Genomic DNA, 226884 nt, shown 5'->3' on the forward strand with positions numbered 1-226884 from the left:
TCTGCTTATTACCACCAGAGAGTGAAGACGCAGAATCTTTTGGTGATTGCGCACGGATATCAAACTCAGTAACTCTAGATGCTCCGTTTTCTGAAACAACGCTTTGAGAAATAACTGGACCTTTAGCAAAAGGAGGGAGATCATGTAAGTCGAGGATAAGATTCTCTTCAATACTAAATGAAGATATCAATCCGTCCTCTTCTCGAGATTCCGGAACGAATGCAATTCCTGCATGCAGAGCCTTTCTCACAGAAACCTTAGAAATGTCCTTCCCTGCTAAAGTAATTTTCCCATCTACGTGGTCCTGTAATCCAACAATCGCCTCTGCTAGCTCGCTCTGACCATTTCCTTGCACGCCCGCAACTGCCAGAATTTCTCCAGCCCGGATAGAAAATGAGATATCAGAGACAAGTGCCCTGCCTGTGTGGTCTCGAATTGTTAAATTCTCCACATCGAGAATTACAGAACCAAATGACGCAGGAGCTTTTTCAATTTCAAATGAGATAGGTCGGCCAACCATAAGAGAGGCAAGTTCCTCTTGTGAAGCCTCAGGTGAGGCAATCGCTACAACCTTACCGCGGCGAATAATGGAGATCTTATCTGCTGCTTCTTGCACTTCACGTAGCTTATGAGTGATGAAGATTATTGCCGTACCTTGATCCCGAAGTTTCCTCATATTTCGAAGGAGTTCATCTGTCTCCTGTGGGGTTAAGACCGCCGTTGGTTCATCCAAGATGAGCACCTTTGCGTTATAAATGAGAGCTCTAATGATCTCTACGCGCTGCTGGATTCCCACTGGCAAATCCTCAATCAAGGCATCGGGGTCAACATCAAAATTGAACTCAGCAGATACTCGGATTATCTCTTTCTTTGCCGCTTCCAAATCGAGGAACCCAAACCCTCTTACCTTTTCGTGACCGAGAACTATATTTTCAGCGACCGTGAATACCGGAATAAGCATAAAATGTTGATGCACCATTCCGATTCCAGCGGCAAGGGCATCAAGTGGTGAATTAATAGTAATTTCTTTCTCATCAACTAGAATTTTGCCTTCATCCGGTGCTAAGAGCCCGTAGACGATGTTCATAAGCGTAGATTTACCAGCACCATTTTCACCAAGAAGCGCGTGGATTTCGCCTGACTCAACTCTCAAACTAATTGAATCATTTGCAATCAAATCACCAAATCGTTTGGTGATGCCGCGGAGCTCAAGAGACATAGCGTAAATCTACTCTGTAATTTACTTTATAGAAAGCAAATGGGACTAGTGAATAATCACTAGTCCCATTTGTTGGACTTGAAATCGGTCCCTTACAGATTACTGAACAGCGACCTCACCTGATTTGATTGCATCACCAAGTGCTTCAATTTCAGCGCTGAGTTCTGCAGGAACCATATCTGCAAGATCATAGTATGGAGCCAAGTAGGTTCCACCATTCTCAAGATTGCCCTGGTAACCAGTTGCTGTGAATGTACCTGCAGCTGCTTCAAGAATTACTTCCTTAACAGATGTATCTACACCCTTCACTACTGAGGAAAGAAGTACTTCCTTGTACTGAGAAGCAGCCACGTAACCATCGGTGTCGACCCAGATTACATATGACTTCTTTGAGGCAATTGAATTACCTGCAGTTGCTCCACCAAGTCCACCAGCAACTGGGAAGATAATGTCTGCACCCTGTTGCTCGAAGTTCTTAGAGATTTGCAGTGCCTTTGCGGAGTCAGAGAACCCGCCAACGAATGTGCCATCCTTCTTGGCGGTATCCCAACCAAGGACCTTTACAGACTTGCCTTTAACTTCGTTGTAGTGCGCGACGCCACGAGCAAAGCCATCCATGAAGATTGTGACTGGCGGAATGTTAAGTCCACCGTACGTAGCAACAGTTCCGGTCTTTGAAACGCCTGCTGATAGGTAACCCGCTTGGAAAGCTGACTCATTTGTTGAAAATTGAATTGGCTTCAAGTTATCAAACTTGGTTCCTGGATAGATTGAACCATCTGGTCCGTGATCTTCACCATCCTGGTCAACGATTGCGAACTTAACATCTGGGTTCGCCTTAGCACCTTCAATGATTGCACCATTGATAAGGAAGCCAACGCCAATGATTGTTGTACATCCCTCATCTACGAGCTTCTTAATGTTTGGTGCGTAATCTGCATCAGTTGCTGCAGCAAGATACTTAACTTCGATATCTGAATTCTCTTCAGCTGCAGCCTGAGCTCCAGCCCATGCTGATGCGTTAAATGACTTGTCATCCACGCCACCTGTGTCGAGAGCAAGGCACGCTTTGGCTCCAGCACTCTCACTTGACGCACTACAGCCGCTTAATACCAGGGCAGCCGAGGCAAGTATCGCCATCAATGCTAATTTGTTTTTCAAGGTTCCTCCAAGGAATAGTTGAATGTTGCTTTGCCAGAGCCTAGTAGTTGAGGGTGATAATTCCCAAGAATTGAGGAGCAAAAACGTGGGCGTGGCATGTAACAGTTAGGAAAACTCTCAAGTTGAAGTTGAGTGCTATTCGGTGATTTTTTCAGCTGTGGCGGCTGCAATATTTATTGCATCACTTTTCGCCAATAACTCCTTGGATCGGATGGTGAACTCTATGCCTCCGCCATCGATGCCATAGCGGGTGCCAAATAGGCCGGCATCTAGGTCGAGATAATCAAGAAATTGATCACCTGAAAGTGATTTGGAGATGATGTCAATAATTGCCTTATCCACTCGTTTAACAACTGTCGCAGCCAAAAATTTCTTGGTTTGGCTTGTCACGGCCAAGTATTGATCTGGCTCGATATTTATGAGTGAAACCTTCTTGGCGTTTTTCTTCATATTGTTGGAGACAATTACTTTAAATACCTCAGCATCAGAACCTTGCGTGCTCAAATAGATGACATCTGCGCCAACAGAAATCACCTGACTTGCCGCCAATGAGTAAGAGCCAGAAACATATTTCACGATGGGAATAACCTTTTTCTTGCTAGCTAAGACGCCTGCGCTAAAACCATTTTTGAATAAATCAGCTTGATTTGTGTTGGCAATCATCGCAACCTTGCCAGTCTGTGAAATTTGTGCGGCGCTAAAACCCGCCAAGTAGGCTCCTTGGGTTTCAACAAAGATGATAGAGCTGACATTAACTGCCGCAACGCTTGCGTCATTAATGATGGCAAATTGCGTATTGGGGAATTCAAAGGCGAGTGCTTGCAAAGTTGGGCCGTATCCCTCGCCAACAGCGATAATCAGAGCGCACTTTTTTGTAATCAAGCTACGAATTCTCTTATCGCGGTCTTCAGAGGTTCCATCAGTAACCACTGCTTCAACGCTAAAATCGAGTGACTTCTTAGCCTTTTCTAAACCTGCTGCGGTGGCATCATTAAAAGATTTATCTCCACGTCCACCAAGATCGTAGGCAACTCCAATGGTGGCCGTATCTGCCGAACTGGGCGCCGGAGTGAGCACGCCAAACATCAGCGCACAGGCAAGTGCCATGCGCAGTTTCATTAAAGAACTACTCCGAGGTTCATATATGTGTCTGCAAGAGTGGCTTCTGCAACTGTGCGGGCTTTAGCTGAACCCTGGTGCAAAATATCAAGCAGATGCTTCTCATCTTCTAGTAGCTCTAGTGCTCGAGTGCGAATGGGGCGTAGGTATTCAACAACTACCTCTGCAACAGCTGCCTTAAAATCTCCGTAACCCTTGCCGGCAAATTCATTTTCGAGCTCGGCAATTGTTCTGCCAGAAAGCGCGGAATGGATGGTCAGCAAATTACTGATGCCAGGCTTTTCGGCCGCATCGAATGTGACTTCGCGACCAGCATCGGTGACCGCACTTTTAATCTTCTTCAAGTTAGCATCCGGTGAATCCATAATTTCAATAACCCCAGCCACAGCCCCTGATGATTTACTCATCTTCGCAGTGGGTTCTTGAATATCATTAATTTTTGCGGCAGTCTTTAAAATATAGGCTTCTGGCAATTGGAAGGTCTGGCCGTATCGTGAATTAAATCGTCCGGCTAAATCGCGAGTGAGTTCAATGTGTTGACGTTGATCCTCACCGACCGGAACATAGTGCGCCTGATAGAGCAAGATATCTGCAGCTTGCAGCATGGGATATGTAAAGAGCGCAACGCGAGAGGAATCGGCGCCAGATTTAGAAGACTTATCTTTAAATTGCGTCATGCGGCTTGCTTCACCAAAACCAGTCAGGCATTCCATAATCCACCCAAGTTGATTATGTTGCGGAACTTGAGATTGAACAAAGAGCGTTGATTTATCTGGTGAAATTCCAAGTGCAATTAATTGCGCCGCAGATGCAAGAGTGCGCTTTCGAAGTAGCGCTGGATCTGTCTCCACCGTAAGTGCGTGCAGGTCAACGATGCAGTAAAAAGCATCGTGGCCCTCTTGGAGCTCAACCCATTGCTTAACGGCGCCTAGGTAATTTCCGAGATGGAAAGAGTCACTAGTTGGTTGAATTCCCGATAAGACGCGCTTCATGGGTGTAATTCTCGCACGCCTTAGTAGTTACGTGAGATTAATAGTCGACCAGCGCGCTTGCCTTCCATGGAAAGCACTGTGATTCGAACTCCGTTTACTCCAACGATGTCGTTCTCAACCGGAATACGCCCTAAATAATGCATGACAAATCCGCCTGCGGTCTCATATGGACCTTCGGGTAACTCAACCCCGGACTCTTCTTGTAAATCCTCGAGTGAAATCAGACCATCAATTTCGAAATCGCCGGTATGAGATTCTTCCGAAATTTCTACCTCATCTGAGTCGTATTCATCTCGGATATCTCCGATGAGAGTTTCCACGAGATCCTCGAGCGTGACGATGCCATCGGTGCCACCGTACTCATCAAGAACAATGGCCAGGTGCTGACGTTGCTTTCTCATCTCAGTCAGCGCTGGCAAGATTGCCTTGGTGCCTGGCAGATACATGATGTTTCGAGCAAGTTCTTGAATTTTTGCATTTGAATTTGCAAGGCTCGTATCTAACAAATCGCGAACATGGATAAAGCCAATGACTTCATCAGAGGAACCACGCACAACCGGATAACGAGAGTGTGCCTTTTCGATAGCCAGTGCGATTGCTTTTCCAACAGTGAGAGATGCATCCATGAAATCTACTTCGGTGCGCGGAACCATAACTTCGTGCACTTGTCGCTCTGATGCGTTAAATACCTCTTCCACAATGTCGCGTTCTTCATCGGTGAGGGCGGCATGGCCAGCAACAAGATCAAGTAGCTCTTCTTCAGAGATTGCTGTGCGCTGCTCCTTTGGATCAATACCGAAGAGGCGAACAATCAGGTTTGTAGAATGAGATAAGACCCAAATAATTGGCCTAAAAAGATTAGCTACAAAGTCAATAAATATGGCAGAGGCGAGCGCAATCTGCTCGGTGCGAAATAGTGCCAAACGTTTTGGAACGAGCTCACCGAATACAAGTGAGAAGTAGGCAATAACTAAAGTGACGCCGATAAGTGAAGCGGTAGCGGCAGATTTTTCCGGCACGCCAAGATCTTCTAGCCATGGAATGACATAAACTCCAAGTTTCTCTGCGCCCAATGCGGCAGAGAGAAATCCTGTAAGCGTGACACCAACCTGGAGTGCTCCAAGTAATCGATTGGGATTAGCTGCTAACTTGGCAACGATTGCTCCGCGCTTTCCGCGCAGCGCTAATTGTTTAACCTGACTTTCGCGTAATGAGATAAGTGCAATCTCGGCAGCTACAAAGAGTCCACCGGTAACGATGAGGCCTACAACAATCAGGATGGAGCTTATAAGTGGGGTACTCGGGTCACTTTCCATGATGGGAGAAGTCTACCGAGCGTAGTTGCCTCCCGCCTGCCGCTGACATACCCTTAGCCACGCTGGTCACCCGACCAGCGCCTTACTCCACGGATCGTCGGGCACGTACCTGCCCGGATAAGGAAAGTGAAAAAAGATGGCATCAGTCATATTCGAAAATGCTTCACGTATCTATCCAGGAACCACAACTCCGGCAGTAGATAAGCTCAACCTCACCGTTGCAGATGGTGAGTTCTTAGTACTAGTTGGACCATCAGGATGCGGAAAGTCAACATCACTGCGCATGCTTGCAGGTCTAGAAGAAATCGACGGAGGTCGAATTCTTATCGGTGATCGCGATGTAACAAATGTCGCACCAAAAGATCGCGATATCGCAATGGTCTTCCAGTCCTATGCGCTCTACCCACACATGACCGTTGCCGAAAATATGGGCTTCGCTCTAAAGATCGCCGGTATCGATAAGGCTGAACGCGATAAGCGCGTTCGTGAAGCTGCAAAGTTGCTCGACCTTGAACCATATCTAGAGCGCAAGCCAAAGGCTCTCTCTGGTGGTCAACGTCAGCGCGTTGCAATGGGTCGCGCAATTGTGCGTGAACCACAGGTCTTCCTTATGGATGAACCACTCTCAAACCTTGATGCGAAGTTGCGTGTTGCAACTCGCACCCAAATCGCCGCGCTTCAGCGCCGTCTTGGAATCACCACTGTCTATGTCACCCACGATCAAGTGGAAGCGATGACAATGGGCGATCGCGTTGCGGTTCTTAAAGATGGACTCCTGCAGCAGGTTGATACACCTCGTAATCTCTATGACAAGCCAGGAAATGCATTTGTTGCTGGATTTATTGGTTCACCTGCCATGAACTTACTTATTGCTCCAGTATCTGGTGGTAAAGCACACCTTGGAGATCTTGATATCGATGTTCCCGCATCAGCAGGTTCAACTGTGACCGTGGGAATTCGTCCAGAAGGATTGGTTCCAGCAGATAAGGGATTCCAAGTTCATGTTGAAGTTGTTGAAGAACTTGGTTCTGATGCATTTGTCTATGGCAAGCCGGCCGATGCAAGCATCCAGTTCGCAAATGCTGTCGATGAAGGCGCGCAAGTAATTGCGCGCTGGGATCCAAAGAACCCACCAAAGGCGGGACAGACAGTTACTGTCACCAACTTACCAGGTGCAGTTCACCTCTTTGATTCTGTAACAGGCTTGCGAATCAATTAACCACAGCCAATATTTAAGTAAGTGGCCCGTCGTAGTTTTCTACGGCGGGTTTCTTATTCTTTAAAATCAAGGGCACCGCGCAGAACATGTACTTTCCCACGTCCTGCCCGCCACCATGAATCGGTATGCACAAGCGCCGTGTATTCATCTATTCCAAGAAGTACAGACTGAGAATCAGATTTTAAAACAAAGGATGCAACTCGCTCTGGTAGCCAACCTAACATTTTGTCGTAGTGTGGAATCACTTCAATATCCGGCAAGAGTGATAGCCCTGGACTATGGTTTGAGCGACGCAAGCCCATAATGGTGCCCCCAAAAGCCATAGCACCAGCTGAACACCCAGCAAGGGAAGTTCCTGAATTCCACTGCTTGATGATTTCTTCCCAGAGTGGTGAATCGTTAAAGATTTCGGCAACTCTGTGTGGGTCTCCCCCAGAAAAATAGATAAGCCCAGCATCAGCAATCAAATCCAGAAAGTCTAGGTTAAATGCATCTTCACGTTCATGAATAGGTAAGTAAACGCACTGACTTCCGATGCGATCTGATTGCTCTTTCCCGATTGATTGCCAATGTTCGCGGCGTGATTGCCCCTCATGCGAAGACGCAGTTGGAATCTGCACAAAAGTATTTTTCTTACCCTTAGAAATAGCTAAATGCAGGAGCTCGGTTTCTAGCTCCTGCATCTGCAGTGAATATTCGCCAGAACCAACAAGTGCTATTGCACCAGAGTCCTGATTTATCAATTGATTTAAGCCATTGCTTTCTTGAGATTCTCATCAATGGAATCAAGGAACTGCTCAGTTGTTTGGTATGGCGCATCTTTAGAAATAAGTATCGCTAAATCCTTAGTCATCTTTCCCTGCTCGACCGTTTCAATACATACTCGCTCGAGAGTTTTAGTGAACTTAGCAAGCTCAGCGTTGTTATCAAGCTTGGCGCGGTGGGCTAAGCCCTGGGTCCAAGCGAAAATTGAAGCGATTGGATTTGTTGAAGTCGCTTTACCTGCTTGGTGCTCACGGTAGTGACGAGTCACAGTTCCATGGGCTGCCTCTGACTCGCAAATCTTTCCATCTGGAGTCATGAGCACGGATGTCATGAGACCAAGTGAGCCATAACCTTGTGCGACGGTATCTGACTGTACATCTCCGTCGTAGTTCTTACAGGCCCAGACATATCCGCCTTCCATACGCAATGACATGGCAACCATGTCATCAATCAGGCGGTGTTCATACCAAATACCTGCGGCCTCAAATTGCGTCTTGAATTCAACTTGATAGATGTCTTCAAAGATATCTTTGAAGCGTCCATCGTAGGCTTTAAGAATTGTGTTCTTGGTTGAGAGATAGACCGGGAACTGACGAAGGAGTCCGTAGTTCAATGACGCACGAGCGAAGTCACGGATTGAGTCATCAACGTTATACATAGCCATTGCAACGCCTGAAGATTCGAAGTTAAACACTTCAAACTCCTGTGTAGCAGATCCATCTTCTGGCACAAATGAGAGGGTGAGTTTTCCAGCTCCTGGTACCTTGAAATCAGTTGCGCGGTATTGATCACCGAATGCATGGCGGCCAATGACAATTGGCTTAGTCCAGTGTGGAACTAAGCGCGGAACGTTGCTGATAATAATTGGTTCGCGGAAAATAACGCCACCAAGGATGTTGCGAATCGTTCCGTTAGGAGACTTCCACATCTTCTTGAGGTCAAATTCTTTAACGCGGGCTTCATCGGGAGTAATGGTCGCGCACTTGATTCCCACGCCATGCTTTTGGATTGCGCGAGCAGAGTCGATTGTTACTTGATCATCGGTTGCATCGCGGTGTTCCATGCCAAGGTCGTAGTACTCAAGGTTTACATCGAGGTAAGGCAAGATCAGTTTGTCTTTGATGAACTGCCAGATGATGCGAGTCATCTCATCTCCATCTAACTCAACAACTGTGCCTGCTACTTTAATCTTTGACATTATCTTCTCCCGATTAGCTTCTACTTAACTACAGTGTTTGAACGTCTGCTTGCTTTGCACGAACAGCTTCTGCGGCTTCCTTCAGTGAGGCAACCTCTGCATCTGTCAGTGCGCTCTCCACAACTTTGCGGATGCCCACTTTGCCAATCTCTGCTTCCACACCGAGATAAACACCAGAGATTCCGTATTCGCCATCAACCCAGGCACAGACCGGCATGACATCACCAGAATCTTCAATTACCGCCTTAGCCATACGCGCTGCTGCTGCAGATGGCGCGTAGTAAGCAGAACCAGTTTTTAAAAGTGCAACTACTTCAGCGCCACCATTGCGTGTGCGATCAACTAGTTCGTCAATTTCAGTTTGGGATAACTTCTCAGAAAGTGCAACGCCATTTACGGTACAACGACTTGGAACCGGAACCATGGTGTCACCGTGTGAACCCAGCGTCAGAGTTTTCACTGAAGAAACCGGTACTCCCAGTTTTTCTGCTACAAAGTTGGTAAAACGCGCAGTATCGAGCATTCCGGCTTGACCCATCACGCGATTTTTTGGAAAGTTGGTAGCAAGCTGTGCCAGGGCTGTCATCTCATCAAGTGGATTAGAGACCACGATGATGACGGCATTTGGTGAATGCTTTGCAATATTTTCAGCAACTCCACGAACGATTCCGGCATTTACGCCAATTAAATCCATGCGGCTCATTCCCGGCTTACGTGGAAGTCCTGCCGTAATCACCACAACATCAGAGTTAGCTGTCTTTTCATATCCAGCACCTTCAGCCGTGGTTGTCGCACCAGTGATGCGCGTTTCAAAACCTTCGATTGAGCGAGATTGGTTCATATCAAGGGCCAAACCTTCTGGCTTTCCTTCAAGAATATCGGTGAGTACAACTTCATCGAAGATGTTGTATTCAGCTAACCGAAGGGCTGTTGTTGAACCATAGAAACCTGCACCTACTACGGTGACTTTCTTTGCCATAGCGATCCTTTATCTACCTTGATGTATTGAACGTATTTATCTTGATATCGAGAGAATTCTACAACCCATTAGGAAGTGCAATTGCCAGCCCGAAAAGCACCACGGCTATCGTTAGCGGCAGATAGCGCTCGAAAGAGCGAGCCCCCCACTGCGAGAGCGCAATCACACCGGTGCCCGCCGAAATAAGCAACGCTCCAGTACGGACAAATCCTGCAATACCAAGGAGAACTCCGAGTGAAATAACTATGTATGCAATACGAAGTTGTAGGGCGTTTATCGCTCGCATGCGTCAACCACATTCATCAGCAACATGGCACGAGTCATGGGCCCAACACCACCTGGCATTGGTGCAACGAATGATGCTACCTCGAATACACCTGGATCAACATCACCGATGAGCCCAGCATCAGTTCGTGAGATTCCGACATCGAGAACTACTGCACCCGCTTTAATCATTGCCGCCTTTAAGAAGTGTGGTTGTCCGATAGCTGCAATCACAATATCGGCGCGCTTAGTATGAGCGAGCAAATCTTTGGTACCAGTGTGTGTCAGAGTTACCGTTGCATTTTCTTGCTTACGGGTAAGCAAGAGCCCAAGCGGGCGACCCACTGTCAGCCCACGTCCAATCACAACAACTTCTGCACCTGAAAGTGGAATTTTATAGTGGTTGATAAGCTCAACAATTCCGCGTGGGGTGCATGGAAGCGGTGCTTGGTAGCCGGCAACGAGTCGACCTAAATTAAGTGGGTGCAAACCATCAGCATCTTTTGTGGGATCAATTGCTTCTAGAATAAGTTGCGTATTAATCGAACCTGGGAGCGGAAGTTGCACGATATATCCAGTGCACTCTTTGGCGGCGTTAAGATCTTGAATGGCCACCAATACATCGGCTTGTGTTGCAGTTGCCGGTAGGTCTATCCGGATCGAATTGATTCCTACTTCCTGGCAATCTCTATGTTTTCCGCCCACATAAGAATGCGAACCCGGATCATCGCCCACCAAGATGGTTCCAAGGCCCGGGATGATGCCTTTAGCTTTCAGTGCCTGCGTGCGCGCTGTGAGATCTTTCTTGATGGTTGCAGCAAGTGCCTTGCCATCAAGTATTTGCGCGCTCATGGATTTATCTTAATCGTTGCTCTAGGCGTGCGAGAAATGTCGGGTTCCAGTGAAGAACATCGCTATCCCAGCCTTAGTTGCAGCAGCAATCACTTCCTCATCACGAACGCTGCCACCCGGTTGCACGATTGCTATCACCCCGGCTGCGCTAAGAATCTCAAGACCATCAGCAAAAGGGAAGAATGCATCGGAAGCGCCCACACTTCCTGCAACGCGAGCTCCAGCGCGATCAACGGCCAGTTTTGCAGAGTCAACCCGGTTTACTTGCCCCATTCCAATTCCTACGGCTGCGCCATCTTTAGCAAGAAGAATGGCGTTGCTCTTCACAGCGCGAACAGCGCGCCATGCAAATTCAAGATCACGCATGACATCGGGTGAAGGTGCGGTGCCAGTTACTTGCTTCCAATTCTTTGGATAATCACCATCGGCGGTAATGAGATCAGTCTCTTGCACTAACACGCCACCTGAGACTGGGCGAATTTCTAGAGGGGAGATTTGAGTATGAGAGCAGGTAAGAATTCGAATGGATGGTTTCTGTTTCAATATTTCTAGCGCCGCGCTCTCATATTCTGGCGCAATAATTACTTCAGTAAATACTTCGGAGAGAGATTGCGCCATCGCAGCAGTCACCGTGCGATTTGCCGCAACTACCCCGCCAAAGGCTGAGACCGGATCGCATAGATGTGCCTTTGCATAAGCATCAGCGATATCTGTTCCAACTGCGATGCCACATGGGTTGGCGTGCTTAATGATTGCCACGCATGGTTCGACATGATCTAACGCCGCGCGCCAAGCTGCATCAGCATCGGTGTAATTGTTAAATGACATCTCCTTGCCATGTGATTGCACTGCATTCACAATTCCCGGTGGGCCACCACGATAAATGGCAGCTTGCTGATGTGGGTTCTCACCATAACGAAGGGAATTCTCGCGCTTGAAAATTAGACCAAGCCAATCAAGATCTTGAATCTCATCGCTCACTGTTGAGCCAAGCCAACTTGCGATGGTGAGGTCGTATTCCGCAGTTGTGCGAAATACTTCCAGAGCAAGTAACTTTCGCTCTTCATCGCTAAATCCACCGGTTTTTATGGATGCAAAGAGCTGGTCATATTGCGATGTATTGCAGATAACTGCAACAGAACCATGGTTCTTCGCTGCCCCGCGCAACATTGATGGGCCACCGATATCAATCTGCTCAATACATTCGGCAAAATCAGCACCCGAGGCAAGTGTTGCTGCAAACGGATACAAGTTAATGACAACAAGATCAAAGGGTTCGATATCAAGATCGGCAATTGCTTTCAGATGTTCTGGATTATTCTGATCGGCCAAAATTCCTGAATGAATCTTCGGGTGCAGAGTCTTCACGCGACCACCCATAATTTCTGGAAAACCGGTATAGGTGCTCACCTCGGTTACTGGTATTCCAGCGTCCTGGAGTGTTTTGGCAGTAGAACCGGTGGAAAGTATTTCAACGCCAGCATCATGTAGAACTTTGCCAAGTTCGAGCAAACGCACTTTGTCATAGACGCTGACTAGCGCCCTACGAATCGGTTTGCGATTAGCCATTCTTCTTCTCCTGCGTAGCCAGTATCGATGCAATGGTCGCAACGATGAGACCTCGTTCCAGAATCTTAATGCGCTCGTGTAGAGACTCCTCGGTTTCCGCACTTACTATCTCGAGTTTTTCTTGAGCGATGATTTCCCCGGTATCTAACCCAGCATCAACCCAATGAATTGTTGTGCCGCTTTCAGTGGCTCCTGCTTGCAGGGCGTCACGAACTGCATGAGCACCTGGAAAGAGCGGCAGAAGTGAAGGATGGCTGTTAATGATCTTAAATCTTTCAACTGTCTTAGCTGAGAGTAAGCGCATGAACCCAGCGCTAACCACGAGGTCAGGCTTGAGTGCGCCAAGGAGTGTCTCGAGCTCTCGATCCCATTGTGTGCGATCGGCCATCATAGGAACAACAAAAGACTCAATCTGCACTGCTTCTGCTCTGGCAATAACGTGAGCATCTTTCTGATCAGAGATGACTGCCACAATATCTACATCAGCCAAAGTTGTTGAGCGCGCATCGAAAATTGCCTGTGCCAGCGTTCCACTTCCCGAAGCAAGAATGACAACTCGCTTCACCGAGCGCCTCTATTTAATATCTTATTGCTAATTAGAATTGTCAGGGCTAGGCCAATTCCCATTTCGAGGGCGATGGAGAGTGCGAACTTCCAGATTGAAACGCCCATGGCGCCCATCTCTGCGGTAATCAGTGATCCACTTGCAAGATAGCCAAGAAGAACCAGACCAACGACTGTAAAGAGATAGCTCTGGATGATCGCGCGGAAATCGAAATTTGCCGTCAGATAACCTAAAAGTGCACCAAGGCCAATAAAGAAAATTAATCCAAAGAGTGCAAGAGGTTTTGGGCCCACTGGAAGAATTCCAAGAAGTGGCAGGGCTGGAATCTCGCCCAAGCTATAGGAATGTGGTGAAATCAGAGTTCCGGCGCCAACTGCCAATCCAGTTCCTGAAAAATAAGACGCGCCGGCAATGGCAGCATTCGGTAGATAGAGAATATTGAGAAAGAGAAGTAGCACTCCACCAAAGATTCCGGGCTGTAGCGAGGTCGTAATTGTTCTCACCTGAGAAAAATTGATGAAGATAAGTACTGATACGACGATAAATGAAACTCCTAGGAGAACTGATAAAACTCGAGCACTCATTTGAAGTGGGCGTGATGGCACTACCCGACTACCCACTGTCAGAGTTGAAATCAGAGCGATGGCAAATGCAAAGAGTGGGGCTAGATACCACTGCACTGCAACCGTGTTTGATCTGCTCATGAACGCCAAAATGGTGACAAGTAGTGCATAAATGATTGAGAAGTTAAGTCTCACAACATTAAGGTCGTGGTAATCACCCTTAAGTCGCTCGAGAGCGCGCGTAAATGAGGAGCGAATAACAAGAATTGGCAGAACTACTGCACCTATAGGCAAGTAGGTGAGATAGCCAGCAACACCAGTTGGCGGAAGGGAGAGTTGAAATGGAATGTGATGAGCGCCGAGCCAGATCCAGAGCGCTCCACGTATGGGATCTGTAGTTGATCCACTCGCGCTACCGGCTGTAGACCAAGCAATCAGTGCAATAAAAGAGAATGGCAGCAGCAGAAGTGCAGCACTACGAAACACATGAGACAACGAGACCAGGAGGACGCGTTGCATCGTGGAATTAACGACCTAGTATGTCGCGCATTAATTGCGCAGTTTCACTTGGTGTTTGTCCAACTCTCACGCCAGCTGCTTCAAGTGCATCTTTCTTAGCTTGCGCAGTACCTGATGAACCAGAAACGATGGCACCAGCATGTCCCATAGTTTTTCCTTCAGGGGCGGTGAATCCGGCAACGTAACCCACAACTGGCTTGGTGACATATTCAGCGATAAATGCAGCTGCCCGCTCTTCGGCATCGCCACCAATTTCACCAATCATCACAATTGCAGTTGTTTCAGGATCATCTTGGAATGCTCGTAAGCAATCAATATGTGTAGTTCCAATAACTGGGTCTCCACCAATACCAACAGCTGTTGAGAATCCAATATCGCGAAGTTCGTACATCATCTGGTAGGTAAGAGTTCCTGACTTTGAGACCAAGCCAATCGGTCCACGCTTTGTAATATCTGCTGGAATGATGCCAACATTTGATTGTTCGGGGCTAATCAGTCCTGGGCAGTTAGGGCCGATGATTTGCGTGGTGCCTTTTTGAAGAGAGTAGGCATAGAAGAATGCTGAATCATGCACCGGAATACCTTCAGTGATGACAACAACAAGCGGCATCTTGGCATCAATTGCATCAATAACTGCTGCCTTGGCAAACTTTGGCGGCACGAAGACCACTGAAACGTTGGCCCCCGTCGCTGTCATTGCCTCAGCTACTGTGTTAAATACTGGAAGTGACTTGCCATCGATATCGACTGACTGTCCACCCTTACCAGGTGTCACCCCGCCAACAACGTTGGAACCTGATGCCAACATGCGGCGGGTGTGCTTGGTTCCTTCAGAACCAGTCATTCCTTGAACGATTATCTTGCTTTCTGAATTAATAAAGATTGACATTACTTGGCCGCCAATTCTGCAGCACGTGATGCTGCTCCATCCATAGTCTGCGCCTGCTCCACTAATGGGTGGTTAGCTGCGCTAAGAATTGCACGTCCTTCAATAACGTTATTTCCATCGAGTCGAACAACGATTGGCTTCGTTGCTTTCGGTCCAAGTAGTTCCAGGGCTTGAACGATGCCATTTGCAACCGCATCACATGCAGTGATTCCGCCAAAGACATTAACTAATACGCTCTTCACATCTGAATCACCAAGAATGATGGAGAGCCCGTCGGCCATCACTTGGGCTGAAGCACCGCCGCCGATATCAAGGAAGTTCGCTGGGCGCATTCCACCGAATTTTTCTCCAGCATAGGCAACAACATCGAGGGTGGACATCACAAGACCGGCGCCGTTTCCAATGATGCCAACTTGGCCATTATCAAGCTTGACGTAGTTCAGCCCCTTCTCTGTGGCAGCTGCTTCTAGCGCATTGGTGGAGTCGTGATCTACCAGAGCCTCATGATCTGGTTGGCGGAAATCAGCGTTCTCATCAAGAGTTACCTTTCCGTCAAGTGCGACAACACGACCATCTTCTGTCTTTACAAGTGGATTTACTTCAACGAGCGTGGCATCTTCTGATTGGAAAGTTTCCCAAAGTTTGACCAGCACATCTGCAACTTGCGCCGCAACATCTGCGGGAAATTGTGCTTGGGTAACAATCTCTATCGCCTTTGCCAATGAAATTCCATCGACGGCGCTCACTGGCACCTTTGCTAATTTCTCTGGCGCAGTATGTGCAACTTCTTCAATATCCATACCGCCGGCAACCGATGCCATCACAAGAAATGTGCGGTTAGATCGATCAAGAAGTATGGAAACGTAATATTCATCAACGATAGGTGCGGCCTGAGCAATCATTACTTTATGAACAGTGTGGCCTTTAATATCCATTCCAAGGATGGCTCCTGCTTTTTCCTTTGCATCATTTGCGTCAACTGCCAGCTTTACACCGCCAGCTTTTCCGCGCCCACCAACTTTTACCTGCGCCTTAACAACTACTTTGCCACCCATCTTGGCGGCTGCATCGTGTGCTTGATCTGCTGTTGTAGCGACTGCTCCTTGTAATACTGGAACGTTATGCTTTTCAAAGAGATCGCGTGCTTGGTATTCGTAGAGATCCACTAATGGGCTCCTTCAGGTGTGGCTAATGAGCAGGACGTGTATGCCCCTAATCCTAAAGGCTTAATTTATAGTGCTGTGACAGGGGCATATCGAAGCAACAGGCGTTTATCACCGTAGGCGCCGAAGTTAATGGTCGCCTCTGATTTATCGCCCTCGCCAGCAAGTGAAACGACGGTGCCAAGTCCGAATGTGTCATGTGACACACGCTGTCCCACGACAAGAGCCATCGCTGTTGATTTCTTTCCCGTGGCTCGTGGCGGTGGCCCTGATGGAAGTCGAGATTTCTTTACACCGGATGAGGATGTAATAGATGAACGAGCTTCGCTATTCCATTGAATAAGTTCAGCGGGAATCTCATCGAGGAATCGAGATGCCGGGTTGTATTTAGGTGTTCCAAAAGTTAAGCGATATTCAGCGCGAGAAATGTAGAGACGTTTCTCCGCCCTAGTAAGACCCACATAGGCAAGTCTGCGCTCTTCTTCAATCTCTTTCGGATCATCGAGGGTGCGGGCATGAGGAAATATTCCATCTTCCATCCCGGTAAGAAAGACCGTTGGAAATTCCAAACCTTTAGCCGTGTGCAGAGTCATGAGGGTGACAACTCCCCCATGATCGGCTCCATCTGGAATTTCATCGGCATCGGCCACAAGTGAAACTTTCTCCAGGAATCCTGAAAGTGAAATCTCTTCATCTTCAATGAGCTCTTCCAATGGGCGCTCTTCATAATCCATCGAGGCAGAAACAAGTTCCTTCAGGTTCTCCACTCGCACTTCATCTTGCGGATCTGTACTTGCCTCAAGTTCAGTAAGCAACCCAGATTGCTCAAGGACTGCTTCAATAATCACGGAAGGTTTTGTCTTTGCTTCCACCAGAGTTTGCAGAGCTGTGAGCATGGAGGTGAAGGAACTAATGGAGTGGGCAGCTTTATTTGGCACTGCTGTTGCCTCTTTTACTCGCAAAAGCGCGTTCCAGAATGAAATGCCGTGCAATTCGGCGAACAACTCAACTTCTTCCAGGGCGCGATCTCCAATACCCCGCTTAGGAAAGTTAATAACTCGACGCAGTGAAACTTCATCATCAGGATTGGCCAGCACCCGAAGGTATGCCAATAGATCCTTTACCTCTTTGCGCTCATAGAATCGCAGCCCACCAACGACTTTATATGGAATTGCTGCGCGCATAAACACTTCTTCGAAGATACGAGATTGGGCATTTGTGCGATAGAAGATGGCGGTATCGCCCGGGTTTGAGTGGCCCATATCCTGCAGTGAGCGAATCTCGCCCTTAATGAATTCAGCTTCGTCATACTCTGATTCCGCAACATATCCAGTCAGTGGCGCACCTGCACCAGCATCTGACCACAGATTCTTCTCTTTGCGAGATTCATTCTTAGTGATGACCGCATTCGCAGCGCTTAGAATATTCTGGGTGGAGCGATAGTTCTGTTCAAGTAAGACCGTAGTTGCGTTCGGGTAATCAACTTCAAATTGCAGAATATTTCGAATTGTTGCCCCACGAAAGCCATAGATAGATTGGTCGGCGTCTCCAACAACGCAGAGCTCTGCCAGTGGGAAGCCGTCTCCTTCAACGCCGGTAAGTTCCTTTACCAATTGATACTGGGCATGATTTGTATCTTGGTACTCATCAATTAAAATATGGCGAAAGCGAGAACGAAAGCGAGCTTTGGCTTCAGGGAATTTCTGCAATACCTGAACAGTCTTCATGATCAAGTCATCAAAATCCATGGCGTTGGCCTGCTGCAGCCGCTTTTCATAGAGGGTATACACATCGGCGACGATGGTCTCAAATTGATTGCTAGCCAGACTTAAGTATTCATAAGGAGTCTGTAATTCATTCTTTGCATTAGAAATCAGATTCTGGAATTGGCGCACTGGATAACGCTTGGAATCAAGGTTGAGCGTCTCCATGACTCGTGAAATGAGCTTCTGAGAATCGGCTGAGTCATAAATACTAAAGGTGCTGCTGTAGCCAAGTCGTTCCACCTCTTGGCGCAACATGCGCACACACGATGAGTGAAAAGTAGAGACCCACATTGACTTTGCGACCGGGCCAACAAGTTCAGTGACCCGCTCTTTCATCTCACCGGCAGCCTTATTGGTAAATGTAATCGCCAAGATTTCATAGGGACGCACATCGCGTCTAGCCATAATGTATGCAATTCGGCGTGTAAGCACGCGCGTCTTTCCAGAACCAGCACCTGCCACAACCAGCAGCGGTGATCTGGCATGGGAAACCGCCTTCTGTTGCTGCGGATTGAGTCCGTCTAGCAATGGGTCGGTCGCGCTCATGCCGCGGAGTCTATTAGGCTTGTGCATCATGGAGCCGATTGCAGATTCAGAGATCAAGCGCGTTTTAGTTATCAACGCCCACCCCGATGATTCAGATTTCGGAGCCTCAGGAACTATCGCCCAGTGGGTGAAGCAAGGCATTGAAGTCTCTTATGTGCTGTGCACAAATGGCGACCAAGGTGGCGAAGAATCTGGATTTACCAAAGAAGAGATGCCGGCAGTGCGTCAGCGAGAACAACGCGCTGCATGTGCCGCACTTGGAATCAGTGATGTCACATTCCTGAATTATGTAGACGGTCATCTTGAACCAACAATCGCGCTACGCAAAGATATTGTCAGACAAATTCGCCGTGTGAAACCAGATCGCATGATCTGCCAATCACCTGAGCGCAATTGGGATCGCATCGGTGCCAGCCACCCAGATCACTTAGCTGCAGGTGAAGCCACAATTCAAGCGGTTTATCCAGATGCCCGTAACCCATTTGCCTTTACAGATTTATTAGAAAAAGAAGGTCTACAACCGTGGAAGGTGAAAGAAGTCTGGATGCAGGGTCACGCACATCCAGATCACTTCGTTGATATCACCGACACATTCCACTTTAAATTAGCGGCGTTGAAAGAACATGCATCCCAGACATCACATATGGAAAACCTGGAAGAAATGTTGCGCGAATGGGGCCAGCGTAACGCTGGCTTAGGTGAACTTCCAGAGGGTCGAATTGCAGAAGCTTTTAAAATCGTTAATACAAACTAGTAACTAATTACTTAACAACTACTGATTCGATAGCGACTTTTATCTTTGGCGCACCGATTCCACTTGGATCATTAACCCCTTTAGATGCGATGTATTTCAAGACATCAAGGCCTTTTGTAATCTTTCCCCAAATTGAATATGAGGGCCCCAGAGCAGGTGAATCTCCAAATACGAGGAAGAACTGGCTGCCATTTGTATTTGGCCCAGCGTTTGCCATTGCCACGGTCCCTGCTGGATATGCCAAGGATTTACCTATCGGCAAATTTTCATCAGGATATGTAAATCCTGGTCCGCCAGCACCTTGCGCAGTCGGATCGCCACATTGCAACATTTCAAAGCCAGATACCGCTTCTCGATGACAGAGACTCTTGTTGTAGTAACCAGCTTTAGCTAGTGCGGTAATTTGAGTAACAGTAAATGGTGCCTTTGTATCGAGTGCTATTACTACATCTCCGCAGTTTGTTTTAAGTGTCATTGACTTGGGAAGAGGCTTAGCAGGCTTCTGTGGCGGAACTGTTTTTAAGGGCGTGTGCGCTTTAGCTGTTGTTGGCTTGCAGACTATTGGCGCAGCACTTGCCTGTGGCACAGAAATGAGTGCACCAGCTAGAACCAATACAGCTACTGCAATCGCACTTACTTTCTTCATTCTCATTCTTCCTATTCCCACTCAATGGTGCCAGGTGGCTTACTTGTGACATCTAGGACTACCCGATTTACTTCACGAACTTCATTGGTAATGCGGGTAGAAATTTTCTCGAGCACATCATAGGGAACTCGCGACCAATCGGCGGTCATTGCATCTTCACTTGAAACCGGACGCAGCACGATGGGATGACCATAGGTCCGCCCATCGCCTTGCACCCCAACACTTCGAACATCGGCCAACAGAACCACTGGGCACTGCCAAATTTCCCGATCAAGGCCAGCAGCTTTTAGCTCTTGCCGAGCAATGAGGTCTGCCTCGCGCAAGATATCTAAACGCTCTTGTGTTACCTCACCAATGATGCGAATGCCAAGGCCTGGCCCAGGAAATGGTTGGCGCCAAATAATCTCTTCCGGTAATCCGAGTTCAAGGCCGACCTGACGTACTTCATCTTTAAAGAGAGTGCGCAGCGGTTCAATTAAGGCGAACTTTAAATCATCGGGCAGGCCGCCCACATTATGGTGAGATTTAATATTGGCAGTTCCGGTGCCACCCCCAGATTCCACAACATCGGGATACAAGGTGCCCTGAACTAAGAATTCAACATCTCCACCAACGGCAATTTCGCGGGCTGCTGACTCAAATGAGCGAATGAATTCGCGGCCAATAATCTTTCGTTTTGTCTCCGGATCAATCACACCAGCCAGGGCGGAAAGGAACTGCTCCCGGGCATCAACTACAACGAGTTCAATTCCGGTTGCGGCAACAAAATCACGTTGGACTTGTTCAGATTCTCCGCTGCGTAGTAAACCGTGATCGACAAAGACACAGGTGAGTTGGTTTCCGACTGCCTTTTGCACAATCGCTGCAGCAACTGCAGAGTCAACTCCGCCAGAGAGGCCACAAATAACTCGCTTGCCGCCAATTGCAGCTTTCGCTTTAGCAACTTCTTCTTCGGCAATATTTGCAGTTGTCCATGATGGAATGCACCCTGCGATGTTGATAAGCCAATTCTGCAAAATCGCCTGGCCATGTTCCGAGTGCAGAACTTCTGGGTGAAATTGCACGCCAGCTAATTTTCCAGTTGCATCTTCAAAGGCGGCAATTGGGGTGTCGGCAGTGGATGCCGAGATGCTAAAGCCACGCGGTACTTCCGAGACAGCGTCGCCATGTGACATCCAGACTGAATGTGATGCGGGAAGTCCAGCAAAAATCTTAGATCCGGCCTTCACATCAAGTGGAGTACGACCAAACTCTGATTTACCGGTCTGGGCAACTACGCCAGCAAGGGTGGCAGCCATTGTTTGAAATCCGTAACAGATTCCGAAAACCGGAATGCCGAGTGCAAATATTGCTGGATCAACTTTTGGTGCGTGATCTGCATAGACTGAAGATGGGCCACCCGAGAGAATTATTGCCTCTGGGTTCTTTGCACTTACTTCAGCTGCCGTAATAGATGATGGAACTATCTCTGAATATACCTTCGCTTCCCGCACGCGACGGGCGATGAGCTGTGCATACTGCGCGCCGAAATCGACGACAAGTACTCCGTGCTTATCGGCCATGCTGCATAACGATTTCTACGCGCTGGAATGACTTCACATCTGAGTATCCGCAGGTGGCCATCGCACGACGTAGTGCACCAAATAAATTCATAGAACCATCGGATGCATGTGATGGCCCATTCAAAATTTCTTCCAGTGTTCCCGCGGTTCCCACATTCATGCGCTGACCACGAGGAACCTCAGGATGGTATGCCTCAGAACCCCAGTGCCAACCAAGACCTGGAGATTCGACAGCCTTGGCAAGTGCTGCGCCCATCATGACCGCATCTGCTCCGCATGCAATCGCCTTTGCAATGTTTCCAGATTTTCCAACGGCGCCATCGGCAATAACATGGACATAACGTCCGCCAGATTCATCGAGGTATTCACGACGCGCTGCTGCCACATCGGCAACTGCTGTTGCCATCGGAACTTGAATTCCCAAAACAGTTTGCGTGGTGTGAGCAGCTCCGCCGCCGAAACCAACGAGAACTCCAGCAGCTCCAGCGCGCATGAGGTGTAGTGCGCCAGTTGTCGTTGCAACCCCGCCCACAATCACTGGCACATCTAGTTCATAGATAAATTTCTTCAAGTTTAGAGCTTCATTTTCGGCGGCAACATGCTCAGCTGAAACTGTTGTTCCACGAATAACAAAGATATCTACACCAGCATCGATGACAGCCTTGTGAAGTTGGGCGGTGCGTTGTGGTGAAAGCGAGGCAGCAACAGTGACACCTGAATCACGAATCTGCTTAATACGTTCTTTAATAAGTTCGGGGCGGATAGGTGCGGCATAAATCTCTTGCATACGACGTGTGGCATGCTGATCTGGCATCGATGCGATTTCACCGAGTGGAATACGTGGATCTTCATATCGTGTCCACAAACCCTCGAGATTGAGAACTCCAAGACCGCCCAGCTTTCCTATCGCAATCGCAGTCTCTGGTGAGACCACTGAATCCATTGGCGCTGCAATCAGTGGCAGATCAAACTTATAGGCATCTATCTGCCAGGTAGTGGAAACATCTTCCGGGGTACGAGTACGACGACTTGGCACAATGGCGATATCGTCAAATGAATAGGCGTGACGGGCTCTTTTTCCGGGTGCGATTTCGTAATCCATGGCTATTTCTTCTTGCTGTAGTTGGGGGCATCGGCCACATGCAGAACATCATGTGGGTGGCTCTCTTGTAAGCCAGCTGCAGTAATTTGAATGAGGCGACCTTCACGTCGCAGCGTTTCGATATCGGGTGCACCGGCATAACCCATGCCGCTTCGAAGTCCGCCAACGAGTTGGTGAACAACATCTGCAACCGGGCCACGATAGGTAACTTTTCCTTCAATACCTTCGGGGACAAGTTTGTCTTCGGAAAGAACATCATCTTGCATATATCGATCTTTCGAATATGACTTCTGTTCACCGCGTGATTGCATCGCACCGAGGGAACCCATACCGCGGTATGCCTTGTATGTGCGCCCATCAATTTCTACAAGTTCGCCAGGAGATTCTGCGCACCCAGCAAGTAATGAACCGAGCATCACAGAGTGTGCACCAGCAACAATTGCTTTAACAATGTCACCAGAATATTGAAGCCCACCATCTGCAATGAGCGGAATGCCGGCTTTGTTACATGCTTTTGCTGCTTCAATAATCGCAGTCACTTGCGGAACACCCACACCTGCAACAACGCGGGTTGTGCAAATTGATCCGGGACCAACGCCAACTTTGACCGCATCGGCGCCAGCGTTGATAAGTGCCTGCGCACCTGCGCGAGTTGCCACATTGCCACCGATGATTTCAATGGTGGAAGAAAACTTCTTTATTCGTGCAATTGCATCGAGTACTGCGCGGTGATGTCCGTGAGCTGTGTCTACGACAACAACATCCACCCCGGCTTCAATGAGTGCTTGTGCGCGTGCAAATCCATCATCGCCCACACCAACTGCTGCCCCAGCAAGACCAACGTTTTTTACTAACTTCACATGCGTGACTTGCTCATCAATCGGCAAGTTACGGTGAATAATCCCAATTCCGCCAGCCTTAGCCATTGCTATTGCCATCGTGGATTCAGTGACGGTATCCATGGCCGATGAAACTAGTGGCACGGCCAAAGTAATGTTTCGAGTTAGGCGAGTGGAGGTATCTACTTCAGAGGGAACAACATCGGATGCATCAGGTAAAAGCAGGACATCGTCATAGGTCAGCCCGAGCATCGCGACTTTGTCGTTATCGCCGCTCATGAGCCCTCCGTACTGTGGTTGAGCGCCCTAGTCTAACTTGAGAATCAAGCGCCGATTGCCTGCTTGATTTCAGAACAGGCAAGCGCTAAATCCTCAGCAAAGGCAACCTCTTGGCATTGATCTCGGTCCCAGCCAGGGCCACCAAGGACAACTCGCGGGGCTGGGCGAACATTCGGAATATCCTTAAAGAATTTAGGATCGCCATTTTTTGCTAACTGTGCCCAGAGAAATACAGCAGGTGGGGCGCTGCGAGTTACGACCGAAGATAGCGCTGCCAGCGGAGTTCGCGCCCCCATTACCTGACATTCGATATTTAATTCAGCAAGTGCGGCGGTAAGTGCATGCAGGGCTAGACAGTGCAGCTCCTCCCCGACAGATGCCAGCAGCACCGGACGAGGATTGATAGGGCTCTTAATCTCCCTTGAGAAATCACGCAAAACATTTGTGATTGATTCCGAAAGTAAGTGCTCTACTTCAATTCCTTCACCAGTTTGCGCCCAGATATCGCCAACGATAATTAAGACCGGAACCATGACCTCATGCCAACTATCAATGACTCCGAATTGAGAAATTTCCTGACGCAATAGCGCCTCAACAAAATTGTGATCAAGTGATTGCGCAGCGCTCACAATCGCATCCACCACATCAGAGCGCTCGTGAACCGTCTCTACGATCTGCTCCAGGTTAAGACTGCCCTTATGAGATAGGGCTTGTTCGGCAGCCTCTGCCGGACTCACTCCGGCAACAATTAACCGTCGCATCATGATCAGCTTGGCTAGGTCTTGCGGGAGATACTTACGATGCTCACCAGCTTCATGGCCCGATGGGCCAAGGCCATAGCGCCGGGCCCACGTGCGAAGAGTTGCCGGGGCTACCCCAATCCGGCGAGCCACCGCCGCCACGGTGAGCTTCTCGTCATCCTTGGCAGCCATGGCGCAATCTTGTCGGAAAGTGGCTTAACTCACCACCTGAAAGCGGACATTTTGGCCCTTGAATAAGACACGCAACGATTGCCCCTTGAACAACCTATGAAACGGTTGTACGCTCTGATATCCCTAGAGAAACGGAGAAAAATCATGGCTGAACTATCACGACTTCCTCAACCTATTGCTGAGCAATGGGAGTGGCAGTATCAAGGTTCCTGCCGATCGATGGACTCTGAGAAGTTCTTTCATCCTGATGGGGAACGCGGTCCTCGCAGACGTAATCGCGAAAATGCTGCAAAGGCTATCTGTGCATCATGTCCGGTCATCGCAGACTGCCGCGCCCACGCGCTTGCCGTCCAAGAGCCTTATGGAATCTGGGGCGGTCTATCAGAAGATGATCGCAGCGCAATCTTGATTCAGCGCGGCATACCAGTTATTTCGCACGCTTCATAATTATTAAATAATTACTAGAAAAGAAAAACCCCCGTACTCAGTACGGGGGTTTTCTTATTAATTTTTTTATTAGTGTCCGTGCCCGCCAGGACCATGGGAATGTCCATGTCCACCAGCTGCTGGCTCTTGATCAGCAGGACGCTCAAATACAACAGCTTCTGTTGTAATAAACATCGCAGCGATAGAGGCAGCGTTTGCAAGTGCTGAGCGAGTTACCTTCACTGGGTCGATGACGCCATCTTTTGCAAGATCTCCATAGACATCAGTTGCAGCGTTGAAGCCCTCATGTGATTTCAGCGCGCGAACCTTTGCAACTACTACGTAGCCTTCAAGTCCAGCATTTTCAGCAATCCAGCGAAGTGGTTCATCGCAAGCTTTGCGAACGAGTGCCACACCAACTGCCTTATCACCTGTGAAGCCAAGGTTGTCATTGAGAGCATCGGCAGCGTGAACAAGTGCTGCTCCTCCACCAATAACGATTCCTTCTTCCACAGCTGCGCGAGTTGCAGAGATAGCATCTTCTAAGCGGTGCTTTTTCTCTTTAAGCTCAACTTCAGTGTGTGCTCCGACCTTGATAACACAGACGCCACCAGCGAGTTTTGCAACGCGCTCCTGGAGCTTCTCGCGATCCCAATCAGAATCAGAGGTTGCTATCTCGTTACGAATTTCGCTCACGCGACCAGCAACTAGTGCCTTATCGCCAGCTCCATCAACGATTGTGGTTGCATCCTTGGTGATCACGATGCGACGAGCGCGACCGAGATCTTCCAGAGTTGCTGCCTCTAGCTTCATGCCAATCTCACCTGAGATGACTGTGGCTCCCGTCAAGATTGCGATGTCTTGCAACATTGCCTTGCGACGATCTCCAAAGCCAGGTGCCTTAACGGCTGCTGAAGTAAATACTCCGCGCATGCGGTTTACCACCAGCGTTGAAAGTGCTTCGCCTTCAACATCTTCAGCGATGATAAGAAGCGGCTTTCCTGCCTGTGAGACCTTCTCTAGGAGAGGTAGAAGTTCAGGTAGAGCTGAGATTTTATTTGCAGAGATGAGAACGTACGCATCATCTAATACAGATTCCATACGATCTGGATCTGTAACGAAGTATGGCGAGATGTAACCCTTATCGAATTGCATACCTTCTGCAAACTCAAGTTCAAGTGCGGTAGTTGATGCTTCTTCCACAGTGATGACGCCATCTTTGCCGACCTTGTCCATTGCTTCTGCAATGAGGTCACCGATTGCGCGATCTTGAGCAGAGATAGTTGCGACGTCAGCAATCTGTGCCTTGTCCTTAACTACTGTTGCATTTTCGCGAAGGCGTGCTGAAACTGCTTCCACAGCTGCTTCGATACCGAGCTTGAGATCCATAGGCTGGGCACCGGCAGCAAGGTTACGAAGACCCTCCTTGACCATTGCTTGAGCCAGAACTGTGGCAGTAGTTGTTCCATCACCAGCAACATCGTTGGTCTTTGTGGCAACTTCCTTAACGAGCTGTGCGCCCATGTTCTCTACTGGATCTGAAAGTTCGATCTCTTTTGCAATTGTCACACCATCATTAGTGATAGTTGGCGCACCAAACGACTTTGCGATAACAACGTTGCGACCCTTGGGCCCAAGAGTTACCTTGACTGTGTCCGCGAGTTGATTAACTCCACGTTCCATTGCGCGACGAGCATGCTCGTCGAATTCCAACATTTTTCCCATGGATTACTTCTCGATAATCGCGAGGATGTCGCGAGCAGAGAGAACGAGGTACTCCTCGTTGTTGTACTTCACTTCGGTTCCGCCGTACTTGCTATAGAGAACAACGTCGCCAACTTTTACATCCATTGGTACGCGAACGCCATCATCGAAGCGGCCTGGGCCAACTGCAACAACTGTGCCTTCTTGTGGCTTCTCTTTCGCGGTATCTGGGATAACAAGACCTGATGCAGTCGTAGTCTCAGCTTCATTTGCCTTAACAACAATGCGATCTTCGAGTGGCTTAATGGCAACTGCCATGGTGGTACTCCTTCTTATTCGAGTGTGTGTTTCGAGTCTTAGCTTTGATATTTCCACTATGTCGGGACTTACCTGCCATTAGCAGTGTGGGCCCGAGAGTGCTAACGCCAAGCCTAGGGGCGCTTATTCCACCGGGCAAATCCAAGAGCTAGAGGGCCACCTGCTCCACTTTCAGGCTCGAATCGGCATCAAAGGCCCCGTGTGTGGCTGGCCTGCCTGAACTGAGCATCAGGGAGCCCAGAGCCGCCACCATCGCCCCATTATCGGTACAAAGACCAGCGGCAGGGATACGAAGATGCACCCCGGCCTTTTCACAGCGATCAGCTGCCACCGCGCGAAGACGTGAATTAGCAGCTACTCCACCAGCGATCACCAATGAATTAATCCCCGTCGATTTACATGCAGCCAGTGCCTTAAGCAGCAAGACATCAACTACCGCCTCTTGAAATGAGGCTGCCACATCTGCGCGAACAAATCTTGGTGTGTTCTCTAAATATCTAGCCACCGCAGTCTTAAGTCCAGAGAAAGAAAATTCATAGGGGCGAGTCTGCCAATCTTGGGAAGTTGTCAGCCCTCGAGGAAAATCAATTGCAGTTGGTGATCCGCCAACTGCTTCCCGATCGATCGCAGGCCCGCCCGGAAAACCTAACGCCAATAGCCGTGCAATTTTATCAAAGGCCTCACCTGCTGCGTCATCCATCGTTGCACCCAATTTGGTAATCGAGCCGGTGATGTCATCTACCTGCAAAAGTGAAGAGTGACCACCACTAACCAGCAACGCAATTGTTGGATCTGTGGGTTTGTCATGGGTTAAGTAATCAACTGAAACATGAGCTGCTAAATGGTTCACACCATAGAGCGGGCGACCAAGACCTTGCGCAAGTCCACTTGCTGATGCAACGCCGACAAGGAGTGCTCCCACTAATCCGGGGCCAGCTGTCACAGCAATGGCGTCGATATCTTTAAGTGAAATCTTTGCCTCTGTCACGGCGCGTTGGATGCTGGGAAGCATCGCCTCTAAATGTGCACGGGATGCGATTTCAGGAACTACTCCCCCAAAGCGTGCATGTTCTTCCACACTGGATGCAATCACATTGGCCAATAAGGTGCGCCCGCGCACAATTCCTATTGCGGTTTCATCACATGATGTTTCAATTCCGAGAACTATCGGCTGCATTATGTGAACTCCTTGCGCATGACCAGAGCGTCACTGCCAGGACCGTAATAATTCATACGTACCGAAATCTGCATATATCCAAGTGCCTGATAGAGCTCGATGGCGGCGGCATTGGTATGTTCGACTTCCAGCATCATGGCGCTGGCGCCACGTTCTTCTGACCACTGCTCAATTTGGCGCATAAATTCCCGGGCTATCCCTTGTCTGCGAAATTCAGGAAGTACTGCCACGGTGAGAATATCTGCCTCAACTCCTGGTGCCGGCAGAAATACACCGCAATATCCCACGATGCGATTATCACATTCGGCCACCGACATAAATCGGGTGCGAGGAATGCCAGCAAACTCTTCTTTAAATTGCGCAGAGCTCCACGGTGAATATGGAAATAACTCTTTCTCATAACCGACAAGAACTGGAATATCCAATGCGATGGGCTGGCGATAGGAAATCATGGCCGCTCCGCGGTGGGCACAGCATCAGGCCGACGTAAATACATGGGCTCAGTAACGCTCTGGCTTGCTGCCAGTAAAACTAGTTTTTGCATATCGGGAAAAACATCAATGATGAAGTTGGCAACTTCAGCTGGTTTATTGACCGAGGGACCAGCAACTCGGACGCCATCTTTGTAACTAGCCCAGTAAATCTCTTTCCGGCGGGCATCAATTGCCACTGTGTACTGATCTTTATCAATTGCAATCGCATCGAGTGAACAGATTCCAATAACAGGAATCTGGCGGGCGAGAGCAAAGGACTGCGCAAATGCGATCCCCACACGAAGACCGGTAAATGGCCCCGGACCCATTCCCACAACAACTTGGTGCGGAGGCTTGGCAACCTTGAGCGCTACTGCAACTAACTCTGAAAGTGCGCGTCCATGATCAGTTGCTCCCTCGTGTGCCTTCTCAAAAAGAACTACGCCATTTTCAATAATTCCAACAATCGTCTTTGAAGTTGAGGTATCGATAGCGAGTGAGATTGTCATAGCTCAACACCCTGCCAGCGCGCGCCAACCTTATTGATTAGTACTTCACGAACTTCTTCAGTGCGATCAATGGTGATTTCAAGGCGTTCATCACTTAATCGTGCAGATTCAGCCCCGCCCCATTCAATAACCGTCACGGCATCTTCGCGCACCGTATCAAGATCCAAGTCATCTAAGTAAACAGCTGCGTTGCCACCTTCAAGTAGTCGATAGGCATCGACGTGAATAAGTGCGAGCGGAGCCTGATGAATTCGGGAGATCACGAAGGTGGGCGATGTAACGTCGTTGATGCCGAGTGCTTGCCCGATACCTTGAACTAAAACAGTTTTGCCGGCGCCCAGTGGGCCGTTGAGCAAGATGAGATCTCCAGCACGGCACTGGGCGCCAATGCGCATACCTAGTGCATGCATATCTGCAGCAGTCTCGATTCTCACTCGTGAAGGATAGTTCATCGTGAAAAAGAAGAAGGGCCCCAGTCTCCCAGGGCCCTTCTTCTTAACTGATTGCTGAATTAATAGCCGAAGTCATACTTCAGATCGGCTGGGCGATAATCAATATCGCCATTGAGGTAAGGAACCTTCTCCGCTATGTATTGAACATAAGCATTCGTTGGAACCTTTCCTGATTTAGCAGCGACTGCGAGCATATCTACCCACGCCTTCATCTGCTTTGTGGTGAAGGCTTGATGGCCTACTCCAGAAACTGCTGGAGCTGCCGTCAAATCTGGCGCTCCTGTAGCAGTGAACTTTGTGTAGGTTTCAGGCGTCATTGCATAAAGTGCAAGAGTGTTCCAGATTGGCTTCTTGCCAGTCCTTGTCTTCTCCCAAGATGCAAGAGCCTTTTCGTAGACTTCGCGCTTGCGATCTACATAACGTGATGAGTTACCAGGAAAGACCAAACGATCTGCCTCATTTGAAATCAAGATAGTTGGCTTGGTTGAGGTAAATGATGACTTATCAAGTGCCTTGAACTTGGCAATTGCAGCTGCATCACCTGCAACACGAGGAGCCATAGAAAGCACTCCAAGCATTGCGGCAATACCTTCATCACCTGATAGTCCTAGGTTGTAACGACCAGAATCAGCCTCATCGAGCAGTGCTGCCCAATTTGTTTTTGTATTGTCGTAGAATCCAGGGCCTGTTATTTCAGACATTGATTGTCCGGCCAAGACTCCAGTTGCGACTGCTTCTCCCATATTTTCCAGGATTGCAACAGTTGCGTTTATGCTGTGTTCAGGAACAAGTGCGCTTGTCGAGATTCCATCCATGTGTGCACTCTTTGTTGGAACTCCTGAAAGAAGGCCAGTTAGAAGTAGTGCTGAACGTTGTGGAATTGGTGAACCCTTGAGTGCTGCAGGATATTCAAGCCCTGGAACTCCAGAGTTAATCTGCCAAGCCTTGAGTAGCGCTACAACTTTTAGCAACTCTCCTACAGCTGCTTGGAATCCTGGAACACCCTTTGTGCCAAATGCTGTGCAACCTTTAATGGTTGGGTCAGCAAAAACACTGAGGATGTAGAAGATGTCGCAAGCAGACTGGACTGAGTCAGCTGGCGAAGGTGTATTTCCAGCCAAGATTCCGACAGCATCAGCATATGTTGGGTACTTCTCAATAAATGGCGTAAGAATAGTGCCAGCCTGTGAAGATCCATAGACAACTTTCTTCTGAATCTTTGTGCCGTATTTAGCCATCGCGGTATCAATAACTTCCTTGAGCATCTCTACCCGGTAGGTGTTATTCCATCCACGTAGACCTTGAACAGTTCCGTCGTAGGCTGCAGCGCCATAACCGGCAAGCATCATCTCTTTTGTGATGTCTTTACCTGTTGATTGGCTAGCTGGAGTAATTTCTTCTACTCCAGTTGGAACAGTAGCTACACCTGGAACTGGATATGTTGACCGGAATCCATGCTCCCAGAAGAACATTGTTCCCTTGAAGTTTGCCGGCATCTTAAATACATAACCCGCACCATTAGCAAGCTTGCCAGTACAGGTTTCGAGATTAGCTTTGTCAGTTGTACATGTTGGCGCCGCAGCGTTTGCTGCAGGAACAGATACAAGAACACCTGCTGCTACAAGTGCTGCCGCACTCACAGCTGCGATTGATTTACGCATTGATAGTTTCATCTGATTAACCAACCTTTGGTAGTGCATCGGCTGCGATTGCAGGACGTGTGTATTTGAGTTCGGTTACAGCACCCTTAGCTGAATCAGTTGTCCACAATTTACGTGTGCCATCGATTGGCTTAAGCACTGCCGTTGCATCATATTTTCCGATCCAGAAGCCCGTATAAGCCTCGTGGGTCTTTGCAGAGTATCCGAGTGGAGCAAGAGCTGCACTCGATAACTTAGCTGGATTGTTTTCGATGTACTTGATGATGCCTTGACGTGTGAGGTCTTTACCAGCACCCATAAGAGCAGCTGTCATGGTGTAGCCAATGTTCATTCCTTGCAGAACATTGTTATCCCAAGCCTTGCCTGCGGCTGGGCCGGTGTTGAATTCATCATTAATCTTCTTAAATGCTTTGACGAATTCGTCATCTGCTTCACCTGGTGATGGAGCATGTGATGCTGAAATCGTTCCAGCTAGGAGCCCTGCTGATACAGCCGCAGGGATTCCTTTTGTACTGAGAATTGTCTGGAAGGTGGTGGCATCTGATCCCACAGAGATGACTATGTACTGTGGCTTGTAGCCAATCTTGTTCGCTGAACCCACAGCTGCTGCAAATGCTGAAGCAGTGGCGCCAACTACAACAACTTCGACGTTATTATCTTTCAGCTGTTGCATCTGAGCATCGAGTCCACCAGCTTGAGCGCCAGCGATAAATGTTGCGGCATTCTTCTTCGCTGTGAAAGTTACTCCAGCAGTTGCTAGACCTTCCACAGTGTTACGACCGAAGTCATCGGTTGATGTACTTTCCAATAATTTTCGCTTCAACAACGTAGGTTCCCAAAGAACCGAAGGTTGTTGGATACTTCTTAGGATCTGTGTAGAAACCGCTATATCCACTAAGGACGAAGAGGTCAGGGATTCCACGACGGTTGAGATCTTTGATAACAGAGATATGTGTCTGGGTTCCAACAGAGCCCACCATCGCAAAGACTTTATCCTTATTGATCAGTGCTGACGCAGTTGAAACTGTGAGGCCAGCCTTGTATGCGTCATCTTTGGCAACCAAAGTGATCTTGCGGCCATAGACGCCGCCCTTTGAATTGACGTAGTCGAAGTAGGCGCGCATGGCGTCATCTACCTTGTTATATCCGGGGCTCGCTGTGCCTGTCTGTGGCAGCTGCATTCCTAAAACAATTTCAGTGTCACTTACACCTGGTGTGCTCGCACCCTGAGCCGGCATCGCTGTGAGCGCGAGCGCGCCAGCGAGGGCTACAGAGATAACTGCGATGGACTTACGAGGTGATCGGGACAGAGATGCACGATTTTTCACTGCATTCACTCTTTCTCTTTGCCTTATATGCGATAAGGGGACATAAGCCGCCAAATCGCCACTAGCCCCGAGGTGGGCTAGAACGACCTCACGCTAACAGATACCGAACGGTAAGTGAACGGAAAGTGTCCTCACGGGCGAGTCCCTGCCTACGGGAATGCCTATAATTTTGGTTTATAACAAAAATATATAAAACTTATTTATGTTTGTGAAGCTTCACACCAGCTACTCCAGCAGGGTTTATCACCACTGTGAGAATAAGTAAGAGGCTAGAGATTAGCGCCGGTAAGTAGTTGGAGACCTGTTCGCTTAATTCGAAGCTTCCAAGAATTAGCTCGATCCAGTCAGGTAAGAAAACAACAATGACAGTACCGATGAAGGCGCCGGCAATACTGCGGATTCCGCCAAGTACTGCAGCGGTCAATAACAACAGTGAGAGTGAAACTGGATAGACGCTGGGACCCACTAATCCACGAAGCCCGTAGAGGGCGCCAGATAACCCAGCAAAGGTTGATGAGATAACAAAGACATAAATCTTCTGGCGAGCGAAGTTAACTCCGGCAAGTGATGCCGCACTTTCATGATCTCGAATAGATCGCCACATCCGTCCGGTGCGCGATAAGAGAATGTTGGAAGCAAAAAAGAGTGCTACCGCTGCAAATGGCAGTGCCACATAAAGCTGCCATTGTTCATATGTGGGTTCGCCAAAGAGATTGGAGAACCACTGTGGTGGATACCCCACATCTACTTGCAACCCTTCATCGCCTTTAAAGACTGACATAAATCTATTTGCAATAGTTGGAATTGCAAGTGCAATTACTAGCGTTGTTCCGGCAAGGTAGGGACCGCGCAATCGAGCTGCCGCAACACCGAGTAGAAGGCCGGCAATGGCTGAAGAAATAATTGAGAGCGGAATCGCAACCCAGAGTGAAAGTTTGTAATTAATCATCAGCAGCGCTGTGGAATATCCGCCCACCGCCATCAGTGCGCCTTGACCCAAGGACAATTGCCCTGAAATTCCAGTCAGCAACGTGATTGATAGAACGCCAATAAACAAGATCAGAACTACCGCTAGCTGTGCTTGGTTGTAGGCATCAAATTGCATACCAACCAGCAGTATTAGGGCTGAGAAAATTAGCGTGCGAATAAAGCTGGTGCGTGCTATTGATTTCACTTTGAGATTAGACACGGCGCGCATCCTTTGATCCGAGAATGCCGCGTGGCCTGATAATCAAAACCAGGAGAAGCACCGCCAAGATAGCCAGATATACATCTTCTGGGGTGTCATAGAAGGTCACAAATGAGATGACCATTCCGAGAATGAATCCTCCAAGTACTGCTCCTGCCGGACTATCGAGTCCGCCAACAACTGCCGCGGTAAAGCCCACGATGAGAACGAGATCAAGTGTGTTCGGCGATAAATTCGAAGTTGGGGTGATGAGAAGTCCAGCTAGTGAAGATGCCGCACCTGATATAGCCCAACTAATTGTGCGAGTGCGATTTGTTCGAATTCCACTGAGTTTTGCTACTTCTTGATTAAGCGCTGTTGCGCGCATTGCTAGGCCAATACCAGTCTTGGTAAAGAACAGTGTTGTGAGAATCAATGTGACAGTCACAATTGACACTACGAAAACATCGAATGAGGTAAAGGGCAAAACATTGCCGGCCACAGTGAAGCCTTCCTGCTTTGCTGGTGAGGGAAATCCTCGCTCTTCTGCAGCCCAGATAATTCCGGCAAGTGCTTGTAGCGCACCTAGGATTCCAAGGGATGCAATAACAGGAACTGCCGCCCGCATTGATTCACTGCTCAGTAACTCACTCTGCTTCTTATTTGAGAGCGGTCGCATGATGAAAATATCAAGGAGTGCACCAAGTGCGGCCCCAGAAAGAAGGGCTACAAAGAAGGCAAGCCAATATGAGTAGCCGTTAGTGATTAGCGTTGAAGCGATGTAGGTGCTAAACATCGCCTGACCCATTTGGGCAAAGTTAACAATGCCGGCACCGCGCCAGATGATTACAAGACCGAGCGCAACGAGTGCGAAGATCGCTCCACGCGATGTGCCTAAAGATAGGGCTGCTAAGAAAGTACTCATCAATACCCCAAATATGCAGCGCGTAGTTTTGCATCAGCTTTGAGCTCTGCTGCCGGGCGATCTGCCACAACTTTTCCAAGTGCGAGCAGCACACCGTGGTCTGCCACACCGAGAGCGGTATTGGCATTTTGCTCAACAAGTAAAACCGAAAGCCCGGTGCTGCGACACAGGATATTTACGGAATCAATGATTTGTTCAACAACAAGAGGTGCTAGCCCAAGTGAAGGTTCATCAAGAAGAAGCAGTTGTGGCCGCGAGACCAACGCGCGGCTGATAGCCAACATCTGACGTTCTCCGCCAGATAGCGTTCCTGCTAATTGTTTACGGCGCTCTTTAAGTCGCGGAAAGAGTGCATACATCTCATCTATTGCAGTTGTTATATCTGACTTAAATTTTCTACGGCGGAAAAGCGAACCCATCGAGATATTCTCTTCCACGCTCAACTCTGAAATCACTGCATGTCCCTCAGGAACATGTGCGATTCCCAATCGGACAATATCTTCTGGGCGCTTTCCTAGGATTGATTGCCCTTTCCACGTGATGGAACCGGAACTGGGATGTTCCAGACCTGAAATCGTGCGCAGTAACGTGCTCTTTCCGGCGCCGTTGGCGCCAATCACGGTTGTGATCTTTGATTCCTGTGCCTGCATCGATACGCCATCAATGGCCACAACAGAACCGAAGCGAGTGATGAGATTGTCAATCTTAAGCATGCGCACCGCCCAACTTTTCACTGCCGGTTTGCTGTGAGGTGCCAAGGTAGGCAGCGAGCACAGCTGGGTCGCGCTTAACGGTGTCGAAGCTTCCACTTGAGATGACTTTTCCAAAGTTTAAAACATAGACCTGGTCTGAGATCGCGCCAATAAAATCCACATGATGTTCGACAATGACGATTGCACAGCGTTGCTTTAATTGCTTGAGAAGTGAAGCAAATTTATCAATGTCATCTTGACCTAATCCGGCAGCAGGTTCATCTAGAAGAAGTATCTCGGGTTGAGAAACTAGCGCCCGAGCAATAGATACTCGCTTGCTCTCGGGATAAGTAAGTTCGCCCGGCATCTTCTCGGCTAAATCCAGCGCACCAGCCCAAGCAAGTGCATCACTTGCACGCCGGCGCAGCATTGCTTCTGCCCGACCTGACAGTCCTAATAAATCTCTGAAAAAGTTGGTGCCGCTGCTGTGATTGGCGCCCATCATGACATTTTCAATAACGCTCAATCCGCTAAAGAGTCCAACACCTTGCAATGTGCGACTTATGCCAAGTCCGGCCAAATCATGACTTGCTGGCCATTTCATCTCTTTGCCATGAATAGCAATCACTCCAGAAGCTGGCGTGACAAGTCCTGAGATTGCATTGAAGATTGTTGTCTTACCCGCACCATTGGGGCCAATTAGACCCACAATTGTGTTGGGTGCGATTTCAAGAAATACATCATCGAGTGCGGTAAGGCCGCCGAATTTAACGCTGAGATGAGAAATTGATAGAGCTGGACCAGCACTCATAACAACCTCTCTTTCATCAATCTCAAAGCATTCAATCTGGAATTAGTAAACATGGGGCGCGTAGATTCTAGGCACACGCGGGCCTATTCGTGTGACTATCTCATAATTAATTGATTGAGACGCTGCTCCCCAGTCATCTGCTGTGTATTCACCGTGTGAACCGTTACCGAAAACTGTCACCCAGTCTCCCGAGCGAGCTTTGGCATCCACACCTAAATCGACAACAAATTGATCCATGGATACTCGTCCAATAATGGGTGCGCGCTTTCCTGCAGACCACACTCCGGCAGTGCGCGCGATCCGTGGAATTCCATCTGCATACCCCATCGCAACTACACCTAACTTGGTGTCGACCGTTGTGCTCTGGGTTGCCCCATAACCAACAGGTGATCCGACTGGAACATCTTTAACTAAATAGAGAGCAGCCCGTAGCTGCATAGCTGGACGAAGGCCAAGAGATTTCGAATCACCGAGTGTCTGCACATCGGGAGAAAGTCCATACATCGCAATACCTGTGCGCACCATGTCAAAGCTAGCAGCGCCATTTTTTAGCGTGGCAGCTGAGTTCGATAAATGTCTCATGATGTTGACGTGGCCAAGAGAATTCAGATGCGCAACGGCAGCGCTAAATCGCCCCAGTTGATCACTATTTTGTTTTTCAGCTGGCTCATCTGCCCGGGCAAAATGCGAGAAGATTCCGACAACGTCCACACCCTTTAGCTGCTCTGCAGTGAGTTGATCCCATTCATTCAGAAACCCACCACGGGTCATACCGGTATCAACTTCCAAGTGAATGCGCGCTTTTTTAGACTTAGCTGCTGCCGAAATTTCTTTCAGCGCAGCTAGTGATGCGACCGCAATTTCAATATCTAACTCAATGCCTTGTGCAAAATCTGAGCCCGGTTGGACAAGCCACGCCAAGATTGGTGCAGTGATACCTGCCTCGCGCAGGGCAACTGCTTCTTCCAAGAGGGCAACGCCAAGGTATGAAGCACCGGCTGATAGCGCTGCCTTTGCAACCGGAATCAGTCCATGGCCGTAGGCATCGGCTTTCACAACTGCCAGAAGATTTGTTCCGGAAACGTCTTTAAGTAGTTCAACGTTATGTTTAATTGCACTGAGATCAATAAGTGCTTCTGCTCTCATCGCTCAATCACCACCATCGCCGATGCGATACCACCGTCGTGTGAAAGTGAAAGGTGCACGGTGGCGCCGTCAATGAGTTCTGCGATTGCACCACGAAAGAGAAAGTCGGGTTTTCCGTTTTCATGGTTAATGACTTCAGCATCGTGCCACTGCAATCCATGAGTTGGACTCAAGGCTTTATAGAGCGCCTCTTTGGCGGCAAAGCGGGCGGCAAGTGATGGGGCGGATTTGGTACGTTCAGATTCGGTAAATAGTTTTTGCGCCAAATGTGGGGTGCGCTCGAGGGATTGCTTAAATCGGGCAATGTCTACGACATCGATGCCAATTCCATCAATCATGACACCGAGTCTATTAGTGGTTAGTGAAGTTGGCTATCAGATGGGAAATATCGGTCTATCGCGATTATCAAAACCAAAAGGGAACCCCCAAGTAAGAGGCCACCGAAGAGATCTGAGAACCAGTGGGTATTTCGCAGCAATGAGACTACACAAACAGTTAAGGCGAGCAGGCCAACGCCGGCGCTAGCAAGCCTTCCTTGATAGCGATTGACATGGGCGTATCGGTAAATCAAATATGCAACCATCCCCCAAATAAGAATGGCATTTGATGCATGACCGCTGGGATATGACATTCCACCAGCATGCAAGAGATCGAAACCCTCTTTTGGCTTTGTGCGTCCTAACCCATATTTAAATGCACCAACAACTACGTTGAGGGCAAGAAATGAGAGCACTCCTAAATTAATTGGCCGCCATGTTTTAAATCGGCGCGAGATGTAAACGGCAACAATAAGCAGCGCAACCCCAGAGACGCCACGCAGACCTAGGTCATCTAGCCTGCGAATAACAAAGTTAGATAAACCTTGGAATTTCGGGTGCTCTACATCGTTAAAAGTGCGGTCAATCTCAATGAGAAATCCGTTGGTGAGTACCTGATAAGTAACAAATAAGTAACCTGCGAATAGGCTTGCTGACCATTTCAGAGCACGGCGCATTTGGCGCTGGCGAGGATCGACAATCGTTGACATAGTTATTCGACGGTGACCGATTTAGCCAAGTTACGAGGTTGGTCTACATCTGTGCCGCGAGCAACAGCTATTTCATATGCAAAGACTTGCAGTGGAACGGTTGCAAGGACCGGCTGGAATAAAGAAGATGTCACAGGAATACGAATAATGTGTTCTGCGCCAATGACTTCGGCACCTTCTGGGGCGATGACAACTACACGAGCACCGCGTGCCTTTACCTCTTGAATGTTGCTGAGCATCTTCTCATCCAGGCCATGCTCATCAGCAGGAGGCAATATTGCAATCACAGCAGTGCCTTCTTCAATCAAAGCGATAGGCCCATGTTTAAGTTCGCCGCCCGCAAAACCTTCAGCATGAATATATGCAAGCTCTTTTAATTTAAGTGCCCCTTCAAGTGCAACGGGATATTCAATTCCGCGCCCTAGAAAGAGAATGGTGTCGTTCTTTACAAACTTACGAGTTAACTCACGAAGGGGTTCGATAGTTTCCAAGATTTGTTCCACCTTGCCAGGAAGCTCAAGCATCTGGCTATATAGATCGCGTACTTCTTTCTCGGTGAGCTGCTTTCGCACCTGTGCCAGTTTTAGACCGATGAGATAGATAGCAACAATTTGTGTGAGGAAAGCTTTCGTTGATGCAACAGCAATTTCAGGACCTGCATGGGTATAGAGGACCGCGTCCGACTCACGTGGGATCGTAGATGAGTTTGTATTACAGACTGCCAATACTCGAGCGCCAGCTGCCTTTGCATGGCGCACCGCCATGAGCAGATCCATAGTTTCACCTGATTGTGAGATTGCAATAACGAGGCAATCTTTATCAATAATCGGATCGCGATAGCGATATTCGGAGGCAATCTCCACATCTACTGGAATCTTTGCCCACTTTTCGATTGCATACTTTGCCACCATGCCTGCGTGATAGGCAGTGCCGCAAGCAATGACAGAAATTCTCTTAATCTGTCTCATCTCATCATCACTCATATGTAATTCATCAAGAAGTATCTGGTTGTTATCACTCAGGCGGCCAATAAGAGTGTCGGCTATTGCTTTTGGTTGATCAAAGATTTCCTTGAGCATGAAGTGGGCGAAACCACCTTTTTGCGCCGCGGCTGCATCCCATGTGATTTCGTATTCACGAAGTGCAACAGCCCGGCCTTCGAGGTCACAGATTGTGATTGCTTCCGGGCTGATGGTCACAACTTCATCTTGGCCAAGTTCAACTGCGCGCTTGGTGTAATCGATAAAGGCAGCGACATCAGATGCTAAGAAATTTTCACCCTTGCCAATACCGGCTACCAATGGCGAATTACGGCGTACTCCCACGATTGTTTGTGGGGCATCGGCGTGAATGGCAAGAAGTGTGAAAGAGCCACGCAGTCGCTTGACCGCTGCCCGCATGGCTGCGGTGAGATCGCCACCATGTTCTTTGCGAAGGTCAGAAAGTAAGTGGGCTACAGATTCGGTATCTGTTTCAGATGAGAAGGCATGACCGCGAGCTTCTAACTCTTTGCGTAGCTCTGAATAATTTTCAATGATTCCATTGTGAATAACTGCCAGCTTGCCTTCATTATCTAAGTGAGGGTGGGCATTCCTGTCAGTGGGGCCACCGTGTGTTGCCCAACGTGTGTGTCCGATTCCAGAATGTACAGTAGGTAAATTTGCTGGGAGCGCCGCTTCAAGATTTGCAAGTTTGCCGGCGCGCTTTTCCACAAAGAGTGAGTTATTGGTACCAAGTGCGATTCCGGCAGAGTCATATCCGCGATATTCAAGTCGGCGAAGGCCTTCAACGATGGGCGTGATTGCAGATTGTGGTCCGGTGTAACCCACGATTCCGCACACGAATTAGTTCCCCAGTTCTGCTTTCACAACAGCTGCAAGAGATGTTGCGATGTCTTGCGCAAGGTTATCACTCGAGGCCTCAACCATCACTCTTACTAGTGCCTCAGTACCAGATGCGCGCAATAAGACTCGACCATTCTCGCCAAGAGTTGATTCGGCAGTCGCCACAGCCTTTGCAATCGCTGCTGATTCATCCAACTTATCTTTTTTCACATCAGAGACATTGATCAGAACCTGTGGGAAGCGCTGCATTTGTGATGCTAGTTCTGCCAGCGACTTCCCGCTGCGAACTACTTCTTGTGCCAATTGCAGGGCGGTAAGAATTCCGTCGCCAGTGTTGGCAAATTCGCGCATAATCAAATGTCCTGATTGTTCCCCACCTAGTGAGAAATCGCCTTCAATCATCTTTTCAAGAACGTAGCGGTCTCCGACTGCAGTGCTGATGACTGAAATACCAGCATTTTTCATAGCATGCATAAATCCTAAGTTGCTCATGACAGTGCCAACGATTGTGTTAGATGTAAGGCCGCCGCGGTTTTTGAATCCGATAGCAAGAATTGTCATGATGGCATCGCCATCGACAACCTTGCCGGCACCATCGATAGCCAAGCATCGATCAGCATCGCCATCGTGGGCAATTCCAAAGTCGGCGCCCTCTTTAACAACAGCTGCCTGTAAATCTTCTAAGTGTGTGGATCCACAGTTCTCGTTAATATTCCAGCCATCAGGAGAACGATGAATAGCAACTACGGTTGCTCCAGCTTTTTCATATGCAATGGGTGCGACAAAAGAAGATGCTCCATTTGCACAGTCAACAACAATTTTCAGACCTTTAAGGGGTGTAGTTACCGAAGCAGCTAGATGGTTGAGATAGCGAGCGCTGGCGGTCTCATCAAAGATAATGCGTCCAACATTTCGCCCGGTAGGACGTGTCCATGGTTCACCCATACGCTTTTCAATAGCAGCTTCGATGGAATCATCAAGCTTTCCACCACCACGTGAGAACAATTTGATTCCGTTATCTGGCATCGGGTTATGCGATGCTGAAATCATGACCCCGAGATCGGCCCCTGATTCACCCACAAGATAGGCAATCGCTGGGGTTGGTAATACTCCGACGCGATACACATCGATACCCGCACTTGCTAAACCGGCAGCAACAGCTGCTTCTAAGAATTCTCCTGAAGCACGTGAATCTTGACCAACTATGGCTCTAGGACGCTTGCCTTTATTACTCGATGATTCAACGAGAATATGCGCTGCCGCGACCGCAACATCCACGGCTATTTCAGCGGTAAGCGTTTGCCCGTTTGCTAAACCACGAATCCCGTCTGTTCCAAAGAGAGCCATAACAACTCCTTTACTGCAGGAACAAACGGGATATCTGGGTAAAAAGAATTAACGCTTTGAGTACTGTGAACGCTTACGTGCCTTCTTAAGGCCGTACTTCTTACGTTCAATCACACGAGCATCGCGCTTGAGGAAGCCAGCCTTCTTTAGTGCTGGACGATTAGCCTCAGTGTCGATCTCGTTGAGTGAACGTGCAACACCAAGACGTAGTGCGCCAGCTTGACCTGAAACTCCACCACCGTTGATGCGAGCAAAAACATCGTAAAGACCCTCTGCACCTACTGTGCGAAATGGTTCTGAAACTAGTTGTTGGTGAACCTTATTTGGGAAATAACCATCGAGTGTCTTGCCGTTTACAACCCAGCGGCCTGTACCTGGAACTAGGCGAACGCGAGCAACTGCTTCCTTGCGGCGACCTGTGCCAGCACCTGGTGCTGTGATTGCCTTGCGGTTAGTTGCAGCAGCAGGAGTGGCTGAAGAGTAGGAAGTAAGTGTCTCTGTCTCGTCGATCTCGTTGAAAGTTGTATCTGACATGTTTATTTACTTATCCCTTACTTGGCTACTTGAGAAACTTGAGTGAATACATATGGAACTGGTGACTGTGCTGCATGTGGATGCTCTGGTCCGGCATAGACCTTGAGCTTTGATGCAACCTGTGCACCAAGACGGTTCTTTGGAAGCATTCCCTTGATCGCTTTTTCAACAGCGCGGGTTGGGTGCTTTTCAATCAGTTCACCGTAGACAGTTGAAGTTAAGCCGCCTGGGAAACCTGAGTGGTGGTGTGCAAACTTTGTCAGCGCCTTGTTGCCAGAGAGCGCGATCTTTTCGGCGTTGATGACGATAACGAAGTCGCCCATATCCATGTGCGGTGCAAATGTTGCTTTGTGCTTTCCGCGTAGAAGAACGGCTGCATGGGTTGCAAGACGACCGAGCACAACATCCTGTGCATCAATAACGTGCCACTTACGGTCGGCGTCGCCTGCCTTGGGGCTATATGTACGCATGCTTTATTACCTTCTTCTTTTCTTTATCTTGGGGACTACTTTCGGCACCTAATCTGGCGCAGGGGATGAACTTTACCTGCCCTGGAGTGCCAGGCCAAATCGGCCTTTGAGCGTGAAAAACGCTTTATCCACGCTTGGCGACAGTGATTTTAGCCCGCTCTAGCAGCTGATCATTACTCGGGTAATCAACTTGATACAGAGTCAGGCCGCGGGCTGGAAATACCAAGGAATCTGAGACTCGCTCCTTGTTGGCCAGTAATTGCGCAATCCAGGCAGGGCTTTGCCGCCCGTCAGCAACACAGACAACTGCGCCCACAAGATTGCGCACCATGGAGTAACAGAAGGCATCGGCAACAACATCGGCAACCAGCAAGCCCTCTGCACTACGGTGCCACTCATATTTTTCTAGAGTTCTGATAGTTGTTCCGCCTACCTTGAATTTACAGAATGCGGCAAAGTCGTGATGACCCAATAGCAGCGCACTAGCTTCATTCATGCGATCAGCATCGAGTGGGCGATACCACGATGCAACGTCGTGGCGAGAAAGAGGTGCGATGACATCGTTGTTATCGAGAATCTTGTAGCTGTAATACCTGCGCAAGGCAGAAAAACGGGCATGAAAGCCTTGGGGGGCATCGCTGACATTCATGATGCGCACATCTTCATCAAGAATTCTATTTAGTTTATAACGCAGATCTAGGTAGGTAAGTTCTCGGTCAAACATTGCATCAGGCACATCAACATGAATTACTTGCCCTGTTGCGTGGACTCCGGCATCGGTGCGCCCAGCAACAATTGAATCGATATTTGTCTGTGAGATTCGGGAAATGGCTTCTTCAATAAGCTCTTGCAGTGTTCGGTGTCCTGGTTGTGTTGCCCAGCCAAAGAAGTGGGTGCCATCGTAGGCAATATCGAGCCGTAAACGACGAAACCCACTCTCAGGAAAGAGAGTGGGCGCCGCCATGGTAAAGGTAAGTGTTTTTACTTATCTGTTACGAGTTCGATCACTGCCATAGGAGCGTTATCGCCCTTACGTGGACCAATCTTTGTAATGCGTGTGTATCCACCTTCGCGGTTAGCAAAAGTTGGAGCGATTACTGTGAAGAGTGTGTGAACAACGCTCTTGTTAGCAATACGCGCCATTACTTCACGGCGAGCAGAGAGGTCACCCTTCTTACCGAAGGTAATCAACTTTTCAGCTAGTGGACGAAGACGCTTCGCCTTTGCTTCTGTAGTTGTGATCTTTCCGTGCTCGAACAACTGCTCGGCAAGAGTACGAAGAATCAAGCGCTCATGTGATGGGCCTGAACCCAAACGTGGGCCTTTAGTTGGCTTTGGCATTGTTTTCTCCTTTATGCCTGATCTGCGTCAGCGAAGTCTTCATCTGACACGTTGTAGTTCTGGTGTTGGGAAGGATCAAATCCTGCTGGGCTGTCCTTAAGTGACATTCCCATTGATACAAGCTTTGCCTTGATCTCATCGATTGACTTTGATCCGAAGTTACGGATATCAAGTAGGTCAGCCTCTGAACGATTAACGAGTTCACCCACTGTGTGAATGCCTTCGCGCTTCAAGCAGTTATATGAACGTACTGTGAGATCGAGATCTTCGATAGGAAGAGCAAGGTCTGCAGCGAGGGCGGCATCCATAACAGATGGCCCCATCTCAATACCTTCTGCATCAAGATTAAGTTCGCGAGCAAGTCCGAAGAGCTCAACAAGTGTCTTTCCAGCAGATGCAACGGCATCGCGTGGCTTCATTGATGGCTTTGTCTCAACATCAACAACAAGACGATCGAAGTCTGTGCGCTGTTCAACGCGAGTTGCTTCAACCTTGTAGGTCACCTTAAGAACTGGCGAATAGATTGAGTCAACAGGAATGCGACCAATCTCTGCTCCAGCTTGCTTGTTTTGAACTGCAGTCACATATCCGCGACCGCGCTCAACTGTAAGTTCGATTTCAAGGTTTGCCTTGCCGTTTAGTGTTGCAATGTGAAGCTCAGGGTTGTGAACTTCTACTCCACTTGGAACAGCGATATCAGCACCTGTGACAGCGCCAGCACCTGACTTACGGATGTAAATCACTGAAGGCTCATCGTTATCACTTGAAAGAACAAGGTTCTTGATGTTCAAGACGATATCTGTGAGATCTTCCTTCACGCCTTCAAGAGTTGTGAACTCATGGAGAGCTCCAGCAACGCGAATGCTTGTTACTGCAGCACCTGGAATAGATGAAAGCAGGGTACGGCGCATTGAGTTGCCGAGTGTGTAGCCGAAACCTGGCTCAAGTGGTTCGATGATGAAACGTGAGCGGTTCTCGGAAATTACTTCTTCGCTAAGCGTTGGGCGTTGTGCAATTAGCACTTGTGCTCCTCTTTCTTCTCGTGGAAATCCTCTATTTGATTTCCTCTAGGGGGTTGAAAAATTACTTGCTGTAGAGCTCAACGATGAGCTGTTCTTGAACCTGGGTATCGATCACTGATCGAGCAGGTACACCGTGGATGATGATGCGCATCTGTGCTGCAACAACTTCCATCCACGCTGGAACAGACTTCTCACCGAACTCTGCGCTTGCGACGATAAATGGTGTGAGGTCGTGTGACTTTGAAAGAACATCAATGATGTCCATTGGAGATACACGATATGAAGGAATGTTTACCTTCTTACCATTGACAACGAAGTGACCGTGGCGAACCAACTGGCGCGCCATGTCACGAGACTTTGCAAATCCTGCGCGGAATACAACGTTATCGAGGCGAGTCTCAAGAAGAATAAGAAGGTTTTCACCAGTCTTACCTTGCTTGCGGTTCGCTTCTTCGTAGTAACCACGGAACTGCTTTTCGAGAACACCATAAATACGTGCGCACTTTTGCTTTTCGCGCATCTGCAATAGGTATTCAGATTCCTTTGAACGGCCGCGGCCGTGCTGTCCTGGTGGATAAGGACGAGATTCGATCGGACACTTTGGTCCATCGCACTTTGAGCCCTTAAGGAAGAGCTTTACTTTTTCGCGACGGCAACGCTTGCAGTCTGCTCCGGTATAACGAGCCATTTATTCTCTTCCTTCCTTAAACTCGACGTGGTTTCGGTGGGCGGCAGCCATTGTGTGGAGCTGGAGTTGTATCTGAGATAGCTCCAACTTCTAGGCCTGCTGCTTGCAATGAACGGATTGCAGTTTCGCGTCCGGAACCAGGTCCCTTTACGAAAACATCTACTTTCTTTAGGCCGTGCTCCTGTGCGCGACGAGCTGCTGCTTCTGCTGCAAGCTGTGCTGCGAATGGAGTCGACTTACGTGAGCCTTTGAAACCTACTTGGCCAGATGATGACCAAGAGATAACAGCCCCTGTTGGATCAGTGATTGAGATGATTGTGTTGTTGAAGGTTGACTTGATGAAAGCCTTACCTACTGCAACGTTCTTCTTCTCTTTCTTACGAAGCTTTACTTTGCCCTTTGCTGGGGCTGCTGTTTTTGCTTTAGGAGTGGCCATTACTTAGTCACCTTCTTCTTGCCGGCAATTGCCTTACGTGGACCCTTACGAGTACGAGCGTTTGTGTGAGTGCGCTGACCACGTACAGGAAGTCCCTTGCGGTGACGAATACCTTGGTAGCTTTGAATTTCAACTTTACGACGGATATCGCCAGCAACTTCGCGGCGAAGATCTCCTTCGATTTTGTAATTGGCTTCGATGTATTCACGAAGCTGAGCAAGTTCTGACTCTTGCAAATCTTTTACGCGAGTATCTGGTGAAATACCAGTTGCCGCGAGAGTTTCGTGGGAACGGGTAAGACCCATTCCGAAAATGTATGTGAGTGCAATCTCAACACGCTTTTCACGTGGAAGATCGACACCGACTAGACGTGCCATATGTTCAACCATTTCTATATCCGGAGGTCCTTCGCAATGCTCCTCGACATATTTATCGAGCCCTGGCCTACCGGTCCGGGGGTCTTAACTATTTCTAGTTAAGTCGCATCACGCGTACTTATCTTTGTCTCGGAGTTACCCTTGACGCTGCTTGTGACGAAGATTTTCGCAGATCACCATTACGCGACCCTTGCGACGAATGACTTTGCACTTGTCGCAAATCTTCTTCACGCTTGGATTAACCTTCACGTGTTTTCCTTTTGTTAGTGGGGGCGAAAGATTTACTTGTAACGGTAAATAATTCGACCCTTTGTAAGGTCATATGGACTAAGTTCTACAATCACACGATCTGCCGGCAAAATACGAATGTAGTTCTTTCGCATCTTTCCACTGATATGTGCCAAGACTTTATGTCCATTTGTAAGTTCAACACGGAACATCGCATTAGGTAACGCCTCAGCAACAGTGCCTTCGATTTCGATCGCACCATCTTTACTTGCCAAGGATCAATACCTTCTTCTCTTTTTTCATGTGAACGAACAGGGTCGAACCACGCTCAAAACCGGAAGGAATTGAATGTGGCGCGAAGGGTCATTCTATGGCAGAGCCCCTTATAAAGGGAAATCGCCCAAAAAGAGCGTATTGACCGCACCCAACACGCCGCCTAGGCGAGGAGTTCGGAGGTCTCTATGCCAAAGCGAGCAAGTTCGGACCTGCCACCATCGAGTGCGGTCAGCACAAAAGGCTTTCCATCAGGGCAGATGACATATGAGTTTTCGAAGTGGGCGCCACGAGATTGATCCGTTGAAACCACGGTCCATTTATCGCTCAAGACTTTGGTCTTGGGCGATCCCCGAGTAATCATCGGTTCGATGGCAAGTGCCATTCCAGGAATGATTTCTGGGCCATTTCCGCCCTTTCCAAAATTAAGGACATGTGGCTCTTGGTGCATCTCAGTGCCGATTCCATGGCCACCGTATTCTTGCAAGATTCCATACTCACCTTGCGAATCAATGTATTGCTCGATTGCGTGACCAATATCGGAAAGTCGAGCGCCGTTTTTGCCGGCTGCGATACCAACCCACATCGATTCTTCGCATGTATCCATCAATTTCTGATCAGCTGGATCAAGGTTTCCGATGCCGATAGAAAATGCGGCATCTCCATGCCAACCATCGATAATCGCTCCGCAATCAATAGAGACAATATCCCCGTCGTTAATCACGCGCGTACCAGGTATGCCGTGGACGATTTCATCGTTGATTGAGACGCAGATAGTTGCTGGAAAGCCGTGGTAGCCAAGGAAGTTTGAGGTGCCTCCCCCACGTTTGATATTTGCTGCCGCTATTGCGTCCAGGGCAGCTGTTGTCATGCCAGCTTTGATATTTTCCCGCAGAAGTTGCAATGTTTGACCGACCAAAAGACCGGCACGACGCATCACCTTGAGTTGCTCAAGGTCTTTGATTTGAATTGCCATAGTTATTTCTTAGCCGTGAACGCGACTTAACGCTGTAATCGCGCGCTCAGTTATATCTGCTACATCGCCATCGGCGCCAATAGTAATAAGCAAGCCTTCGTTGCGATAGAAAGAGATGATAGGCGCAGTCTGCTCTTCATAGACAGCAAGGCGCTTTGCAATCACTTCTTCTTTATCATCTTCGCGTTGGTAGAGCTCGCCACCACATGCCGCACACTTCTCAAGGTTGGCGGCAGCCGGTGCCCCACACTCTTTACAGGTGCGGCGTGAGGATAGGCGTTTGATAATGATTTCATTTTCAATCGCTAGTTCTAGGACAGCTTGAAGCGGTGCGCCCTTTTCAGTTAAGAAAGCACGCAAGACTTCAGCTTGCACGGTGTTACGTGGAAAGCCATCGAGTAGGAATCCGTTTGCAACATCGTCATGAGTAAGGCGATCTTTGACCATCTCATTAGTCACTGAATCAGGAACTAGTTGTCCGGAATCCATAAATCCTTTTGCCTTAAGACCGAGCGGTGTGCTGGCTTTGAGGTTTGCCCGGAAAATATCACCGGTGGAGATATGTGGAATTGAATAGTGCGCAGCCAGGAACTGAGCTTGAGTTCCTTTACCGGCACCTGGTGGACCTACCAGGACTAAACGCATTACTTCAAGAAACCTTCATATGAACGCTGCTGCAACTGGCTCTCGATCTGCTTTGCTGTATCTAGACCAACGCCAACCACAATCAGAATTGCAGTTCCACCGAATGGGAAGTTCTGGGTGGCACCGAAGAGAACGAGTGCGAAGACTGGAATGAGTGCAACAAGTGCCAGATAGAGCGCACCAGGGGCGGTAATACGAGAGAGAACATACTGAAGGTATTCAGTTGTTGGTCGTCCGGCACGGATTCCTGGAATAAATCCACCGTACTTCTTCATATTATCTGCAACCTCTTCTGGGTTAAATGTGATTGCAACGTAGAAGTAAGTGAAGAAAATAATGAGAGCTGCGTAGGTAACCATATAAATTGGGTGATCACCGGTCACTAAGTTACGTGAGATCCAGACTGCCCATCCTGCTTGGCTATTAGTGAAGTTCACAATCAGCGATGGAATATAGAGAAGTGATGATGCGAAGATAACCGGGATAACACCAGCCTGGTTTACCTTAATTGGAATATAGGTTGATGTTCCGCCATATGCCTGACGTCCCACCATGCGCTTGGCGTATTGCACCGGAATTCGACGCTGCGCCTGTTCAACGAATACAACAGCGGCAACTACGACGACTCCCACTGCGCAAACGAATAGGAATGCGAAGAGGCCCTTTTGAAGCTTGATTGACCAGAGCTGACCGGGGAAAGTTGATGCGATTGATGTGAAGATAAGAATGGACATTCCGTTACCAACACCGCGATCAGTGATGAGCTCACCGAGCCACATAATTACTGATGTTCCTGCTGTCATCACAACAATCATGGTCAAGATACGTTGCCATGAAGTGTCAGGAATGATGGGAACGTTACAACCGGAGATCAAGCGACCAGGTGTACGAGCAACCGCAACAAGACCTGTTGACTGCAAGATTGCTAGTCCGATGGTGAGGTAGCGGGTGTACTGAGTGAGCTTTGCAGTACCTGACTGTCCTTCCTTCTTCAGTGTTTCAAAGCGAGGAATAACAACGGTCAGCAACTGAATAATGATTGAGCTGGTGATGTAAGGCATGATGCCAAGTGCAAAGACAGAGAGCTGCAAGAGCGCTCCACCTGAGAAAAGATTGATAAGCCCGAATAGGCCGCCAGTCTGCGCTTGGGCAAGACATCCCTTTACCGCTGTGTATGAAACACCTGGTGTTGGAACGACGGAACCAAAGCGGAAGAGGGCCATGATTGAGAGAGTGAAGAAGATTTTCTTACGAAGTTCAGGCGTCTTAAATGCCATTCCAAATGCTGAAAGCATCAATCTTCTCCCTCTAGCTCAATAGCGTTTGTTTGTATTACAGAGTTGCTGTCGATCCACCAGCAGCTGAGATCTTCTCAATCGCTGATGCAGAAAATGCATGTGCCGTAATGGATACCTTGACTGCAATTTCGCCATTTCCAAGAACTTTTACAGGTAGTGAATCGCGAACTGCACCCTTTTCAATGAGATCTGCAACTGTTACAGCGCCACCCTTTGGAAAGAGTGCGTTGATTGTTGAGACATTCACTGCCTGGTACTCGATACGTGCCGGGTTCTTAAAGCCGCGAAGCTTTGGAAGACGCATGACGAGCGGAAGTTGACCACCTTCGAAACCAGGACGAACCGTGTTACGAGCATGTGTTCCCTTACCGCCACGACCAGCAGTCTTACCCTTTGATGCTTCTCCGCGACCCTTACGAGTCTTATCTTTCTTAGCACCTGGAGCTGGACGAAGGTGATGAAGTTTAAGTGTCATCTTTATTCGACCTCCTCTACCTTGATTAAGTGGCGAGCAGCTACTGCCATGCCACGAATTTCTGGACGATCTTCTTTGACGACAACGTCATTGATGCGCTTGAGTCCGAGTGAACGAACGGTGTTGCGAATCTCTGGCTTATTGCCGACTGTTGATTTGACCTGTGTAATCTTTAAACGTGGCATTAGACACCAACTGTCATCTGTGAGGCGCGAATAATTGCTGCAGGAGCAACATCTTCCAACGGACGACCGCGGCGTGCTGCAATTTGTGCAGGTGACTCAAGCATCTTCAGTGCTGCAACAGTGGCGTGAACCATGTTGATTGCATTTGAAGAACCGAGAGACTTTGTCAGTACATCGTGAACACCAGCGCACTCAAGTACGGCGCGAACAGGGCCTCCGGCGATTACTCCGGTACCTGGACTTGCTGGGCGAAGTAGAACTACACCCGCTGCTGTTTCACCCTGTACTGGGTGAGGAATTGTTCCTTGAACGCGTGGCACTACGAAGAATGACTTCTTAGCTTCTTCAACTGCCTTAGCGATAGCTTGTGGAACTTCCTTAGATTTTCCGTAGCCAACGCCAACGGTTCCGTTCTGATCTCCCACAACAACGAGTGCTGTGAATGAGAAGCGACGTCCGCCCTTTACAACCTTTGACACGCGGTTAATGAAAACCACGCGCTCGGTGTATGGAGACTTCTCCTTCTCGCGATCATCACGACGTTCGCGACGTTCGCCGCGACCCTTATTTGAAGGTGCGCCTGTTGTGGACGCTGCATCGTTAGTTGGATTAACAGCCATTAGAACTCCAATCCATTCTCTCGTGCAGAATCTGCAACTGCAGCAATACGACCGTGGTACTTATTACCTGCGCGGTCAAAGACAACTGTCGAAATTCCAGCCTTCTTAGCGCGTTCAGCAATGAGTGCTCCTACTTGCTTCGACTTATCTGTCTTATCGCCAGATGACTTGCGAAGTTCGAGCTCCATTGTTGATGCGTAAGCAATTGTCTTTGCTTGGGTGTCATCAATAACCTGTACGAAGAGGTGACGTGATGAACGTGAAACGACTAGGCGTGGACGTGATGGTGTGCCTGAAATCTTCTTACGAAGACGGAAAGCACGACGAGCACGCGCGTTTTGCGCTGAGCCCTTGCGGACCTTAACTCCGATTGCCATTACTTCTTACCTGCCTTTCCAGCCTTGCGACGAACTGCTTCGCCTTCAAGACGCAAGCCCTTACCCTTATATGGATCAGCCTTGCGAAGCTTTTTGATCTTCGCTGCTGTCTCTCCAACAAGCTGCTTATCAATTCCATTGATAATTAACTTAGTTGGTGATTCAACTTTGTAGGAGATTCCTTCTGGGGCTGGGAAAAGAATTGAGTGGCTGTAGCCGAGCTGGAATTCAAGATCCTTGCCCTTTTCAGCAACACGGTAACCAACACCAACGATGTTGATTGTGAGTGAGTAACCAGTTGTTACACCTTCGACCATATTCGCTACGAGTGAGCGAGATAGGCCGTGAAGTGAACGTGTTACACGCTCTTCATTTGGACGAGCAACGGTGATAACACCATCTGCTTGTGAAACTTGGATAGGTGCTGGAACTGCAATTGCGAGTGAACCCTTAGGTCCCTTTACTGCAACGCTCTGACCTGTGATTGAAACTTCTACACCGCTTGGAACGGTGATAGGCATACGACCAATACGTGACATGGGAGATTTACCATACGTAGGCGAGAACTTCTCCGCCTACACCCTTCTTATTGGCTTGCTTATCTGTAAGTAGTCCAGATGAAGTTGAAATAATTGCAACTCCAAGACCACCAAGAACTTTTGGAAGCGCAGTTGACTTTGCGTATACGCGAAGTCCTGGCTTGCTCACGCGGCGAAGACCAGCGATTGAACGTTCGCGGTTTGTGCCGAATTTAAGGTCAAGAGTGAGGTTTTTGCCTACTCCAGTTGCCATTGCTTCAACGCGGTATTCTGCAATGAAACCCTCTTGCTTGAGGATCTCTGCAATACGTACCTTGACCGATGATGACGGCATTGAAACCGTGTCATGGTAGGCAGAGTTCGCATTGCGCAGACGAGACAACATGTCTGCGATCGGATCTGTCATTGTCATACGTGGCCTGTGGCCTTTCTCGAATTAGTACCCAAGCGATCTGCTTGGACTTTTTTCGTTTGTACTATTACCAAGACGCCTTGGTGATACCTGGAAGCTCGCCGCGGTGCGCCATTTCACGGAAACAGACGCGACAAATTCCAAACTTTTGGTAGACAGCATGCGGACGGCCGCAACGCTGGCAACGTGTGTAACCGCGAACCTTGAACTTAGGCTTGCGAGCAGCTTTAACCTTGAGTGATGTTTTAGCCATTCTTATGCCTCCTTGAAAGGAAAGCCGAGCGCCTTAAGTAGTGCGCGACCTTCGTCATCGTTCTTAGCTGTTGTTACGACAGTGATATCCATACCGCGGGTGCGATCGATCTTGTCCTGTTCGATTTCTGGGAATACAACCTGCTCGGTGAGACCGAAGGTGTAATTGCCCTTTCCATCGAACTGCTTTGGAGAAAGACCACGGAAGTCGCGGATACGTGGAAGAGAGATTGAGAGAAGACGGTCTGCGAATTCCCACATGCGATCTCCACGAAGAGTGACGTGTGCACCAATTGGCATGTTCTCGCGAAGCTTGAACTGGGCAATTGATTTACGTGACTTAGTAACCTGTGGCTTTTGGCCAGTGATGATTGCTAGATCGCGGATTGCACCTTCGATGAGCTTGGCATCGCGCGCAGCTTCACCAACACCCATGTTGACGACAATCTTTGTCAGCGTAGGAATCTGCATTGGATTCTTATATCCAAATTCACCCTTAAGGGTTGCCTGGATTTCGCTCTTATAGCGAGCCTTGAGACGAACATCTGTAGCAGTGCTCATTAGATGTCCTTTCCTGTGCGACGTGAGATGCGAACATTTGTGCCTTCTTCATCGACTCGAACGCCAAGACGTGTTGCCTTGCCATCTCCATCTACGACCATGACATTTGAAATATGAATTGATGCTTCTTGTGTGATGATTCCGCCTACTTTGACGCCACGGTCAGAAGTTGATTCCTTGGTGTGACGCTGAATGCGATTAACGCCTTCAACAGTGACGCGGCTTCCATCTACATGAAGAACCTTGCCGGTTACGCCCTTGTTCTTGCCAGCGATAACCAAAACTTCGTCATTCTTCTTAATCTTCGCCATGGTTAGAGCACCTCCGGAGCGAGTGAAATGATCTTCATGAACTTCTTGTCGCGAAGTTCGCGAGCAACTGGTCCGAAGATACGAGTTCCGCGTGGTTCGCCATCCGCTTTCAGGATAACTGCAGCGTTCTCGTCAAACTTGATGTAAGAACCGTCTGGACGACGACGTTCTTTTACTGTGCGAACGATGACAGCCTTGACGACTTCACCCTTCTTTACCTGTCCACCAGGGATTGCATCCTTGACTGAACATACGATGATGTCTCCGATACCGGCGTAACGGCGCTTGGTTCCGCCGAGCACACGAATACAGAGAAGCTCTTTAGCTCCTGTGTTATCCGCGACGCGTAGGCGCGATTCTTGTTGAATCATTTATTCCACCCGTTCCCTTACTTAGCCTTCTCGATGATTTGAACTAAACGCCAGCGCTTTGAGGCTGATATTGGTCGTGTTTCCATGATCAATACGCGATCGCCTGTGCCTGCTGAGTTTGTCTCATCATGTGCTTTGAGCTTGTGTGTGCGGCTCATAACCTTTGAGTACATACCGTGTGCAACACGGTTTGATACTGCAACGGTGATGGTCTTATCCATCTTGTCTGAGACAACGATGCCTTCACGAGTCTTGCGGGATCCGCGATCTTCGGTTGGATTTGTAGCCATTACGCAGCGCCTCCAATTCCTAGTTCGCGTTCACGAATAATTGTGTAGATACGAGCAATCTCTTTACGAACTGCACCGAGACGACCATGTGATTCAAGCTGACCTGTTGCTGCTTGAAAGCGAAGGTTAAAGAGTTCTTCTTTACCTTCACGAAGCTTTGCAGTTAACTCATCAGCTGACAGTTGACGAAGTTCTTCAGTAGTAATCGCCATGGTTATGCCTCCTCACGCTTTACAACGCGGCACTTCATTGGGAGCTTGTGAATCGCAAGGCGCATAGCTTCATTAGCTACCGCCTCTGTTACGCCTGAAATTTCAAACATAACGCGACCTGGCTTCACGTTTGCGATCCACCATTCTGGAGAACCCTTACCGGAACCCATACGAGTTTCAGCAGGCTTCTTTGTGAGTGGGCGATCTGGATAAATATTGATCCAAACCTTTCCACCACGCTTGATATAACGAGTCATCGCGATACGCGCTGCCTCAATCTGACGGTTAGTGACATAAGCAGGAGCAAGTGCCTGGATACCGAAGTCTCCAAATGCAACCTGTGTTCCACCCTTTGATGCACCTGATCGTGATGGGTGGTGCTGCTTACGGTGCTTAACCTTGCGAGGAATTAACATTATTGCGCTCCTCCTTCTGAAGTCTCTGTTGCTGGAGCTGCAGGAGTTGAATCTGCAGTTGCAACGTGTGAAGTTGTTACTTCAGCGCGTGGGGCACGTGGTGTGCGTGGTCCGCGACGTTCTGGCTTTGGTGCGCGTGCTTCTGCAAGTGCCTTTTCAGCACGCTCTGCGCGTGAACCAATAACTTCACCCTTATAGATCCAGACCTTTACACCCAAGCGACCGAATGTTGTTGCAGCTTCGTAGAAGCCGTAATCAATATCAGCGCGAAGTGTGTGTAGTGGAACGCGACCTTCACGGTAGAACTCAGAACGTGACATTTCTGCACCACCGAGACGACCACCGCACTGAACACGAATGCCCTGAGCTCCTGCCTTCATCGCTGATTGCATTGACTTCTTCATTGCGCGACGGAAAGAAACACGTGCAGCAAGCTGCTCGGCAATTCCCTGTGCAACGAGTTGCGCATCAATTTCAGGGTTCTTTACTTCAAGAATATTGAGCTGAACTTGCTTACCGGTGAGCTTTTCAAGCTTTAGACGTAGAACGTCTGCCTCTTGTCCGCGACGACCGATAACAATTCCTGGGCGTGCAGTGTGAAGGTCGATACGTACACGATCACGTGTGCGCTCGATTTCGATACGTGAAACGCCTGCGCGCTCCATGCCCTTCTGCATAAGTCGGCGGATTTCGACGTCTTCTTTGACGTAATCCTTGTACAACTTATCTGCATACCAACGTGACTTAAATTCAGTTGTGATGCCGAGACGGAAGCCGTGTGGGTTTACTTTTTGACCCATTAGTTGGACGCTCCCTTCTCAGCTGGTGTTTGAGTTGCTAGTGGTGACTTATCAGAACGCTTTGGATTTCGTGTCTGCGCCTTGGTTGAAGTACGTGAAAGTGACTTTGAAGTCACCTTTGAATCGCTGACCGCAACCGAGATGTGGCTTGAGCGCTTCAAAATACGGAAACCGCGACCTTGTGCACGCGGGCGAAAACGCTTCATTGTGCGTCCCTCGTCAACGAGTGCTTCGACAACCCAGAGCTCTGAAGCGTCACGGATTGCTGGATTCTGCTGCTTAGCATTAGCAATTGCTGAGTTAAGAAGTGTGTAGACATCTGAACCAGCTGCTTGCGGAGCAAACTTAAGAACGTTAAGTGCTTCATCTGCACGCATTCCACGGACCAAGTCGACAACGCGACGAGCCTTCTGTGGTGTGTGGCGGATGTCGCGCAGTACTGCGCGAGCGATGAGTGCGTCTTGTGTATTAGGCACGAGTAGCTCTCCGATCATCTTTAACGTGTCCGCGGAATGTACGTGTTGGTGCGAACTCACCAAGCTTGTGACCGATCATTGCGTCGGTAATAAATACAGGGACATGCTTGCGGCCGTCGTGTACCGCAATGGTGTGTCCGATCATTGAAGGCGAGATCATCGAGCGTCGTGACCATGTCTTAATGACATTCTTTGTATTGGCTTCATTTTGGGCATCCACCTTTTTGGTGAGATGTCCATCAATGAATGGACCCTTCTTGAGACTACGTGGCATGAGGGCTCCTTAGCGCTTCTTGTTCGACTTACGACGACGGACGATCATTGAATCTGAAGCCTTCTTCTTGCGAGTACGTGCTTCAGGCTTACCCCAAGGTGAAACTGGGTGGCGACCACCAGAAGTTTTACCTTCACCACCACCGTGTGGGTGGTCAACTGGGTTCATAACAACACCACGAACAGATGGACGAACGCCTAACCAGCGCTTACGTCCAGCTTTTCCGTAGTTAATGTTTCCTTGTTCTGCGTTTCCAACTTCACCAACAGTTGCGCGGCAACGAACATCTACGTTACGGATTTCTCCAGATGGCATACGAAGTTGTGCAAATGCTCCTTCTTTTGCAACGAGTTGAACTGATGCGCCAGCTGAACGAGCAATCTTTGCTCCGCCACCTGGGCGAAGTTCAATTGCGTGAACAGTTGTTCCTACTGGGATGTTGCGAAGTGGCAAGTTGTTGCCAGGCTTGATATCGGCCTTAGGACCGTTCTCAACTGTTGCACCTTGCTCAAGCTTATTTGGAGCGATGATGTAACGCTTTTCTCCATCTGCGTAGTGAAGAAGTGCGATACGCGCTGTGCGGTTTGGATCGTATTCAATGTGTGCAACCTTTGCTGGTACACCATCTTTATCGTTACGTGTGAAATCGATAAGACGGTATGCACGCTTGTGACCGCCACCTTGGTGACGAACAGTGATGCGACCTTGATTATTACGACCACCCTTTGAGTGAATTGGGCGAACGAGTGACTTCTCAGGTGTTGAGCGAGTGATTTCTGCGAAATCTGGAACAGTTGCTCCACGCTGACCTGGGGTCGTTGGCTTTAGTTTGCGAAGTGCCATGAGGTTTCCTCTCTTTAAGGTCCTGTTTCAATTACGAAACAGGGCCTCCGAAGATGTCGATACGGTCGCCAGCGGCCACATGAACGATTGCTCGCTTTGTGTCTTTGCGCTTTCCATCACCAAAACGTGTGCGCTTATTCTTTCCCTGGCGGTTCATAGTGTTAACACTGACCACCTTCACACCAAATACCTTTTCAACAGCGATCTTGATCTCTGTCTTATTAGCATCTGTTGCAACAAGGAATGTGTACTTGTTTTCATCGAGCAACCCGTAGCTCTTTTCAGAGACAACTGGTGCTAGCAAAACTTCACGGTAATCCTTCATTATGCAGATACCTCACTTTCGCGTGCTACTGACTTCACAGATTTTCCTGAAGTCTTAGCTGAAGCCTTGAACTTGAGGAAGTCGTTGATCGCTGCTTCAGAGAAGACAACGTCATCGCTTTTCAAGATGTCATAAGCGTTGAGCTGATCTGGAACAAGAAGGTGTAGGTCATCAGCGTTACGAAGTGAACGCCATGCAGCGTCTTCCTTACGTGAGACAACAACCAAGAGGTTCTTGCGAGTTGAGAATTGACGCACTGCAGCAAGTGCTGCCTTCGTTGAAGGAGCAGCTGTTACTGAATCCAGCACGTGAATTCGCTCGTTACGCTGACGGTCAGAGAGAACACCGCGTAGTGCTGCTGCGATCATCTTCTTAGGTGTGCGTTGGAAATATGAACGTGGACGAACTGCGTGTGCAGCACCGCCACCACGCTGAAGCGGAGCACGAATCGAACCCTGACGAGCACGACCTGTTCCCTTCTGCTTGAAAGGCTTCTTACCTGAACCGGAAGTTTCTCCACGGTTCTTTGCCTTCTGGGTACCTTGACGAGCAGCTGCAAGTTGAGCTGTTACGACTTGGTGAATAAGAGGAATATTTGTCTGCGCATCAAAGATATCTGCTGGCAAATCAACTGAGCCAACTTTCTTACCTTCTGCGTTCTTTACTTCAACGGTAAGTGCCATGGTTACATCCCTGCCTTTACAGTCTCAACAAGTGCTTTTTTAGCAGCTGAACGGATAAAGACGAGACCACCATCGGTACCAGGAACAGAGCCCTTGATAAGAAGTAGGTTATTTTCTAGATCTACAGCTTGAACTGTGAGGTTCTGCGTTGTGACCTTCTCATTACCCATACGACCCATCATGCGCATTCCCTTGAAAACGCGACCTGGTGTTGAACATGCACCGATTGAACCTGGCATACGGTGCTTACGATCTACACCGTGAGATGAGCTAAGTCCACCGAAACCGTGGCGCTTCATAACACCAGCAGTTCCTTTACCAGTTGATGTTCCAGTTGCATCGACGATATCGCCAGCTGCAAATGTTGATGCGCCAATCTCTTGTCCCACTGTGTATTCAGCAGCTGAGAGTGTGCGGAGTTCGGCAACGGAGCGACGAGGAGTGACGCCTGCCTTTGCGTAATGTCCAGCAAGTGGCTTAGAAACTTTCTTTGGATCAATTGCGCCGTATCCAAGTTGAACAGCTGAATAGCCATCCTTCTCAGGTGTGCGAATCGATGTAACAACGCATGACTCAACTGAAACAACTGTCACAGGAATCATCTTGTTTTCTGCATCGAATACTTGGGTCATGCCAAGCTTCTTACCGAGAACGCCCTTGATGGACGAACCGTAAGACTGAGTTACAACTTCACGTGTCATTAGTTTTCGTCCTTTCCTTAGAGCTTAATCTCGATGTCGACGCCTGCTGGTAAGTCCAGACGCATCAATGAATCAACAGTCTTAGGTGTTGGGTCGATGATGTCGATGAGGCGCTTATGTGTGCGCATCTCGAAATGTTCGCGGCTGTCCTTGTACTTGTGAGGAGAGCGAATCACACAATAGGTGTTCTTCTCTGTTGGTAGCGGCACTGGACCCGCGACGGTTGCACCTGTGCGCTCGACTGTCTCAACGATTTTCTTCGCTGAAGAGTCAATCACCTCATGGTCATACGCCTTGAGTCGAATGCGGATCTTTTGTCCCGCCATGTCGTTCTCCTCTTTACTTTCGTTAGTTCAAACTTTTGTTGTCTTCGGTTGTGTTTGCGCCGGCGGTTTTTACGCCGCCGGCGGTTTCACAATTACTTCTTGATCTTTGTTACGCGACCTGCACCTACTGTGCGGCCACCTTCGCGGATTGCGAAGCGAAGACCATCTTCCATTGCGATTGGTTGGATGAGCGTTACCGCCATCTCAGTGTTATCGCCAGGCATAACCATTTCTGTGCCTTCTGGAAGTGTTACAACGCCAGTCACGTCAGTTGTACGGAAGTAGAACTGTGGACGGTAGTTGTTAAAGAATGGAGTGTGACGTCCGCCTTCATCCTTTGAAAGGATGTATGCAGATGCATCGAACTCTGTGTGTGGTGTGATTGAACCAGGCTTGCAGACAACCTGACCGCGCTCTACATCTTCACGCTTTGTTCCACGAAGAAGAAGTCCGACGTTCTCGCCAGCCTGTCCTTCATCGAGCAACTTACGGAACATTTCAACGCCTGTAACAGTTGTCTTCTGAGCTAGCTCACGAATACCAACGATTTCAACTTCTTCGTTAACCTTAACGATTCCGCGTTCGATACGACCTGTGATAACAGTTCCACGACCTGTGATTGTGAAAACGTCTTCAACTGGCATAAGGAATGGCTTATCGATTTCGCGCTCTGGCTGTGGGATAAATGCATCCACTGCATCCATGAGCTCGATGATCTTCTCAGCCCACTTTGCATCTCCTTCGAGAGCCTTAAGAGCTGAAATGCGAACGATTGGTGTGTCATCGCCTGGGAATTCGTACTTAGATAGAAGTTCGCGAACTTCCATTTCTACGAGTTCAAGAATTTCTTCGTCATCGACCATATCTGACTTGTTAAGAGCCACAACGATTGATGGAACGCCAACCTGACGAGCAAGGAGAACGTGCTCCTTAGTCTGTGGCATTGGTCCGTCTGTTGCTGCAACGACGAGGATTGCTCCGTCCATCTGCGCAGCACCAGTGATCATGTTCTTGATGTAGTCAGCGTGGCCTGGGCAGTCAACGTGTGCGTAGTGACGCTTCTCTGTCTGGTACTCGATGTGAGCGATAGAGATTGTGATACCGCGAAGACGCTCTTCTGGCGCCTTATCGATATCTGAGAACGCAGTAGCTGCGTTAAGAGTTGGGTACTTGTCATGCAAAACCTTAGAGATTGCTGCAGTAAGTGTTGTTTTACCGTGGTCAATATGGCCGATGGTTCCGATGTTAACGTGCGGCTTATTACGCTCGAACTTGGCTTTTGCCATTTTGGTTCCTCTTTCGTTTCCTAGTGCTTAGTTATTAGGGGTTGTGCTGTTCTTATTAGGGTTATTCGCCGCGAACTTTCGCAATGATTTCCTTTGCGACGTTTCCTGGAACTTCGGCATAACTGTCGAATTCCATGCTGTAGCTCGCGCGACCTTGTGTTCTGGAGCGGAGATCTCCGACATAACCGAACATCTCCGACAACGGAACTAGCGCCCTAACAACGCGGGCACCTGACCGCTCATCCATGGCCTGGATTTGGCCACGACGACTATTGAGATCGCCGATGACATCACCCATGAAGTCTTCAGGGGTAACAACTTCGACTTTCATCACTGGCTCGAGAATTGCAGGATCAGCAAGTTTTGCTGCTTCCTTAAATGCTGCGATACCAGCCACCTTGAATGCGAGCTCCGATGAGTCAACATCGTGATACGCGCCGTCAAGAAGAGTTACTCGTACATCTGTAAGTGGATATCCGGCAAGTGGTCCTGCTGTCATCGCTTCCTTACATCCGGCATCAACTGAAGGGATGTACTCGCGTGGAACGCGGCCTCCAGTGACCTTATTAACGAATTCATATCCGCCTTCAATCTGACCTGTTGGAAGTGGCTCGATAGCAATCTGAATCTTTGCAAACTGTCCAGAACCACCGGTCTGCTTCTTGTGTGTGTAGTCATGGCGTGCAACTGGCTTACGAAGTGTTTCGCGGTATGCAACTTGTGGCTTACCTACGTTTGCTTCAACCTTAAATTCACGACGCATACGATCGACCAAGATTTCAAGGTGAAGTTCACCCATACCAGCGATGATTGTCTGGCCGGTCTCTTCATCAGTATTAACGTGGAATGTTGGATCTTCTTCAGATAGACGCTGAATAGCAACGCCAAGTTTTTCTTGGTCACCCTTTGTCTTTGGCTCAATCGCAACAGAGATCACTGGTGCTGGGAAGTCCATTGATTCCAGGATTACCGGCTTTGCTGGATCACAGAGAGTTTCACCTGTTGTGGTGTCCTTAAGACCCATCACAGCAACAATCATTCCGGCGCCAACATTGTCACGCTCTTCACGCTTGTTGGCGTGCATCTGGTAAATCTTTCCGATGCGCTCTTTGCGGTTCTTTGTTGAGTTAAGGATTGTTGATCCTGTCTCAAGAACGCCTGAGTAAACACGGATAAAGGTAAGTTTTCCAAGGTGTGGATCTGTCATGATTTTAAAAGCTAGGGCTGAGAATGGTTCTTCATTCTTTGGCTGGCGCTTCATCTCAACTGTCACATCGTTCATATCTGTACCGACGATTGCATCGATATCAAGTGGTGATGGGAGGTAGCGATTTACAGCGTCAAGCATTGGCTGAACACCCTTGTTCTTAAATGCAGAACCGGTAAGAACTGGTGAAAGCTTGGCTGCGATTGTTGCGCGGCGGATGCCGGCGATGATTTCTTCTTCAGAAACTTCGATTCCTTCAAGGAACTTCTCCATGAGAACATCATCATTTTCAGCAAGAGTTTCGAGCATCTCTGCGCGAGCTTGCTTGCACTTATCGAGCATGTCAGCAGGAATTTCTTCGATTGCGTAATCTTCGCCCTTTTTAGTTTCTCCGCGCCATACGAGTGCCTTCATAGCAATGAGGTCAACGACACCAATGAAATCTGATTCGTTACCGATAGGAAGTTGAAGAACGAGGGCTACTGCATTTAGGCGATCCTTGATCATGCTTACACACTTATCAAATGAAGCACCTGTGCGGTCTAGCTTGTTGATGAAACAAATACGTGGAACTGAATAACGATCTGCCTGGCGCCATACTGTTTCAGATTGTGGTTCAACACCAGCAACGCCATCGAATACTGCAACTGCGCCATCTAGTACACGAAGTGAACGCTCTACCTCAACTGTGAAGTCAACGTGACCTGGTGTATCAATGATGTTAATCAGGTGGTCTTTCCACATACAGGTTGTTGCAGCAGAGGTGATAGTGATACCGCGCTCTTGTTCCTGCTCCATCCAGTCCATGGTTGCTGCACCTTCGTGCACTTCACCAATCTTGTAAGAAATACCTGTGTAGAAAAGGATGCGCTCAGTAGTAGTGGTTTTGCCCGCGTCGATGTGAGCCATGATTCCAATGTTGCGAACCGTAGCTAAATCGATCTTCTCTACTGTAGACGTTGACACGTATATTCCTCTTCTCGTCGGATTCTTTAAGTCTTAGATTCTTTAACTATTACCAGCGGTAGTGAGCAAACGCCTTGTTTGCTTCCGCCATTTTGTGGGTATCTTCGCGGCGCTTTACAGCTGCTCCAAGACCATTTGCGGCATCGATAAGTTCATTCTGAAGACGCTCTGACATTGACTTCTCGCGACGATCGCGTGAGTAGTCAACTAACCAGCGAAGTGCAAGAGTTGAAGAGCGTGAAGCCTTCACTTCAATTGGCACCTGGTAGGTAGCTCCACCAACGCGGCGTGAGCGAACTTCAACAGCAGGCTTGATGTTCTCAAGTGCGCGCTTCAGTGTGATCAGTGGATCAACTTCAGTCTTCTTGCGTGTGCCTTCTAGTGCATTGTAAACAATTGCTTCAGCTGTTGAGCGCTTGCCGTGAAGAAGTACACGGTTAATAAGTGCAGTTACAACTGGTGAGTTGTAAACAGGATCAGCAACTACAGGAGTCTTTACTACAGGACCTTTACGTGGCATTAGCTAGCCTTCTTCTCTCTCTTAGCACCGTAACGTGAACGAGATTGCTTACGGTTCTTAACACCTTGTGTATCTAGTGATCCACGAATAATTTTGTAACGAACACCAGGAAGATCTTTTACGCGGCCTCCGCGAACAAGAACAATGGAGTGCTCTTGTAGGTTGTGACCTTCACCTGGAATGTATGCAGTGATTTCCATTCCGCTAGTAAGACGAACACGTGCAACCTTACGAAGCGCAGAGTTAGGCTTCTTAGGTGTTGTTGTGTAAACACGTGTGCACACACCACGTCGCTGAGGGGAACCCTTAAGCGCAGGTGTTGATGTCTTCGTAGTCTTTTCTGCACGACCACGACGCACTAGCTGCTGAATTGTTGGCACTACTTTTCTCCATTTCGTTTACTGAACTTTTTAATTTCACGCTCATACTTCCGACCCACGCGGTCGGGTGTGTTGCACCCGATTCGCATTTCGCCCGATTAATTTCTTAACAGGAGGAAGCAACAAGCGCGCTAAAAAGCGCAGAGGAGAAAGGTATCGGCAGGGCGCATGAAAGGTCAAAACGGCCCTTTTACTCCGCAAGGTCCCAACACACCGCTATTTTCGAGGTTTTTGGGGCTCGGGCGTGTCGCCGATCGATGAGGGAGAGGGCCTTAAATGCCTACTTTTTTGAAGGCGAAGGCTTAGCCGTTGGAGTGGGCTTTGCCTTCGAGCTCGACTTTGGGCTTGGCGAAGGAGAAGCCTTGGCTTTTGAGCCCTTTTTGGCCGTTGGTGAAGGCGATGGCTTTGCTTTGGAGCCCTTTTTGGCAGTCGGTGAAGGTGATGGCTTGGCCTTTGGCGCAAGTTTCTCCGCTGTAGCTTCTGCCGCTGATAATTTCACACATTGCGGATCGAGTTTATTGGCCGGTTGTGAACAGTAATCTTTTGCAAACTCTACGCTTCTTGCAATCTCCTCTGCCTGCGCCTCAGCCTGTATGGCGGCATTTTCTGCTCGCGCTTTCTCTACTGCGGCATCGATACAGCTCTGCACATATCTATTTGTTGATCTCTTGCAATCATCTGGAGCGAGTAATGAATCGGCTGCTTTTGTGGCTGCCACATTCGCCAAATCTTTTGCTTCATTCTCCAGCCTTGCTTTCTCTACCGCCGCATCCATACAGCTCTGCACGTATCTATTTGTGGAACGACGACAATCATCTGGAGCTAGGACTGCATCTGCCGCTTGAGTTGCGGCCACATCTGTCGCATTTTTTGCTTCATTTTCTAATCTAGCTTTCTCTGTTGCGGCATCAATGCAGTTCTGCGCATATCTATTTGTTGATCTGCTGCAATCATCTGGAGCAAGTTGTGCATCTGCCGCCTCTGTCGCGGCTCTTTCAGCTGCAGCACGATTCGCGTTATCGATCGCAGCTTGCTCTGCAGCAGCTTGTCGTGCCGCCATTTCTGCGGCATAGGCAATCTGTCTAGCTTGCTCTTCAGCTAGGTTCTGAGCAGCGCACGCTTCAGTCACAGACTCTGGATAATCTCTACATCCCGCAGAAGCTGCTGTTGGATTGAGAAATTGAATTCCTAGAATTAACAGCAGTGAAGCACACACTACTGATATCAATTTTCTTGGATTCATGTCTTCTACTTTACTTTACGGATTGCAGTAAGTGAATATCTTCTCTCGATTGCTTTAAGGTGAAGATCCAGCGAGCAAAAGGACCACTTTTCAAGGTGATAATCACCCCTTCTCCCTTGCCCCTCATTGCCACAAAATCCTTGAATTTCAAGCCCCGCAGCGTGCCCAAGAGAACTACATAGGGAATAGCAGTGCCAGGAGCACGAACTCCGCGAAGAGTGGAAGAGCCCCAGAGCTGATCGATAAATTCGATTTTTTCTATGGCATCAATTGATGTGCGCGGATTTGAGTGCAGTGCACCCATTTTTTCCCAGAACGAAAGTTGAAGTACTAATTCATTACCTTCTCGAATCACTCTAGCCATAAATGAATGTTAGCGAGAAAGAGAAAGGGCCGCCGCAAATTATGCGACGGCCCTTTCTGGCTAATTACTTAGCGAGGAATTTCTACCTCATCAAGACGTACTGCTTCTCCTGATCCGTGCTGATCAAATGGAGTGAAGTCGTACTCGTCGTAGGCGGCATAGACCGCTGCCTTCGCTTCTTCAGTAGGTTCAACGCGGATATTGCGGTAACGGGCAAGGCCTGTTCCTGCAGGGATCAACTTACCGATGATGACGTTCTCCTTCAGACCCAAGAGCGGATCTGACTTCTCAGAAAGTGCTGCATCAGTTAGTACGCGAGTTGTTTCCTGGAATGAAGCCGCTGACAACCATGACTCAGTTGCAAGGGAAGCCTTGGTAATACCCATAAGTTCTGGGCGACCAGATGCAGCCTTAGCACCAGTTGTCACAACGCGACGGTTTTCAGCTTCAAAGCGACCGCGTTCAACGAGTTCACCTGGAAGCATTTCAGTATCGCCTGCTTCAAGCACGGTAATGCGCTTGAGCATCTGGCGAACAATTACTTCGATGTGCTTATCGTGAATGCCTACGCCCTGTGAGCGATAAACAGATTGGATCTCGTTCACCAAGTGAACTTGAGTTGCACGTGGTCCGAGGATACGAAGTACCTGCTTTGGATCAATTGCGCCGACGACCATCTTCTGGCCAACTTCAACGCGTGTTCCTTCTTCTACAAGTAGCTTCTGACGGCGTGTGATTGGGTAAGCAACTTCTTCGCCACCATCATCTGGTGTCACGATGATCTTCTTACCCTTTGCATCTTCTCGGAATGAGACAACGCCAGCAGCTTCAGCGATTGGCGCAACACCTTTAGGTGTACGCGCTTCGAAGAGCTCGACGATACGTGGAAGACCGTGAGTGATGTCATCACCAGCAACACCACCGGTGTGGAAGGTACGCATTGTGAGCTGCGTTCCTGGTTCACCGATTGACTGCGCTGCGATAATTCCGACTGCTTCACCGACTGCAACGAGTTGACCGGCAGCAAGGGAGCGACCGTAGCAAGCTGCGCACTGTCCGACCTTGCTATCGCAAGTAAGAACTGAGCGAATCTTTACTTCATCTACTCCTGCAGCAACGAGTGCGTCAATGTTGCGATCGCCAAGGTCGGCACCGGCTTGGGCAATGACTTCACCGTTGACAGTAATGTCTTCAGCCAATGTGCGGCCATAGACAGAAGTTTCAACGTGATCATGCTTAACCAGGCTGCCAGCTTCAATGCGAGTAGCGATTGGAAGTACGAGACCACGATCGGTTCCGCAATCTTCTTCGCGAATGATTACATCTTGGGCAACATCGCAAAGACGACGTGTGAGGTAACCAGAGTCAGCGGTACGAAGCGCCGTATCTGCTAGACCCTTACGAGCACCGTGGGTTGAGATGAAGTACTCGAGAACAGAGAGGCCTTCACGGAAGTTGGACTTAATTGGGCGAGGAATAATTTCACCCTTTGGGTTCGCAACGAGTCCGCGCATACCTGCGATCTGACGAATCTGCATCATATTTCCACGAGCACCTGAGAAGACCATCATCCAGACCGGGTTCAGACGAGGGAAGTTCTCTTCCATCTCTTTACCAACTTCAGCTGTTGCCTTGGTCCAGATCTCAATGAGTTCCTGGCGACGCTCGTCATCTGTGATGAGTCCCTTTTCGTACTGTGATTGAACCTTGTCGGCTTGTGTTTCATAGCTTTCTAGGATTTCACGCTTACGAGGAGGTGTGACAACATCTTCGATACCGATTGTTACACCAGCGCGAGTTGCCCAGTGGAAACCGAGTGACTTAAGCGCATCGAGTGTCTGTGCCACGGTGACCTTTGGATAGAACTCAGCCAGCTTGTCGACGATCGCGCCGAGTGCTTTCTTAGTTACATCGTGATCAACGAATGGGAATTGCTCAGGTAGCGCCTCATTAAAGAGGGCGCGGCCGATTGTGGTCTCAAGAGTTTCTCCCTTAACGCGAATCTTTACCTTTGCTTGCAATGAAACTGAGTGCTGATCATGAGCCATGATCGCTTCCGCGATTGAGCCAAATGCACGGCCTTCGCCAAGTACGCCTTCGCGCTCCATTGTTAAGTAGTAGAGACCAAGAACCATGTCCTGTGTAGGAGATGTAATTGGGCGTCCATTTGCTGGTGACAAGATGTTATTTGATGACAACATCAAGATACGTGCTTCAGCCTGAGCTTCAGCAGATAATGGAAGGTGGACAGCCATCTGGTCACCGTCGAAGTCAGCGTTAAATGCTGTACATACGAGTGGGTGAATCTGAATTGCCTTACCTTCAACCAACTGTGGTTCAAATGCCTGGATACCTAAACGGTGAAGTGTAGGAGCGCGGTTCAGGAGCACTGGATGTTCTGCAATAACTTCTTCAAGAACATCCCATACAACTGGACGAGCACGTTCAACCATGCGCTTTGCAGATTTAATGTTCTGCGCGTGGTTAAGGTCTACCAGACGCTTCATTACGAATGGTTTGAAGAGTTCTAGCGCCATCTGCTTTGGCAGACCGCACTGGTGCAACTTCAACTGTGGACCAACAACGATTACCGAACGACCTGAGTAGTCAACGCGCTTTCCGAGCAAGTTCTGACGGAAACGTCCCTGCTTACCCTTAAGCATGTCTGACAGTGACTTCAGTGCGCGGTTTCCTGGACCAGTAACTGGACGACCACGACGACCGTTATCGAACAACGCATCCACAGCTTCCTGCAACATACGCTTTTCGTTGTTCACAATAATTTCTGGAGCACCAAGATCAGCAAGGCGCTTCAAACGATTGTTACGGTTAATAACGCGGCGATAGAGATCATTCAGATCTGAAGTCGCAAAGCGTCCACCATCTAGCTGAACCATTGGGCGCAGATCAGGTGGGATAACCGGTACGGCATCGAGAACCATTGATGCTGGGTGGTTGCTCGTTGTCATAAATGCGTTAACAACCTTCAGACGCTTGATAGCACGAGTCTTCTTCGCGCCCTTGCCGTTCTCGGAAAGGTCAGTGAGCATGGCATGCTCTGTCTCAAGGTCGAAAGTTTCCAGGCGCTTCTTAATTGCAGCAGCACCCATATCTCCCTTGAAATACATGCCGTAGCGATCACGCATTTCGCGGTAAAGATTCTCATCACCTTCGAGATCTTGAACCTTGAGGTTCTTAAAGCGTGACCAGACATCTTCTAGGCGGGTGAGTTCGCGCTCTGCGCGTTCACGGATTGCCTTGAGCTCGCGCTCTGCAGATTCACGAACCTTGCGCTTCACATCTGACTTCGCATCTTCGGCTTCGAGTTCAGCAATATCTGCCTCGAGCTTCTTGGTGCGGGTGTCGACATCAACATCGCGCTTTGTTTCGATCTTCTTGCGATCATTGGCCAACTTCTTCTCAAGCTGTGGCATATCTTCTTCACGAGCTTCAGCATCAACTTCTGTGATCATGTAAGCAGCGAAATAGATAACCTTCTCAAGATCCTTAGGTGCAAGGTCAAGTAGGTAGCCAAGGCGTGATGGAACACCCTTGAAGTACCAGATGTGAGTAACAGGAGCGGCAAGCTCGATGTGACCCATACGTTCGCGGCGAACCTTTGCGCGTGTTACTTCAACACCGCAACGCTCGCAGATGATTCCCTTGAATCGAACCCGCTTGTACTTACCGCAATAACATTCCCAGTCACGAGTTGGTCCGAAGATCTTCTCGTCGAAGAGTCCGTCCTTCTCGGGCTTGAGTGTGCGGTAGTTGATTGTCTCTGGCTTCTTTACTTCGCCAAAAGACCAATCACGAATATTTTGAGCCGATGCAAGACCGATTCGTAGTTCATCAAAGAAGTTGACATCTAACATGTTTGATTCGCTCCTTAAATTTCTTCTACTGAGCTTGGCTCAACTCGTGACAAGTTGATACCTAGTTCTTCGGCGGCACGGAAAATCTCTTCATCGTTATCGCGCATTTCAATTGCGACACCTTCAGAAGAGAGGACTTCGACATTGAGGCAGAGTGATTGCATTTCCTTGATAAGCACCTTAAATGATTCTGGGATGCCTGGTTCTGGAATGTTCTCACCCTTCACAATAGCTTCGTAAACCTTGACGCGTCCGAGAACATCGTCAGATTTAATAGTGAGCAACTCTTGGAGTGTGTATGCGGCGCCGTAAGCTTCAAGTGCCCACACTTCCATTTCACCAAATCGCTGACCACCGAATTGAGCCTTACCACCGAGTGGTTGCTGAGTGATCATTGAGTATGGACCAGTTGAACGTGCGTGAATCTTGTCATCGACCAAGTGGTGCAGCTTCAAGATATACATATATCCAACTGAAATTGGAGTTGGGTATGGCTCGCCAGAACGACCGTCAAAGAGACGGGCTTTGCCGGAACGACCAATAAGTTGATTGCCATCGCGGTTTGCAAGTGTTGATGAAAGCAGACCTGAGATTTCATCTTCAAGTGCACCATCGAATACCGGTGTTGCCAGGTTTGTTCCTGGTGCTCCCTTTTCGGCGCCGATCTCCTTAAGGTGATCTGCCCATGCTTCAGAGACTCCGGAAACATCCCAACCTGTCTTTGCAACCCAACCGAGGTGCATTTCAAGAACCTGTCCGACGTTCATACGTCCTGGAACACCAAGTGGGTTCAAGACAACATCAACTGGAGTTCCATCTTCAAGGAATGGCATATCTTCAACTGGAAGAATCTTTGAGATAACACCCTTGTTACCGTGGCGACCAGCAAGCTTGTCACCATCTTGAATCTTGCGCTTCTGCGCAACATAAACGCGAACCAATTGGTTAACGCCAGCTGCAAGCTCGAAGCCTTCTTCTGATTCAAAGATCTTTACGCCGATAACTTTTCCTGATTCACCGTGTGGAACCTTAAGAGATGTATCGCGCACTTCGCGAGCCTTCTCACCAAAGATTGCACGAAGTAGACGCTCTTCTGGTGTGAGTTCAGTTTCTCCCTTAGGAGTTACCTTTCCAACCAAGATATCTCCTGGCACAACATCGGCGCCAACGCGGATGATTCCGCGCTCATCGAGATCTGCCAGAACTTCTTCAGAGACGTTAGGGATATCGCGTGTGATTTCTTCCGCACCAAGCTTGGTATCGCGGGCATCGACTTCATACTCTTCAATGTGAATTGAGGTAAGTACATCGTCTTGCACTAGACGCTGAGAAAGAATGATCGCATCTTCGTAGTTGTGACCTTCCCATGACATAAATGCCACGAGTAGGTTCTTACCAAGAGCCATTTCACCGTTTTCGGTACATGGACCATCGGCGATTACTGAACCAGCTTCAAGCTTCTGACCTTCAGTTACTACAACCTTCTGGTTGTAAGAAGTTCCTTGGTTAGAACGGGTGAACTTAGCTAGTGAATACGTTTGGTAGGTACCGTCATCGCCCATGACCTTAACTTCGTCAGCAGCAACTTCAGTAACTACGCCAGCCTTTGTTGCCATGACAACGTCACCGGCATCGACAGCTGCGCGGAATTCCATACCAGTACCGATAAATGGTGCTTCTGCACGCATCAAAGGAACTGACTGACGCATCATGTTAGAACCCATGAGTGCGCGGTTTGCATCATCGTGCTCGAGGAACGGAATCATTGCTGTTGCAACAGAAACCATCTGACGTGGTGAAACGTCCATGTAATCCACTTCATCGGCGATGATGTATTCAACTTCGCCACCGCGACGACGTACAAGTACGCGTGCTTCTGCGAAGTGATTGTCATCTGTAAGTGGCGCATTTGCCTGAGCGATGATGTGCTCGTCTTCTTCATCAGCTGTGAGGTAGTCAACCTGATCGGTGACCTTGCCCTTCACAACTTTGCGATAAGGAGTTTCGATAAAACCGAACGCGGTAACGCGACCATATGTTGCAAGGGAACCGATAAGACCGATGTTTGGTCCTTCTGGAGTTTCGATTGGGCACATACGTCCGTAGTGAGATGGGTGAACGTCACGCACTTCAAAGCCGGCACGATCACGTGAGAGACCACCGGGCCCGAGGGCTGAAAGACGACGCTTGTGTGTGAGACCTGAAAGTGGGTTTGTCTGATCCATGAACTGTGACAATTGAGATGTTCCGAAGAACTCCTTGATCGATGCAACAACCGGACGGATGTTGATCAAAGTCTGAGGAGTAATAGCTTCCACATCTTGGGTTGTCATACGTTCGCGAACAACACGTTCCATACGTGAGAGTCCGATACGTACTTGGTTCTGAATGAGCTCGCCTACTGTGCGAAGACGACGGTTACCGAAGTGATCGATATCGTCTTTCTCCACGCGAACTTCGCGGCCGTAATCCATTGTGAGATCTCCGCGGTGCAGCGCTACCAGGTAGCGAAGTGTTGCGACGATATCTGAAATGGTGAGCATGCTCTGGGAAAGCTCAAGGTCAAGACCGAGCTTCTTATTAACCTTAAAGCGACCGACCTTAGCCAAGTCATAACGCTTAGGGTTGAAGTAGAGGTTTTCAATAAGGTTCTGTGCAGCTTCCTTAGTTGGAGGCTCACCTGGACGCATCTTGCGATAGATATCAAGGAGTGCTTCATCCTGTGTCTTAACAGTGTCCTTATCAAGAGTTGCCATCATGGAAGCGAAGTCACCAAATTCTTCACGAATTTGTTCATCGGTCCAACCAAGGGCCTTAAGGAATACTGTGACAGATTGCTTACGCTTGCGGTCGATACGAACGCCAACGAGATCCTTCTTATCAACTTCAAATTCAAGCCAAGCACCGCGGCTAGGAATAATCTTTGAAGTAAATACATCTTTATCTGAAGTCTTTTCAATCTGACGTTCGAAGTACACGCCAGGTGAGCGAACAATCTGTGAAACAACTACACGCTCGGTTCCGTTAATAACGAATGTTCCGCGCGGTGTCATTACTGGGAAGTCACCCATGAAGACTGTCTGAGACTTAATTTCGCCGGTCTCGTTATTTGTAAATTCTGCAGTCACAAAGAGTGGCTGCGCATATGTCATGTCGCGCTCTTTGCAATCAGCAATTGAATGCTTAGGTGGCTCGAAGCGATGGTCACGGAATGAAAGTGACATCGTTCCTTGGAAATCTTCGATTGGTGAAATCTCTTCAAAGATTTCTTCCAAGCCGGACTTCGAAGGAAGTTCTCCTCGATTTGTGTTAGTTGATTGCGCAAGACGTGCACGCCATAGATCGTTTCCTAGTAACCAGTCAACGCTTTCAACTTGCAGCGCGAGCAGATTAGGAACTTCTAGCGGTTCACGGATCTTTGCGAACGAAATACGACGGGGGGCAGTTGAACTCTTTTTCGCGGCCAAGAGATGTCCTTCCAGACAAAATTCACTTTTATGTGGACACGCACAATTAGAAGGTCGCCGCCGCTATATGCAAAGACCTCTAGAAAAATATGCGAAGGGGAAGAGTAACTCCTCACCCCCCGTTGGGGCAAACCGAGTGCTTATACCCCCAAATCCCCCCGCTTGTCTGCCCTTTGGGGATAAAAAAACCCGGCTCCACGAGGGAACCGGGCTTTTTAGTTAAGAATTTACTTAACAGTGACCGTTGCGCCAGCTGCCTCGAGGGCTGCCTTTGCCTTATCTGCTGTCTCCTTATTTACCTTCTCAAGGAGGGTTGCTGGAGTTGCATCAACTAGATCTTTTGCTTCCTTAAGACCAAGTGCTGAGTTCAGGTTACGTACTTCCTTGATAACAGCAATCTTCTGTCCGCCTGCTGCTTCAAGGATGACTGTGAATTCATCTTGTGCTTCTGCTGCGCCGCCACCTGCTGCTGCGCCGCCACCTGCAGCTGCAACTGGTGCTGCTGCTGTTACATCGAACTCTGTTTCAAATGCCTTGACGAACTCTGAGAGTTCAACAAGTGACATTTCCTTGAACTGAGTCATTAAATCTGCTTGTGAGAGCTTTGCCATTTTCTATTGTCCTTTTCTTTATTCCGCTGGAGTTTCTGCTGCATCTGTTGCTTCTGCAGCAACTTCAGCGACAACTTCTTCTGTTACAACTGCTTCAGCAACTGGTGCCTCGGCTGGAGCTTCTGCAGCTGGTGCCGCTTCTGCTACTGGAGCTGCTGCTGCAGCTGGTGCTGCAGCTGGTGCTGCAGCTTCCATCTTGATGCGAAGTGCATCGAAAGTACGCGCTGCTTTAGCAAGCGAGCCCTTCATAGCACCAGCGAGCTTTGCAAGAAGTACTTCGCGAGACTCGAGGTCTGCGAGCTTCATGATCTCTGCTGTTGTAACAAACTTTCCTTCGTAGATTCCGCCCTTAATGATTAAAAGTGGGTTCTCTTTCTGGAAGTTCTTCAGGTTACGAGCTGCATCGATTGCATCGCCCTTAATGAATGCAACAGCTGATGGGCCAGCAAGGAGATCATCAGAGATCTCAACGCCAGCATTCTTTGCTGCAATCTTGGTAAGAGTGTTCTTTACGACGCTGTACTTGGTATCTGAACCAAGGCTGCGGCGTAGCGCCTTCATCGAAGTCACGGTCAGACCGCGATATTCGGTGAGGTAAGTCGCTGTGGCTGACTTGAAATCTTCAGTCAGTTCAGCAACTGCTGCTGCTTTATCTGGGCGAGCCATTCGGTTCACCTTTCGCTAGTTGTTCAAGGTGACTGCAGGCAATAAAAAAATCCGTGACGCGTAAATGCGCACGGATTAATGTGAACACCTACGCGGGCTGAGATTCCTCAATTATCTTGAGCTCTTGCGAACTTAAGACCTGCGGTCTTTGGTTATGGGTAAATCTTAAGCAGGGGATTGGAACTGGTCAAATCCCCTGCCTAATAGAGCTAGTTAGCTGATGGCTCGCGTGTGAGGTTTGGATCTACCGCGATTCCAGGTCCCATCGATGATGAGACAACAGCCTTGGCGATGTAGCGACCCTTTGATGAGTTTGGCTTCACGCGAAGAACTTCTTCCAGGGCAGCGGCATAGTTATCTGCGAGTTGATCTGCAGTAAATGATGCCTTGCCGATGATGAAGTGGAGGTTTGAGTTCTTATCAACGCGGAATTCAATCTTTCCACCCTTGATGTCATTAACAGCCTTAGTGACATCTGTTGTCACTGTTCCTGTCTTTGGGTTTGGCATGAGGCCACGTGTTCCAAGAACTTTACCGAGACGACCAACCTTGGCCATCAAATCTGGTGTTGCAACAACTGCATCGAAATCTAGGCGACCCTTTGATACTTCATCAATGAGTTCATCGCCACCGACGATATCGGCGCCAGCTGCACGTGCTTCTTCGGCACGCTCTCCGTTAGCAAATACCAAAACGCGTGCTGTCTTTCCTGTGCCGTGTGGCAAGTTAACAGTTGAGCGAATTGCTTGGTCAGCCTTCTTTGGATCCACGCCAAGAACGAGTGCAACTTCAATAGTTGAGTCGTACTTAGTGGTTGTTGTCTCTTTCGCAAGTGTGACTGCTTGAAGAGGTGTGTAGAGGTGGTCTTTGATGACCTTCGCTGCTACTTCGGTGTACTTCTTTGAGCGCTTCATATCTTCCTTCTTTCTTGTATCGCTACAAGTTTTCGGTTGTGGTTAGCGAACCAGCGCGGTTCTCCCACATCTTTGTGCCACTGTGACACAAAGAAATTTACTTATGAGACTGTGATTCCCATTGAACGGGCAGTGCCGGCGATGATCTTTGCAGCGGCATCGATATCGTTGGCATTGAGGTCAGCCATCTTTGTTGTTGCTATCTCCTTGACCTGAGCCATGGTGATATTTGCAACCTTAGTCTTGTGCGGAATAGCAGATCCCTTTTCAACGCCAGCTGCCTTAAGAATGAGGCGGGATGCTGGTGGTGTCTTGGTGATGAAGTCGAATGAGCGATCCTCATAGACGGTGATTTCAACCGGAATGATCTGGCCCTTTTGTGATTCAGTCGCAGCGTTATATGCCTTGACGAACTCCATGATGTTGACACCATGCTGACCAAGTGCCGGACCTACTGGTGGTGCAGGTGTTGCTGCGCCAGCTTGGATCTGCAACTTGATGAATCCGGTGACTTTCTTCTTTGGTGCCATTTCGCTTCTCTTTTCCTATTCGTATTTTCGTAAAGTTCGTTAGAGCTTTTGTACCTGGGTAAATGAAAGTTCTACTGGGGTCTCGCGACCGAAGATAGAGACCAATACCTTGAGCTTTGCCTGCTCTGGCATGATCTCGGAAATTGATGCTGGAAGTGTGGCAAATGGGCCATCCATTACGGTGACTGATTCTCCTACTTCGAAATCAATAAATTTAATATCTGCTTTATCGGCAGCTTTCTTTGGACGTGGTGCAAGAATCTTCTCGACCTCACCCATGCTCAGTGGACTTGGGTTGTGCGCGTTACCAACGAAGCCTGTGACTCCAGGAGTATTACGAACGACTGACCAAGATTCATCAGTGAGATCCATGCGAACAAGGACGTAGCCAGGATAGATATTGCGCTTAACCATCTTGCGCGCACCATTCTTAACTTCCATTACCTCTTCTTCTGGAACTTCAATCTGGAAGATGTACTCCTCCATGTTCAGGGTGTGAATACGGTTGGCAAGGTTGCCCTTTACCTTCTTCTCATATCCAGCATAAGAGTGGATTACATACCAATCACCGATTGCGGCGCGCAGTGTGCGGCGGAACTCGGCATTGGGATCATTCTCATCAGATTCAATATCGCCATCTTCATCACTTGCCAGCGCCAAGTCTGAGGTTGACTGGTCAGATGTTGACTGGTCATCGATTGCTTCAGAAATTGGCTCGGCTACAACCTCAGCAACAGGGGTTGCAAGATCATCAGCGTTGGCAGCAAGGGCTGCCTCAAAGGCATCTGGCGCCGGAGTATTAGAAGTAATCTCTTCAGTCATCTCGCTCAATTCCTTATCCGAATACCCAGAAGACAACTTTGGTAAGAACAAAGTCGATAACTGAAACGACAGCAATAATAAAAGTTACGAAGACGAGCACCACGGCGGTGTAGGTGGTCAACATATTTCGGGTTGGCCAAACAACCTTCTTCAGCTCTGAAAGAACTTGGCGGTAGAAAAGTCCAACGCGCGCAAAAATCCCGAGCTTCTCCTCGGTAACTTCAACTGCATCAGTCATGATCTTCCTTCTCTTTCATCGTTCATTCGGTTCATTCGGTGTAAAACATCTTGCAGGGCAGGAGGGACTCGAACCCCCAACCGGCCGCTTTGGAGACGGCAACTCTAGCCAATTGAGCTACTGCCCTTCGCGACGAATTTTCAGGCGCGCCAAGGCGAGGAAGAAAATCATCGTGAGCGTCGAAGTGTAAGGGCAGGGGGCGGCTGGAGTAAAACTGGCTAATTCTGAGGTGGCCAGTACCACCATTTCTGAGCGTGCCAGAGATGCGGGCCATGGTGCAGACTTCGCGTATGAGCAGAATCTCCGCACGAATTTCAGCTATCGCAGAGTCAGCCACATTGGCAGTAGATGCAAAAGCGAAAGCACTCAAAGCAGCAGGTAGACCAGTCATTGGATTCGGAGCTGGTGAACCAGATTTCCCAACAGCTGATTACATTATCGAAGCAGCAGCTGCTGCAACCAAAGTCGGCGCAAATCATCGCTACACACCCACACCTGGCCTTGCCGAACTACGCGAAGCAATTGTGGCAAAAACTAAGCGCGACTCACACTATGACATTACCGTCGATCAAGTTCTTGTTACCAACGGTGGCAAGCAAGCGGTCTATCAAGCATTTGCCACAATTATTGATCCAGGTGATGAAGTCATTTTACCTTCACCATTTTGGACAACCTATCCAGAAGCAATCAAGCTTGCTGGTGGAAAGAGCGTTGAAGTATTTGCAGATGAATCACAAAACTATTTAGTGACAGTTGAACAGTTAGAAGCGGCCCGAACACCAAAGACTAAGGCTTTACTGTTCTGCTCTCCTTCTAATCCAACTGGTTCGGTCTATTCACCTGAGCAAGTGAAAGCAATTGGTGAATGGGCTGTGAAGAACAATGTGTGGGTCATCTCAGATGAGATCTATGAGCACCTGCTCTATGACGGTGCCAAAGCGCCATCACTTCCAGTGTTGGTTCCAGCACTTGCTGATACCTGCATCATCATCAACGGCGTTGCCAAGACCTATGCCATGACTGGTTGGCGCGTGGGTTGGATGATCGGACCGAAAGATGCCATCAAAGCAGCAACAAATCTGCAGTCTCATCTGACATCAAATGTTTCCAATGTTTCACAGCGCGCAGCGATTGCCGCAGTTTCTGGAAACCTTGATGAAGTACACAAAATGGGTGAAGCCTTTAACCGTCGCCGCAAATTAATTGTTGGCCTTCTCAATGAGATTCCTGGCTTTGATTGCCCAACACCACAGGGTGCTTTCTATGTGTATCCATCAGTAAAAGGTGCACTGGGTAAAACCATTCGTGGCAAGGTTGCAAATACATCTGCCGAACTAGCCACAATCATCTTAGAAGAAGTTGAAGTTGCTGCCGTTCCAGGAGAAGCTTTCGGGCCTTCGGGATACTTGCGATTCTCCTATGCCACCAGCGATGAAGATATCGTTGAAGGTATTGGGCGGATCAAGAAGTTACTTACAGAGTAACTCCAACTAAATTAACTTCCGTCTCTAAGGTAATACCAAACTTCTCATAGACCTTCTCTTTGGCAACGTGTGCCAGCTCGAGAATATCGTTGGCAGTTGCATTACCCGCATTGGTAAGTGCCAGCACGTGCTTGGTCGAAACTCTTGCGCCACCGTGTGCATCACCTTTATGTATCCCTGAGTTTTCAATCAGCCAGGCCGCACTTGTTTTCACACGGCCATCAGATGTTGGCCATTTGGGGGCATCCGCTGGAAGTTTTGCTGCAACTTCTGCAGAGACAATTGGGTTGGTAAAAAATGAACCGGCAGACCAGGAATCGCGATCTGTTTTATTGAGCAGCATTCCCTTCATAGCGCGCAGCTCTAATACCGCTTTACGGGTTTCCGCTACCGGTGCTTTCTCGCCCACCTCAATTCCTAATTTTGTGGCAAGTTCAGAGTAAGTAATCGGTGTGGTGATTTCACCTTGGCGCAGATTGAACTGCACATCAAGAATGACATAGCGCCCAGGATGAGATTTGAAGTGAGAGTTACGATATTCAAATTCGCACTCAAGGTTGGTGAAAGTCTTAATTTCTTTCTTCTGGCGATCATAGGTGCGCACCCGAGTGATGAACTCTGAAACCTCATGTCCATAGGCACCAATATTTTGAATAGGCGCCGCTCCCACACTGCCTGGAATTCCACTCAAGGTTTCCAGGCCGGCAAAGCCACGTTCCAGTGTGGTCTTCACAAAATCATCCCAATTTTCGCCAGCACCAATGATCAGTGTTGCACCGCTACATGCATCAATTTCAGATTGCAGCGAATGATTCACAATTCGAATAACAGTGCCTTCAAAGCCAGTATCTGAAACTAAAATATTTGTTCCACTACCAATAATAAGTATTGGGGAATCGCCAGCGGTTTCAATGGCAGAAATGATCTCTGCTTCAGTGCCTACTTCGACAAACTTTTTGGCAGGCCCGCCTACGCGTAGTGATGTGTAATCGCGTAAATCGGCCATGTGCTTAGGCTACCTGCGCGGACTCAATATCGCAGTCTTGCCTCTGAAGCGCTCAAGAATGCGGTCGTAATTCTTCTTCGATTGCACTTCGCGATATTCAGGCTCGCTGTCGTGATATCCATGATGGCGACCTTGTTCAAGGGGTAGCTCCATCTGCAGCAAGCGGCCATTTCCATGACGAAGAGCGAGCGAGAATTCAATATCTGCATTGCGATAGAAAAGTGCGCGATTGCTAAATCCACGCACGGCCAAAGCATCCTCACGATGCATTGCCATGAAGTAGCTAAAAAGAACATCTACTTCGCCGGCGCCTTTATCTTCAGTACTGCGCCAATCATCTTCCAGATTTACTAGTCCCCCGCGCCAGCCGACAGCAACAAATTCTCTTTTTTGTAGTTCAGCAAGCACTGGCGTAATTGCATCGCCGGTGAAGGTCGTCGATGGATCCATGATGATAATAAATTCACTTGTCACATTACGCAGGAGCGCATTGGCATTCTCACCCCAGCCAAAGTTTTCATTGACTTGAACCAGTGATGTTCGTGAATCCAACTGATCACCGAGAATTCCAGGATCGCCAATTACCAGGATGGCAATCGCGCATTGGCTATGGGCCTTAATCGATTCAATACAAGTCGCTGCATCCTCGTGGAATCCTTCGACAATGATTGCCACTGTGATCTCGAATTTGCCTGAATTAATCGGGCGGATATCGCGAGTGGATTCATATACTGGAAAACGCTTCTTAGGACGCAGTTCATATCCCCCAGCGCTATCAACAACTTCAAAACCGGCAGCTGCAATCTCATCGCGCAGTTGATCAGAGCGGGCAAAGTTTTTCTCAGCGCGAGCAGCTAATCGGGCCTTGGCTAACTCGTGTACCGAATCGGGTGCACTCACTTTCGCACCACTGCTTTCGCCATTCCAAGTACTTTCACGCCAGCAGAAGTTGCACTTAAGGTCAGGGAAATCTTTCCATCGACTACTTCACTCACCGTTGCACTGACGGTGAGGTCTACGTTTTCACCTGCAGGAATGATGACTGGCTTGGTAAAGCGAGCACCGAATTCCAGAACGTTGGCGGCGCCCCCGGCAAAGTCAGAGATGTACTTACCCACCAGTGCCATGGTGAGCATGCCGTGGGCAATGACGTTAGGAAGTCCCACAGATACTGCGAACTCTTCATTTTGGTGAATAGGGTTCTGATCACCTGAGGCATCGGCATAGCTTTTGAGCATCGCGCGATTAATAGAGAAGACTTGTTCTGGCAACACTGTGCCCACTTCCATCATGCGCGCACCACCAATGTAGACCAGGCAGAAATCACAAGGGCGCCTTGGCGATGTAGATCAGAGCGAACAGTGACAATTTCATTTCCAGCAGCGACTCGGTAGCTTTCAATAGTTGCAGCGCAGGTAAGTCCATCGCCGGCCTTTACCGGTGAAAATATTTCAAACTTCTGATCACCATGCACCAGGCGTGACCAATCAAGGCCAATCTCTGGTTGGGTGAGGATTTCTTCAAATTGAGTCAGTGTGATGCGGATAGAAAATGTAGGGGGAGCAATCGTTGTATCTGTTTCGCCAATAACAGCACAGAAGGCATCGATTTCAGATTGAGCAATTGTTATTACATCTGTACCGGCGAAGGTGCGCCCGACCGAATCGGGGTTGAGCATTAGCGGGTTTCGCGGTGAAGAGTTGAAGACTTGCAACGTGGACAGAACTTCTTCAGTTCCATGCGGTCTGGATCGTTGCGGCGGTTCTTCTTGGTGATGTAGTTACGCTCTTTGCAATCCACGCATGCCATGGTGATTTTTGGACGTACGTCCGCGCTCTTACTTGCCATGGTCTTAACTCCTTCGTAGATGTTGCACTAAGCGGAGCTCAGATTACCCGAGCAACCTTCATTGGTGAAATCCGTGCGTATTTCGCACTTGATTATTAGTAGCGGAGGCGGGATTTGAACCCACGACACAGCGATTATGAGCCGCTTGCTCTACCAAGCTGAGCTACCCCGCCAAGGGCGTGCATATTAAATTGTTGTTCGAGCCCCCCACCGGAATCGAACCGGTGACCTTTTCCTTACCATGGAAACACTCTACCGACTGAGCTAGGGGGGCAATGGTAGAGAGTGAAGTCTAGGGCTTAAGGCCTAAAGTGAAAAATTGCCGTGGCAATTGAGTTAATTACAGGAGCAGCGATCCTCGATGGCGACTCCGATTAAGGCGTCCTCCACATGCTCCCCGCAGCCTTCCCATGTTGGCTTTGCGCATTTGGTGCACTGAACTTTGCTACACATATTTCCTCCTAGAAGTACTTTCTGAAAAACTTTCTAATCTTATTCCTTATCGTAGAAGTTTGCTGCATGGGCGAAAGCTTGAGCACTCGGTCCTTGGCTGGCTCATCAGGAGTGATGACATCTGTGATGGCAGGAGAGTTCTGATCAAGTGAATCTGCAATTCTGCCGATATTGGCAACGATAGAGAGCCCGCGGACAATCTGATCTTGGTCAACATCATCTCCATCTTCAATCAGTGTTCCGGCAAGAACTGAGCCCGCCTCTCGTGCATCATCTGTCGGTGAAGAGGCATCATCATTGATGTCATCTGGGACCTCAACGTGGGCAGAGATTGCATAGCTTGCAGCCGATAGCGCCACTGCAATTTGTTTCTGGGTTGAATCTGCAATTCCACCTTCTACCGCGGAATCAAAGAGCGTTCGCGCAATCATGCGCACCTGCACCAAGGTGTGCTCGGCGGCAATTCCCTCAATGTAGATATCTTCGGCTTCATCTTTTTCAGCAGTAGGAAACCATCTCGCATGACTTCGAGCTTCCACTGATTGCGCGCGGATAGCTGGAACTTCTTCCACTAAAAGTCGCGCACGTGCCAACCAACTGCCGGCATCCTTTTGGGTGTAACCGGCGGCAACACCTTCTGACATTTCGGCAAGGAGGGCTGCGGCTTTTGTGCTCACATTTCTGATCTGGATTTGGGCACGCCCCACCGGAGTATTGGGATGTGAAAAGTAGGAGAAGAGAATTGCGATCGCGGCACCGATGAGAGTTGATCCCAGTCTGTGAACGGCAGTGCTCTGCGAAATTCCTGGTCCAATAACAATCAGTGCTGTTACTGGCACGTTCACCGAAGCAACTTCACCAAGATGCAGGGCTCTTGCAATGACGGCGCAGAAAATAATTGTTGTGGCAACTGCGATAAAGCCAAAGTTAAAGACACTGACGGTAAAGAGTGCGATACCTGCACCCACAGCCGTTCCAACAATTTGGCCAAAACCTTCGCGCATAGATTTATGCAGAGAGATGCGGATACTCAAGGTGCAGACGATGGCGGCTACCACCCCACCATCTTCGATGAGTAGATCTCCCACAAACCAAGAAACACCACCTGCTAAACCGGCAACAAGAATCTGGCGAACCCAGTTCTTCCGGTTCTTAAAGAGGTTAACTATTTTTCTAATCATTAAGGAGGAGTTTACGCCCAACCAACCCCTTTATGATTAATCCATGCCCGGCCACGTGACTGATAGCACCCAGATTCGCAACCTAATCAAAGAATCAAGAACGATTGCGATTGTGGGAGTTTCCGATAAGCCTGAGCGACCAAGTAATGGTGTGGCCAAATACTTACTCGAACACTCGCATTACACAGTCTTTCTTGTGAACCCGATGCTAGAGACAGCACTTGGAGTAAAGGTTTATCACTCACTCGGTGAGATCCCTGAACACATCGACTTAGTTGATGTCTTTAGAAAACCTAGTGACTGCCTAGAAGTTCTTGCAGATGCAATCGCAGTTGGCGCAGATGCAATCTGGCTTCAGCTCGGAATTACTAGCCCAGAAGTTTTAGAGGCAGGAACTGCAGCTGGAATGAATGTGGTGATGGATCGGTGCCTGAAGGTTGATTACAGTAATTTCTTCTAGTCCCGGGCAATAGGACTAGTTACTTTTCTCCTGGAGCACTAGTGATACTGAATTAATACACCAACGCTCATCAGTTGGAACGTCATAGCCTTCACCTGAAAATACGTGCCCAAGGTGTGAATCACACTTGGCACAACGCACCTCTGTGCGAATACGTGGTGCTAGTGAACGGTCCTCAATCAGAGTCACTGCATCATCTGCAGTCGGTGCATAAAAAGATGGCCAGCCACATCCGGAATGAAATTTAGTCTCAGATGTAAAGAGAATGTTGTCGCAGACTTTGCAGAGATAACTACCGATTGTGTCGGTGTCGGTGTATTCACCGGTAAATGCTCGCTCTGTGGCACCTTCACGAAGTACGGCATAAGACAGCGGATCAAGGCGAGCCTTGAGTTCGTCCTCATTAATTGGTTTCATCTCAGAGCTCCTCCACCAGCGTTGTGGAGAGAAAAATACCCGAGCCCATCGGAATTGGGTAATCAGAAAGATTTATCCATTGAACTGAAAAAGGACACGGATGACAAATATGTTGCGGGCATCTATACCTGCACCTACCCTTAGACATGGCCAACAAGGGTGGTAATTGTGAAGTATAAGTCCGTTAAGAGATTGCTCACCAACGATGAGTCTCTGATTCCAACAAATTTCATCGATAAGCTCGAAGATCTCTTGCATGGGTTTCTTGGAATAGTTCTATTCGGCATCTCTATCCTGGCTGCCGGATACACCTTGCAACGCCTCATCGAGACCAGACCATTCTTCCCACTTGGAATGATTCAGGGAATTAATGACATTTTATTTGTTGTCATCATTCTTGAGATCATGCGCACCGTCATTGTGCGATTTACAGACGGAATTTTCCAACTTGAAAACTTCCTCATTATCGGAGTTATCGCAGCTGTCCGACACATCCTGACAGTTGGTGCATCACTTACGATGCAAGAAGAAAAAACAGATCAGTACTTCAATCGTGCTCTCATTGAAATGGGTGTTAATACTGGAATTGTTCTAGCCCTTGTCTTTGGCCTATTTCTAGCACGAGCAGCACGCAAGCCAGATAAGAACCGATAAGACTCCCTTTTCTACAACCGACCAGCCTGGTGCACTCGCTTGAGGAATTCTTGCGTCTTTGGGTTCTGCGGGTTATGCAGGACTTGCTCCGCACTTCCACGTTCAATGACGTTACCTGATTCAAGGAAGCAGACTTCATCAGCTACCTGGGTTGCAAAACCCATTTCATGTGTGGCAAGGACCATCGTCATGCCATCACTTTTTAGATCACGCACAGCAGAGAGAACTTCATTTACTAAGACCGGATCAAGGGCTGAAGTGACCTCATCAAGAAGAAGTAACCGTGGGTTTACGGCAAGTGAGCGAATGATTGCTACTCGCTGTTGCTGTCCCCCGCTTAAGCGATCTGGATATTGATCTGCCTTATCGGCTAAATCAAATCTCTTCAGTAGCTGTGTGGCATGAGTATTGGCCTCATCCTTGCTCTTGCCATGGACTTTGATCGGCGAAAGTGTGATGTTCTCTAAGACTGTTTTGTGTGGGAATAAGTTAAAGGATTGAAAAACCATTCCCAAGCGGCGGCGAACTTCATCAACATCCATCAGTGGGTCTGAAATCTCTTGCCCATCAAGAAAAATCTGTCCATCATCGATTGATTCCAGCAGATTGATGCAGCGCAAGAGCGTTGATTTACCTGAGCCAGAGGCGCCAATAAGCACGGTGGCGGTGTGCTCTGGGACCAAAAGTGATAAATCCTGTAGCACAACTTCTGCGCCAAATGACTTTCGAACATTTACCAGCTCTAATACATTACTCATTAAATTGCACCTTCAGAGTTCTGCGCACTGGTGCGTTGCCTGATGGCTCTATCTGTATAACGAGTCATCGGGATAGTGATGAGCAAGAACAAGATGGCGGCAACAACATATGGCGTGTAGTTAAAGGTACGGCTTGCATTAATTTGCGCTGCGCGCACAGCGTCAGTCACACCGAGAATCGAGACTAAACCGGTGTCTTTGAGCAGTGAGACGAAATCATTGAGTAGCGGTGGCACAACCCGACGTATTGCCTGAGGTAAGACAACAAAACGCATCGTCTGCCCGGAAGTTAATCCGAGGGAACGAGCTGCTGCCCGCTGGCTTGGGTGAATAGATAAAATTCCACTTCGAATAACTTCGGCAACATAGGCGGAATAGGTAAGCACCACAGCCACAGTTCCTAAGAAAATTACATTACTTGATACGCCAGTAAGGCCTAAGGCTGGAACACCAAAGCCCACCAGCAAGATAATCAAAATTAGCGGTGCACCTCGGAAGATATCAACGTATGCGGTAGCTAAGAATCTAAAGGGAGTAAGCGCTGGTGATTTTGTGGTTCGCAGCAGCGCCAGACCGAGTGCGATGACACCGATTGCCGCCCCACCAATAAAAGTTAACTGTAAGTTGATCCAAAGCCCGCGAAGGACAGTGGGAAAGACTTCCCGGCCATAATCAATATCAAAAAAAGTTGCCTTAACAGTTTCCCAGCCTGGTGAAGTCACAAGAATTGTGGCGAGTGTGCCGAGCACAAAAATAGAGGAAGCCGCAGCAATAGCTGCTTGCCTGCGGCTTATTGATTGGCGAGATTTACGACGCTCTAATTCACGTGAGCTTGGCGACCAAGCAGAGTTTTGCTTCTCTGACATGGTCGCCAAACTACCGTGTTTACTGCTGAGTTTCTATTAAGGCTTTAATACAGGAGCGCCAGCATCAGTTGCTAGCCACTGATCTGTAATTGCGGCCAGTGTTCCATCAGCGGTAATGGCATCAACTGCGCCAGTAACGCAAGATGTGAGCTTGCTGCCCTTTGAAAGCAAGAGACCGAACTGATCGCCTGCACCAGTTGATGGAAGTTGTCCAACGATCAGTCCGTTTGGAACTTCAACACCTGATAGATAGAAGGCAGTTGGAAGATCTACCACGAGACCATCAATCTGCTTGTTCTTCAGTGCTGACACACCAGCTGCGTTGTCGTTAAACACCTGTGGCTTGATGCCAATCTGATTCTCGACCGCATCAAGTGAGGTTGTTCCCACAGCTGCGCCAAGCTTGGCGTCCTTAAGCTCTGCAAGTGAAGTCTTTCCTTCAATCTTGCTTCCCTTAAATGAAACGATTGCTTGTGGGGCGGTGTAATAAGGTGAAGAGAAATCAACAGCCTTCTTGCGATCATCAGTGATTGAGAATTGCTGCAAGTTGAAGTCAAACTTCTTCTCTCCTGGTGTTACAGCTGAATCAAATGTGGTGCGCACCCATTCGACATCTGCAGCATCAAAGCCAAGCTGCTTAGCAACTGCATAAGCAACTGCGCCTTCAAAACCTTCACCGGATTCTGGCTTGTCATCGATAACCCATGGGTAGTAAGCAGGCTCGCCAGTTGCGATTGTGAGCTTACCTTCAGTGATTGTTGCTAGATCTGCCTTTTCACATGATGCAGCTTGTGATGATGAAGATTCTCCAGACCCACATCCTGTGAGTGTGAGAGCTGCTGCGATTACAGCTACAGCGAAAATTCCAAAACGTTTTTGCACGTTAACTCCTTAAGATTATTGTGAAATGAATACTGGGCAACAGTATTAACCGAGTCCATAAATGTCGACCCGCAAATCAACCGCAGGAGGCCCAGGAAAGCAAAAACGCCCCTCGTTATGAAGGGCGTAACTGGTGGCGGGTGAAGGATTTGAACCTTCGAAGGCAGAGCCGGGGGATTTACAGTCCCCTCCCATTGGCCGCTCGGGCAACCCGCCAGGGTCATACAAGTCTTACGGCGCTTTGGTAGTGCGAGCGGCAAACGATACCTTAGGCGCTGGAACTTTAAAAATCACAGGGGAGCCTCACAACAATGGCTGATAGCAGTTTTGACGTAGTCTCAAAAATTGACCGGATGGAGCTAGATAACGCCATTAATCAGGCTATTCGCGAGATTGATACCCGATTCGACTTTAAAAATACCGGTGCAAAGATTGAGCTATCGGGTGACAAGATTGCAATTGAGGCAGATACTGAAGAACGTGCTAAGGCAACACTCGATGTTGTCAAAGATAAGTTAATTAAGCGCGGTGTATCACTCAAGCACTTGGAAGCACCTGAACCTCAATTATCAGGCAAGATCTACAAGATTGCCTGTACTTTAAAAGAGGGAATCTCAACTGAGAATGCCAAGAAGGTTGCCAAGTTCTTACGTGATGAGGGTCCTAAATCAATTAAGACCCAGATTCAGGGCGATGAGCTTCGTGTGACATCTAAGAGCCGCGATGATCTGCAAGTGGCTATCGAGCAAATTAAGAATGGTAAATTTGATTTTGCTGTTCAGTTTGTTAACTTCCGCTAAGTGGCAGATAAACGGAGCGAGTATTCACTAGGGCTACTCTTTGGAATTAGCTCCTACGTTATGTGGGGGCTACTGCCCTTGTATTGGCCACTGCTGCAACCGGCGAATGCGCTAGAAATAGTTGCTCATCGCGCCGTTTGGACGCTAGTTTTCTGTCTGATAGTTCTGGCACTGACCAAACAGATTTACTCCACCTTAAAGGTGGTAAAGAATCCAAAGATAATGGTGGTGCTGCTGTTGAGCACAATCCTGGTCTCCATCAACTGGATTACCTATATCTGGGCCGTAAACCATGGACATGTGGTGGAGGCGGCTCTCGGTTATTACATCAGCCCACTTGTTATCATCGCATTCGGCATCATTATTCTGCGCGAAAAAATGCGACCGTTGCAATGGGTTTCAGTTGCAATAGCTGCCTTCGGTGTATTGGTTCTGACTATTGATTACGGCCGGCTCCCCTGGATAGCACTCGCACTTGCACTCTCATGGGGTAGCTATGGGTTAGTAAAGAAGAAACTAAACCTGGGCGCCGTTGAAGGGATCACAATTGAGACCCTTATTTCACTGCTGCCTTATGCTGGATATTTAATCTTTCTCGGCCAGCAAGGCAGCGGATCCTTTGGCCAATCCCCTGGACTCACGCTGCTCTTGATTAGCGCCGGGGCGGTGACAGCTATTCCACTTCTCTTGTTTAACGGATCTGCCACTCGTTTGCCATATAGCACTATCGGGCTCTTGCAATACATCACTCCAACAATTCTATTTTCTATTGGAGTCTGGGTACGTCACGAAGAAATGCCTACTGCCCGCTGGATCGGCTTCTTTCTAATATGGTGCGCACTAATAGCACTCGGTGTAGATCTCGTGCGATCAAGCAGAACGGTCGATAATCGCATCACAGAGGGAAAATAAAGCCCCGGTCACATCATTAACTGGCAGTGGACCAAGGGCGGTGCGCGCATCGCGTGCAATATCTAGTAACTGCGCGCGCGATTGCGCTATTGCATCGTGTGTGCGCAGCTCCTTCAATACTTGAGCAACCACAGCTTCATCCTTAATAGGTGCTTTAAGTAACTTAATGAGCGCACGATCTTTGGAAGCAGTTGAATTCATAACATTGAGTGTGACCAAAGTGGGAATACCTTCACGTAGATCTGTTCCTGGAGTCTTTCCTGATTCATGAGACTCACTTGCAATATCAATAATGTCATCTGCTAATTGGAAGGCAATACCAATTTTCTCACCAAAGACGGTCAGTGTCTCCTTTATTTCATTGGGTGCCCCTGAGACCATCGCACCAAAACGGGCACTGGCTGAAATAAGAGAACCTGTCTTATCTGCTACAACCTGCATGTAATGCGCTAATGGTGCTTGCCCGTTCTGTGGGCCCTGTGTCTCCATGATCTGACCTATAACAAGACGTTCAAATGTTGATGCTTGTAGTCGCACCGCTTCTGGTCCGATATCTGCCAGTAGCGCAGATACTTTTGCAAAGAGGTAATCACCAGTCAAAATGGCAACGGTATTCCCCCAGCGGTTGTTAGCACTTACAACACCACGACGAAGTGGTGCTTCATCCATCACATCATCGTGATAGAGGGTTGCCACGTGGGTTAATTCGCAGACAGCTGCTGATTCAATAATTCCAAACTTATTCTTATCTCCGTAGTGCGATGCCAAGATTGTCAGTAGCGGGCGTAGTCGCTTGCCGCCAGCGGCAACTAAATGTCGAGAGGTCTCTTCCACCAGCGGGTAATCACCTTGGATATGGCTAAAGAGCAGGTCTTCGACCTTCTTCATACTTGCTTTGAGTTCAACCTCAAGGGCTGGTGCTAAACCCGGAATTCCAAAGGATGACATCAGCGAATAAAGGTGGCTGTGGTTGCGATGAAGTCAATCAGCGGCGCTGGGTAGATTCCAAGAATCAAAGTCAGCACAGATGAAACAGTAATTGTGATAGTGGTCAGCGCTGATGGAATCACTACTGATGTTCCATCTTCAACCGGATCTTTAAAGAACATCAAGACGATGACGCGAATATAGAAGAAGGCGGCAACTGCAGATGAGAGCACGCCGGCGATAAGAATTGAGGTGCTTCCTGATTCATATGCGGCCGAGAAGATGGAGAACTTTCCAATGAATCCGGAAGTCAGCGGAATGCCGGCAAAGGCAAGTAAGAAGAAGGCAAAGGCTGATGCTAATAGTGGTGAACGCTTTCCAAGACCGCTCCAACGGTTGAGGTCACCGACTTCACCGGATGCATCGCGCACAAGTGTGACTATTCCAAATGCACCGACAGTGGCCACACCATAGGAAAAGAGATAGAAGATGGAGGCCTCTAGCCCCGTTTTACTCAAGGCGATAACACCGGCGAGTAAGAAACCAGCGTGGGCAATGGAAGAGTATGCAAGCATGCGCTTAACATCGCGCTGGGCGATGGCAACGACTGAACCAAAGACCATCGTGATAATTGCAATGATGACCATCGCAGGTCGCCATTGCCACTCAGCATTTGCAATCGCCACGTAGAAGATGCGAAGAATTGCACCGAATGCTGCAACCTTTGTCGCTGCTGCCATAAATCCAGTGATTGCAGTGGGTGCACCTTGATACACATCAGGTGACCAAGCATGAAATGGCACTGCGCCCACTTTAAAGAGGAGTCCAATAGAGATAAAGGCGATTCCTAGAAGTAGGAAGACATCGTTGCCGGCCCCGCCAATCACACTGGCTTGGATTCCGGCCAAAGTAATGGAACCTGAGTAACCGAAAAGATAAGCAATTCCTAGTAGGAAGAAGGCGGAAGAGAATGCACCAAGAAGGAAGTACTTAAGCGCCGCCTCTTGCGAAGCTAATCTGCGACGGCGTGAGAGCCCGGCCATGAGATAGAGAGGAAGTGAGAGCACTTCCAATGCCACAAAAAGGGTAATCAGATCAGTCGCTACCGGAAATAGCAGCATTCCGGCCACTGCAAAAAGTGTGAGTGGGAAAACTTCGGTGACGCGCAGATCAGATTGCACCGCATCACGTTCTTCCTCTGAACCCGGAACTGACGCTGCTAGCGCTGTGAAGTTTTCTTGATCTGCAATCAGAAATATGGAGAGCACGGCGATGATAAGAATGGAACCCTGCAGCAGGACTCCCACGCCATCGAATGCAACCGAGCCCATTGCGGCATCGACTGAAGTTTGGGTGCGCACGCGCATGAGCGCTGCAAAGGATGCTACGAGTGAAAAGATTGAGACAAAGAGTTGCGATGAGTAACGCGAAGCACGAGGGGCAAAGGCTTCGATGAGTACGCCAGCTAGAGCACCAGCCAGCACAATCAGGATGGGAGCTAGTTGGGCGTAATTAAGGGTAGGGGAGATAAATTCCATTTACTTACCTGCGCCCTCTGTTGGTATTGGATCGGTAAATCCCTGCACTTCAAGAACGTGCGCAGATGCCGGATTAATGACGTTGAGTAGCGGTGATGGATAGAAACCGAGAGCAATAATGATTGCCATCACTGGCGCAATAGCAATCTTTTCCCGCAGGTTTAAATCTGGCAGGTTCTCATTGCCAGGAGTAGTAGGACCATGCAGCGCCTTCTGCACCGGAATTAAAATATAGAGTGCAGCAAGCACGATTCCGAAGGTGGCAATGACGGCCGCAACTGGATAACGAGTAAATGTTCCCACGAGTACCAAGAACTCACTGACGAAGCTTGATAGTCCAGGAAGTGCCAGCGATGACATGCCGGCGATAAAGAAGGACCAGGCCATTACTGGTGTGACGCGTTGTAAGCCACCGAAGTCAGCAATTGTGGATGAGCCACGACGAGCTGCCATCCAGCCGGCCACAATAAATAGTGCGGCAGTTGAGAAGCCGTGGTTGAACATATAAAGAGTTGCACCGCTATGGCCTTGAGTAGTCATAGCGAAGATTCCCATGGTAATAAATCCGAAGTGAGAAATAGATGTGTAAGCAATCAGGCGCTTAATATCAGTAGCCCCAATTGCTAGGAAGGCACCGTAGATAATTGAAATCACAGCCAAAGTAATAATGATTGGCGTGAAGGTCTTGCTCGCATCTGGAAAGAGTGTGAGACAGAAACGAATCATTCCAAATGTTCCGACTTTATCTAGCACGCCAAGGAGTAACACAGATGTTCCTGGAGTTGCAGAGGATGCGGCATCTGGAAGCCAGGTGTGTAGCGGCCATAGTGGAGCCTTGATGGCAAAAGCTATAAAGAAACCGAGGAAGAGTAGGTTCTGTGTAGTCGGGCTCATGTAATTATGAAGCTCAGATAATTTGTTGATATCAAATGTGTGTCCACCATTAGCACCGGAAATCACATAGAGACCAATGATTGAGGCGAGCATTAAGAGGCCACCGAAGAGGCTATAGAGCAAGAACTTCACGGCTGCTGCTGCGCGATCGCCACTGCCATATCCACCAATGAGGAAGTAGACCGGAATCAACATCGCTTCGAAGATGACGTAGAACAGGAATACATCTGTTGCCGCAAAGACACCAATCATCATCGTTTCTAGAACAAGAATGAGCATGTAGAAGACCTTGACAGACCAACGTCCGCCTTCAGATTCTTTCCACCCAGCCAAGACCACAATGGGTGCAAGGAGCACGGACATCAGAATAAGAACGAGTGAGAGTCCATCAACACCGACTGCGTAATTGATTCCAAATGAAGGAATCCATTCAACTGATTGCACAAACTGGTATGAAGTATCGGCTGCATTAAAGTTAAACCAGGTGAGTACGCCAGAGATTGCAACCAATAGCGTGGTGGCAAGTGCTGCCTGCTTAATGCGTAGTACTTGATCACTCGGAATTACCGCAAGCAGTAGCGTGCCAAGAATTGGAAGCAACATCATTGTGGTAAGCGCGTTCATTGTGTGACCACCCAAACTGCTGCAATCAGGACTACGGCGCCAATCAGAATAAGAGCGGCGTAGCTGCGGGCAAAACCAGTCTGTGTCTTTCGAAGTTCAGATCCAGCACTTAACGCCGTGCGTCCGACCAGGCGCACAGTGCCATCAACAACACTGTCATCACCCTTAACGAGAAGTCTTGTGAGCGCTTGTCCAGGGCGCATGAATAACGCTTCGTTAAATGAATCTTGCAACAAATCTTTACGTGCAATGCGAGTAAATTCTGTGACATTTTCTGGCGCTTCGGCATCAACATCTGAGAATTGATACTTTATCAGCGCGATAGAAACACCAATAATGACGGCAGTAATTGCCATTCCTGAAACAACTATTGCCGGCAAGAACTCTTCATGTTCACCATGTTCACCGAATACCGGTTCTAACCAGTGCACGAGCCCATCTCCACGAGTAAATAAGTATCCGGTTGTTACAGACCCCACTGCCAAAATAGCCATTGGTAGCCACATCAGAAACGGTGACTCGTGCGGATGTTGATCTTCTTCCCAACGTTCTGGTGAAGTAAATGTCAGCACCATGACACGTGTCATATAGAAGGCGGTGATAGCTGCGCCAAGTAGGGCGGTAGATCCCAAGAGAATTCCTTTTATGCCACCAGCATTGAAGGCGGTCTCAATAATTGCATCTTTGGAGTAGAAACCAGCAAATGGTGGAACGCCAATGATTGCCAGATAACCAAGTCCAAAGGTGGCAAAGGTAATCGGCATAAATTTACGAAGTGCTCCATAGCGGCGCATATTGACTTGGTCATTCATGCCATGCATCACTGAACCAGCACCTAAGAACATTCCCGCTTTAAAGAAACCGTGTGTCAGTAAGTGCATGATTGCAAATGCATATCCAGCAGGTCCAAGGCCAGCAGCCAAGATCATGTAACCAATCTGGGACATAGTCGATGCTGCCAGTGCTTTCTTAATGTCATCTTTTGCAGTACCGACAAGGGCACCAAATATCAGAGTAACTGCTCCGACAATAACGACTAGAAGTTGCGCTGTAGGTGCGGCATCAAAGATAAAGTTAGATCGAGTAATCAGGTACACACCAGCTGTCACCATCGTTGCTGCGTGAATGAGTGCAGATACTGGCGTTGGACCAGCCATCGCATCGCCAAGCCACGCTTGCAATGGGAACTGCGCCGACTTACCTGCGGCTGCCACTAACAACATAAGTCCAATGCCAGTGAGTGCGGCAGTCGATGCCGTCTCTGAAGCTTCTTTAACTCCACTGAAGGAGACAGTTCCAAGAGTTGCAAAGGCAATCATGATGGCAAAGGAGAGACCCATATCGCCAATACGGTTCATGACAAATGCTTTCTTTGATGCAGTTGCATATGCCGGCTTCTGATTCCAGAAACCGATCAAGAGGTAGGAAGCAAGACCTACGCCCTCCCATCCCACATAGAGGTTGAGGTAGGAATCTCCGAGAACCAGCAAGAGCATGGCGGCGATAAAGAGGTTGAGATAAGCAAAGAAGCGACGTCGGTCTCGGTCATGAGACATATAAGAGATTGAATAGATATGAATCAGGGTGCCCACACCGGTAATGAGGAGTACAAAGCAGATTGAGAGTTGATCAAGTAAAAGCCCGGCATCTACGTTAAATGTTCCAACGCTGATCCAAGAAAAGAGCTTCTGCGAAAATGCGCGCTCTTCTGGCTCACGTGCAAGCATCTGTGTGAGTTGATAAATACCCACACCAAATGAACTTGCCGAAAGTGCGGTGGCGAGCAGGTGGCCCCACTTATCGGCCCGACGTCCAGCGAGTAATAAAATTACCGCTCCTGCAAGTGGCAGGGCGATGAGATATCCGAGAGATGTCGAAGTAGTCATCATTATCGCTTCAACAAACTAGCGTCATCGACAGAGGCAGAACGACGTGAGCGATAAATCGTCACGATAATTGCAAGTCCAACCACAACTTCACATGCAGCCACGACCATCGTAAAGAAGGCAACGACCTGACCATCGAGGGTGCCATTAATGCGTGAGAAAGTAACGAGGGTGAGGTTTGCCGCATTGAGCATTAGCTCGACACACATAAAGACAACAATTGCATTACGACGGACAACAACTCCGACTGCGCCAATTGTGAAAAGAAGCGCTGCTAAGTAGAGATAGTTATACGGATTCATTACTTCTCCTCCGCAACTGTGTTATCAACTTCGCCGAGTTCAAAGGATCGAGATTCCAAGATATCCCCGCGTGCTTTCAGCGTTGCCGAAATTGAGGTAGGTGCGGCGCTTCCATCAGGAAGCAGCGCTGGCACATCTACTGCGTTGTGACGGGCATAAACACCTGGGCTAGGAAGTCCGGCGGCACCTGCAAGTGAACCTGTTCGAAAACGTGCAATGGATTGTTCGCGTTGGGTAGGGCGAGCAACACTTCGTTGGTGATGAGCAAGAACCATGGCGCCAAGGGCTGCCGTAATTAACAACGCAGAGACGACTTCAAAAGGAAAGACATAGGTCGAAAAGAGCTTGGCGGCAAGGCCTTCCACATTTCCATTGGCATTTGCAGCGGTAAGACCGACGGCATCACGGCCCAATGACGCTCTGCCAATGAGAGAGACAAAAAGACCGCCAAAGCCAACGGCTGCGGTAATTGCTATCGGGCGAAGACCAGAAATTGTCTCGGTCAGTGAATCAGAGGCATCGACACCAACGAGCATCAAAATAAAGAGGAAGAGCATCATGACTGCCCCTGTATAAACCACAATCTGAACAATGCCGAGGAAGAGTGCATCTTGTGCAATATAGAAAATGGCAAGAGTAATCATGACCCAGGCAAGTAAGAGCGCAGAGTGCACAGCTTTCTTCACCAGGAGCATTCCGAGCGCCGCAATAACTGAAAGTGGAGCAAGCACCCAGAACATGATGGTTTCAGGAGTTTGAATTTCTAGCATTAGTTCTGTTCCTGTTGTGATGGGTGTGCTTGCGTAACTTCGCCGTTGTAATAATTAGTATCTGTCATCCCTGGATACATTGGATGTGGTGGTGCCAGCATTCCTTGACGAAGCGGGGCAAGGAGATCTTCCTTTTCGAAGATTAACTTTTCCCGCTTATCATCTGCAAGCTCGTATTCATTAGTCATAGTTAGGGCGCGCGTTGGGCATGCTTCAACACAAAGCCCACAGAAAATGCAGCGGAGATAATTAATTTGATAGACCGCGCCATGACGCTCTCCTGGAGAGAGTTGATTTCCTGGAGTGTTATTCCCGCCTTCAACAAAGATGGCATCAGCTGGGCATGCCCATGCACAGAGTTCGCACCCAATACATTTTTCTAAACCATCAGGATGGCGATTAAGTTGATGGCGGCCATGAAAACGTGGCGCTGTTGGGGCTTTCACATCTGGGTATTGCACAGTCTGGTTCTTCTTAAACATGGTTGAGAAGGTGACCCAGAATCCCTTTGCTTGTTCATACAGGGGTGCCGCACCAGGTTGCTCAACTTCTACAAAAGGAACTGAATTGATACCGAGCTCTGAGCTCTTGCGTGGCTCAATGAAATCTGTCATTTCTGGCCTCCTGTAACGCTAATGGAGCGAAGATGTGGAAGTGAAGGCACTGGGAATTCAGGGCTTTCACCTTGCGCAAGTGGTGCTCCAGAAACTTTCTTACTGCGATCTGTCAGCGATGAAATCGCCATCAAGAGCAGAGCTACTCCCCCTGCAAATGCGATGGTCACTACTCTACTTGCACCTTCTTGCTGCAAAACGCGAATAGTTGCAACGATGAGAATCCAAACAAGTGAGGCAGGAATGAGAACCTTCCAGCCAAATTTCATAAACTGGTCATAGCGCAGGCGCGGAAGAGTTGCGCGCAACCACATGAAGATAAAGAAGAACAAATTAACTTTGGTGATGAACCAAACAAATGTGAACCATCCACCAAGCCATTGCTCTGTAAAACCAAGTCCTGGAGGTGCGTGATAACCACCAAGGAAGAGCGTTGTTGCAAGGGCTGAAACTGCGATGATGTTGACATATTCAGCCAAGAAAAATAGTGCGAATTTAAGTGACGAGTACTCGGTGTGGAATCCGCCAACGAGTTCGCCTTCTGCTTCAGCTAAGTCAAATGGTGCGCGGTTGGTCTCGCCCACCATAGAAATAACGTAAATAATGAATGACGGGAAGAGAACTACTGCATTCCAAATGTTTTGGTGCTGTGAATCAACAATCGCCGAGGTAGACATCGAGCCGGCATAGATAAAGACTGCAACAAGTGAGAGCCCCATTGCGATTTCATAAGAAATCACTTGCGCACTTGAACGCAATCCGCCAAGTAGTGGGTAAGTAGATCCAGAAGACCACCCTGCAAGTACAACTCCATAGACACCGATTGATGTCACAGCCAGAATGTAAAGAACTCCCACTGGCAGATCGGTCAGTTGTAGCGCGGTCTGATGCCCAAAGAGATTTACCACTCCAGTCATTGGAATAACAGCAAAGGCCATAAAGCACATTGAGGTAGCAATAATCGGTGCGAGGATGAAAACAACTTTATCTGCAGCTGCCGGAATGATGTCTTCTTTTAAGGCTAGCTTGACGCCATCAGAAAGTGATTGCAGCAGACCAAACTTTCCCACGCGGTTAGGGCCTGTACGCAGCTGCATTTTGGCGAGAACGCGACGTTCAGTCCACACCGCCATCAGCGTTGCAACCACACAGATAATAAAGACGATGAGTGCTTTAACAGCGATAATCCAACCCGGATCTTTTCCTAAAAGCTCTGCTGTACTCATGCCTTCACCACCGTTACTACATCGCCGTGCACTGCATTGAGTGAAACTAGAGTTTGTGATGCAAATGAGTTACGTGGTAACCACACAGCATCATCGTGAATATCTTCAACGAGTGCCGGAATAGTGATGGAGCCGTGAGCATTTGCTACTCGCACCTGATCACCTGATGTCACACCGAGTGATGTCGCACGCTTAGCTGAAATCACAGCAACTGTTGGACGACGCGTGCCGGCAAGATTGTCCTCACCCTTTTGCAAAGTTCCCATATCAAGCAGGCGGCGCCACGAAGTAAGAAGTGCCTCGTTGGCACCGATTGCTTTCGCAGCTACGGGCGCGACCGATGTGAAGGCAACGCGGGCACCATCCCACTTACCTAATTGATTAAATTCACGAGCTGCTGCGGTGACGGTGCCGAGCATGATGGATTCACCCATGGCATCGGCAATCATGGACAGAATTCGAACATCACTACGGTTCTGGGAATCTTCTACCGCTGCATCAAATGCGCGTGCTCGACCTTCCCAGTTAAGGAAACTTCCACTCTTTTCAGTAATTGCAGCAACCGGTAATACAACGTCGGCAACATCTGTAATTGAACTTGGCGCAATTTCTAGTGAGACTACAAATGATTTCTTCAGCGCATCCAGTGCCACGCGTGAATTCGGCAAGTCTTGCGCGTCGATGCCACCGACAACGACTGCATCAAGTTGACCTGCTGCCAAGCTAGCGATTATTTCTGCCGTTGTGCGACCAGGTTGCGTTGGTAGCGCGGCAACTCCCCAAGCAGCTGCAATATCTACTCGAGCTGCGGCATCAGCAACTGGACGTCCGCCTGGAAGAAGTGATCCGAGTGCACCTGCTTCTAGTGCCCCACGTTCTCCTGCTCTACGCGGAATATAAGCAATCTTTGCACCGGTCTTTGCGGCAAGTGCTGCCACTGCTGAAAAGAGCCCAGCGCTTTCAGAGGCACGCTCTCCCACAAGAATCACAGACTTTGCAGTAAGTGAAAGTGTGGCAACTGCAGAACCTTCCGCACCTGGTGCGACTTTTACAAACTCTGCCTTGAGTTTATCCATGGCAATAGATTTTTTAGTTGCGATTGCCGAAACTTTCAGGCCACGCTTCTTAAAATTCTTATTTAAACGCAAGAAAACAATAGGTGACTCTTCTTCTGGTTCGAAGGCAATCAGTGCAACATGATCTGCCATATCGATATCGCGATAGGTGGCAGTTGAGCCAACTACGTGGGCAGCCAGAAAGTCAGCCTCTTCATCTGAAGTAACGCGTGCGCGGAAATCAATATCGTTTGTGCCAAGTGCAATGCGAGCAAACTTTGAGTAGCCATAAGCATCTTCGGTAGTAACGCGCCCGCCAGTGATTACCGCGGCACGCTTTCCCTTAAGCCCGGCCGCTGCTGCTGCCAGTGCCTCTGGCCATGATGCTTGAACAAGTACGCCTTCTGCATTTCGCACAAGTGGATGAGTAAGACGATCGAGTGCGGTCACATACTTAAATGCCCAGCGTCCCTTATCGCAATTCCATTCTTCATTAACTGATGCATCATCTCCAGCAAGACGGCGAAGGGTCTTGCCTCGTCGAACATCGGTGCGCATGTCACAACCTGAAGCACAATGCTCACAAGCTGATGGCGTAGAAACTAAATCAAAGGGACGAGCACGGAAACGATAGGAAGTACCGGTCAGCGCACCCACTGGGCAAATCTGAACTGTGTTACCTGAGAAGTAAGATTTAAATGGATCATTTTCATAAATGCCGACCTGCTGGAGGGCGCCACGCTCGTTAAGAGTAATAAAAGCATCTGATGCAATTTGTTCTGAGAAACGTGTGCAGCGAGCACAGAGAACGCAACGCTCACGATCGAGTAGTACGGATGAAGAAATACTGATTGGCTTTTCGAAGGTGCGCTTATATCCATCTAGGCGGGCATCTGCGCGCCCATTGCTCATTGCCTGGTTCTGCAATGGACATTCGCCACCTTTATCGCAGACTGGGCAATCAAGTGGGTGGTTACCAAGAAGCAGCTCCATCACACCTTTCTGCGCTTTATCTGCAACGGGTGAAGTCAGTTGTGTCTTTACAATCATGTTTGGTTCTACCGGAATTGTGCAAGAAGCTTGCGGCTTTGGAAATGCACGACCATTGATTTCAACATCAACTAGACACTGACGACATGCCCCTACTGGATCTAGAAGTGGGTGATCACAGAATCGTGGAATTTGAATTCCAAGTTTTTCAGCGGCGCGAATAATGAGCGTTCCCTTTGGAACAGATACTTCGAAACCATCAATGACAACAGTGATCAGTTCTACGGCAACTGCAGAATCTTGAGTCGTAGTCATTAGTTCACCGCCCCGACAAAGAGTGTTGATTTCACGGGATCAAATGGGCAGGCACCATTAGTTAGGTGTGCGATGTATTCATCGCGGAAATACTTAATCGAAGATGTGATTGGGCTCGTTGCACCATCACCGAGTGCGCAAAATGAACGGCCCATAATGTTGTCGCAAAGATCAAGTAACTTCTCAAGGTCTGCCTCTGTACCTGTTCCATTTTCCAGATCGCGCAAGATCTGAACCAACCACCAGGTGCCTTCGCGACACGGTGTGCACTTTCCACAGGACTCATGCTTATAGAACTCAGTCCAGCGAAGTACCGCCCGCACTACACATGTTGTTTCATCAAAGATTTGAAGTGCTTTAGTTCCAAGCATCGAACCTGCTGCTGCCACACCTTCGTAATCCAGTGGCGTATCAAGGTGGGCATCGGTAAATAGTGGAGTGGAAGATCCACCAGGAGTCCAGAACTTGAGCTTATGCCCGGTGCGAACGCCACCAGCGATTTCAAGAATTTCGCGCAAAGTAATTCCAAGCGGTGCTTCGAATTGGCCAGGATTATTCACATGGCCCGAAAGTGAGTAAAGCGTTGCACCCTTTGACTTCTCTGTGCCCATTGATTGGTACCACTCTGCGCCATTGCTAATAATTGCCGGAACAGATGCGATTGATTCAACGTTATTGACCACAGTAGGGCGGGCATAGAGACCAGCAATTGCTGGAAATGGTGGACGCAAACGTGGTTGCCCACGGAAACCTTCTAGTGAATCAAGGAGTGCAGTTTCCTCGCCACAAATATAAGCACCTGCTCCAATGTGAAGGGTGACATCAATTCCATTTCCAAGATGTCCGGCGCTATATGCATCTGCGATTGCAGCATTTACTCGACGGACTACATGTGTTACTTCGCCACGGATATAGATAAATGCACGCTTTGCCCGAATTGCATGACAAGCAATGATGCAACCTTCGATTAACACATGTGGGTTAGCCATGAGTAGCGGCGTATCTTTACAAGTTCCCGGCTCAGATTCATCAGCATTAACTACCAGGTAATGATCTTTATCGTCACCTTGTGGAATAAATCCCCACTTCATGCCAGTAGGAAAACCGGCACCGCCGCGACCGCGAAGACCAGAATCTTTCACCATTTGAATGACTGCATCAGGATCCATGGCAAGTGCTTTTTTCGAAGCGGTATATCCACCGTGACGTGTGTAAGCCTCGATGGTAAATGAATCTGCTTCATCCCAATGTGCCGAAAGGACGGGAGTTAACTTTGACATTACTTACCTTCCTTTGAAAGTTTCAACCCAAGGAGCGTTGGGCCACCAGCTTGAACACCTTCGCGCGCAAGTCCGTCATCGAGTCCGGCAAGAACTGCCGATGCTTGCTTGTAGGTAACAAGTTTGCTTGGTCCACGTGTGGGTGCCGGAGGATTTCCAGTGCGCGCTGCATCAACGAGAGATTTAGCAGACTCAACAGTTTGGTTATCGTAGAACTCCCAGTTAGCCATCACGACAGGTGCGTAATCACAGGCAGCGTTGCACTCGATATGTTCAAGTGAGACTTTCCCATCATCTGTCACGCCATCATTTTCAATGCCAAGGTGCTCTTTCAGAGCGGAAAAGATTGCATCTCCACCCATAACTGCGCACAAGGTATTGGTGCAGACTCCCACGTGATATTCCCCTACCGGCTTGCGCTTGTACTGGGTATAGAAAGTTGCCACTGCAGATACTTCTGCAGTTTCAATATCAAGCAGATCAGAAATCAATTCAATACCTTCATTTGTTACATAACCAGATACTGATTGCACATAGTGAAGCAGCGGCATAATCGCTGAACGGCTACGTGGATAGCGCTTAATGATTGATTGCATTATTTCTTGATTCAAAGTTTGATTGATTGCCATTAGCGGTCCACCCCTCCCATAACGGGATCGATAGATGCAACTGCGCCGATAATGTCAGAAATCATTCCGCCTTCACTCATGGCAGAAGTTGCCTGCAAGTTATTAAAAGATGGTTCCCGGAAATGTACTCGGTATGGGCGAGTGCCACCGTCGGAGACAACATGTGCGCCAAGTTCTCCGCGTGGAGATTCAATAGCCACATATGCCTGGCCTGCTGGAACTCGGAAGCCTTCGGTAACAAGTTTGAAGTGGTGAATCAGTGATTCCATAGAAGATCCCATAATTTCGCGGATGTGCTCCAGTGAGTTTCCAAGACCATCAGCGCCCAGTGCCAACTGCGCCGGCCAGGCAATCTTCTTATCGGCAACCATTACTGGTTGACCTTCGAGTGCATCTAACTTATCGATTGCTTGTTCAATAATGCGAAGTGATTGTTCAAGTTCTGCCATACGAACTAGGAAACGGCCATAGACATCTGCCGTATCTGCTGTGATGACATCAAAGTCATAATTTTCATATCCACAGTACGGCTGCGTCTTTCGTAGATCCCACGGAAGTCCGGCAGAGCGAAGGACTGGTCCAGTAATTCCAAGTGTTGTACATCCTGCTAGATCGAGATAACCAATTCCTTCTGTGCGCTTCATCCAGATTGTGTTACCGATAAGCAACTTAGCATTATCTTCAAAGTTCTTACGAAGAGTCTTCACTACTTCGCGAAGCTTGACACCCATTCCGGCTGGCAGATCTTGCGATACTCCCCCAGGGCGCACATAGGCCATATTCATACGTAATCCAGTGATCTCTTCAAAGGTATCAAGCACAATTTCACGATCGCGGAAGGCGAAGAACATTGGTCCCATAGCACCGAGTTCAAGTGCGCCGGTGCCAAGTGCGACCATGTGTGAAGAGATTCGATTGAGTTCCATCATCAGAACGCGAATTACAGAAGCGCGCTCTGGAATGTCATTGGTGATGCCCAGGAGTTTTTCAACAGCCAGGCAGTAAGCAGTTTCGTTAAAAATTGGTGACAGGTAATCCATGCGAGTTACAAATGTGACGCCTTGCGTCCAGTTACGGTATTCAATGTTCTTTTCAATTCCAGTATGCAAATAGCCAATACCAGTACGCACTTCAGTAATGGTTTCACCCTCTAGTTCAAGAACGAGGCGAAGTACTCCGTGAGTAGATGGGTGCTGTGGACCCATATTTACGATAATGCGTTCCTCTTTAGATTCACCAATTTCGGAAACGAGTGAATCCCAATCACCGCCAGTAACTGAAAAGACTGTTCCTTCGGTGGTTTCGCGTGATGATGCGTATGGATCAAATGTTGTAGTCACTGGTAGCTCCTGCGTTGTGATGGAGCAGGCGTTGTTGCGCCCTTGTACTCAACTGCGATTCCACCCAATGGATAATCTTTACGTTGCGGATGTCCATCCCAATCATCGGGCATCAAAATACGAGTAAGTCCAGGATGGCCATCGAAGATGATTCCAAACATGTCAAAGGTTTCGCGCTCATGCCAGTTATTACCAGCCCATACTTCAACAAGAGATGGGATATGTGGGTCAAGTTCTGAGGTAGCAACTTCTAGGCGAATACGTTGATTCTTTGTCAGCGAGAGCAATGGATAGAGGGCAACTAGTTCCGCACCTGTGCGATCTAGGTAGTGCACGCCAGAAACTCCCATACACATTTCAAATTTCAACTTATCGCGCAAGATAAATGCAACCTCAACTAAACGTGATTTCTTAATATGCAAGGTGAGCTCGCCACGATCTACAACAACGCGAGTAATGGCATCGGCAAAATCAGGATATGCGCGCTCAAGATCGTCTGCAACATCGTCAAAATATCCACCGTATGGGCGCTCGGTGGAACCAGTTGCTGCCGCGGTGCGAACAAGTCCGCCATATCCCGAGGTATCTCCCGTTCCGGCAGCGCCGAACATACCGTTCTGTTCTTGAGTCATTTAGGCGAGCAAGCCCTTCATTTGAATGGTTGGCTTGGCATTCATTGCCGCAAGTTCTACCTCTTTAATAACCGCTTCCCGGTTTGGACCGAGCTTGGTATCGCTAATAAGTGCGTGCAGCTTGATGATTGCATCCATCAACTGTTCTGGACGCGGTGGGCACCCTGGAAGATAAATATCAACAGGCACTACGTGATCAACGCCTTGCACAATTGCATAGTTGTTAAACATTCCACCAGAGGATGCGCATGCACCCATGGAAATAACCCACTTTGGCGCTGTCATTTGATCATAAATCTGGCGCAGCACTGGCGCCATCTTCTGCGAAACGCGACCAGCAACAATCATGAGATCTGCTTGACGAGGCGATGCCGAAAAGCGTTCCATACCAAAACGAGAAATATCATGCTTTGGCGCAGAGCCAAGTGCCATCATTTCAATGGCGCAACATGCAAGACCAAATGTTGCTGGCCAGAGTGAGCTCTTGCGCATGTAGCCGGCAAGACCTTCAACCGTGGAGAGTAAAACTCCACTTGGTAATTTATCTTCTAGTCCCACGATTTAATCCCATTCCAATCCGCCACGGCGCCACACATATGCATATGCAACAAAAACTGTGCCAATAAAAATTGCCATTTCAACTAATCCAAATAGCCCAAGTTGATCAAATGCGACCGCCCACGGATAAAGGAAAACAATTTCAATATCAAAGATGATGAAGAGCATCGCGGTAAGAAAGTACTTGACCGGAAAGCGTCCACCTTGCAGCGCTTGTGGAGAAGGTTCGATTCCACATTCATAGGCCATTTGCTTGGCACGGTTATATCGAGCCGGGCCCGTGACCGCGGCGATTGCGACCGAAAAGGCGGCAAAGCCAAAGCCAATCGCGAAAATCACGATTATTGGGATATATGGATTGCCGTTCACGAGCGCAATCCTAAGTGCAATCCAGCGTGGCAAAAAACTGGAATTACTTGAACGCCATGTGAACTGCGACAACTCCGCCAGTCAGGTTCTTCCAGGTGACCCGACTCCAGCCGGCCGCTTCAATCCTGGCGGCGAGCGCCTTCTGATCTGGCCAGGCCCGAATCGATTCGGCCAGGTAGATATAGGCATCTGGGTTAGATGAGGTTCGACTGGCCACCCAGGGAAGTGCCCGCATCAGGTAGTTGGTATAAATCTTGCGAAATGGGGCAAAGGTCGGGCTCGAGAATTCACAGACCACCAACTGCCCGCCGGGCTTTGCCACCCGCAGCATCTGGGCCAAGGCCAGGTCGATATCAGCGGTATTGCGAAGGCCAAAGGAGATAGTGACAAGATCAAATTCGCCATCTTTAAAAGGAAGGTTGAGGGCATCGGCCTTGGTAAAGGCTAGGTGCGGGCGAGCTTTGCGGCCCGCGGCCAACATCCCCTCACTGAAATCAGCTGGAATCACATCGGCGCCCGCTACAGCCAATGGCTCAGAGCTGGACCCTGTCCCGGCAGCTAAATCCAGAATCTTCATCCCTGCCCGTGGGGCAATAATTTTGGTGGTGGCACGGCGCCAGGCTTTGGTCTGGCCCAAACTTAAAAGGTCATTGACTAGGTCATAGCGCTTGGCAACCCCATCGAACATCGCTGCCACTTCATCAGGGTTCTTATCCATATTGGCGCGTGACATGCGCATATTCTCCCCGAAGGTAGGCTTCAGGCACAACTTATAGAAGAAATGCAGATGAGAGGTTTTCACCATGTCGATTCAATCAGGATCACTACGCGCGACTGTTTTCCCTCGTAGCTCAGCACTTACCCAAGTGCTCTTTGTGGCAGCTGGCGTAGCTTTCATCGCACTCCTTGCCCAGATTGCTATCCCAGTTCCTGGTTCTCCTGTTCCTGTCACAGGGCAAACACTTGCTGTGCTCCTTATTGGAACTACCTATGGCGCTCGCTTAGGAGTTCTTACCTTTGCCACATATCTTCTTGCCGGTGTTGCTGGTGCACCAATATTTGCTCCTTCTGGCACATCTGCCAATCACGGAATTGATCGCCTGATTGGCGCAACCGGTGGATACCTTGTTGGAATGTTGGTGGCATCCCTTGTGCTTGGATATTTAGCTGACCGTAAAGCAGATCAGAAATTCAGAACTTCTTTTCCAGCACTCCTTCTTGGCGATGCCATCATCTTCACCTTTGGATTACTTTGGTTACAGCAAACACTTGATCTCTCTTGGTCAAAGACAATCGCAGCCGGCTTTACCCCTTTTATTCTCGGTGAAGCTCTCAAGATTGCAATTACTGCTACTTCGTTGCCGCTTGTATGGCGCAGAATCTCTCGCACACTTAATAAATAGATGCCGCAGTTAATTCCAGTCACCACTGCTCGAATTGGTGAACATCTTCCGCTTCTCGATTTGTTGCCTGCGACTGCTCCTATTTCATGGGTGCGAAATGGTGAAGGTCTCGTTGGTTGGGGCGTGCATGCAAGCACAGTGGTAAGTGGAAAAGATCGCTTTGCAAAAGCACGTACCTGGTGGCACCAACAATTAGAGACATTCTCAATCTCTAATTCAGTACACGGCAGTGGTACTGGCCCCGTTCTCTTTACCTCGTTCTCATTTGATAGAAATGAAGAATCGGTATTAGTTATTCCACAAGTTGTTGTGGGACAGAAAGGCACAAATTCCTGGGTTACCTGGATTGGTGATCAACCACAACCGGCTTTGCCAGAGACGCCACCACTACTGCACAGCGCAACATTTACCTTCGGCGAAGGAAGTCTGACATCGGCTGAGTGGATGAAGCGGGTGGCAGATGCAGTTGCTCGAGTAAGCACTACTGCTGTTGAAAAGGTAGTGCTGGCGCGAGATCTGATTGCAGCATCTGATTCAACTATTGATCCGCGTCCGATTCTTAAAACTCTGGCTGCCGAATATCCAACTACCTGGACATTTGCCGTCGATGGCTTAGTGGGGGCAACTCCTGAACTGCTTGTGCGTCTATCTCGCGGCATGGTGACATCACGCGTGTTGGCTGGAACTATTTCAAAGACCGGTGAAGATGAGAAAGATTTGGCACTTGCGGCTTCCCTTGCGCGCTCATCAAAAGATTTGGAAGAACATGAGTATGCAGTGCGTTCAGTGGCCAATGCCCTTGATCCATTTTGTTCTTCCACAAATGTGCCGGAATCTCCCTATGTGCTGCACTTAGCAAATGTCATGCACCTTGCAACAGATGTCACTGGAGCGTTAATTGAATCAAAGCAGCACATCGATGCTTTCTCACTATTGCAAGCACTTCACCCATCTGCCGCGGTATGTGGAACGCCAAGAAATATTGCATTCGACATCATTGACGAAATTGAAGGCATGAACCGCGGGCGCTATGCCGGCCCAGTGGGTTGGATTGATGCCAGCGGTGATGGTGAACTTGGTATTGCACTGCGCACAGGTCAGATTACCGATCGCAGTATTCGCATCTTTGCTGGCTGCGGAATTGTTGCCGCATCTACACCCGAAAAGGAGCTTGAAGAGAGTGCGGCGAAGATGATTCCGATGCGATCTGCGCTACATGGATGAAATGCTCTTGTAAATCCCCTGCAAGAAATCCGCGTTCGTTTCTCTAGCTGGAACATTGATAACAACAACACTGAGCCCCTGCACAGGTGCGGCAATCTCTGATATCAACTGAGCTTGGTTATCGATCTCTTTTGCGGTGACTCCTATCGCACTAGCGATTGCGGGGATAGCTAGACCATGCGGAGTTCCAAAAACATCTTCAAAACCATCTACTCCGCGCTGGCTTAGCGTGGAGAAGATGCCACCGCCATCATTGTCGATGACAAAAATCTTGAGGTTGATCTTCTCTTGTTGAATTAACCCAGTGAGATCGTGAAGAAAACCAAGATCGCCAAGAACCGCAATAGTCGCTTTACGCTGTGAGGCGATACCGAGGGCAGTTGAGATATTGCCATCAATGCCGGCAAGGCCACGGTTAGCAAAGGTTTCAACGCCAGCCCGCGCTACTGCAAATCCCTCAATGTCGCGGATGGGGCGAGAAGAAGAAATAAAGAGCGCAGTACCTTCAGGAATTGCTGCACCAATTTCACGTGCAACAAGTTGCTCTGACCAGGTTGAAATATTAGCAACTAGCTTCATCGCGCGAAGTGAGTACTTCTTCCACTTCTCGGCATATTCGGCATCTGGTGTCTGAACTTCAACAACCGGTAGTTGGGTAAATTTCTGTGAAGCACTTCGATCAGAATCAACGGTAGCTAAACGTGGATCAATCACAATGACTTTTCTAGCCCGCGCGACGAGTGCGTTAATTGAGCGGGAAAGAGTGGTGCGACCAATAACGACAACTGTGTCTGGCGCGAGATCTTCAGAGATCGTATTTGAGGTCAAGAAGACGCTGGCATGTGAAATCGCTCCGACGAAGGTGAGGGGGTCTTCGGAGATAACTGGCCAGCCAAGTTCTTTCGAAAAGGCAAGAACTGATTCAGCACTTAAGCCACCGCGATCGTGTCCGATAACAAGAATTCCGCGGGTGGACTTGGTGTGAAAAGTTCCAGCGCTTTTGCGATTAAAAACTTTTGGCGTAGTAACTTGCAACCCATCAAGCCAAGAATCATCAGCGTCTCCAACGAGCGGTTCTTCAAATTGAATGTTGAGGTGCACTGGCCCGGAATGAAGTGAATTAAAAGGAAGTTCCATGGGATAGGCAGAACCTGATACATCGGCAAAGTAGCGAACGGCCTTGCCAAAGATGCGAGCCTGCTCCGTTGTTTGATTGGCGCCAGTTCTACGTAGTGCTGCAGGTCGATCAGCTGTGAGCACTAGGAGCGGTGTATTTGTGTGTGATGCTTCCAGAACTGCAGGGTGGTAATTAGCTACCGCTGTTCCGCTGGTGCACAGGATTGGCACTGGTAGCCCTGATGCTTTTGCGATACCGAGTGCGAAGAAGGCTGCAGTGCGCTCATCGATACGCACATGAAGATTAATCAGCCCCTTCTTGCTCGCTTGATAAAAGGCTATCGAGAGTGGGGCGTTTCGTGAACCCGGTGAAATGACAACAGCTTTCACGCCAGCTTCAAGAATTTGGCGAACGATTACGCGAGCTAATTGAGTTGAAGAATTCATCACAAGAGCTCGGCCGTCTTCATGACCCGATTCTTCCACCATTCATAGCGTTCTGGCGCCACTTCGTGACCGCTGTATTCTGGCTCGAATTCTTTGATCTGAATCTGACTATCAATGATTGGTAACTCGGCGACATTTGCAGCGAGTAATGAGCCAGTACCTAATCCGCAGTCAAAGTTCAGCTCTGGAAATGATGCCGCCAAAATCAATCCATAATTAACACCGACCGCGCTCTCTAGCGCACTTGATACAACTACTGGAAGATTGTGATGTTTGGCCAACTGATGTGCTCGTGCGATACCGCCCAATGGTTGAACTTTAAGCATCAAGATATCAACCGCGCCCGTGAGGTCGATAGCAAATGGATCGCGAGCCTTGCGTAGAACTTCATCGCCAGCGATTGGAATACTAATATGTAGCTTTTCTTTTAATTCACGTAACTCTTCAACTGTGGCACATGGTTGCTCTACATATTCCAGTGCGCCGAGGTTTTCATAGATTGCACGAAGGTTGGTGAGCGCTTCACCTACCGACCAATTCCCGTTGACATCGATGCGTAGCTTCGCTTCTGGCCGCAATGCTCTGACTTTGGCAAGGCGAGCAATATCTTCTGGCAGATTGTCGCCAACTTTTACCTTAAAGGTATTTACTCCAGGAAAAGAATTTACGATGCCTTCGATAACTTTACGATCATTCAGCGCCGGAATCGTGCCATTTACTTTCACTGAAGTGCGATGGAGCTTGGGGCGAGCCTTTGTTGCTGCCTCAATCGCACTCATTAACCATGGTGCAGATTCTGCGTAACCGTACTCAAGAAATGGTGAGAACTCTCCCCAACCAAATTCACCTTTAAAGAGTGCTACTTCCCGAAGATTGATGCCACGAAAGCTTGTCTTCATAGGCAGCGCAACTACACGCATACTTTCGAGCAGGGATTGATCCATAGATTTACGGACGCTTAGGGAACTTTCCAAAGTCAGGCTTGCGCTTTTCCTTATAGGCATCGCGGCCTTCTTGCCCCTCTTGTGATAAATAAAAGAGCAGCGTTGCATCTCCTGCAAGTTGTTGAACTCCAGCAAGTCCATCATCGGCAGCGTTCATCGATGCCTTAATCAGGCGAAGCGCCATTGGAGAGTTCTGCAACATCTCGCGGCACCAGGAAACTGTCTCAGCTTCCAACTCTTTCAGTGGAACAACGGTGTTAACCAACCCCATTGATAAAGCTTCTTGGGCATCGTATTGACGAGTAAGAAACCAAATTTCGCGAGCTTTCTTCTGGCCAACACTTGCAGCTAGAAGACCTGAACCATAACCACCATCAAAGGAACCAACCATCGGTCCGGTCTGACCAAACTTTGCGTTATCTGCAGCGATAGAAAGATCGCAGACAACATGGAGAACGTGGCCACCACCAATTGCCCAACCGGCAATCATGGCAACGACTGGTTTTGGAGTTCTACGAATCTGTACTTGCAAATCTAAAACATTGAGTCGACCCACTCCTTGTTGTGAAAGTGAATCATCTCCAAGATAGCCATCATCTCCGCGAACGCTGATATCTCCACCAGAACAGAAAGCTTCATCACCTTGACCGGTAAGAATGATGACTCCAACTTCGGAGTGATCGCGTGCTAAATCAAAAGCGCTCTTGAGTTCAATAATTGTTTGCGGCCGAAATGCATTTCGCACTTCTGGGCGGTTGATCGTGATCTTTGCAATGCCATCAGCAACTTGATATTTGATATCGGTAAATGCCTCGCCACCAGGGCCGGTTGCCCAGGCCGGGATAGTCCGGTCACCAAAATCACGCTTAATAGGCTTGCTCACGATTCCTCCATCTGGTCTACGAGCGATAGCCTACGCGGGCAATGGAGCAGAACGCACAACGAGAACTTGTCGCAGCCAATCCCGAGTGGAGTGTGCGCGAGTTAATGGCACGCCTGGCAGAAGCTTTGGCATCACAGGGCCCAGCACTTTCTCTTGGGCAGAGCGCTACCAGCATTGTCGGCGATGACATCAGCCTTGTAGTTGCTACCACCGGAAGTTCTGGGGTAGCAAAAGAGGTCGGGCTTTCGGCAGCAGCACTTGTTTCATCTGCCCAAGGGTCAAATAAATTTTTAGCTGCATCCCCCGGTGATACCTGGTCGCTGCTACTGCCGGCAACTCATATCGCAGGCATTAATGTGCTGATCCGCTGCCTCGAGCTCGGAACTGAACCTGTTGATCTGCGAAAACATCAAGGGCCATATCCTCAAGTAGATTTCACAGCAATTGTTCCCACCCACTTATTTCGTGCACTGAAGGCAGATTCGAACTTACTGAAGCATCTAGTAGATGCAAAAGCTGTGCTCGTCGGTGGCGCCGCTTTATCTGATGAGCTCAGAAAAGAAGCTACTGCTGCCGGCATCAACATTGTTACTACTTACGGTATGACTGAAACGTGCGGAGGCTGTGTCTATAACGGTCAGGTGCTAGCTGGAGTTGAAGTAAAGATTGTGGAAGAAAACAGAATTGCAATTAAAGGATCAGTCCTTGCAACTAGCTACATCGGTGCTGAGTCGCTGTGGAAGCAAGAAATGCATGACGGGTGGTTCTTCACTTCTGATTTCGGAAAGTTAGAAGACGGCAAACTAATTGTTGAAGGTAGGGTCGATGACGTTCTGATCTGTGGCGGCGTAAACATCTCCATCAGCGCTGTTGAACGCTTTCTACAGAACAGATATCCAGCACTTACCTTCGCCGCTTTCGGAGTGAAAAATTCTGAATGGGGCGATGCGCTACATCTTGCTATTGCCGGTGATGTGGCAGCCAATGAGAAAGAAATTACAGAATTCTTAGTTGAGGAATTTGGAGTTGTTGCAAAACCGCGAGGATTTTTAGCCCTTGCAGAGTTGCCCCTGATTGGTATCGGTAAGGTAGATCGCAAGAAGTTAGCCGAGTTGCACCAGGAGAGTACCCATTAATATTTGGATTCAAGGTGCCCGTCCGCGCACGCTACCTGCAGCTATCGCCCCTGTTCTCGTTGCCACTGTTTTGGCAGGCGCAGATTTCAAACCAGTGCAAGCACTTCTCGCACTGACTGTCAGCCTCTGTCTTCAAGTTGCCGTCAATTATTCAAATGATTACTCAGATGGCATTCGTGGAACAGATGACAATCGCATTGGCCCCATTCGATTAACCGCATCAGGTCTAGCACCAGCTGAATCTGTTAAGCGGGCAGCGATACTCTCATTTGCAGCTGCATCTATCGCTGGTATTGCTTTGGCAGCGCTGTCATCGTGGTGGGTCATTCTTCTGGGGATCGCAGCAATCGCAGCTGCATGGGGTTACACCGGTGGAAGCAATCCCTATGGTTATAAAGGTTTAGGTGAGATGTCTGTCTTTATCTTCTTCGGAGTTGTTGCAACGATGGGAAGCTATTACGTGCAGACCTTAGAAATTAACTGGGTTTCATTTGCCGCCTCCGTTCCGATGGGCTCACTTTCGTGTGCTCTGCTTGCAATAAATAACATTCGCGACCGCGCACAAGATGAGTTAGTTGGAAAGCGAACACTTGCGGTGCGCTTAGGTGATCGCGGCTCAAGAATATTTTTCGTGCTCTTGCTGGTATCTGCCTATATCTTTGCCGCCCTGACCGGACATATCTGGGTTCTCTTGACTCTCATCACCGTTCCTATGGCGTATTTCATATCCAAAAAGGTGCTGCAGGGAGCAACAGGGAGCCAGCTAATTCCGCTTCTGGGGAGCACGGGTAAGTTACAACTTCTCTTTGCGATAACCTTTGCTGGCTCGTTAGCACTCTAGGTGATTACAATTGGAGCATGATTAAATTGACAGGTCTCTTACTGATTTTGTCTGTGGCACTGACTCTCTACACCTTTATTGATTGTGCTCGTCGGGATGAAACGCAAATTCAGAAATTGCCTAAGTGGGGCTGGTTAATCATTATTCTCTTGACTGGAATTTTTGGTCCGATTGCCTATTTGGTTATTGGAAGAAACCCATTGAAGAACCTGCCTAAGCGAAAGCCACAGAAGCGAATCTTGCCTCCTGATGATGACCCAGATTTCTTGCGCAGGATATAGAAACTTCTACAGCCCAGAGTAAGTGTGTTTTCCAGTTCCCCACACGTTGACATATACGTAATTAAATAAGAATGTAGAGCCGGCAAAGATACAGAGCCAGGCAGCTCGGCGTCCGCGCCAACCAACAGTTACACGTGCATGTAAGTAAGCGGCATATGCAACCCAGGTGATAAATGCCCAGGTTTCTTTTGGATCCCAACCCCAGTAACGACCCCAAGCAGCTTCTGCCCAGATGGCGCCGGCAATGACAGAAAATGTCCAGAGTGGAAATACAAATGCAACCAGGCGATAGGAAAGTTGATCCAGAACTTCAAGGCTCGGTACTCGTTGCAACCAAGCAGGACGTGCGCCTCTCACTTCAACTCTTTCAAGATAGAGATAAGCACCTGCGACTACATTTGCAAGTAAGAAGACTCCACCAGAGACAATTGCGGCAATTACATGGATAACAAGCCATGGTGACTTCAACGCAGGAACAAGTGGTGAGCTATCGCGATATAACAGCGTGACTGCTGTGCCAAGTGTGAGAAGAACAGAGATTGATACAAAGAGTCCAAGCCAACGAAGATCGTGCTTTCGCAACGCAATTAAGTAAGCGCCGGTAAATGCAAGTGCTCCGGTGATTGAGAACTCATACATATTTCCCCATGGGACATGCTTGGCAGAAATCCCACGAGAGACAACGCCTGCGAGTAATAAAACGAATCCCAAGATCATCAGGGCTGTCGCGATACGGGCAGTTTTTTCCGTGCGCTTGTAATCTAAAGTTTTTACCAGAAGATTTCCAGCTGTTGAATCTGCATTCTCCGGTGTGCGCACGGCAAAAGCAGTTTCAAATGCATGTGCGATAAATGAAAAGGTGAAAACTGCCATTGCAGAGTAAACGAAGTAGTTAGAGATATAGGCCCACGTAGTCTGCATTACCGCTCTCCCTTAACAAACGAAATAAACTTATCAACTTCTACTTCAAGACCTGGCGCACTATTTTTTGCCAGCCCTGCAACTTCAACTCCACTATCTGTCACGCGAATCCAGATTCTGCGACGACGACCGTAAAGGGAAGTAAGTAGTCCTGCGATGGCAAGAATAGCGCCGATGAGCGCATAACTCTTTCCGGGATCTTGCACTACCTGCAAATTGACCCATGGAAGAACGGTCTCCAGTGTGATGGAGCCACCAGGATAGTTATATGTATCACCCGGCTTAACTGAACCAAGGCCAATCTGCTTCAAGGTAGATGTATCAATTTTGTAAACAGATTGAGGTACTCCGGAATCTAGTCCGAGGTCACCTTCCCAGATAGAAAAGAGTAGTTTCGGATCAAGTAACTCTGGATAGATAGATACCGCACCCTGTGAAGTTGTTCGGGCATTGGTGGGAACAAATGAGGCAACGAAGCCAATGGAAGGTTGCACATCTGGAACCTTGATTGCGCCAATAGATCGTAAGTTTCCATCTTGCGGCAGAAATGGCACGGGGCCTTGAAATACAACGTTCTTAAGTTCATCGCGCACTGTGACTACTGGGCTATACCCATTTGCCTGCAGATATACACGAGCGTTTCCAAAGGTGAGTGGCTTATTGACCTTAATTGTCTGCTTCCGAGTTTTGCCTTCGTCTGTGACCGTCACCCAGGCGGTGTAATCAAGCGGGGCACTTGTCCTTGGATCATATTTGGCATCAAATTTATCAACATTAATTTGAAAAGGTTGCAAAGAATTGTCGCTCTTAAGTTTTCCAAATGAGAGAGAGTCATACGTTGTTGGAACATTGATAAATCGTTCTCCCACGTTCACAATGGCATAACCATTCATACCGAAGAGCGAGCCGAAGCTGACTCCTATCAAGATTAAGATTAAGGAGAGATGAAAGAGTAGGTTTCCAGTTTCTCGCAGATAGCCTTTCTCTGCTGAGATTGAATTCTCCTCAACTCGAAATCGAAATCTATTCTTTCTAAACCAAGTGCTCGCACGCTCAAGAGCGCCCGGTGTGGTTGAAAAGTTTTCGTAATGCGCAAGTCGAGCTAAATTCTTAGGAGTCGCAGGAGGTTTTGCCAGCATTGCTTTGTAGTGTTCAACTGAACGTGGAAGTACGCAACCAATGAGTGAGATAAAAAGAAGTATGTAAATTGCACTAAACCACGGTGAGGCATAGACCTCAAAAAGTGATGCTCGGTCATACCAACGAGCGAGCTCGGGATTGCTACTAAAGAAATCACGGACGGCCATTGGGTTTATTGGTCTTTGCGGAATTAATGAGCCAGGTATTGCCGCTACTCCCATCAGCATGAGAAGAATTAACGCGGTGCGCATGCTTGTCAGCTGTCGCCATGCGTATCTAGATAAAGCCACAAAGCCTAACTCTGGTAACTCTCTCTGTTCTGTCATTAGATCACCGGACTAAAATCTGAGATAAGTGAACGTAGGGAAATCATGAGATCTGACCAGAATCCCAGCAGTTGCAGCACGCCAATCACAATAAGAAGCGAACCACCAAACTTTGTAATTAAGTCACCTCTTCGCACCATGAATTTTCGCAAAGATTGAGATTTATCTAAATACAGGCCGGTGGCAATAAACGGAATTCCAAGACCAAGGCAATAGCCCAACGAAAGAATCGCACCGCGTACCGCACTTGATTCTTGAAAAGCTAAGGTCTGTACCGTGGCAAGGGCTGGGCCAATGCATGGCGTCCAGCCAACACCGAAGAGGAATCCGAGTAGTGGTGCGCCAATAAGTCCACCAGTAGTAGAAATCTTTGGTTTAAGAGTTGGCATCATAGGAAATAGTCCAAGAAAAATGAGCCCCATAAGAATGGTGAATATGCCAAGTACCCGGGTTATTAACTCTTCATTGGTTGCAACGCGCGAGCCAAGTGCTCCGAACAGAGCACCGTAAGAGATAAAGAGTGCGCTAAACCCAGCCACAAATAGGAGTGAGCCAAGAAGCACTTTCCCACGAGAATTCGAAAAGCCGGCAGCGAAGGCGAGGTAGCCAGGCACAAGAGGTAGAACGCACGGAGATATAAATGAGACCACTCCTGCCAATATTGCTAGTGGCATAGCGGTCAGCAAAAATCCACTCATAATCTGATTAACTATAAAATCGGTCATTCTGCCAAAACCTTTTCTATTAAATCCTTCAAGGATGAGACTGTGACGGCACCCGATATGCGTGCGGCGACATTTCCTTGTTTATCAATGACAACTGTTGAGGGAATTGCATTAGCGGGCAGCGATTTTCTAAACCCAATGAGAATTGAGTCATCGATCAAGGTGGGGTACGGAATGTTTCGCTTTCGCACAAATGCTTCAGCATTGACTGGATTATCACGCGTTAATATCCCGATAAATGCCACTTCTGGATACATGGTTGCAAGTGCGGAGAGCGCCGGCTCTTCAGCTCTACATGGTGAGCACCAAGAAGCCCACACATTAACTATGCCGACCTTACCTACTGAATACGTGTAATTGGTTCCAAGTAAGGTCATTCCTGAAATTGCCGGGGCAGGAATGCGATCACTAGAGTTGATAAATGTAACCGCTCCATCGCCAGAGATGTAACTCTCTTCCGCTTTCGATGCACCACCATTGCTGCATCCCACCAACAGCAAGAGCGCCATAACTACCGGAATAAATTTTTTCATTTTATTTCTGTGGCAAAAGATGCTTTGCTGGTTCGGAGTAGGAGGTTCCAGAAATCATTCCCTCGTCATCAAAGTGAACGCTAGTCACCGATGCCAATGTGCACTGGCGCTTGCGTGGGTCGTGAATCAGTCTTCGCCCCTCAATGGCACTTCTGAGAATCCAGATAGGTAGTTGATGTGAGACAACAATTGCATCTTTACCTTGCGCAGCATCTCGTGCTTGAAAAACAGCAGCTAACATCCGTGAAATTTGCTCTTCATAAGGTTCACCCCATGATGGTTTCCAGGGATTAACCAGATGTTTCCATGATGATGGGTGTCTAAGAACTCCGCTACCAAGTTCGAATTTCTTACCTTCAAATATGTTGGCCGCTTCAATCAATTTTTCATCTGTAGTGATATCAAGTGAGTGTGCCCGCGCAATTGGTGTCGCTGTTTCTTGCGCACGCTGTAGCGGTGAGGCATGTACTGCGCCGAGATCAATTGACTTAGACCAATCACCAATCACCTGCGCCATCTCTTGCCCGCGCTGTGACAGTCGCCATCCGGGTTGGCGGCCATAGAGAATTTTTTCAGGATTCTCCACTTCACCATGACGGATAACGTGGACAATCGAACTCATGCCCCTAATCATAAAGCGTCTATTTCTACCGCGTATCGCTAGGGTAGTGACATGGCACTCACAGCAAATCGAGCCGCCTTTTTCGATGTAGATAACACCCTCGTGCGAGGGTCCACCCTCTACTTTCTCGGACGAGGCATGTACCAGCGCGGCTTCTTCACAAAAGCCGATATCTCTCGATTCGTGGTCGCCAACCTACGTTTTCGCATGACAGGTACGGAAAAGAAGGAAGTAATTGAAAAGTTCCAAAATGCGGCTACTGATTTTATCGGTGGCCATAAAGTTGAAGAGATTAAAAAAGTTGGAGAAGAGATTTACGATGAATTCGTCTCACCAAAATTGTGGCAAGGAACATTTGAGATTGCAAAATCTCATCTAGATCGCGGTGAAGAAGTTTGGTTGGTAACTGCGGCGCCTCAAGATATGGCAGACATCATCGCTCAACGTCTCGGATTAACAGGAGCACTTGGCAGTAAGGCAAGTATTAAAAATGGTGTCTACACCGGTGAACTAGAAGGAAAACTTCTGCACGGAATAGAGAAGGCAAAAGCAATACAAAGACTTTCAGACGAACATGGATTTATCCTCCAGGATTGCTATTCATACTCAGATAGCCACAACGACATTCCTTTGTTGCAAGCGGTGGGCCACCCTTGCGCAATAAACCCTGATGCGATTCTTCGTATTCGCGCACTTGCAGAAGGATGGCCAATTCACGATTTTCGTAGAGCTCGATTCGTCAACCGTTTACTTGGGCCAGCTGTCAGCAGACTTGCTGCCCTTGCAACCCTGCTCTCTCCTCGCAAACGCTAACTCGATTGGCACATCAACGGCACTAACGGCTATCGTTGGCAGGTTATGGAAATTCGTTCTTACGCCGATTACCTACGCGCACTCGATGATGCCGCGCTCATCGCCATATTTTCATATCGTCCTGATCTGATCACTCCGGTTCCACCAGATATCGCAAGCCTGGCAGTGCGTGCATCTTCTGCACCCAGTCTTGCCCGCGCAGTTGATGGACTAAACAAGTGGCAGCTCCAGGTTCTTGAAGCGTGTGCCGTGATGAATGAACCATTTACGGAAAAGGAAATTGCTTCGGTCACAGAAAAGTCTGCCCTCTTTGTTCTGCCTGGGCTAATTGATCGAGGTCTGATCTATCAGGATAAAGATGGTCTTCGCGTGCCATCAACGCTGCGGGAAGTGCTCGGAAATGAAATTGCTGGACTCGGCCCCGCATCTCTTGGAACTCTTAAGTTAAAGAAATTAGAAGAAGCACCGGATGCAGCAAAGAAAGTTCTTGATGCCATGCTCTGGGGACCACCACGCGGTGCCATCAGTGATCTGAAGAAGCCATCTGCTGGTGTTCAGTGGTTATTAGATGAAAAGTTTCTGATTGCATTTAATCAACAAACCGTTGTTATGCCGCGCGAAGTAGCGCTGTACTTGCGTGGAAATAAAGTTCATCGCCAACTTGAAAACGTTCAGCCCTCAGTTACTGGCACTTCCCGTGATCTGCGTAATGTGCAACTAGCTGCGATTGCAAATATCACCACCTTCCTTCGCTGGACAGAAGAAGTATTGAATTTTTGGGCGCAAGAGCCTGCCACCGCCCTTCGTTCTGGTGGCTTAGGTGTGCGAGAACTAAAGGAGCTATCGGCTCATTTAGGTGTCGATGAAACGTGTGCGGCATTTGTTGCAGAAGTTTCATATCTTGCAGGGCTGCTCACAATTGATCCGGATGACAAAATATTGCCTACTCACCAATTTGATATCTGGCTTACCCAGAGTGTTTCTGTGCGTTGGCAATCACTGGCATCTGCTTGGTATATCTCATCACGAATGTCAGGTCTTGTTGGCAAAGAGGGACAGAAGAATGTTGCACCACTAGGGCCCGAGTTAGATCGTTCAATGGCTGTGGCCACCAGACGATTGGTTTTGCAACTGCTTAGTGAAAATTCTGCTATCGCTCCAGATTTAGATTCACTACATCAATCTGCGCAGTGGCTGGCACCGAGTAAACGCTCTGGTGGGCTGCAACTCGATTACGTGACATGGACGCTGCGCGAAGCCGAATGGCTGGGAATTACCGGCCAAGGAGTTATCTCCGCATACGGTATTGATTTCTTGCAGGGTGGCGACAATGAATCGATTAATACAGATCTGCCACAGCCTGTTGATCACATACTTATTCAGAGTGATAACACCGCAATCGCACCAGGGCCACTAGAACATGAAGTAGCGCAAGATTTAGCCCTGATTGCAGATGTGGAATCACGGGGTGGTGCAACTGTCTATCGATTCTCGGAAAGCTCGATTCGCAGAGGACTCGATCATGGACGCACTGGTGAGGAAATTACTAAATTCCTAGCCAAGACATCTAAAACTCCTATGCCGCAACCACTTGAGTACTTAATCGCCGATGTTGCCAAGAAACATGGAAAATTGCGTGTGGGAAATACCGCTTCATTTATTCGTTGCGAAGATTCAGCTCTCATTACCCAAATCATGGGAGATAAGCGACTTGAGATCTTGGGCCTGCGCAAGATTGCACCTGAAGTACTTATTTGTGGCCACGATGCAGCAGAGACGATGAATGTGTTGCGCAGTTGTGGCTACTTGCCTGCAGCAGAAGATTCTCGCGGCCTTCTTTTGAGCGGCCCGCGAATTCAACGAGCGCAAAGTAAGGCACGGCCTCCAAGAATTATCGGTGAAATTGATCGCCCCGATGAAATTCATATTCAAGGAGCTTTGCGAGCGCTTCGCACCGGTGAGAAATCAAGTCGTAAGCAGAGCACCATGCGCAATATTGCAACAGAGGCGTTGGGTTCACTTCCTCGCACAACTGCAAATGAAACCCTCGAACTCTTAAGTGATTACTTGCAGAATCAACCATCAACATCGCTCTCTATTGGCTATGCCGATAACAATGGCCTCGTTTCTCACCGCATTATTGATCCCTTAAAACTCTCTGCCGGCTCGCTAGTCGCGCGAGATCACGCCACTGGTGAAGTGCAGACCTTTAGAATCGCTCGAATCACAGGGGTGGCTGCGCTATGACAAGCGAGAAGGTGGCCCAATACGGCAGACTTGAGCCTATGTTGGCCGCCCTAGAAGCACTTGTTCGCTGTGAATCACCCAGCGATGATCTTGGTGCATGTCGGTCGGTTGTCACACTTGCCAGTGATATTGCCACACGCGTACTCGGTGTTCCAGCACAGATAAAAGAAATTGAAGGTCGACCTGTTTTTTGGTGGGGCGCAGAATCACCTGATGTGGTCATTCTTGCTCACCTCGACACCGTCTGGCCGATTGGTTCCTATCAACCTATCTGGGAGATCAAGGGTGATGTTCTGCGCGGGCCTGGCACATTTGATATGAAGGCTGGATTTATTCAAGCACTCTATGCCCTTAAGGGAATTGAAGGCTCGGTTGCCCTCATTGCAACTACCGATGAAGAGACCGGAAGTCATTGCTCAAAAGCTTTGATTAAAGAAGTCTCCTCAAAGGCGAAGGCAGTTCTAGTACTTGAAGCATCACTTGATGGAAAGGTGAAGACAGGTCGGAAAGGAACTGCGATGTATCAGATTGCAGTTCATGGCCTGGCATCTCATGCTGGCCTTGAACCTGAAAAGGGAGTCAACTCCACTACTGAGATTGCTCATTTAATTCTTAAGCTTTCCGCTCTGGAAAATAGTGAACACGGAACCACAGTTGTGCCAACTCTGCTCAGCTCCGGAAATACAACAAATACCGTTCCTGATTTAGCGACACTTGATATTGATGCCCGCTCATTTTCACAATCAGAACTTGAAAGGATTGATCGCGAGATTCGTACGCTCGTTGCCGAAAATCCCAGCGCTCGCATTGAAGTTACTGGCGGGCTGAATCGTCCCCCACTACAACCCACTTCTACCAAAGCACTCTACGAGCGAGCCGAGAAAGTTGCGGCAGCAATGGGAATGCCTGCTTTAGGTTCGGCAGAAGTAGGTGGGGCTAGTGATGGAAACTTTGCTGCAGCAGCTGGTGCGCAAGTTCTAGATGGACTTGGTGCCGTCGGTGGCGGTGCCCATGCACCACATGAATGGGTCAGTATTTCCTCCATGCAACCTCGCAGTGATTTCCTGCATGCCTTTATTAAGGATTTACTCTCATGAGCGATGGCCCATTAATCGTCCAGAGCGATAAAACACTTCTTCTTGATGTTGACCACATACTTTCTACTGAGTGCAGACGTGCGATTGCACCTTTTGCGGAGTTAGAGCGCTCCCCTGAACATATTCATACCTACCGCTTAACCAATCTTGGACTCTGGAATGCACGCGCTGCTGGACACGATGCAGAGCTAGTAATTGATACTCTGATTAAGTATTCGCGCTATGCAGTTCCTCATTCACTACTTGTTGATGTTGCCGAAACGATGTCTCGCTATGGTCGCCTGCGACTAGAAGCTGACCCCGTTCATGGACTTATCCTTGCCACCACTGACGTTGGAGTGCTAGAAGAAGTAATTCGTGCAAAGAAGATCGCTCCGCTACTTGGTATAAGAATTGATAATGAAACAATTGCCGTTCACCCCAGCCAACGCGGTCAGATCAAGCAATCACTTCTGCGCCTTGGCTGGCCAGCCGAAGATTTTGCTGGCTATGTCGATGGCCAAGCACATGAGATTGCGCTCAAGCAAGATGGCTGGAAGATTCGCCAATACCAAGAGCATGCCGCCGAAGGATTTTGGCATGGTGGTTCAGGTGTTGTAGTTCTTCCGTGTGGAGCTGGAAAGACGATTGTGGGCGCTGCTGCAATGGCGCATGCGAAGGCGACAACTCTAATTCTTGTCACCAACACCATTGCTGCCCGTCAATGGCGCTCTGAATTACTTAAGCGCACAACCCTTAATGATGATGAGATTGGCGAATACTCTGGCTCAAAGAAAGAGATTCGCCCAGTAACAATTGCCACATACCAAGTGATGACAAAGAAGAAGAACGGTGTCTATGCCCACCTTGACCTCTTTGATACTCACGACTGGGGGCTGATCATCTATGACGAAGTGCATCTACTTCCTGCGCCAATCTTTCGTTTCACAGCCGATATTCAATCGCGCAGACGGTTAGGCCTGACTGCAACTCTTGTCCGGGAAGATGGCATGGAGGGTGAAGTCTTCTCACTCATCGGTCCTAAGCGTTTTGATGTTCCTTGGAAAGAGATTGAGGCCCAGGGTTATATCGCACCAGCTGAATGTATTGAGGTGAGAGTAAATCTCACCGAAGCCGAGCGCCTTGCCTATGCAACTGCCGAGCCAGAAGAACGTTACCGATATTGCGCAACTACTCGAACCAAGCGAAATGTTGTCGAAGAGATTGTGGCTCACCATGCCAATGAGCAGATTCTTGTGATTGGTCAGTATCTGGATCAACTCGATGATTTATCAGAAACTCTTGGAGTTCCGGTGATTAAAGGTGAAACACCGCAGAAAGAACGGGAACGTTTATTTGCGGCATTTCGCACCGGTGAAATTACCTGTCTTGTTGTCTCAAAGGTTGCAAACTTTTCTATTGATCTACCAGAGGCAACAATTGCTATTCAGGTTTCCGGAGCCTTTGGTTCTCGCCAAGAGGAAGCACAACGTTTAGGGCGAATTTTGCGACCTAAGGCAGATGGTCGTGGGGCAATATTTTATTCAGTGGTTTCACGAGACACTATTGATCAAGACTTTGCTCAAAACCGCCAACGTTTCTTAGCGGAGCAAGGTTATTCATACCGAATTATTGATGCTGACGATATTTTTCAAGGCAAGTTCTAAATCTCACCGGATCTACTCTGTAGAAATCGTGGTGCTCGCCATTGATATGAATGACTGGAACCTCTGTTCCATATAGTTTTTCAAGCTCGGCGTTACCATCGATATAAAGTGTTTCCAAAGTAAAAACTAACTCTTTTCGCAAATCTTCAAGTGTTTTCTCCGCAATTTCACAGAGATGACAGCCTTGGCGTGAATAAACCGTGACTGTGACCATGACTGCATTCTCGCATCCTGATAGCGTTGGGCGCTATGAGAGGCATGAAACGCACAGCAGCCTGCGCTCTCACAATCTTCACTCTTGCTCTCTCCCTCCTTGCTCCAGTTCAGTCTTATGCTCTTAATAATTTCAAGGTCGCACCATCTACTTCATGGGGATACATCTACGCTGGGCCCTCACTTACTAAGGCGCAGACTCGTTCGCCAAAGGTTGCGTATTTAGAACAAAAGTCAAAGTTTCTCGTTACCTATCAGAATTTTCCAGAATGGGCGAAGAAGGATTTACAAGCAGCAGTAGATATATGGGGAGCTAATTTTAAGTCGAGTGTTCCAATTACTATCGAGGCAACCTGGAATCGTGTTGCAGCCAACGGTGTTCTGGGGAGCGCGCGACCAGGAAATTACTATTCCGGCTTTGATGGCGCACCTGATCCCAGTCTTTGGTATCCATCGGCTCTTGCCAATGCTCTGGCTGGCAAAGATTTAGATTCTGAAAATCCAGAGATGGTTATCCAAGTGAATTCAGCTGCGGGTTGGAATACTCGAAACGATGGCACTCCGCGAGTTAATGAATACGATCTCCAATCTGTCTTCTTGCACGAAATGGGACATGGCCTAGGTTTTCTCTCAACTGATTCCTACGACAAATTCTTTGGGTATGGAACTATTGAACAACCCACACCATATGATGCATATGCACAGTTACCGGATGGTCGAAGACTTGCCGACCTTCCTTCGCCATCAGTTGAACTCGGCAAAGCACTGACATCAACTCTTGTGTGGTCTGGCGCCCTTGGAATAGCAGCCAACGGCGGTGTGAAACCACTTCTTTATACACCTGTGCGATATGAAGAAGGATCTTCTGTCAGCCATTTAGATGAAGAGACTTATTCAAAATCTGAACTCAATCGCATCATGACACCGAATCTTGATGCCGGTGAAGTCTTCCGTGAACCAGGCCCGCTTCTACTTGCCATGATGGAAGATATGCGTCGCAAGCCTCCGGTGGGTGTGGCTGTTGGAATTCCGCAAGCTGTAAGAAATGCAGCGGCGCTGATCTCTGATGGCGCTGTCATTGTTACCTTCGACCCACCAGCGAATGCCCGATCCGCGCAAATTACTAGTTACTCGGTCCGTAACCTCAAGACAGATCAAGTGATAAGTGGAATGTCATCCCCGATAACCTTTACTGGCCTTAAGAATGGCACCAGTTATCCCTTCAGCATTGTGGCTTCAAATTCCAATGGAACTTCTGATGCCGTGATTACCGCACCAGTTGCCCCGACCGCAGCATGGAAGCGATTTGTGATCGATGATTCATCTGATGCTACGAATGTGACCAGCATTAACTTCAATAGAAAACCCACTCTACTCTATACCGATTCCAATAGTGGGCGTCTGAAGATTGCTACTTGGGAAGGTAAGAGTTGGAGGAAGCTCACGATTGATGGCGCAGGTGGAAGCACTCCGCGCACTAAACACCCAATCACCAGTCCAATTTCAACATGTGTGAATGGATCAGGAACGAGTCAAACTCTGCATATCTTCTACTCCGAAAAGGTAGATCGAGATCTGCGCTATGCACGTTATGACGGCAAGTCATTTACCTATGAAATCATCGATGGAAATGGCACTGCCGTAAATGACTACAAAGATCCAATTCGTGTGCGCACTGCAAGTGATGTCAGCGTTTCAAGCGCCTGCGTTGCAACAGCAGCCGGAATTCAAGTCTTCTATCGTGATGAGAGCCAAGGCATTCTCCTTGGCGCATCAAAGCTAAAGAGTGCAACGAAATGGAGCTATGAGTTAGTCGATGGTGATCGTAAGACTGATGGCCGCAGCACAGGCGATGTGGCATTCCACCTCAAGGCTATCTTTGATGGCAAGAAGACCTTTGTAGTTTATGACTCTGTTCTCACAATTAATCAGCGCAAAGAAGCAACATCAGGTGAAGTGCGGGTTGCTTCACGCGACACACTATCCACTGTGCCTTGGAGTTATTACAACCTCGATGCTTCCGGGTCCTTTACTCCGATGACTGGCTACGATATTTCTATTGCAAAGACTCTTAAGGGAATCAGTGCTAGTTGGATGATTGCAAGTCCGGCAACGATGCCGAGCCCTAATCGAATTCGTTGGAGCACACTAGCGAGCACTCCTGAACAAAATGTGGTTACCCCTGAAAACTTTGGTGCCCCAAGTAAATTCCTTAATACAGATGGCAACGCAACAGCATTTAATTGCGCTCAGAGGTTATGCGTTCTAGATCATTCAAAGAGCACGCCAACCATTAAGTTAGTCTCTACCGAGGAAAACTCAGCTGGAATTTCCTCAGCCTGGGTTGTCGTAAATGGAGTTCGATATTTAGTTGCCGGCTATAAAGGCCAGCTCTCGATGTTTCGTCCCTAGATTTAACGGGCAGCGATACGAAATATGGCTGGTGATTGATCCGCATTGAGCGCAAGGCCCACAATTCCCAATTCTTTTGAGTACGCAAGTGCCAGCGGGTCACTTAGTTCGCTAGAGCCAAATGCACCAGTCATTACACCTTTTGCATCAAATGCCACAACCAGTAGCTGTGCCTTACTTGGCTTCCATCCTGTAATGGATGCAATCGCAGATTTTGAACCCATCGCTGCATAACTTATTCCAGCTCCTGCGATGGCACGTGATTGACCGGTGGAAGCAAACCTTATTGTCCAAGTGGGTACAAATGTCGAAGTGAATTTTGTAATCGCAGTCTCGGTAGTTTTCCCAACCTTCACGTAACCACTTAAGAGCAAACTTGAATCGGCACTTAACCAGGAGCGATCGCCTTTGATGGCAGAACTACGAACCACAGAAGCGATTGCTCCTGCTTTGGAGACTTTAACAAGTACACCGTCTCGAACCCCAGCTAACTTCTTTCCGCCTAGTGTTTCGGTACTGGAACCAAATAGTGATGAACTTCCATCACTATTTCGAACAACAGTGTTAATTGTGGTCTTGGATGTTCCAATACTTGCTTGTCGTGAGAATTCACCAGCAGCACTCATGTTCTGCAGAAACGGTTTCTCTGAAAGAACGCCAACGATTGATAACCCAGATTTGTTCACAGAAATTGAGTTGATCAGGCCAGGAAGATCGTGTTGAGATGTATAGGTTGCAAGCAGTTCACCTACGGGGGAAATCTTCCACACAGTGAGTACGTTGAGATCTCCTCGCAATTCTTCAGCGGCTTCCAATGTGATTGCATCGGGGTTTTCGGCTACGACAGATGCTGTTTCTGTAAAAGCACTCTTTGCTTGCGATGAAAAGCCTGCCAGCCACACATTTGCTGCACCATCAACAGTTGTTGCCATCGCCACTTCATCAACACCTGAATCAATGACCTTCTGCCAGAGTGAGACTCCAGCGCCATTAACAGCGCTCAGCACAATATCGGTTGTTTGTGAATCTACCGTTGCAATGGTGATGATGGAGGAGGCAGATACCGCCAGCATTTCTGCGCCAGGAACGCTAAGAACCGTCGTCACTTTTTTCACTGCGACTTTCTTTTGAACAGCTTGTGCTGATGGAGCCAGCGCTACGGACATTACAAGAAGTAGTGCAATTCTTTTCATTACTGCGCTAACTCTGCTGCACGTTTGGCAGAGGCAGCCATCGCATCTGCAACAATCTTCGAAATTCCTGCTTCATTAAAGACGCCAAGTGCTTCGGCGGTTGCACCTTTCAGGCTGGTGACTTTCTCACGAAGAACTGTTGGGCTATCACCTGACTCTTCTAGCATGGCCGCAGAGCCAACGATTGTTTGCACAGTAAGAGTTGTTGCATCTTCACGGGAAAGACCCAGTGCGATAGCTCCATCAATCATTGCTTCCACAAATCGGAAGAAGTAGGCAGGACCTGAGCCACTTGTTCCGGTGAGTGCATTTTGTAACTCTTCTGGAATAAGAAGTGATTTGCCAGTTGCGGTCAGTAATTGATCAACAAACTTCTTCTGATCTTCAGTGACGCCGGTAGCCAGTGAATAACCAGCCATCCCTTTACCAAGAAGGGTTGGGGTGTTTGGCATCACACGGACGATAGCTGTATGGCCACTTAGACCTTCTGAGATTGCGGCGATGGTTTTGCCAGCAAGGAGGGAGATCACCAGAGTTTGGGGACGCAGATGCGGCGCAATTTCAGGCAATAACTCTGAGAGACCCTGGGGCTTTATTCCTAGAAGCAGAACATCAGATGAAGAGATGGTTTCAGCTAAGCCAACAACTGTGACACCGTACTTCTTTGCCAGCTCTTGGCCGCGCTCTTGTCTGCGTACAACAATGGCAATTGAAGAGGGTTGTAATCCAGATCGAATAAGGGCTGCAATAAATGCTTCTCCCATCGTTCCGGCACCGATGATGCCAACTCTGGAGATGCCTTTGTAATTAGCCATGGCGAAAGAGTACGCGTAGGCTCTGCGACTATGTCAGAGATAAAGCCAGGTTTCGCACGTGATTGGGTCGAATTTGCAGATCCAAATGATGAAGAAGAAATATTCAAGTGCGACCTCACATGGTTGACCTCATTCTGGACCTGTATCTATGGCGATGGCTGCCAAGGTGTATTTAAGGATCGCCCCAATGATGGATGCTGCACCGAAGGTGCGATGTATTCAGATGAGGATGATGAAGAACGCGTTCGTAAGGCAGCGCAATATCTGACCCCTGAAATGTGGCAATTCTATGAAGAGGCTCGCCCAAAGAAACCTGGCGGCAAACTTCGCATTACCGATTTAGATGAAGATAAAGAACGCAAGACTCGCACCGTCAATAATGCCTGCATATTCCTTAACCGCAAAGGTCATGAGGCACCAGGATTTACCGGATCATTTGGTTGCGTTCTGCATCACCTGGCACAGCAGCGTGAAATTCACTTTGTAGATACAAAACCTGATGTCTGTTGGCAACTTCCCTTACGTCGCAGTTTTGAAACTCGCGAAGTGGGCGAACGTGAATACCAAATCACCGTCATTGGCGAATATGAACGTCTTGCATGGGGCGATGGTGGAGATGATTTTGATTGGTACTGCACAAGTAATACCGATGCTCACGTCGGTAGTGAACCTGTCTATATTTCCAACAAGGCCGAATTGCAACAACTCATGGGTAAAGATGCCTATGCAGTTCTTGCCCAGCATTGCGATAAGCGCATTGCTGGCATCAAAGATGCTCAAGCTCGCTCGCTGCCGCTCTTTGTTATTCAACACCCAGCAACAATCGCAGCCGGTAAGTAGTCAGTTCTCTGGTCTAATCTAGGACTATGGCCAAAGTTGAGAAGGACCCATTTCGCTGTTTTGAATGCGGCTGGAGTTCACAGAAGTGGGTTGGTCGCTGCGGAGAATGCCAGGCGTGGGGCACAGTTGAAGAACTTGCCGCGCCAAAGAAGCTCTCACTCGTTGCAGGTTCGGTAACTAATAGAGCAACAGCTATTGGCGATGTCGACCTATCTGCCGCGCACGCAAGACCAACCGGAGTATCAGAGTTAGATCGAGTTCTCGGTGGCGGACTTGTACCAGGTGCGGCCATATTGCTTGCCGGTGAACCCGGTGTTGGTAAATCAACTCTCCTGCTTTCCGTAGCTGCCCAAAGTGCGGCAAAAGGAATTCCGGCGCTCTATATCTCTGGTGAAGAATCCGCATCCCAAGTTCGACTACGCGCAGAGCGCATCAAAGCAATTGATCCGCAATTATTTCTGGCATCCGAGACAGATTTAGGTGCTGTCATTGCCCACATCGATGCCGTCAAGCCTGAATTACTCATCATCGACTCGGTTCAAACTATCGGTTCATCAACTGCCGATGGCTCACCGGGCGGAGTAACACAGGTGCGAGAAGTAGCTGGGGCGCTCATTCGCATCTGCAAAGATCGTGATATCACTCTGCTATTAGTTGGCCATGTGACAAAAGACGGATCAATTGCTGGTCCGCGTTTACTTGAACATATCGTCGATGTAGTTCTTCAATTCGAAGGCGAGCGTCATTCACGACTTCGCCTTATTCGTGCAATTAAGAATCGTTTTGGCGCTAGCGATGAAGTTGGTTGCTTTGATTTAAGTGATACTGGAATAGAGAGTGTGCTGGACCCCACAGGGCTATTTACTTCTCGTCACACCGAACCAGTTCCTGGAACGTGTGTCACCGTAACCCTCGAGGGTCGTCGCCCACTTCTTGCCGAGATTCAAGCACTAGTAAGTGCTGGGCGTGAGAATGATTTTGGAAATGCACGGCGGGTAACTAGTGGACTCGATGCAGCGCGCACCTCAATGACACTTGCAGTTCTTGAGTTACGTGCCCACGTTCGAGTAGGTGGGCGCGATGTCTATGCGGCAACTGTTGGCGGCATGAAGATGTCCGAACCTGCCGCCGATTTAGCTCTCGCACTTGCAGTTGCATCAGCCGCTAAAGGCTTAGCGCTACCGGCTGATCTTGTTGCCATTGGCGAAGTGGGGTTGGCAGGTGAGATTCGTAAAGTAAGCGGTGTTTCTCGGAGGTTAGCTGAGGCTTATCGCCTAGGTTTCAAGCGCGCTTTGGTTCCAGCTGGCTCTGATGTGAAGATTGATGGAATGGAGATTGTCGAAGTCTCTCGTCTTGATCAAGCTCTGGCGCGCGTAAAAATCACTGGTGATTAATGTACGAGAAAGAAATCATCTCCTGGTTTAAAAGCAATAAGCGTGATCTCCCTTGGCGAAAGACAGATGCCTGGGGTGTACTAGTTTCTGAATTTATGTTGCAGCAAACTCCAGTCACTCGCGTACTTCCTGTCTATACCGAATGGATTAAGCGCTGGCCCACTGCCGCATCCCTTGCTAAGGCCACACCTGCAGAAGTCATTACTGCGTGGGGACGCCTTGGCTATCCACGTCGGGCACTGCGTTTGCATGAATGTGCCAAGGTAATTACAACAGAATATAAAGGACGTATTCCGCGCGAGGAGGCAGAGCTACGCGCACTGCCCGGAATCGGTGAATACACAGCCGCTGCCATGGTTGCCTTCGCCTTTAACGATCGCTCACTTGTTCTTGATATCAATATCCGAAGACTCTTTGCCAGGCTTTATGACGGAGTAGAAACTCCCAAAGCTTCGGCAACCAAAGCTGAGAAATCTCGCTATAAAGAGTTGATCCCAAAGCACGAGGCGCACGTGTGGGCGGCGGCAACGATGGAGTTGGGCGCTCTTATCTGCACATCGCAGACTCCGAAGTGTGGAATCTGTCCGGTGGCAAAGGATTGCGCCTGGCGAAGTTTGGATTACCCGAAATCAGATATCGTCAAACGGCGACAAACGTGGCATGGCACAGATAGACAGTGCCGAGGCGCGATTGTGCAAGCACTGCGTGAAAATCAACTCTTAAAAAAGAGCGAGATTGCGCAGTTGTGGGATGTGCCCTCGCAATTAGAGAAGGCGCTTCTTACGCTATTAGATGATGGCTTGATTGAAGCACGTGGAAAGAGTAGTTACTCACTTCCCCGCAATTAAGCACGCGCAACTAAGCAGTAGGTGCCTCGGCTAAATCCTCTGGGCTATCTGGCATTAATACCTTTGGCGAACCCTTAAAGGTGAACTTCGCATCAGCATCAACGCCTTCAACATCGACCACAATGATCTCGCCGGCCTTGAGCTCTCCAAAGAGAATTCGCTCAGAGAGTGAATCTTCGATCTCTCGTTGAATAACTCGACGAAGTGGACGTGCACCAAGAAGTGGGTCATAACCTCGAGCTGCAAGGAGGTCTTTGGCAGCCTGGGTGAGTTCGATACCCATATCTTTTGCCTTCAAGCGCTCATCAAGGTTGGCAATCATGAGATCAACAATCTGAATGATCTGATCCTTAGTGAGCTGGTGGAAGACGATGACATCATCGATGCGGTTAAGGAACTCTGGGCGGAAATGGTTCTTGAGTTCGTCTTGAACCTTACCCTTCATGCGATCGTAATTTGTGAGGTCATCATCGGCATTAGCGAAACCAAGTCCGAGTGATTTGGAGATATCACGTGTTCCAAGGTTGGTAGTCATGATGATGACTGTGTTTTTAAAGTCAACAGTGCGACCTTGCGCATCAGTGAGGCGACCATCTTCAAGGACTTGTAGGAGAGAGTTGAAGATATCTGGATGTGCCTTTTCGATTTCATCAAAGAGCACAACTGAGAACGGACGACGACGCACCTTCTCAGTGAGCTGACCGCCTTCGTCATAACCCACATATCCCGGAGGGGAGCCAAATAAACGTGATGCAGTGTGACGTTCTGAATATTCAGACATATCAAGTTGAATCAACGCTGTTTCATCACCGAACAAAAATGATGCCAGGGTGCGAGAAAGTTCTGTCTTACCAACTCCAGAAGGTCCAGCGAAGATAAATGATCCACCCGGGCGCTTTGGATCTTTAAGACCAGCACGTGTGCGGCGGATTGCTTGTGAAAGAGCCTTGATTGCTTGATCTTGACCGATCACACGGCGATGGAGTTCATCTTCCATGCGAAGCAAGCGAGCAGTCTCTTCTTCAGTTAACTTAAAGACTGGAATACCAGTTGAAGCAGATAAGACTTGAGCAATGAGCTCTTCATCAACCTCAGTGACCTTATCGAGGTCTGTAGCCTTCCAATTCTTTTCCGCTTCTTGCTTCTGTTGCAGAAGTGTCTTCTCGTTATCGCGGAAAGATGCTGCACCTTCAAAGTCTTGCGCATCAATGGCTGACTCCTTGGCTTTGCGAGCCTCGGCAATCTTGTCATCAAATTCGCGAAGTTCAGCAGGAGCTGTCATGCGCTTAATGCGAAGACGTGATCCTGCCTCATCAATAAGGTCAATTGCCTTATCAGGAAGGAAGCGATCTGAAACATAACGATCTGCCATATTTGCAGCCGCTGCTAGAGCGCCATCAGTAATTGAGACGCGGTGGTGTGTTTCATAGCGATCGCGAAGACCCTTAAGAATTTCAATGGTGTGCGCAACTGATGGCTCTTTCACCTGGATAGGTTGGAAGCGGCGTTCTAGCGCTGCATCTTTTTCGATGTGCTTACGGTATTCATCAAGTGTGGTTGCACCGATTGTCTGGAGCTCACCACGTGCCAGCATCGGCTTTAAAATACTTGCGGCATCGATAGCACCTTCGGCCGCACCTGCGCCGACAAGGGTATGAATCTCATCGATGAAGATAATAATGTCACCACGTGTCTTAATTTCTTTTAGGACTTTCTTCAGGCGCTCTTCGAAATCACCACGGTAGCGAGAACCCGCAACGAGTGCACCGAGATCTAGTGAGTAGAGCTGCTTATCTTTCAAAGTTTCTGGAACATCGTTCTTGGCAATTGCTTGAGCAAGGCCTTCAACTACCGCAGTCTTACCAACTCCCGGTTCACCAATAAGAACTGGGTTATTTTTTGTGCGGCGAGAGAGAATCTGCATCACACGTTCAATTTCTAATTCGCGCCCGATAACAGGATCGAGTTTGCCTTCACGCGCTGCTGCTGTGAGATTGCGACCAAATTGATCAAGTACAAGTGAAGTTGAAGGTGTTCCTTCAGCCGGACCACCTTGGGCAACAGTCTCTTTGCCTTGATAGCCGGAGAGAAGTTGGATTACTTGTTGACGGACTCGGTTGAGATCTGCGCCAAGCTTTACGAGAACTTGTGCGGCAACGCCTTCGCCTTCGCGAATGAGCCCAAGCAAAATATGTTCGGTACCAATGTAGTTGTGTCCGAGCTGAAGTGCTTCCCGCAGTGAGAGCTCAAGAACTTTCTTTGCACGAGGAGTAAATGGAATATGACCACTTGGTGCTTGTTGACCTTGGCCAATGATTTCTTCTACCTGCGCGCGAACACCTTCGAGTGAGATGCCGAGTGATTCCAGACCTTTAGCAGCAACGCCTTCACCTTCATGAATCAGGCCAAGGAGGATGTGTTCAGTGCCAATGTAATTGTGATTGAGCATGCGTGCTTCTTCTTGAGCTAGGACAACTACTCGTCGAGCTCGATCGGTAAAGCGCTCAAACATTGGCGGACTCCTTTATTTCTATCTTTCGATGTGCTGGCGGTAAGCCTATAACCCCGCCCGGGCAAGGCGCGAGGTAGAAAGCTACTTGCCTCATAGAACCCTAAATATGGGGTGAATATTCCCCCGGATTACTAGCGGTGGCCGGGTTTTAGAGAGTACGCAGCATCCGGGTATTGCCCAGGGTATTTGGCTTGACCGATTCGAGATCCAGGAATTCGGCGACGCCAGCATCATAGGAACGAAGTAGCTGTTGATAGACATCATGATCAACTGGCGTGCCTTGGATCACTTCAAAACCATGTCGGCCAAAGAACTCAGTTTGAAATGTGAGACAGAAGATTCGCTGCACTCCGACGTGGCGAGCTCTATCAATGATTGCTTCCATAATCAGATGTCCAACACCTTTTTTATGCCAATTCTTATCCACCGCAACTGTTCGAACTTCTGCTAAATCTTCCCAGAGCACGTGCAGCGCTCCGCAACCAATAATGACACCATCTTCTTCAGCGACGATAAATTCTTGAACACTTTCATAAAGCGTGACGGTTTCTTTTGCCAGCATTTGTCCGGGCGCCGCATATGAATCTACAAGTTCACGAATTGCCTTAACATCAGAAGTCTTTGCCGAACGAATAATTGTCATGGCTAATCAACTTCCGGTTTTACTAGCGGGAACAAAATAGTTTCACGAATTCCAAGACCTGTGAGCGCCATGAGCAAACGATCAACGCCCATTCCCATTCCACCCATAGGAGGCATGCCAAACTCCATTGCGCGTAAGAAATCTTCATCTACTTGCATTGCTTCCAAATCACCTTTAGCTCCAAGTTGAGCCTGCTCCACTAAGCGATTACGTTGAATGACTGGGTCAATAAGTTCGGAGTACCCAGTTGCTAACTCAAATCCATCGACATAGAGATCCCATTTTTCAACCATGCCTGGCAGCTCGCGGTGAGCACGCACCAAAGGTGAGGTGTCTACTGGATAGCCCATCACAAAGGTTGGCTCAACTAACTTATCTTTTGCTACATGTTCAAAGATCTCTTCGGCGAGCTTGCCTGTTACCCACTTCGGGTCAATCTTCATGCCAAGTTTTGTCGCATATTTCTTTAGTTCATCGATAGAAGTCAACGCCGTTACCGTCTCGCCAACACCTTGCGAAATTGCGTCGTAGAGCGAAATCTCTTTCCATGTGCCGCCAAGGTCTGCCTGACGTCCATCGTGATGGGTAACAACGTGAGAACCCGACACGGCAACGGCTGCATCTTGAACCAGCGAACGAGTGAGATCTGCAATGGTGCGCCAATCACCGTATGCCATATATGACTCGACCATTGCAAACTCTGGTGAGTGAGAAGAATCGGCGCCCTCATTACGGAAATTTCGATTAATTTCAAAGACGCGTTCAATACCGCCCACAACGCAACGCTTTAAGAAGAGTTCTGGAGCAATACGCATATACAAATCCATGTCATAAGCGTTGCTAAAAGTCTTAAATGGACGTGCCGTTGCCCCACCATGCATGACTTGCAGCATAGGTGTCTCTACTTCGATAAAGCTCTGTGAGTGAAAAGTTTCGCGAAGTGAGCGCATTACATTGGGGCGCATGCGAGCAGCGCTGCGCGCTTCTGAGCGAACAATAAGATCGACATAACGCATGCGAACGCGCGTCTCTTCCGACATCGGCTTGTGATCATTAGGTAGTGGTCGTAGCGATTTCGATGCCAAGGTCCAAGAATTAGCAAGAATAGATAGCTCACCGCGCTTAGAGGTTATGATTTCACCAGTGACTGAAACAATGTCACCTAAATCAATATCTGATTTCCAGGCATCAAGTTGCACTTCGCCGACTTTATCCAGGGATAACATCGCTTGCAGCTCTGTTCCATCTCCTTCGCGCAACGTTGCAAAACAAAGTTTTCCAGTGTCGCGCTTAAAAATTATTCGCCCGGTAAGACTTTCAATATCTCCGGTAGCGATATCGGTTTCAAGACCCACGTATTTTTCACGAATCTCTGACAATGATTTAGTTCGAGCAACTGCCACCGGATATGGCTCAATTCCACGCTCAAGTAGGCTGGCGCGCTTCTCGCGACGAATCCGAAGTTGCTCCGGTAGATCGTCCTCTTGTGCGGGTGAGTTATCGGTGGTCATGGTGGCGCACAGTCTATCGTTTTTGGCAGTAGAACTAGTGAGAGTTCTTCTCGTGGATAAGGCGAAGTCCAATCAAAGTCAGGTCTGGCTCATGCTCATCAATGGTTTCTGAAACTCCAATAATGAGCGGGGCTAATCCACCCGTTGCAATAACTATCGGTGCTTTCTCATAACTTTGCGCAAGTTCATCAGTAATGCGTTCGACAAGGCCATCAACCTGTCCCGCAAATCCATAGATTGTTCCTGATTGCAAAGCTTCTACGGTGTTCTTGCCAATGACATTCTTTGGTCTGATTAATTCAACTTTTCGTAATTGCGCAGCTCGTGCTGCTAATGCATCGACAGAAATTTCAATACCGGGAGCAAGTGCGCCGCCCAGAAACTCACCTTTGGGTGAAACAACATCGAGATTTGTAGAAGTTCCGAAGTCAACAACTATTGCAGGTCCGCCATAGAGAGTATGCGCAGCTAGTGTGTTAACAATTCGGTCTGCGCCTATCTCCTTGGGATTATCTACCAGTAATTGCACGCCAGTCTTTGTTCCTGGTTCCACGATTGTCACCGGGGTATCACTGAAATATGTATCAATCATGGTTCGCAATTCGCGAAGGGTAGCCGGGACAGAGGAACAGATGGAAAGTGCAGCGACTTCATAACCGGTAACAAGTGCGCTGTATTGCAACCATAGTTCATCAGCTGTTGTGCGGGGATCAGTCTTTACCCGCCAGGACCTAATGAGAGATTCTTTTTCAAATACCCCTAGAACTGTATTTGTATTTCCAACGTCAATAGTTAACAACATAATTACTCCGCTCTCAGATCTAGGCCAATATCTAAAACAGGTGCGCTATGAGTTAGTGCACCAATTGCCAAGTAGTCAACGCCAGTTTCGGCATATGCACGTGCGTTCGTCAGTGAGATTCCACCAGATGCTTCGAGTTTAAATGCACCGGCTACTACTGCAACCGCCTTTGCGCATAGCTCTGGACTCATGTTATCGAGCAGCACACAATCAGGTTTCAGCGAAATTACTTCCGCTAATTGATCCAGCGTGTCGACTTCAATTTCGATTTCAGCTGTCGGATTCTGTTCGCGTACCCGGTTAAAAGCTGCTGTGACTCCGCCAGCTGCGGCAATGTGATTATCTTTAATGAGTGCGCCCGCACTTAAATTCATCCGATGATTGGTTCCGCCGCCCATACGAACTGCGTACTTTTCCAAGACTCGCATTCCTGGCGTTGTCTTTCGTGTATCTCTGATTGCACAATTAGTTCCTGCAATTTCATCTACCCAGGTGCGGGTCAGAGTAGCAATTCCACTCAGATGTCCGAGAAAATTAAGCGCAGTACGTTCTGCCAGCAAGATTGCTCGCGTATCACCGCGCACGCTCATGAGAACAGTTCCCTTAGCGACCTTTGCGCCATCGGAGACAAATACCGCGATATCGCTCAGGCCCACTTCTTCAAGTACCGCGCGCGCCATATCCATGCCAGCAATAACACCCGCACTACGGGAAACGAAATCTGCCACAATTTTTTCACTTCCAGAAACTGTGGCAACTGAAGTGATGTCTTGCCCGCCAGCTAGATCTTCAGCAAGTGCACGTTTAATGAGTTCGCGATCAATCATTGATTGCCTACCTCCTGATAACCCGTTGTCCAGTATCCAGTTTGATCAAGTTGTTGCACAATACGCTTTCGCCATTGATCACTTGTTTCTGGAAAATCTTCACGCCAGTGCGAACCGCGTGTCTCTTGGCGAATCAGCGCTGCTTTAAGAATAGCTTGCGCTAATTGGAAGAGGTTGGTTGTCTCCCATGCCTCTACACATGGCTGGTCGCTAGTTCTATCTTCAATACGTGTGAGATCTGAACTTGTGCGCACTAATGAATCCGAGGAGCGCAATACCCCCGCTCCCCGGCTCATACTCACCTGAATATCGTGACGTACTGATGGGTCAAGAAGTATGGCTCGTGAGACATTTTCTACCGGCTCAGTAAATTCAGGAAGGTTCGCTGCAATATCTGATGCGATACGCGCACTGAAAACAAGGCCCTCGAGTAAGGAATTGGAAGCCAATCGATTGGCTCCATGCACTCCAGAACATGCTGTTTCACCACACGCATAGAGACCATTGACACTCGTCCTACCATTGAGATCCACGCGCACGCCACCGGAGGCATAGTGAGAAGCCGGTGCCACCGGAATTAACTCTGTGAGTGGATTTATTCCATGTGCAATACAGGATGCATAAATGGTGGGAAATCTCTTTTCAAATCCTTCCAGGTGGCGCACATCAAGCCACACATGCTGTGCATGATTCTTATTCATTACTCGCATAATTGAAATTGCCACAACATCGCGTGGAGCTAACTCGGCAAGTGGATGAATCTCTTTCATAAATCTTATTCCTTGATCATCAAGGAGATAGGCGCCTTCTCCTCGCACTGCTTCACTGATGAGTGGTTGTTGGCCTTCAGAATTATTTCCAAGCCATAAAACAGTGGGGTGGAATTGAATGAATTCCACATCGGCAACTTTGGCACCGGCGCGAAGTGCTAGGGCAACGCCATCTCCAGTTGAAACAGAAGGGTTGGTAGTTTGAGCAAAGACTTGTCCGAGTCCACCGGTTGCCAAGACAACAGCCTTAGCAATTGCGCGACCAACTCCATCGCGACTACCGGCTCCGATCACGTGCAAAGTCACGCCGCAGATATCTCCAATATCGTTTTTAAGCGCGTCTAAAACAAGTGCGTTCTCAACAACTTCGATTTCAGGATCGTTGTGAACAGCTGCAAGCAGGGCGCGTGAAACTTCAGCTCCCGTTGCATCGCCCCCTGCATGGATAATTCGATTACGTAAATGTCCACCTTCTCGAGTAAGTGCGATCTCACCACTTGCCTCTTTATCAAAAATAGCGCCACGTTCAATAAGTTTTCGTACCGCTTCTGGTCCTTCAGTGACTAATACTCGAACAGCATCAACATCACATAGTCCAGCACCAGCAACTAAAGTGTCTTTTTCGTGCGCTTCAGGTGAATCACCATCACCAAGGGCAGCAGCAATTCCACCTTGTGCCCATTTTGTCGAACCTTCATCAACGCTTGCTTTTGTAACAAGCAGAACAGATAAACCAAATGTTCGACATTGCAACGCCGTAGTTAGGCCAGCGATTCCAGAGCCAACGACTATGACATCGGCTTGCGCAGTCCAGCCAGGTGCGGGGGCTAGTAATCTCATGAGCGCTGCACCATCTGCCTATTGTCAATCAAACGGACCCCATTTATCCACCCGGCAACAATTGCACGAGTGTGTGCTGTATCTCCATCTGCTGGGAGAAAGCTTTCTTCATCGATGAAATCGGCGTAATCAACGGTAAGAAGTGGCTGCGATGACAGCGCTGTCCGCAATTCGCTCTCAGTCTCAGATGCAAATAGGGCTTGTGAGATCACTGCCGCGGCTGCTCTGCCTTCGGGGGTTAATCGGATATTTCGGGATGACATCGCCAAGCCATCAGCTTCACGAATAATGGGTGCTCTAATGATTTTTACATCACCCGCAATCTCCTCAACAAGCTTTAGTTGTTGAAAATCTTTCTCGCCAAATATTGCGGTGCTTGGTTTGAGTAAATCAAAAAATCTACGAACCACGGTGACCACACCATCGAAGTGTCCCGGTCTTGATTTTCCTTCATAGAGATGTGAAATTGGACCAGCGGTCAGAACAGGGTGATCCTTCGGATAAATCTCTGCGTGCGGCGGTAACCACACATGTGTCACACCGTGCATTGCCGCTAATTCAATATCAGCATCTGGAGTTCTTGGATATTTTGCTAAATCTTCCGTATTCTCAAATTGCAGCGGGTTCACAAAAATACTGACCACCACGTTCTCGCTGTGCTCTTTCGCAATCGACATTAGGGAGGCGTGCCCTGCATGAAGTGCGCCCATCGTGGGAACAAATGCGCAGACTGAAGGAAGTTGGCCAACATCTGTTACTACTTTCATGGCTCCAGTCCTTTCAGGTACCGGGCAGGCAGTTGTACTAAGTCTAAAGCGTTATGGCAATTGCTCCAAAAGGTGAGAAATCCTCCCATGGGTAAGCAAAATTGCATCGGGCTCAATCTCATTCCAGGGTTGTAATACAAAACGTCTTTCATGCGCCCGTGGATGTGGAAGTTCTAACTCTTCGGCGCTGCTGAGCAGGCTGCCATATTGAATGAGATCTAGGTCAATAGTTCTGGGGCCCCATCGCTCCTGGCGCTCTCGACCAAGAGTTTTTTCAATGCCATGTAAGAGTGAGAGCAAATCTGTTGCAGGTAATTCACTTTCTAGAATACATACTGCATTGATGTAGTCGGGTTGCTCTGGACCCCCCACAGGTTTAGTGGTGTGCAAGGAAGAGACGGCAATAACTTCAGTTGCAGCTCGCAACATCGTCAGTGCTAACTCAATCTGTTCGCGGGGATTACCAATATTGGCACCGAGTGCAACGACTGCTTTCATCGCGAGATCGTTACTGCGATATCTGCAACCTCTGCCGAAATAGGCGCTTTAGGCTTATGCACGGTTACGCTCACGCGTTCAATCTGCTGATGAGATGCCTTAATTCGATCTGCAATTCTTCCAGCAAGTTTTTCAATCAATTGCACTCGAGCGCCAGTAATTTCTTCCACTACAAGATCAGCGAGAGCACCGTAATCGATGGTGTCTTTTAAATCATCGGATGTGCTCGCCTTTGATAGATCTAACGCAATCTCGAGATCGATATAGAAATCTTGTCCATTTTTTGCTTCATGGTCAAAGACTCCGTGATAGCCAAATCCGTGAATGCCCTTAATCGAAATTACATCACTCATGCGCTGATCGCATCCTTATTCACCTTCACACCGTGAACTCTAACTGCCCAAATACCTTTACCAACAAGTGATTGCGTAACTGCAACGGTTGCTGCTTCGCGTGAGTCTGGAGTGTCACCGCCAAGGAACCTCTTACGAGAATGCCCAATGAGAACTGGATATCCCAGGGCAATGAATTCATCGATGCGATTTAATATCTCCCAGTTATGTTCGGCATCTTTTGCAAAACCAATACCTGGATCGAGAATAATGTTCTCACGCTTAATGCCAGCAGCGAGTGCCTTATCTAGTTGCAGCGTTACTTCCTCGATTACCTCACTGACCACATCACCATAGATAGCCTTTGAATTCATATCTGCTGAATGACCTCGCCAATGCATCAGCGTGTATTTGCAATCTAATTCGGCAACTGTTGCAAACATATCTGGATCTGCTGCCCCGCCACTGACATCATTAACAATGCTCGCACCTGCCTGCACAGCCAATCGCGCAGTCTCTGCTCGCATGGTGTCAACGCTCAGTGTGACGCCATTGCCAGCAAGGCCTTCAATGACGGGAATCACGCGCGCTTGTTCTTCCTGAGCCGATATTCGTTCGGCACCTGGCCGTGTTGATTCTCCGCCGATATCGATGATGTCGACACCTTCTTCGATCATCTCTAAGCCACGGGTGATTGCAATGTGTGTCTCAAAATTTACTCCACCATCGGCAAAGGAATCTGGTGTGACATTTAGAATTCCCATCACAAGCATTGTGATTTATCGATTCGTAATAAGACTAATTGCTTCAGCGCGAGTTGTTGGATCGCGTAGAACTCCACGCACAGCTGATGTCGTTGTTCGTGCCTGAGACTTACGCACCCCACGCATTGACATACATAGGTGCTCGCAATCAATAATGACAATTACGCCCATTGGCTTAAGAATCTCAACGAGTGCGTCAGCAATCTGAGTTGTGAGTCGCTCTTGCACTTGTGGTCTATGTGCAAAGAGATCTACTAATCGTGCAACTTTAGAGAGCCCAGTAATTTTCCCACTGGGGATATATCCAACGTGGGCAACACCATGAAATGGAGTGAGGTGGTGCTCGCAATGAGAAAACACCTCGATATCGCGAATGATGACTAACTCTTCATGTCCAATATCAAAAGTTGTTGTTAATACATCTTCTGGCTTCTGCCAGAGTCCCTCAAAGTTTTCGGCAAATGCGCGAGCAACGCGAGCTGGTGTGTCTTTTAAGCCTTCACGATCGGGATCTTCACCAAGGGCCAATAAGAGTTCGCGGACAGCCTTTTCCGCGCGCTCATGATCGTATGGATGCGATGCGCCTCCATCATGTGGCCCCATTGATACTGAAGAAATATCACTCACTCGGATGTTGCCTTCTTCACGCGCCGTGCTTTCTTCGATGCATCAGGTGTTGCGGTGATGATGCGCTCTGGAATATCAACCGGTGGAGTAGCTGAAGGTGTGCGTGTTTCTGATCCTGTCCATGCCGGACGGTTAGGCCATGACCTCACCTTGGCAAATATCTGCGCAATCTCTTCTTTATTGAGCGTTTCAATCTCAAGAAGTTTAATTACCATTTCATCAAGAATGGTTCTATTAGCTTCAAGAATGTCATAAGCCTCTTGGTGGGCAGTTTCAATTAATTTACGGATTTCAGCATCGACTACTGCAGCAACGTTCTCTGAATAATCTCGTTGATGTCCATAGTCACGGCCCATAAATGGTTCTGATGCATCGGTTCCTAATTTAATTGCACCAATTGCCTCAGTCATTCCATATTGGGTCACCATTGCGCGAGCAAGCGCGGTTGCCTTTTCAATGTCATTTGAGGCACCAGTGGATGGGTCATGGAAGATAAGTTCTTCGGCGGCGCGACCACCCAGTGAATACGCCAACTGATCAAGAAGTTGGTTACGTGTAGTGGAGTATCTATCTTCATCAGGTAGCACCATTGTGTAACCAAGTGCGCGCCCGCGCGGCATGATAGTTATTTTATGAACTGGATCAGTATGCGGAAGAGCATGCGCAACAAGTGCGTGACCTGCTTCGTGATATGCAGTAACGCGACGTTCTTCTTCAGACATCAACCGTGACTTGCGCTGCGGTCCGGCCATGACGCGATCAATGGCCTCATCTATCTGCGTATTACCAATTGTCTTTTGGCCTTCACGCGCAGATAGCAACGCTGCTTCATTAAGGACATTTGCTAGATCGGCTCCAGTGAATCCTGGTGTTCTGCGGGCATATGCAACGAGTTCAACTTCCTTTGAAATTGGCTTGTTCTTTGCATGCACTTTCAGAATATCTCCTCGGCCCTTGAGATCGGGGCGCTCGACTGGAATCTGACGATCAAAACGCCCCGGACGAAGAAGTGCTGGGTCAAGAACATCTGGACGGTTTGTGGCAGCAATGAGAATTACTTGGCCATTAGCTTCAAAGCCATCCATCTCAACGAGAAGTTGATTGAGAGTTTGTTCGCGTTCATCATGGCCGCCACCCATACCAGCACCACGTTGACGCCCTACTGCATCGATTTCATCTACGAAAACAATTGCGGGTGCATTCGCCTTGGCTTGGTTAAACAAATCACGAACTCGTGCGGCGCCAACTCCGACAAACATTTCTACAAAGTCAGAGCCAGAAATTGAATAGAAAGGAACTTTTGCTTCACCGGCAACGGCGCGAGCAAGAAGAGTCTTTCCTGTTCCTGGCGGGCCGTAGAGAAGTACTCCCTTAGGAATCTTGGCACCGAGTAGCGCGTACTTAGCTGGGTCTGCCAGGAAATCTTTTATTTCTTCTAGTTCAGCGATTGCTTCATCAGCACCTGCAACATCATCAAATGTATTCTGCGGTACATCGTTATCTTGCAGCTTTGCCCGTGATTTACCAAAGGAAAATACTCGATTTCCACCTTGTGCTTGACTCATCAACAGGAAGAAGAGCAGACCGATAATAAGTATTGGGCCAAAACTAAAGAGAATAGTCGTTAGTACTGATGTCTTTGGAACATCTACCGTCCAGCCTTTTATTGGCGGATTAGCTGTGAGTTCATCGATAAGTGTGGGTTCTTGGCGCGCAATGTAAGAAGCTTCAACTTTAGTTGCACCTTTAATTGTCTTTCCGTTACTTAATATCAGGCGAATCTTCTGACTCTTATCAATCAGTACAGCCGACTCAACTTCAGATTGTGAAATGGCAGCAATTGCTTGTGAAGTTTTAATCTCGGTATATGTATTTGAGGCGCTAGAGATCTGCCCAAAAATGGTTACTCCAATAATTGCGACGATAATCCAAAAGAGTGGTCCTCGGAAAAGTTTCTGTGCACGTGTTTGGGGCGTCGCTTTCACATTCTTTTTCGCAGCGCTTTTCTCCTTGGACTTTTTGAATTTATCAAATGGAGACTTAGTTTGGGGTGCTTGGGAAGACATGGAGCTCCTTATGAGTACATGTGCTTGGCAAGCACACCGATAAATGAAAGGTTTCGATACTTCTCATCGAAGTCGAGTCCATATCCAACAACGAATTCTGTCGGAATATCAAAGCCGACGTATTTAACGTTAACGTCGACTTTGGCAGCTTCGGGCTTACGGAGAATTGCTAGAATTTCAACAGATGCCGCGCCGCGAGACAGTAAGTTTGATTTAAGCCATGAGAGCGTCAGACCTGAATCAACAATGTCTTCCACAATCAGCACATGGCGACCAGTGATATCCCGATCTAAATCTTTAAGGATTCGAACTACGCCACTTGATTTTGTACCGGAGCCGTAGGACGAAACAGCCATCCAGTCCATTTCAATATGTGTTTTCATTGCACGAGTGAGGTCTGCCATCGCCATGATCGCACCTTTAAGAACTCCGACAAGAAGAACTTGCTTATCTTTGTAATCGGCATCAACGAGCGCTGCAAGTTCTTTAATCTTTGCAGCCAGTTCTGCTTCCGTTGCAATTACTTTTTCAACATCTGTGCCGACTGCTGCGAGATCCACCGGGTGTGCTCCTTATGTGTTCGAATCGAACTTACTGGTTTGAGAGCGAAAGTCTGCCCGAAATTCTCTCAACCTTCACACCACCCGGCAGGCTCACCAGCCCCTGACCGTGCCAAGAAGTGACCAGCGCCTCAACTGCCCCGATATGGTCCGCTGAAATCGAGCCTGAAGGTGCACCCGCTGCATAGATTGCGCTGCGCAGGATGCGAGTTCTGATCGCTCGAGGCAAATGCTCAAGGGCTGAGCAATCCAAATCTTTGAGGTTATGCCGGGAAATTTCAGCGCTGGCAATTGCATCGAGGGCATCGGCATCATCACGAAGTAAAGAAGCGCTGCGAGCCAGAGCTGCTGCGATGCCAGGGCCAATCTGTTCTTCCATTACCGGCAGAACTTCACGGCGAACTCTCACTCTAGAAAACTCATGGTTTTCGTTATGAGGATCATTCCAAAATTCGATACCTGCTTCCGTGCAGGCTTCTTCGGTCTGCATGCGAGTAAGTGAGAGAAGTGGCCTCAGATAAATTCCATTTTCAATTGCCATCCCGGAAAGTGAACGAGTTCCTGAACCACGAGCCAATCCGAGTAGAACGCTTTCGGCTTGATCATCTCGGGTGTGACCCAGTAAAACCCTGACCGCACTTTTTTCTACTGCAATTCTTTGTAGCGCTTCGTATCGAGCACTTCGCGCACCAGCTTCTAATCCAGATTCAAGTGAAACTTTTACTTTGGCAACCACCACATCTTGAAAGCCCATTGCTCTCAATTGTTTTTCCACTTTCGCTGCCTGGTCGGCTGATTTCTCTTGCAATTGATGATCGATAGTGACTGCAACGGCCTTGATTGCTAGCGGGGCGCACTCAACAAGTGTTGCTTGGGCCAGAGCGAGTGAATCTGCTCCCCCAGAAACTGCCACGAGAACACAGTCGCCAGCTTCGCATCTTTCGAGTTGCTCTCTTACCGCGTTACGAATTACAACTAATGCCTGCGCCATGGGTCTAGGTTAGACCCGACCACCAAATGGCATAAGTCCCTTTACGCTATAAATATTTGAATAGAGCAGGCCTTTGCCCTTGGAATTCGCTTCCCACATCATGCCGCCACCTGCATAAATTGTGATGTGGTGAATTGTTGAGATGGTTCCTTTATATGAGTAAAAGAGAAGATCGCCCGGTACCAACTCATTGAGAGACACATGTTTTGTATAACCTGAATAGAGCGCTGAGTTAAGGCGATCCCAGTTAGGCCATCCAAGGCCAGCAGATTTGTAAGCTGCATAAACCAACCCGGAACAGTCAAATGAGTTAGGACCCTCTGAACCCCAAATATATGGTTTGCGTGCAAGCACTTGCTTCTTTGCAAATGCAACTGCGGCAGCGCGTTGCGCTTCAGTGGTGCGAATAGTGGATCTTCCTTTAAATCCTATATCTGGCCAAACTTTTGCTTGGTTGATGGTATTCGCTGCAGTTCCAGCCTGGCTCTCTTCCAAGAGAGCGAGCTGTCGCTGTTGTTCAAGTGTGATGCGAACATTTCGTGCAGTAGCAAGTTCTTTAATCAACTTATCTTGCACTGCGCGAAGTTTATCTACCTCTTTTTGTTGCAGTGCTTGTGCATCATCGGCAACTTTCTTAGCTGCGGCAACTTTTGCAGTTGCTACCTCTTGCGCTACTTTCGCCTCTTCCGCTTTTTTCTTGGCCGCGCGAGCAACAATCTCTGCTTCTTTATATCTATCTAACGCAGTGCTGTTTTGTGCACCTAGGGTATTTAGTGTTGAAAGTTGATCAATCAGATCTTGTGGGCCGTTTGCACTGAGCAGTGGTTCAATATCACTCATCGCACCACCAAGCATGTAAGCATCAACTGCTAACTTGCCAATCACGCGATGTGCTTCTTGCACTGCTGCTGCAGTCTCAGCTGCATACTTGGCGGCAGCAACTGCTTGCGCGGTAGCGATATTCAGCTCATTCTGCGCCTTGAGATAGAGAGCTCGCGCAACACTTGCCTTTGCCGTCAATTCTTTGAGAGTTGTATTTGCCGCCGCTAATTTCTTTGCTGCTGCATCGGCGATCGCCTTCTTCGCCGCTTCTGCTTTCTTGGCGGCTTCAATTTCGGCCAAAGTCGGTTTGGGTTTTGCCACAGCAGGCGTAGATGCCAAAGTCAGCCCGGCAATAATTGCAAGGCTAAGTAGGCGATTTCTGCGGCGCATTGAAGAAGAATAAATCAGAGACAGTTATTAGTTGGGGCTATTGGCCCTGTGTCGTTAGTTAGCCACATCTCTTCGAGAGAAAAGTGTTGCAGCAACTATCGATCCAACAAATACATAGAGAGTTCCCAGAATTAAAGCATGCAAATATGAAACATCTGAGCTACCACCTTGGGCGATTACTGATAGTTGATTTCCAGGCATCCAATCCAGCGTCACTGGCTTTACAGCGCCGATGAGGTTTTCAATAATAAGAAGCCACAAAACCCCGATAGAGATCGCAGAAATTGGCGAGCGAAAGAGCAGTCCTAACACCATTCCTACGATGCCAAAGTAAATTACTGAAATGCTGACGTTGAGCATCGTTTGACCAATTGCATGGAAGCCCGATGCTGTGAACCATAAATCTGTCGCAACTTTGGCGCGCCCAGATAACGCAACGGAAATCCCAATACTCACGATTGCCGAGATAATTACTAATACAAGTGCAAAGAGTTTCATGGCAATTAATTTGCCAGCCAAAATCCGAAGCCGCCCAGGTTGGCGCACGAGCAGATTTCTTAAAGTTCCGTAGGTGTACTCCTGCGCGGTCTGTGCGGCAAAAACACAGAGTGCAATAACTCCGAGTAACCCACCCACTGAGGCAAATCCAAAAACAGAGCCCCCAGCTAATTCCAGAACTTCTCGACTCACCTGGCGACCACGATCTGAGTTTCCTCTTTCAGAATCAATCATGAGGTAGAGAAAGGTGCTGGTTAAGGCGGTGAAGAAAAGAGCAGCACCTAAAGTGCCAAGGAAGAGAGTTGGTCTGCGCAGCTTGCGCCATTCGGCCATAATTACGCGAATCATGAACGATCTCCAGTCATTTCAAAGAATGTCTCTTCTAGGTTAGGAAGTTGTGGGGCAAGTTGGGTAAGAACAATGCCTGCTTCAAATGCTTTTTTATTAAGAGTTCCAGCCCACTCTTCTGGACCTTCAATATGTGCAACTTCAGAGCGGATTGAGGCCTTATGTCCATGTTGCTCGGCAATCTCAATAATCTTCTGTAAGTCCGAAGGATTTTGCGTCTTTACCAAAATCAGTGGCTGTTGCGCCTGCATAAGTTCTAGAAGTTGGCCTGCAAATACAACTTCACCTTTTCGTAACATGACAATGTATTCACTAATGAGTTCTAGCTCTGAAAGCAAATGTGATGAGACGAAAACCGTGGTGCCCTGTGAAGCTAGCTTTTTTAGTAAGTCACGAACTTCTTGGATGCCTTCTGGATCTAATCCATTGGTTGGTTCATCTAGTATCAAAATCTTTGGATTCGGCAGCAGGGCTGCTGCAATACCCAGTCGCTGCTTCATGCCGAGTGAATATGTTTTATATTTCGATTGGCCTCGTCCCTCGAGTCCTACTATGCGAATAAGTTCTTCCACGCGTTCGATAGGAAAGCCACCAAGGGTTGCCAGGACTTTAAGGTTCTCCGCACCTGACAGCGCCGGATAAAAGGCGGGGCCTTCAATCATCGCGCCCACTTGTGAGAGGTATTTATCTGGGTGGCTAATGGATTGCCCAAGAATTTCCGCAGTTCCACCCGTAGGTGAGATCAAGCCGAGCAGCATACGAATAGTTGTTGTCTTACCCGCTCCATTGGGACCAACGAACCCACAGATGGTGCCTAAGGGAACTTCAAAATTTGCGTGCGAGACTGCAAAGCCAGAATCGTATTTCTTGCTGAGATCTTTGACAGATATCGCGATAGTCGTCATATGTGCAATTTACCATCCAAACCTTAGAATGCTCTTATGAGTAAAGAGGTCTGGGGTTATCACGAACACCCAAAACGTCGCGAGCCCGAGTGGGTAGTTCATCCTCAAACTTCAGCAGTTCGCGAAGGACTCGCTCGTTCTGGTTTCGGTGAGACATCTGAGGCGCTCTATCTCAACAGCGGATTTACCTACACCGATTCACAAGAAGCAGTCGATGCTTTTACCGACCAAACCGATCATTTTCTCTATAGCCGGTTTCATAATCCAACTGTTGCCATGTTTGAAAAGCGCTTGGCAGCCATTGAAGGAGCAGAACACTGCGTAGCAACCGCATCTGGAATGGCTGCAATGTTTGCATCCTTGGCTTGCATTCTTGAAGCTGGTGACCACATTGTTGCCTCAGCTGCGATGTTTAGCTCATGCCATGTTGTTATTACCGAAATCTTGCCTAAGTGGGGCGTGACTTACGAGTTAGTGAAAGCAAATGATAAAGCTGGTTGGGAGAAAGCTCTGGCTAAGAAAGTCAAGGCAGTATTTATTGAAACACCAAGTAATCCGCTTCTTGAAATTGTTGATATCAGGTTTGTCTCCGATTTAGCCCACAAAGTTGGCGCAACGGTGATTGTTGATAACGTGATGGCATCGCCGGTGTTGCAAAAACCGCTCGAGCTGGGCGCAGATGTAGTGATGTATTCAGCAACAAAACACATTGATGGTCAAGGTCGCGTCCTTGCCGGTGCAATTCTTGGATCGTTCTCGTATATCTATGAAAAATTGATTCCTTTTGTTCGACATACGGGACCAACGCTGAGTGCATTTAACGCGTGGGTTCTTGTTAAATCTCTTGAAACTATGGAACTTCGAGTTTCTCGTATGTCAGAAAGTGCGCAGGCTATTGCGGAATTTCTTGAAGGGCATCCGAAGATTAAGAGTGTTCGCTATCCCGGCTTGCCTTCGCATCCGGATTTTGAATTAGCTAAGAAGCAAATGAGCGCTGGTGGAACGACTATAGGTATTGAATTCGCCGGCTCACAACGGGAAGCCTTTACCTTGATGGATGCGCTATGCGTCATTGATATTTCAAATAATCTTGGGGATAGCAAATCACTCATTACTCATCCTGCTTCTACAACCCAGCGACGCCTGAGCCCTGAAGATCAGCTCAAGATGGGTATTACTCCTTCGGTGCTCAGACTTTCCGTCGGTTTAGAACACGTTGATGATCTGATTAAGGATCTGAATCAAGCACTGAGTAACTGAGCCACAACCAGTAATACTGAGAATAAACTCAAGTATGTAATCGACCAATGGAAAATCCCAGCAGCAACCTTGTTGTAGTTATCTGAATTCTCTTTGAGTGCAAAAAGTTGGAATGTAAATACTGCTCCAAGAAATACTGTGGCACAAAGAACCCATACCGGCAATCCTGCTAATTGAATCATGGCTGCAGAAGACACGACCATGGCAATTGTGTGAAACCACATCTGGTTAATGACGTTAGATTGTGTTGAAACCGAAGGCAACATTGGAATTCCAGCCGCCGAATAATCATCTTTATATTTAATTGCAAGAGCCCAGAAATGTGGTGGCGTCCAAAAGAAAACAACGAAAAAGAACGCAACCGGAACGAGAGTCAGTGATCCTGTGACAGCAGCCCAACCAATTAGAACTGGCATGCAGCCTGCTGCACCACCCCAAACAATATTCTGTGAAGTGTTGGGCTTAAGAATGATTGTGTAAATGACCACATAGTAGAAAATTGCTAGCGCTGCGAGAAGAGTTGCCAGCTCGGTGGTAAAGATTTCAAAAATGAGGAGAGATAGAACTGTCAATATGGAGGCGAAGATGATTGCTTGGGTTCGAGTGACGGATCCTGTTACCAAAGGACGCTGTGAAGTTCGAGCCATTAACCTATCGGTTTCAGCTTCAAGCACCATGTTAAAGGCGTTAGATGCACCTGCAGCTAACGTGCCACCAATCAGCGTTGCCGCAACTAAGCCAAAACTCGGTAACCCTTTCTCTGCGAGAACCATCGCTGGCAGAGTTGTAATAATCAAGAGTTCAACCACGCGTAATTTCATCAGGTCTACATATGCGCGCACCGACTTCATATGGATAGCCTACCTTTTTGCACTAGTACTCTTGCCGGCATGCGTAAGACCAAAGTCACAGTTGCCCTTTGCATTGCCGCTTTAACTCCCCTGGTTTTTGCCAGCCCAGTGCAAGCAAGTGAGCCAGCTGAATCCAAGATGCAGTTGGTTAAGACTTTCACTGGATCCTTGAGCCCGAAGTCGGTAGCTGCATCACAGAGCGGTTTGGTCAGTGCGCATAACATGATGTATCAACATAGCGTCACCATCTTTGATTCCCGTTCTCTTGAATTGATTACGACAGTCAAAGATTCAGTTTCACTTTCATCGCTGGGGATTCCAGGATTTTCGGGCACTTATCGAGGTGCTCCAGTAGAGGGGGCATTCTCGCCAGATTCACAGTATCTCTACTTCACTAACTATGCGATGTATGGAAAAGGATTGAATAAGGAGGGTCACGATGTCTGCTCACCCTCATCTGGATTTGATAACAGTTTTGTTTCTCGAATCAATCTCGTGAACTATGAGATCGATGCTGTGTATCCAGTGGGTTCAGTTCCCAAAGTGGTAAGTGTTACACCTGATAACAAATATGTTCTGGTCAGCAACTGGTGTTCATATACAGTTTCGGTAATCTCGGTTGAAAAACAAAAAGTAATCAAGACCATGAAAATTGGTCGATATCCTCGAGGTATAGCAATCTCATCAGATAGTAGATATGCCTATGTCGCTGAGATGGGCGGGAATAGTATTCATCGAATTGATCTAACTGACTTTACTAAGTCATTGATTCCAATCGGATCTAACCCGCGTGCCATTCAATTATCGCCAGATGACAAAACTCTCTACGCCACCCTTAATATCTCAGGGAAAGTTATAGCTTGGAATTTAGAGCAGAACAAGGTCATCAAGAGTGTAAAGACTGGACTTTCTGCACGCAGCCTGGCACTTAATGGTGATGGAACGGCGCTCTTCGTAGTTAATTTCAGAAGCGGAACCATGACGAAGTTGCGGGCTGCCGATCTTTCGATTATCCAAAACGTTAAGGTCTGCAAGGAACCAATAGGCGTTACCTACGACAACGAGACCGATAGAACGTGGGTCGCTTGTTACGAAGGTTCTATAAAAGTATTTCAGAACTAGTAATTTCGGTTTCTGGTTCTAGTTCTGACGCGGGTACCGGTTCTGGTTCAGGTTCTGGCTGAATGCGAGGCATGAAGGGCGCCGCAATCTTTCCCAGAATCCGATCAACTAGATCTCGTATTCGGCTAGCGACAGAATAAGTCTTTACATGTCTATCGGAAATGATGACAAATGCATATTCGCGGTCTCCAGATTCAACATACCCCGCTAAATTAGTTGTATTGCTCAGCGTTCCAGTCTTTGCTTTAACTAGACCGACTGCATCTGGGGCAGTTTCAGTAAATCGGTTTCGTAGGGTGCCAGAAATACCACTTATCGGAAAACCGTTGATTAGTGGCTCGAATCGTTCATCTGTTTTAATTTTCACTAGTAATTGACCGACCAGATTGGCGGTGACGCGATTTTCTTTAGATAACCCGCTGGCATCTTTGATAATCATCTTTGAAGATTCGATTCCAAGTTCTGCCAATGCATTTGAGAAAGTATCTGCAACGCCAGCTTGATCAAAGGTGTTGCCTGCAGCTACCGAGGCGAGTCGGGCGATCCGCTCTGAGAGCGTGTTATCACTCCATGCAATTGCATAAGCAAGCATTTCCTCAAGTACGGGAGACTCTGAGCCAAGAATTCGTGTGCCTGAAAAATCAAGAGCAGTCTGGTTGCTCACTCTCTTCATTTTTACATTTAAGCCCTTGGTTCGAAAAAACTTCTTAATATGTTCAGTTTCGGGAGTAAAAAGACTTGAATAGAAAAGGGTGAAGTTCGAATTTAAATCTGGGTTTAGGTCCTTAAGCGCTTTGAGTGAGTTGAATTCAATCCGCGGTAAAGATGTTCGGCCCATCTTTTCGGCAAGCTTTGCACTAGAACTAATCCATGGGTCGTAACTCCCTTGAATCACCAAACTATTTGGTTCTGTACCAACCCAGAGCGAAGTGGGAAAGACCTGATCCATGGGCAGATGCATAACCGCTGCTACACCCATGAAAATCTTCTGAATTGATGCTGGCTTTCGTAACGAATACGCCCCTTTTTGATAAACCACAGATCCGTCATGCTGATCAATCACAACCACCGAAGGGTTTGCCAGGTACTTATTTTCAATATATCTACTAAATACAGATGCCACAGAATTTGGCTCCAGCGCTGTTGCAGAAGCAGGGCTAAGAAAGGTAAGCAGGAGCAGGGCGCTGCAGAATAGGCTAACTTTACGCTTCATTACTAAATTGGTTACCAGATATATGCAATTAGCACATTAGAAAGCGTGAGCACCAGCATGGCCACCCAGACTGAAGTCTTTAGTTCGGGTTTCTTGAAATTCTTGTAGCCCAAGGTCAACAACACCGCAATGATCAATCCTTTAACACCAAACTTTGTGTGATTGGCAACCTCATCAACTTTTACCGTTTCATATAGCCCCACCATGACAACTCCAGCAATAAGTGCAGTCAGTGTTGCGTGTAATACACCAGGGTTGAGAGTGCGCGGGCTCTTATTTACTTGCAGAAGAAGCAGCACCAAAATGGCAACGATGCAGAGTAGATGTATCCCAAATGCAATCTGGTAGACGATATTCATGATGCTCCTTGGTATTAGCCGTAAAGTAAGTTTAGAGTGCATCCATGGAAATCAACACACCTGCCGTCATCGGACCGGGTGAATTCTTCCCAGTTGTTGGCGTTGGCCCACATGAGAAGCCATGGCCAACGGGTGCTCAATACGACCCAGAATTGTTGGAAAACGGCGACCGCAGGAATGTCCTCGATCATTACAGGTATTGGTCGGTTGCAGCCATTGTTGCTGACCTAGACAGTAAACGTCATAAGCTACAAATTGCGATCGAGAACTGGCAACATGACCTAAACATTGGATCTGTTGTGCGCACCGCTAATGCTTTTAATGTGTCATTGGTCCACATCATCGGCAAACGCGATTGGAATAAACGCGGGGCAATGGTTACTGACCGATACCTGACAGTCATGCATCACCCCACTGTTGCTGACTTTGCAACATGGTGTAAGGAGAATGAAGTTCCCATCATTGGAATCGATAACGTTCCTTCTTCAAAACATCTAGAGGGTTCGGCACTTCCTGAGAAGTGCGTCCTGCTCTTTGGGCAAGAAGGCGCTGGAATGTCAGATGAGGGCATTGCAGTCTGTGAAGTCCTCTACGCCATTGAACAATATGGATCTACCAGGTCAATGAACGCCTCAGCCGCTGGGGCTATTGCGATGTATCACTGGGCCCTGCAGCACTTACCGCGTAAGTCTTAGCGTTGTTTTAGAAGCCGTCTTCTCTAGGAGCTTCGTCACTTTCTAGCGCCTCTCTTACTGTGGCAAGACGACGATCAACTTCATCGGCTTCTTCCATTCGCCCAAGTTGGCGCATGACAGCCACCATCCGAGTTTCAATATCTAGAATAAATTCAAAGTCTTTTGGCTCATCTTCAGCAATGATTTGAAGCACGTTATCAAGTGTAGAAAGCCCATCTTCTAGCTTTCCAAGCAGAATTTCGGCCTTGCCGTATTCAAAGAGGGCAAATGTTTCGCGGCGATGATCATGGGCAGTTTCAAAGACATCAATTGATTTCCGTGCTGCATCTAGCGCTTTTTCGCCTTCGCCAATTTCAACATAGCACGATGCAATTTTCTGATCACAACGAGCAACGTTGATTACTTCCTTTTCCATCTTAAACATCTTGCGCGCTTCCTGGAAACAGATAATTGCCTCATTGAAGTTCTTTAGTTCGCGATGAGCACATCCGATGAGGTGCATATCATTTGCCGCCCCAATGGTGTTTCCGTCGACTAGATGTTCTTGCGAACATTCATACATGGTCTCAATTACTTTTTCGTAATTCTTAGATGAGTACCACCACTCGCCCAGGGTGCAGGCAAGCTCGAGTGCAATCGGTGATTTGTTATCGCGCAAAATTGCAACAGCCTTACTCATTGCAGTTGCTGCTTCATCCATACGTTTTAATTGATTGAGGTTATAACCAATGGCTGAATACGCCTGAGCTAAACCTTCACTCGGCGCCAATGCGCCCAACTCCGAAAAAATATCTCGCGCGGTTTCGGCGAGCGCTAACGCTTCGTCGTATTGGCCACGAGCAAAGATGCGGGCGGAGAGTTCGTAGAAAGTGTTGGCACGTTCTTCACCTTGGACCTCAGGGATTCGATCCCAGAGCATTTCTTCAGTGACGAGCTCTTCCTGGCCGTAGTCTTCGCTCATATGTGACCTCCCGTTGGCTTGCGCCGTGCTTGGCAGATTCCTGCACTTTAGACCTAACGCTGGCTGGCTCGTGGTTATTTCGAGTGGCACGAGGGTAAATTCTCCATTAACCTTGGCTTGTTGCGAACTGTTTGCATCTAGGAAGGTCAGGCCATGCATATCCCTGATGGATTCATCGATATCCCAACCTCTGTCGCCTTTGCTGGCCTTGCCGCCGCTGGGGTGGCACTTTCCTTAAAGGGCGCCAAATCAAGCCTTGATGAGAAGACCGCACCTTTAGCTGGACTCACAGCAACCTTTATCTTCGCTGTACAAATGCTCAATTTTCCCGTTGCTGCCGGAACAAGTGGTCACCTACTCGGTGGCGCACTCGCCGCAGTTCTTGTCGGTCCTTGGGCTGCCTCGTTAGCTCTCACAGTTGTCTTGCTCATGCAAGCCTTGCTCTTTGCCGATGGTGGGCTTACCGCCCTTGGACTCAATATCTTTAACATGTCCTTAATTGGAGTCTGGGTCGGGTACGCGATTTTTATCGTGGTTAAGAAACTTCTTCCAAAGAAAAAATCATCGATATCGGTTGCTGCATTTCTTGCTGGATTGATCTCGGTGCCATGTGCCGCCGCAGGATTTGTTCTCCAATATGCAATAGGTGGAACCGCGACGTTTTCAATCACACAAGTCCTCACCGCGATGCTAGGAACACACTTCCTCATTGGAATCGGTGAGGGTGTAATCACCGCCCTTGCAGTTGGGGCAGTCATGGCAAGTCGATCTGACTTGGTCTATGGCTATAAAGGGGTTAGGCAAATACTAGAGACAAGAGTAAAAGAATGAAGAGACAAAGTAAGTTTCTTATCGCTGGCTTTATTCTCTCGCTCTTTCTTGCTGGAATTGTTTCCTACTATGCCTCTTCAAGCCCTGATGGTCTCGAGAAAGTTGCCGGGGATATTGGTTTCCTTGATAACGCAAAAGAGCAGGCTAATTCAGATGGGTTACTTGCAGACTATGGCGTAAAAGGTATTGAAAACGAACGCCTCTCAACCGGTGCAGCTGGCGTGATTGGCGTCATTGCAACAGCCGGTGTCTCAACTGGACTCTTTTTGATTTTGCGACGTAAGAACGGTGCGAGCAGATAAAAACCTCGACTTCGGAAAAAAGCCAGGTTCACTCGCATGGCCATCACCATGGCCATGATGTGGGTGAGCGGCTTTACATTCATCGCCACTCAATTGTGCACTCACTGCCTTCACATCTAAAAATCATTGCAGTACTTCTCTTTATACTGGTTGTCGTATCTACCCCCATTACCTACTGGCCTGCCTTTGTTATTTTCTTAGCTCTAGTTATTGCCGCAGCTACAGCCGGAAAGATTTCGATTCTCACACTTTCAAAGCGTGCTCTCATCGAAGTTCCCTTCATATTTTTTGCCGTGCTCATGCCCTTCTTTGGCACCGGCGAACGCTTTGAATTAGGTCCATTTAATCTCTACCGTGAAGGGCTACTTGCCGGTCTCTCAATCGTTGCCAAGGGAACTTTAGGTGTTTTAAGCGCCGTCATTCTCTCTACGACCACAACTGCGCGCGAAATCTTGCGCGGTCTTGAGCGACTTCGCCTGCCAACAATCATGGTTCAAATCGCCTCATTTATGTTGCGTTATGTAAATGTCATTAGTGATGAGATGGAGCGAATGAAAATTGCTCGCCAGTCACGCGGGTTTGATGCAACTGGGGTAAAACATTGGAACGTGATTGCTACATCTGCTGCAGCACTCTTTATTCGCTCTTACGAACGCGGGGAGCGAGTGCACCTAGCCATGCTCTCTCGCGGTTTTGATGGCGAGCTACCTCATACGGAAGTGAAATCTGTCGGTGCCCGAGCATGGTTAATAGCCCTTACTATTCCTACCTTAGCCTTGATTACTTCTATCTTTGTCAGGATGATCGGTTAAAACATGAGCAACCAACCAAGTTTATTAATTAACAATTTGGCATTTGCTTACCCTGATGGCAATCAGGCTCTCTATGGTGTAAATCTCCGCGTTGAAAAGGGTGAGCGGGTAGCTCTACTTGGTCCTAATGGCGCCGGAAAGACAACCCTTGTTCTGCATATGAATGGCATACACCAGACAATGCAGGGCGAAGTTTTTATCGCAGGTGAGAAAGTAGATTCAAAGAATAAGGAATCTATCCGGGCAGTCCGCTCAAAAGTAGGGATTGTTTTTCAAGATCCAGATGACCAATTATTTATGCCTACCGTCGGTGAAGATGTTGCTTTTGGTCCCTACAACATGGGCGTGCGCGGAGCTGAACTTGATGCAGTAGTTGACTATGCGCTGAATTTAGTCGGTATGAGCGAATTTAAAGATCGCCCACCACACCATCTCTCCTTTGGACAACGCAGACGAGTTGCTGTTGCCACGGTGCTCGCCATGAAACCAGAAATCTTGGTGATGGATGAACCATCTTCAAATCTTGACCCAGCTAGTCGCCGGGAACTGGCAGATATCTTGCGCTCACTTGATGTCACCATCGTAATGGTCACTCACGATCTTCCATACGCACACGAACTCTGCGAGCGAGCAGTGATTCTCTCGGGTGGAATTATTGTGGCCGATGATAAGACTGATTCAATTTTAAGAAATGAAGCGTTGCTGGCCACGCACCGCCTTGAACTACCGGTTGGTTTTACGCTTTCCTAACGAAATTCTCTCCTGCGCAATTGCTGCACCAAGCAAAACAATGAGCGCGCCCACCGGCTCATTCCAGGTAATTGATTCGTTGAGAAAGATGATTCCCACGATAATTGCAACTAGTGGAGTCAGGTAAGTAACTGAGCTTGCAATCGCGCTACCAGCTAGCTGCATTACTTTGTAGTTCCATAAGTAGGCAAAGCCGCTACCAAAGACACCCAAACCAATCATTGCCAGTACTGGTCCAGTTCGATATTCGTACTTAGAAATTCCATCGAAAAGAAAGAAAGGTAAGAGTGTGAAGGCAGCCAACGTGAGCTGCATAGCCATGAGGGACTCGGTTTGAATCTTAAGTGGAATCACATATTTGCGGGTGTAAGGAAATGAAATTCCATAGCAACTGACGGCAAGGAGTAAAGCAAGTATTGCCCAGAGTGGATTATCACCGAGGCCTCTCCATGCGCCCAGCACGGTAAGGACTCCAAAAAAACCAAGCAGCAATCCAAAAAGTTGCGCAGACTTTGGCTTCTCTGCCCGATTGATTACAAGAATCGCAATGATTGTCATCAATGGCGTTACGGCATTGATAATGCCGGCCAAGATTGAGGTTACCTCTGTTTCGGCAAGGGCGAAGAGAATTCCAGGAATAACATTAAGTAACATCGCCACAACCCAGAGATGGAATTGCACCCGACGATCTTTGGGTAGCGAAATTCCTTTTACCTTTGCATAGAGTAGAAGCGCCAGTGCACCGAGTGCGCAACGGCCGAACGCAACACCAAAAGGTGTCAGGAACTCAAGCCCTAACTTAATGAAGATAAATGAACAGCCCCACACGATTCCAAGTGCGATGTATGCAGGGATCCAAGAACTCTGACGCTGCACGGGGGTGTTCATGGTGTGACTTTACTTAAGAGTGGGCCCAGACGGGCTCGAACTGTCGACCCACGGATTAAAAGTCTGACCTAGTAAGTTCCTAAGCGTGTCTTTAAGTGCCGTACGTCCCACCGTTAATTGTGACTCGCACCTGGAAGTACCAGGTAGAACCACTAGCTCTTTGTCAGAGTTACGACTGCACTTGTTGCACCCGTGCTTTTGACAGTAAGTACATATGGTGCGCCCGGTAATTGAAACGTCTCGCCTTCGAGAAAACCTGTAAGGATCCATTTCTCAGGAAGGACTTCGGGATCCAGATTTACAACACTGGTTGGCAGATCAGAATCGCGTCTTTTTATCAGCATGGGGCCAACAGCACTCCTTTTGGCTTTTGTCCAAGCAGGCCCAATCATTCTTACTTGAATCTGCGGTTTATCGAGAAAGGTAGGGAAGGCAATGCAACGCTCTTCACCTGGCACGTAGTACTCAAAGAAGTACCAGTTACCTTTATATGGGAATTGATAAACAATATTGTCCGAAGTCAGCCTTGATTCATCAACAGTTATATCAACGCCAATTGTCACATTTTTTGCCTTCGGGGTGGAAAAAGTAATTGCGCGTTGCGTAGCGCTTAATGTGGCATCAGGACACCAATCATCACTGCCCATCAGATCTCTAAAATCTCCATACTCTTCAACTGAACAATTCGTTGCATTAAACTTTGTGTAATCAGACTTCTCACAGTAAAGGGTAGATGAATGGTAAAAATTAAAGTTATGGCCAAGCTCGTGAATCAATGTTGTTGAACCAAAAGATTTAAGGTTTAACGCATTTCCGCCTTGTTCGCCAAGTCCTGCATATCCACACGAGTCTTTTATATTTACAGTAATCAAGTGGGTTCCTGTTGGAATTGACTTCAGCCCTGCGATTTTCATTGCTGTCTTTATATCCGCAGAGCTGTTGCAATGCTTCACAGCTGTTCCGGCTTTGCCGATAATGAATTTGGTGGACCCAAACTTCATTTTGTCGCGGGAGGCTTGCTTCCAAAAGGTAATCGCATCAGTAACAGTGCTCTTGGCGTAACTCAGCATCTCTCCTTCGCTCTCTGCCGTCGCTGATTCTGATGAGTTCTCGGTCCAGAAATTTGGCTGGTCTTTTGGAGTTAATCCAACGTAAACAATCTTCTGTGTCGTAGTCCATTTGTTTTGCTGTGTGGCTGCTGGTGCAGAAGGCATAAAAGAAACTGTGAGGGCGACCGTAGTGATTCCAACCAGGATTCTTTTCATACGGTGCATTTGCGTACTTTACTCTGCCTCTATTTCAATCCAATAGGGCCAATCGAATACCAAAGTGGGCCCAGACAGGCTCGAACTGTCGACCCACGGATTAAAAGTCCGTTGCTCTACCGGCTGAGCTATAGGCCCCACATACAACTAGCGCCAACTGCGCGCTAGAAGCTGAACTTTATCACCTTAGCGACCGCGGCTGGCACGCAGTAATCGGTCGCGGATGGCTACTGAGATGTCATCTCCTGCTGGCTGGTGCACAACAACACGGGTTAATGAGCGCTCATCAGCACTTCGTAGCGCGGCGTAAAGAACGCGCGCAAACTCTTCATTGTTTGCAGGTGATGCCAAGCGAACAACTCCTTGCGGTGTGTGAACACTTGCAAGTGCAATAAATCCATCACCTGGTTGTGGCTGGCAATCAAGTGCCACTGTGGCAGCCGGTGAGTAATGATTTTCAAGTGATCCACTTACTCGAATATCTGTCTCGAATTCTTCAAGGTGTAATCCAGTTACCTGCTCAATCATCTCTGCCGTGATTGCACCAGGTCTTAAAATTCGTGGAGCAATACCCGTGCAATCAATGATTGTTGATTCAACGCCGACCTGCGATGGGCCGCCATCAAGAATGAGATCACCGTCAACTAGATAGTCTGCAAGTTCGGCCTTGACAGCTGCTGCAGATGTTGGTGAGACATGTCCAAAGCGATTAGCACTAGGGGCGGCAATACCTTTGCCACCTAGCTTCTTAAATTCTGCAAGCAGCGCAAGTGCCACAACATGGTCTGGGACGCGTAGCCCGACGCTGTCTTGTCCCCCAGTAATAAAATCTTGTGCGAGATCAGTTCTCTTAAAAATCAGCGTCATGGGTCCTGGCCAATATTTACGTGCCAATGAAATTGCATATTCTGGGATTTCATCGGCCCAATCAGAGATATCTGCCATTTCACTCACATGCACAATCAGCGGGTGATCAGCCGGACGTCCCTTTGCTTCATAAATTCTGGCAACGGCAGCAGCATTTGTGGCATCGGCGCCCAGCCCATAGACAGTCTCAGTCGGTAGCGCGACCAGTGAACCCGCTTTAAGTTGCTGGGCAGCGCGCGTAATTACATCTGCTGTGCACTCAGATACGAATTGCCCGCTGCTCATGAGTTCAATTATCCAGCCTTTTTGCGAGAAGATAACCACATGGCCGAGCGCATAAAAGTGATGCAGATTATCGCCCGCATGAATGTGGGTGGACCTGCCGTCATTGTGGCCGAATTAATGCGAGGCCTTGATGCATCCAAGTTTGAGCAAGTGCTTGTCACCGGTTATTGCGATGTCAATGAAGCAGATTACCTGGAAGAAGTTGCTACAGATATCAAGGCAACTCGGATTGCCGGCCTTGGTAGATCAATATCACTAGTGACTGACCTCAGAGCATTTATCGGTCTGGTTGCAATGATCAAGAAAATTCAGCCTGATGTAATTCATACTCATACTGCGAAAGCTGGCGTCCTGGGCCGGCTTGCCTCAATGATTGCGGGCCAAGGCGCAATCCGAATTCACACATTTCATGGTCACCTACTGCATGGATATTTCTCAGGATGGAAAACCCAACTAGTTATCGCAATCGAGAAAGCACTTGCTCGGCGCACCCACCACTTAATAGCAATCGGCACGGTGGTGAAGAACGACCTGCTAGCTGCCGGTATTGGCAAGCCAGACCAATACAGCGTCTTCTTCCCTGGATTACCGGAGCCAAAGAGGTTCGATAAGGCAGAGCTACGTAAAGAGTTAGAACTTGATCCCGCAACTATTTACTGCACATTTGTAGGTCGACTCACACAGATTAAAAGACCTGACCGACTACTCGATGTTGCCATCGAGATTGCAAGACAGAACGTGGCCGTGCACTTCTTGGTGGCCGGTGAAGGAGAGTTATTTGAAAGCTCTCGGGCGCGAGCTACTGCGAAGAAACTACCGATAACTTTCTTAGGGTGGCGCAAAGATATTGACCAACTATTTGCAGCTAGTGATATTGCAATTCTGACAAGTGACAATGAAGGAATTCCACTAACGCTGATCCAAGGGGCACAAGCAGGTTTACCTATAGTTGCTCCAGCTGTCGGTTCTATTTCAGATATCGTCGAAGATGCAAAGACAGGCTTTCTTACCGCCCCCACCGCTAGCGCCATGGCAGCACGTGTTATGCAATTAGCCGCTGATTCGCAGTTACGAAATCAGTTGGGCGCCGCAGGCAGAGAACGAGCACATACATACTTCTCATTAGAGCGAATGCTCCGAGATCACACAGGAATCTATAACGCACCCCACAAGAAGTAAGGGATAATAGAGTCATGACAACTCGTAGCCGTATCTCAACTCTTGCCGTGTTAACACTAGCCATTGCAGCTTTAGTAGTTCCATCTGCAAATGCCGCCGCGACTCGATATATCACCATTAGTTCACAAGGCAGTGTCAAGGTTGTTCCCGATGCAGTGCGCATCAACGCGACTTCTACAAATATTGCTGTGACTAGCAAAGAAGCTCTCGCTGCAACAGCGAAGACTTCTGCTGCGGTCCGCGCTGCCTTGACTTTGGCCAAAATTGATAAGAAAGATATTGCAAGTACAAGTGTTTCGGTCTACCCAGAATACAAATACGATAACAACACCACTGTTCTCGTAGGATACCGCGCATCGCAATCATTCACAATTACTGTGCGAGCAGCAGCTACTGCCGGCGATGTCATTGATGCAATAGTTTCAGCTGGTGGCGATAGCCTTCAACTCAATGGCGCTACTCCTTTTGTGCTAGATAACACAAAGGCGGCAACGGCGGCTCGCACAGTTGCAGTCAAGAATGCTCGTGCAAAAGCAACATCATATGCATCACTTCTCGGTGTAAAACTTGGGAAAGTTAATTACCTTGTAGAAAACTCTGCTCCAACTCCTTACGTTCCAGTGATGGCAGTTGCAAAAGCAGAATCAGATGCGACAGTCGTTGATCTTGGCGAACAAGATGTCACTGTCTCTGTCACAGTGCAGTGGTCACTGCTCTAAATCCCATATTTATAGCGGCTTTTTAATCGAGTTTGGTCGTGCACCCGTAAGCCGGTACGATTTGCGAGCCTCAAACGTCCCCATCGTCTAGGGGCCTAGGACATCGCCCTTTCACGGCGGTAACACGGGTTCGAATCCCGTTGGGGGCACAAGAGGCAAGAAGCAGTACGAAGTAAAGGCTTTGATTTATCAAGGCCCGGTAGCGCAGTTGGTTAGCGCGCCGCCCTGTCACGGCGGAGGTCGCGGGTTCAAGTCCCGTCCGGGTCGCGAAAGAAGAGAGTGTCCACACGCTCTCTTCTTTTTTTAAAGCATTATCAACAATTAAATATCTAAAATTAAATAATGGCTCGGTAGCTCAGTTGGTACGAGCGCGCGACTGAAAATCGTGAGGTCGACAGTTCGATCCTGTCCCGAGCCACTTCTATTTTTCTTTATTAACCTGCAGAACCTGAGCCAGAAGGTCCTGCTTTACGTTGCACCTGAGGTGCCCCACCACTGCGTTGTCCACCGCGAATCTTTGACCCTGATTCAGAGTGAGTCTGGGAACCAGGTGCGCCCTTCTTATTCTTCTTCGCTTCTAGGGCAGCAAGCATCTTTGCTTTCATATCTTCATTTTTATCGGCACTGTTATCTGACATGTTCGCAGTCTACCCCTCAGAAGGAATTCTTAAGAAATAAATCAACTGTGCCACCCATGCGATGGCGCCTAGGACAATTACTTGCGTGCCCCACGTATCGGGCCAGATATAGATCGCGAGAGCAACAAATCCATAAAAGCCAGCAAAGGCCCACAAGGTAAATGCGGTGATGCGACGATTAAGGCCGACGCGCATTAGGCGATGAGAAAGGTGATCACGGCCTCCTTGGAAAGGTGAGATGCCGCGATAAAGACGCGATGTTACTGCCACTGTTGTATCAAGAATGGGCGTTGCCATAAGAAATAGCGGAATAGCGAGTGACTTATAGGTAGGAATAACTCCTGGGCTTAAACGAATTGTTAACACCGAAACGATGATGCCTAGAAAGAGTGAGCCGGCGTCGCCCATATAAATCTTTGCTGGAGTGCGATTCCAGATGAGAAATCCAGCTGTGGCACCGGCGGTCACAATCGCAAGGGCGCTCACCAGCACCTGCTGGCGGTCATAGGCGATAAAGAAGAGGAAGAAGGTAATGACGGCAACTGTGCCGGCGGCCCCGCCATCATGATTATCAAAGAAATTAATGGAGTTACAGACGCCAACTATCCAGAGCACTGTGATTGCGTAATTGACGATGTGATTACTGAAGGCAAAACCCATCGTGTCGGTGACGGTAAGAATGACGGCAACGATGATTCCGGTAAATGTCTGCGCAACTAGCCGTGGCCATGGAGCTAAACCACGTAAGTCATCCCATAAACCCATCGCTGAAATTGCAATTGCTGGAACTAATACCGAGCTAGCCAGTTTGAGAGCTGCCAGTGAGAAATCAGTTGCAATGAGAGCACCGTAGGATGCAGAAATAATTCCAATAGCAATGGCTACTCCACCTAAATATGGAACGGGTTCTTTCTGCGCCTTACGTTCAAGTGTCGGTGCATCAACGGCATCAAAGCGCAGCGCAAGATATCTGATTGGTGGCGTAATCAGACCAACGAGTGCGAAGGTGAGAAAACCTAATAAGAAAAATTGCGCGATTGAATAACTCATAAAGTAAATGGTTAGCTAATTCTGTGCCTTGAAGTAATTTTGGCGAAGATCATCGACTTCAGATTTACGATATCTGCGATGTCCACCTAGCGTGCGAATCGAAGTGAGTTTTCCGGCTTTCGCCCAACGAGTAACGGTCTTGGGATCAACGCCAAATAAGTCGGCAACCTCGCGCGGAGTCAGAAGCACTTCTGCATCAGGCAGACGACTCATGTATTTCCTCCAAAAAACTTGGCCTTATTCGAGTGTCCGATTTGGGCCGTTATGTCGCGAAGTATTCCCCACCACCACGCTGGTGGCAATACCGAACTTCTTACCGAAATATGAAGATTAGGTTGCTGATTCGAACCCTTGCACCAATCTCCAGCGCGAAACAAGCTTTTCATAGCCTTGTCCGGCGATGGAGCCGTCGGCTGCTGCCAATCCAGACAAACTGTGCGCAACATCTTCGATCGAAGTATCGTCATCAAGACCATCTTTACCTTGTGCTCGAAGTGAAGTATCAAGGTATGCGGCCAAGCCTCCGTAATCTAACTCCACCAGTGACTCTGGGTGAAAGAGTTCGAGCCAATCGAGTAAATTCTCTATCTCTCCTTCAACTGGGCCTTGGCCAAATGCACCCAAGACAATTTCATGCGAACTCATTGCGCGTTCGCGAGCTTTAGCCATTGTTGTTCGCGCAAATGAGAATGGTCCATCATCATCTTCCCCGCGCACCCGTTCTTCTGGCGTAAAAAGTGAGAACCAGCGCGGTGGGATTACCCATGTCTCGGTGATGATATGCGGAACTCGATCTTCAATGAGATCTACACCTGTTGTGATTACTTCTTCCAGGGCCGATGAGATAAAAAATGGAGTAATTGAGGATGGCAGTGATTCTTTAAAGTCATCAAGTGCTGCCCAGCAACGGGTTGCAGTTGACCATGGTGATACATATCGAATGTCTTTGATATCTAATACATGCGCACCATCGGGGCGACCTGCTGGTGGTTCTGGAAATACTAGTCGGCGAAGTGCGAGCGCTTGCTCTTCTTTGCGAGTATCGGTATTTGCATCAATGCTCTGCCAACGAAGACGGTCGAGGGAATCAAATGCGGAAAGAGGTTCATAGATGCGCAGGGATGCGACATACGGTGTTGGTCTCACATAGATGAGTCTATGTAGAAAAACTACTTATGCGCGAGGGATGTAATTTCCTTCAGCAAACGGATCGTCATCCTCTTGATTTTGCTGGCTCGGAGTATCGCCATGAAGTTCTTTGGCAAGGCGATCGAGGTCCATCTCCTGAGAGTTGTACTTTAAATCGCGAGCGACTTTGGTTTGCTTTGCTTTTGCACGGCCGCGACCCATGGGCGACCTCCTTACGAATATCTAGCGTGTCAGACGCGTAGGTTATCGCGCCTTGGCACTTGACTCCAAAGCCACCGCAAATGAGCGCGTTTTAGCCTTGTGGCGCAGGGCGAAGTAGCCCATTACCTGTAAGAACAGGCTCAAAGACATTGTCGGGATACGGAAACGGTGATCTCCAATGGTGCCCATGGAGATGAGCCAGGAGATGACGACCGGGATACCGGTGAGCCAGGCGATATTGGCATAGATGCCCTTCATGGAACGCAGCCAGAAGAAACCAATAAAGAAGAGTGAGATGCAGCCAACTACCCAGAAGAATGAAATACCTTTACCGACAGATTTATAGACCAGATCATTTCCCGATTGGCTACCGCGTGCGATATCCATAATTGGATTGACCTTAAGCCACGGGTTACGCGCCATCGTTCCATTTCCAAGCGGACCAGACCACGGAGTCCAGTAGTACCAACCCTTCTTCACAAATAGCTTTCCGGCCTTTACTGGATTTGCGGCATACCACTTGATCACACACTTAACGACATCGTTATCTGAAACCGTTGTTGCCGGTGGAACTGGATCACATGGAACATCTGGGCCAGTATGGGAATATCCACCCGTTGTTTGTGGACCAGCACCAATCCTCATGGTCACACCTAAGTTTGTTGAGATGACAGCTTTATCAATAGATGCAACGTTGCGTTGAATAAGGATTGCTGGCGCAATAGCCATTACTCCAATAACGCCCACAAGAATCAGGGCCTGCACTTTGCGGCTCTTAGACATCAGCGCCCACACCACTGCAATGACAATTGAGGTCAGAATCCAACGCGGTTGCATAAATGTTGCAAGGGCTGAAAAGCCACCCACGCCTAGAACTCGAATTACCAAACGGCGATCATTAGGACTCTGCAAAGATTTGATAATCAGACCCACAACCATCAACATGCATGCTGCAATCGGGCTTTCATAACCCACTGCCATTGAACTTAAGGAAAGAGTGGGATTAATGGCAAGAATGATTCCGATGAGAAATAGATAAGGGCGCAATTTAGTATCGCGAAGTTGCTTAACAAAGTAGTAGCTGGCATAGGCATAGAAGAGGGTCTGCGTAATTGAAATGAGCCAAATTATTTGTGTGACTGATATCTTCGCTAAGCCCCACAGCAGTATGGGATATCCGGCTGGCCAGTAGGAAAGAATGCTCTTATCCGATAGATAACCATCTGCAAGAAGTCCATCAACGCCGCTGAAGTAATTGTCACCATCTGCGCCAAGCCACCCACCATTAGGGGTGTTAATCATGGTGATTAACTTGATAAGAAATCCAAGAACCGGAATCGCAATGATATAGAAATTAACGTTCTTACTCTGCTTCACTTGTTGCTGACGAGCGATCTTTGACTTACTAGCCATTGAATTTATCCTTTGTACTCAGAGACCAAGTATGAACGTGGGGCATCATTATCTTGAGCAGGCTCAACGACTCCCGCAATCCAGGCCGACATTCCACGAGCTGCTAGGGAGCGAATAACCAGATCACCAATGGCTGGATCAACGATGGCACTCATGCCGATGCCGCAATTCCAGGTGCGTTCCATATCTGCTTGCGGCACCAATGCACTATCTGCCAAGAAACGTGTTGCTATAGGTAGTGACCAAGTAGACCGGTCATATCGCGCACGTAACCCGGCTGGAATAACGCGCGCAGTGTTATCGGCTATTCCCCCACCAGTGATGTGGCTAAAGGTGCGCAACTTTTCTCCTTGAGCCTTAATCAGCGCTAAACAATCAAGTGTGTAAATTTCAGTGGGAGTCAGCAAGACTTCTCCCAGCGTGGCATTTAATCCTTCATACTTCTTATTGAGATCAAGTTTCTGTGAGCTCAGAATGTGGCGAATCAGTGAATACCCATTTGCATGAAAGCCACTTGCCGGCATTGCGATGATCAAATCACCGCTCTTGACTCTCTCTGCTCCCAATTGTTTCTCGGCATCGACCACACCGGTTGCCGCGCCTGCAATATCAAACTCATCTTCATCAAGTAGGCCAGGGTGTTCAGCAGTTTCACCACCAATCAGGGCGGTTCCTGACTTCTGACATCCGCGTGCTATTCCGGCGACGATATCTGCAATCCGTTCCGGAATTACTTTACCGACCGCAATGTAGTCAGTCATAAATAGGGGTTCTGCCCCGCAAACAACAAGGTCATCAACAACCATCGCAACTAGGTCTTCACCAATGGTGTCGTACTTTCCTAATTGGCGAGCAATCTCAGTCTTTGTGCCAACGCCATCTGTCGATGTTGCAAGAAGTGGCTGCTTCATGCCTTTGAGCGCAGATGCATCGAAGAGTCCAGCAAATCCGCCAATGTTACCCATTACCTCTGGGCGTGAAGCGCGAGCAATAGATGCCTTCATTAATTCAACTGCGCGATCTCCAGCATCAATATCAACACCGGCATCTTTATATGTTGCCACTACTTATGAACCTCTGTTATTTCTAGGCGCATCTTTCCTTCAGACATATCTGTTGGAATTGCAATGGGGTATACACCGGAGAAACAGGCAGTGCATAACTTATCTTCGGCGACATTTGTGGCTTCAATCAGGCCTGCCTCAGAGACATAGGCAAGTGAATCGGCGCCGATGGAGCGGCGAATTTCTTCGACTTCTAAACCACTAGCAATGAGTTCGGCGCGAGTAGCAAAATCAATGCCATAGAAGCAGGGCCATTTCACAGGTGGGGAAGAGATGCGAACATGGATTTCTAGGGCTCCTGCTTCGCGCAACATGCGAATAAGTGCGCGTTGGGTATTTCCACGGACAATTGAGTCATCGACAACGATGATGCGCTTACCTTCAATGATTTCGCGGAGTGGATTGAGCTTTAAACGAATTCCAAGCTGGCGAATTGTCTGTGATGGCTGGATAAATGTGCGCCCCACATAGGAGTTTTTCACAAGGCCAAGGCCATAGGGAATTCCAGATTGCTTTGCATAACCAATTGCTGCTGGTGTTCCAGATTCAGGAACTGGAATAACAAGATCTGCATCCACCGGAGCCTCGATGGCTAAGCGCTGACCAATACGTCCGCGCACAGCGTGGATACCCTGGCCAGCAATTGTTGTGTCAGGACGAGCTAGATAGACATATTCAAAAATGCAGCCTTTGGGATCAGGTGTTGCCCACATCTGCGAACGAATTCCATCTTCATTGATTGCAAGAAATTCACCGGGTTCAACTTCGCGAACAAATGCGGCACCGACAATGTCTAGGGCGGCAGATTCAGATGCAACTACCCAACCGCGTTCGAGTTTGCCAATTACAAGTGGTCGAACACCATGGCGATCACGAGCTGCATACAAGGTGTGTTCATCCATAAAGACGAGTGAGAATGCACCTTCAAGTTTTGGCAAGACTGCAAGCGCACTTGCCTCCACATTATTCTCATCTTGCAGACCAATCAGGGCGGTCATAATTTCAGTATCTGTTGTGGCACCGCGTTCATTCTTTGAAAGGTTGGTCTCTAACTTTTGCACAATCTCAGCAAGTGAGCCGGTATTTGTCAGATTTCCATTATGTGCAAGAGCTAACGTTCCATACTTCGTTGGTCGAAGTGTGGGCTGGGCATTTACCCAGGTACTAGATCCGGTTGTGCTGTAACGACAATGACCAATGGCAAGATTGCCAACAAGTGAAGCTAGGTCGGTCTCAGTAAATACCTGGGAAACAAGACCCATATCCTTATAAATCAAGATTCTTTCACCGTCAGATGTTGCGATACCTGCTGATTCTTGTCCGCGATGTTGAAGTGCATACAGACCATAGAAGGTGAGCTTTGCTACCTCTTCACCCGGTGCCCATACTCCGAAAACACCACAGGCATCTTGTGGTCCAAGGTCAGCATCGAGCAGATTGTGATTTAACAATCCATCTGGGCGCCGGCTCATGGCGCAATCTTAAGCGGTAGAAGTGAAGTGAGGTCCGCTCGAACACCTGAGGCAGTAATCAAACCTGCCGCCATCGCATCGGCCCAGGTGCGCTCTCCATGTGCGAGTGCGAGCCAGGTCTGGGCATCCATTTCAATGACATTTGCTGGAGTACCTCGCGTATGTGTGGGGCCTTCACCGCATTGCACCGCAGCGTAGGGAGGAACCCGCACTTCTATCGCACGCCCTGGCGAGCGTTCGGTCAGAAGTGCAAGCGTTGCTTTTACTTCTTGAAGAACAAGTGGGTCGCGCATAGCTGATTAGCCAAACAACTTCGGAAATGTTTGCGTGTGTGCGGTGTGTAGTTCACTAAGTGAAATTGACGCCTGATTGATAACCAAGGCATCTCCACCAGTCACACCAATCTTTATCAGTGCAATCTTCTGCGCAGCTGCCTCACTTGTGAGTGCATTGGTTTGGGCAGGATCAATTGCCACAACAACGCGACCTGGGCTCTCACTCAACAGTGCAATTCCAACGTTCTCCAATTGGATTGTTGCACCTACGTGATGGCGCAGCACCATTTCGGTCAGCGTTGCGGCTAAGCCGCCCTGGCTTAAGTCATGAGCTGCAGTAAATAACTTCTTTGTGCGACCAGCCACAAGAAGTTCTATCAGACGCATTTCGCGTTGAAGATCTGCAACCGGTGCAATACCTCCACGTTGATTATGCAGATATGCCCATTCACTTCCAGCCAAGTCCTCCTTTGTTTCACCAAGGAGATAGAGATCAAGGCCAGCGCGATCAAATGACATCGGTGTGCGCGTGCGCACATCATCAATGACACCAAGTACACCAATGACTGGGGTAGGAAGGATTGCAACAGATCCCGTCTGGTTATAAAACGAGACGTTTCCACCGGTAATAGGTAGTCCCATCTCTAAACATCCATCTGCTAACCCGCGTACAGATTCGGCAAATTGCCACATCACACCTGGATCTTCCGGTGAACCAAAGTTAAGACAGTTGGTCACCGCAAGTGGTTTAGCACCTGCAGTTGCAATATTTCGTGCTGCTTCAGCAAGGGCTAACTTCGCACCCTGATAAGGATTTAAATATGACCAATTGGCGTTGGCATCTGTTGCAACTGCCACACCCAAGTGAGTCTTCTCATCAATACGCACCATTCCGGAATCATCAGGTTGCGATTGAATGGTATTTCCCTGAACATAACGATCATATTGATTGGTGACCCAAGATTTATCTGCCAAGTTTGGAGTTGCTGCCAACTTCAAAACGGTAGCTTTGATTTCATCTGCCGTTGATGGAATGGGAACGTTGATTACTTCCTTGGCAACCGCATCAATATAGGCAGGTTGTGCCAGTGGTCGCTGATAGACCGGACCATCATGGGCAACTGTGCGAGGTGGAACATCGACAATGAGTTCGCCATTCCAGGTAATTTCAAGGTGTTTGCCATCGGTGACCTCACCAATGACATTAACTGTGACATCCCATTTCTCACAGATTTCAAGGAAACGTGCAATCTTGCTTGGCTCCACAATTGCGCACATCCGCTCTTGTGATTCAGACATCAAGATCTCTTCTGGTGAAAGTGATGGATCGCGCAGCGGAACTTTATCTAACTGCACTTTCATGCCACCTGAACCACCGGATGCAAGCTCTGAAGTTGCACACGAGAGTCCCGCACCACCCAAATCTTGAATTCCAACAACGAGATCTTCAGCAAATATCTCAAGTGAACATTCAATCAATACTTTTTCAACAAAGGGATCGCCCACCTGAACTGCCGGACGCTTTGCTGGTCCCTTAGATTCAAATGTCTCTGATGCAAGTACAGATACGCCACCGATTCCATCACCGCCGGTTTTCGCACCGTAAAGAACTACGAGATTGCCGGCACCGGCTGCTTTTGCGAGCTTAATGTCACTATGTTTCATGACGCCCACACAAAGGGCATTGACCAATGGGTTTCCTACATATGTTTCATCAAAGACAACTTCGCCACCAATATTTGGTAGCCCTAAGCAGTTTCCATATCCACCAACACCAGCAATGATTCCAGGTAGCACGCGACGAGTATCTGGCGCATCTGCTGGTCCAAAACGAAGTGGATCCATGATGGCAATTGGGCGTGCACCCATTGTCAGAATGTCACGCACGATTCCACCCACACCGGTGGCAGCGCCTTGGTATGGCTCGATAAATGATGGGTGGTTATGAGATTCAATTTTGAAAGTCACGGCATAGCCTTGTCCGACATCGACAACGCCAGCATTTTCACCAATACCAACCAAGAGCGCATCACTCTTAACTGCCTTCTCACCAAATTGCCTCAAGTGAACTTTTGATGATTTATATGAACAATGTTCAGACCACATCACCGAATACATGGCTAGCTCTGAGGAAGTGGGGCGCCGTCCTAGAATCTTTTTAATACTTGCATACTCATCGGGCTTTAACCCAAGTTCTGCAAAAGGTTGTACTGCATCTGGATTCGCCTGGGCAATAGCAACGGTATCAAGTGCCATTAGCCCACCAAAGTTTTCAGTACTGAAGTAAAGAAGCCCAAACCATCTGCTGATGGTCCGGTCAGTGAATCAATTGCATGTTCTGGGTGGGGCATCAGACCAACAACATTTCCGCGTGCATTAGTGATACCGGCAATGAGATTGCGAGATCCATTTGGATTCTCACCCACATATCGAGCAATGATGCGACCTTCACCTTCTAGCTCTGCCAGGGTCTTGTCATCGCACATATATGCGCCTTCGCCATTTTTTAGCGGGATCAAAATTTCTTGACCTTGGGTATAGGAAGAAGTCCATGCAGTGTTTGTATTTTCAATCCTAAGTTTCTGATCTCGACATAAGAAATGTAGCTCGTGATTACGTGTAAGTGCCCCTGGAATCAAATGTGCTTCAGCAAGTACCTGAAAGCCGTTACAAATACCCAGAAGAGGCATCCCGCCATTAGCTGCATCAATAATGGGCTCCATCACTGGAGAAAAGCGCGAGATAGCACCACAGCGAAGATAGTCACCATAAGAAAAACCGCCGGGAAGAATAACCGCATCTACTCCTTTTAAATCGGCGTCGTTATGCCACAAAGAGATAGCTTCACCGCCTGCATGACGAACTGCGCGAGCCGCATCTCGATCATCGAGAGTTCCTGGAAAAGTAACAACACCTATTTTCATAACTCTTACTTTTCCACTCGCACTGTGAAGTTTTCAATGACTGGATTTGATAACAATTTTTCGGCAGCCTTTTCAACTTCAGCCAACTGTGCTGGCGTTGGGTCTCCATCTACCTCTATTTCAAATCGCTTTCCTTGTCTGACATCTTTGGCAAAACTAAATCCAAGTCGTGGAAGGGCAGCAGCAACAGCCTTACCTTGTGGGTCAAGAATTTCAGGCTTTAACATCACATCTACCACGATCTTTGCCATTTTTATCTCCCTAGTTTTCGCTTAGAACTTGCTGCCGGTAATTCGTTCATATGCATCTTGATAACGTTCTGCTGTCTTCGCAACGATTTCTGCTGGTAGCTCTGGTGGAGGAGATTTCTTATCCCAGCCACTAGAAGTCAACCAATCGCGTACAAATTGTTTATCAAAAGATGGTTGTGATTTTCCAGGAGCCCAACCATCAGATTCCCAAAATCTTGATGAATCTGGAGTGAGAGCTTCATCTCCTAGTGTAATTTCTCCCGCCATATTAATTCCAAATTCAAATTTAGTATCTGCCAAAATGATGCCCCGCCCGCGTGCGAAATCGGCTGCAGTGTCATAGAGAGCAAGAGTAAGCCGGCGAAGATCTTCGGCCGCTTCTGCCCCGACTATTTTGCTCGCGCTCTGGAAATCTATATTGATGTCGTGATCGCCTACTTCAGCCTTTGTTGCTGGTGTGAAAATGCTTACTGGGAGCGCTGAACCATCTAATAACCCTGCTGGAAGTGGATTTCCACACACTTCTTGGTTGGTGTTGTATTCCACCAGCCCGCTGCCGGTCAGATATCCACGGGCCACACATTCAATAGCAAACATTTCAAGCGGTTGCACAATAACTGCGCGATCTGCAACAGACTCGGGTACCTCATCAGAGATGACATGGTTAGGAACGATGTCGGCAAGTAATTCAAACCAGAAGAGTGAGAGCTGAGTCAGGATCGCACCCTTATTGGGAATAGTTGTTGGCAATACCCAATCAAAAGCTGAAATGCGATCAGATGCCACAAGAAGAATTTCCCCAGAATCATTGCTATACAAGTCGCGGACTTTTCCGGTGCGAAGGTGGTTCCAACCCTCAATCGATGGTGCTGGCGGCGGGCCAGCTACACCGAAGCCGCTCACCGAATAGAGCCGGGCTTGTACTGCGCAGCGGCAGGGTGCGCGGATGAAATCGCCTCAATGCGACTTACAACTCGAGCAACTTGTTGGCGAGCATCGCCAGTAAATTCAAGTGGATTACCAATGAGTGCATCGAGTGCTGCTCTGTCGAACGGAATCCGATTATCTTGTGCAATCGCATCAAGGAAATTATTTTGCTTTCCTTCGCGCATTCCTAGTGCTGCCGAAACTGCATGTTCCTTAATCACTTCGTGAGCAACTTCGCGACCGACTCCTGCTTTCACAGACGCCATCAAAATCTTTGTTGTTGCCAAAAATGGTAAGTATCTTTCTAGTTCTGCCGCAATAATGGCCGGGAATGCACCAAACTCATTCAGGACTGTGAGCATGGTTTCAAGTAGCCCATCGATGGCATAGAACGCATCAGGTAAGGCCACTCGGCGAACAACGCTGCATGAAACATCGCCTTCATTCCATTGATTGCCAGCGAGTTCAGAGACCATCGATGCATATCCACGAAGAATGACAGTTAGCCCATTTACTCGTTCACATGAACGGGTATTCATCTTGTGTGGCATGGCAGATGAGCCCACTTGTCCAGCCCTAAAGCCTTCAGTGACAAGTTCAGCACCAGCCATCAGTCGAATAGATGTAGCAAGAGAGGAAGGAGAAGCCGCAATTTGAACAAGAGTTGTTACTACATCGTAATCAAGTGAGCGCGGATAGACCTGACCGGTTGAATCTAATACCCGGTTGAAACCAAGTTCAGCTGCGATAGCAGATTCCAGTTTCTGATGTGCCTCTGTTGAACCCAGGAGATCAATAGAATCTTGCGCAGTTCCAACCGGACCTTTAATTCCGCGCATCGGATATCGATCTTGAAGTGAGACAAGTCGTTCATATGCAAAGAGAAGTTCTTCAGCCGCCGATGCAAAACGCTTACCGAGAGTTGTAATTTGGGCTGGAACATTATGGGAGCGCCCAGCGATGGGTTGGTCCGAGTACAGCGCAGCTTTTGCAGCAAGTGCGGCAAGGAGTGCGACTGTCTTATTGTGAACAATCGAAAGTCCATTGCGAACTTGAAGTGCTTCAATATTTTCGGTCAGATCACGACTGGTCATTCCGGCATGGATTGCTTCGTGGCCAGCTAGTGCGTTAAATTCTTCGATACGGGCTTTGACATCGTGGCGAGTGATCTTCTCGCGGGCATCGATAGACGCTAAATCGACCTTTGAGATTACTTTTTCATAATCTGCAATTACTGAGTCTGCTATAGCGTGCCCCAGCTTTGCTTGCGCTTTGGCAACTGCAATCCAGAGTTTGCGTTCAGCAATGATTTTTTCTTCGGGCGCAAAGACTTTGCGCATCTCGGCGGATGCATAACGATCAGCTAATACGCTCACTGGTGCATTCTCCTCCATTTAATTGCCCTTCTCTGCCACCGACGCATTAAGTGCGATATCGCTGCGGTAGAAAGAGCCTTCGAGTGCAATCTGTGAGATGACTCGATATGCGCGGTCCCGAGCTTCGGTGAGATCAGCGCCCATTCCGGTAATTGTCAGCACCCGGCCGCCACTTGAGAGTAGCGATGCTCCGTTCTGTGTTGTGCCAGAGTGAAAAATCTGGGTTTTCTCAACTGCCGGATTTACAGTGATGACTCCACCCGTCTTTGGTGATTCCGGATATCCGCCAGCTGCAAGTACAACAGTGACGGCGCTTTCATCACGCCAGTGCAGAACTTCATCATCTAGATCATCGGTAGCAGCCTTATAGAGAAGTGTGGCCAGCGGTGTTACCAATCGTGGAATAAGTACTTGTGTTTCCGGATCTCCAAAACGAGCATTAAATTCAATCACTCGGATTCCATCATCGGTCAGCGCTAACCCGGCATAGAGCAGCCCCACAAAGGGAGTCCCACGCGCTGCCATCTCGGCAATCATGGGCGCTAATACTTTCTCATAGGTTTCTTCAACGATGTCATCCGGTGCCCATGCAAGTGGCGAATATGCCCCCATGCCTCCGGTGTTTGGTCCCAGATCTCCATCGAAGGCGCGTTTGAAATCTTGCGCAGGTTGCATCGGTAAAATGTTTCGGCCATCTGAAATTCCAAAGAGTGAAATTTCTGGGCCAGCTAAATATTCTTCAATAACAACACGGGTGCATGTAAGCGCATGCGCCAGTGCGACATCGCGATCACTGGTGACCACCACTCCCTTACCTGCGGCAAGGCCATCATCTTTAACAACATAGGGCGCACCAAAATTGTCGAGTGCTATCTCTATCTCTGATTGCTTTGTGCAGGTAAAACTATGCGCAGTGGGAACTCCAGCATCGCGCATGACCCCTTTTGCGAAATCTTTAGAACCTTCAAGTTGCGCTGCGGCCTTTGAGGGACCAAAGACGGCAAAACCAGCGCTGCGCAATACATCTGCAACACCATTAACAAGTGGAACTTCTGGGCCAATGACTACTAAATCAACTTCTAACTTCGTAGCTAACTCGCAGATTGCATCATTATCTGTCACAGCAACTGGATGAATTGTGGCAATAGTTGCAATGCCAGGATTTCCTGGTGCGACATGGAGTTCGGTACATGCTGTATCTGCCTGTAGTCCTAGTGCGAGTGCGTGCTCACGGCCGCCGCTTCCGACTAGGAGGATTTTCATGGCTTAGATGAAATCCTTCACGACAATTGTTTGAGTGCGCCCGGGACCAACGCCGATGGCGCTCATTGGTGCACCAGAAATCTTTTCCAGGAAGCTCACGTAATCCTGCGCGTTCTTAGGCAGGTCACTCTTTTTCTTAGCGCCCGAGATATCTTCTTTCCATCCTGGAAGATATTCATAAATTGGTTTTGCATGGTGGAAATCTGTTTGTGAAGCAGGTAGTTCTTCAACGCGCTTACCATCGATCTCATATGCAACACAGACTGGAATTTGTTCCCAGCCAGTTAAGACATCGAGTTTGGTGAGAAAGAAATCGGTAAGTCCGTTTACTCGAACCGCATAGCGGGCAATAGGAGCGTCATACCAACCGCATCGACGTGCACGCCCCGTTGTGACTCCGACTTCGCCACCAATAGTGCGTAGCTTCTCACCATGTTCATCGAAGAGTTCTGTTGGAAATGGGCCTGACCCAACGCGAGTTGTGTAAGCCTTAACAATTCCAATCACACGATCAATCTTTGTTGGTCCGATTCCTGATCCTGTACATGCACCGCCCGCAGTTGGGTTAGATGAAGTAACAAATGGGTAGGTTCCATGATCGACATCAAGGAGCGTTCCTTGCGAACCTTCAAGAAGTACTCGTTTGCCAGCTTTGAGCGCGTTATCAAGCAGCAACACAGTATCTGCGACGTAAGGGCGCAAAATCTCGGCGTAACGTAAATACTCTTCTAATACTTCATCAACTTCGATATCTTTCCGGTTGAAAACCTTGATAAGAACTTGGTTCTTATCGCGTAGCGCTGCTTCTAGCTTCTGACGAAGAATTGATGGATCAAATAGGTCTTGTACACGAATTCCAATGCGGTTGATCTTGTCAGCATAGGCCGGACCAATTCCACGACCAGTTGTACCAATCTTTGATTTACCTAGAAAACGCTCGGAGACTTTATCGATGGTGCGGTGGTAAGGAGTAATCAGGTGTGCGTTCGTTGATATAACTAACTTGCTGCAATCAATTCCGCGTTCGGTAAGTCCTTTAATTTCTTCAAGTAACACACCTGGGTCAATAACAACACCATTGGCAATAACTGGAATTACATTGGGCGAAAGAATTCCAGAAGGCAGGAGGTGCAAGGCGTACTTCTGATCACCGATAACAACTGTGTGACCTGCATTGTTTCCACCTTGATAGCGAACAACGTAATCAACGCGATCGCCCAACAAGTCGGTAGCTTTACCCTTGCCCTCATCGCCCCACTGAGCTCCCAGCAGTACTAATGCAGGCATGGATAAAGCCTTTCCGACTCGTTGTTAGGTTGTTATTTAAGTAGTGATGTTCCGGTAGAGCGAAGGTCTTCACATGCTACGCCAACGCGTGCTGCGATTCCCGCTTCTGCCGCTTTGCCCCACGCACGTGGGTCATAGGCCTTCTTATTTCCAACTTCGCCGTCAATCTTTAAGACTCCGTCGTAGTTCTTCATGATGTGATCAACGACCGGACGGGTAAATGCGTACTGGGTATCGGTATCAACATTCATCTTAATCACGCCGTAATCAAGTGACTCGCGAATCTCTGAAAGTAGTGAGCCAGACCCACCATGAAAGACGAGATCCATAGGCTTACTTCCGGCAGGTAAACCAAGTTTGGCCGCAACTGCCTCTTGCAAAGTCTTTAGAATCTTTGGCTGCAATACAACATTTCCTGGCTTATATACACCGTGCACATTTCCAAATGTTGCTGCCACCATGTAACGAGCTTTTGCATCTGTGCCTAAAGTTTCAATAGTGAGGAGGGCATCTTCTGGAGTTGAGTAGAGCTTTGCATCATGCTTTGCCTCAATACCATCTTCTTCTCCGCCCACAACGCCAATTTCAATTTCAAGCACGGTGCGAGCAGCAACAGATTTATCAAGAAGTTCGCGAGCGACCTTCATATTCTCTGGCATATCAACAGCTGAGCCATCCCACATATGTGAGTTAAATAGAGGCTGCTTGCCTTCCTTGATGCGCTGCGCACCGAATTCAAGAAGTGGACGCATGAATCCATCTAGCTTCTCTGCTGGGCAGTGATCTGTGTGAATACCAATATTTACTTTGTAATTCTTGGCCACCACATGGGCGAACTCTGCTAGCGCTACTGCGCCATCAACCATGTGCTTTACCGTTGAACCGGATGCGTATTCAGCTCCGCCCCAAGAAAATTGAATAATTCCATCGGATTCTGCTTCGGCGAAACCACGAATTGCTCCGATGATTGTTTGTGACGAGGAAACGTTGATTGCTGGATAAGCAAATGATCCCGCTTTCGCGCGGTCTAACATTGCTGCATAAACTTCAGGGGTTGCTATTGGCATCTGAGGCTCCCAAGTGAGTGAGTAGAACTGGTGTAAACGCATCGACGCGGCACTGGGTCTTTGTCAGGCTTACGCCTAATCCAACCACCTACCCCCGCGTAAGAAAAATCGACTCACTTACTACGCGGGAGCAGCTGCAGGCGGTAAACCCCCTACGGGTGGAGGAGTTTCTGCAGGTAGGCGATCAGCCCCGCTATGAGGGCGGGGTTGCCGAGGATTTTAAGCAGAATTGTAATGATGGCTGCGATTGTCATAATTTTCCTTTCATATTTCAGATGGATGTGGCGATAGCTGCGAATCATCAGCCCTCATCGGTAAGGAATAGGACTCAATCTGGCGCTCTGTTGATAAATACCGCTAGAAAAATTGCCTTCCAAAGGAGTAATCTCGCGTATATGGGTGGCAATTCTGAATCACTAGAAAATCTCTCCACTGAAAATAGAACTTTTCCTCCATCAAGTGCTTTTGCCGCCCAAGCAAATGCAGGGGCTGACCTTTACGCACGTGCTGATAAAGATCGGTTAGCTTTCTGGGACGAGCAGGCCAGTGCTCTGAATTGGCACAAGAAGTGGGATAAGACGCTGCAATGGGATTCACCCTTTGCGCAATGGTTTGTTGGTGGCGAGATTAATGCGAGCGTCAACGCAGTAGATAGACATGTTGCCGAAGGTAATGGTGATCGCATAGCTTTTCATTTTGAGGGCGAACCTGGCGACACTCGAACTATTTCTTATGCACAACTACTTGCCGATGTTAGTAAAGCTGCTAATGCTCTGACTGAAATTGGAATCAACTCAGAAGATCGTGTTGCGATTTACATGCCACTCATTCCAGAAGCAATCATTGCCATGCTGGCATGTGCCCGTATTGGCGCAATTCACTCTGTTGTCTTTGGTGGATTCTCAGCCGACGCGCTCTTATCTCGCATTCAAGATGCCGATGCCACATTAGTCATCACAGCAGATGGTGGTTTTAGAAAAGGTGCTGCATTTGCTCTTAAGACACTTGTAGATGAAGCACTGAAAGGTGAGACAAACGTGGCAAATGTCTTAGTGGTAAAGCGCACTGGGCAAGAGACCGCCTGGAATGAAGGCAGGGATATCTGGTGGCATGATCTTGTCAATCGCCAAAACCCAACGCATACCCCGGCATATTTCGATAGCGAACACCCTTTATTTATTCTCTACACATCCGGAACAACAGCTAAACCAAAGGGAATTTTTCATACCACCGGTGGCTATCTCACCCAAGCCGCATATACCCACAAGGTTGTTTTTGATATCAAGGCTGAAACAGATATCTATTGGTGCACTGCAGATGTGGGTTGGATAACCGGCCATACCTACATGGTCTATGGACCGCTAATTAATGGTTGCACCCAAGTTATTTATGAAGGTACACCTGATACGCCGCACAAAGGGCGTGTCTTTGAAGTTATCGAAAAGTATGGCGTCACTATTTTGTATACAGCACCAACGCTCATTCGCACCTGGATGAAGTGGGGCGATGAATTTCCTAATAAGTTTAATCTCACAACACTTCGTCTTCTTGGTTCTGTCGGTGAACCAATTAATCCGGAAGCATGGATGTGGTACCGAGAAGTTATTGGTGGCAATAACTGCCCAATCGTTGATACCTGGTGGCAGACTGAAACTGGGGCGATCATGATCTCCCCTCTTCCAGGTGTGACTGCCACAAAACCTGGATCTGCAATGCGGCCATTGCCAGGAATTAGCGCGAAAGTAGTTGGTGACAATGGCGTAGAAGTTGGAAATGGACATGGTGGTTTTCTCATTCTTGATCAACCATGGCCATCTATGTTGCGCGGTATCTGGGGTGAAACCGAGCGCTATAAAGAAACCTACTGGTCTCGTTTTCCAGGAATTTATTTTGCCGGCGATGGTGCCAAGCTCGATGATGACGGTGCCATCTGGCTTATGGGTCGAGTCGATGATGTGATGAATATTTCTGGACATCGCATTTCTACCACTGAAGTGGAATCAGCCCTTGTCTCCCATGAAGCAATCGCTGAAGCCGCTGTAGTTGGCGCAGCTGATGAACTTACTGGTCAGGCAATTGTTGCCTTCGTTATTTTACGAGGCGGTGTTGCCCATGCCGATGGTGATGCACTCGTAAAGGAGCTACGCAACCATGTTGCCAAAGAAATTGGCGCTATTGCAAAGCCTCGTCAGATCATGGTGGTCAATGAACTCCCAAAGACTCGAAGCGGCAAGATTATGCGAAGGCTTTTGAAAGATGTTGCTGAAAATCGCGCCGTCGGTGATGCAACGACCCTGGCAGATCCCAATGTGATGAAATTGATTTCCGAAGGTTTGAAATCCTCTAAAGACGAGGATTAGAAAGAACCTTCTCTACCTCTTTACGAATATCAGCAATCACCTCAGGAGCATGATTACTTACTTGCAGATAGAAGCGGCTCTCAGATACTGAGTTCTGCCCTGCTGGCCATGGCGCCCACAATAAAATCGTGCCAATTACATAGAAGAGAAGAACATACTTACCAACTTCAAATGCACTCCCTATCAGTGAATCTGCCAGCCGAAGTGGTCCGCGGATAACGGTGACCTTAAGACCTTTAGCAATCTGCGTTCCTACAAAAGCAGCTCCGTAGGCACCGACGATGATTGCGATGATGAGCCAACCTGATTGATCGTATTTAACAACTAGATACATCGCACCTACGCCGCCAGCGATGAAGAATATTGTTCTAATAACTGTAGTGACCAGGCCGTTCTTATAACCGTTAAAGAATGCACCGATGGCAACAAGTGCGAAGATAAGATCAAAAATCATTTCACTCCCAAATACTTTATCGCTGCTAGCTCAATCTCTTCGGTGGACTTAAATGGTCCATATTTCTTATATACAACTGTGCCAGATTCATCTACCAGCCAGGTTACAGGCACGCCCATACCAAATGTGCCACGAGTCGCACCAGTTGCATCATAAAGAATGGGCCATGAAATTCCGTGGCTTTGAACAAACTTGCTCACGCTCTCCATGCTTTTTTCTTCCACGGCAATTCCCACTAGATCGACTTGGTCGCTGTATTTAGCTAAGAAGTGAGCGAGGTGCGGTAACTCTTGCTTACAAGGTTCACACCACGTGCCCCACACATTGATCAGCGCTGGCCCGCGAATGGAATCAGCTGCGATTGCGCTACCGCCACCAAGACATTCCAGCGGCACGCCAGTCCCACTTTCGACTTTAATGTTCGCGCAACTAACTACTTCACCTTTGACTTGAATGGGTTCAATAGCCGAACACCCGGTCAGAACTAGTGCCAAGATAGTTAAGGTGATGAACTTTGTCATCTAAAATCCTTATCTGTCTTCACCAGTAACTTCGCTTTCGCCTTATCCATTTCACCAATTCCAAATGATGGGCAAATCTTTGCGACCGGACATGCACCACACGCTGGTTTACGAGAATGACAAATACGCCGGCCATGCCAAATCATTCGTTGAGAAAGATTCGTCCATTCTTTCTGCGGGATGAGTGCACCGACTTCATGCTCAACTTTGACGGGATCCTTCGATGTTGTCCAAGCAAAGCGTCGCGATAACCGGCCAAAGTGGGTATCTACAGTAATTCCTGGAATACCAAATGCGTGTCCGAGTACGACGTTGGCAGTCTTTCTTCCCACACCAGGCAAGGTAACGAGCTCTTCAATAGTGGCCGGAACTTTCCCATCGAAATCTTCAACAAGTTTGGTTCCGAGGCCTTTGAGATGCCTTGCCTTTGCATGGTAAAAACCAGCAGAAAAAATGTACTCTTCAATTTCAGCAAGTGGTGCTCGCGCGTAGTCTTTCGCCTTCTTATATTTTTTAAAGAGTGCTGGCGTCAGGGAATTAATTCTCTTGTCGGTGCATTGCGCTGATAGAACAACTGCCACCGTTAACTCAAGCGGGTTTGTAAAATCTAACTCGCAGCGTACCTCTGGGTAGGTCCTGGTCAAGATCCGATAGATAGCGCGAGCGTTACTTCGAGTTTCGCTATCGGGGGCCATACGAGTAAACTACCGACGTGCCCCAAGAAGATGAAGTCGTAAGACGCGCCCCGCTCTTTACCGCCCTAGATGATGCTCAGGCAGCTTCGCTGCGCGCTTCCATGGATTCCGTAAAGATCTCCAAGGGCGGCATCCTCTTTAAAGAAGGCGATGAGGGCGAACATGTCTACGTAATCTATGAGGGCAAATTAAAGCTCGGTACATCTAGCGGTGATGGGCGAGAAAATCTGCTCTCAATTCTTGGACCCGGTGAGATGTTCGGTGAACTCTCCCTCTTTGATCCAGGCCCACGAACCTCAACTGCCACAGCAGTTACCGATGCAAAACTCTTTTCGCTCAGTCACGAAAAATTGATTCCTTGGCTTAAGGGAAATCCTGAAGTATCACTTCACCTGCTCACTCGTTTAGCGCAACGTTTGCGTCGTACCAATGAAGCCGTTGGCGACTTGGTCTTCTCTGATGTTCCAGGTCGCGTTGCAAAAGCACTTATTGATTTAGGTACCCGCTTTGGAAAGCAGAGCAGCGAAGGTTTATTTGTTCATCACGACCTGACGCAGGAGGAGCTGGCACAGCTAGTTGGCGCATCACGTGAAACTGTAAATAAAGCACTTGCAGATTTCGCTGGCCGTGGCTGGCTCAAGCTTGATGGTCGCGCAGTGTTGATTACAGATCTAGAGCGGCTGGAAAAGCGCGGTAAGTAATTACCTTACTTCGACTGTTAACTCGACCTCAACCGGTGAGTTAAGCGGAAGTTCTGCAACACCTAACGCACTGCGCGCAGCAACTCCAGCATCTCCCCAGATATGCATAAAGAGCTCTGATGCACCATTGGCAACTGCTGGCTGAGAAATAAATCCAGGTGCGCCGTTGACGTAACAGACAATACGAACAACTTTCACAATGGAATCTACAGGTGCAACAAGTTCAACAGCAGAGAGCGCATTCAGTGCACAAATTTCAGCCAGTGCCTTAGCTTCATCAAGGGTGATATCTGAGCCAACTTTTCCTTCGCGCGCAATCTTTCCATCAACCATTGGAAGTTGACCGGCGGTAAAGACAATGTTGCCGGTGCGCACTGCCGGAACATAGGCAGCAAGTGGCTTAGAGGAAACAGGAAGTACTAGCCCTTTTTCAGCCAACTTTGCCCGAACATCAACGCTCATGACTTAATCTCACGCTTCATGTATGCGACGAGTTGTTCGCCGCCAGGTGCTGGAATGACAGTGACAAGTTCCCAACCATCTGAGCCCCAAGTATCAAGAATTTGTTTAGTTGCGTGTGAAAGTAGTGGAACTGTGGCATATTCAAACTTCATTAGTTATTGCCTCTCCCTGTGCTTAATTGGTTAGCGCTGCTTTAACCAGCGATGAAACGAGTGCACCGTCTGCTTTTCCTGCGATCTGTGGCTTTATTGCTCCCATAACCTTACCCATATCAGCTGGTCCTGCTGCACCAGTTGATGCAACTGCAGCAGCGATTAACTTCTTAATGTCATCTTCGGAAAGTTGTGCCGGAAGATACTTGGCAATGACTTCACCTTCAGCTTTTTCTTCCGCAGCTCTATCGGTGCGTCCAGCTTTTGCAAATTCTTCTGCAGCCTCACGACGCTTCTTGCCTTCACGAGAAAGCACAGTAATGATTTCGTCATCAGAAAGAACTCGTGCTTCTTTTCCAGATACCTCTTCATTGGTAATAGCAGTCAGAACCATTCGGATGGTGCCCGATACAACTTTGTCGCTGCTACGAATTGCCTCTGTCAGGTCACTCTTGAGTGTCTCTTTTAATCCCATAGCCGTATCTTCTCATGCCCCACTATTGTTGGTTAATCATGAGTTATGTACTCCGCGAGGCCGAGATGCCTATCTTGCCGGCAGGCCACGCAGATATTCGAATCCTGCATTTTTCTGACCTTCACCTCACGCCAGCTCGAAAGAGTGAGATTGCAGATATTAAATCCTTTGCCTCACTTAAACCCGACCTTGTCATTAGTACCGGTGATTTCTTGGCCCATAAGCACGCCGTGCCTGTGGTCTTAGCTGCACTCGACTCTCTCTTAGATATTCCTGGGCTCTTTGTCTTTGGATCTAATGATTACTTCGAACCAGTACCGAGGAATCCGCTTAAGTACCTACTTCCCAACCATGGAAAACGTGTGCACGGCCCCGAACTTGCCTGGCAAGAACTTGATTCTGGTTTGCAAGCACGTGGCTGGAAGAACCTCAACACTTCGCGCGCAATGGTGACCATCAATAAAACGGTGATTGAAGCTCGCGGCACAGATGATGCACATCTGGAATTTGATGATTACTCACTCGTTGCCGGGCAACCAGAAAAATGTCATGTCGCTATCGGTGTTACCCATGCACCATATCTGCGTATTCTTAAGGCTATGTCTGATGACAACCTCGATGCAATATTTGCTGGCCACACTCATGGCGGTCAGGTGCGCTTGCCATGGCCTGGTGGATCAAAGGCGCTGACTACTAATTGCGATCTGCCCAATTGGCGCGCCCGTGGATTAACGGTTGTGAAAGGTGAACCGCTTCTTAATGTTTCTGCAGGTATGGGAACCGGACCATTCTCACGAATTCGCGTTGCAAGTCCACCAGAAGTTTCTTTGGTAACTCTTACCGCTGGTTTCTAATTAATTATTAAGTGCTGCAATATCAGCATCAACCATCAGTTCGGCAAGTTCTTTCCAGTGAGTAGTCGCACTCCAATTAAGCGCCTTCTTCACCTTTGATGGGTCACCAATAAGTGCATCTACTTCCGTTGGACGGATGTATTTCTTATCTGTCTCAACATGATCTTGCCAATTTAGACCAGCTCGTGAAAATGCTGCTTCCGCAAAATCTTTCACGGTAGCTCCCACACCCGTTGCCACTACATAATCTGATGGCTTATCTTGCTGAAGCATGAGCCACATTGATTCGACGTATTCTTTTGCATAACCCCAGTCACGCACCGCGGTGAGGTTTCCTAGGAATACCTTCTCTTGCTTACCAGCTTTAATAGCAGCCACAGCGCGGGTAATTTTACGAGTCACAAATGTTTCGCCACGACGTGGGGATTCGTGGTTAAAGAGAATTCCATTTGTTGCATGAAGCCCATAGCCATCGCGGTAATTAACTGTGCACCAGTACGCCATCAGCTTTGCCGCCGCATAGGGTGATTGCGGACGGAAAACAGAATCTTCATTCTGTGGTGGTGGAGTTGATCCAAAGAGTTCGGAAGTTGATGCTTGATAGAAACGAATGTCGAGATCGGCAGAACGTATTGCCTCAAGTAATCCAACCGCACCGACGGCATCCACCTGGCCGGTGTATTGCGGCATAGTAAATGAAACCTGAACGTGTGATTGCGCACCAAGGTTGTATACCTCAGTCGGTTTGATTTCACGGATGAGGTTAGTTAGTCCTACTCCATCAATGAGGTCGCCATAGTGCAGGAATAGCTTTGGGTTCTTCTCATGTGGGTCTTGGTATATGTGGTCAATGCGTGAAGTGTTAAATGTAGAAGAACGACGAATCAGACCGTGTACTTCATAACCCTTAGCTAACAAGAACTCTGCAAGGTAGGAACCATCTTGACCGGTGACACCGGTAATTAATGCAACTTTTCTACTCATCGTCGCGCTTCTCCCTTTGCAGTTGCATCTTTATACCAAGCGATAGTTGATGCGATTCCATCGCTTAAAGAAATCTGTGGGGCCCAACCTAGCGATTTCGCCTTCGAAACATCAAGGACCTTACGAGGTGTGCCATCAGGTTTTGTCGTATCCCACGCGATTTCACCGGTAAAGCCCGCTAATTGCGCCACAAGTTGCGCCAATTCCTTAATGGTCAGGTCTTCACCTGTTCCAATATTCAGATGCTCTTTTGCATCATAGGTATTGCCCAAGTGCACCACTGCCGAAGCTAAATCATCGACATGTAAAAACTCGCGCTTAGGTGAACCTGTGCCCCATAAAGTTTCGGTAGCAACGTCATTCTGCGCGGCTTCGACAAAGCGGCGAATAAATGCTGGCAATACATGCGATCCCTGTAATTCGAAATTATCACGTGGGCCATAGAGATTTGTGGGCATCAATGAAATCCAGGTACGGCCATACTCTTTTCGAAAAGATTTAATGAGTTCTATTCCAGCAATCTTTGCAATTGCATAGGCAGAGTTGGTCTCTTCAAGTGGGCCGGTGAGTAGATATTCCTCTTTAATTGGTTGAGCACAATCTCGTGGATAGATGCAGCTAGAGCCAAGAAAAATAAACTTTTCTACATCTGCCGCGTGCGCTGCCTCCATCAGGTTGCTTTGAATACGCACATTATCGGAAAGGAATTCAACGGGATAAGCGTTATTTGCACCGATGCCGCCAACTTTGGCAGCAGCATCAACAACAAGTGTTGGCTTAACAGATTTCAAGAACGCGGTTGTGGCATCACGATCGAGCAGGTCGACAACTTTTCGGTTGATTGCAACCACTTCGGCGCCGGTGGCCTGATAGGCCCGCACAATTGCAGAGCCAGCAAGGCCAGTACCGCCTGCGACCACGATTGTCATGGTCAGAGTCTAGTTCTGCTTCCTGCGTTTATTTACTTTTGGGTGAATTCAGCAGCAAGTAACTCTGCGATTTGTGCAGTATTTAACGCTGCGCCCTTGCGCAAATTATCGCCACATACAAAGAGGTCAATTGACTTTGGGTTATCCAATGACTGACGGACACGGCCAACCCAGGTCGGATCAGTTCCCACTACATCAGCAGGTGTTGGAAATTGCATCTTCTCTGGATTGTCATAGAGAAATACTCCCTCCGCCTTTTTTAGAGCCGATTGAGCTGCTTTGCGTGTGACAACCTTGGAAAAGGTGGCATGGACTGTAAGTGAGTGAGTAGTAATAACAGGAACGCGCACGCAGGTTGCAGCCACTTTAAGTTTTGGCATACCAAGAATCTTTCGTGACTCGTTGCGAACTTTAAGTTCCTCGGATGAATATCCAGCTTCTTTAAGAGAACCGGCCCATGGAACAACGTTCATGGCAAGCGGTGCTGGAAATGGTCCTAAATCAGTAATGGTGCCACGAAGATCTTCGGTTACTGATCCAAGATTCTTACCAGCAACCTTTGAAATCTGATCGTGCAGTGCATCGATTCCAGGTTGCCCAGCACCCGATGCTGCCTGATAGGAAGAGACTACAAGTTCTTTCAAGCCGAACTTCTTATCAAGTGCGCCCATGGCAACAATCATGGAAAGTGTTGTGCAATTCGGATTAGAGATAATTCCCTTTGGACGCTTCTTTACTTCCTTCGGATTAACTTCTGGAACTACGAGTGGAACTTTCTTATCCATGCGAAATGCCCCGGAGTTATCAACGACAACAGCTCCGCGCTTTGCGGCAATTGGTGCCCACTCGGCAGAGATTTCATCTGGAACATCGAACATGGCAATATCAATACCATCAAAGGCTTCTGGTGAGAGTGCCACAACTGTGAGTTCTTCACCGCGACACATCAATTTCTTGCCGGCACTGCGAGCAGATGCAATCAGGCGAATTTCACCGTAAACATTTTTACGCTTGCTCAAGATATCGAGCATGACTGTGCCGACCGCACCCGTTGCTCCGACAACTGCTAATGAAGGAAGTTTCTTTGCTGACTTAGCTTTTTTGATTGTCATCGACCTGTTCCTCCGTATACAACTGCTTCGATCTGATCGGCATCGAGTCCAAATGCGGTGTGGGCAGCCTTTGCCGCGCGCTCAAGGTCTGCCTGACGAACGATGACCGAGATGCGAATTTCAGAGGTAGAAATCATTTCAATATTGACTCCGGCATCAGCCATGGCCGCGAAGAATGTGGCTGTCACACCTGGATGTGAACGCATTCCTGCTCCCACAAGTGAGAGTTTGCCGATTGTGTCATCGTAAATAATTGAGGCAAATCCGACTTCGCCTTGAATGCGTTGCAATACAGTCGTTGCCTTCTGTCCTTCAGTCTTTGAGACGGTAAAGGAAATATCTGTCAGACCAGTAGCGGCGGCAGAAACATTCTGAACAATCATGTCAACGTTAATGTCGTTATCGGCAACGGCTTGGAAGATGCGGGCAGCAACACCGGTGCGGTCAGGCACGCCCACGATTGTGACTTTAGCTTCTGACTTATCGTGCGCTACGCCAGAGATGATTGCTTGCTCCATGGTGCCTCCATCCGGATGGTTTTCAACCACCCATGTTCCTTCGTTAGGTGAAAATGATGATCGGACGTGAATCGGTAAATTAAATCGGCGGGCGTATTCAACACAACGCAAATGCAGAACTTTCGCACCAGCTGCAGCAAGTTCTAACATCTCTTCATATGTAACAGTCTTTAACTTACGCGCAGCTGGAACAACTCGAGGATCAGCTGAAAAGACGCCATCGACATCTGTGAAAATCTCACAGACATCTGCTTCCAGGGCAGCGGCGAGCGCCACCGCAGTTGTATCGGACCCACCACGACCTAAAGTTGTAATGTCTTTTGTATCTTGGGAAATTCCTTGGAAGCCAGCCACAATTGCAATAGCCCCACCATCGATAGCTTCCCGAATCCGACCCGGTGTCACATCAATGATGCGCGCTTTGCCATGAACTGAATCTGTAATCACACCAGCTTGTGATCCAGTAAAGGAAAGTGCTTCAAAGCCAAGATTGTTAATTGCCATCGCAAGCACGGCCATTGAAATGCGCTCACCGGCGGTGAGCAACATATCCAGCTCGCGCCCCTTCGGAATCGGAGTGACGGCATTGGCCAGTTCGATGAGTTCATCAGTGGTATCGCCCATGGCGCTGACTACTACGACAACCTGATTGCCCGCCTTTTTAGTCGCCACAATGCGGGCAGCCACGCGCTTCATGCCCTCGGCATCAGCTACAGAGGAGCCACCAAATTTCTGAACAATCAGACCCATGGCTTAAGTGTGAAGCAGGAGAAAAAATGACGCCACCCAATTATCTAAAAATCTTACTATGTGAGATGCTCCAGCGCCCAGATAATGAGACTAAAGGTTGGTACGGCCCTCAAATGCACGACCGAGCGTGACTTCATCTGCATATTCCAGATCTCCGCCCACAGGCAAACCGGATGCAAGGCGGGAGACGTTGATGCCCATCGGCTTAATCAGGCGAGCCAGGTAGGTGGCGGTGGCTTCACCTTCCAGGTTGGGATCTGTGGCCAAAATAATTTCGGTAATCGATGAGTCAGAAAGCCGCTGCATTAACTCCCGGATGCGCAGTTGGTCTGGGCCAATTCCATCAATGGGACTTATGGCGCCACCAAGCACATGGTATTTCCCACGGAATTCGCGCGTGCGCTCGATTGCAATCACATCTTTACTTTCTTCAACGACACAAATCTTTGTTCCATCACGTCGTGGGTCACGGCAAATTCGGCACTCGGTCTCCTCTGACACGTTGCCACACTGCGTGCAGAACTTAACCCGCTCTTTCACCGTGCGAACTGCCTCAACTAAGTTAGCTGCTACTTCAGAATCTGCTTGCAAGATATGAAATGCAATACGTTGGGCGCTCTTGGGTCCAATTCCTGGCAGCCGACCTAGCGCATCAATGAGGTCTTGAATCGCTCCTTCATACATTCCGGTTGACATTATTCGTGGTTCGTTTCGCTAATGACAGTGGCACCAAGTTCAGAGACTAGTAAAGCTGCACCCGATAGTTGAGTCTTATCTGTTGGAGCCTCTGATGTTCGCACCGCACGTGATTCTGGTGTTGATGTTATATCAATACTTGGATCAACTGTAACTTCAATCTTGCGATCAAGGCCAACAACTTCAATAAATGCCTGGCGCAGAATCTCATCTGATTCGCTGCGCACAAATGAATCACGAGCACCCGAGTTAACGATTCCGATAGTGATGTTTTTATCATCCACACCAAGAATCTGTGCACTAGCTGATAACAGTGACCAGGTGAGGCGGCGGCGCTTCTTCACATTTTCAATCACATCAGGCCACAACCTTCGCAGCCCTGCCACATCAATGGAATCAATCTGAGCTTTTGCAGGCGCAGCAGCTTCCTTCTTTGCATTACTTTCTTCAGCCACAACTTCGACGGCAGCAACTTCTTTTACTGGCTTAACAGGGGCTTCCCGTTTTGCTTCAGCAGTTGCCGCACTTACATAATCGGCTCTATCAACGGCTCGAGGCTGTGGGGCAATACTTTCAACGCGCTCCAGCCGTTCAATGCGAGCGAGAAGTCCTGATTCACCGGCATCGCCCATAGGGAGCAAGATGCGCCCGCAGATGAGTTCGAGAATAAGACGCGGCGCTGTAGCCCCACGCATTTGGGTAAGCCCCTCTGCTGCAATATCTGCAGCACGCGAAAGTGATGCTTGTCCAATGTTCTGTGCCTGCCCACGCATCCGTTCGAGCTGATCATCAGGAAGTTCGCGCAAGATGCTGTTGGCATTAGTTGCGTCCAGTGCGTCAACAATCATGAGATCGCGCAGACGATCGAGTAAATCCTGAGTGAAGCGACGTGGGTCATGTCCTGATTCAATAACCCGGTCCACTGTCTTAAATAGCGTTGCACCATCGCGGGCAGCGATGGCATCCATCGCATCATCAAGGAGCGCGCCATCAGTAAATCCAAGAAGTTGAATTGCGATGTCGTAACTCACTCCATCTTTGCCAGCACCGGCAAGGAGTTGGCCAAGGACAGATAAGGCATCTCGAACTGAGCCACCGGAGGCACGAACTACAAGTGGCAGAACACCCTTTGCAACTTGCACACCTTCAGATTGGCAGATGCTTTCAAGATGTGTGGTCAGAGTTCCTGGCGGTACTAAACGAAATGGGTAGTGGTGGGTACGTGAGCGAATTGTTGAAATCAACTTCTCTGGCTCCGTTGTGGCAAAGATGAAAATTACGTGGGGAGGTGGTTCTTCCACAACTTTGAGTAGTGCATTTGAAGCACCTGGCCCTAGCTGGTGGGCCTCATCAATAATATAAATCTTGTACTTACTTTGCACTGGCGCAAAGAATGCTTTATCGCGAAGATCGCGCGCATCATCGACAAGTCCATGTGTTGCCGCATCCAGTTCAATCACATCGATAGAGCCAGGACCATTTGCTACTAGATCTTTACATGATTGGCAGAGGCCACATGGATTCGGTGTGGGTCCTTTTTCGCAGTTCAGTGAGCGCGCCATAATGCGAGCGCTAGAAGTTTTTCCGCAACCACGAGGTCCACTAAAGAGATATGCGTGATGAGTTTTTCCTGATTCCAGCGCGTTTGAAAGCGGAACAGTGACATGTTCTTGGCCAATGACATCTGCAAATACAGAGGGGCGATACTTTCGATATAACGCTAACGACATCTTCTTCTACTCTCGTGAAGGTCGCAATTCAATTCACTTCTAATTGGCTGCGAGCTGATTAACTTCTGACTGCATTTATTGATTTGGGACCTCCGGTGCACCCGTCAGAGCGTACCTACCCTTGCTGTATTCCTACCCTGGGGGAGTTCGGCACGGTGGCGTCGCACCGGAGATCTGGACCAATCTTAAGTGTCAGAGCACTCAGTTGGACACCGATACCCTTAGCCGGTCGGACTTACGGGCTTCATTGAAGCAGGTGGGTATGACTCAGGAGGATTCGCATAGCGGCCGAGTGCGCACGCTTGGAAAGCGTGTATAGGGCAACCTATCGAGGGTTCAAATCCCTCATCCTCCGCGCTCACATTGAGAATTACCCTGCTCAAAATTCATTTAACATCTTAGACTTCTGCTATGAACAAGCATCTCACCACGGGGTCCCTATTGGGTCTACTTCTTTCGGTGATTACACCATATCAATCTCATGCGGCAAATGTAATTAACTCAGTGAGCATTGATAAGAAGAATTCTTATAGTGTAGGAGAGACTGTTTATTGGGATGTTGACGCATCCTGCACTAGTGGCGCAATTAATCAGCTTTACGTCTCCTTTACCGATCCCACCGGTATCTATCAGATAGCAAATACCCCCGGAATTAATGGCAAAGTTTCGGGTAAAACTACTCCAAAAGGGCCTTTTAAAATTCCGCTGAAGATTACCGCTGAAGCATCTCCTGGTAAGTACACGGTCCAAGGTGTGAGCTTGAATTGCATGAATGGTCAAAGTCAAACCTCTTGGACTGACAATTTGGATTCAATTTCTTTTACCGTGTTGCCTGATGGATTAACACCTGCAGTTACGCAACCTCAGTTAGAAAAAATTGAAATGACAACTCCGGCCGACCGAAAAGTTGGAGATAAAATTTCTATTCGTGTAATTGCTAGCAACTCTGGCAAAATAAATACAATTTGGGTCTTCTTGCGAAACCAACAGGAGGGAATTGAGGTCTATAAGCTTTTATCTAAGTATGACTCGAGTATTAGTGGGCCTGATACAAAAAGAATTGATAGCACATTTGATTTTGAAGTCGGCTCCGATTGGCCAGCTGGAACGTGGACTGTTTCAAAAGTAGAAATTTCCGGATACGCAGGGATAGATTTATCCTCTCCCTGGGGAACGGATCCAAATCCAACTAACTCGACTGCAGTATTCAATCGCCTAGTTTCTATAGCGAACATGCCCGGACAAAATACTTTTGGGCAACCAGCTTCCGGAGCAGTACAACAAGCTGATATCTCAGTGATCAAGATAAATGTATCGAATGATTCTGCTGTTGCCATGGCCGCGCCTGAAATTTCAAATGTAAAGGTATCAACGTCTGTTATCAAGGCAGGAGATAGCTTTGATATGACGATGGATATTGATGGAAAGGGAGCAAATATCACTCAAGTATTTGGAAGTTGGGCTGATAAAGCGACCTACAACAAAGGCGGGGCTTCGTGTTACGTAAAGGATCTCGGAACTACGCCGTTTGTGAACCAAATGATAGGCGTGACGGTGACGTGTAAGAGCACTAGAACCTCCGAACCTGGGGTTTATCTAATGCGTCAATTGTCAGTTTACACCACTTCGTGTTCAGGAACTATCAGAGATATAAGTTCTGGCGATAATCAAGATTGCCAGTCACAGCCCAAGCAGAGGAGAACAGATTATTTAAATGCCTATGGTTCAAGTTCAGTCAATTCAACTCCCGTCTCTAAAGTAAAAATGGTAAATCCTCTACAAAGCCTTGCCACTTTGACTATTGAAGCACCTGGAACCTTAACTCGCCCCGGATTACAAAGTACGACTACTACAGATTCTCAAATCGTATTTAAATTTAATCTTGATTACGATCTCACTTGTACATATTCTGCAAACGCAGGCGTCGTGAGATCAGATGGAATAAAAGGTGATGGCTCTGTCACCGTTTCTAAGGTGAAACCTGTAACGGAAGTTAAACTCTCTGGTTCTTGCCGCTCTTCAGATGGACAATCAATAAGCTTTGTTGACATAGCTAAGACCAGCCTTCCAAAACCACCCATTCTTCCAATTGCAGTAAATACTGATGCTGATTTGGATTCAGTCAAGATTACTTTCGATGAACTCAATGCTGATGGATATTCCTACGATGTCAGTGCTTCAGCGGGTGATGTATTGGTTCTTGGAGATGATGTTGAAATTTCAGATCTTAATCCTGATCAAAGCGTGGATGTAACTATCAAAATTACCGATGCCTTTGGTCAAATTTCGGAGGGAGTGGTAACCACAGTTAAGTCAGCCGCGCCACCACTATTAGTCAAGCCAAGAGTAAGTCTGGTCAAGTCAACAAAAGGAAACTATATTTTTAGTTTTACTAAACTACCAAAAGTAAAGTATCAAATAGTTGTCGTTAACTGTGTTGCAAAAATCGACGGCGAGCAAATTCAAATTACAAATTTAGTTAAGAAGAAATCTGCTTCGGCAACGCTTGTGGCTTCGGATTCTTTCAATCAATCGATATCAAATAAATTCTTTCAATACAAAAGTAGATGAGCTGATACTCTCTAATTTCGTTCGCAAGTCAAAGATAGTGACGCTTTTTCAATAATCTTTCCAATTATCGCTACAAGTGGTGCGGTTCCAGTCGCCTTATTTGCTGAAAGAGTAAACGGGGAATTACCCAGGTTGAAGAGGATAACTCCCTCATCCTCCGCCAGATTTGCCAGAGGTATCTCGCACAGATTATGAGGCGATAGTGAAAACTGTTGGCAGCGTGAGATGTTTATTAGACATCAAGCTTGAATACCCGCACTCGTCGCAGAGAACCATGGGTCCTTTTTCTGCATTCATAACAAGTTCGAGGTCTTGCGAACGGCACAAGAAACACTCTGGTAGATCATTAATTTGTGACACAGCAACCCCTTCTTTAGCAAGTAATCGGCTGGGGAAGCGCTTTAATTCTCCGCCTGATGACACGGGTACTCAGCGGCTAATAGTGAATGTCAGGTAAATAATGGGAGAAGATTTACTTGATTGCCGCAATCTGACGATGTAGTTCATCCCGCACATATTCGAGTTCTCGCACTACATACTCGGTGATATCCCCGGTCTTCAAATGTTCTGGAAGAACATCCCATGTGTAGGTTTCAATCTCAAGATGCGTTGACAGTGGAGTTCGAGCATGAATGCGAAGAGCATCATCGATTCCAGAACGTGTGGTCTGGAACGGACCTAAATCCTGCAAGAAAACTGGGACGTGGAAATGGGTGCGCCATTCGCGTGGTCCAGGATCACTTTCCCAGGCAGCAATAGCATCTTCAAGGTTGAGGTAGCGAGTGATTACGCCATTGCGAAGTTCGGTTGTTTGCGAGAGGTAAATAGTTCCGGTGTACTTCTTTAGCTCCGTAACGATTTCAGCATCTACCTGATCTACGCGCAGTGCTGCTGCTTCTTGCAATTTAAAGATTGGTATTCCGGCCTGTGAGAGTTGGTCGATATCGTCAGCAATGCTCTCAAAGGCAACTGATTGGTGGCAAATATCTAGTACTACACCGAGGTATCGGCGAGTGGCCCCGAAAACTTCTGAGAGCGGTTCCCCTGAAAGCTTTGCAATTCTCTCTGCGGCAGCCAATGAGTAGATCTTCTCGTTAAACCACTGAACTGTTTCCGGAATAGTCTCAAGAAAACAGTACGGCTCAGGCTCAACCGCTAGTTTGATTCGGCGGCCAGTTTTTTTCTCAAGATTCATCAAATGGGCGATGACCCGATAGATATTCTCATTGAAATTTGCCAGAAATTCTGGTGTGTTTGCTTTGGGACGATAAGCAAGTGGCGCTGTTTGAATAGTTGGTTCTACCGGCTGGTTTGTAACCTCTGCCAAGATGTCGGCAATATGCATGGTGTATTTGGTGCGCGCTTCGGTTGTCCAATCAGGTTCGTAGACTCGCTCCTTAACAATCTCGCCCTTAAAGGGTCCATAGGGAAAGGCGTTTACTGTGAAGATGTAAAGATTGTTATCTTCCAGGAATTTCTTTAACCAGGTGCGCTCTTCCGGCTTTGCCAACAATTCCTCTACTGAGGCATTTGCTAAACGAAGTGATACACCCATGGGTGCATCGGGATTAAATCTTTTCTTCACTTCTGGCACGTATGTCACCAGGGAATTTTTCATCTCTGGCCAGGTATCACCCGGATGAACGAGAGTGGAATACGTTAAATGTCCGTAGCCATTTCCAAGATCCACCTCTACTTACCGTTGCCAATATGATTGAAGGTAGATGTATTTAGATGAGATTGTGAATCACGAGTGGTGTTTAAATAACCACCAGTTGTGAAGTAACGCTGGCCTGCGACCAAGAGCTCTTCTGCTGGGAATTTAGTGATTACTTCACATCCAGTAGCAGTCACAATAATCTCTTCTTCAATACGGGCAGCGCCCCAGCCATCTTTTGCAGGCCAATATGTTTCAAGGGCAAAAACCATGCCTTCTTCCAGGGTTTCTGGGTGCTCAAAGGAGATCATGCGACTAAATATTGGGCGCTCCCAAATGGATAGACCAAGTCCGTGGCCATATTGAAGAGCGAATGCTGCCTCTTCATTAGCAAAGCCAAACTCTTCCGCTTTAGGCCAGACTGCGACGATATCTGCAGTTGTAGCACCAGGCTTCACCAGGGCAATTGCCTTATCCATGTACTCGCGACAGATTGTGTAAGCATCGCGCTGGGCCGGTGATGCGGAACCAACGGCAAAGGTGCGGTAGTAACAGGTGCGATATCCATTGTATGAATGGAGAATGTCGAAGAAGGCCGGATCTCCAGGGCGAATGATGCGATCAGAGAAAACATGTGGGTGCGGTGAGCAACGCTCGCCAGAAATTGCGTTAACGCCTTCTACAAGCTCAGAACCTAAATCGTAGAGAGTCTTTGCAACGAGTCCCACAGCTTCGTTCTCGCGAACTCCTGGGCGCAGGAATGAGTACAAATCTTCATATGCCTTATCAACCATTGAGGCAGCAGTAGTGAGCAAAGTAATTTCATCTACCGTCTTAATGCGACGAGCAGCTAGGAATATCTGTTGTCCGTCTACAACTTGGATTCCTTTAGCTTGAAGTGCGAAAAGAACAGGTGGTTCAACAATATCGACACCGAGAGGTTCTTTCTCTAAACCATAAATTTTTAGGACTTCATAGATCTTGTCAGCAACTTTCTCTGCTTGTCCCGCACTCGGTGAGATTGCACCGCGAAGAGTAGATAAACCTGCGCGTGAACCCAAGATAGGGCCGGCATCGTGATGAGGTGCGTGACCATTTGCACTTGCATCTGCATGAGCTTTATCTAGCCAAGGTGCTTGAAGTGTGTGGTGCTTGGCCGCTGAACCAAAATCCCAGAGAATTGCTTCTCCGCCGCGAGGCAAGATAGAGAAACGAATCATCTTGTCGATGCCCCAGGTGCCAATGTGGGTGGAGGTCATGTAACGAATATTGTTAAAATCAAAAGTCAGGAGCGCACCTAAACTGGAGCCGTCCAGCTCAGCCTTAAGACGTGCTAGACGCTGTGTGCGTAAGCGTTCGTAATCAACTCGGTTTTCCCAATCGACTCCATTGGTTCCGTAAGTTGCGATAGCCATTGTTCACTCCTGTGGGCTCGTTCTGGCGCTGTTATCGCCAGATGTTCTCTCCTAGTTAACACCAGCAAAACAGGGGTGTCAAGGTTTTTTACAGACCCCATTCGGGTCTTAGAGCCTTAATTCGGGTCAGGAATGGGCGATGTCACAGCCATGGACAAACCAGATTCCACGAAACTGCGTATTGCTGGTATTTCTAAAACGGTGTGGGATGGAGGAATCAAATCCCATGGAGTGACCGGCAGAGAGTTGCAGGACGAGATCACCAATGGTCACTTCAAGCTCGCCCACAAGTGCGTATCCGTATTCAAAACCATTATGGAAAATCATTTCACCAGATTTATTTGTCTCCGCACCCGGTTCATAGACAATTTCCATAAAGTTAACGGACTCCTCCGCTGTTGCGGCAAGACGTTCCCATGTGACGCCCGAGTCCATTGTGATGATACTGCGATTATTAGGATTTACCGCTGAAATTCGGGCTCTTGAGCTATCCCATGCATCGGTTGGATGATCAAAATTATTTCGATTAACATCAAGGTCATACGCCTTTGTAGGTGGTGCAACAGGATCGCCAGCACTCTCAAAGAGCACATCGACTGGCACACTTAAAAGTTTTGCTAACGCATAGAGAGTTGCCACCGATGGTTGCGATTTACCATTTTCAATTTGGGAAACAAATGAAGGAGAGACATTGAGTTGGCGCGCAATCTCGCGAAGAGAAAGTCCGGTCTTCATTCGAATCTCTTTTAATCGAGGTCCAAGGTAGGCAATCGGGTCAGTCATAACCTTCTCTCCCAGTGCATAGTCAGAGCAGAGCGCCCCCGTGGATGCCAGAAACCTACTGCGGAGTAGGTCCCTTGTTAGGCCCGCACTTAGTATAAAAGTGTTTAGAGAGGCTGTACACCCCCCAATTCTGGGCGTATATTTCTTGGTAATCGTTTGCCGATGCTGAACAGGGGAAGATTTGATGAAAATGAACTACGTCCACCACGTTGGACTCGTATGTACCGATCTCGACCGTTCGATTTATTTCTATCACGACATCTTAGGTTTCCAATTCCAAAATGAACCCACCGGTTGGTTTGAAGGACCAGAGCTGGAAAAAGGTGTGGGGGTCCCCGGAGCAAAACTTCGCCAGGTCTCTCTTTGGGTTGATAAGACCACCACTTTTGAACTTATTGAATATGCAGATCGTGCTGATACTGATGGTAAGCCGGTACCCAACAATCGACTTGGAGCCGCTCACGTCTGTTTTCACGTAGATGATATTCACGCGACAAAGGCAGAGTTGGAATCTAAAGGCGTAAAGTTTTACACCGATGTCAACGTAGTGGATTCAGGTCCGCTGGCCGGTTGGCGCTGGTGCTACTTCAGCGATCCAGATGGATTGGCGCTGGAGCTCATTCAATGGGATTACTACGACAAAGAGCAACACGAGGCTGCGAGCCGGGAATATCTAAAAAACCGTCCTGCACTGAGCACCCTGAAGCCGCTCTTTCCAAAATAAATGTAGCTGTTCATTAAAAAGCCCCCAGATTACCTGGGGGCTTTTTAATGTCTTACTTCTATCATATTACTTCTTTACTTTGACCAGAACTTTCATCTGATCACCCTTAGGATCAATCAGAACATCAAATCCCTTGGTTACTACATCATCAATGCCGATGACAGCTGAAATCATCTTTTCAATCGGGTATTTACCTGTTGCGGCAAGGCGAATAACTCGTGGCCAATCGGTAAGCAAGTAGCACCAAGAGCCAATGTATGAAATATCTTTTTCAGATAACTTCATGGCATCAATGGTTGCTGGCTTTGTGTGCAAACCAGTTTGAACAATTCTTCCGCTGCGACGCACACTATTCATGCACCCGGTGAGTCCACCAGTGCTACCTGATGCTTCCACTGCCATATCCACGCCACGGCCTTCAGTGAGTTCAGCAATTGTGGCTGCAAATGAGTCATCCATCGGATTTAGAACTGGACCTAAATCTAGAGCCTTTGCAAAGGCTGCCCGGTGTGGGTTTGGCTCGGCAATAATGACTTGTGATGCTCCAATTGCATTGGCATAGAGCGCAGAAAGTGCGCCGATCGGACCAGCGCCGGTAACAAGAATGATGTCTCCACCAGTAACTCCTGCGCGATCGACACCATAAGCGGCAACGGCAGCTGGTTCTACAACTGCACCAGCTTGATCGGAGATTGAATCAGGAAGTTTGGCAACTTGGTACTCCTTAAGGATTGCAATTTCTCCAAGACCACCCGTAGGTGCCGAAAGCCCTGTGCAAGCAAAGAGTTCACAGAGATGGCCGCGACCAGTACGACAGGGAATGCATCGACCGCAGACAATGGCCGGCATAATTGCTACGCGATCTCCTACTTTGACATCGCGAACATCTTTTCCAATCTCAATAACGCGCGCTGAGAACTCATGTCCAAGAATTTGCGGATTGGTTACACCAGTGAGTGGATGTGGCTTTGTCGGAGTAACGATTGCGCCCACAACGTACTCGTGAAGATCTGTTCCACAAATACCGCAGTAGAGAACTTCTACCGCTACTTCATCTGCAAGTGGGGCTCCTGGAGCAGCAACTTCTTCAATACGAATATCTTTCTGACCATGAAAACGTGCTGCCTTCATTTCTTTCCTCCGGATCGAGTGAGTGTGTATGAAATTGCTGCGAAAACAATAAGTAACCCTTGGAAGAGATACTGATAACTTTGAGTGAGATCGAGAATAACGCATGCATTGAGAACTTGAATCATGAGAACTGAACCAAGCAAGCTTCCAATGAATGAACCACGGCCGCCGAGAAGACTGGTGCCACCAAGAACTACTGCGGTGATGGATTGAAGAGTGTAAGAAGTGCCTTGAGCAGGATCGCCCAGACCAATCAATCCCATAATGATGACTGCGCCCAGACCAGCAAAAACAGCTGAGGCGATATATGCACCAATAATGGTGCGATTGATATTGACACCAAGGCGGCGTGCAGACTCTTCATTCGAACCTGAAGCGCGCAAACGCACTCCCCAGTTGGTTCGACGCAATAGAAGTTCGAAAATGATTGCGGCAATCACCAAAATAATAAATGTGTATGGAACTGGACCAATCTTTAAGAGCAGGAGATCGGTAAAGGTGGCATTGAAATAGCCACCAGGTGATGGACGCAGCAGGAAGCCGATTCCAATGAGAGCGATATAGACCGTCAGAGTTCCAGCAACAGGAGTGAATTTTGCGAAGCGAATAAGGGCTCCGTTAATAACTCCAATGAGTACCGCAAAGACGAAGATAAGAACAAACCCAAGGATGATGATGAAGAGAGATTTCTTATCATTAATAAAGAATGAGCCGATGACCAGTAAGACTCCGGATGCCGGCCCAACAGAGAGATCGATACCTCCTGTCATTAAAACAATGGTTTGACCTAAGGCGATGAAACCCAGACCGGTGGCTAAGCCAAGAACAGCATTGATGTTGTAAGAGCCGAAGTACATATCATTCTTTGAATAGATGAACATCGCAAGGAGTGCGATCATTGCCATCAGTACTGACGGAGGTAAAAAGTCAGAACGAAGGATTCTGCGTCGGCGAAGCTGCTTCTCGGTAACAAGATTCTCTTCTGCAGTTTTTAGCTTTGTCGAGCTAATAGCAGCGGCGACCATCTTGGACTCGGTGATGTCACTGCCTTCTAGCGTGCTAACAATGTGTCCGCGGGACATGACATAAACTCGATCGCAGAGGCCTTCTAACTCTTTTGTATCGGAAGAGTTAACAATCACTGGGATACCACCTTCGGCGGTTTCACGAAGGATTTTATAAATTTCTGCACGGGCACCAACATCTACACCCTGCGTAGGCTCATCAGCGATAATCAAAATAGGGTCAGAGAGAAGAGACCTGGACATAACAATCTTCTGCTGATTTCCACCAGAAAGTGCTGAAACATCAGCATCCATAGATGGGGCCTTCACATCAATGGACTTAAGTGATGCGTGAACAGTGCTTGTCTCTTTCTTGCGACTAACAAAGATTCCAGAAGTTAACTTATTGAGCGCATTAACTGCCGCATTTTCACGCACAGAAAGACTCATCATGAGGCCCTCGCCGTGACGATCTGAAGGCAAATATGCAGCCTTATTGAGAAGTTGCTTGGCCGCTGTCGGCTCTCCATTAATTTCGATAGTTCCAGAGAACTTATCTAGGCCGGCGATAGCGCGAAGAAGTTGACTCTGACCATTGCCGACGACTCCAGCAATTCCAACAATCTCACCTTTATTTGCCGTGAGGGATACGTTTTGGAATTCCGGACCAGAAATATTATCTACTTTGAAGAATTGCTTATCGCTACTGAGCCCACCGTGCTTGGCAGGGAATGTGGATTCCAGTTCTCGCCCAACAATGAGGGTCATGATTTCATCGTCTGAAATATTGGCTATCTCTTTTACTCCACGCCATTTCCCATCGCGAAGAACAGTAACGCGGTCTGCAAGTTCACGAACTTCAGCTAAACGGTGGGTAATGTAAACAACAGATGTACCGGATGCGGCAATCTTCTTAATGCGCTTAAAGAGAATTTCAACTGACTCTTGCCCCAAAGGCGCTGTGGGTTCATCGAGAATAAGAACTTTCGGATTAACAGCAAATGCCTTTGCCAGATCAAGCAGGTGTTGTTGGGCAATGGATAGATTCTCAACGCGGTCCTTGATGCTAACTGTAAATCCAAAATCATCCAACATCTTGCGCATAGTGGCAGCCGGTGAGCCCTCGGCAAGGAGGAATTTTTCGGGAACTGAAATTTTGATATTTTCTTCAATAGAGAGATCCGGCAGTACCGCCGGGTGCTGGTGCACAATCGCAAGTCCGAGTTCGGTCGCTTGATGCGGAGTGAGAGAGGAAATAACCTCACCACTTATTTCAATGGTGCCCGAATCTGGTTGGAGAGTTCCGGAAGCGACATTCATAAGCGTGGACTTACCGGCGCCATTTTCACCTAGTAGAGCGTGAATTTCTCCGGCGCGCACCTCAAGTGTTACATCCTGGAGCGCCGGGACTCCGGCGAAACTCTTGGAAATGTTCGACAGGATTAAAGAGGAGCGTGACACTTTTCCACCTTTTCTACATTGACTAAAACTGGAGACTACATTGGAAAATCAGATTGGCTACTTTACGTAGCCAATCTGATTCTATTTCCTAATTACTGCAGTGCTTAGTTGGTCTTCAACTTAGCTTGTGCGTCACCTGACATCTTTGCAGATAGGTAAACGTCACCTGGCAGATCTGTACGGCATTGAACCTTTGAAGGCTTTCCTGAAATGGAATCTTCGAACAAGGTAGATGGATAAGCCTTATCTTTAGGCTTCTTTCCACCTGTAGCTAGAGCAACTGCCCACTGTGTTGCAAGGCGTGAGTGATCGTTCTGAGTTGAGATAGTCATCATCTTGAAGTCAGGCTGAGTTGCCTTGTTGTCCTCGAAGAAGCAACCTAGAACGTTTCCATCTGAAGTTGCAATTGCAGGAACCTTCCAGCCGGAATCAACAGCAGCCTGTAGAGCTGAAACCATTGATGGACCGAAGTCAGATGTGATTACATCGATCTTTGGATACTTTGCGATTGCAGCAGTCAAGACTTCCTGAGTCTTTCCTGGATCCCAACCGGTAACTTCGAATGGAGCCTCACCGATAAACTTGTACTTTCCAGTTGTACCGAGAACTTGCTCAAGTCCCTTTGACTCATCAGCACCTTGGCTGTTACCAGCTGGTCCTGAGATACGAAGGATGTTTCCACCGTCTGGAAGATTCTTCTTAATCCACTGTCCCCAAAGCTTTCCAGCTAATACGAAGTCAGATCCGATGAAGATGTCGTAATCCTTGCCAGCTGTTCCACCTGGAGCAACACGGTAAGGAACTGTTACAACGCCAGCCTTATAAGCTGAACGTAGAGCAGGAAGCATGGCTTGACCAGCATCTGGGAATACAACAATTGCCTTTACGCCTTTAGCAACCATTCCCTTGATGTCTGAGATTGCCTTGTCGGTCTTTCCTTGACCATCTGCGTAGTAAAGCTTGGTTACGTTAGGACAAAGTTTAACTTCTTCACGAACTGCAGCGGTTGTTACTAGTCGCCATGAGTTTCCACCGAAACCATCAGTGAAGCCCATTGTGATCTTCTTTGGTCCGCACCATGAAGGTAGTGCTGCGTTAGCTGATGAAAGAGCTACAACGCTTGTTGATGCCGCGAGTGCAACAATTGCGAATGCACTCACAGCTAGTGTGGCTCGAGATTTTAAGCGTATCAAGTGATTTCCTTTCCTAGATGTGCGGCATCCATTGACGCACTTTCGACACTCGTGCGAGGTCGAAACTTAAGTTAGATAGGTTGCAGTTCCCTATCTCGTTTCTTGAATGAGAAATTCACAGATTTCCAATTCACTGCATAGAGGGCAATTCCGAGCATGAGAGAGAGTGAGATAACAATCGTGCGCACGCCATAAGGCACACCCAAAGACAGTACGAACATATCGAGTTGCTTTAAAAAGAGTGCTCCGAGGGCAGATGCGGCAGGAAAGCCTCGGCCACCGAGAAGAGAGGTTCCACCAAGTACCACGATGGCTACAGAAGGCAAAACATAATCATCGCCTTGATAGGCAGTTGGTTGAGAGATAACTCCCCCGAGAATTACTCCTGCAGTGCAGTAGAGAAGTTGCGCACACACGTATGCACCAATTTGATAGCGGACAACCTTGAGGCCAGTTGCATATGCCGCGCGTGGATTAGCACCGACAGCTTCAAATCGTCGTCCGAAGACTGTGCGCTTTAACAAAATAGTGACAATTATCGTGGCGATAATTCCGAAATAAACTGAATGGGGTAATCCTAGAATCTTGTCATTGGTAAAATTTGAGAGACGATCGGTAGTGCGACGTGGGCTACCTCCGGAGAGTGCCATCATGACTCCATACAACAAAGCATTAACGCCAAGAGTTGCCACGATGGAATTAAGTTTTGTTTTCGTGATCAGAAATCCATTTATAAGGCCAGTGATAATTGCAGCTATAAAAGCTGCAGCAACTGCCGGAATCAGACGATCGTCGTTGCGATCAGGTCCCCAGGTAACAATGACAACTGTTAACGAGACCGCACCTGCAACAGAGAGATCAATTCCGCCTTGCTGGACAACAAGAGTTTGCCCTAAACCGATAATTGCTAAACATGCAGCAAAGGGAAGCATGCCAAGCTGAGCAATCTTGCTTACGCTTGTTGGGGCAATCAGAGCACTGGCAATATAAAGAAGAATTGTTGCGCCAAGCACCGTCTTCATCCCGCGCGAGATTTGTAAGCGTGCCGAACGCTTCAATTCACGGACTGGCGGATTACTCATGGTCACCTACTAGCTCTCTGTAAAGTGTGACTGTACACAGAGGTCGCGGGCGTTAACAAGTGTTTTCTATAACGTTTGTATCAAGATTCCCGGATATATCTAAAAAGAGCAGCCATATCCTGGTCATCAAAGCCGGCGCTTTGAGCGTGAGCATAAAGCTCGCGCACGCCTGTGGCAGCTGTGAGAGAGGTATCTGATGCTTGGCCAAGTCCCAGAATGAGGCCCATATCTTTCATCACGGTATCAATCCTCATCGCCACAGGGGCGGCTGGATCGAGGAAAGCTGCTCTCTTGTACTTAACAAAGGGGGCGGCAATGACGCTCTCTTCTAAGACGTCATAGGCAGCACTTGCTTGGATCCCATTTGCGGTGGCCAACGCAAGGCCTTCACTCACCGCAGCGTTTAAGGAGTGAACAATGAGATTGACCGCCAACTTCATTGCTTGGCCAGCACCGGCCACGCCAAGGAAAGCTGTCTTCTTTGCAAAGGCTGCAAAAATTGGTTCAACTTTCTTAATATCTGATTCTTTACCGCTTGCCATCACAAGTAGTTGATGTGCAGCAATGGTTGCAACACTGCCTGATACTGGTGCATCAACAAAGGCAATTGCTTTAAGCGCTAAAGCTTGATTGAGTGCTTTCGCACTTTCCACGCCACTAGTTCCCATATCAATAACTATGAGATTGCTTTTAACACCTGCCAATGTTTGAGGATCATCCAAGAGTACTGATTGCGTAACTTGACCGTTAGTGAATAAGCAAATGGCAAAATCGGCGACAGTTAAAGCATCGTGGGCGGTGTTGTGAGAATGAGTACTCCCTTGTGGAAGTGCGGCGGCAAGTTCGTCCGCAACGTTTTTATTTCGATTCCATAAATGAACGCTATGTCCTGCAGCGACCAGCTCTTTTGCCATGGCAGCGCCCATCTTGCCGACACCTAAGATTGCAACGTGTGATTGGTTAGACATTTTGTGGAGTTACCAAAATCTTTCCGTTAGCTTTTCCTGCTACCAGGACTTCGAATGCCTCTTTAACATTTTCTAGCGTGTAAATGCGGTCCGTGAGTAGGTTCGCAATAGTTCCGGTAGCCAAAAGGGACAAGGCTTCTGGGATGTCCTCCTTGCAGATGTGGGCAGCCGTTGTTTGTAAGACAACCTCTCTCAAAACCGCATCAACAAATGGAAATTCTTGAGGGGTTTTATTTAGGCCCATAAGTACAAGAATTCCACCCTTCTTTGTAAGTGCGAGCCCACGGGCAGCAGCATCTGGAGCCCCAGATGTCTCAAAAACTACATCTACACCAGTGGGGTAGAACTCCTTAACTTCGGCAGGTGTAATTCCAGTTGAAATCAAGATCGTCTTGTCAGCTCCTAGTTGTTTTGCCACATCTAAGCGCTTTTGATCTATATCCATCGCAATGATTTCTACGCCATAGTTTTGTAGAGCGACACAAACAAATGAACCAATTGCTCCAACCCCGAGAAGGATGACTTGGTCGCCTTTCTTCACACCCGCGCGACGAACGCCGTGAATACCAACAGCCAGTGGTTGGGCAAGTGCTGCACTCTCATCGCTCACATTATCGGGAATTGGTATGCAGATATTCTTTGGGGCAACTGCATACTCTGCTAATCCACCATGAATGCTTAAACCTAAGGTGTAATAGTTATCGCACAAATTAGTGCGACCTACCTTGCAGAGTGCACATTGGCCACACGAGACTCCTGCTCCACATGCAACTCTCTTTCCAATCATCTCTTGCGCATTTGATCCAGCTTCTACAACTGTTCCAATAAATTCATGTCCTAAAATTGTTGCGCCTTGGTGTTTACTATTGCGGTTCGCAATCTTTAATGGAACCAACATAGAATTCTTTGCATACTCAGATGCATCTGTTCCGCACAACCCGTTGTATTTCACATGCACTAGGACGTCATCAGGACCCAGATTTGTGGGTTTAGGAAAATCCTCAACTCGCAAGTCCTTAATATCGTGCAGGACCGCAGCGCGCATCGTTGTTGACATCATTTACCTGAGTTCGTAACGTGAACTTTTACTTGGCTCTTATCAGTAAGTACTTTCTGATAAGCCTTATCCGCATCAGAGATATCAAATGAAGAAGTAACTAGTTTGGATAGGTCAAGGTTGGTGCGTGATAAGAAGCGAATGGTTTCTGGCCACACACCTGGGGAGCCGATAATTCCACGTACCTGAAGCTCTTTCGATTGGATCAAACCCATTTCAGTTTGGGCTTTCCCGCCCACGCTAATTCCGATAATCACAACTCGTCCGTGAAATGCAGCAACTTCAAGAGTTTGAGCCATCGCCTCTGGGCGACCACTTGCATCGATGACAATAGTTGCTCCAACTCCCTTGGTTGCATCCATGACAGCCTCTTTAGTGTTCTGCTTTATGGGGTCAATAACTAGTTCTGCGCCAAGACTCTGTGCAATCTTGGCGCGATCAGCTGAAGGTTCAATCACAATTACCCGGGCGCCTTTTGCGGCAGATGCGGCAATAACTCCAAGTCCAATAGGACCAGCGCCAAATACAGCAACTGTGTCACTTGCATCCATATTCTCTGCGCGAACCGTTGCGTAGTAGCCACAACTAAATGGCTCAACAAGTGCGCCTTGGGTCCATGAGACATTCGCCGGCAGCTTGTGCAGCCAATCAGCTTTTGCAATGAAGAACTCAGCCATTGCGCCGCTGATGCTAAAGCCAAAGTGCTCCTGGCCGATAACACATTCACCTACTACGCGGTCACCTGCTTTTAACTTAGAGACCTTGCTGCCAACTTCCATAACTTCAGCTGACCACTCATGTCCAGGAATGATTGGATAGTTAAAAGGAATGATGTATCGACCTTCAAGGAGTTCGATATCAGAGTGACAAATACCCACAGAACGACTAGCTAAAAGAACCTCGTCATCAGCAATTTTAGGAATTGCAATCTCGTTAACGGACATCACGTTTGGGGACATGAATTGTAGAGCCTTCATTCTTCGCTTCTCATTTCGGTAGTAGGGTAGAAAATCTCAAAATCGTATTTATAGAAGAACCATTCCGCCATCAATCATGATGGTTTGACCCGTCATATAATCTGAATCACTCGATGCTAGAAATAGCGCCATTCCTTCCAAATCCGCAGGTGTAGCAGCCCGCCCGCGCAATATTCCAGCTGAGAATTCTTCTGTAGCTTGTCCAGGGCGCTCTGACATGCCCATCTCCATAAGATCTCGATCGAGATCAATCCATAGTGGTGTATCAACTACTCCTGGTGCAAAAGAATTACAAGTGATGTTGTGCTCTGCTAATCCTCGAGCTGTTGCTTGAGTCAGTGCATTGACCGCAAACTTGCTAGCGCAATAAGGGGCAAATGCTGGATAGCCCTGCCGGCCAGCGATAGATGCGGTATTAACAATCTTGCCGCTCTTCTGAGCGATCATGTATTTTCCAGCCTCCTGGGTGCAGATGAGTACACCCAGACCATTTACATTCATGATTGCATGCCAGTTCTCCTCGGTCACTTCCATTAAATGCATCGGTTTGTTAAACCCAGCATTGTTAAAGATGACATCGAGTGAGTCTGCCCAATCAACAAATTTCTTAAAAGCAGCTCGAACTTGTTCGCGGTTTGAAACATCGGCCGTCATGGCAATCGCCTGGCCACCTTTATCGTTGATGGCTTTGGCAACTCGCTCTGCTGCGGCCGTGTTTAAATCACACACACCGACCTTTGCGCCCTCGGCAGCAAGAACTTTGGCAAATCCCTCGCCGATACCAGAACCAGAGCCAGTAACTATGATTGATTTTCCTGAAACTCTTCCCATAAGAACTCCAATGATCGCGATCTACCCACAGGAGTTTGGCACTGCGAGCGCAAAGCGTCAAGTACTAGAGAACATTCAAGGCCATATCTTGTCTTTATGTTTAGTCTCACATAACATCGGCACATTGAGACGCCTCACTGAATGGATGAAAAAATGAGTAAAAACGCCCTAGTCATCGGAGTTACCGGCATTACTGGTAACAATATTGCAGCAGAGCTCCAGAAAAAGGGTTTCACTGTGTACGGCCTCTCACGTAAGCCAGGAATCATCGTCCCAGGTGTAAAGCACGTATACGGCGATGTTCTTGATCCAGCAAGTGTGAAAAAGGCTGTTGAAGATCTCCCTATTTCACATCTCTTCTTCTGCACATGGTCACGTCAGAATAGTGAGAAAGAAAATATCGCTGTTAATGGCGCGATGTTACAAAATACGCTTGATGCTTTTGCCCAAAAGCGCACACTTGAGCACACTGTATTGATTACTGGCCTTAAGCACTACCTCGGGCCCTTTGAATCATATGCAGCAACTCCAATGGAAACTCCATTTAAAGAGAGTCAAGCTCGTCTGCCCATTGATAACTTTTATTACACACAAGAAGATATTTTGTTTAAAGCAGCTGCTGAACAGAATTTCACATGGTCAGTTCATCGTCCTCACACCATGATTGGCTGGGCGTTAGGCAATGCGATGAACATGGGTGTGACACTTGCTGTCTATGCTTCAATCTGTAAAGAGACTGGCGCTCCATTTATTTTCCCTGGCTCCAAAGAACAATACAACGGCGTTACCGATGTAACGGATGCCCGCTTGCTCGCGCGCCATGCGGTCTGGTCTGCAACAGATCCTGCCGGAAAGAATGAAGCCTTTAATACTGTCAATGGCGATGTATTTCGTTGGCGACAACTCTGGAAATTACTTGCAGAGTACTTTGATGTTACTGATCCAGGCTACCCTTCAGAACTTTCTCCACTTGAACCACGCATGTCAGGTGCTGATGCTCAGTGGGAGAAGATTGTTGCTAAATATTCATTGAAGCCACACAAAGCATCTGAAATAGCTTCTTGGTGGCACTCTGATGCTGACCTAGGACGTCAGGTAGAAACCTTTGCTGACATGGGTAAAAGTCGCAAGGCAGGGTTTAGTGATATTCAAGTAACGCCTGATTCCTTCTTTGAGCTTTTTGAAAAACTCAGAGCTGAAAAAATTATTCCGCCACGTTCTTAATTACAATTTAAATACATCGGGGTGCTGGGCTAATTCAAGCCTGGTACGCCTGATGTGCCCAAATAAGATCCGTTCGGCATCATCAGAATCGCGCTTAATAATCGCCGATAACAGTAAATGGTGCTCGTAATGAGCTGCCTTGAAGTGGCTAGCAGCCAATAGGCGAGAGTATGCGCGCCGATAGTGCTGAGTTGTATTCCATAACCGATTGACCATATCACCTACCAACACAGTCTCTGCCTTCGAATATGAGAGTAGGTGGAATTTACGATCTAACTTAAGAAAAGTTTCCACATCATTTGTCGCTTCCATCTGATTAGCTAAATCGCTGAGTTCAGCAATAAGTGAATCCGTCATTGCTGGAATACTCAGGCGAAGTAGCAGCGGCTCCACACGTTCACGGATTTGATACATCTCCTCACACTCAGCCAGGCTGAGGTGTGAAATCCAAGCACCAGTATGAGCGACAAGGTTGATCAGCCCTTCAGCTTCAAGAATGCGTAGCGCTTCCCGAACTGGAGACCTAGATGCACCAAATTGCTCTGCAATATCTTCTTGACGAATACGAACTCCCGGAGGGAATTTGCCAGAGAGTATCTCCTCTTTCAGAGAATTTGCGATTTGTTGACTGAGAGCCAGGTCGTTCTCGTTGTGAAGAACAGTCATTACATTTCCGGTTTCGCTGGGTGCCAGAGAATTGTTGTCGCATTTTTTTCATAGGCCTTGCCGGCAGGATAGGAAACAAGTTCAAACTGCATTCCCCATGGGCTTGTGAAATACACCCACTTTTGTCCTTCTGAGTGACTTTTACTTAAAGTTGGTTCTCCGAGTATTGAAACGTTTTTGCTCTTGAGATATTCAAGGGCTTGATCAAAATCATCAACATAAAAGGCTAAGTGGTGCCCACCGATATCAGAGTTCCTAGGTTGAGCAGCAGCTCCATCGGCTGCCTCATATTGAAATACCTCAAAGTTTGGCCCGGACTTGCACCTAAAGAAGCGAAGTTCGCGCATCACCGTGCGAGGGTGAACACCTAAGTGCTCTGCCATCCAATCGTCATCGCTACTAAATGGCCCGAGGCTATAAATGAGCTCACAGCCAATGACATCGACGAAGAATCTCTCAGCTTGGTCTAGATCGGGCACGGTAAATCCAATGTGTTCGGTGCCGCGTAGCCCTGGAATTCCTGTCATTGAAGAGCCCTTTCTCTTAATTGGATACAATCTAGCCTTATTTGACCCAAAAAGGTAAGATTTTGATAATAAACCTTGTGATTGGATGCAATCTTAGTTTACTGTTCTCCCATACGGCACTTGTCCATAGATCCGTCTTACCCCATGAGGAGTTCTCCATGACTAATCGCACCCCCCTTGAAGCGCGAGCGCCCTGGGTTGAAATTGCGACGACTCCCGATGATTGGAAGAAGGCAGATCCACAACTTCTGGAGACGATGCTCGGACAGCTGCACTTAATTCGTGCATTTGAAGAGGTAGTACTGGAGCTAGCGAGTGAAGGTTTAGTCCACGGTCCAGCGCACTCCTCGATAGGTCAAGAGGGCGGTGCTGTCGGCTCAATCATTTCGCTTAACTCACAGGATGCAATCAATGGATCACACAGAGGTCACCATCAATTCCTGGCCAAAGTTATTAACCATGTCTCAAATGGAAAATTGGATGTTACAGCGCTAGTCAATCCTGCCTTACAAGAAGTTTTACAACGCACACTTGCTGAAATTCTTGGATTAGCTCAAGGGTATTGCAGTGGTCGCGGCGGTTCTATGCACCTTCAATATTTTGAAGCCGGAGCCCTTGGCACAAATGCAATTGTTGGCGGCGGCGTCCCGCTTGCTGCAGGAAACGCCTGGGCGCAAAGAAAAGCACTCACTAATAATTTAACTGTTTCATACTTTGGCGATGGCGCTGTCAATATTGGCTCTGTCCTTGAGACTATGAATTTAGCTGCCGCTTGGAAGCTGCCGATGGCATTTTTCATTGAGAATAATCTCTATGCAGTATCAACACACGTTTCTGAAGTAACAGCTGAACCACGTCTTTCAGCTCGCGCACTTGGTTTTGCAATTCCATCATGGAAAGTTGATGGAATGGATCCACTTGCGGTGCACCTAGCAATGAGGGAGGCAGAGTCACATATGCGCAGTGGCAAAGGTCCGGTTGTCATTGAGGCAGATGTCTACCGTTTCTTCCATCAAAATGGACCATTTCCTGGCAGCGCATTTGGTTATCGCTCCAAGGAAGAAGAAGCTCAGTGGCGCGAACGCGATCCGCTCTTGCGCGTTGCAACAGAGATGATTGCATTGGGATTAATTGACCAAGCTGGCGTTGATTTAGTTCGCACGCAAGCACTTGATGCCAACCGTCTTGCCGCAGCGGCACTGCTTGAGCCCAACCCAGATGCACCAGGAAAGCGAAGAATTAGACCTGAGCTATGGCCAGATGTCTCCTTCGTCAATGTTGGAGTGCGTGGAGATGCCTCTGAACTCAAGGGAGCTCGCACGCTAGAGCCACTCACAGACGGTGGCACAAAGACCAATGTTAAATTCGTTGACGCCGTTGCTGGTGTAATCGATGCGGCCATGGAGAAAGATGAACGAATAATTGTTCTTGGTGAAGATATCCATCGCCTCAATGGCGGCACTAACGGAGCAACTAAAGGTTTGTCCAAGAAATACCCTGATCGAGTTCTTGGAACCCCAATTAGCGAAAATGCATTTGCTGGTCTTGGTGGCGGCCTCGCACTCGATGGTCGTTATCGACCAATCGTGGAATTCATGTATCCAGATTTCATGTGGGTTGCAGCTGACCAAGTGTTTAATCAAATTGGTAAGGCTCGCCATATGTTTGGCGGAAAAAATCCAGTTCCACTAGTTCTTCGCACCAAGGTTGCAATCGGAAGTGGTTACGGATCACAGCACCTCATGGATCCTGCCGGAATCTTTGCAACAAGTCCTGGCTGGCGAATCGTTGCAGCATCTACTCCGGCTGAATACATCGGTTTGATGAATGCCGCACTTGCGCTTCAAGATCCAGTACTTGTCCTTGAACATGTTGATCTCTATCAAGATATGGGTGATGTCCCCGAAGGTGACTTCGGTTATCAAATCCCATTTGGTAAGGCAAATATTCGACGCGAGGGCAAAGAGTTAACAATTCTTACCTACTTATCCATGGTCAAACATTCACTGACTGCCGTTGAGCAAAGCGGAATGGATGCAGAAGTTATCGATTTACGATGGCTAGATCGTGCTTCAATTGACTGGCAGTGCATTGAAGCCTCAATCAAGAAGACAAACTCTGTTCTCATTGTTGAACAGGGCGCATCTGGAACTTCTTATGGCAGTTGGCTCTCTGACGAAATTCAACGCCGTTACTTCGACTGGTTGGACCAGCCGATACAACGCGTCTCTGGATCAGAGGCGTCCCCAAGTATTTCTAAGGTTCTCGAACGTGCTGCCTACGCTGGCGTGGAAGAAGTAGTTGCAGGCCTTGCTCGCGTCAAAGCTGGATTTGGCGGTAATAAATAGCATGGCATCAATTATGAGAATGCCAGAAGTTCTGGCCAACGCAACTGAGGCAATCATCGCCAACTGGCTTATCCAGGAAGGTGGCTCATTTGTTGTCGGGCAAGGGATGGCTGAAGTTGAGACTGAGAAGGCTCTCGTTGAAGTGCCAGCGGAAACGGAGGGGATACTAGGAAAGTACCTCGCCATTAATGGCGCATCTGTTCAAGTGGGTGCTCCCATTGCAATTTTGCTCTCAGTAGGTGAAGGCCAAGCCGAGATAGATTCTTTGATGGCTGAGGCAGGAGTGCAAGCTTCTTCTATCCCTGAGCCGGTAGCAAATATCAGCACACCTTCCGTTGTTCAAGAAGTCGTTGCAGAAACACCAAAGGCAACAGCACCAAAGGCAGAATCTAACGGACGGCTTTTTTCTAGCCCACTTGCTCGCCGAATCGCTAAGGAAAATGGGATCGATCCAGCTTCAATTCAGGGTACTGGTCCTGGTGGCCGAATTGTTAGACGTGATGTGCAGGATGCAATCTCTACTGGCACAAAACCTGAAGCAAAGTTTGTTAACACTGTAATTCCGCAAGGAACTTTCGTAGATACTCCACATTCAGGCATGCGAAAAGCGATTGCCCGCAGATTGACTGAAAGTAAGACCACAGTTCCGCATTTCTATTTATCTGCTCCAGTCATTGCTAATGACATGTTGAATTTTCGAACAAAATACAACGAGTGGGCAGATAAAAAAGTTTCAGTTACCGATCTCATTCTCAAAAGTGTGGCCGCTGCCTTCACAGATGTTCCTGCGGCAAATGTCATCTGGACCGAAGCAAGTTTGCGTCAGTTCAGCGACGTGGACATCTCAATTGCGGTTGCCGCCGATAAAGGTTTAGTGACTCCGGTTGTGCGCGCTGTGAATCAGTTGAATCTTGGACAACTCGGTCTGGCAACTACCGACTTAATTGATCGCGCCCGCGCCGGTAAATTAAAGCAAAATGAAATTGAAGGCGGATCATTTTCTGTAACCAACCTTGGTATGTATGGAACAGATGAGTTCTCTGCAATTCTCAACCCACCTCAATCGGCAATTTTGGCGGTAGGTGCTGCAAAGCAGAAGCCTGTTGTGATTGATGGTGAGATTCAGATTCGTTCAATTATCAATTTCACACTGTCAGTGGATCATCGAGCAATCGATGGAGCGCTGGCAGCTCAATGGCTTGCTGCTTTCGTTAAGCGTTTTGAAAATCCGTTCTGGCTAGCGATTTAACAAATACTCAAGAAGTTAGAGTATTTCGACGCCAATATATTTGGTCTGTAGGAATTCATGAATTCCATCAAAGCCACCTTCGCGGCCAAGACCTGATTGCTTCACGCCTCCAAAAGGCGCTGCCGGATCAGAAATCACACCTTTATTGATGGCAACCATTCCCGATTCCATAGCTTCGGCGATGTGTATCGCGCGTCCTAAGCTGGAAGAGAACACGTAACTAATAAGGCCAAAATCTGTGTCATTTGCTAAAGCAATTCCCTCTTCATCGGTATCAAAGATGACCACTGGGGCTACTGGACCAAAGATTTCATGATTTAGGATTGGGTTGTCTTTGTCGACGCCTAAAACAGTTGCAGGGTAGAAAGCTCCATCACCATCAGGTAACTTCGCCCCAAGATGAACTTTTGCACCTGCAGCCACTGATTCATCAACAATTTGTGCGATTTTGTTGCGCTCCTTCATTGAGACAGATGCCCCAAGCGTCGTTGACTTATCAGTTCCACGACCCATGACAAAAGCTGACATAGATTTAGTGAATTCGCCAATGAATTTTTCAGCAATGGGGCGCTGCACATAAATACGGTTTGCTGCGGTGCAAGCTGCGCCACCATTGCGCATTTTTGCCAATAGTAATTGAGGAATAGTTACAGCCAGATCTGCATCGTCGCAGACAATCACTTGTGCATTGCCACCAAGCTCCATAGAACAACGAATGACATTGTCTGCAGCCTCTTTAAGAAGAACTCGACCGACTTCGGTAGATCCGGTAAAGGAAAGGTTCTTAACTCGTGAATCATGCAGCATCATAGAAATTGCAGGTCCAGTTTTTTCTGGAAGCACTAGGTTAAGAACTCCTTTAGGCAAACCTGCGCGCTCCATAATGTCCACGATATACATGGCAGTTAATGGAGTTTCGGTCGCTGGCTTTAAAATCATCGTGCAGCCTGCAGCAACTGCTGGGCCAATCTTGCGAGTAGCCATTCCTGCAGGAAAATTCCATGGCGTAATCAGAATCGAGAGACCTATCGGTTGGTGGGTAACAAGTATTCGCTTATCCCCCGATGGCGACTTACGGAAATCTCCAGGTGTGCGAACTGCTTCTTCTGCAAACCAACGGAAAAATTCAGCTGCATAGGCTGCTTCACCCCGAGCATCTGGCATTGCTTTTCCGTTTTCGCGTGAAATTAGCGTTGCGATTGCTTCTAACTCATTTGTCATAATTTCAAAAGCTTTGCGTAATATTTCAGATCTCACTCTGGGAGCCGACTTTGCCCAAGCCACCGCGGCCGCATCTGCTGCAGAGATTGCCTCCTCGCATTGGGAAATCGAGGCCAAAGAAACTTCTGCAATTACCGAATTATCACTTGGGTCATAGACGGCGACTTTGCTCGCTCCATCTACCCACTGGCCATCTATATATAGCTGAGTCCGCATAGTGGCTAGCATACGCGCAGCCTGCAAGAAGTTAAAGCCGAAGAACTCTACGATAGTAGTCTTGAAAGATAATTGCTTTATCTGCATTAAGGGGGTTGCCGATGCCTATGTCTTGGACTGATGATGCGCCGGAACCGGTAGCACTTCAAGAGCACGCACATGTGAAAGATCCATTCTCTTACAAGGTAAAGCGCTTTTTCTTAGGCGGCGCACTTAATCGTCATTCGCTCGGTCATCAACGCCTGAGCAAGAGATATGGGCTTGGAATTCTCTCTTCGGACTGTATTTCATCTTCTGCCTACGGTTCAGAACAGATTTTGATAGCACTCCTTCCTGCCTTTGGTTTAGCGGCATTCGCAATCTTGATGCCAATGACAGCAATAGTTCTTGTAATACTTGTCATCATTACATTGTCATATCGAAATGTCATCGATGTGTATACGAAAACTGGTGGCGCATATATTGTCTCGCGCGATAACTTCGGGCCTGTTGTTGCACAAATAGCAGCTGTTGCGTTGATGCTTGACTATATTGTCACTCTCGCAATTCAAGCCGCCGCAGGTGTCGCTGCAATAATTTCAACTTTCCCTTCCGCTGAACCGTGGAAGATGCATATGATTTTTGCCGTCATTGCACTTCTCACATATGGAAATTTGCGTGGGGTAAAAGAGGCAGGTAAGGCATTCGCATTTCCTACCTATTTCTTTATCGGATGCATGTTCATTGTCTTTGGCATGGGGCTCTACCGTTTAGCAAATGGAACTTTGCCTGTGCTCGATACCGATCTACCCGGTGCCGTCGAATTAGGAGAGCCACAGGGCCTACTTACTTTCGCCGCAATTTTTATCCTGCTTCGCGCTTTTGCAAATGGTGGATCATCTCTTACTGGACTTGAAGCAATCTCTGATGGTGTTGCTCTCTTTAAAACGCCAGAGCATGTGAACGCCAAGCGCACCCTCGTCATCATGAGCTGCCTGCTTGGAACTCTTGTTTTAGGAGTCTCTTACTTTGCTCATCACATCTATGCCATGCCATATGAATCTGGTGTTCCGACTGTAATTTCACAGATTGCTAAAGCTGCAGTGGGTACAGGCGCCTTTGGCTCAGTTATGTTTATTATGGTTCAGCTAGCAACAATGCTTATTTTGTTTGCTGGAGCGAACACCACATATAGTGCATTCCCATTACTAGTTAACTTTATTGCTTCAGATGGTTACCTGCCACGCCAGTTAACTAAGCGCGGCCACCGTCTTGCATTCTCAAACGGAATTCTCTTGCTTGCGGGTGGCGGAATCCTCTTAGTGGTAATCACAGCCGGATCTGTCGAGCATCTCGTCGCTTTCTATGCCCTCGGAGTTTTTACTGGCTTTACATTGGCTGGCTTCGGAATGACTCGCTACTTCCTGCGCACCAAACCAAAGGGATGGAAGATTAAAGTCTTTATAAACGGGCTTGCAGGTTCAATCTCGCTAATAATTGTCATCATTTTCTCTGTCGTTAAATTCACTCAAGGCGCATGGTTGGTACTTGTGACGGCGCCAATCTTGGTCGCAACATTCTTGCGTTTACGCCGTCAATACACACGCGAACAAGATGCTCTCTCTGTGAAGACCGAGCAAGAGCGTGCTACTTCTATGGCACGTCACATGGTCACAATATTCGTCGATAGCGTCGATGTTGCGACAGTTGGAGCAGTTCGTTATGCACGAAGCCTTAAACCACACAAGATTAGAGCAGTGCATTTCGTCATCGATGATCGTCGCGCTGAAGATATTCAAAAAGCCTGGGCAGCCTCCGTTGCCCTTGAAGATGTTCAGCTTGAACTCATTGATTGCCCAGACCGTCGAATCGTTAACTCTGCCCTCGACTACGCAATTCGCAAGACCGAGAAACCCGATGTTGAATTAACCATTTTATTGCCTCGTCGTTCATACTCACGATTCTTAGGTCGCCTGCTCCATGATCAGACAGCGGAAAACATTGCAGCACCAATCTCACAGCTGCAGCGTGTGGTAGCAACGATCGTGCCATTTGATGTCAACAGAATTACTTCAGGTAAACCGCTTGCTATCAACCATGCGAGTGAAAGCCTGGCCCACGTTAAGACCACCGATTTCCAGAAGCCAACACAGGATGCTCCGAAGGTTTTTGCTCCGGTTACTCACTATGTAGACGATGTCACCGCAATCGGAGAGATCCAATGGCGTAAGCGCTCTATGGTCCACGGCAGGGTAACTTCAATTTCAACCGCTCCGCGTGGTTCTGCGCCGATACTTCAGGTTGAAGTGTGGGATCACAGTGGTGGAATCACTTTGAACTTCTTGGGTCGCCGAGAAATAGCTGGCCTAGAAGTTGGTATGGAGATGCGTGCAGAGGGAATGGTCGGGGAAGAAGATGGACAGCTCGTTATTTTAAATCCTTCTTACGAACTACTTATCTGAAAAGAAATCTTTCAGTAACTGCGCACACTCAGCTTCACGTACTCCAGCTGTTACCTCAACGCTAAAAATCGAACGCGGATCACGGAGTAGATCCCAAACCGAGCCCACTGCTCCTGCTTTTTCATCCCAAGCACCAAAGATCAACTGTGAAATTCTTGATTGTGCGATAGCACCAGCGCACATGGCGCACGGTTCGAGCGTCACAACCAAGGTGCAACCATCAAGGCGCGAATTTTGTAATCGTGAAGCTGCATTACGAATTGCAACTACTTCGGCGTGGGCTGTCGGGTCGTTATTTGCCTCGCGTTCATTGGAGCCTATTCCAATAACAATGCCATCTTTATTCAAGACAATTGCGCCGACTGGAACATCTCCTGTGCGCACGGCGTCATGAGCGATTGCAATTGCCTCACCCATTAATTCATTTGGCGTACGAAGTGAAATTTTTATGACTCCAATAACTCTGCGAATTGCTCGCCAAATCCTAATCGATGAGCAATAGCTTCAATCAGTTCATCTGGAAAGAGGTTGGCATCATCACAGAGAGTTGAGAGTTCCATATGAGGTAGGCCTAAGTCAGCAAAGATATCTAGGTCGCCGGTAGGAAGTGGCTCATCTTCTTCATCTGGTGCATCAATATCTGCAATCTCTAAAAATTCGGCGGCCACTTCATAGTCGAGAGCCGCGGTGATATCGCTCATGAAGTATTTGACGTTACTACCTAGTACGCGAATTGCGATGAAGAATTCATCATCGATAGCGATGAGAGCAACAGCACCACCATTTGTTTGCTGCTTTTTTAGCCGATCAATAATGTGAGTTAGGTCATCCGGATCAGGCAAAGCGGCAAGAGACCAGCGGCCGTCTTCATGCCACGCCTCAATTGCGAAGTCCTGGGTCTGCTCTGACACATCAACCATTTTGGCACTCATTGGATTAGAAAGAAAGCCCTGTAGAGTAAATGACATGAAAGTTCACGTTGCGAACCATCCGTTAATCTCTCATAAATTAACCATTCTGCGCGATGAAAAGACCGATTCTCCAACTTTCAGACTTCTTGTTGAAGAATTGGTGACTCTGCTCGCATATGAGGCAACCCGCGACGTTCGCACCACATCTATCTCCATTAAAACTCCAGTGACAGCTACGACCGGATTAGTACTAGCCGAACCGCGTCCAGTTGTCGTACCCATCTTGCGCGCGGGTTTGGGAATGCTAGAAGGCATGACAAAGTTATTGCCGACAGCACAAGTTGGCTTCCTTGGGATGGTTCGCAACGAAGAAACGCTGCAAGCAAGTACCTACGCAAATCGTTTACCCGAGAATCTATCTGGTCGCCAGTGTTTTATTCTTGATCCAATGCTTGCAACAGGTGGAACTTTGGCTATGGCGATTAATTACCTCATCGAGCGAGGCGCAAATGAAATTACTGCCATCTGTTTACTTGCCGCCCCTGAAGGAATAAAAGTGCTTGAGGATGAATTTAAGGATGCAGGAATTCCTATCACGCTAGTAACGGGCTCACTCGATGAAAAGTTAAATGAAAAGGGATACATAGTCCCTGGCTTAGGCGATGCTGGCGATCGTCTCTACGGAGTTGTGTAAATGGCTTCTACATCACCAGGCTACGGAATCACGATTCGTGTTGAGGGATCCCCAGAACTTCAACCTGTTGCTTTGATTACCACAACAATTACTAACGCTGGGGCCACCATTACTGCACTCGATGTTGTTGAATCTCTACTTGAAAAAGTAGTCATTGACGTTACTTGCGACACGATTGACTCTGACCACGCTCAACAAATTCACGATGCTCTTTCAGCCAATAATGGACTTACCGTTCGCAAGGTAAGTGATCGCACTTTCTTGCTTCACCTCGGAGGAAAGATTGAAGTTACTTCAAAAGTGCCTCTGAAAACTCGTGATGATTTATCGCGTGCCTATACTCCTGGTGTTGCTCGTATTTCGCAAGCAATTGTTGATGACCCATCCGATGTTCGCCGCTTGACCATGAAGCGCAATACCGTGGCTGTTGTTACTGATGGCTCTGCCGTGCTCGGCCTTGGAAATATTGGTCCAGCTGCGGCCCTTCCCGTCATGGAAGGAAAGGCAGCTCTCTTCAAGCGCTTTGCAAATGTGGATGCGTGGCCTGTCTGTCTAGATACCCAAGATGTTGATGAAATTGTTCGAACTGTGCAACTCATCGCCCCCGTCTATGGTGGAATCAATCTCGAAGATATCTCTGCTCCACGTTGTTTTGAGGTAGAACGTCGCTTACGTGAACTTCTTGATATCCCTGTATTTCACGATGATCAGCATGGCACCGCAATTGTTGTACTTGCGGCGATGCGCAATGCTCTTAAGTTGGTAAAGAAAGATCTTTCAAAGGTGCGAATTATCATGAGTGGTGCTGGCGCTGCTGGCACAGCTATCGCACGACTTCTGGTCCTAAGCGGTGCAACTAATATCATCGCCTTCGATAAAGATGGCGTGATTGGTAAGAATTCAACATCTACTGACCCAATGCGTTCTTGGTTCATCGAACATTCCAATCCAGCCAATTTTGCTGGTGATATTCACCAAGCAATGGTTGGAGCAGATATCTTTATTGGAGTCAGCGCCCCTCAGGTTCTTAGTGAAGAGGATGTGGCAGCTATGGCTGCAGGTTCAATCGTCTTCGCACTAGCAAACCCTGATCCAGAAATTGACCCAGTTATTGCACGTAAGTATGCAGCGGTAGTAGCAACTGGGCGTAGTGATCATCCAAATCAGATCAATAACGTTCTTGCATTCCCGGGCATCTTCCGAGGTCTACTTGATGCACAGGCACATAAAATTACAGACAAATTACTTGTCGCTGCAGCCGAGGCGATTGCCGATTGTGTGAGCCCATCACAACTGAATACTTCATTTATTGTCCCAAGTGTCTTTGATCCAAACGTTGTAACAAAAGTTGCGGCGGCAGTTAAGGCTTCTGTGTGATTGAACTAGCTGCGTCATTTGACTCTCAACTATCAACTCTTGCTCCGTTCATTTTTTACATAGTTATTGGGGCAATAGTTTTCGTTGAAACTGGTCTTCTCTTCGGTTTCTTCTTGCCTGGCGACTCAATCTTGTTCAGTGCAGGCTTGGTGGCTGCTTCGCATGGAAACATCAACATCGCGGTATTGGTGGCTGTCATACTCCTCGCTGCATTCTTCGGAGATCAAGTTGGATTTGTCATTGGTCGTGTCGTGGGGCGCCCTTATCTAGATAAGAGAAAATCGCCGCGCGTGCAACGAATGATTGTGCGCTCCGAACGCTTCTATGAAAAATCAGGCTGGTGGGCAGTTGTTGCAGCGCGCTTCTTCCCTTGGATTAGAACTTTTGTGCCTCCAATAGCTGGTGCCTCAAAGATGAATTACTACAATTTTTTATCTGCCAATGTCGTGGGGGCAGTTCTGTGGGGTGCAGGAATTACTCTTGCTGGTTTCTATGCAGCAAGTTTTCCATGGGTGAAAACATTCTCGTACGCCATTGCCGCCTTCTTTATTATTGCTTCGCTGGTTTCTTCACTCGTGAACTACTCACGCCACCGGCGATCACTCCTAGATAAGTCATAAATATTCCAGTAATCAGATAGGCGCTGATCTGAACTCCGTCTGTCGGTGACACTAAGTCAATAATCAATGAGCCAACAAGTTGCCCGCCGACGCTAAAGAGGGTGAATGTCAAAACACCTAGATGCTGAACTATTGTTGAAATGAAGGCGATATAAACAACTCCTATAACACCACCGGTATAAATCCACCATGGTCCTGCAGGCAGAGCGCTGAGATGACTCTTTCCAAGGATGATTCCGACCACCATCAGAATTAGCAGAAGTGAGGTTCCAGTGATGAAATTCAATAGTGAGGTGGTAAAACTCTGTTGTGAGTGTTTGTTAATTTCTCCATTAAGCGCACTTCGAATTCCGACCAAGGCACCCGCAAGGCAGCCACCTGATACAGCAATTATTGAAAGGTTACTTGCATTTAAACGATCAAATACTGAAATAATGACTGCAAGAACAGTTAACAATGCAGCTCCAACTCGGCGAATAGATATGGGGCGCGTTCCACCACCTGTGAGACCAATACGATCAACAACGAGAGAAACTGCTGTCTGGCCAGCAATCGAGGCTACGGAATAAAGGGCCACTCCCATAAGGGGAACAATCTGGGTTTGAATCGCTACAAAACTCCCTCCCATCGTTCCAGCGAGGAGTTTCCAGCGAGCAATTTTTCTCGATGCCACAGCCTGCTGCAAATTCTTGATTCCCTGCTTCATCCCTGAATGGAAAAAAGCAACAATGACAATGATTATCAGGCCTGAACCAAATGAAATCAGTGCTGCTTGAAGACTATTATTTAATCTAATAGAGAGTTCGCCATTAGCGCGAGTTTGTAGCGCAATCAATACACCAGATAACGCTGCCAATATATCTAAACGCATAGGAGCAGGTTATCTCAAGGCTCTAACAAGAGCGTTACCTGGAGCCACTCTTCCTCATATTTGTCTTTTTCGGCGTGCAGTGACAATAAATTATCATTAACTAACTGGAGGCCTTCTGCATCAGATGCAACAATCACTAATTTTGTTTCAAGTTCAGTAATTTTCACATCAATTTTTTCCATCTGGCGTTCGAGTCGGACTTTATCTTTTTTAAGCTGTCTCTGCTCTGCAGCACTCGACCCGGATGATTGCTTTGGTGCAGTGTTACTGCGAGAGGACACTGAATCAGCACGTTGCTCCAAGTACTGATCTACGCCTCTAGGTAGATCTCGAAGATTTTCATCTCCAAGCAACCCATAGAAGCGATCACAGACTCGCTCGAGAAAATATCTATCGTGAGAGATAACAATCAGAGTTCCACCATAGCTGTCGAGTAAATCTTCGAGTTCGGTGAGGGTTTCAATATCAAAATCATTTGTGGGTTCATCGAGTAAGACAACATTGGGCGAATCCATAAGCAATCGGGTTAATTGCAATCGTCGTCTTTCTCCCCCAGAAAGATTTCCCACCGGAGTCCACTGGGCATCGCGATCAAAGCCTAGACGTTCGCATAGCTGGGAAGCAGATAAAGTCTTTCCTTTGCCAATCTCCACATGGGTTGCAACTTTTTCTACCGCTTCAAGTAGACGCCACTCTGGATCTAACTCATCTAAATGTTGGGTGAGGAAGGCAATCTTTACTGTAATGCCTGTGACAAGTTTCCCAGCTGAGAGTTGATGCAAGCCAGCCAAAGTACGCATGAGAGTTGTTTTTCCGGAACCATTAACTCCCACTATTCCTATGCGATCTCCTGGCCCGATGTTCCATGTGAGATCTTCGATCAACTTCTTATCACCAGCCCTGATAAGTGCATGATGTAGTTCAAAGACAGTATTTCCTAGGCGATTGAGTGCAAACTTTAAAAGTTCAGTTGAATCACGTGGGGCAGGTTCGGCAGAGATCAATTCATTTGCCGCATCAACTCGAAACTTTGGTTTAGTTGTTCTAGCTGGTGCGCCTCGTCTAAGCCAGGCTAACTCTTTACGGATGAGATTGTTTCTTCGACTATCCAATACATTTGCCTGACGAGATCTTTCAGCTTTTGCTAAAACGAAAGCTGAATAACCACCGTCATACTCCTCTACTTTTCCAAGTATTACTTCCCAGGTTCGATCTGTGACTGCATCTAAGAACCATCGATCGTGAGTAACAACAAGAAGTGCTAAATCTTTTCGATTGTTTAAATGCTGGGCTAGCCAGGCAACGCCTTCAACATCTAAGTGGTTTGTTGGCTCATCAAGTAATATCAGATCCAGATCATCAATGAGTAACTTGGCAAGACCTACCCGTCTTTTTTCACCACCTGATAGCGATGAGAAGACTCTTTCGAATAGATGGTCATCAAATCCACCAAATAGTCCGGTAAATATCTCACGTATCTGTGGGTCACTAGCCCATTCGTGTTTCTCACGATTGCCAATCACAACATCACCAACGGTGGCATCGGCGGCGGCTGTATCAATCTGAGAGAGAATTCCAATACGCGCTGCATTTGATTTTGTTACTCGGCCAGCGTCTGGATCTTCTACGCCTGCAATAATCTTCATGAGCGTGCTTTTACCCGAACCATTGCGTCCGACGATTCCGATTCGTTCACCCTCTGAGACTCCGAGTGAAACACCATCGAGAAGAGGACGAATATCGAAGGCTTTAGAAACCTCTTCGATATTTACAACATTGCGCGCCACGGTAGGAGAGCGTACCTTTGAACTATGAAGGTCACTGACCGCGCTTACGCGTTGGAATTAGATAAGAATGACCCACTGGCCGAATATAGAAGCAAGTTCGTAATCACAGACCCTAACCTCTGCTACCTCGATGGAAATTCCTTGGGAAGATTGCCCCATGCCACCGTCAAAGCGGTGGGAGATTTCCTGTCCCACGAGTGGGGCAATGAAGTTGTTACCGGTTGGAGCCATTGGATCGATGAAGCGCAGGTAGCTGGAGATCTTCTGGGCCGAGCAGTTCTAGGCGCAGGCGCTGGGCAAGTTCTAGTCTGTGACACAACTTCAGTTAATTTCTATCAACTTTGTTTAGCGGCAATTAACGCACGCCCTGGCCGAAAAACAATAATTACAGATGCGGCAAATTTTCCTACTGATCGTTACATACTCGATGGAATCGCAAAGAGCCATGGCCTGAACCTGGTAATCATCGACAACGAAGATCCTGCAATTGCAGAAAATGAGTTAGTCACCGCAGAACTGCTAGAGAAGTACATGACAGAAGATGTCGCACTAGTAACTTTCGAAGTAATTCAGTATCGCTCCGGTGCTCGTACAGACATTAAATCCATCACTGATTTGGCGCGAAATTATGGTGCGCTTGTTGTTTGGGATGCCAGCCATGCAGCGGGCGCTATCGAGATGAACTTCGATGAAAACGGGGTTGATCTTGCAGTGGGATGCACATATAAATATGGCAATGCTGGCCCTGGATCACCAGCCTGGTTATATGTGAATAAGAAAATTCAAAGTGAATTGCAGACTCCCATCCAAGGGTGGTTTGCAAATGAAGATCAATTCGGCATGGGAGCTGATTTCGTTAAAGCAGAAGGAATTCGCGGTTTCCAAATAGCTAGTCCGTCCATTGCTGGAATACGCGGCGTGCAAGTTTCCTATTCGATGATTGAAGAGGCAGGTATAAACGTCATAGCATCGAAAGCTGCTATCGGAACCCAGATGATGATTGATTTATTCGATGAATGGTTAGCTCCTCTTGGTTACACCCTTTTAACCTCTAGAAATCCTCAGGAACGCGGTGGACACATCTCACTTGGTCATCCTGATGCCGCAAGAATTTGCGTTGCACTTAGAAAATTTGCCAATGTAATCCCTGATTACCGCACTCCTAATGCCATACGCCTGGCTATCTCCCCGTTAGCGACTTCCTATGTCGAGGTGTGGGATGGATTCCAACGAATTACAGCCCTTACTGAGACCCGTCAATACGAGAAAATTCAAGGATCGGAATCTCGCGTCACATGAGTAATGAATTCGATTCCGCCCTTACATACAGTTCATACCTTGCCATCGATGAATTACTTGCACTCCAAAAGCCACTTTCCACCGGACCTGAGCACGATGAAATGCTTTTTATTGTCATCCATCAAACCTATGAACTCTGGTTCAAACAGTTAATCCATGAATTCTTCGAAGCCCAACGTGCACTTGAATCTGGTAACACCCACTATGCACTTGCCATACTTGGGCGGATCCGGACCATCATGAAGGTATGCGTTGCACAGGTAGATATTTTAGAAACGATGACTCCCCTGCAGTTCAATGCTTTTCGAGGCTTTCTCTCGTCATCTAGCGGATTTCAATCAGCGCAATTTAGAAAAGTCGAAGCGATTCTTGGCCGTCGCGATAGCCGTATGTCGAGCCACCTTCCACCGGAGGTTCAATTAGAAATTGCTGATATTACATCTCGCAATTCATTATGGGATTCTTTCCTGGATTATCTACAAGCACGAGGTTACACACTTCCCCATGAAGTAATCTCGCGGGATAAATCAATTGCATATGAATCCAATTCGCTTGTTCAAGATGTTCTCTTAACTGTTCATAAGCAAGATCCCGAGAGTTCCATGGTAAGTGAGCGACTGGTAGATATTGATGAAGGTATTCAAGAGTGGCGATA

238 protein-coding genes, 9 tRNA genes, 1 other RNA gene and 1 pseudogene (2 of these 249 running past the window's edge) are annotated in these 226884 nt (G+C 48.1%); 48 read left to right on the forward strand and 201 right to left on the reverse strand.

Annotated elements, in window-relative coordinates; genetic code table 11:
- The 5 genes from A1sIIB142_RS04945 to A1sIIB142_RS04965 all read right to left on the reverse strand — a co-directional run.
- A protein-coding gene (locus A1sIIB142_RS04945; RefSeq protein WP_095684954.1) for an ABC transporter ATP-binding protein crosses the window boundary here: on the reverse strand, positions 1 to 1219 show its 5' portion. It extends 281 nt beyond the left edge of the window; 1219 of the gene's 1500 nt are visible here — the first part of the coding sequence; its start codon is at positions 1217 to 1219; its stop codon lies off the left edge, out of view.
- A 99-nt stretch (positions 1220 to 1318) separates the two neighbouring features.
- Positions 1319 to 2380, reverse strand: a complete 1062-nt coding sequence (locus A1sIIB142_RS04950; RefSeq protein ID WP_095684955.1) for a BMP family lipoprotein — start codon at positions 2378 to 2380, stop codon at positions 1319 to 1321.
- A gap of 135 nt (positions 2381 to 2515) precedes the next feature.
- A complete protein-coding gene (locus tag A1sIIB142_RS04955; protein WP_095693896.1) occupies positions 2516 to 3499 on the reverse strand; it encodes a BMP family lipoprotein in 984 nt (327 codons plus the stop codon).
- Positions 3499 to 4491 carry a tryptophan--tRNA ligase gene (gene trpS, locus A1sIIB142_RS04960; protein WP_095693897.1) on the reverse strand — a complete coding sequence of 331 codons (993 nt, stop codon included), beginning with the start codon at positions 4489 to 4491 and terminating at the stop codon, positions 3499 to 3501. The genes A1sIIB142_RS04955 and trpS overlap by 1 nt, the downstream gene beginning before the upstream one ends.
- Before the next feature lie 20 nt (positions 4492 to 4511).
- A complete protein-coding gene (locus tag A1sIIB142_RS04965) occupies positions 4512 to 5807 on the reverse strand; it encodes a hemolysin family protein (RefSeq protein WP_095693898.1) in 1296 nt (431 codons plus the stop codon).
- Between the two features lie 136 nt (positions 5808 to 5943).
- On the opposite strand from A1sIIB142_RS04965, the gene A1sIIB142_RS04970 reads away from it, so the two are divergent.
- Complete coding sequence (locus A1sIIB142_RS04970) at positions 5944 to 7026, forward strand: ABC transporter ATP-binding protein (protein WP_095693899.1); 1083 nt, start codon at positions 5944 to 5946, stop codon at positions 7024 to 7026.
- A gap of 53 nt (positions 7027 to 7079) precedes the next feature.
- Here A1sIIB142_RS04970 and A1sIIB142_RS04975 read toward each other — a convergent pair whose 3' ends face one another.
- From A1sIIB142_RS04975 to pcrA, 11 genes are all read right to left on the reverse strand, one after another.
- Positions 7080 to 7769: a Type 1 glutamine amidotransferase-like domain-containing protein gene (locus A1sIIB142_RS04975; protein ID WP_095693900.1), complete on the reverse strand. Its 690-nt coding sequence runs from the start codon at positions 7767 to 7769 to the stop codon at positions 7080 to 7082.
- A gap of 5 nt (positions 7770 to 7774) precedes the next feature.
- A complete protein-coding gene (locus A1sIIB142_RS04980; RefSeq protein ID WP_095693901.1) occupies positions 7775 to 8989 on the reverse strand; it encodes an NADP-dependent isocitrate dehydrogenase in 1215 nt (404 codons plus the stop codon).
- A gap of 28 nt (positions 8990 to 9017) precedes the next feature.
- Entirely contained in the window at positions 9018 to 9968 is a 951-nt protein-coding gene (gene mdh / locus A1sIIB142_RS04985) for a malate dehydrogenase (protein ID WP_095693902.1), read from the reverse strand.
- 58 nt (positions 9969 to 10026) lie between these two features.
- The gene (locus A1sIIB142_RS04990) at positions 10027 to 10254 is read right to left on the reverse strand and encodes a hypothetical protein (RefSeq protein WP_095675147.1); all 228 of its coding nucleotides are present in this window, start codon (positions 10252 to 10254) and stop codon (positions 10027 to 10029) included.
- The gene (locus A1sIIB142_RS04995) at positions 10242 to 11084 is read right to left on the reverse strand and encodes a bifunctional methylenetetrahydrofolate dehydrogenase/methenyltetrahydrofolate cyclohydrolase (protein WP_095693903.1); all 843 of its coding nucleotides are present in this window, start codon (positions 11082 to 11084) and stop codon (positions 10242 to 10244) included. The genes A1sIIB142_RS04990 and A1sIIB142_RS04995 overlap by 13 nt, the downstream gene beginning before the upstream one ends.
- Before the next feature lie 21 nt (positions 11085 to 11105).
- Positions 11106 to 12653 carry a bifunctional phosphoribosylaminoimidazolecarboxamide formyltransferase/IMP cyclohydrolase gene (purH, locus tag A1sIIB142_RS05000; RefSeq protein ID WP_095693904.1) on the reverse strand — a complete coding sequence of 516 codons (1548 nt, stop codon included), beginning with the start codon at positions 12651 to 12653 and terminating at the stop codon, positions 11106 to 11108.
- Complete coding sequence (gene purN, locus A1sIIB142_RS05005) at positions 12646 to 13218, reverse strand: phosphoribosylglycinamide formyltransferase (RefSeq protein WP_095693905.1); 573 nt, start codon at positions 13216 to 13218, stop codon at positions 12646 to 12648. Before purN ends, purH begins: the two co-directional genes overlap by 8 nt.
- The gene (locus A1sIIB142_RS05010; RefSeq protein WP_223299179.1) at positions 13215 to 14267 is read right to left on the reverse strand and encodes a cell division protein PerM; all 1053 of its coding nucleotides are present in this window, start codon (positions 14265 to 14267) and stop codon (positions 13215 to 13217) included. The genes purN and A1sIIB142_RS05010 overlap by 4 nt, the downstream gene beginning before the upstream one ends.
- Positions 14268 to 14307: 40 nt before the next feature.
- On the reverse strand, positions 14308 to 15189 hold the full coding sequence (gene sucD, locus A1sIIB142_RS05015; protein ID WP_095693907.1) for a succinate--CoA ligase subunit alpha: 882 nt from the start codon (positions 15187 to 15189) through the stop codon (positions 14308 to 14310).
- Positions 15189 to 16355, reverse strand: coding sequence for an ADP-forming succinate--CoA ligase subunit beta (gene sucC / locus A1sIIB142_RS05020; RefSeq protein WP_095693908.1), 1167 nt, complete (start codon positions 16353 to 16355; stop codon positions 15189 to 15191). Before sucC ends, sucD begins: the two co-directional genes overlap by 1 nt.
- Before the next feature lie 65 nt (positions 16356 to 16420).
- On the reverse strand, positions 16421 to 18664 hold the full coding sequence (pcrA, locus tag A1sIIB142_RS05025; RefSeq protein WP_095694159.1) for a DNA helicase PcrA: 2244 nt from the start codon (positions 18662 to 18664) through the stop codon (positions 16421 to 16423).
- 28 nt (positions 18665 to 18692) lie between these two features.
- Here pcrA and A1sIIB142_RS05030 point away from each other — a divergent pair, with 28 nt between their 5' ends.
- On the forward strand, positions 18693 to 19418 hold the full coding sequence (locus A1sIIB142_RS05030) for a PIG-L deacetylase family protein (protein WP_095693909.1): 726 nt from the start codon (positions 18693 to 18695) through the stop codon (positions 19416 to 19418).
- Positions 19419 to 19425: 7 nt separating this feature from the next.
- On the opposite strand, the gene A1sIIB142_RS05035 is transcribed toward A1sIIB142_RS05030, so the two are convergent.
- From A1sIIB142_RS05035 to A1sIIB142_RS05055, 5 genes are read right to left on the reverse strand one after another with little or no spacing between them, the layout of a single operon-like run.
- Positions 19426 to 20070, reverse strand: a complete 645-nt coding sequence (locus tag A1sIIB142_RS05035; RefSeq protein WP_223299180.1) for a peptidylprolyl isomerase — start codon at positions 20068 to 20070, stop codon at positions 19426 to 19428.
- A 5-nt stretch (positions 20071 to 20075) separates the two neighbouring features.
- Entirely contained in the window at positions 20076 to 21626 is a 1551-nt protein-coding gene (gene guaA / locus A1sIIB142_RS05040; RefSeq protein ID WP_095693911.1) for a glutamine-hydrolyzing GMP synthase, read from the reverse strand.
- The gene (locus A1sIIB142_RS05045; protein ID WP_095693912.1) at positions 21616 to 22728 is read right to left on the reverse strand and encodes a GuaB3 family IMP dehydrogenase-related protein; all 1113 of its coding nucleotides are present in this window, start codon (positions 22726 to 22728) and stop codon (positions 21616 to 21618) included. Before A1sIIB142_RS05045 ends, guaA begins: the two co-directional genes overlap by 11 nt.
- Positions 22729 to 22730: 2 nt before the next feature.
- The gene (gene guaB, locus A1sIIB142_RS05050; RefSeq protein WP_095693913.1) at positions 22731 to 23846 is read right to left on the reverse strand and encodes an IMP dehydrogenase; all 1116 of its coding nucleotides are present in this window, start codon (positions 23844 to 23846) and stop codon (positions 22731 to 22733) included.
- A gap of 44 nt (positions 23847 to 23890) precedes the next feature.
- A complete protein-coding gene (locus A1sIIB142_RS05055; RefSeq protein ID WP_095693914.1) occupies positions 23891 to 24778 on the reverse strand; it encodes a MerR family transcriptional regulator in 888 nt (295 codons plus the stop codon).
- 144 nt (positions 24779 to 24922) lie between these two features.
- On the opposite strand from A1sIIB142_RS05055, the gene A1sIIB142_RS05060 reads away from it, so the two are divergent.
- A complete protein-coding gene (locus tag A1sIIB142_RS05060) occupies positions 24923 to 25225 on the forward strand; it encodes a WhiB family transcriptional regulator (protein ID WP_095693915.1) in 303 nt (100 codons plus the stop codon).
- Between the two features lie 69 nt (positions 25226 to 25294).
- Here A1sIIB142_RS05060 and groL read toward each other — a convergent pair whose 3' ends face one another.
- The 67 genes and pseudogenes from groL to A1sIIB142_RS05395 form a co-directional block, all read right to left on the reverse strand.
- Positions 25295 to 26929: a chaperonin GroEL gene (groL, locus tag A1sIIB142_RS05065; RefSeq protein WP_095675182.1), complete on the reverse strand. Its 1635-nt coding sequence runs from the start codon at positions 26927 to 26929 to the stop codon at positions 25295 to 25297.
- 3 nt (positions 26930 to 26932) lie between these two features.
- The gene (gene groES / locus A1sIIB142_RS05070) at positions 26933 to 27226 is read right to left on the reverse strand and encodes a co-chaperone GroES (RefSeq protein ID WP_095675183.1); all 294 of its coding nucleotides are present in this window, start codon (positions 27224 to 27226) and stop codon (positions 26933 to 26935) included.
- 148 nt (positions 27227 to 27374) lie between these two features.
- The gene (gene tsaD, locus A1sIIB142_RS05075) at positions 27375 to 28403 is read right to left on the reverse strand and encodes a tRNA (adenosine(37)-N6)-threonylcarbamoyltransferase complex transferase subunit TsaD (RefSeq protein ID WP_095693916.1); all 1029 of its coding nucleotides are present in this window, start codon (positions 28401 to 28403) and stop codon (positions 27375 to 27377) included.
- Positions 28403 to 28855 carry a ribosomal protein S18-alanine N-acetyltransferase gene (rimI, locus tag A1sIIB142_RS05080; RefSeq protein ID WP_095693917.1) on the reverse strand — a complete coding sequence of 151 codons (453 nt, stop codon included), beginning with the start codon at positions 28853 to 28855 and terminating at the stop codon, positions 28403 to 28405. Before rimI ends, tsaD begins: the two co-directional genes overlap by 1 nt.
- On the reverse strand, positions 28852 to 29385 hold the full coding sequence (gene tsaB / locus A1sIIB142_RS05085) for a tRNA (adenosine(37)-N6)-threonylcarbamoyltransferase complex dimerization subunit type 1 TsaB (protein WP_095693918.1): 534 nt from the start codon (positions 29383 to 29385) through the stop codon (positions 28852 to 28854). Before tsaB ends, rimI begins: the two co-directional genes overlap by 4 nt.
- Complete coding sequence (gene tsaE, locus A1sIIB142_RS05090; RefSeq protein WP_223299181.1) at positions 29382 to 29819, reverse strand: tRNA (adenosine(37)-N6)-threonylcarbamoyltransferase complex ATPase subunit type 1 TsaE; 438 nt, start codon at positions 29817 to 29819, stop codon at positions 29382 to 29384. The genes tsaB and tsaE overlap by 4 nt, the downstream gene beginning before the upstream one ends.
- Positions 29820 to 29896: 77 nt before the next feature.
- Positions 29897 to 31510 (reverse strand): hypothetical protein, encoded by a 1614-nt coding sequence (locus tag A1sIIB142_RS05095; protein ID WP_095693919.1) that lies wholly within the window; start codon positions 31508 to 31510, stop codon positions 29897 to 29899.
- A gap of 4 nt (positions 31511 to 31514) precedes the next feature.
- Positions 31515 to 32306 (reverse strand): ABC transporter substrate-binding protein, encoded by a 792-nt coding sequence (locus A1sIIB142_RS05100; protein WP_095693920.1) that lies wholly within the window; start codon positions 32304 to 32306, stop codon positions 31515 to 31517.
- The gene (locus A1sIIB142_RS06625; protein ID WP_095693921.1) at positions 32284 to 32835 is read right to left on the reverse strand and encodes an ABC transporter substrate-binding protein; all 552 of its coding nucleotides are present in this window, start codon (positions 32833 to 32835) and stop codon (positions 32284 to 32286) included. Before A1sIIB142_RS06625 ends, A1sIIB142_RS05100 begins: the two co-directional genes overlap by 23 nt.
- 187 nt (positions 32836 to 33022) lie before the next feature.
- Positions 33023 to 34015 carry a branched-chain amino acid ABC transporter permease gene (locus A1sIIB142_RS05110; RefSeq protein ID WP_190283252.1) on the reverse strand — a complete coding sequence of 331 codons (993 nt, stop codon included), beginning with the start codon at positions 34013 to 34015 and terminating at the stop codon, positions 33023 to 33025.
- A complete protein-coding gene (locus A1sIIB142_RS05115; protein WP_095693923.1) occupies positions 34008 to 34919 on the reverse strand; it encodes a branched-chain amino acid ABC transporter permease in 912 nt (303 codons plus the stop codon). The genes A1sIIB142_RS05110 and A1sIIB142_RS05115 overlap by 8 nt, the downstream gene beginning before the upstream one ends.
- Entirely contained in the window at positions 34919 to 35632 is a 714-nt protein-coding gene (locus tag A1sIIB142_RS05120) for an ABC transporter ATP-binding protein (protein WP_095693924.1), read from the reverse strand. The genes A1sIIB142_RS05115 and A1sIIB142_RS05120 overlap by 1 nt, the downstream gene beginning before the upstream one ends.
- A complete protein-coding gene (locus tag A1sIIB142_RS05125) occupies positions 35625 to 36422 on the reverse strand; it encodes an ABC transporter ATP-binding protein (RefSeq protein ID WP_095693925.1) in 798 nt (265 codons plus the stop codon). The genes A1sIIB142_RS05120 and A1sIIB142_RS05125 overlap by 8 nt, the downstream gene beginning before the upstream one ends.
- Positions 36423 to 36464: 42 nt before the next feature.
- Positions 36465 to 37568, reverse strand: coding sequence for an alanine racemase (gene alr, locus A1sIIB142_RS05130; RefSeq protein WP_095693926.1), 1104 nt, complete (start codon positions 37566 to 37568; stop codon positions 36465 to 36467).
- Entirely contained in the window at positions 37565 to 37906 is a 342-nt protein-coding gene (locus A1sIIB142_RS05135) for a holo-ACP synthase (RefSeq protein WP_095675193.1), read from the reverse strand. Before A1sIIB142_RS05135 ends, alr begins: the two co-directional genes overlap by 4 nt.
- 20 nt (positions 37907 to 37926) lie before the next feature.
- Positions 37927 to 38595 carry a phosphatase PAP2 family protein gene (locus A1sIIB142_RS05140; protein WP_223299182.1) on the reverse strand — a complete coding sequence of 223 codons (669 nt, stop codon included), beginning with the start codon at positions 38593 to 38595 and terminating at the stop codon, positions 37927 to 37929.
- Between the two features lie 2 nt (positions 38596 to 38597).
- Positions 38598 to 40436, reverse strand: a complete 1839-nt coding sequence (glmS, locus tag A1sIIB142_RS05145) for a glutamine--fructose-6-phosphate transaminase (isomerizing) (RefSeq protein ID WP_095693927.1) — start codon at positions 40434 to 40436, stop codon at positions 38598 to 38600.
- A gap of 3 nt (positions 40437 to 40439) precedes the next feature.
- Positions 40440 to 41786: a phosphoglucosamine mutase gene (gene glmM, locus A1sIIB142_RS05150; RefSeq protein ID WP_095693928.1), complete on the reverse strand. Its 1347-nt coding sequence runs from the start codon at positions 41784 to 41786 to the stop codon at positions 40440 to 40442.
- 48 nt (positions 41787 to 41834) lie between these two features.
- A complete protein-coding gene (gene rpsI / locus A1sIIB142_RS05155; protein WP_095675196.1) occupies positions 41835 to 42320 on the reverse strand; it encodes a 30S ribosomal protein S9 in 486 nt (161 codons plus the stop codon).
- 17 nt (positions 42321 to 42337) lie between these two features.
- The gene (gene rplM, locus A1sIIB142_RS05160; RefSeq protein WP_095675197.1) at positions 42338 to 42790 is read right to left on the reverse strand and encodes a 50S ribosomal protein L13; all 453 of its coding nucleotides are present in this window, start codon (positions 42788 to 42790) and stop codon (positions 42338 to 42340) included.
- Between the two features lie 124 nt (positions 42791 to 42914).
- On the reverse strand, positions 42915 to 43754 hold the full coding sequence (gene truA / locus A1sIIB142_RS05165) for a tRNA pseudouridine(38-40) synthase TruA (RefSeq protein WP_095693929.1): 840 nt from the start codon (positions 43752 to 43754) through the stop codon (positions 42915 to 42917).
- A 23-nt stretch (positions 43755 to 43777) separates the two neighbouring features.
- Positions 43778 to 44131: pseudogene (gene rplQ, locus A1sIIB142_RS05170) on the reverse strand (50S ribosomal protein L17); the annotation flags it as partial.
- Between the two features lie 11 nt (positions 44132 to 44142).
- Complete coding sequence (locus tag A1sIIB142_RS05175) at positions 44143 to 45153, reverse strand: DNA-directed RNA polymerase subunit alpha (protein ID WP_017955271.1); 1011 nt, start codon at positions 45151 to 45153, stop codon at positions 44143 to 44145.
- Between the two features lie 61 nt (positions 45154 to 45214).
- On the reverse strand, positions 45215 to 45841 hold the full coding sequence (gene rpsD / locus A1sIIB142_RS05180; RefSeq protein WP_095675201.1) for a 30S ribosomal protein S4: 627 nt from the start codon (positions 45839 to 45841) through the stop codon (positions 45215 to 45217).
- A gap of 16 nt (positions 45842 to 45857) precedes the next feature.
- Positions 45858 to 46277: a 30S ribosomal protein S11 gene (gene rpsK, locus A1sIIB142_RS05185; RefSeq protein ID WP_095675202.1), complete on the reverse strand. Its 420-nt coding sequence runs from the start codon at positions 46275 to 46277 to the stop codon at positions 45858 to 45860.
- Positions 46277 to 46654 carry a 30S ribosomal protein S13 gene (gene rpsM, locus A1sIIB142_RS05190; RefSeq protein ID WP_095675516.1) on the reverse strand — a complete coding sequence of 126 codons (378 nt, stop codon included), beginning with the start codon at positions 46652 to 46654 and terminating at the stop codon, positions 46277 to 46279. The genes rpsK and rpsM overlap by 1 nt, the downstream gene beginning before the upstream one ends.
- Positions 46655 to 46789: 135 nt before the next feature.
- Entirely contained in the window at positions 46790 to 46903 is a 114-nt protein-coding gene (gene rpmJ / locus A1sIIB142_RS05195) for a 50S ribosomal protein L36 (RefSeq protein ID WP_017955275.1), read from the reverse strand.
- Between the two features lie 32 nt (positions 46904 to 46935).
- Complete coding sequence (gene infA / locus A1sIIB142_RS05200; protein WP_017955276.1) at positions 46936 to 47157, reverse strand: translation initiation factor IF-1; 222 nt, start codon at positions 47155 to 47157, stop codon at positions 46936 to 46938.
- 161 nt (positions 47158 to 47318) lie between these two features.
- Positions 47319 to 48131 carry a type I methionyl aminopeptidase gene (gene map, locus A1sIIB142_RS05205; protein ID WP_095675203.1) on the reverse strand — a complete coding sequence of 271 codons (813 nt, stop codon included), beginning with the start codon at positions 48129 to 48131 and terminating at the stop codon, positions 47319 to 47321.
- 9 nt (positions 48132 to 48140) lie between these two features.
- The gene (locus A1sIIB142_RS05210; protein WP_095693930.1) at positions 48141 to 48776 is read right to left on the reverse strand and encodes an adenylate kinase; all 636 of its coding nucleotides are present in this window, start codon (positions 48774 to 48776) and stop codon (positions 48141 to 48143) included.
- Positions 48776 to 50071, reverse strand: a complete 1296-nt coding sequence (secY, locus tag A1sIIB142_RS05215; protein ID WP_095675205.1) for a preprotein translocase subunit SecY — start codon at positions 50069 to 50071, stop codon at positions 48776 to 48778. The genes A1sIIB142_RS05210 and secY overlap by 1 nt, the downstream gene beginning before the upstream one ends.
- Positions 50072 to 50108: 37 nt before the next feature.
- Positions 50109 to 50549, reverse strand: coding sequence for a 50S ribosomal protein L15 (rplO, locus tag A1sIIB142_RS05220; RefSeq protein WP_095675206.1), 441 nt, complete (start codon positions 50547 to 50549; stop codon positions 50109 to 50111).
- Between the two features lie 2 nt (positions 50550 to 50551).
- Positions 50552 to 50734 carry a 50S ribosomal protein L30 gene (gene rpmD, locus A1sIIB142_RS05225; RefSeq protein ID WP_017955281.1) on the reverse strand — a complete coding sequence of 61 codons (183 nt, stop codon included), beginning with the start codon at positions 50732 to 50734 and terminating at the stop codon, positions 50552 to 50554.
- Positions 50734 to 51354 (reverse strand): 30S ribosomal protein S5, encoded by a 621-nt coding sequence (rpsE, locus tag A1sIIB142_RS05230; protein WP_095675207.1) that lies wholly within the window; start codon positions 51352 to 51354, stop codon positions 50734 to 50736. Before rpsE ends, rpmD begins: the two co-directional genes overlap by 1 nt.
- Positions 51354 to 51731 carry a 50S ribosomal protein L18 gene (gene rplR, locus A1sIIB142_RS05235; protein WP_095675208.1) on the reverse strand — a complete coding sequence of 126 codons (378 nt, stop codon included), beginning with the start codon at positions 51729 to 51731 and terminating at the stop codon, positions 51354 to 51356. The genes rpsE and rplR overlap by 1 nt, the downstream gene beginning before the upstream one ends.
- Positions 51731 to 52270, reverse strand: coding sequence for a 50S ribosomal protein L6 (gene rplF / locus A1sIIB142_RS05240; RefSeq protein WP_095675209.1), 540 nt, complete (start codon positions 52268 to 52270; stop codon positions 51731 to 51733). Before rplF ends, rplR begins: the two co-directional genes overlap by 1 nt.
- 7 nt (positions 52271 to 52277) lie before the next feature.
- Positions 52278 to 52682 (reverse strand): 30S ribosomal protein S8, encoded by a 405-nt coding sequence (gene rpsH, locus A1sIIB142_RS05245; protein ID WP_095675210.1) that lies wholly within the window; start codon positions 52680 to 52682, stop codon positions 52278 to 52280.
- A gap of 67 nt (positions 52683 to 52749) precedes the next feature.
- A complete protein-coding gene (locus A1sIIB142_RS05250; protein WP_018207218.1) occupies positions 52750 to 52935 on the reverse strand; it encodes a type Z 30S ribosomal protein S14 in 186 nt (61 codons plus the stop codon).
- Between the two features lie 2 nt (positions 52936 to 52937).
- Positions 52938 to 53495 (reverse strand): 50S ribosomal protein L5, encoded by a 558-nt coding sequence (gene rplE / locus A1sIIB142_RS05255; protein ID WP_095675211.1) that lies wholly within the window; start codon positions 53493 to 53495, stop codon positions 52938 to 52940.
- Positions 53495 to 53806, reverse strand: a complete 312-nt coding sequence (gene rplX, locus A1sIIB142_RS05260) for a 50S ribosomal protein L24 (protein WP_095675212.1) — start codon at positions 53804 to 53806, stop codon at positions 53495 to 53497. The genes rplE and rplX overlap by 1 nt, the downstream gene beginning before the upstream one ends.
- Positions 53807 to 53808: 2 nt before the next feature.
- Positions 53809 to 54177, reverse strand: coding sequence for a 50S ribosomal protein L14 (gene rplN, locus A1sIIB142_RS05265; RefSeq protein ID WP_095675213.1), 369 nt, complete (start codon positions 54175 to 54177; stop codon positions 53809 to 53811).
- A gap of 17 nt (positions 54178 to 54194) precedes the next feature.
- Positions 54195 to 54467, reverse strand: coding sequence for a 30S ribosomal protein S17 (gene rpsQ, locus A1sIIB142_RS05270; protein ID WP_095675214.1), 273 nt, complete (start codon positions 54465 to 54467; stop codon positions 54195 to 54197).
- The gene (gene rpmC / locus A1sIIB142_RS05275) at positions 54467 to 54679 is read right to left on the reverse strand and encodes a 50S ribosomal protein L29 (RefSeq protein WP_095675215.1); all 213 of its coding nucleotides are present in this window, start codon (positions 54677 to 54679) and stop codon (positions 54467 to 54469) included. The genes rpsQ and rpmC overlap by 1 nt, the downstream gene beginning before the upstream one ends.
- Before the next feature lie 2 nt (positions 54680 to 54681).
- Complete coding sequence (gene rplP, locus A1sIIB142_RS05280) at positions 54682 to 55095, reverse strand: 50S ribosomal protein L16 (RefSeq protein WP_095693931.1); 414 nt, start codon at positions 55093 to 55095, stop codon at positions 54682 to 54684.
- The gene (gene rpsC, locus A1sIIB142_RS05285) at positions 55095 to 55895 is read right to left on the reverse strand and encodes a 30S ribosomal protein S3 (protein WP_095675217.1); all 801 of its coding nucleotides are present in this window, start codon (positions 55893 to 55895) and stop codon (positions 55095 to 55097) included. Before rpsC ends, rplP begins: the two co-directional genes overlap by 1 nt.
- Positions 55895 to 56371 (reverse strand): 50S ribosomal protein L22, encoded by a 477-nt coding sequence (rplV, locus tag A1sIIB142_RS05290; protein WP_095693932.1) that lies wholly within the window; start codon positions 56369 to 56371, stop codon positions 55895 to 55897. The genes rpsC and rplV overlap by 1 nt, the downstream gene beginning before the upstream one ends.
- Complete coding sequence (gene rpsS / locus A1sIIB142_RS05295) at positions 56364 to 56645, reverse strand: 30S ribosomal protein S19 (protein WP_095675219.1); 282 nt, start codon at positions 56643 to 56645, stop codon at positions 56364 to 56366. Before rpsS ends, rplV begins: the two co-directional genes overlap by 8 nt.
- Before the next feature lie 9 nt (positions 56646 to 56654).
- Positions 56655 to 57488, reverse strand: coding sequence for a 50S ribosomal protein L2 (gene rplB / locus A1sIIB142_RS05300; protein ID WP_095693933.1), 834 nt, complete (start codon positions 57486 to 57488; stop codon positions 56655 to 56657).
- A gap of 31 nt (positions 57489 to 57519) precedes the next feature.
- The gene (rplW, locus tag A1sIIB142_RS05305; protein WP_095675221.1) at positions 57520 to 57813 is read right to left on the reverse strand and encodes a 50S ribosomal protein L23; all 294 of its coding nucleotides are present in this window, start codon (positions 57811 to 57813) and stop codon (positions 57520 to 57522) included.
- On the reverse strand, positions 57813 to 58496 hold the full coding sequence (gene rplD / locus A1sIIB142_RS05310) for a 50S ribosomal protein L4 (RefSeq protein WP_095675222.1): 684 nt from the start codon (positions 58494 to 58496) through the stop codon (positions 57813 to 57815). Before rplD ends, rplW begins: the two co-directional genes overlap by 1 nt.
- 2 nt (positions 58497 to 58498) lie before the next feature.
- A complete protein-coding gene (gene rplC / locus A1sIIB142_RS05315) occupies positions 58499 to 59197 on the reverse strand; it encodes a 50S ribosomal protein L3 (protein WP_095675223.1) in 699 nt (232 codons plus the stop codon).
- A 17-nt stretch (positions 59198 to 59214) separates the two neighbouring features.
- A complete protein-coding gene (gene rpsJ / locus A1sIIB142_RS05320; protein WP_017955300.1) occupies positions 59215 to 59523 on the reverse strand; it encodes a 30S ribosomal protein S10 in 309 nt (102 codons plus the stop codon).
- Positions 59524 to 59615: 92 nt separating this feature from the next.
- Complete coding sequence (gene tuf, locus A1sIIB142_RS05325) at positions 59616 to 60809, reverse strand: elongation factor Tu (protein ID WP_095675224.1); 1194 nt, start codon at positions 60807 to 60809, stop codon at positions 59616 to 59618.
- 61 nt (positions 60810 to 60870) lie between these two features.
- Entirely contained in the window at positions 60871 to 62982 is a 2112-nt protein-coding gene (gene fusA / locus A1sIIB142_RS05330; protein WP_095693934.1) for an elongation factor G, read from the reverse strand.
- Between the two features lie 49 nt (positions 62983 to 63031).
- The gene (rpsG, locus tag A1sIIB142_RS05335; RefSeq protein WP_095675226.1) at positions 63032 to 63502 is read right to left on the reverse strand and encodes a 30S ribosomal protein S7; all 471 of its coding nucleotides are present in this window, start codon (positions 63500 to 63502) and stop codon (positions 63032 to 63034) included.
- Positions 63502 to 63882, reverse strand: a complete 381-nt coding sequence (gene rpsL, locus A1sIIB142_RS05340) for a 30S ribosomal protein S12 (RefSeq protein WP_095675227.1) — start codon at positions 63880 to 63882, stop codon at positions 63502 to 63504. The genes rpsG and rpsL overlap by 1 nt, the downstream gene beginning before the upstream one ends.
- A 280-nt stretch (positions 63883 to 64162) precedes the next feature.
- Entirely contained in the window at positions 64163 to 65125 is a 963-nt protein-coding gene (locus A1sIIB142_RS05345) for a hypothetical protein (protein WP_125898854.1), read from the reverse strand.
- A 10-nt stretch (positions 65126 to 65135) separates the two neighbouring features.
- Complete coding sequence (locus A1sIIB142_RS05350) at positions 65136 to 65489, reverse strand: hypothetical protein (protein ID WP_095693936.1); 354 nt, start codon at positions 65487 to 65489, stop codon at positions 65136 to 65138.
- Between the two features lie 68 nt (positions 65490 to 65557).
- Positions 65558 to 69364 carry a DNA-directed RNA polymerase subunit beta' gene (locus tag A1sIIB142_RS05355; protein ID WP_095693937.1) on the reverse strand — a complete coding sequence of 1269 codons (3807 nt, stop codon included), beginning with the start codon at positions 69362 to 69364 and terminating at the stop codon, positions 65558 to 65560.
- A gap of 14 nt (positions 69365 to 69378) precedes the next feature.
- Positions 69379 to 72831, reverse strand: coding sequence for a DNA-directed RNA polymerase subunit beta (gene rpoB, locus A1sIIB142_RS05360; protein ID WP_223299183.1), 3453 nt, complete (start codon positions 72829 to 72831; stop codon positions 69379 to 69381).
- Positions 72832 to 73058: 227 nt separating this feature from the next.
- Entirely contained in the window at positions 73059 to 73442 is a 384-nt protein-coding gene (gene rplL, locus A1sIIB142_RS05365) for a 50S ribosomal protein L7/L12 (protein ID WP_095675232.1), read from the reverse strand.
- 18 nt (positions 73443 to 73460) lie between these two features.
- The gene (gene rplJ, locus A1sIIB142_RS05370) at positions 73461 to 74108 is read right to left on the reverse strand and encodes a 50S ribosomal protein L10 (RefSeq protein WP_095693939.1); all 648 of its coding nucleotides are present in this window, start codon (positions 74106 to 74108) and stop codon (positions 73461 to 73463) included.
- Positions 74109 to 74317: 209 nt separating this feature from the next.
- Positions 74318 to 75022 (reverse strand): 50S ribosomal protein L1, encoded by a 705-nt coding sequence (gene rplA, locus A1sIIB142_RS05375; RefSeq protein ID WP_095675234.1) that lies wholly within the window; start codon positions 75020 to 75022, stop codon positions 74318 to 74320.
- Positions 75023 to 75123: 101 nt separating this feature from the next.
- Positions 75124 to 75552 (reverse strand): 50S ribosomal protein L11, encoded by a 429-nt coding sequence (rplK, locus tag A1sIIB142_RS05380; RefSeq protein ID WP_095675235.1) that lies wholly within the window; start codon positions 75550 to 75552, stop codon positions 75124 to 75126.
- Between the two features lie 39 nt (positions 75553 to 75591).
- Positions 75592 to 76374, reverse strand: coding sequence for a transcription termination/antitermination protein NusG (gene nusG / locus A1sIIB142_RS05385; protein WP_095693940.1), 783 nt, complete (start codon positions 76372 to 76374; stop codon positions 75592 to 75594).
- Positions 76375 to 76387: 13 nt separating this feature from the next.
- The gene (secE, locus tag A1sIIB142_RS05390; protein ID WP_095685000.1) at positions 76388 to 76612 is read right to left on the reverse strand and encodes a preprotein translocase subunit SecE; all 225 of its coding nucleotides are present in this window, start codon (positions 76610 to 76612) and stop codon (positions 76388 to 76390) included.
- A 53-nt stretch (positions 76613 to 76665) separates the two neighbouring features.
- A tRNA-Trp gene (locus A1sIIB142_RS05395) sits at positions 76666 to 76739 on the reverse strand.
- Positions 76740 to 76902: 163 nt separating this feature from the next.
- Between A1sIIB142_RS05395 and A1sIIB142_RS05400 the strand changes: the two genes are divergently transcribed.
- Positions 76903 to 78096, forward strand: coding sequence for a pyridoxal phosphate-dependent aminotransferase (locus A1sIIB142_RS05400; RefSeq protein ID WP_095694162.1), 1194 nt, complete (start codon positions 76903 to 76905; stop codon positions 78094 to 78096).
- On the opposite strand, the gene A1sIIB142_RS05405 is transcribed toward A1sIIB142_RS05400, so the two are convergent.
- The 8 genes from A1sIIB142_RS05405 to A1sIIB142_RS05440 all read right to left on the reverse strand — a co-directional run bounded on the left by A1sIIB142_RS05405 (position 78086) and on the right by A1sIIB142_RS05440 (position 82584).
- Positions 78086 to 79102: a UDP-N-acetylmuramate dehydrogenase gene (locus A1sIIB142_RS05405; protein ID WP_095693941.1), complete on the reverse strand. Its 1017-nt coding sequence runs from the start codon at positions 79100 to 79102 to the stop codon at positions 78086 to 78088. The genes A1sIIB142_RS05400 and A1sIIB142_RS05405 overlap by 11 nt on opposite strands.
- Positions 79103 to 79111: 9 nt before the next feature.
- A complete protein-coding gene (locus tag A1sIIB142_RS05410) occupies positions 79112 to 80002 on the reverse strand; it encodes a glycosyltransferase family 2 protein (protein ID WP_190283253.1) in 891 nt (296 codons plus the stop codon).
- Positions 79999 to 80394, reverse strand: coding sequence for a MaoC/PaaZ C-terminal domain-containing protein (locus A1sIIB142_RS05415; RefSeq protein ID WP_095693942.1), 396 nt, complete (start codon positions 80392 to 80394; stop codon positions 79999 to 80001). Before A1sIIB142_RS05415 ends, A1sIIB142_RS05410 begins: the two co-directional genes overlap by 4 nt.
- Positions 80391 to 80780, reverse strand: a complete 390-nt coding sequence (locus A1sIIB142_RS05420) for an FAS1-like dehydratase domain-containing protein (protein WP_095685003.1) — start codon at positions 80778 to 80780, stop codon at positions 80391 to 80393. Before A1sIIB142_RS05420 ends, A1sIIB142_RS05415 begins: the two co-directional genes overlap by 4 nt.
- Positions 80780 to 80950, reverse strand: coding sequence for a 50S ribosomal protein L33 (rpmG, locus tag A1sIIB142_RS05425; RefSeq protein ID WP_017955317.1), 171 nt, complete (start codon positions 80948 to 80950; stop codon positions 80780 to 80782). The genes A1sIIB142_RS05420 and rpmG overlap by 1 nt, the downstream gene beginning before the upstream one ends.
- 99 nt (positions 80951 to 81049) lie before the next feature.
- Positions 81050 to 81123, reverse strand: a tRNA-Met gene (locus tag A1sIIB142_RS05430).
- Positions 81124 to 81151: 28 nt separating this feature from the next.
- A tRNA-Thr gene (locus A1sIIB142_RS05435) sits at positions 81152 to 81224 on the reverse strand.
- A gap of 187 nt (positions 81225 to 81411) precedes the next feature.
- A complete protein-coding gene (locus A1sIIB142_RS05440) occupies positions 81412 to 82584 on the reverse strand; it encodes an FUSC family protein (protein WP_095693943.1) in 1173 nt (390 codons plus the stop codon).
- 43 nt (positions 82585 to 82627) lie between these two features.
- Here A1sIIB142_RS05440 and A1sIIB142_RS05445 point away from each other — a divergent pair, with 43 nt between their 5' ends.
- On the forward strand, positions 82628 to 83044 hold the full coding sequence (locus A1sIIB142_RS05445; protein WP_095693944.1) for a CoA-binding protein: 417 nt from the start codon (positions 82628 to 82630) through the stop codon (positions 83042 to 83044).
- 15 nt (positions 83045 to 83059) lie between these two features.
- Here the strand turns inward: A1sIIB142_RS05445 and msrB are convergent, their stop codons facing one another.
- Positions 83060 to 83461, reverse strand: a complete 402-nt coding sequence (gene msrB / locus A1sIIB142_RS05450; protein ID WP_095693945.1) for a peptide-methionine (R)-S-oxide reductase MsrB — start codon at positions 83459 to 83461, stop codon at positions 83060 to 83062.
- A 168-nt stretch (positions 83462 to 83629) separates the two neighbouring features.
- Here msrB and A1sIIB142_RS05455 point away from each other — a divergent pair, with 168 nt between their 5' ends.
- Complete coding sequence (locus A1sIIB142_RS05455; RefSeq protein WP_095693946.1) at positions 83630 to 84115, forward strand: phosphate-starvation-inducible PsiE family protein; 486 nt, start codon at positions 83630 to 83632, stop codon at positions 84113 to 84115.
- A gap of 11 nt (positions 84116 to 84126) precedes the next feature.
- Here the strand turns inward: A1sIIB142_RS05455 and A1sIIB142_RS05460 are convergent, their stop codons facing one another.
- The 4 genes from A1sIIB142_RS05460 to A1sIIB142_RS05475 all read right to left on the reverse strand — a co-directional run bounded on the left by A1sIIB142_RS05460 (position 84127) and on the right by A1sIIB142_RS05475 (position 86837).
- Complete coding sequence (locus A1sIIB142_RS05460; protein WP_095693947.1) at positions 84127 to 84873, reverse strand: amino acid ABC transporter ATP-binding protein; 747 nt, start codon at positions 84871 to 84873, stop codon at positions 84127 to 84129.
- On the reverse strand, positions 84873 to 85739 hold the full coding sequence (locus tag A1sIIB142_RS05465; RefSeq protein ID WP_095693948.1) for an amino acid ABC transporter permease: 867 nt from the start codon (positions 85737 to 85739) through the stop codon (positions 84873 to 84875). Before A1sIIB142_RS05465 ends, A1sIIB142_RS05460 begins: the two co-directional genes overlap by 1 nt.
- A gap of 36 nt (positions 85740 to 85775) precedes the next feature.
- Positions 85776 to 86621, reverse strand: a complete 846-nt coding sequence (locus tag A1sIIB142_RS05470) for an ABC transporter substrate-binding protein (RefSeq protein ID WP_095693949.1) — start codon at positions 86619 to 86621, stop codon at positions 85776 to 85778.
- Between the two features lie 131 nt (positions 86622 to 86752).
- Positions 86753 to 86837 (reverse strand) — tRNA-Tyr (locus tag A1sIIB142_RS05475).
- Positions 86838 to 86932: 95 nt separating this feature from the next.
- On the opposite strand from A1sIIB142_RS05475, the gene A1sIIB142_RS05480 reads away from it, so the two are divergent.
- Together A1sIIB142_RS05480 and rarD are read left to right on the forward strand one after the other, a co-directional pair.
- Entirely contained in the window at positions 86933 to 87421 is a 489-nt protein-coding gene (locus tag A1sIIB142_RS05480; protein ID WP_095693950.1) for a YajQ family cyclic di-GMP-binding protein, read from the forward strand.
- Positions 87422 to 88333 carry an EamA family transporter RarD gene (gene rarD / locus A1sIIB142_RS05485; protein ID WP_095693951.1) on the forward strand — a complete coding sequence of 304 codons (912 nt, stop codon included), beginning with the start codon at positions 87422 to 87424 and terminating at the stop codon, positions 88331 to 88333. It abuts the gene before it with no gap.
- Here the strand turns inward: rarD and A1sIIB142_RS05490 are convergent.
- The 16 genes from A1sIIB142_RS05490 to A1sIIB142_RS05565 are packed head-to-tail and all read right to left on the reverse strand — an operon-like array spanning position 88292 to position 105015.
- The gene (locus A1sIIB142_RS05490) at positions 88292 to 89281 is read right to left on the reverse strand and encodes a polyprenyl synthetase family protein (RefSeq protein WP_095693952.1); all 990 of its coding nucleotides are present in this window, start codon (positions 89279 to 89281) and stop codon (positions 88292 to 88294) included. The two genes, rarD and A1sIIB142_RS05490, sit on opposite strands and share 42 nt — an antisense overlap.
- On the reverse strand, positions 89281 to 90798 hold the full coding sequence (gene nuoN / locus A1sIIB142_RS05495; RefSeq protein WP_095693953.1) for an NADH-quinone oxidoreductase subunit NuoN: 1518 nt from the start codon (positions 90796 to 90798) through the stop codon (positions 89281 to 89283). Before nuoN ends, A1sIIB142_RS05490 begins: the two co-directional genes overlap by 1 nt.
- A complete protein-coding gene (locus tag A1sIIB142_RS05500) occupies positions 90799 to 92316 on the reverse strand; it encodes an NADH-quinone oxidoreductase subunit M (RefSeq protein WP_095693954.1) in 1518 nt (505 codons plus the stop codon).
- Positions 92313 to 94202: an NADH-quinone oxidoreductase subunit L gene (gene nuoL / locus A1sIIB142_RS05505; protein WP_095685014.1), complete on the reverse strand. Its 1890-nt coding sequence runs from the start codon at positions 94200 to 94202 to the stop codon at positions 92313 to 92315. The genes A1sIIB142_RS05500 and nuoL overlap by 4 nt, the downstream gene beginning before the upstream one ends.
- Before the next feature lie 2 nt (positions 94203 to 94204).
- Positions 94205 to 94504, reverse strand: a complete 300-nt coding sequence (gene nuoK, locus A1sIIB142_RS05510; RefSeq protein WP_095675256.1) for an NADH-quinone oxidoreductase subunit NuoK — start codon at positions 94502 to 94504, stop codon at positions 94205 to 94207.
- Positions 94504 to 95274: an NADH-quinone oxidoreductase subunit J gene (locus A1sIIB142_RS05515; RefSeq protein WP_095675257.1), complete on the reverse strand. Its 771-nt coding sequence runs from the start codon at positions 95272 to 95274 to the stop codon at positions 94504 to 94506. Before A1sIIB142_RS05515 ends, nuoK begins: the two co-directional genes overlap by 1 nt.
- On the reverse strand, positions 95274 to 95888 hold the full coding sequence (gene nuoI / locus A1sIIB142_RS05520) for an NADH-quinone oxidoreductase subunit NuoI (protein WP_095693955.1): 615 nt from the start codon (positions 95886 to 95888) through the stop codon (positions 95274 to 95276). Before nuoI ends, A1sIIB142_RS05515 begins: the two co-directional genes overlap by 1 nt.
- Entirely contained in the window at positions 95885 to 97114 is a 1230-nt protein-coding gene (nuoH, locus tag A1sIIB142_RS05525; RefSeq protein WP_095693956.1) for an NADH-quinone oxidoreductase subunit NuoH, read from the reverse strand. Before nuoH ends, nuoI begins: the two co-directional genes overlap by 4 nt.
- Complete coding sequence (locus A1sIIB142_RS05530; protein ID WP_095693957.1) at positions 97111 to 99474, reverse strand: NADH-quinone oxidoreductase subunit G; 2364 nt, start codon at positions 99472 to 99474, stop codon at positions 97111 to 97113. Before A1sIIB142_RS05530 ends, nuoH begins: the two co-directional genes overlap by 4 nt.
- Positions 99474 to 100754: an NADH-quinone oxidoreductase subunit NuoF gene (nuoF, locus tag A1sIIB142_RS05535; protein ID WP_095693958.1), complete on the reverse strand. Its 1281-nt coding sequence runs from the start codon at positions 100752 to 100754 to the stop codon at positions 99474 to 99476. Before nuoF ends, A1sIIB142_RS05530 begins: the two co-directional genes overlap by 1 nt.
- Entirely contained in the window at positions 100754 to 101383 is a 630-nt protein-coding gene (gene nuoE / locus A1sIIB142_RS05540; RefSeq protein WP_095693959.1) for an NADH-quinone oxidoreductase subunit NuoE, read from the reverse strand. Before nuoE ends, nuoF begins: the two co-directional genes overlap by 1 nt.
- Positions 101383 to 102723: an NADH-quinone oxidoreductase subunit D gene (locus A1sIIB142_RS05545; protein ID WP_095675262.1), complete on the reverse strand. Its 1341-nt coding sequence runs from the start codon at positions 102721 to 102723 to the stop codon at positions 101383 to 101385. Before A1sIIB142_RS05545 ends, nuoE begins: the two co-directional genes overlap by 1 nt.
- Complete coding sequence (locus A1sIIB142_RS05550) at positions 102720 to 103355, reverse strand: NADH-quinone oxidoreductase subunit C (RefSeq protein ID WP_095693960.1); 636 nt, start codon at positions 103353 to 103355, stop codon at positions 102720 to 102722. The genes A1sIIB142_RS05545 and A1sIIB142_RS05550 overlap by 4 nt, the downstream gene beginning before the upstream one ends.
- Entirely contained in the window at positions 103356 to 103913 is a 558-nt protein-coding gene (locus A1sIIB142_RS05555; protein ID WP_095685022.1) for a NuoB/complex I 20 kDa subunit family protein, read from the reverse strand.
- 3 nt (positions 103914 to 103916) lie between these two features.
- On the reverse strand, positions 103917 to 104282 hold the full coding sequence (locus A1sIIB142_RS05560; RefSeq protein ID WP_095693961.1) for an NADH-quinone oxidoreductase subunit A: 366 nt from the start codon (positions 104280 to 104282) through the stop codon (positions 103917 to 103919).
- A gap of 43 nt (positions 104283 to 104325) precedes the next feature.
- Positions 104326 to 105015: a demethylmenaquinone methyltransferase gene (locus tag A1sIIB142_RS05565; protein WP_095693962.1), complete on the reverse strand. Its 690-nt coding sequence runs from the start codon at positions 105013 to 105015 to the stop codon at positions 104326 to 104328.
- Positions 105016 to 105085: 70 nt separating this feature from the next.
- On the opposite strand from A1sIIB142_RS05565, the gene A1sIIB142_RS05570 reads away from it, so the two are divergent.
- Positions 105086 to 105685 carry a biotin transporter BioY gene (locus tag A1sIIB142_RS05570; RefSeq protein WP_095685025.1) on the forward strand — a complete coding sequence of 200 codons (600 nt, stop codon included), beginning with the start codon at positions 105086 to 105088 and terminating at the stop codon, positions 105683 to 105685.
- The gene (locus A1sIIB142_RS05575) at positions 105686 to 106909 is read left to right on the forward strand and encodes an isochorismate synthase (RefSeq protein WP_095693963.1); all 1224 of its coding nucleotides are present in this window, start codon (positions 105686 to 105688) and stop codon (positions 106907 to 106909) included.
- Here A1sIIB142_RS05575 and menD read toward each other — a convergent pair.
- From menD to menB, 3 genes are read right to left on the reverse strand one after another with little or no spacing between them, the layout of a single operon-like run.
- Positions 106898 to 108472 carry a 2-succinyl-5-enolpyruvyl-6-hydroxy-3-cyclohexene-1-carboxylic-acid synthase gene (gene menD / locus A1sIIB142_RS05580; protein ID WP_095693964.1) on the reverse strand — a complete coding sequence of 525 codons (1575 nt, stop codon included), beginning with the start codon at positions 108470 to 108472 and terminating at the stop codon, positions 106898 to 106900. The two genes, A1sIIB142_RS05575 and menD, sit on opposite strands and share 12 nt — an antisense overlap.
- Positions 108472 to 109476 carry an o-succinylbenzoate synthase gene (locus A1sIIB142_RS05585; protein ID WP_420021872.1) on the reverse strand — a complete coding sequence of 335 codons (1005 nt, stop codon included), beginning with the start codon at positions 109474 to 109476 and terminating at the stop codon, positions 108472 to 108474. Before A1sIIB142_RS05585 ends, menD begins: the two co-directional genes overlap by 1 nt.
- Complete coding sequence (gene menB, locus A1sIIB142_RS05590; RefSeq protein ID WP_095675520.1) at positions 109421 to 110260, reverse strand: 1,4-dihydroxy-2-naphthoyl-CoA synthase; 840 nt, start codon at positions 110258 to 110260, stop codon at positions 109421 to 109423. The genes A1sIIB142_RS05585 and menB overlap by 56 nt, the downstream gene beginning before the upstream one ends.
- A gap of 80 nt (positions 110261 to 110340) precedes the next feature.
- On the opposite strand from menB, the gene A1sIIB142_RS05595 reads away from it, so the two are divergent.
- The 3 genes from A1sIIB142_RS05595 to A1sIIB142_RS05605 are packed head-to-tail and all read left to right on the forward strand — an operon-like array spanning position 110341 to position 112557.
- Positions 110341 to 111435, forward strand: a complete 1095-nt coding sequence (locus A1sIIB142_RS05595) for an AMP-binding protein (RefSeq protein ID WP_095693966.1) — start codon at positions 110341 to 110343, stop codon at positions 111433 to 111435.
- The gene (locus tag A1sIIB142_RS05600) at positions 111431 to 112276 is read left to right on the forward strand and encodes a 1,4-dihydroxy-2-naphthoate polyprenyltransferase (RefSeq protein ID WP_095693967.1); all 846 of its coding nucleotides are present in this window, start codon (positions 111431 to 111433) and stop codon (positions 112274 to 112276) included. The genes A1sIIB142_RS05595 and A1sIIB142_RS05600 overlap by 5 nt, the downstream gene beginning before the upstream one ends.
- Positions 112277 to 112293: 17 nt before the next feature.
- Positions 112294 to 112557 carry a PLD nuclease N-terminal domain-containing protein gene (locus A1sIIB142_RS05605; protein WP_095675273.1) on the forward strand — a complete coding sequence of 88 codons (264 nt, stop codon included), beginning with the start codon at positions 112294 to 112296 and terminating at the stop codon, positions 112555 to 112557.
- A gap of 6 nt (positions 112558 to 112563) precedes the next feature.
- Here the strand turns inward: A1sIIB142_RS05605 and ccsB are convergent, their stop codons facing one another.
- From ccsB to A1sIIB142_RS05630, 5 genes are read right to left on the reverse strand one after another with little or no spacing between them, the layout of a single operon-like run.
- Positions 112564 to 113478: a c-type cytochrome biogenesis protein CcsB gene (ccsB, locus tag A1sIIB142_RS05610; RefSeq protein ID WP_095693968.1), complete on the reverse strand. Its 915-nt coding sequence runs from the start codon at positions 113476 to 113478 to the stop codon at positions 112564 to 112566.
- A complete protein-coding gene (gene resB, locus A1sIIB142_RS05615; RefSeq protein WP_095693969.1) occupies positions 113478 to 114944 on the reverse strand; it encodes a cytochrome c biogenesis protein ResB in 1467 nt (488 codons plus the stop codon). The genes ccsB and resB overlap by 1 nt, the downstream gene beginning before the upstream one ends.
- A complete protein-coding gene (locus tag A1sIIB142_RS05620; protein ID WP_095693970.1) occupies positions 114944 to 115669 on the reverse strand; it encodes a cytochrome c biogenesis CcdA family protein in 726 nt (241 codons plus the stop codon). Before A1sIIB142_RS05620 ends, resB begins: the two co-directional genes overlap by 1 nt.
- The gene (locus A1sIIB142_RS05625; RefSeq protein WP_095675277.1) at positions 115666 to 116202 is read right to left on the reverse strand and encodes a TlpA family protein disulfide reductase; all 537 of its coding nucleotides are present in this window, start codon (positions 116200 to 116202) and stop codon (positions 115666 to 115668) included. The genes A1sIIB142_RS05620 and A1sIIB142_RS05625 overlap by 4 nt, the downstream gene beginning before the upstream one ends.
- Before the next feature lies 1 nt (position 116203).
- Entirely contained in the window at positions 116204 to 116824 is a 621-nt protein-coding gene (locus A1sIIB142_RS05630; RefSeq protein WP_095693971.1) for a histidine phosphatase family protein, read from the reverse strand.
- 51 nt (positions 116825 to 116875) lie between these two features.
- Here A1sIIB142_RS05630 and A1sIIB142_RS05635 point away from each other — a divergent pair, with 51 nt between their 5' ends.
- The 4 genes from A1sIIB142_RS05635 to A1sIIB142_RS05650 are packed head-to-tail and all read left to right on the forward strand — an operon-like array spanning position 116876 to position 122627.
- Positions 116876 to 117637 (forward strand): HAD family hydrolase, encoded by a 762-nt coding sequence (locus A1sIIB142_RS05635; RefSeq protein ID WP_095675279.1) that lies wholly within the window; start codon positions 116876 to 116878, stop codon positions 117635 to 117637.
- Positions 117638 to 117682: 45 nt separating this feature from the next.
- Entirely contained in the window at positions 117683 to 119884 is a 2202-nt protein-coding gene (locus A1sIIB142_RS05640; RefSeq protein ID WP_095693972.1) for a helicase-associated domain-containing protein, read from the forward strand.
- Positions 119881 to 120981 carry a M20/M25/M40 family metallo-hydrolase gene (locus A1sIIB142_RS05645; RefSeq protein ID WP_223299185.1) on the forward strand — a complete coding sequence of 367 codons (1101 nt, stop codon included), beginning with the start codon at positions 119881 to 119883 and terminating at the stop codon, positions 120979 to 120981. The genes A1sIIB142_RS05640 and A1sIIB142_RS05645 overlap by 4 nt, the downstream gene beginning before the upstream one ends.
- Entirely contained in the window at positions 120978 to 122627 is a 1650-nt protein-coding gene (locus A1sIIB142_RS05650; RefSeq protein WP_095685037.1) for a DNA repair helicase XPB, read from the forward strand. Before A1sIIB142_RS05645 ends, A1sIIB142_RS05650 begins: the two co-directional genes overlap by 4 nt.
- On the opposite strand, the gene A1sIIB142_RS05655 is transcribed toward A1sIIB142_RS05650, so the two are convergent.
- Positions 122590 to 122841: a glutaredoxin family protein gene (locus A1sIIB142_RS05655; protein WP_095693973.1), complete on the reverse strand. Its 252-nt coding sequence runs from the start codon at positions 122839 to 122841 to the stop codon at positions 122590 to 122592. The genes A1sIIB142_RS05650 and A1sIIB142_RS05655 overlap by 38 nt on opposite strands.
- Positions 122842 to 122885: 44 nt before the next feature.
- Here A1sIIB142_RS05655 and A1sIIB142_RS05660 point away from each other — a divergent pair, with 44 nt between their 5' ends.
- Positions 122886 to 125252, forward strand: a complete 2367-nt coding sequence (locus A1sIIB142_RS05660; protein ID WP_223299186.1) for a fibronectin type III domain-containing protein — start codon at positions 122886 to 122888, stop codon at positions 125250 to 125252.
- Positions 125253 to 125254: 2 nt separating this feature from the next.
- Here the strand turns inward: A1sIIB142_RS05660 and A1sIIB142_RS05665 are convergent, their stop codons facing one another.
- Positions 125255 to 126445, reverse strand: a complete 1191-nt coding sequence (locus tag A1sIIB142_RS05665; RefSeq protein WP_095693975.1) for a hypothetical protein — start codon at positions 126443 to 126445, stop codon at positions 125255 to 125257.
- Positions 126445 to 127260, reverse strand: a complete 816-nt coding sequence (gene proC / locus A1sIIB142_RS05670; protein WP_190283254.1) for a pyrroline-5-carboxylate reductase — start codon at positions 127258 to 127260, stop codon at positions 126445 to 126447. The genes A1sIIB142_RS05665 and proC overlap by 1 nt, the downstream gene beginning before the upstream one ends.
- A 30-nt stretch (positions 127261 to 127290) precedes the next feature.
- Between proC and A1sIIB142_RS05675 the strand changes: the two genes are divergently transcribed.
- The 3 genes from A1sIIB142_RS05675 to A1sIIB142_RS05685 are packed head-to-tail and all read left to right on the forward strand — an operon-like array spanning position 127291 to position 130342.
- The gene (locus tag A1sIIB142_RS05675) at positions 127291 to 128100 is read left to right on the forward strand and encodes a DUF3109 family protein (protein WP_095685041.1); all 810 of its coding nucleotides are present in this window, start codon (positions 127291 to 127293) and stop codon (positions 128098 to 128100) included.
- 26 nt (positions 128101 to 128126) lie between these two features.
- Complete coding sequence (radA, locus tag A1sIIB142_RS05680) at positions 128127 to 129494, forward strand: DNA repair protein RadA (protein ID WP_095693976.1); 1368 nt, start codon at positions 128127 to 128129, stop codon at positions 129492 to 129494.
- A complete protein-coding gene (locus A1sIIB142_RS05685) occupies positions 129494 to 130342 on the forward strand; it encodes an HhH-GPD family protein (RefSeq protein WP_095693977.1) in 849 nt (282 codons plus the stop codon). Before radA ends, A1sIIB142_RS05685 begins: the two co-directional genes overlap by 1 nt.
- Before the next feature lie 10 nt (positions 130343 to 130352).
- Here A1sIIB142_RS05685 and A1sIIB142_RS05690 read toward each other — a convergent pair whose 3' ends face one another.
- The 17 genes from A1sIIB142_RS05690 to A1sIIB142_RS05770 form a co-directional block, all read right to left on the reverse strand.
- The gene (locus tag A1sIIB142_RS05690) at positions 130353 to 132854 is read right to left on the reverse strand and encodes an ATP-dependent Clp protease ATP-binding subunit (RefSeq protein WP_095693978.1); all 2502 of its coding nucleotides are present in this window, start codon (positions 132852 to 132854) and stop codon (positions 130353 to 130355) included.
- A 148-nt stretch (positions 132855 to 133002) separates the two neighbouring features.
- On the reverse strand, positions 133003 to 133497 hold the full coding sequence (locus tag A1sIIB142_RS05695) for an amino-acid N-acetyltransferase (protein WP_095693979.1): 495 nt from the start codon (positions 133495 to 133497) through the stop codon (positions 133003 to 133005).
- A 2-nt stretch (positions 133498 to 133499) separates the two neighbouring features.
- Positions 133500 to 135008, reverse strand: coding sequence for a lysine--tRNA ligase (gene lysS / locus A1sIIB142_RS05700; protein WP_095693980.1), 1509 nt, complete (start codon positions 135006 to 135008; stop codon positions 133500 to 133502).
- 34 nt (positions 135009 to 135042) lie between these two features.
- On the reverse strand, positions 135043 to 135810 hold the full coding sequence (locus tag A1sIIB142_RS05705; RefSeq protein WP_095693981.1) for a type III pantothenate kinase: 768 nt from the start codon (positions 135808 to 135810) through the stop codon (positions 135043 to 135045).
- A 2-nt stretch (positions 135811 to 135812) separates the two neighbouring features.
- The gene (nadC, locus tag A1sIIB142_RS05710; RefSeq protein WP_095693982.1) at positions 135813 to 136637 is read right to left on the reverse strand and encodes a carboxylating nicotinate-nucleotide diphosphorylase; all 825 of its coding nucleotides are present in this window, start codon (positions 136635 to 136637) and stop codon (positions 135813 to 135815) included.
- Positions 136634 to 138247 carry an L-aspartate oxidase gene (locus A1sIIB142_RS05715; protein WP_095693983.1) on the reverse strand — a complete coding sequence of 538 codons (1614 nt, stop codon included), beginning with the start codon at positions 138245 to 138247 and terminating at the stop codon, positions 136634 to 136636. The genes nadC and A1sIIB142_RS05715 overlap by 4 nt, the downstream gene beginning before the upstream one ends.
- The gene (locus tag A1sIIB142_RS05720; protein ID WP_095693984.1) at positions 138244 to 139014 is read right to left on the reverse strand and encodes a 4-phosphopantoate--beta-alanine ligase; all 771 of its coding nucleotides are present in this window, start codon (positions 139012 to 139014) and stop codon (positions 138244 to 138246) included. Before A1sIIB142_RS05720 ends, A1sIIB142_RS05715 begins: the two co-directional genes overlap by 4 nt.
- A gap of 51 nt (positions 139015 to 139065) precedes the next feature.
- Positions 139066 to 139512 (reverse strand): 2-amino-4-hydroxy-6-hydroxymethyldihydropteridine diphosphokinase, encoded by a 447-nt coding sequence (folK, locus tag A1sIIB142_RS05725; protein WP_095693985.1) that lies wholly within the window; start codon positions 139510 to 139512, stop codon positions 139066 to 139068.
- Complete coding sequence (folB, locus tag A1sIIB142_RS05730) at positions 139509 to 139865, reverse strand: dihydroneopterin aldolase (RefSeq protein WP_095693986.1); 357 nt, start codon at positions 139863 to 139865, stop codon at positions 139509 to 139511. Before folB ends, folK begins: the two co-directional genes overlap by 4 nt.
- The gene (gene folP, locus A1sIIB142_RS05735; RefSeq protein WP_095693987.1) at positions 139862 to 140617 is read right to left on the reverse strand and encodes a dihydropteroate synthase; all 756 of its coding nucleotides are present in this window, start codon (positions 140615 to 140617) and stop codon (positions 139862 to 139864) included. The genes folB and folP overlap by 4 nt, the downstream gene beginning before the upstream one ends.
- Before the next feature lie 6 nt (positions 140618 to 140623).
- Positions 140624 to 141235 carry a GTP cyclohydrolase I FolE gene (gene folE, locus A1sIIB142_RS05740; protein ID WP_241389350.1) on the reverse strand — a complete coding sequence of 204 codons (612 nt, stop codon included), beginning with the start codon at positions 141233 to 141235 and terminating at the stop codon, positions 140624 to 140626.
- A complete protein-coding gene (ftsH, locus tag A1sIIB142_RS05745) occupies positions 141232 to 143301 on the reverse strand; it encodes an ATP-dependent zinc metalloprotease FtsH (RefSeq protein ID WP_095693988.1) in 2070 nt (689 codons plus the stop codon). Before ftsH ends, folE begins: the two co-directional genes overlap by 4 nt.
- 8 nt (positions 143302 to 143309) lie before the next feature.
- Positions 143310 to 143861, reverse strand: a complete 552-nt coding sequence (gene hpt, locus A1sIIB142_RS05750; RefSeq protein ID WP_095693989.1) for a hypoxanthine phosphoribosyltransferase — start codon at positions 143859 to 143861, stop codon at positions 143310 to 143312.
- 31 nt (positions 143862 to 143892) lie between these two features.
- Positions 143893 to 144852, reverse strand: a complete 960-nt coding sequence (tilS, locus tag A1sIIB142_RS05755) for a tRNA lysidine(34) synthetase TilS (protein ID WP_095693990.1) — start codon at positions 144850 to 144852, stop codon at positions 143893 to 143895.
- Between the two features lie 9 nt (positions 144853 to 144861).
- Positions 144862 to 146064 (reverse strand): C40 family peptidase, encoded by a 1203-nt coding sequence (locus tag A1sIIB142_RS05760; protein ID WP_095693991.1) that lies wholly within the window; start codon positions 146062 to 146064, stop codon positions 144862 to 144864.
- A 54-nt stretch (positions 146065 to 146118) separates the two neighbouring features.
- The gene (locus A1sIIB142_RS05765; protein WP_095693992.1) at positions 146119 to 146910 is read right to left on the reverse strand and encodes an ABC transporter permease; all 792 of its coding nucleotides are present in this window, start codon (positions 146908 to 146910) and stop codon (positions 146119 to 146121) included.
- Positions 146907 to 147815 carry an ABC transporter ATP-binding protein gene (locus A1sIIB142_RS05770; protein WP_095693993.1) on the reverse strand — a complete coding sequence of 303 codons (909 nt, stop codon included), beginning with the start codon at positions 147813 to 147815 and terminating at the stop codon, positions 146907 to 146909. Before A1sIIB142_RS05770 ends, A1sIIB142_RS05765 begins: the two co-directional genes overlap by 4 nt.
- 36 nt (positions 147816 to 147851) lie before the next feature.
- Between A1sIIB142_RS05770 and metZ the strand changes: the two genes are divergently transcribed.
- The gene (metZ, locus tag A1sIIB142_RS05775; protein WP_095693994.1) at positions 147852 to 149075 is read left to right on the forward strand and encodes an O-succinylhomoserine sulfhydrylase; all 1224 of its coding nucleotides are present in this window, start codon (positions 147852 to 147854) and stop codon (positions 149073 to 149075) included.
- On the opposite strand, the gene A1sIIB142_RS05780 is transcribed toward metZ, so the two are convergent.
- A complete protein-coding gene (locus A1sIIB142_RS05780) occupies positions 149057 to 149926 on the reverse strand; it encodes a heme o synthase (RefSeq protein WP_095693995.1) in 870 nt (289 codons plus the stop codon). The two genes, metZ and A1sIIB142_RS05780, sit on opposite strands and share 19 nt — an antisense overlap.
- Positions 149927 to 149965: 39 nt before the next feature.
- Between A1sIIB142_RS05780 and A1sIIB142_RS05785 the strand changes: the two genes are divergently transcribed.
- Positions 149966 to 151048 (forward strand): YncE family protein, encoded by a 1083-nt coding sequence (locus A1sIIB142_RS05785; protein ID WP_095693996.1) that lies wholly within the window; start codon positions 149966 to 149968, stop codon positions 151046 to 151048.
- On the opposite strand, the gene A1sIIB142_RS05790 is transcribed toward A1sIIB142_RS05785, so the two are convergent.
- Together A1sIIB142_RS05790 and A1sIIB142_RS05795 are read right to left on the reverse strand one after the other, a co-directional pair.
- The gene (locus A1sIIB142_RS05790) at positions 151026 to 152261 is read right to left on the reverse strand and encodes a D-alanyl-D-alanine carboxypeptidase (protein WP_095693997.1); all 1236 of its coding nucleotides are present in this window, start codon (positions 152259 to 152261) and stop codon (positions 151026 to 151028) included. The two genes, A1sIIB142_RS05785 and A1sIIB142_RS05790, sit on opposite strands and share 23 nt — an antisense overlap.
- An 11-nt stretch (positions 152262 to 152272) precedes the next feature.
- Complete coding sequence (locus A1sIIB142_RS05795; protein ID WP_095693998.1) at positions 152273 to 152620, reverse strand: hypothetical protein; 348 nt, start codon at positions 152618 to 152620, stop codon at positions 152273 to 152275.
- Between the two features lie 44 nt (positions 152621 to 152664).
- Between A1sIIB142_RS05795 and A1sIIB142_RS05800 the strand changes: the two genes are divergently transcribed.
- Complete coding sequence (locus A1sIIB142_RS05800) at positions 152665 to 153315, forward strand: TrmH family RNA methyltransferase (RefSeq protein WP_095693999.1); 651 nt, start codon at positions 152665 to 152667, stop codon at positions 153313 to 153315.
- Positions 153316 to 153322: 7 nt separating this feature from the next.
- On the opposite strand, the gene A1sIIB142_RS05805 is transcribed toward A1sIIB142_RS05800, so the two are convergent.
- On the reverse strand, positions 153323 to 154276 hold the full coding sequence (locus tag A1sIIB142_RS05805; RefSeq protein WP_095694000.1) for a tetratricopeptide repeat protein: 954 nt from the start codon (positions 154274 to 154276) through the stop codon (positions 153323 to 153325).
- 153 nt (positions 154277 to 154429) lie between these two features.
- Between A1sIIB142_RS05805 and A1sIIB142_RS05810 the strand changes: the two genes are divergently transcribed.
- The 4 genes from A1sIIB142_RS05810 to A1sIIB142_RS05825 are packed head-to-tail and all read left to right on the forward strand — an operon-like array spanning position 154430 to position 156971.
- A complete protein-coding gene (locus tag A1sIIB142_RS05810) occupies positions 154430 to 155107 on the forward strand; it encodes an energy-coupling factor ABC transporter permease (protein ID WP_095694001.1) in 678 nt (225 codons plus the stop codon).
- On the forward strand, positions 155104 to 155409 hold the full coding sequence (locus tag A1sIIB142_RS05815) for a PDGLE domain-containing protein (protein WP_095694002.1): 306 nt from the start codon (positions 155104 to 155106) through the stop codon (positions 155407 to 155409). Before A1sIIB142_RS05810 ends, A1sIIB142_RS05815 begins: the two co-directional genes overlap by 4 nt.
- 59 nt (positions 155410 to 155468) lie before the next feature.
- On the forward strand, positions 155469 to 156221 hold the full coding sequence (gene cbiQ / locus A1sIIB142_RS05820; RefSeq protein ID WP_223299187.1) for a cobalt ECF transporter T component CbiQ: 753 nt from the start codon (positions 155469 to 155471) through the stop codon (positions 156219 to 156221).
- A 3-nt stretch (positions 156222 to 156224) separates the two neighbouring features.
- Entirely contained in the window at positions 156225 to 156971 is a 747-nt protein-coding gene (locus A1sIIB142_RS05825; protein WP_095694003.1) for an energy-coupling factor ABC transporter ATP-binding protein, read from the forward strand.
- Here the strand turns inward: A1sIIB142_RS05825 and A1sIIB142_RS05830 are convergent.
- The 4 genes from A1sIIB142_RS05830 to A1sIIB142_RS05845 form a co-directional block, all read right to left on the reverse strand.
- Entirely contained in the window at positions 156945 to 157859 is a 915-nt protein-coding gene (locus A1sIIB142_RS05830; protein WP_095694004.1) for a DMT family transporter, read from the reverse strand. The genes A1sIIB142_RS05825 and A1sIIB142_RS05830 overlap by 27 nt on opposite strands.
- A gap of 152 nt (positions 157860 to 158011) precedes the next feature.
- Positions 158012 to 159133, reverse strand: coding sequence for a metallopeptidase domain-containing protein (locus A1sIIB142_RS05835; RefSeq protein ID WP_125898855.1), 1122 nt, complete (start codon positions 159131 to 159133; stop codon positions 158012 to 158014).
- A gap of 56 nt (positions 159134 to 159189) precedes the next feature.
- Positions 159190 to 159262: transfer RNA gene (locus A1sIIB142_RS05840), tRNA-Lys, on the reverse strand.
- Positions 159263 to 159310: 48 nt separating this feature from the next.
- Positions 159311 to 160276, reverse strand: coding sequence for an L-threonylcarbamoyladenylate synthase (locus A1sIIB142_RS05845; RefSeq protein WP_190283255.1), 966 nt, complete (start codon positions 160274 to 160276; stop codon positions 159311 to 159313).
- Positions 160277 to 160315: 39 nt separating this feature from the next.
- On the opposite strand from A1sIIB142_RS05845, the gene A1sIIB142_RS05850 reads away from it, so the two are divergent.
- From A1sIIB142_RS05850 to A1sIIB142_RS05870, 5 genes are all read left to right on the forward strand, one after another.
- The gene (locus A1sIIB142_RS05850) at positions 160316 to 161455 is read left to right on the forward strand and encodes a glycosyltransferase (RefSeq protein WP_095694007.1); all 1140 of its coding nucleotides are present in this window, start codon (positions 160316 to 160318) and stop codon (positions 161453 to 161455) included.
- Positions 161456 to 161469: 14 nt separating this feature from the next.
- Complete coding sequence (locus A1sIIB142_RS05855) at positions 161470 to 162174, forward strand: SIMPL domain-containing protein (RefSeq protein ID WP_095694008.1); 705 nt, start codon at positions 161470 to 161472, stop codon at positions 162172 to 162174.
- 76 nt (positions 162175 to 162250) lie between these two features.
- A tRNA-Glu gene (locus tag A1sIIB142_RS05860) sits at positions 162251 to 162323 on the forward strand.
- Positions 162324 to 162367: 44 nt separating this feature from the next.
- A tRNA-Asp gene (locus tag A1sIIB142_RS05865) sits at positions 162368 to 162441 on the forward strand.
- Positions 162442 to 162518: 77 nt separating this feature from the next.
- Positions 162519 to 162592: transfer RNA gene (locus A1sIIB142_RS05870), tRNA-Phe, on the forward strand.
- Positions 162593 to 162608: 16 nt separating this feature from the next.
- On the opposite strand, the gene A1sIIB142_RS05875 is transcribed toward A1sIIB142_RS05870, so the two are convergent.
- The 17 genes from A1sIIB142_RS05875 to fbaA form a co-directional block, all read right to left on the reverse strand.
- Entirely contained in the window at positions 162609 to 162812 is a 204-nt protein-coding gene (locus tag A1sIIB142_RS05875) for a DUF5302 family protein (protein ID WP_095685070.1), read from the reverse strand.
- A gap of 9 nt (positions 162813 to 162821) precedes the next feature.
- Positions 162822 to 163862, reverse strand: coding sequence for an MraY family glycosyltransferase (locus A1sIIB142_RS05880; protein ID WP_095675319.1), 1041 nt, complete (start codon positions 163860 to 163862; stop codon positions 162822 to 162824).
- A 15-nt stretch (positions 163863 to 163877) separates the two neighbouring features.
- A complete protein-coding gene (locus A1sIIB142_RS05885; RefSeq protein ID WP_095675320.1) occupies positions 163878 to 164075 on the reverse strand; it encodes a BldC family transcriptional regulator in 198 nt (65 codons plus the stop codon).
- A gap of 117 nt (positions 164076 to 164192) precedes the next feature.
- Positions 164193 to 165008: a DUF8083 family protein gene (locus A1sIIB142_RS05890; protein ID WP_095675321.1), complete on the reverse strand. Its 816-nt coding sequence runs from the start codon at positions 165006 to 165008 to the stop codon at positions 164193 to 164195.
- A 27-nt stretch (positions 165009 to 165035) separates the two neighbouring features.
- Positions 165036 to 165212 carry a DUF3073 domain-containing protein gene (locus tag A1sIIB142_RS05895; RefSeq protein WP_095675322.1) on the reverse strand — a complete coding sequence of 59 codons (177 nt, stop codon included), beginning with the start codon at positions 165210 to 165212 and terminating at the stop codon, positions 165036 to 165038.
- A gap of 42 nt (positions 165213 to 165254) precedes the next feature.
- Positions 165255 to 166625 (reverse strand): hypothetical protein, encoded by a 1371-nt coding sequence (locus tag A1sIIB142_RS05900; protein WP_095694009.1) that lies wholly within the window; start codon positions 166623 to 166625, stop codon positions 165255 to 165257.
- A 5-nt stretch (positions 166626 to 166630) separates the two neighbouring features.
- Positions 166631 to 167689: a phosphoribosylformylglycinamidine cyclo-ligase gene (gene purM, locus A1sIIB142_RS05905; protein ID WP_095694010.1), complete on the reverse strand. Its 1059-nt coding sequence runs from the start codon at positions 167687 to 167689 to the stop codon at positions 166631 to 166633.
- Positions 167689 to 169161: an amidophosphoribosyltransferase gene (gene purF, locus A1sIIB142_RS05910; protein ID WP_095694011.1), complete on the reverse strand. Its 1473-nt coding sequence runs from the start codon at positions 169159 to 169161 to the stop codon at positions 167689 to 167691. The genes purM and purF overlap by 1 nt, the downstream gene beginning before the upstream one ends.
- Positions 169158 to 169454 carry a sterol carrier family protein gene (locus A1sIIB142_RS05915; RefSeq protein WP_095694012.1) on the reverse strand — a complete coding sequence of 99 codons (297 nt, stop codon included), beginning with the start codon at positions 169452 to 169454 and terminating at the stop codon, positions 169158 to 169160. Before A1sIIB142_RS05915 ends, purF begins: the two co-directional genes overlap by 4 nt.
- A 6-nt stretch (positions 169455 to 169460) precedes the next feature.
- On the reverse strand, positions 169461 to 171692 hold the full coding sequence (gene purL / locus A1sIIB142_RS05920; RefSeq protein ID WP_095694013.1) for a phosphoribosylformylglycinamidine synthase subunit PurL: 2232 nt from the start codon (positions 171690 to 171692) through the stop codon (positions 169461 to 169463).
- Positions 171692 to 172360, reverse strand: a complete 669-nt coding sequence (purQ, locus tag A1sIIB142_RS05925) for a phosphoribosylformylglycinamidine synthase subunit PurQ (protein WP_095694014.1) — start codon at positions 172358 to 172360, stop codon at positions 171692 to 171694. Before purQ ends, purL begins: the two co-directional genes overlap by 1 nt.
- 5 nt (positions 172361 to 172365) lie before the next feature.
- The gene (gene purS / locus A1sIIB142_RS05930; protein WP_095685078.1) at positions 172366 to 172611 is read right to left on the reverse strand and encodes a phosphoribosylformylglycinamidine synthase subunit PurS; all 246 of its coding nucleotides are present in this window, start codon (positions 172609 to 172611) and stop codon (positions 172366 to 172368) included.
- 21 nt (positions 172612 to 172632) lie between these two features.
- Positions 172633 to 173514 carry a phosphoribosylaminoimidazolesuccinocarboxamide synthase gene (locus A1sIIB142_RS05935; protein ID WP_095694015.1) on the reverse strand — a complete coding sequence of 294 codons (882 nt, stop codon included), beginning with the start codon at positions 173512 to 173514 and terminating at the stop codon, positions 172633 to 172635.
- Complete coding sequence (purB, locus tag A1sIIB142_RS05940) at positions 173511 to 174932, reverse strand: adenylosuccinate lyase (protein WP_095694016.1); 1422 nt, start codon at positions 174930 to 174932, stop codon at positions 173511 to 173513. Before purB ends, A1sIIB142_RS05935 begins: the two co-directional genes overlap by 4 nt.
- Positions 174933 to 176177, reverse strand: coding sequence for a phosphoribosylamine--glycine ligase (gene purD, locus A1sIIB142_RS05945; RefSeq protein ID WP_095694017.1), 1245 nt, complete (start codon positions 176175 to 176177; stop codon positions 174933 to 174935).
- A 3-nt stretch (positions 176178 to 176180) separates the two neighbouring features.
- Positions 176181 to 177464, reverse strand: coding sequence for an adenylosuccinate synthase (locus A1sIIB142_RS05950; RefSeq protein WP_095694018.1), 1284 nt, complete (start codon positions 177462 to 177464; stop codon positions 176181 to 176183).
- A 32-nt stretch (positions 177465 to 177496) separates the two neighbouring features.
- Positions 177497 to 178531, reverse strand: coding sequence for a class II fructose-bisphosphate aldolase (gene fbaA / locus A1sIIB142_RS05955; RefSeq protein WP_095685082.1), 1035 nt, complete (start codon positions 178529 to 178531; stop codon positions 177497 to 177499).
- A gap of 395 nt (positions 178532 to 178926) precedes the next feature.
- Between fbaA and acs the strand changes: the two genes are divergently transcribed.
- The gene (gene acs / locus A1sIIB142_RS05960) at positions 178927 to 180891 is read left to right on the forward strand and encodes an acetate--CoA ligase (RefSeq protein ID WP_095694019.1); all 1965 of its coding nucleotides are present in this window, start codon (positions 178927 to 178929) and stop codon (positions 180889 to 180891) included.
- Here acs and A1sIIB142_RS05965 read toward each other — a convergent pair.
- Genes A1sIIB142_RS05965 through nth form a run of 3 tightly spaced genes read right to left on the reverse strand, consistent with a single transcriptional unit; the run spans position 180875 to position 182561 of the window.
- The gene (locus A1sIIB142_RS05965; RefSeq protein WP_095694020.1) at positions 180875 to 181345 is read right to left on the reverse strand and encodes a CvpA family protein; all 471 of its coding nucleotides are present in this window, start codon (positions 181343 to 181345) and stop codon (positions 180875 to 180877) included. The two genes, acs and A1sIIB142_RS05965, sit on opposite strands and share 17 nt — an antisense overlap.
- Entirely contained in the window at positions 181342 to 181866 is a 525-nt protein-coding gene (locus tag A1sIIB142_RS05970; RefSeq protein WP_095694021.1) for a TlpA disulfide reductase family protein, read from the reverse strand. The genes A1sIIB142_RS05965 and A1sIIB142_RS05970 overlap by 4 nt, the downstream gene beginning before the upstream one ends.
- Positions 181863 to 182561: an endonuclease III gene (gene nth / locus A1sIIB142_RS05975; RefSeq protein ID WP_095694022.1), complete on the reverse strand. Its 699-nt coding sequence runs from the start codon at positions 182559 to 182561 to the stop codon at positions 181863 to 181865. The genes A1sIIB142_RS05970 and nth overlap by 4 nt, the downstream gene beginning before the upstream one ends.
- Before the next feature lie 17 nt (positions 182562 to 182578).
- Between nth and A1sIIB142_RS05980 the strand changes: the two genes are divergently transcribed.
- A complete protein-coding gene (locus A1sIIB142_RS05980; protein ID WP_095694023.1) occupies positions 182579 to 183262 on the forward strand; it encodes a Crp/Fnr family transcriptional regulator in 684 nt (227 codons plus the stop codon).
- Here A1sIIB142_RS05980 and A1sIIB142_RS05985 read toward each other — a convergent pair whose 3' ends face one another.
- Genes A1sIIB142_RS05985 through A1sIIB142_RS05990 form a run of 3 tightly spaced genes read right to left on the reverse strand, consistent with a single transcriptional unit; the run spans position 183263 to position 184351 of the window.
- Positions 183263 to 183724, reverse strand: coding sequence for a RidA family protein (locus A1sIIB142_RS05985; protein ID WP_095694024.1), 462 nt, complete (start codon positions 183722 to 183724; stop codon positions 183263 to 183265).
- On the reverse strand, positions 183721 to 183876 hold the full coding sequence (locus A1sIIB142_RS06600; protein WP_190279066.1) for a Sp36 family protein: 156 nt from the start codon (positions 183874 to 183876) through the stop codon (positions 183721 to 183723). The genes A1sIIB142_RS05985 and A1sIIB142_RS06600 overlap by 4 nt, the downstream gene beginning before the upstream one ends.
- Positions 183877 to 183898: 22 nt before the next feature.
- The gene (locus A1sIIB142_RS05990; protein WP_095685088.1) at positions 183899 to 184351 is read right to left on the reverse strand and encodes a GatB/YqeY domain-containing protein; all 453 of its coding nucleotides are present in this window, start codon (positions 184349 to 184351) and stop codon (positions 183899 to 183901) included.
- A gap of 38 nt (positions 184352 to 184389) precedes the next feature.
- On the opposite strand from A1sIIB142_RS05990, the gene A1sIIB142_RS05995 reads away from it, so the two are divergent.
- Positions 184390 to 185205, forward strand: a complete 816-nt coding sequence (locus tag A1sIIB142_RS05995; protein ID WP_095694025.1) for a metallophosphoesterase — start codon at positions 184390 to 184392, stop codon at positions 185203 to 185205.
- On the opposite strand, the gene gmd is transcribed toward A1sIIB142_RS05995, so the two are convergent.
- The 7 genes from gmd to ffs all read right to left on the reverse strand — a co-directional run bounded on the left by gmd (position 185206) and on the right by ffs (position 192102).
- A complete protein-coding gene (gene gmd / locus A1sIIB142_RS06000; RefSeq protein WP_095694026.1) occupies positions 185206 to 186189 on the reverse strand; it encodes a GDP-mannose 4,6-dehydratase in 984 nt (327 codons plus the stop codon).
- The gene (locus tag A1sIIB142_RS06005; RefSeq protein WP_095694027.1) at positions 186186 to 187118 is read right to left on the reverse strand and encodes a GDP-L-fucose synthase family protein; all 933 of its coding nucleotides are present in this window, start codon (positions 187116 to 187118) and stop codon (positions 186186 to 186188) included. Before A1sIIB142_RS06005 ends, gmd begins: the two co-directional genes overlap by 4 nt.
- 32 nt (positions 187119 to 187150) lie before the next feature.
- Entirely contained in the window at positions 187151 to 188230 is a 1080-nt protein-coding gene (locus tag A1sIIB142_RS06010; protein WP_095694028.1) for an aspartate-semialdehyde dehydrogenase, read from the reverse strand.
- On the reverse strand, positions 188227 to 189498 hold the full coding sequence (locus A1sIIB142_RS06015) for an aspartate kinase (protein WP_095694029.1): 1272 nt from the start codon (positions 189496 to 189498) through the stop codon (positions 188227 to 188229). Before A1sIIB142_RS06015 ends, A1sIIB142_RS06010 begins: the two co-directional genes overlap by 4 nt.
- 90 nt (positions 189499 to 189588) lie before the next feature.
- Positions 189589 to 190182 carry a recombination mediator RecR gene (gene recR / locus A1sIIB142_RS06020; protein ID WP_095675525.1) on the reverse strand — a complete coding sequence of 198 codons (594 nt, stop codon included), beginning with the start codon at positions 190180 to 190182 and terminating at the stop codon, positions 189589 to 189591.
- Positions 190183 to 190193: 11 nt separating this feature from the next.
- On the reverse strand, positions 190194 to 191924 hold the full coding sequence (locus A1sIIB142_RS06025; protein ID WP_095694030.1) for a DNA polymerase III subunit gamma and tau: 1731 nt from the start codon (positions 191922 to 191924) through the stop codon (positions 190194 to 190196).
- 81 nt (positions 191925 to 192005) lie between these two features.
- Positions 192006 to 192102, reverse strand: an RNA gene (ffs, locus tag A1sIIB142_RS06030) — signal recognition particle sRNA small type.
- Between the two features lie 92 nt (positions 192103 to 192194).
- On the opposite strand from ffs, the gene A1sIIB142_RS06035 reads away from it, so the two are divergent.
- Positions 192195 to 192279, forward strand: a tRNA-Ser gene (locus A1sIIB142_RS06035).
- Positions 192280 to 192335: 56 nt separating this feature from the next.
- Positions 192336 to 194495 carry a hypothetical protein gene (locus A1sIIB142_RS06040; protein ID WP_095694031.1) on the forward strand — a complete coding sequence of 720 codons (2160 nt, stop codon included), beginning with the start codon at positions 192336 to 192338 and terminating at the stop codon, positions 194493 to 194495.
- Between the two features lie 472 nt (positions 194496 to 194967).
- Here the strand turns inward: A1sIIB142_RS06040 and eboE are convergent, their stop codons facing one another.
- The 3 genes from eboE to A1sIIB142_RS06055 form a co-directional block, all read right to left on the reverse strand.
- Complete coding sequence (eboE, locus tag A1sIIB142_RS06045; protein ID WP_190283256.1) at positions 194968 to 196185, reverse strand: metabolite traffic protein EboE; 1218 nt, start codon at positions 196183 to 196185, stop codon at positions 194968 to 194970.
- A gap of 2 nt (positions 196186 to 196187) precedes the next feature.
- The gene (locus A1sIIB142_RS06050; protein ID WP_095694032.1) at positions 196188 to 197567 is read right to left on the reverse strand and encodes a M24 family metallopeptidase; all 1380 of its coding nucleotides are present in this window, start codon (positions 197565 to 197567) and stop codon (positions 196188 to 196190) included.
- A gap of 126 nt (positions 197568 to 197693) precedes the next feature.
- On the reverse strand, positions 197694 to 198350 hold the full coding sequence (locus A1sIIB142_RS06055; RefSeq protein ID WP_095694033.1) for a helix-turn-helix domain-containing protein: 657 nt from the start codon (positions 198348 to 198350) through the stop codon (positions 197694 to 197696).
- A 184-nt stretch (positions 198351 to 198534) separates the two neighbouring features.
- On the opposite strand from A1sIIB142_RS06055, the gene A1sIIB142_RS06060 reads away from it, so the two are divergent.
- Positions 198535 to 199074 (forward strand): VOC family protein, encoded by a 540-nt coding sequence (locus A1sIIB142_RS06060; RefSeq protein ID WP_095694034.1) that lies wholly within the window; start codon positions 198535 to 198537, stop codon positions 199072 to 199074.
- A 66-nt stretch (positions 199075 to 199140) separates the two neighbouring features.
- Here A1sIIB142_RS06060 and A1sIIB142_RS06065 read toward each other — a convergent pair whose 3' ends face one another.
- The 8 genes from A1sIIB142_RS06065 to A1sIIB142_RS06100 form a co-directional block, all read right to left on the reverse strand.
- Entirely contained in the window at positions 199141 to 200205 is a 1065-nt protein-coding gene (locus tag A1sIIB142_RS06065) for an alcohol dehydrogenase catalytic domain-containing protein (protein ID WP_095694035.1), read from the reverse strand.
- On the reverse strand, positions 200202 to 202670 hold the full coding sequence (locus A1sIIB142_RS06070; protein WP_095694036.1) for an ATP-binding cassette domain-containing protein: 2469 nt from the start codon (positions 202668 to 202670) through the stop codon (positions 200202 to 200204). Before A1sIIB142_RS06070 ends, A1sIIB142_RS06065 begins: the two co-directional genes overlap by 4 nt.
- Before the next feature lie 104 nt (positions 202671 to 202774).
- Positions 202775 to 203830: a substrate-binding domain-containing protein gene (locus A1sIIB142_RS06075; protein WP_223299188.1), complete on the reverse strand. Its 1056-nt coding sequence runs from the start codon at positions 203828 to 203830 to the stop codon at positions 202775 to 202777.
- Between the two features lie 104 nt (positions 203831 to 203934).
- A complete protein-coding gene (locus A1sIIB142_RS06080; protein ID WP_223299189.1) occupies positions 203935 to 204945 on the reverse strand; it encodes an ABC transporter permease in 1011 nt (336 codons plus the stop codon).
- Between the two features lie 80 nt (positions 204946 to 205025).
- Complete coding sequence (locus A1sIIB142_RS06085; protein ID WP_095694039.1) at positions 205026 to 205913, reverse strand: NAD(P)-dependent oxidoreductase; 888 nt, start codon at positions 205911 to 205913, stop codon at positions 205026 to 205028.
- On the reverse strand, positions 205906 to 206973 hold the full coding sequence (locus A1sIIB142_RS06090) for a zinc-dependent alcohol dehydrogenase (protein ID WP_223299190.1): 1068 nt from the start codon (positions 206971 to 206973) through the stop codon (positions 205906 to 205908). The genes A1sIIB142_RS06085 and A1sIIB142_RS06090 overlap by 8 nt, the downstream gene beginning before the upstream one ends.
- On the reverse strand, positions 206970 to 207929 hold the full coding sequence (locus A1sIIB142_RS06095) for a zinc-dependent alcohol dehydrogenase (RefSeq protein WP_223299191.1): 960 nt from the start codon (positions 207927 to 207929) through the stop codon (positions 206970 to 206972). Before A1sIIB142_RS06095 ends, A1sIIB142_RS06090 begins: the two co-directional genes overlap by 4 nt.
- 66 nt (positions 207930 to 207995) lie before the next feature.
- Positions 207996 to 208778, reverse strand: coding sequence for an SDR family NAD(P)-dependent oxidoreductase (locus tag A1sIIB142_RS06100; RefSeq protein ID WP_095694041.1), 783 nt, complete (start codon positions 208776 to 208778; stop codon positions 207996 to 207998).
- Between the two features lie 153 nt (positions 208779 to 208931).
- On the opposite strand from A1sIIB142_RS06100, the gene A1sIIB142_RS06105 reads away from it, so the two are divergent.
- Positions 208932 to 210002, forward strand: a complete 1071-nt coding sequence (locus tag A1sIIB142_RS06105) for an SDR family oxidoreductase (RefSeq protein ID WP_095694169.1) — start codon at positions 208932 to 208934, stop codon at positions 210000 to 210002.
- On the opposite strand, the gene A1sIIB142_RS06110 is transcribed toward A1sIIB142_RS06105, so the two are convergent.
- Positions 210003 to 210668 carry a GntR family transcriptional regulator gene (locus A1sIIB142_RS06110; RefSeq protein WP_095694042.1) on the reverse strand — a complete coding sequence of 222 codons (666 nt, stop codon included), beginning with the start codon at positions 210666 to 210668 and terminating at the stop codon, positions 210003 to 210005.
- Positions 210668 to 211195 (reverse strand): VOC family protein, encoded by a 528-nt coding sequence (locus tag A1sIIB142_RS06115; protein ID WP_095694043.1) that lies wholly within the window; start codon positions 211193 to 211195, stop codon positions 210668 to 210670. The genes A1sIIB142_RS06110 and A1sIIB142_RS06115 overlap by 1 nt, the downstream gene beginning before the upstream one ends.
- 158 nt (positions 211196 to 211353) lie before the next feature.
- Here A1sIIB142_RS06115 and A1sIIB142_RS06120 point away from each other — a divergent pair, with 158 nt between their 5' ends.
- Both A1sIIB142_RS06120 and A1sIIB142_RS06125 read left to right on the forward strand, forming a co-directional pair.
- Positions 211354 to 213543, forward strand: coding sequence for an alpha-ketoacid dehydrogenase subunit alpha/beta (locus tag A1sIIB142_RS06120; protein WP_095694044.1), 2190 nt, complete (start codon positions 211354 to 211356; stop codon positions 213541 to 213543).
- A gap of 1 nt (position 213544) precedes the next feature.
- The gene (locus tag A1sIIB142_RS06125) at positions 213545 to 214792 is read left to right on the forward strand and encodes a dihydrolipoamide acetyltransferase family protein (RefSeq protein WP_095694045.1); all 1248 of its coding nucleotides are present in this window, start codon (positions 213545 to 213547) and stop codon (positions 214790 to 214792) included.
- Between the two features lie 15 nt (positions 214793 to 214807).
- On the opposite strand, the gene A1sIIB142_RS06130 is transcribed toward A1sIIB142_RS06125, so the two are convergent.
- Positions 214808 to 216229, reverse strand: coding sequence for an NAD-dependent succinate-semialdehyde dehydrogenase (locus tag A1sIIB142_RS06130; protein WP_095694170.1), 1422 nt, complete (start codon positions 216227 to 216229; stop codon positions 214808 to 214810).
- Positions 216230 to 216336: 107 nt separating this feature from the next.
- On the opposite strand from A1sIIB142_RS06130, the gene A1sIIB142_RS06135 reads away from it, so the two are divergent.
- Positions 216337 to 218670, forward strand: coding sequence for an amino acid permease (locus tag A1sIIB142_RS06135; protein ID WP_223299192.1), 2334 nt, complete (start codon positions 216337 to 216339; stop codon positions 218668 to 218670).
- On the opposite strand, the gene A1sIIB142_RS06140 is transcribed toward A1sIIB142_RS06135, so the two are convergent.
- Positions 218659 to 219087, reverse strand: a complete 429-nt coding sequence (locus tag A1sIIB142_RS06140; protein ID WP_095675352.1) for a nucleoside deaminase — start codon at positions 219085 to 219087, stop codon at positions 218659 to 218661. The two genes, A1sIIB142_RS06135 and A1sIIB142_RS06140, sit on opposite strands and share 12 nt — an antisense overlap.
- 29 nt (positions 219088 to 219116) lie before the next feature.
- Positions 219117 to 219638, reverse strand: a complete 522-nt coding sequence (locus A1sIIB142_RS06145; protein ID WP_095675353.1) for a tRNA adenosine deaminase-associated protein — start codon at positions 219636 to 219638, stop codon at positions 219117 to 219119.
- Between A1sIIB142_RS06145 and upp the strand changes: the two genes are divergently transcribed.
- The 3 genes from upp to A1sIIB142_RS06160 are packed head-to-tail and all read left to right on the forward strand — an operon-like array spanning position 219637 to position 222272.
- Entirely contained in the window at positions 219637 to 220275 is a 639-nt protein-coding gene (gene upp / locus A1sIIB142_RS06150) for a uracil phosphoribosyltransferase (RefSeq protein ID WP_095694047.1), read from the forward strand. The two genes, A1sIIB142_RS06145 and upp, sit on opposite strands and share 2 nt — an antisense overlap.
- Entirely contained in the window at positions 220276 to 221652 is a 1377-nt protein-coding gene (locus A1sIIB142_RS06155; RefSeq protein ID WP_095694048.1) for an NAD-dependent malic enzyme, read from the forward strand. It begins immediately after the preceding gene.
- Positions 221649 to 222272, forward strand: a complete 624-nt coding sequence (locus A1sIIB142_RS06160; protein ID WP_095694049.1) for a DedA family protein — start codon at positions 221649 to 221651, stop codon at positions 222270 to 222272. The genes A1sIIB142_RS06155 and A1sIIB142_RS06160 overlap by 4 nt, the downstream gene beginning before the upstream one ends.
- Here the strand turns inward: A1sIIB142_RS06160 and A1sIIB142_RS06165 are convergent.
- Positions 222202 to 223143 carry a DMT family transporter gene (locus A1sIIB142_RS06165; protein ID WP_095694050.1) on the reverse strand — a complete coding sequence of 314 codons (942 nt, stop codon included), beginning with the start codon at positions 223141 to 223143 and terminating at the stop codon, positions 222202 to 222204. The two genes, A1sIIB142_RS06160 and A1sIIB142_RS06165, sit on opposite strands and share 71 nt — an antisense overlap.
- A 14-nt stretch (positions 223144 to 223157) precedes the next feature.
- The gene (locus tag A1sIIB142_RS06170) at positions 223158 to 224930 is read right to left on the reverse strand and encodes an ABC-F family ATP-binding cassette domain-containing protein (protein WP_095694051.1); all 1773 of its coding nucleotides are present in this window, start codon (positions 224928 to 224930) and stop codon (positions 223158 to 223160) included.
- 24 nt (positions 224931 to 224954) lie between these two features.
- Here A1sIIB142_RS06170 and A1sIIB142_RS06175 point away from each other — a divergent pair, with 24 nt between their 5' ends.
- Entirely contained in the window at positions 224955 to 226229 is a 1275-nt protein-coding gene (locus A1sIIB142_RS06175) for a kynureninase (RefSeq protein WP_095694052.1), read from the forward strand.
- Positions 226226 to 226884, forward strand: the 5' portion of a protein-coding gene (locus A1sIIB142_RS06180) for a tryptophan 2,3-dioxygenase (protein ID WP_095694053.1). 136 nt of this gene lie beyond the right edge of the window; the window shows 659 of its 795 coding nt (coding positions 1–659); the start codon lies at positions 226226 to 226228; the stop codon falls past the right edge of the window. The genes A1sIIB142_RS06175 and A1sIIB142_RS06180 overlap by 4 nt, the downstream gene beginning before the upstream one ends.

Source organism: Candidatus Planktophila versatilis (assembly GCF_002288345.1).
Lineage (GTDB): Bacteria > Actinomycetota > Actinomycetes > Nanopelagicales > Nanopelagicaceae > Planktophila > Planktophila versatilis_A.

What these genes read in the sequence shown, in the direction of transcription:
- A1sIIB142_RS04955 (WP_095693896.1), bottom strand. Translation starts at nt 3,499, where the DNA reads ATGAAACTGCGCATGGCACTTGCCTGTGCGCTGATGTTTGGCGTGCTC.
- trpS (WP_095693897.1), bottom strand. Translation starts at nt 4,491, where the DNA reads ATGAAGCGCGTCTTATCGGGAATTCAACCAACTAGTGACTCTTTCCAT.
- A1sIIB142_RS04965 (WP_095693898.1), bottom strand. Translation starts at nt 5,807, where the DNA reads ATGGAAAGTGACCCGAGTACCCCACTTATAAGCTCCATCCTGATTGTT.
- A1sIIB142_RS04970 (WP_095693899.1), top strand. Translation starts at nt 5,944, where the DNA reads ATGGCATCAGTCATATTCGAAAATGCTTCACGTATCTATCCAGGAACC.
- A1sIIB142_RS04980 (WP_095693901.1), bottom strand. Translation starts at nt 8,989, where the DNA reads ATGTCAAAGATTAAAGTAGCAGGCACAGTTGTTGAGTTAGATGGAGAT.
- mdh (WP_095693902.1), bottom strand. Translation starts at nt 9,968, where the DNA reads ATGGCAAAGAAAGTCACCGTAGTAGGTGCAGGTTTCTATGGTTCAACA.
- A1sIIB142_RS04990 (WP_095675147.1), bottom strand. Translation starts at nt 10,254, where the DNA reads ATGCGAGCGATAAACGCCCTACAACTTCGTATTGCATACATAGTTATT.
- A1sIIB142_RS04995 (WP_095693903.1), bottom strand. Translation starts at nt 11,084, where the DNA reads ATGAGCGCGCAAATACTTGATGGCAAGGCACTTGCTGCAACCATCAAG.
- purH (WP_095693904.1), bottom strand. Translation starts at nt 12,653, where the DNA reads ATGGCTAATCGCAAACCGATTCGTAGGGCGCTAGTCAGCGTCTATGAC.
- sucD (WP_095693907.1), bottom strand. Translation starts at nt 15,189, where the DNA reads ATGTCAATCTTTATTAATTCAGAAAGCAAGATAATCGTTCAAGGAATG.
- pcrA (WP_095694159.1), bottom strand. Translation starts at nt 18,664, where the DNA reads ATGAGCGCGACCGACCCATTGCTAGACGGACTCAATCCGCAGCAACAG.
- A1sIIB142_RS05030 (WP_095693909.1), top strand. Translation starts at nt 18,693, where the DNA reads ATGGAGCCGATTGCAGATTCAGAGATCAAGCGCGTTTTAGTTATCAAC.
- A1sIIB142_RS05035 (WP_223299180.1), bottom strand. Translation starts at nt 20,070, where the DNA reads ATGAGAATGAAGAAAGTAAGTGCGATTGCAGTAGCTGTATTGGTTCTA.
- guaA (WP_095693911.1), bottom strand. Translation starts at nt 21,626, where the DNA reads ATGGCCGATAAGCACGGAGTACTTGTCGTCGATTTCGGCGCGCAGTAT.
- A1sIIB142_RS05045 (WP_095693912.1), bottom strand. Translation starts at nt 22,728, where the DNA reads ATGGATTACGAAATCGCACCCGGAAAAAGAGCCCGTCACGCCTATTCA.
- guaB (WP_095693913.1), bottom strand. Translation starts at nt 23,846, where the DNA reads ATGAGCGGCGATAACGACAAAGTCGCGATGCTCGGGCTGACCTATGAC.
- A1sIIB142_RS05055 (WP_095693914.1), bottom strand. Translation starts at nt 24,778, where the DNA reads ATGGCTGCCAAGGATGACGAGAAGCTCACCGTGGCGGCGGTGGCTCGC.
- A1sIIB142_RS05060 (WP_095693915.1), top strand. Translation starts at nt 24,923, where the DNA reads ATGGCTGAACTATCACGACTTCCTCAACCTATTGCTGAGCAATGGGAG.
- groL (WP_095675182.1), bottom strand. Translation starts at nt 26,929, where the DNA reads ATGGGAAAAATGTTGGAATTCGACGAGCATGCTCGTCGCGCAATGGAA.
- groES (WP_095675183.1), bottom strand. Translation starts at nt 27,226, where the DNA reads ATGGCAGTTGCCATTAAGCCACTCGAAGATCGCATTGTTGTTAAGGCA.
- tsaD (WP_095693916.1), bottom strand. Translation starts at nt 28,403, where the DNA reads ATGCAGCCGATAGTTCTCGGAATTGAAACATCATGTGATGAAACCGCA.
- rimI (WP_095693917.1), bottom strand. Translation starts at nt 28,855, where the DNA reads ATGATTTCCTATCGCCAGCCCATCGCATTGGATATTCCAGTTCTTGTC.
- tsaB (WP_095693918.1), bottom strand. Translation starts at nt 29,385, where the DNA reads ATGACAATCTCACTCGCTATCGATACCTCAACTTCAAAGACGATTGTT.
- A1sIIB142_RS05095 (WP_095693919.1), bottom strand. Translation starts at nt 31,510, where the DNA reads ATGAAACTATCAATGCGTAAATCAATCGCAGCTGTGAGTGCGGCAGCA.
- A1sIIB142_RS05115 (WP_095693923.1), bottom strand. Translation starts at nt 34,919, where the DNA reads ATGAGTACTTTCTTAGCAGCCCTATCTTTAGGCACATCGCGTGGAGCG.
- A1sIIB142_RS05120 (WP_095693924.1), bottom strand. Translation starts at nt 35,632, where the DNA reads ATGCTTAAGATTGACAATCTCATCACTCGCTTCGGTTCTGTTGTGGCC.
- A1sIIB142_RS05125 (WP_095693925.1), bottom strand. Translation starts at nt 36,422, where the DNA reads ATGAGTGCTGGTCCAGCTCTATCAATTTCTCATCTCAGCGTTAAATTC.
- alr (WP_095693926.1), bottom strand. Translation starts at nt 37,568, where the DNA reads ATGAGAGCAGAAGCACTTATTGATCTCAGTGCAATTAAACATAACGTT.
- A1sIIB142_RS05135 (WP_095675193.1), bottom strand. Translation starts at nt 37,906, where the DNA reads ATGATTGATGGAATTGGCATCGATGTCGTAGACATTGCCCGATTTAAG.
- A1sIIB142_RS05140 (WP_223299182.1), bottom strand. Translation starts at nt 38,595, where the DNA reads ATGTCAACGATTGTCGATCCTCGCCAGCGCCAAATGCGCCGTGCTCTG.
- glmM (WP_095693928.1), bottom strand. Translation starts at nt 41,786, where the DNA reads ATGGCTCTCTTTGGAACAGACGGGATTCGTGGTTTAGCAAACGGGCAA.
- rpsI (WP_095675196.1), bottom strand. Translation starts at nt 42,320, where the DNA reads ATGTCAGATACAACTTTCAACGAGATCGACGAGACAGAGACACTTACT.
- rplM (WP_095675197.1), bottom strand. Translation starts at nt 42,790, where the DNA reads ATGCGTACATATAGCCCCAAGGCAGGCGACGCCGACCGTAAGTGGCAC.
- truA (WP_095693929.1), bottom strand. Translation starts at nt 43,754, where the DNA reads ATGGCGGCGCCCACTCTCTTTCCTGAGAGTGGGTTTCGTCGTTTACGG.
- rpsD (WP_095675201.1), bottom strand. Translation starts at nt 45,841, where the DNA reads ATGGCTCGTTATACCGGAGCAGACTGCAAGCGTTGCCGTCGCGAAAAA.
- rpsK (WP_095675202.1), bottom strand. Translation starts at nt 46,277, where the DNA reads ATGGCCACTCCTAAAGCAAAAACAGCAGCCCCAGCAAAGGGCAAAGTA.
- rpsM (WP_095675516.1), bottom strand. Translation starts at nt 46,654, where the DNA reads ATGGCACGTCTAGTCGGTGTCGATCTTCCACGTGAAAAGCGTGTTGAG.
- map (WP_095675203.1), bottom strand. Translation starts at nt 48,131, where the DNA reads ATGGCAATTCAAATCAAAGACCTTGAGCAACTCAAGGTGATGCGTCGT.
- A1sIIB142_RS05210 (WP_095693930.1), bottom strand. Translation starts at nt 48,776, where the DNA reads ATGCGTTTAGTCCTGGTAGGTCCACCAGGTGCCGGTAAAGGAACTCAA.
- secY (WP_095675205.1), bottom strand. Translation starts at nt 50,071, where the DNA reads ATGCTTTCAGCATTTGGAATGGCATTTAAGACGCCTGAACTTCGTAAG.
- rplO (WP_095675206.1), bottom strand. Translation starts at nt 50,549, where the DNA reads ATGACACTTAAACTTCATCACCTTCGTCCAGCTCCAGGTGCTAAGAAA.
- rpmD (WP_017955281.1), bottom strand. Translation starts at nt 50,734, where the DNA reads ATGCCACGTTTAAAGATTACACAGGTCAAATCAACAGTCGGCAATAAG.
- rpsE (WP_095675207.1), bottom strand. Translation starts at nt 51,354, where the DNA reads ATGGCTGTTAATCCAACTAACGATGCAGCGTCCACAACAGGCGCACCT.
- rplR (WP_095675208.1), bottom strand. Translation starts at nt 51,731, where the DNA reads ATGGCAATCGGAGTTAAGGTCCGCAAGGGCTCAGCGCAAAACGCGCGT.
- rplF (WP_095675209.1), bottom strand. Translation starts at nt 52,270, where the DNA reads ATGTCACGTATTGGTCGTATGCCTATCACCGTTCCAAGCGGTGTAGAA.
- rpsH (WP_095675210.1), bottom strand. Translation starts at nt 52,682, where the DNA reads ATGACAATGACAGATCCGATCGCAGACATGTTGTCTCGTCTGCGCAAT.
- A1sIIB142_RS05250 (WP_018207218.1), bottom strand. Translation starts at nt 52,935, where the DNA reads ATGGCTAAAACATCACTCAAGGTTAAAGCTGCTCGCAAGCCTAAGTTC.
- rplE (WP_095675211.1), bottom strand. Translation starts at nt 53,495, where the DNA reads ATGAGCACTGCTACAGATGTTCGTCTCAAGGCTCGCTATAAGAGCGAA.
- rplX (WP_095675212.1), bottom strand. Translation starts at nt 53,806, where the DNA reads ATGGCGAAGATTAAGAAGAATGACGAAGTTTTGGTTATCGCTGGCAAG.
- rplN (WP_095675213.1), bottom strand. Translation starts at nt 54,177, where the DNA reads ATGATTCAACAAGAATCGCGCCTACGCGTCGCGGATAACACAGGAGCT.
- rpsQ (WP_095675214.1), bottom strand. Translation starts at nt 54,467, where the DNA reads ATGGCTACAAATCCAACCGAAGATCGCGGATCCCGCAAGACTCGTGAA.
- rpmC (WP_095675215.1), bottom strand. Translation starts at nt 54,679, where the DNA reads ATGGCGATTACTACTGAAGAACTTCGTCAACTGTCAGCTGATGAGTTA.
- rplP (WP_095693931.1), bottom strand. Translation starts at nt 55,095, where the DNA reads ATGTTAATTCCTCGCAAGGTTAAGCACCGTAAGCAGCACCACCCATCA.
- rpsC (WP_095675217.1), bottom strand. Translation starts at nt 55,895, where the DNA reads ATGGGTCAAAAAGTAAACCCACACGGCTTCCGTCTCGGCATCACAACT.
- rpsS (WP_095675219.1), bottom strand. Translation starts at nt 56,645, where the DNA reads ATGCCACGTAGTCTCAAGAAGGGTCCATTCATTGATGGACATCTCACC.
- rplB (WP_095693933.1), bottom strand. Translation starts at nt 57,488, where the DNA reads ATGGCACTTCGCAAACTAAAGCCAACGACCCCAGGTCAGCGTGGAGCA.
- rplW (WP_095675221.1), bottom strand. Translation starts at nt 57,813, where the DNA reads ATGAAGGATTACCGTGAAGTTTTGCTAGCACCAGTTGTCTCTGAAAAG.
- rplD (WP_095675222.1), bottom strand. Translation starts at nt 58,496, where the DNA reads ATGGCACTTACCGTTGAAGTAAAGAACGCAGAAGGTAAGAAAGTTGGC.
- rplC (WP_095675223.1), bottom strand. Translation starts at nt 59,197, where the DNA reads ATGACACGTGAAGTTGTAACTCAGTCTTACGGTTCGTCCATCAAGGGC.
- rpsJ (WP_017955300.1), bottom strand. Translation starts at nt 59,523, where the DNA reads ATGGCGGGACAAAAGATCCGCATTCGACTCAAGGCGTATGACCATGAG.
- tuf (WP_095675224.1), bottom strand. Translation starts at nt 60,809, where the DNA reads ATGGCAAAAGCCAAGTTCGAGCGTAATAAGCCGCACGTTAACATCGGA.
- rpsG (WP_095675226.1), bottom strand. Translation starts at nt 63,502, where the DNA reads ATGCCACGTAAAGGTCCTGTAGTAAAGACTCCTGTAGTTGCTGATCCT.
- A1sIIB142_RS05345 (WP_125898854.1), bottom strand. Translation starts at nt 65,125, where the DNA reads ATGAATCCAAGAAAATTGATATCAGTAGTGTGTGCTTCACTGCTGTTA.
- A1sIIB142_RS05350 (WP_095693936.1), bottom strand. Translation starts at nt 65,489, where the DNA reads ATGGCTAGAGTGATTCGAGAAGGTAATGAATTAGTACTTCAACTTTCG.
- A1sIIB142_RS05355 (WP_095693937.1), bottom strand. Translation starts at nt 69,364, where the DNA reads ATGTTAGATGTCAACTTCTTTGATGAACTACGAATCGGTCTTGCATCG.
- rplL (WP_095675232.1), bottom strand. Translation starts at nt 73,442, where the DNA reads ATGGCAAAGCTCTCACAAGCAGATTTAATGACTCAGTTCAAGGAAATG.
- rplJ (WP_095693939.1), bottom strand. Translation starts at nt 74,108, where the DNA reads ATGGCTCGCCCAGATAAAGCAGCAGCAGTTGCTGAACTGACTGAAGAT.
- rplA (WP_095675234.1), bottom strand. Translation starts at nt 75,022, where the DNA reads ATGAAGCGCTCAAAGAAGTACACCGAAGTAGCAGCGAAGGTCATCAAA.
- rplK (WP_095675235.1), bottom strand. Translation starts at nt 75,552, where the DNA reads ATGGCACCAAAGAAGAAAGTCACCGGATTCATCAAGTTGCAGATCCAA.
- nusG (WP_095693940.1), bottom strand. Translation starts at nt 76,374, where the DNA reads ATGACTGAAGAGATTACTTCTAATACTCCGGCGCCAGATGCCTTTGAG.
- secE (WP_095685000.1), bottom strand. Translation starts at nt 76,612, where the DNA reads ATGACTGATGCAGTTGAAGTTACCGAGGAGAAGCTCGGGATTTTTGCG.
- A1sIIB142_RS05400 (WP_095694162.1), top strand. Translation starts at nt 76,903, where the DNA reads ATGAGCAGAATCTCCGCACGAATTTCAGCTATCGCAGAGTCAGCCACA.
- A1sIIB142_RS05405 (WP_095693941.1), bottom strand. Translation starts at nt 79,102, where the DNA reads ATGGCCGATTTACGCGATTACACATCACTACGCGTAGGCGGGCCTGCC.
- A1sIIB142_RS05415 (WP_095693942.1), bottom strand. Translation starts at nt 80,394, where the DNA reads ATGATGGAAGTGGGCACAGTGTTGCCAGAACAAGTCTTCTCTATTAAT.
- A1sIIB142_RS05420 (WP_095685003.1), bottom strand. Translation starts at nt 80,780, where the DNA reads ATGCTCAACCCCGATTCGGTCGGGCGCACCTTCGCCGGTACAGATGTA.
- rpmG (WP_017955317.1), bottom strand. Translation starts at nt 80,950, where the DNA reads ATGGCAAGTAAGAGCGCGGACGTACGTCCAAAAATCACCATGGCATGC.
- A1sIIB142_RS05440 (WP_095693943.1), bottom strand. Translation starts at nt 82,584, where the DNA reads ATGATTAGAAAAATAGTTAACCTCTTTAAGAACCGGAAGAACTGGGTT.
- A1sIIB142_RS05445 (WP_095693944.1), top strand. Translation starts at nt 82,628, where the DNA reads ATGCCCGGCCACGTGACTGATAGCACCCAGATTCGCAACCTAATCAAA.
- msrB (WP_095693945.1), bottom strand. Translation starts at nt 83,461, where the DNA reads ATGAAACCAATTAATGAGGACGAACTCAAGGCTCGCCTTGATCCGCTG.
- A1sIIB142_RS05460 (WP_095693947.1), bottom strand. Translation starts at nt 84,873, where the DNA reads ATGAGTAATGTATTAGAGCTGGTAAATGTTCGAAAGTCATTTGGCGCA.
- A1sIIB142_RS05465 (WP_095693948.1), bottom strand. Translation starts at nt 85,739, where the DNA reads ATGTCAGAGAAGCAAAACTCTGCTTGGTCGCCAAGCTCACGTGAATTA.
- A1sIIB142_RS05480 (WP_095693950.1), top strand. Translation starts at nt 86,933, where the DNA reads ATGGCTGATAGCAGTTTTGACGTAGTCTCAAAAATTGACCGGATGGAG.
- A1sIIB142_RS05490 (WP_095693952.1), bottom strand. Translation starts at nt 89,281, where the DNA reads ATGTCATCCTTTGGAATTCCGGGTTTAGCACCAGCCCTTGAGGTTGAA.
- nuoN (WP_095693953.1), bottom strand. Translation starts at nt 90,798, where the DNA reads ATGGAATTTATCTCCCCTACCCTTAATTACGCCCAACTAGCTCCCATC.
- A1sIIB142_RS05500 (WP_095693954.1), bottom strand. Translation starts at nt 92,316, where the DNA reads ATGAACGCGCTTACCACAATGATGTTGCTTCCAATTCTTGGCACGCTA.
- nuoL (WP_095685014.1), bottom strand. Translation starts at nt 94,202, where the DNA reads ATGACTACTTCGACATCTCTCGGATATCTCATCGCCCTGCCACTTGCA.
- nuoK (WP_095675256.1), bottom strand. Translation starts at nt 94,504, where the DNA reads ATGAATCCGTATAACTATCTCTACTTAGCAGCGCTTCTTTTCACAATT.
- A1sIIB142_RS05515 (WP_095675257.1), bottom strand. Translation starts at nt 95,274, where the DNA reads ATGCTAGAAATTCAAACTCCTGAAACCATCATGTTCTGGGTGCTTGCT.
- nuoI (WP_095693955.1), bottom strand. Translation starts at nt 95,888, where the DNA reads ATGACAGATTTCATTGAGCCACGCAAGAGCTCAGAGCTCGGTATCAAT.
- nuoH (WP_095693956.1), bottom strand. Translation starts at nt 97,114, where the DNA reads ATGAGTACAGCAGAGCTTTTAGGAAAAGATCCGGGTTGGATTATCGCT.
- A1sIIB142_RS05530 (WP_095693957.1), bottom strand. Translation starts at nt 99,474, where the DNA reads ATGACTACGACTCAAGATTCTGCAGTTGCCGTAGAACTGATCACTGTT.
- nuoF (WP_095693958.1), bottom strand. Translation starts at nt 100,754, where the DNA reads ATGTCAAAGTTAACTCCCGTCCTTTCGGCACATTGGGATGAAGCAGAT.
- nuoE (WP_095693959.1), bottom strand. Translation starts at nt 101,383, where the DNA reads ATGGCAATCAATCAAACTTTGAATCAAGAAATAATGCAATCAATCATT.
- A1sIIB142_RS05550 (WP_095693960.1), bottom strand. Translation starts at nt 103,355, where the DNA reads ATGACTCAAGAACAGAACGGTATGTTCGGCGCTGCCGGAACGGGAGAT.
- A1sIIB142_RS05565 (WP_095693962.1), bottom strand. Translation starts at nt 105,015, where the DNA reads ATGTCACGCGCCAATATGGATAAGAACCCTGATGAAGTGGCAGCGATG.
- A1sIIB142_RS05570 (WP_095685025.1), top strand. Translation starts at nt 105,086, where the DNA reads ATGTCGATTCAATCAGGATCACTACGCGCGACTGTTTTCCCTCGTAGC.
- A1sIIB142_RS05575 (WP_095693963.1), top strand. Translation starts at nt 105,686, where the DNA reads ATGCCGCAGTTAATTCCAGTCACCACTGCTCGAATTGGTGAACATCTT.
- menD (WP_095693964.1), bottom strand. Translation starts at nt 108,472, where the DNA reads ATGAATTCTTCAACTCAATTAGCTCGCGTAATCGTTCGCCAAATTCTT.
- A1sIIB142_RS05585 (WP_420021872.1), bottom strand. Translation starts at nt 109,476, where the DNA reads ATGCCTATAAGGAAAAGCGCAAGCCTGACTTTGGAAAGTTCCCTAAGC.
- A1sIIB142_RS05595 (WP_095693966.1), top strand. Translation starts at nt 110,341, where the DNA reads ATGGAGCAGAACGCACAACGAGAACTTGTCGCAGCCAATCCCGAGTGG.
- A1sIIB142_RS05605 (WP_095675273.1), top strand. Translation starts at nt 112,294, where the DNA reads ATGATTAAATTGACAGGTCTCTTACTGATTTTGTCTGTGGCACTGACT.
- ccsB (WP_095693968.1), bottom strand. Translation starts at nt 113,478, where the DNA reads ATGCAGACTACGTGGGCCTATATCTCTAACTACTTCGTTTACTCTGCA.
- resB (WP_095693969.1), bottom strand. Translation starts at nt 114,944, where the DNA reads ATGACAGAACAGAGAGAGTTACCAGAGTTAGGCTTTGTGGCTTTATCT.
- A1sIIB142_RS05620 (WP_095693970.1), bottom strand. Translation starts at nt 115,669, where the DNA reads ATGACCGATTTTATAGTTAATCAGATTATGAGTGGATTTTTGCTGACC.
- A1sIIB142_RS05625 (WP_095675277.1), bottom strand. Translation starts at nt 116,202, where the DNA reads ATGAAAAAATTTATTCCGGTAGTTATGGCGCTCTTGCTGTTGGTGGGA.
- A1sIIB142_RS05630 (WP_095693971.1), bottom strand. Translation starts at nt 116,824, where the DNA reads ATGAGTTCGATTGTCCACGTTATCCGTCATGGTGAAGTGGAGAATCCT.
- A1sIIB142_RS05635 (WP_095675279.1), top strand. Translation starts at nt 116,876, where the DNA reads ATGGCACTCACAGCAAATCGAGCCGCCTTTTTCGATGTAGATAACACC.
- A1sIIB142_RS05640 (WP_095693972.1), top strand. Translation starts at nt 117,683, where the DNA reads ATGGAAATTCGTTCTTACGCCGATTACCTACGCGCACTCGATGATGCC.
- A1sIIB142_RS05645 (WP_223299185.1), top strand. Translation starts at nt 119,881, where the DNA reads ATGACAAGCGAGAAGGTGGCCCAATACGGCAGACTTGAGCCTATGTTG.
- A1sIIB142_RS05650 (WP_095685037.1), top strand. Translation starts at nt 120,978, where the DNA reads ATGAGCGATGGCCCATTAATCGTCCAGAGCGATAAAACACTTCTTCTT.
- A1sIIB142_RS05655 (WP_095693973.1), bottom strand. Translation starts at nt 122,841, where the DNA reads ATGGTCACAGTCACGGTTTATTCACGCCAAGGCTGTCATCTCTGTGAA.
- A1sIIB142_RS05660 (WP_223299186.1), top strand. Translation starts at nt 122,886, where the DNA reads ATGAAACGCACAGCAGCCTGCGCTCTCACAATCTTCACTCTTGCTCTC.
- A1sIIB142_RS05665 (WP_095693975.1), bottom strand. Translation starts at nt 126,445, where the DNA reads ATGAAAAGAATTGCACTACTTCTTGTAATGTCCGTAGCGCTGGCTCCA.
- proC (WP_190283254.1), bottom strand. Translation starts at nt 127,260, where the DNA reads ATGGCTAATTACAAAGGCATCTCCAGAGTTGGCATCATCGGTGCCGGA.
- A1sIIB142_RS05675 (WP_095685041.1), top strand. Translation starts at nt 127,291, where the DNA reads ATGTCAGAGATAAAGCCAGGTTTCGCACGTGATTGGGTCGAATTTGCA.
- radA (WP_095693976.1), top strand. Translation starts at nt 128,127, where the DNA reads ATGGCCAAAGTTGAGAAGGACCCATTTCGCTGTTTTGAATGCGGCTGG.
- A1sIIB142_RS05685 (WP_095693977.1), top strand. Translation starts at nt 129,494, where the DNA reads ATGTACGAGAAAGAAATCATCTCCTGGTTTAAAAGCAATAAGCGTGAT.
- A1sIIB142_RS05690 (WP_095693978.1), bottom strand. Translation starts at nt 132,854, where the DNA reads ATGTTTGAGCGCTTTACCGATCGAGCTCGACGAGTAGTTGTCCTAGCT.
- A1sIIB142_RS05695 (WP_095693979.1), bottom strand. Translation starts at nt 133,497, where the DNA reads ATGACAATTATTCGTTCGGCAAAGACTTCTGATGTTAAGGCAATTCGT.
- lysS (WP_095693980.1), bottom strand. Translation starts at nt 135,008, where the DNA reads ATGACCACCGATAACTCACCCGCACAAGAGGACGATCTACCGGAGCAA.
- A1sIIB142_RS05705 (WP_095693981.1), bottom strand. Translation starts at nt 135,810, where the DNA reads ATGTTGTTAACTATTGACGTTGGAAATACAAATACAGTTCTAGGGGTA.
- nadC (WP_095693982.1), bottom strand. Translation starts at nt 136,637, where the DNA reads ATGATTGATCGCGAACTCATTAAACGTGCACTTGCTGAAGATCTAGCT.
- A1sIIB142_RS05715 (WP_095693983.1), bottom strand. Translation starts at nt 138,247, where the DNA reads ATGAGATTACTAGCCCCCGCACCTGGCTGGACTGCGCAAGCCGATGTC.
- A1sIIB142_RS05720 (WP_095693984.1), bottom strand. Translation starts at nt 139,014, where the DNA reads ATGAAAGTAGTAACAGATGTTGGCCAACTTCCTTCAGTCTGCGCATTT.
- folK (WP_095693985.1), bottom strand. Translation starts at nt 139,512, where the DNA reads ATGAAAGCAGTCGTTGCACTCGGTGCCAATATTGGTAATCCCCGCGAA.
- folB (WP_095693986.1), bottom strand. Translation starts at nt 139,865, where the DNA reads ATGAGTGATGTAATTTCGATTAAGGGCATTCACGGATTTGGCTATCAC.
- folP (WP_095693987.1), bottom strand. Translation starts at nt 140,617, where the DNA reads ATGCTTGTGATGGGAATTCTAAATGTCACACCAGATTCCTTTGCCGAT.
- ftsH (WP_095693988.1), bottom strand. Translation starts at nt 143,301, where the DNA reads ATGTCTTCCCAAGCACCCCAAACTAAGTCTCCATTTGATAAATTCAAA.
- tilS (WP_095693990.1), bottom strand. Translation starts at nt 144,852, where the DNA reads ATGGCGCAGGCATTAGTTGTAATTCGTAACGCGGTAAGAGAGCAACTC.
- A1sIIB142_RS05760 (WP_095693991.1), bottom strand. Translation starts at nt 146,064, where the DNA reads ATGCGCCGCAGAAATCGCCTACTTAGCCTTGCAATTATTGCCGGGCTG.
- A1sIIB142_RS05765 (WP_095693992.1), bottom strand. Translation starts at nt 146,910, where the DNA reads ATGATTCGCGTAATTATGGCCGAATGGCGCAAGCTGCGCAGACCAACT.
- A1sIIB142_RS05770 (WP_095693993.1), bottom strand. Translation starts at nt 147,815, where the DNA reads ATGACGACTATCGCGATATCTGTCAAAGATCTCAGCAAGAAATACGAT.
- metZ (WP_095693994.1), top strand. Translation starts at nt 147,852, where the DNA reads ATGAGTAAAGAGGTCTGGGGTTATCACGAACACCCAAAACGTCGCGAG.
- A1sIIB142_RS05780 (WP_095693995.1), bottom strand. Translation starts at nt 149,926, where the DNA reads ATGAAGTCGGTGCGCGCATATGTAGACCTGATGAAATTACGCGTGGTT.
- A1sIIB142_RS05785 (WP_095693996.1), top strand. Translation starts at nt 149,966, where the DNA reads ATGCGTAAGACCAAAGTCACAGTTGCCCTTTGCATTGCCGCTTTAACT.
- A1sIIB142_RS05790 (WP_095693997.1), bottom strand. Translation starts at nt 152,261, where the DNA reads ATGAAGCGTAAAGTTAGCCTATTCTGCAGCGCCCTGCTCCTGCTTACC.
- A1sIIB142_RS05795 (WP_095693998.1), bottom strand. Translation starts at nt 152,620, where the DNA reads ATGAATATCGTCTACCAGATTGCATTTGGGATACATCTACTCTGCATC.
- A1sIIB142_RS05800 (WP_095693999.1), top strand. Translation starts at nt 152,665, where the DNA reads ATGGAAATCAACACACCTGCCGTCATCGGACCGGGTGAATTCTTCCCA.
- A1sIIB142_RS05805 (WP_095694000.1), bottom strand. Translation starts at nt 154,276, where the DNA reads ATGAGCGAAGACTACGGCCAGGAAGAGCTCGTCACTGAAGAAATGCTC.
- A1sIIB142_RS05810 (WP_095694001.1), top strand. Translation starts at nt 154,430, where the DNA reads ATGCATATCCCTGATGGATTCATCGATATCCCAACCTCTGTCGCCTTT.
- A1sIIB142_RS05815 (WP_095694002.1), top strand. Translation starts at nt 155,104, where the DNA reads ATGAAGAGACAAAGTAAGTTTCTTATCGCTGGCTTTATTCTCTCGCTC.
- A1sIIB142_RS05825 (WP_095694003.1), top strand. Translation starts at nt 156,225, where the DNA reads ATGAGCAACCAACCAAGTTTATTAATTAACAATTTGGCATTTGCTTAC.
- A1sIIB142_RS05830 (WP_095694004.1), bottom strand. Translation starts at nt 157,859, where the DNA reads ATGAACACCCCCGTGCAGCGTCAGAGTTCTTGGATCCCTGCATACATC.
- A1sIIB142_RS05835 (WP_125898855.1), bottom strand. Translation starts at nt 159,133, where the DNA reads ATGCACCGTATGAAAAGAATCCTGGTTGGAATCACTACGGTCGCCCTC.
- A1sIIB142_RS05845 (WP_190283255.1), bottom strand. Translation starts at nt 160,276, where the DNA reads ATGAGCAGCGGGCAATTCGTATCTGAGTGCACAGCAGATGTAATTACG.
- A1sIIB142_RS05850 (WP_095694007.1), top strand. Translation starts at nt 160,316, where the DNA reads ATGGCCGAGCGCATAAAAGTGATGCAGATTATCGCCCGCATGAATGTG.
- A1sIIB142_RS05855 (WP_095694008.1), top strand. Translation starts at nt 161,470, where the DNA reads ATGACAACTCGTAGCCGTATCTCAACTCTTGCCGTGTTAACACTAGCC.
- A1sIIB142_RS05875 (WP_095685070.1), bottom strand. Translation starts at nt 162,812, where the DNA reads ATGTCAGATAACAGTGCCGATAAAAATGAAGATATGAAAGCAAAGATG.
- A1sIIB142_RS05880 (WP_095675319.1), bottom strand. Translation starts at nt 163,862, where the DNA reads ATGAGTTATTCAATCGCGCAATTTTTCTTATTAGGTTTTCTCACCTTC.
- A1sIIB142_RS05885 (WP_095675320.1), bottom strand. Translation starts at nt 164,075, where the DNA reads ATGAGTCGTCTGCCTGATGCAGAAGTGCTTCTGACTCCGCGCGAGGTT.
- A1sIIB142_RS05895 (WP_095675322.1), bottom strand. Translation starts at nt 165,212, where the DNA reads ATGGGTCGCGGCCGTGCAAAAGCAAAGCAAACCAAAGTCGCTCGCGAT.
- A1sIIB142_RS05900 (WP_095694009.1), bottom strand. Translation starts at nt 166,625, where the DNA reads ATGGCTAGTAAGTCAAAGATCGCTCGTCAGCAACAAGTGAAGCAGAGT.
- purF (WP_095694011.1), bottom strand. Translation starts at nt 169,161, where the DNA reads ATGAGCCGGCGCCCAGATGGATTGTTAAATCACAATCTGCTCGATGCT.
- A1sIIB142_RS05915 (WP_095694012.1), bottom strand. Translation starts at nt 169,454, where the DNA reads ATGCGCGACCCACTTGTTCTTCAAGAAGTAAAAGCAACGCTTGCACTT.
- purL (WP_095694013.1), bottom strand. Translation starts at nt 171,692, where the DNA reads ATGGCACTTGATACCGTTGCTATTGCCCAGGCGAATCCAGATGCAGTA.
- purQ (WP_095694014.1), bottom strand. Translation starts at nt 172,360, where the DNA reads ATGAAAATAGGTGTTGTTACTTTTCCAGGAACTCTCGATGATCGAGAT.
- purS (WP_095685078.1), bottom strand. Translation starts at nt 172,611, where the DNA reads ATGGCAAAGATCGTGGTAGATGTGATGTTAAAGCCTGAAATTCTTGAC.
- purB (WP_095694016.1), bottom strand. Translation starts at nt 174,932, where the DNA reads ATGGAGGAGAATGCACCAGTGAGCGTATTAGCTGATCGTTATGCATCC.
- purD (WP_095694017.1), bottom strand. Translation starts at nt 176,177, where the DNA reads ATGAAAATCCTCCTAGTCGGAAGCGGCGGCCGTGAGCACGCACTCGCA.
- A1sIIB142_RS05950 (WP_095694018.1), bottom strand. Translation starts at nt 177,464, where the DNA reads ATGCCTGCATTAGTACTGCTGGGAGCTCAGTGGGGCGATGAGGGCAAG.
- fbaA (WP_095685082.1), bottom strand. Translation starts at nt 178,531, where the DNA reads ATGCCAATAGCAACCCCTGAAGTTTATGCAGCAATGTTAGACCGCGCG.
- acs (WP_095694019.1), top strand. Translation starts at nt 178,927, where the DNA reads ATGGGTGGCAATTCTGAATCACTAGAAAATCTCTCCACTGAAAATAGA.
- A1sIIB142_RS05965 (WP_095694020.1), bottom strand. Translation starts at nt 181,345, where the DNA reads ATGATTTTTGATCTTATCTTCGCACTTGTTGCCATCGGTGCATTCTTT.
- A1sIIB142_RS05970 (WP_095694021.1), bottom strand. Translation starts at nt 181,866, where the DNA reads ATGACAAAGTTCATCACCTTAACTATCTTGGCACTAGTTCTGACCGGG.
- nth (WP_095694022.1), bottom strand. Translation starts at nt 182,561, where the DNA reads ATGGCCCCCGATAGCGAAACTCGAAGTAACGCTCGCGCTATCTATCGG.
- A1sIIB142_RS05985 (WP_095694024.1), bottom strand. Translation starts at nt 183,724, where the DNA reads ATGAGCGTTGATGTTCGGGCAAAGTTGGCTGAAAAAGGGCTAGTACTT.
- A1sIIB142_RS06600 (WP_190279066.1), bottom strand. Translation starts at nt 183,876, where the DNA reads ATGAAGTTTGAATATGCCACAGTTCCACTACTTTCACACGCAACTAAA.
- A1sIIB142_RS05990 (WP_095685088.1), bottom strand. Translation starts at nt 184,351, where the DNA reads ATGGGATTAAAAGAGACACTCAAGAGTGACCTGACAGAGGCAATTCGT.
- A1sIIB142_RS05995 (WP_095694025.1), top strand. Translation starts at nt 184,390, where the DNA reads ATGAGTTATGTACTCCGCGAGGCCGAGATGCCTATCTTGCCGGCAGGC.
- gmd (WP_095694026.1), bottom strand. Translation starts at nt 186,189, where the DNA reads ATGAGTAGAAAAGTTGCATTAATTACCGGTGTCACCGGTCAAGATGGT.
- A1sIIB142_RS06005 (WP_095694027.1), bottom strand. Translation starts at nt 187,118, where the DNA reads ATGACAATCGTGGTCGCAGGCGGTACTGGCCTTGCTGGCTCTGCAATT.
- A1sIIB142_RS06010 (WP_095694028.1), bottom strand. Translation starts at nt 188,230, where the DNA reads ATGACAATCAAAAAAGCTAAGTCAGCAAAGAAACTTCCTTCATTAGCA.
- A1sIIB142_RS06015 (WP_095694029.1), bottom strand. Translation starts at nt 189,498, where the DNA reads ATGGGTCTGATTGTTCAGAAATTTGGTGGCTCCTCTGTAGCTGATGCC.
- recR (WP_095675525.1), bottom strand. Translation starts at nt 190,182, where the DNA reads ATGTATGAAGGAGCGATTCAAGACCTCATTGATGCGCTAGGTCGGCTG.
- A1sIIB142_RS06025 (WP_095694030.1), bottom strand. Translation starts at nt 191,924, where the DNA reads ATGTCGTTAGCGTTATATCGAAAGTATCGCCCCTCTGTATTTGCAGAT.
- A1sIIB142_RS06040 (WP_095694031.1), top strand. Translation starts at nt 192,336, where the DNA reads ATGAACAAGCATCTCACCACGGGGTCCCTATTGGGTCTACTTCTTTCG.
- A1sIIB142_RS06050 (WP_095694032.1), bottom strand. Translation starts at nt 197,567, where the DNA reads ATGGCTATCGCAACTTACGGAACCAATGGAGTCGATTGGGAAAACCGA.
- A1sIIB142_RS06055 (WP_095694033.1), bottom strand. Translation starts at nt 198,350, where the DNA reads ATGACTGACCCGATTGCCTACCTTGGACCTCGATTAAAAGAGATTCGA.
- A1sIIB142_RS06060 (WP_095694034.1), top strand. Translation starts at nt 198,535, where the DNA reads ATGAAAATGAACTACGTCCACCACGTTGGACTCGTATGTACCGATCTC.
- A1sIIB142_RS06065 (WP_095694035.1), bottom strand. Translation starts at nt 200,205, where the DNA reads ATGAAGGCAGCACGTTTTCATGGTCAGAAAGATATTCGTATTGAAGAA.
- A1sIIB142_RS06080 (WP_223299189.1), bottom strand. Translation starts at nt 204,945, where the DNA reads ATGAGTAATCCGCCAGTCCGTGAATTGAAGCGTTCGGCACGCTTACAA.
- A1sIIB142_RS06085 (WP_095694039.1), bottom strand. Translation starts at nt 205,913, where the DNA reads ATGTCTAACCAATCACACGTTGCAATCTTAGGTGTCGGCAAGATGGGC.
- A1sIIB142_RS06090 (WP_223299190.1), bottom strand. Translation starts at nt 206,973, where the DNA reads ATGATGTCAACAACGATGCGCGCTGCGGTCCTGCACGATATTAAGGAC.
- A1sIIB142_RS06095 (WP_223299191.1), bottom strand. Translation starts at nt 207,929, where the DNA reads ATGTCCCCAAACGTGATGTCCGTTAACGAGATTGCAATTCCTAAAATT.
- A1sIIB142_RS06100 (WP_095694041.1), bottom strand. Translation starts at nt 208,778, where the DNA reads ATGGGAAGAGTTTCAGGAAAATCAATCATAGTTACTGGCTCTGGTTCT.
- A1sIIB142_RS06105 (WP_095694169.1), top strand. Translation starts at nt 208,932, where the DNA reads ATGAGTAAAAACGCCCTAGTCATCGGAGTTACCGGCATTACTGGTAAC.
- A1sIIB142_RS06110 (WP_095694042.1), bottom strand. Translation starts at nt 210,668, where the DNA reads ATGACTGTTCTTCACAACGAGAACGACCTGGCTCTCAGTCAACAAATC.
- A1sIIB142_RS06115 (WP_095694043.1), bottom strand. Translation starts at nt 211,195, where the DNA reads ATGACAGGAATTCCAGGGCTACGCGGCACCGAACACATTGGATTTACC.
- A1sIIB142_RS06120 (WP_095694044.1), top strand. Translation starts at nt 211,354, where the DNA reads ATGACTAATCGCACCCCCCTTGAAGCGCGAGCGCCCTGGGTTGAAATT.
- A1sIIB142_RS06125 (WP_095694045.1), top strand. Translation starts at nt 213,545, where the DNA reads ATGGCATCAATTATGAGAATGCCAGAAGTTCTGGCCAACGCAACTGAG.
- A1sIIB142_RS06130 (WP_095694170.1), bottom strand. Translation starts at nt 216,229, where the DNA reads ATGCGGACTCAGCTATATATAGATGGCCAGTGGGTAGATGGAGCGAGC.
- A1sIIB142_RS06135 (WP_223299192.1), top strand. Translation starts at nt 216,337, where the DNA reads ATGTCTTGGACTGATGATGCGCCGGAACCGGTAGCACTTCAAGAGCAC.
- A1sIIB142_RS06140 (WP_095675352.1), bottom strand. Translation starts at nt 219,087, where the DNA reads ATGGGTGAGGCAATTGCAATCGCTCATGACGCCGTGCGCACAGGAGAT.
- upp (WP_095694047.1), top strand. Translation starts at nt 219,637, where the DNA reads ATGAAAGTTCACGTTGCGAACCATCCGTTAATCTCTCATAAATTAACC.
- A1sIIB142_RS06145 (WP_095675353.1), bottom strand. Translation starts at nt 219,638, where the DNA reads ATGTCATTTACTCTACAGGGCTTTCTTTCTAATCCAATGAGTGCCAAA.
- A1sIIB142_RS06155 (WP_095694048.1), top strand. Translation starts at nt 220,276, where the DNA reads ATGGCTTCTACATCACCAGGCTACGGAATCACGATTCGTGTTGAGGGA.
- A1sIIB142_RS06165 (WP_095694050.1), bottom strand. Translation starts at nt 223,143, where the DNA reads ATGCGTTTAGATATATTGGCAGCGTTATCTGGTGTATTGATTGCGCTA.
- A1sIIB142_RS06175 (WP_095694052.1), top strand. Translation starts at nt 224,955, where the DNA reads ATGAAGGTCACTGACCGCGCTTACGCGTTGGAATTAGATAAGAATGAC.